The 230686-nt window shown below is 51.1% G+C and carries 191 protein-coding genes, 2 other RNA genes and 2 riboswitches (2 of these 195 running past the window's edge); of the genes, 81 read left to right on the top strand and 112 right to left on the bottom strand.

Annotated elements, in window-relative coordinates:
* Window positions 1-1240: the 5' portion of a phosphomethylpyrimidine synthase ThiC gene (gene thiC, locus C7T94_RS10570; RefSeq protein WP_107216060.1), read on the bottom strand. Its footprint begins 605 nt before the window's first position; the window shows 1240 of its 1845 coding nt (coding positions 1-1240); its start codon is at window positions 1238-1240; the stop codon falls past the left edge of the window.
* Between the two features lie 17 nt (window positions 1241-1257).
* Entirely contained in the window at window positions 1258-1461 is a 204-nt protein-coding gene (gene thiS / locus C7T94_RS10565) for a sulfur carrier protein ThiS (protein WP_107215312.1), read from the bottom strand.
* Between the two features lie 56 nt (window positions 1462-1517).
* Window positions 1518-1607: riboswitch (TPP riboswitch) on the bottom strand.
* A 242-nt stretch (window positions 1608-1849) separates the two neighbouring features.
* Here thiS and gyrA point away from each other — a divergent pair.
* The 4 genes from gyrA to C7T94_RS10545 all read left to right on the top strand — a co-directional run bounded on the left by gyrA (window position 1850) and on the right by C7T94_RS10545 (window position 7398).
* Window positions 1850-4414, top strand: a complete 2565-nt coding sequence (gyrA, locus tag C7T94_RS10560) for a DNA gyrase subunit A (protein WP_107215311.1) — start codon at window positions 1850-1852, stop codon at window positions 4412-4414.
* Between the two features lie 31 nt (window positions 4415-4445).
* Window positions 4446-5537, top strand: coding sequence for a tetratricopeptide repeat protein (locus tag C7T94_RS10555; protein WP_239494987.1), 1092 nt, complete (start codon window positions 4446-4448; stop codon window positions 5535-5537).
* 123 nt (window positions 5538-5660) lie between these two features.
* Window positions 5661-6806 carry a tetratricopeptide repeat protein gene (locus C7T94_RS10550; protein WP_107216058.1) on the top strand — a complete coding sequence of 382 codons (1146 nt, stop codon included), beginning with the start codon at window positions 5661-5663 and terminating at the stop codon, window positions 6804-6806.
* 25 nt (window positions 6807-6831) lie between these two features.
* A complete protein-coding gene (locus C7T94_RS10545) occupies window positions 6832-7398 on the top strand; it encodes a TlpA family protein disulfide reductase (RefSeq protein WP_107215310.1) in 567 nt (188 codons plus the stop codon).
* A gap of 643 nt (window positions 7399-8041) precedes the next feature.
* On the opposite strand, the gene C7T94_RS10540 is transcribed toward C7T94_RS10545, so the two are convergent.
* The 4 genes from C7T94_RS10540 to C7T94_RS10520 form a co-directional block, all read right to left on the bottom strand.
* The gene (locus tag C7T94_RS10540) at window positions 8042-8503 is read right to left on the bottom strand and encodes a VOC family protein (RefSeq protein WP_239494986.1); all 462 of its coding nucleotides are present in this window, start codon (window positions 8501-8503) and stop codon (window positions 8042-8044) included.
* A gap of 107 nt (window positions 8504-8610) precedes the next feature.
* Window positions 8611-9504, bottom strand: a complete 894-nt coding sequence (hemF, locus tag C7T94_RS10535; protein WP_107215309.1) for an oxygen-dependent coproporphyrinogen oxidase — start codon at window positions 9502-9504, stop codon at window positions 8611-8613.
* Between the two features lie 70 nt (window positions 9505-9574).
* Window positions 9575-10798: an MFS transporter gene (locus C7T94_RS10530; RefSeq protein WP_107215308.1), complete on the bottom strand. Its 1224-nt coding sequence runs from the start codon at window positions 10796-10798 to the stop codon at window positions 9575-9577.
* A gap of 429 nt (window positions 10799-11227) precedes the next feature.
* On the bottom strand, window positions 11228-11842 hold the full coding sequence (locus C7T94_RS10520) for a fasciclin domain-containing protein (protein ID WP_107215306.1): 615 nt from the start codon (window positions 11840-11842) through the stop codon (window positions 11228-11230).
* Window positions 11843-12056: 214 nt separating this feature from the next.
* On the opposite strand from C7T94_RS10520, the gene C7T94_RS10515 reads away from it, so the two are divergent.
* Window positions 12057-12542 (top strand): DUF4442 domain-containing protein, encoded by a 486-nt coding sequence (locus C7T94_RS10515; protein ID WP_107215305.1) that lies wholly within the window; start codon window positions 12057-12059, stop codon window positions 12540-12542.
* Between the two features lie 443 nt (window positions 12543-12985).
* On the opposite strand, the gene prmC is transcribed toward C7T94_RS10515, so the two are convergent.
* Window positions 12986-13840, bottom strand: a complete 855-nt coding sequence (gene prmC / locus C7T94_RS10505; protein ID WP_107215303.1) for a peptide chain release factor N(5)-glutamine methyltransferase — start codon at window positions 13838-13840, stop codon at window positions 12986-12988.
* A 73-nt stretch (window positions 13841-13913) separates the two neighbouring features.
* On the opposite strand from prmC, the gene ribD reads away from it, so the two are divergent.
* The 4 genes from ribD to C7T94_RS10485 are packed head-to-tail and all read left to right on the top strand — an operon-like array spanning window position 13914 to window position 17320.
* Window positions 13914-14969, top strand: coding sequence for a bifunctional diaminohydroxyphosphoribosylaminopyrimidine deaminase/5-amino-6-(5-phosphoribosylamino)uracil reductase RibD (gene ribD / locus C7T94_RS10500; protein WP_107215302.1), 1056 nt, complete (start codon window positions 13914-13916; stop codon window positions 14967-14969).
* On the top strand, window positions 14966-15832 hold the full coding sequence (locus tag C7T94_RS10495) for an EamA family transporter (RefSeq protein WP_107215301.1): 867 nt from the start codon (window positions 14966-14968) through the stop codon (window positions 15830-15832). The genes ribD and C7T94_RS10495 overlap by 4 nt, the downstream gene beginning before the upstream one ends.
* Window positions 15822-16436 (top strand): IMPACT family protein, encoded by a 615-nt coding sequence (locus C7T94_RS10490; RefSeq protein WP_107215300.1) that lies wholly within the window; start codon window positions 15822-15824, stop codon window positions 16434-16436. The genes C7T94_RS10495 and C7T94_RS10490 overlap by 11 nt, the downstream gene beginning before the upstream one ends.
* Before the next feature lie 26 nt (window positions 16437-16462).
* Window positions 16463-17320 carry a nucleoside phosphorylase gene (locus tag C7T94_RS10485; protein ID WP_107215299.1) on the top strand — a complete coding sequence of 286 codons (858 nt, stop codon included), beginning with the start codon at window positions 16463-16465 and terminating at the stop codon, window positions 17318-17320.
* Here C7T94_RS10485 and C7T94_RS10480 read toward each other — a convergent pair.
* Together C7T94_RS10480 and C7T94_RS10475 are read right to left on the bottom strand one after the other, a co-directional pair.
* Window positions 17315-17710: a DUF1398 domain-containing protein gene (locus C7T94_RS10480; protein WP_107215298.1), complete on the bottom strand. Its 396-nt coding sequence runs from the start codon at window positions 17708-17710 to the stop codon at window positions 17315-17317. The two genes, C7T94_RS10485 and C7T94_RS10480, sit on opposite strands and share 6 nt — an antisense overlap.
* A gap of 2 nt (window positions 17711-17712) precedes the next feature.
* Window positions 17713-18756, bottom strand: a complete 1044-nt coding sequence (locus tag C7T94_RS10475; protein ID WP_107215297.1) for an aldose epimerase family protein — start codon at window positions 18754-18756, stop codon at window positions 17713-17715.
* A 79-nt stretch (window positions 18757-18835) separates the two neighbouring features.
* Here C7T94_RS10475 and C7T94_RS10470 point away from each other — a divergent pair, with 79 nt between their 5' ends.
* From C7T94_RS10470 to C7T94_RS10460, 3 genes are read left to right on the top strand one after another with little or no spacing between them, the layout of a single operon-like run.
* The gene (locus C7T94_RS10470) at window positions 18836-20002 is read left to right on the top strand and encodes a galactokinase (RefSeq protein ID WP_107215296.1); all 1167 of its coding nucleotides are present in this window, start codon (window positions 18836-18838) and stop codon (window positions 20000-20002) included.
* Window positions 19995-20546: an RNA methyltransferase gene (locus C7T94_RS10465; RefSeq protein ID WP_107215295.1), complete on the top strand. Its 552-nt coding sequence runs from the start codon at window positions 19995-19997 to the stop codon at window positions 20544-20546. Before C7T94_RS10470 ends, C7T94_RS10465 begins: the two co-directional genes overlap by 8 nt.
* Entirely contained in the window at window positions 20527-21177 is a 651-nt protein-coding gene (locus C7T94_RS10460) for a YdeI/OmpD-associated family protein (protein ID WP_162618649.1), read from the top strand. Before C7T94_RS10465 ends, C7T94_RS10460 begins: the two co-directional genes overlap by 20 nt.
* 7 nt (window positions 21178-21184) lie before the next feature.
* Here C7T94_RS10460 and C7T94_RS10455 read toward each other — a convergent pair whose 3' ends face one another.
* The 5 genes from C7T94_RS10455 to gltB all read right to left on the bottom strand — a co-directional run bounded on the left by C7T94_RS10455 (window position 21185) and on the right by gltB (window position 31062).
* Window positions 21185-23326 carry a xanthine dehydrogenase family protein molybdopterin-binding subunit gene (locus tag C7T94_RS10455; RefSeq protein WP_107215293.1) on the bottom strand — a complete coding sequence of 714 codons (2142 nt, stop codon included), beginning with the start codon at window positions 23324-23326 and terminating at the stop codon, window positions 21185-21187.
* A 1-nt stretch (window position 23327) separates the two neighbouring features.
* Entirely contained in the window at window positions 23328-24311 is a 984-nt protein-coding gene (locus C7T94_RS10450; protein WP_107215292.1) for an FAD binding domain-containing protein, read from the bottom strand.
* Complete coding sequence (locus C7T94_RS10445; RefSeq protein ID WP_204353259.1) at window positions 24308-24934, bottom strand: (2Fe-2S)-binding protein; 627 nt, start codon at window positions 24932-24934, stop codon at window positions 24308-24310. Before C7T94_RS10445 ends, C7T94_RS10450 begins: the two co-directional genes overlap by 4 nt.
* Before the next feature lie 156 nt (window positions 24935-25090).
* Window positions 25091-26560, bottom strand: coding sequence for a glutamate synthase subunit beta (locus C7T94_RS10440; RefSeq protein WP_107215290.1), 1470 nt, complete (start codon window positions 26558-26560; stop codon window positions 25091-25093).
* A gap of 2 nt (window positions 26561-26562) precedes the next feature.
* Window positions 26563-31062, bottom strand: coding sequence for a glutamate synthase large subunit (gltB, locus tag C7T94_RS10435; protein ID WP_107215289.1), 4500 nt, complete (start codon window positions 31060-31062; stop codon window positions 26563-26565).
* Window positions 31063-31422: 360 nt separating this feature from the next.
* On the opposite strand from gltB, the gene ffs reads away from it, so the two are divergent.
* The 5 genes from ffs to C7T94_RS10410 all read left to right on the top strand — a co-directional run bounded on the left by ffs (window position 31423) and on the right by C7T94_RS10410 (window position 35994).
* Window positions 31423-31522: signal recognition particle sRNA small type (gene ffs, locus C7T94_RS10430), an RNA gene on the top strand.
* Window positions 31523-31607: 85 nt separating this feature from the next.
* Complete coding sequence (gene fsa / locus C7T94_RS10425; RefSeq protein WP_107215288.1) at window positions 31608-32267, top strand: fructose-6-phosphate aldolase; 660 nt, start codon at window positions 31608-31610, stop codon at window positions 32265-32267.
* Window positions 32268-32411: 144 nt separating this feature from the next.
* Window positions 32412-32894 carry a nuclear transport factor 2 family protein gene (locus tag C7T94_RS10420; RefSeq protein WP_107215287.1) on the top strand — a complete coding sequence of 161 codons (483 nt, stop codon included), beginning with the start codon at window positions 32412-32414 and terminating at the stop codon, window positions 32892-32894.
* A gap of 81 nt (window positions 32895-32975) precedes the next feature.
* A complete protein-coding gene (locus C7T94_RS10415) occupies window positions 32976-33815 on the top strand; it encodes an alpha/beta fold hydrolase (RefSeq protein WP_107215286.1) in 840 nt (279 codons plus the stop codon).
* 121 nt (window positions 33816-33936) lie between these two features.
* Window positions 33937-35994, top strand: a complete 2058-nt coding sequence (locus tag C7T94_RS10410) for an OPT family oligopeptide transporter (protein WP_107215285.1) — start codon at window positions 33937-33939, stop codon at window positions 35992-35994.
* A 49-nt stretch (window positions 35995-36043) separates the two neighbouring features.
* On the opposite strand, the gene C7T94_RS10405 is transcribed toward C7T94_RS10410, so the two are convergent.
* The 7 genes from C7T94_RS10405 to C7T94_RS10375 all read right to left on the bottom strand — a co-directional run bounded on the left by C7T94_RS10405 (window position 36044) and on the right by C7T94_RS10375 (window position 46972).
* A complete protein-coding gene (locus C7T94_RS10405) occupies window positions 36044-37966 on the bottom strand; it encodes an alpha-L-fucosidase (protein WP_107215284.1) in 1923 nt (640 codons plus the stop codon).
* 96 nt (window positions 37967-38062) lie between these two features.
* Window positions 38063-39028 carry a glycoside hydrolase family 43 protein gene (locus C7T94_RS10400; protein ID WP_107215283.1) on the bottom strand — a complete coding sequence of 322 codons (966 nt, stop codon included), beginning with the start codon at window positions 39026-39028 and terminating at the stop codon, window positions 38063-38065.
* Complete coding sequence (locus tag C7T94_RS10395; RefSeq protein ID WP_107216056.1) at window positions 39025-39978, bottom strand: glycoside hydrolase family 43 protein; 954 nt, start codon at window positions 39976-39978, stop codon at window positions 39025-39027. Before C7T94_RS10395 ends, C7T94_RS10400 begins: the two co-directional genes overlap by 4 nt.
* 130 nt (window positions 39979-40108) lie before the next feature.
* Window positions 40109-41245: a cellulase family glycosylhydrolase gene (locus C7T94_RS10390; protein ID WP_107215282.1), complete on the bottom strand. Its 1137-nt coding sequence runs from the start codon at window positions 41243-41245 to the stop codon at window positions 40109-40111.
* A 24-nt stretch (window positions 41246-41269) separates the two neighbouring features.
* Entirely contained in the window at window positions 41270-42343 is a 1074-nt protein-coding gene (locus C7T94_RS10385; protein ID WP_107215281.1) for a family 43 glycosylhydrolase, read from the bottom strand.
* Window positions 42344-42387: 44 nt separating this feature from the next.
* Complete coding sequence (locus tag C7T94_RS10380) at window positions 42388-43914, bottom strand: RagB/SusD family nutrient uptake outer membrane protein (protein ID WP_107215280.1); 1527 nt, start codon at window positions 43912-43914, stop codon at window positions 42388-42390.
* Between the two features lie 10 nt (window positions 43915-43924).
* Entirely contained in the window at window positions 43925-46972 is a 3048-nt protein-coding gene (locus C7T94_RS10375; RefSeq protein WP_107215279.1) for a SusC/RagA family TonB-linked outer membrane protein, read from the bottom strand.
* Window positions 46973-47221: 249 nt separating this feature from the next.
* On the opposite strand from C7T94_RS10375, the gene C7T94_RS10370 reads away from it, so the two are divergent.
* Entirely contained in the window at window positions 47222-51151 is a 3930-nt protein-coding gene (locus C7T94_RS10370) for a hybrid sensor histidine kinase/response regulator (RefSeq protein ID WP_107215278.1), read from the top strand.
* Window positions 51152-51239: 88 nt separating this feature from the next.
* Here C7T94_RS10370 and C7T94_RS10365 read toward each other — a convergent pair whose 3' ends face one another.
* Window positions 51240-52010 (bottom strand): queuosine precursor transporter, encoded by a 771-nt coding sequence (locus tag C7T94_RS10365; RefSeq protein WP_107215277.1) that lies wholly within the window; start codon window positions 52008-52010, stop codon window positions 51240-51242.
* A gap of 120 nt (window positions 52011-52130) precedes the next feature.
* Between C7T94_RS10365 and C7T94_RS10360 the strand changes: the two genes are divergently transcribed.
* A complete protein-coding gene (locus tag C7T94_RS10360) occupies window positions 52131-53279 on the top strand; it encodes a methionine aminotransferase (protein WP_107215276.1) in 1149 nt (382 codons plus the stop codon).
* Window positions 53280-53290: 11 nt separating this feature from the next.
* Window positions 53291-54100, top strand: a complete 810-nt coding sequence (locus tag C7T94_RS10355) for an amidohydrolase (protein WP_239494984.1) — start codon at window positions 53291-53293, stop codon at window positions 54098-54100.
* 1 nt (window position 54101) lies between these two features.
* Here the strand turns inward: C7T94_RS10355 and C7T94_RS10350 are convergent, their stop codons facing one another.
* The 5 genes from C7T94_RS10350 to C7T94_RS10330 all read right to left on the bottom strand — a co-directional run bounded on the left by C7T94_RS10350 (window position 54102) and on the right by C7T94_RS10330 (window position 64215).
* A complete protein-coding gene (locus C7T94_RS10350) occupies window positions 54102-56468 on the bottom strand; it encodes a GAF domain-containing protein (RefSeq protein ID WP_107215274.1) in 2367 nt (788 codons plus the stop codon).
* Window positions 56469-56485: 17 nt separating this feature from the next.
* Window positions 56486-60016 (bottom strand): BamA/TamA family outer membrane protein, encoded by a 3531-nt coding sequence (locus tag C7T94_RS10345; protein ID WP_162618648.1) that lies wholly within the window; start codon window positions 60014-60016, stop codon window positions 56486-56488.
* A gap of 79 nt (window positions 60017-60095) precedes the next feature.
* Window positions 60096-60953: an SdiA-regulated domain-containing protein gene (locus C7T94_RS10340; protein ID WP_107215272.1), complete on the bottom strand. Its 858-nt coding sequence runs from the start codon at window positions 60951-60953 to the stop codon at window positions 60096-60098.
* Between the two features lie 5 nt (window positions 60954-60958).
* Window positions 60959-63013: a polyphosphate kinase 1 gene (ppk1, locus tag C7T94_RS10335; RefSeq protein WP_107215271.1), complete on the bottom strand. Its 2055-nt coding sequence runs from the start codon at window positions 63011-63013 to the stop codon at window positions 60959-60961.
* 2 nt (window positions 63014-63015) lie between these two features.
* Window positions 63016-64215: a Pycsar system effector family protein gene (locus C7T94_RS10330; protein ID WP_107215270.1), complete on the bottom strand. Its 1200-nt coding sequence runs from the start codon at window positions 64213-64215 to the stop codon at window positions 63016-63018.
* 170 nt (window positions 64216-64385) lie between these two features.
* On the opposite strand from C7T94_RS10330, the gene C7T94_RS10325 reads away from it, so the two are divergent.
* The gene (locus tag C7T94_RS10325; protein ID WP_107215269.1) at window positions 64386-65411 is read left to right on the top strand and encodes a N(4)-(beta-N-acetylglucosaminyl)-L-asparaginase; all 1026 of its coding nucleotides are present in this window, start codon (window positions 64386-64388) and stop codon (window positions 65409-65411) included.
* On the top strand, window positions 65408-66145 hold the full coding sequence (locus tag C7T94_RS10320; RefSeq protein WP_107215268.1) for a copper homeostasis protein CutC: 738 nt from the start codon (window positions 65408-65410) through the stop codon (window positions 66143-66145). The genes C7T94_RS10325 and C7T94_RS10320 overlap by 4 nt, the downstream gene beginning before the upstream one ends.
* A gap of 16 nt (window positions 66146-66161) precedes the next feature.
* On the opposite strand, the gene dgt is transcribed toward C7T94_RS10320, so the two are convergent.
* A complete protein-coding gene (dgt, locus tag C7T94_RS10315; RefSeq protein ID WP_107215267.1) occupies window positions 66162-67508 on the bottom strand; it encodes a dGTP triphosphohydrolase in 1347 nt (448 codons plus the stop codon).
* 201 nt (window positions 67509-67709) lie between these two features.
* Here dgt and lepA point away from each other — a divergent pair, with 201 nt between their 5' ends.
* From lepA to C7T94_RS10300, 3 genes are read left to right on the top strand one after another with little or no spacing between them, the layout of a single operon-like run.
* A complete protein-coding gene (gene lepA / locus C7T94_RS10310; protein ID WP_107215266.1) occupies window positions 67710-69497 on the top strand; it encodes a translation elongation factor 4 in 1788 nt (595 codons plus the stop codon).
* A gap of 28 nt (window positions 69498-69525) precedes the next feature.
* The gene (locus C7T94_RS10305; RefSeq protein ID WP_107215265.1) at window positions 69526-70347 is read left to right on the top strand and encodes a hypothetical protein; all 822 of its coding nucleotides are present in this window, start codon (window positions 69526-69528) and stop codon (window positions 70345-70347) included.
* Window positions 70348-70349: 2 nt separating this feature from the next.
* Window positions 70350-71231, top strand: coding sequence for a bifunctional 5,10-methylenetetrahydrofolate dehydrogenase/5,10-methenyltetrahydrofolate cyclohydrolase (locus C7T94_RS10300; protein ID WP_107215264.1), 882 nt, complete (start codon window positions 70350-70352; stop codon window positions 71229-71231).
* A gap of 115 nt (window positions 71232-71346) precedes the next feature.
* On the opposite strand, the gene C7T94_RS10295 is transcribed toward C7T94_RS10300, so the two are convergent.
* Entirely contained in the window at window positions 71347-71685 is a 339-nt protein-coding gene (locus C7T94_RS10295; RefSeq protein ID WP_107216055.1) for a Rieske (2Fe-2S) protein, read from the bottom strand.
* 47 nt (window positions 71686-71732) lie between these two features.
* On the opposite strand from C7T94_RS10295, the gene C7T94_RS10290 reads away from it, so the two are divergent.
* Both C7T94_RS10290 and C7T94_RS10285 read left to right on the top strand, forming a co-directional pair.
* Window positions 71733-72356 carry a 7-carboxy-7-deazaguanine synthase QueE gene (locus C7T94_RS10290; protein WP_107215263.1) on the top strand — a complete coding sequence of 208 codons (624 nt, stop codon included), beginning with the start codon at window positions 71733-71735 and terminating at the stop codon, window positions 72354-72356.
* Between the two features lie 33 nt (window positions 72357-72389).
* On the top strand, window positions 72390-72803 hold the full coding sequence (locus C7T94_RS10285; protein ID WP_107215262.1) for a DUF6526 family protein: 414 nt from the start codon (window positions 72390-72392) through the stop codon (window positions 72801-72803).
* A gap of 13 nt (window positions 72804-72816) precedes the next feature.
* Here C7T94_RS10285 and kdsA read toward each other — a convergent pair whose 3' ends face one another.
* A complete protein-coding gene (gene kdsA, locus C7T94_RS10280; protein WP_107215261.1) occupies window positions 72817-73629 on the bottom strand; it encodes a 3-deoxy-8-phosphooctulonate synthase in 813 nt (270 codons plus the stop codon).
* Between the two features lie 21 nt (window positions 73630-73650).
* Window positions 73651-75840: a DNA helicase RecQ gene (gene recQ, locus C7T94_RS10275; RefSeq protein ID WP_107215260.1), complete on the bottom strand. Its 2190-nt coding sequence runs from the start codon at window positions 75838-75840 to the stop codon at window positions 73651-73653.
* Between the two features lie 90 nt (window positions 75841-75930).
* Here recQ and C7T94_RS10270 point away from each other — a divergent pair, with 90 nt between their 5' ends.
* Window positions 75931-76896: a KpsF/GutQ family sugar-phosphate isomerase gene (locus C7T94_RS10270; protein WP_107215259.1), complete on the top strand. Its 966-nt coding sequence runs from the start codon at window positions 75931-75933 to the stop codon at window positions 76894-76896.
* Between the two features lie 10 nt (window positions 76897-76906).
* Window positions 76907-77998, top strand: a complete 1092-nt coding sequence (locus C7T94_RS10265; protein ID WP_107215258.1) for a mannose-1-phosphate guanylyltransferase — start codon at window positions 76907-76909, stop codon at window positions 77996-77998.
* A gap of 445 nt (window positions 77999-78443) precedes the next feature.
* Here C7T94_RS10265 and rlmB read toward each other — a convergent pair whose 3' ends face one another.
* Window positions 78444-79208: a 23S rRNA (guanosine(2251)-2'-O)-methyltransferase RlmB gene (gene rlmB, locus C7T94_RS10260; protein WP_107215257.1), complete on the bottom strand. Its 765-nt coding sequence runs from the start codon at window positions 79206-79208 to the stop codon at window positions 78444-78446.
* A gap of 196 nt (window positions 79209-79404) precedes the next feature.
* Between rlmB and dnaB the strand changes: the two genes are divergently transcribed.
* A complete protein-coding gene (gene dnaB, locus C7T94_RS10255) occupies window positions 79405-80976 on the top strand; it encodes a replicative DNA helicase (RefSeq protein ID WP_107215256.1) in 1572 nt (523 codons plus the stop codon).
* A 100-nt stretch (window positions 80977-81076) separates the two neighbouring features.
* On the opposite strand, the gene C7T94_RS10250 is transcribed toward dnaB, so the two are convergent.
* The 9 genes from C7T94_RS10250 to C7T94_RS10210 all read right to left on the bottom strand — a co-directional run bounded on the left by C7T94_RS10250 (window position 81077) and on the right by C7T94_RS10210 (window position 89681).
* The gene (locus C7T94_RS10250) at window positions 81077-81487 is read right to left on the bottom strand and encodes a Dabb family protein (RefSeq protein WP_239494982.1); all 411 of its coding nucleotides are present in this window, start codon (window positions 81485-81487) and stop codon (window positions 81077-81079) included.
* A gap of 98 nt (window positions 81488-81585) precedes the next feature.
* Complete coding sequence (locus C7T94_RS10245) at window positions 81586-82083, bottom strand: YMGG-like glycine zipper-containing protein (protein WP_107215255.1); 498 nt, start codon at window positions 82081-82083, stop codon at window positions 81586-81588.
* Between the two features lie 242 nt (window positions 82084-82325).
* The gene (locus C7T94_RS10240; RefSeq protein WP_107215254.1) at window positions 82326-83027 is read right to left on the bottom strand and encodes a Dph6-related ATP pyrophosphatase; all 702 of its coding nucleotides are present in this window, start codon (window positions 83025-83027) and stop codon (window positions 82326-82328) included.
* Complete coding sequence (locus C7T94_RS10235; protein ID WP_107215253.1) at window positions 83014-83712, bottom strand: SIR2 family NAD-dependent protein deacylase; 699 nt, start codon at window positions 83710-83712, stop codon at window positions 83014-83016. Before C7T94_RS10235 ends, C7T94_RS10240 begins: the two co-directional genes overlap by 14 nt.
* Before the next feature lie 54 nt (window positions 83713-83766).
* Window positions 83767-84360, bottom strand: a complete 594-nt coding sequence (locus C7T94_RS10230; protein ID WP_107215252.1) for a DUF6580 family putative transport protein — start codon at window positions 84358-84360, stop codon at window positions 83767-83769.
* Window positions 84361-84456: 96 nt separating this feature from the next.
* Window positions 84457-85341 carry a cell surface protein gene (locus tag C7T94_RS10225; RefSeq protein ID WP_107215251.1) on the bottom strand — a complete coding sequence of 295 codons (885 nt, stop codon included), beginning with the start codon at window positions 85339-85341 and terminating at the stop codon, window positions 84457-84459.
* Between the two features lie 13 nt (window positions 85342-85354).
* Window positions 85355-86497 carry a YncE family protein gene (locus C7T94_RS10220; protein WP_107215250.1) on the bottom strand — a complete coding sequence of 381 codons (1143 nt, stop codon included), beginning with the start codon at window positions 86495-86497 and terminating at the stop codon, window positions 85355-85357.
* Entirely contained in the window at window positions 86498-87646 is a 1149-nt protein-coding gene (locus tag C7T94_RS10215) for a YncE family protein (RefSeq protein WP_107215249.1), read from the bottom strand.
* Window positions 87636-89681, bottom strand: a complete 2046-nt coding sequence (locus tag C7T94_RS10210; RefSeq protein WP_162618647.1) for a TonB-dependent receptor — start codon at window positions 89679-89681, stop codon at window positions 87636-87638. The genes C7T94_RS10215 and C7T94_RS10210 overlap by 11 nt, the downstream gene beginning before the upstream one ends.
* 94 nt (window positions 89682-89775) lie before the next feature.
* Window positions 89776-89971: riboswitch (cobalamin riboswitch) on the bottom strand.
* A 90-nt stretch (window positions 89972-90061) separates the two neighbouring features.
* Between C7T94_RS10210 and C7T94_RS10205 the strand changes: the two genes are divergently transcribed.
* Window positions 90062-91309: a serine hydrolase gene (locus tag C7T94_RS10205; RefSeq protein WP_107215247.1), complete on the top strand. Its 1248-nt coding sequence runs from the start codon at window positions 90062-90064 to the stop codon at window positions 91307-91309.
* A gap of 1 nt (window position 91310) precedes the next feature.
* Here the strand turns inward: C7T94_RS10205 and C7T94_RS10200 are convergent, their stop codons facing one another.
* The gene (locus C7T94_RS10200; RefSeq protein ID WP_107215246.1) at window positions 91311-92192 is read right to left on the bottom strand and encodes a polyphosphate kinase 2 family protein; all 882 of its coding nucleotides are present in this window, start codon (window positions 92190-92192) and stop codon (window positions 91311-91313) included.
* A gap of 155 nt (window positions 92193-92347) precedes the next feature.
* Between C7T94_RS10200 and C7T94_RS10195 the strand changes: the two genes are divergently transcribed.
* Window positions 92348-94804 (top strand): transglycosylase domain-containing protein, encoded by a 2457-nt coding sequence (locus tag C7T94_RS10195; protein WP_107215245.1) that lies wholly within the window; start codon window positions 92348-92350, stop codon window positions 94802-94804.
* An 86-nt stretch (window positions 94805-94890) separates the two neighbouring features.
* Window positions 94891-98013, top strand: coding sequence for a basic secretory protein-like protein (locus tag C7T94_RS10190; RefSeq protein ID WP_107215244.1), 3123 nt, complete (start codon window positions 94891-94893; stop codon window positions 98011-98013).
* 91 nt (window positions 98014-98104) lie between these two features.
* Here the strand turns inward: C7T94_RS10190 and C7T94_RS10185 are convergent, their stop codons facing one another.
* Complete coding sequence (locus C7T94_RS10185) at window positions 98105-98455, bottom strand: GIY-YIG nuclease family protein (protein WP_107215243.1); 351 nt, start codon at window positions 98453-98455, stop codon at window positions 98105-98107.
* 131 nt (window positions 98456-98586) lie between these two features.
* On the opposite strand from C7T94_RS10185, the gene C7T94_RS10180 reads away from it, so the two are divergent.
* The 4 genes from C7T94_RS10180 (at window position 98587) to bioD (ending at window position 101715) form a co-directional block, all read left to right on the top strand.
* Window positions 98587-99363 carry an XRE family transcriptional regulator gene (locus tag C7T94_RS10180; protein ID WP_107215242.1) on the top strand — a complete coding sequence of 259 codons (777 nt, stop codon included), beginning with the start codon at window positions 98587-98589 and terminating at the stop codon, window positions 99361-99363.
* A gap of 100 nt (window positions 99364-99463) precedes the next feature.
* On the top strand, window positions 99464-99904 hold the full coding sequence (locus C7T94_RS10175; protein ID WP_162618646.1) for a hypothetical protein: 441 nt from the start codon (window positions 99464-99466) through the stop codon (window positions 99902-99904).
* A 60-nt stretch (window positions 99905-99964) separates the two neighbouring features.
* Entirely contained in the window at window positions 99965-101092 is a 1128-nt protein-coding gene (locus tag C7T94_RS10170; RefSeq protein WP_107215240.1) for an aminotransferase class I/II-fold pyridoxal phosphate-dependent enzyme, read from the top strand.
* An 8-nt stretch (window positions 101093-101100) separates the two neighbouring features.
* A complete protein-coding gene (gene bioD, locus C7T94_RS10165; RefSeq protein ID WP_107215239.1) occupies window positions 101101-101715 on the top strand; it encodes a dethiobiotin synthase in 615 nt (204 codons plus the stop codon).
* 250 nt (window positions 101716-101965) lie between these two features.
* Here bioD and rplT read toward each other — a convergent pair whose 3' ends face one another.
* The 9 genes from rplT to C7T94_RS10115 form a co-directional block, all read right to left on the bottom strand.
* Window positions 101966-102310 carry a 50S ribosomal protein L20 gene (gene rplT / locus C7T94_RS10160; protein ID WP_107215238.1) on the bottom strand — a complete coding sequence of 115 codons (345 nt, stop codon included), beginning with the start codon at window positions 102308-102310 and terminating at the stop codon, window positions 101966-101968.
* Between the two features lie 76 nt (window positions 102311-102386).
* The gene (rpmI, locus tag C7T94_RS10155) at window positions 102387-102587 is read right to left on the bottom strand and encodes a 50S ribosomal protein L35 (RefSeq protein WP_107215237.1); all 201 of its coding nucleotides are present in this window, start codon (window positions 102585-102587) and stop codon (window positions 102387-102389) included.
* Between the two features lie 26 nt (window positions 102588-102613).
* Window positions 102614-103183, bottom strand: a complete 570-nt coding sequence (infC, locus tag C7T94_RS10150) for a translation initiation factor IF-3 (RefSeq protein ID WP_107215236.1) — start codon at window positions 103181-103183, stop codon at window positions 102614-102616.
* 10 nt (window positions 103184-103193) lie between these two features.
* Entirely contained in the window at window positions 103194-105119 is a 1926-nt protein-coding gene (gene thrS / locus C7T94_RS10145; protein WP_107215235.1) for a threonine--tRNA ligase, read from the bottom strand.
* Between the two features lie 228 nt (window positions 105120-105347).
* A complete protein-coding gene (locus C7T94_RS10140; protein ID WP_239494981.1) occupies window positions 105348-106211 on the bottom strand; it encodes a hypothetical protein in 864 nt (287 codons plus the stop codon).
* Window positions 106212-106314: 103 nt separating this feature from the next.
* Window positions 106315-107052, bottom strand: a complete 738-nt coding sequence (locus tag C7T94_RS10130; RefSeq protein ID WP_107215232.1) for a (Fe-S)-binding protein — start codon at window positions 107050-107052, stop codon at window positions 106315-106317.
* A 36-nt stretch (window positions 107053-107088) separates the two neighbouring features.
* Entirely contained in the window at window positions 107089-108405 is a 1317-nt protein-coding gene (locus tag C7T94_RS10125; protein WP_107215231.1) for an MFS transporter, read from the bottom strand.
* A 106-nt stretch (window positions 108406-108511) separates the two neighbouring features.
* On the bottom strand, window positions 108512-109219 hold the full coding sequence (locus tag C7T94_RS10120) for a head GIN domain-containing protein (protein WP_107215230.1): 708 nt from the start codon (window positions 109217-109219) through the stop codon (window positions 108512-108514).
* Window positions 109220-109268: 49 nt separating this feature from the next.
* Window positions 109269-111161, bottom strand: a complete 1893-nt coding sequence (locus tag C7T94_RS10115) for a RecQ family ATP-dependent DNA helicase (protein ID WP_107215229.1) — start codon at window positions 111159-111161, stop codon at window positions 109269-109271.
* Window positions 111162-111229: 68 nt separating this feature from the next.
* Between C7T94_RS10115 and C7T94_RS10110 the strand changes: the two genes are divergently transcribed.
* Window positions 111230-114472 carry an amidohydrolase family protein gene (locus C7T94_RS10110; RefSeq protein WP_239494980.1) on the top strand — a complete coding sequence of 1081 codons (3243 nt, stop codon included), beginning with the start codon at window positions 111230-111232 and terminating at the stop codon, window positions 114470-114472.
* Window positions 114473-114566: 94 nt separating this feature from the next.
* Here C7T94_RS10110 and C7T94_RS10105 read toward each other — a convergent pair whose 3' ends face one another.
* On the bottom strand, window positions 114567-115757 hold the full coding sequence (locus C7T94_RS10105; protein ID WP_107215228.1) for a BaiN/RdsA family NAD(P)/FAD-dependent oxidoreductase: 1191 nt from the start codon (window positions 115755-115757) through the stop codon (window positions 114567-114569).
* Window positions 115758-115810: 53 nt separating this feature from the next.
* Between C7T94_RS10105 and C7T94_RS10100 the strand changes: the two genes are divergently transcribed.
* Window positions 115811-116950, top strand: coding sequence for a 5-(carboxyamino)imidazole ribonucleotide synthase (locus C7T94_RS10100; protein WP_107215227.1), 1140 nt, complete (start codon window positions 115811-115813; stop codon window positions 116948-116950).
* Window positions 116951-116952: 2 nt separating this feature from the next.
* Complete coding sequence (purE, locus tag C7T94_RS10095) at window positions 116953-117459, top strand: 5-(carboxyamino)imidazole ribonucleotide mutase (RefSeq protein WP_107215226.1); 507 nt, start codon at window positions 116953-116955, stop codon at window positions 117457-117459.
* 116 nt (window positions 117460-117575) lie between these two features.
* Here the strand turns inward: purE and C7T94_RS10090 are convergent, their stop codons facing one another.
* The gene (locus tag C7T94_RS10090; protein WP_107215225.1) at window positions 117576-118139 is read right to left on the bottom strand and encodes a YqgE/AlgH family protein; all 564 of its coding nucleotides are present in this window, start codon (window positions 118137-118139) and stop codon (window positions 117576-117578) included.
* A 56-nt stretch (window positions 118140-118195) separates the two neighbouring features.
* Between C7T94_RS10090 and pdxH the strand changes: the two genes are divergently transcribed.
* The 5 genes from pdxH (at window position 118196) to C7T94_RS10065 (ending at window position 123507) form a co-directional block, all read left to right on the top strand.
* Complete coding sequence (gene pdxH, locus C7T94_RS10085) at window positions 118196-118849, top strand: pyridoxamine 5'-phosphate oxidase (protein WP_107215224.1); 654 nt, start codon at window positions 118196-118198, stop codon at window positions 118847-118849.
* Window positions 118850-118886: 37 nt separating this feature from the next.
* A complete protein-coding gene (locus C7T94_RS10080; RefSeq protein ID WP_394340998.1) occupies window positions 118887-119783 on the top strand; it encodes a 3-hydroxyacyl-CoA dehydrogenase family protein in 897 nt (298 codons plus the stop codon).
* A gap of 15 nt (window positions 119784-119798) precedes the next feature.
* Entirely contained in the window at window positions 119799-120821 is a 1023-nt protein-coding gene (gene ruvB, locus C7T94_RS10075) for a Holliday junction branch migration DNA helicase RuvB (protein ID WP_107215223.1), read from the top strand.
* A 1-nt stretch (window position 120822) separates the two neighbouring features.
* A complete protein-coding gene (locus tag C7T94_RS10070) occupies window positions 120823-121908 on the top strand; it encodes a Gfo/Idh/MocA family protein (RefSeq protein ID WP_107215222.1) in 1086 nt (361 codons plus the stop codon).
* Window positions 121909-121998: 90 nt separating this feature from the next.
* On the top strand, window positions 121999-123507 hold the full coding sequence (locus C7T94_RS10065) for a carbon-nitrogen hydrolase family protein (protein WP_107215221.1): 1509 nt from the start codon (window positions 121999-122001) through the stop codon (window positions 123505-123507).
* Window positions 123508-123586: 79 nt separating this feature from the next.
* Here the strand turns inward: C7T94_RS10065 and C7T94_RS10060 are convergent, their stop codons facing one another.
* Window positions 123587-123793, bottom strand: coding sequence for a hypothetical protein (locus tag C7T94_RS10060; protein ID WP_107215220.1), 207 nt, complete (start codon window positions 123791-123793; stop codon window positions 123587-123589).
* Window positions 123794-123873: 80 nt separating this feature from the next.
* Here C7T94_RS10060 and queG point away from each other — a divergent pair, with 80 nt between their 5' ends.
* A complete protein-coding gene (gene queG, locus C7T94_RS10055) occupies window positions 123874-124812 on the top strand; it encodes a tRNA epoxyqueuosine(34) reductase QueG (protein WP_107215219.1) in 939 nt (312 codons plus the stop codon).
* Between the two features lie 8 nt (window positions 124813-124820).
* Here queG and C7T94_RS10050 read toward each other — a convergent pair whose 3' ends face one another.
* From C7T94_RS10050 to C7T94_RS10025, 6 genes are all read right to left on the bottom strand, one after another.
* Window positions 124821-125588 carry an outer membrane beta-barrel protein gene (locus C7T94_RS10050; RefSeq protein WP_107215218.1) on the bottom strand — a complete coding sequence of 256 codons (768 nt, stop codon included), beginning with the start codon at window positions 125586-125588 and terminating at the stop codon, window positions 124821-124823.
* Window positions 125589-125652: 64 nt separating this feature from the next.
* A complete protein-coding gene (locus C7T94_RS10045; protein WP_107215217.1) occupies window positions 125653-127518 on the bottom strand; it encodes a M1 family metallopeptidase in 1866 nt (621 codons plus the stop codon).
* Complete coding sequence (bioB, locus tag C7T94_RS10040) at window positions 127518-128525, bottom strand: biotin synthase BioB (protein ID WP_107215216.1); 1008 nt, start codon at window positions 128523-128525, stop codon at window positions 127518-127520. Before bioB ends, C7T94_RS10045 begins: the two co-directional genes overlap by 1 nt.
* A 13-nt stretch (window positions 128526-128538) precedes the next feature.
* Window positions 128539-129888, bottom strand: coding sequence for a magnesium transporter (gene mgtE / locus C7T94_RS10035; RefSeq protein ID WP_107215215.1), 1350 nt, complete (start codon window positions 129886-129888; stop codon window positions 128539-128541).
* A 32-nt stretch (window positions 129889-129920) separates the two neighbouring features.
* Window positions 129921-131051, bottom strand: a complete 1131-nt coding sequence (gene corA / locus C7T94_RS10030; RefSeq protein WP_107215214.1) for a magnesium/cobalt transporter CorA — start codon at window positions 131049-131051, stop codon at window positions 129921-129923.
* Between the two features lie 65 nt (window positions 131052-131116).
* Entirely contained in the window at window positions 131117-131740 is a 624-nt protein-coding gene (locus tag C7T94_RS10025) for a WbqC family protein (RefSeq protein ID WP_107215213.1), read from the bottom strand.
* 22 nt (window positions 131741-131762) lie between these two features.
* On the opposite strand from C7T94_RS10025, the gene C7T94_RS10020 reads away from it, so the two are divergent.
* The 3 genes from C7T94_RS10020 to C7T94_RS10010 all read left to right on the top strand — a co-directional run bounded on the left by C7T94_RS10020 (window position 131763) and on the right by C7T94_RS10010 (window position 134611).
* Entirely contained in the window at window positions 131763-132653 is an 891-nt protein-coding gene (locus tag C7T94_RS10020; protein ID WP_239494979.1) for a lysophospholipid acyltransferase family protein, read from the top strand.
* A complete protein-coding gene (locus C7T94_RS10015) occupies window positions 132654-133679 on the top strand; it encodes a glycosyltransferase family 2 protein (protein ID WP_107215211.1) in 1026 nt (341 codons plus the stop codon).
* A 428-nt stretch (window positions 133680-134107) separates the two neighbouring features.
* Window positions 134108-134611 (top strand): flavodoxin family protein, encoded by a 504-nt coding sequence (locus C7T94_RS10010; protein WP_107215210.1) that lies wholly within the window; start codon window positions 134108-134110, stop codon window positions 134609-134611.
* On the opposite strand, the gene C7T94_RS10005 is transcribed toward C7T94_RS10010, so the two are convergent.
* Entirely contained in the window at window positions 134594-136879 is a 2286-nt protein-coding gene (locus C7T94_RS10005) for a GH92 family glycosyl hydrolase (RefSeq protein ID WP_107215209.1), read from the bottom strand. The two genes, C7T94_RS10010 and C7T94_RS10005, sit on opposite strands and share 18 nt — an antisense overlap.
* 173 nt (window positions 136880-137052) lie before the next feature.
* Between C7T94_RS10005 and mnmA the strand changes: the two genes are divergently transcribed.
* Together mnmA and C7T94_RS09995 are read left to right on the top strand one after the other, a co-directional pair.
* Entirely contained in the window at window positions 137053-138144 is a 1092-nt protein-coding gene (gene mnmA, locus C7T94_RS10000) for a tRNA 2-thiouridine(34) synthase MnmA (RefSeq protein ID WP_107215208.1), read from the top strand.
* Between the two features lie 8 nt (window positions 138145-138152).
* Window positions 138153-138632: a hypothetical protein gene (locus C7T94_RS09995; RefSeq protein ID WP_162618644.1), complete on the top strand. Its 480-nt coding sequence runs from the start codon at window positions 138153-138155 to the stop codon at window positions 138630-138632.
* A 74-nt stretch (window positions 138633-138706) separates the two neighbouring features.
* On the opposite strand, the gene C7T94_RS09990 is transcribed toward C7T94_RS09995, so the two are convergent.
* The gene (locus tag C7T94_RS09990) at window positions 138707-139216 is read right to left on the bottom strand and encodes a glutathione peroxidase (RefSeq protein WP_107216051.1); all 510 of its coding nucleotides are present in this window, start codon (window positions 139214-139216) and stop codon (window positions 138707-138709) included.
* Between the two features lie 277 nt (window positions 139217-139493).
* On the opposite strand from C7T94_RS09990, the gene topA reads away from it, so the two are divergent.
* The 5 genes from topA to C7T94_RS09965 all read left to right on the top strand — a co-directional run bounded on the left by topA (window position 139494) and on the right by C7T94_RS09965 (window position 151737).
* On the top strand, window positions 139494-142043 hold the full coding sequence (gene topA / locus C7T94_RS09985) for a type I DNA topoisomerase (protein WP_107215206.1): 2550 nt from the start codon (window positions 139494-139496) through the stop codon (window positions 142041-142043).
* 30 nt (window positions 142044-142073) lie between these two features.
* Window positions 142074-142478 (top strand): hypothetical protein, encoded by a 405-nt coding sequence (locus C7T94_RS09980; RefSeq protein ID WP_107215205.1) that lies wholly within the window; start codon window positions 142074-142076, stop codon window positions 142476-142478.
* A 175-nt stretch (window positions 142479-142653) separates the two neighbouring features.
* Window positions 142654-148236, top strand: a complete 5583-nt coding sequence (locus C7T94_RS09975; protein ID WP_107215204.1) for an alpha-2-macroglobulin family protein — start codon at window positions 142654-142656, stop codon at window positions 148234-148236.
* Window positions 148215-150632 carry a penicillin-binding protein 1C gene (gene pbpC, locus C7T94_RS09970; RefSeq protein WP_107215203.1) on the top strand — a complete coding sequence of 806 codons (2418 nt, stop codon included), beginning with the start codon at window positions 148215-148217 and terminating at the stop codon, window positions 150630-150632. The genes C7T94_RS09975 and pbpC overlap by 22 nt, the downstream gene beginning before the upstream one ends.
* Window positions 150633-150687: 55 nt before the next feature.
* Window positions 150688-151737: an NAD(P)-dependent alcohol dehydrogenase gene (locus C7T94_RS09965; RefSeq protein ID WP_107215202.1), complete on the top strand. Its 1050-nt coding sequence runs from the start codon at window positions 150688-150690 to the stop codon at window positions 151735-151737.
* A gap of 30 nt (window positions 151738-151767) precedes the next feature.
* Here the strand turns inward: C7T94_RS09965 and C7T94_RS09960 are convergent, their stop codons facing one another.
* The 3 genes from C7T94_RS09960 to C7T94_RS09950 all read right to left on the bottom strand — a co-directional run bounded on the left by C7T94_RS09960 (window position 151768) and on the right by C7T94_RS09950 (window position 153698).
* Window positions 151768-152175, bottom strand: a complete 408-nt coding sequence (locus C7T94_RS09960; protein WP_162618643.1) for a hypothetical protein — start codon at window positions 152173-152175, stop codon at window positions 151768-151770.
* A gap of 52 nt (window positions 152176-152227) precedes the next feature.
* The gene (locus C7T94_RS09955; protein ID WP_107215200.1) at window positions 152228-152920 is read right to left on the bottom strand and encodes a lysoplasmalogenase; all 693 of its coding nucleotides are present in this window, start codon (window positions 152918-152920) and stop codon (window positions 152228-152230) included.
* 79 nt (window positions 152921-152999) lie between these two features.
* Window positions 153000-153698 carry a DUF421 domain-containing protein gene (locus C7T94_RS09950; protein ID WP_204353258.1) on the bottom strand — a complete coding sequence of 233 codons (699 nt, stop codon included), beginning with the start codon at window positions 153696-153698 and terminating at the stop codon, window positions 153000-153002.
* Between the two features lie 148 nt (window positions 153699-153846).
* Here C7T94_RS09950 and C7T94_RS09945 point away from each other — a divergent pair, with 148 nt between their 5' ends.
* Together C7T94_RS09945 and C7T94_RS09940 are read left to right on the top strand one after the other, a co-directional pair.
* Window positions 153847-154212, top strand: coding sequence for a response regulator transcription factor (locus C7T94_RS09945; RefSeq protein ID WP_107215199.1), 366 nt, complete (start codon window positions 153847-153849; stop codon window positions 154210-154212).
* A gap of 57 nt (window positions 154213-154269) precedes the next feature.
* Window positions 154270-154911 carry an autotransporter outer membrane beta-barrel domain-containing protein gene (locus C7T94_RS09940; protein WP_107215198.1) on the top strand — a complete coding sequence of 214 codons (642 nt, stop codon included), beginning with the start codon at window positions 154270-154272 and terminating at the stop codon, window positions 154909-154911.
* 13 nt (window positions 154912-154924) lie between these two features.
* Here the strand turns inward: C7T94_RS09940 and chrA are convergent, their stop codons facing one another.
* Both chrA and C7T94_RS09930 read right to left on the bottom strand, forming a co-directional pair.
* Window positions 154925-156124, bottom strand: a complete 1200-nt coding sequence (chrA, locus tag C7T94_RS09935) for a chromate efflux transporter (protein WP_239494978.1) — start codon at window positions 156122-156124, stop codon at window positions 154925-154927.
* A gap of 63 nt (window positions 156125-156187) precedes the next feature.
* Window positions 156188-156526, bottom strand: coding sequence for a tetratricopeptide repeat protein (locus C7T94_RS09930; protein ID WP_107215197.1), 339 nt, complete (start codon window positions 156524-156526; stop codon window positions 156188-156190).
* Between the two features lie 48 nt (window positions 156527-156574).
* On the opposite strand from C7T94_RS09930, the gene C7T94_RS09925 reads away from it, so the two are divergent.
* From C7T94_RS09925 to C7T94_RS09905, 5 genes are all read left to right on the top strand, one after another.
* Window positions 156575-157312 (top strand): electron transfer flavoprotein subunit beta/FixA family protein, encoded by a 738-nt coding sequence (locus tag C7T94_RS09925; RefSeq protein WP_107215196.1) that lies wholly within the window; start codon window positions 156575-156577, stop codon window positions 157310-157312.
* A gap of 54 nt (window positions 157313-157366) precedes the next feature.
* Window positions 157367-158335 (top strand): electron transfer flavoprotein subunit alpha/FixB family protein, encoded by a 969-nt coding sequence (locus C7T94_RS09920; RefSeq protein ID WP_107215195.1) that lies wholly within the window; start codon window positions 157367-157369, stop codon window positions 158333-158335.
* Window positions 158336-158394: 59 nt separating this feature from the next.
* Window positions 158395-159015 (top strand): bifunctional nuclease family protein, encoded by a 621-nt coding sequence (locus C7T94_RS09915; protein ID WP_107215194.1) that lies wholly within the window; start codon window positions 158395-158397, stop codon window positions 159013-159015.
* A 194-nt stretch (window positions 159016-159209) separates the two neighbouring features.
* Window positions 159210-160466 (top strand): nucleoside permease, encoded by a 1257-nt coding sequence (locus C7T94_RS09910; RefSeq protein ID WP_107215193.1) that lies wholly within the window; start codon window positions 159210-159212, stop codon window positions 160464-160466.
* A 30-nt stretch (window positions 160467-160496) separates the two neighbouring features.
* Window positions 160497-161642, top strand: a complete 1146-nt coding sequence (locus C7T94_RS09905; RefSeq protein ID WP_107215192.1) for a DUF3667 domain-containing protein — start codon at window positions 160497-160499, stop codon at window positions 161640-161642.
* A 74-nt stretch (window positions 161643-161716) separates the two neighbouring features.
* On the opposite strand, the gene C7T94_RS09900 is transcribed toward C7T94_RS09905, so the two are convergent.
* The 7 genes from C7T94_RS09900 to C7T94_RS09870 all read right to left on the bottom strand — a co-directional run bounded on the left by C7T94_RS09900 (window position 161717) and on the right by C7T94_RS09870 (window position 167753).
* Window positions 161717-163006: a citrate synthase gene (locus C7T94_RS09900; protein ID WP_107215191.1), complete on the bottom strand. Its 1290-nt coding sequence runs from the start codon at window positions 163004-163006 to the stop codon at window positions 161717-161719.
* Between the two features lie 85 nt (window positions 163007-163091).
* Window positions 163092-163625 carry a DUF3347 domain-containing protein gene (locus tag C7T94_RS09895; RefSeq protein ID WP_107215190.1) on the bottom strand — a complete coding sequence of 178 codons (534 nt, stop codon included), beginning with the start codon at window positions 163623-163625 and terminating at the stop codon, window positions 163092-163094.
* A 157-nt stretch (window positions 163626-163782) separates the two neighbouring features.
* Window positions 163783-164283, bottom strand: coding sequence for a hypothetical protein (locus C7T94_RS09890; RefSeq protein WP_107215189.1), 501 nt, complete (start codon window positions 164281-164283; stop codon window positions 163783-163785).
* 216 nt (window positions 164284-164499) lie between these two features.
* Window positions 164500-165456 (bottom strand): tRNA (adenosine(37)-N6)-dimethylallyltransferase MiaA, encoded by a 957-nt coding sequence (gene miaA, locus C7T94_RS09885; protein WP_107215188.1) that lies wholly within the window; start codon window positions 165454-165456, stop codon window positions 164500-164502.
* Entirely contained in the window at window positions 165449-166225 is a 777-nt protein-coding gene (locus tag C7T94_RS09880; RefSeq protein ID WP_107215187.1) for a hypothetical protein, read from the bottom strand. Before C7T94_RS09880 ends, miaA begins: the two co-directional genes overlap by 8 nt.
* Window positions 166216-166587: a hypothetical protein gene (locus C7T94_RS09875; protein ID WP_107215186.1), complete on the bottom strand. Its 372-nt coding sequence runs from the start codon at window positions 166585-166587 to the stop codon at window positions 166216-166218. The genes C7T94_RS09880 and C7T94_RS09875 overlap by 10 nt, the downstream gene beginning before the upstream one ends.
* A gap of 47 nt (window positions 166588-166634) precedes the next feature.
* Window positions 166635-167753: an MBL fold metallo-hydrolase gene (locus tag C7T94_RS09870; protein ID WP_107215185.1), complete on the bottom strand. Its 1119-nt coding sequence runs from the start codon at window positions 167751-167753 to the stop codon at window positions 166635-166637.
* A gap of 141 nt (window positions 167754-167894) precedes the next feature.
* Between C7T94_RS09870 and C7T94_RS09865 the strand changes: the two genes are divergently transcribed.
* Complete coding sequence (locus C7T94_RS09865) at window positions 167895-168299, top strand: response regulator (RefSeq protein ID WP_107215184.1); 405 nt, start codon at window positions 167895-167897, stop codon at window positions 168297-168299.
* 38 nt (window positions 168300-168337) lie between these two features.
* Here C7T94_RS09865 and C7T94_RS09860 read toward each other — a convergent pair whose 3' ends face one another.
* The 4 genes from C7T94_RS09860 to C7T94_RS09845 form a co-directional block, all read right to left on the bottom strand.
* Window positions 168338-170287, bottom strand: coding sequence for a heavy metal translocating P-type ATPase (locus C7T94_RS09860; RefSeq protein ID WP_107215183.1), 1950 nt, complete (start codon window positions 170285-170287; stop codon window positions 168338-168340).
* 55 nt (window positions 170288-170342) lie between these two features.
* Window positions 170343-170831 carry a Fur family transcriptional regulator gene (locus tag C7T94_RS09855; RefSeq protein ID WP_239494977.1) on the bottom strand — a complete coding sequence of 163 codons (489 nt, stop codon included), beginning with the start codon at window positions 170829-170831 and terminating at the stop codon, window positions 170343-170345.
* An 83-nt stretch (window positions 170832-170914) separates the two neighbouring features.
* Complete coding sequence (locus C7T94_RS09850) at window positions 170915-172228, bottom strand: nicotinamide mononucleotide adenylyltransferase (protein WP_107215182.1); 1314 nt, start codon at window positions 172226-172228, stop codon at window positions 170915-170917.
* Between the two features lie 125 nt (window positions 172229-172353).
* Window positions 172354-172788 carry an Hsp20/alpha crystallin family protein gene (locus tag C7T94_RS09845; protein ID WP_107216047.1) on the bottom strand — a complete coding sequence of 145 codons (435 nt, stop codon included), beginning with the start codon at window positions 172786-172788 and terminating at the stop codon, window positions 172354-172356.
* A 78-nt stretch (window positions 172789-172866) separates the two neighbouring features.
* Between C7T94_RS09845 and C7T94_RS09840 the strand changes: the two genes are divergently transcribed.
* Window positions 172867-173349 carry an acyl-CoA thioesterase gene (locus tag C7T94_RS09840; RefSeq protein ID WP_107215181.1) on the top strand — a complete coding sequence of 161 codons (483 nt, stop codon included), beginning with the start codon at window positions 172867-172869 and terminating at the stop codon, window positions 173347-173349.
* Here the strand turns inward: C7T94_RS09840 and C7T94_RS09835 are convergent.
* The 3 genes from C7T94_RS09835 to folB all read right to left on the bottom strand — a co-directional run bounded on the left by C7T94_RS09835 (window position 173346) and on the right by folB (window position 176785).
* Complete coding sequence (locus tag C7T94_RS09835; protein WP_107215180.1) at window positions 173346-174821, bottom strand: ATP-binding protein; 1476 nt, start codon at window positions 174819-174821, stop codon at window positions 173346-173348. The two genes, C7T94_RS09840 and C7T94_RS09835, sit on opposite strands and share 4 nt — an antisense overlap.
* Window positions 174822-174993: 172 nt before the next feature.
* Entirely contained in the window at window positions 174994-176445 is a 1452-nt protein-coding gene (locus C7T94_RS09830) for an FAD-binding oxidoreductase (RefSeq protein ID WP_239494976.1), read from the bottom strand.
* Entirely contained in the window at window positions 176408-176785 is a 378-nt protein-coding gene (gene folB, locus C7T94_RS09825; protein WP_107215178.1) for a dihydroneopterin aldolase, read from the bottom strand. Before folB ends, C7T94_RS09830 begins: the two co-directional genes overlap by 38 nt.
* 128 nt (window positions 176786-176913) lie before the next feature.
* On the opposite strand from folB, the gene C7T94_RS09820 reads away from it, so the two are divergent.
* The 4 genes from C7T94_RS09820 to C7T94_RS09805 all read left to right on the top strand — a co-directional run bounded on the left by C7T94_RS09820 (window position 176914) and on the right by C7T94_RS09805 (window position 181468).
* Entirely contained in the window at window positions 176914-178095 is a 1182-nt protein-coding gene (locus tag C7T94_RS09820) for an acyl-CoA dehydrogenase family protein (protein WP_107215177.1), read from the top strand.
* A gap of 11 nt (window positions 178096-178106) precedes the next feature.
* The gene (locus C7T94_RS09815; RefSeq protein ID WP_107215176.1) at window positions 178107-180806 is read left to right on the top strand and encodes a DUF3857 domain-containing protein; all 2700 of its coding nucleotides are present in this window, start codon (window positions 178107-178109) and stop codon (window positions 180804-180806) included.
* Entirely contained in the window at window positions 180803-181183 is a 381-nt protein-coding gene (locus C7T94_RS09810; protein WP_107215175.1) for an SRPBCC domain-containing protein, read from the top strand. The genes C7T94_RS09815 and C7T94_RS09810 overlap by 4 nt, the downstream gene beginning before the upstream one ends.
* Before the next feature lie 66 nt (window positions 181184-181249).
* Window positions 181250-181468 (top strand): hypothetical protein, encoded by a 219-nt coding sequence (locus C7T94_RS09805; RefSeq protein ID WP_107215174.1) that lies wholly within the window; start codon window positions 181250-181252, stop codon window positions 181466-181468.
* Between the two features lie 57 nt (window positions 181469-181525).
* Here the strand turns inward: C7T94_RS09805 and lysA are convergent, their stop codons facing one another.
* On the bottom strand, window positions 181526-182680 hold the full coding sequence (gene lysA / locus C7T94_RS09800; RefSeq protein WP_107215173.1) for a diaminopimelate decarboxylase: 1155 nt from the start codon (window positions 182678-182680) through the stop codon (window positions 181526-181528).
* Window positions 182681-182686: 6 nt separating this feature from the next.
* Here lysA and C7T94_RS19350 point away from each other — a divergent pair, with 6 nt between their 5' ends.
* Window positions 182687-182860 (top strand): hypothetical protein, encoded by a 174-nt coding sequence (locus tag C7T94_RS19350; protein ID WP_162618642.1) that lies wholly within the window; start codon window positions 182687-182689, stop codon window positions 182858-182860.
* On the opposite strand, the gene C7T94_RS09795 is transcribed toward C7T94_RS19350, so the two are convergent.
* A complete protein-coding gene (locus C7T94_RS09795) occupies window positions 182849-184162 on the bottom strand; it encodes an aspartate kinase (protein ID WP_107215172.1) in 1314 nt (437 codons plus the stop codon). The genes C7T94_RS19350 and C7T94_RS09795 overlap by 12 nt on opposite strands.
* A 173-nt stretch (window positions 184163-184335) precedes the next feature.
* On the opposite strand from C7T94_RS09795, the gene C7T94_RS09790 reads away from it, so the two are divergent.
* Window positions 184336-186069, top strand: coding sequence for a phospho-sugar mutase (locus C7T94_RS09790; protein ID WP_107215171.1), 1734 nt, complete (start codon window positions 184336-184338; stop codon window positions 186067-186069).
* Window positions 186070-186116: 47 nt separating this feature from the next.
* On the opposite strand, the gene C7T94_RS09785 is transcribed toward C7T94_RS09790, so the two are convergent.
* From C7T94_RS09785 to C7T94_RS09770, 4 genes are all read right to left on the bottom strand, one after another.
* Window positions 186117-187124, bottom strand: coding sequence for a LacI family DNA-binding transcriptional regulator (locus C7T94_RS09785; protein ID WP_107215170.1), 1008 nt, complete (start codon window positions 187122-187124; stop codon window positions 186117-186119).
* 68 nt (window positions 187125-187192) lie between these two features.
* The gene (locus C7T94_RS09780) at window positions 187193-187855 is read right to left on the bottom strand and encodes an SCO family protein (RefSeq protein ID WP_107215169.1); all 663 of its coding nucleotides are present in this window, start codon (window positions 187853-187855) and stop codon (window positions 187193-187195) included.
* A complete protein-coding gene (locus tag C7T94_RS09775; RefSeq protein ID WP_107215168.1) occupies window positions 187852-188274 on the bottom strand; it encodes a hypothetical protein in 423 nt (140 codons plus the stop codon). The genes C7T94_RS09780 and C7T94_RS09775 overlap by 4 nt, the downstream gene beginning before the upstream one ends.
* Before the next feature lie 238 nt (window positions 188275-188512).
* Entirely contained in the window at window positions 188513-188905 is a 393-nt protein-coding gene (locus C7T94_RS09770) for a hypothetical protein (RefSeq protein WP_107215167.1), read from the bottom strand.
* Window positions 188906-188981: 76 nt separating this feature from the next.
* On the opposite strand from C7T94_RS09770, the gene C7T94_RS09765 reads away from it, so the two are divergent.
* From C7T94_RS09765 to C7T94_RS09745, 5 genes are all read left to right on the top strand, one after another.
* Complete coding sequence (locus C7T94_RS09765; RefSeq protein WP_107215166.1) at window positions 188982-189605, top strand: SCO family protein; 624 nt, start codon at window positions 188982-188984, stop codon at window positions 189603-189605.
* A 30-nt stretch (window positions 189606-189635) separates the two neighbouring features.
* Window positions 189636-190079: a c-type cytochrome gene (locus C7T94_RS09760; RefSeq protein ID WP_107215165.1), complete on the top strand. Its 444-nt coding sequence runs from the start codon at window positions 189636-189638 to the stop codon at window positions 190077-190079.
* Window positions 190080-190144: 65 nt separating this feature from the next.
* Window positions 190145-190535, top strand: an RNA gene (gene rnpB / locus C7T94_RS09755) — RNase P RNA component class A.
* Window positions 190536-190606: 71 nt separating this feature from the next.
* On the top strand, window positions 190607-192004 hold the full coding sequence (locus C7T94_RS09750; protein ID WP_107215164.1) for a sigma-54-dependent transcriptional regulator: 1398 nt from the start codon (window positions 190607-190609) through the stop codon (window positions 192002-192004).
* Window positions 192005-192138: 134 nt separating this feature from the next.
* A complete protein-coding gene (locus tag C7T94_RS09745; protein ID WP_107215163.1) occupies window positions 192139-195147 on the top strand; it encodes a glycosyltransferase family 117 protein in 3009 nt (1002 codons plus the stop codon).
* A gap of 68 nt (window positions 195148-195215) precedes the next feature.
* Here C7T94_RS09745 and C7T94_RS09740 read toward each other — a convergent pair whose 3' ends face one another.
* The 5 genes from C7T94_RS09740 to C7T94_RS09720 form a co-directional block, all read right to left on the bottom strand.
* Complete coding sequence (locus tag C7T94_RS09740) at window positions 195216-195410, bottom strand: cold-shock protein (RefSeq protein ID WP_107215162.1); 195 nt, start codon at window positions 195408-195410, stop codon at window positions 195216-195218.
* Window positions 195411-195582: 172 nt separating this feature from the next.
* A complete protein-coding gene (locus C7T94_RS09735) occupies window positions 195583-196218 on the bottom strand; it encodes a peroxiredoxin (protein ID WP_107215161.1) in 636 nt (211 codons plus the stop codon).
* A 60-nt stretch (window positions 196219-196278) separates the two neighbouring features.
* On the bottom strand, window positions 196279-197247 hold the full coding sequence (locus C7T94_RS09730; protein ID WP_107215160.1) for a DUF72 domain-containing protein: 969 nt from the start codon (window positions 197245-197247) through the stop codon (window positions 196279-196281).
* Between the two features lie 83 nt (window positions 197248-197330).
* Window positions 197331-198431: a S1C family serine protease gene (locus C7T94_RS09725; protein WP_107215159.1), complete on the bottom strand. Its 1101-nt coding sequence runs from the start codon at window positions 198429-198431 to the stop codon at window positions 197331-197333.
* An 11-nt stretch (window positions 198432-198442) separates the two neighbouring features.
* Window positions 198443-199009 (bottom strand): RNA polymerase sigma factor, encoded by a 567-nt coding sequence (locus C7T94_RS09720; RefSeq protein ID WP_107215158.1) that lies wholly within the window; start codon window positions 199007-199009, stop codon window positions 198443-198445.
* Between the two features lie 139 nt (window positions 199010-199148).
* Here C7T94_RS09720 and C7T94_RS09715 point away from each other — a divergent pair, with 139 nt between their 5' ends.
* The 3 genes from C7T94_RS09715 to C7T94_RS09705 all read left to right on the top strand — a co-directional run bounded on the left by C7T94_RS09715 (window position 199149) and on the right by C7T94_RS09705 (window position 201463).
* Entirely contained in the window at window positions 199149-199352 is a 204-nt protein-coding gene (locus tag C7T94_RS09715; RefSeq protein ID WP_107215157.1) for a hypothetical protein, read from the top strand.
* A gap of 114 nt (window positions 199353-199466) precedes the next feature.
* Window positions 199467-200813 (top strand): adenylosuccinate lyase, encoded by a 1347-nt coding sequence (gene purB / locus C7T94_RS09710; protein WP_107215156.1) that lies wholly within the window; start codon window positions 199467-199469, stop codon window positions 200811-200813.
* A 98-nt stretch (window positions 200814-200911) separates the two neighbouring features.
* On the top strand, window positions 200912-201463 hold the full coding sequence (locus C7T94_RS09705) for a NifU family protein (RefSeq protein WP_107215155.1): 552 nt from the start codon (window positions 200912-200914) through the stop codon (window positions 201461-201463).
* Between the two features lie 95 nt (window positions 201464-201558).
* Here C7T94_RS09705 and C7T94_RS09700 read toward each other — a convergent pair whose 3' ends face one another.
* From C7T94_RS09700 to C7T94_RS09640, 13 genes are all read right to left on the bottom strand, one after another.
* Complete coding sequence (locus C7T94_RS09700) at window positions 201559-202353, bottom strand: inositol monophosphatase family protein (protein ID WP_107215154.1); 795 nt, start codon at window positions 202351-202353, stop codon at window positions 201559-201561.
* A 48-nt stretch (window positions 202354-202401) separates the two neighbouring features.
* Window positions 202402-203562, bottom strand: a complete 1161-nt coding sequence (locus tag C7T94_RS09695; RefSeq protein ID WP_107215153.1) for a prolipoprotein diacylglyceryl transferase — start codon at window positions 203560-203562, stop codon at window positions 202402-202404.
* 179 nt (window positions 203563-203741) lie between these two features.
* The gene (mtaB, locus tag C7T94_RS09690; protein WP_107215152.1) at window positions 203742-205061 is read right to left on the bottom strand and encodes a tRNA (N(6)-L-threonylcarbamoyladenosine(37)-C(2))-methylthiotransferase MtaB; all 1320 of its coding nucleotides are present in this window, start codon (window positions 205059-205061) and stop codon (window positions 203742-203744) included.
* Between the two features lie 80 nt (window positions 205062-205141).
* A complete protein-coding gene (locus C7T94_RS09685; protein ID WP_107216046.1) occupies window positions 205142-205714 on the bottom strand; it encodes a UbiX family flavin prenyltransferase in 573 nt (190 codons plus the stop codon).
* A gap of 355 nt (window positions 205715-206069) precedes the next feature.
* Window positions 206070-208007 carry a glycoside hydrolase family 97 protein gene (locus C7T94_RS09680; RefSeq protein WP_107215151.1) on the bottom strand — a complete coding sequence of 646 codons (1938 nt, stop codon included), beginning with the start codon at window positions 208005-208007 and terminating at the stop codon, window positions 206070-206072.
* Between the two features lie 98 nt (window positions 208008-208105).
* A complete protein-coding gene (locus C7T94_RS09675) occupies window positions 208106-209236 on the bottom strand; it encodes a glycoside hydrolase family 88/105 protein (RefSeq protein ID WP_107215150.1) in 1131 nt (376 codons plus the stop codon).
* A gap of 6 nt (window positions 209237-209242) precedes the next feature.
* On the bottom strand, window positions 209243-210826 hold the full coding sequence (locus tag C7T94_RS09670) for a glycosyl hydrolase family 28 protein (RefSeq protein WP_107215149.1): 1584 nt from the start codon (window positions 210824-210826) through the stop codon (window positions 209243-209245).
* A complete protein-coding gene (locus C7T94_RS09665; RefSeq protein WP_107215148.1) occupies window positions 210826-211980 on the bottom strand; it encodes a glycoside hydrolase family 76 protein in 1155 nt (384 codons plus the stop codon). Before C7T94_RS09665 ends, C7T94_RS09670 begins: the two co-directional genes overlap by 1 nt.
* 90 nt (window positions 211981-212070) lie before the next feature.
* On the bottom strand, window positions 212071-213201 hold the full coding sequence (locus tag C7T94_RS09660; protein ID WP_107215147.1) for a SusE domain-containing protein: 1131 nt from the start codon (window positions 213199-213201) through the stop codon (window positions 212071-212073).
* Between the two features lie 28 nt (window positions 213202-213229).
* Window positions 213230-215026, bottom strand: a complete 1797-nt coding sequence (locus tag C7T94_RS09655) for a RagB/SusD family nutrient uptake outer membrane protein (RefSeq protein WP_107215146.1) — start codon at window positions 215024-215026, stop codon at window positions 213230-213232.
* Window positions 215027-215039: 13 nt separating this feature from the next.
* Entirely contained in the window at window positions 215040-218345 is a 3306-nt protein-coding gene (locus C7T94_RS09650) for a TonB-dependent receptor (RefSeq protein ID WP_162618641.1), read from the bottom strand.
* Between the two features lie 191 nt (window positions 218346-218536).
* Entirely contained in the window at window positions 218537-219652 is a 1116-nt protein-coding gene (locus tag C7T94_RS09645; RefSeq protein WP_107215144.1) for a FecR family protein, read from the bottom strand.
* Between the two features lie 248 nt (window positions 219653-219900).
* Window positions 219901-220461, bottom strand: a complete 561-nt coding sequence (locus C7T94_RS09640; protein WP_107215143.1) for an RNA polymerase sigma-70 factor — start codon at window positions 220459-220461, stop codon at window positions 219901-219903.
* Window positions 220462-220841: 380 nt separating this feature from the next.
* Here C7T94_RS09640 and C7T94_RS09635 point away from each other — a divergent pair, with 380 nt between their 5' ends.
* Window positions 220842-222233 carry a Gfo/Idh/MocA family protein gene (locus tag C7T94_RS09635; protein WP_107215142.1) on the top strand — a complete coding sequence of 464 codons (1392 nt, stop codon included), beginning with the start codon at window positions 220842-220844 and terminating at the stop codon, window positions 222231-222233.
* A 10-nt stretch (window positions 222234-222243) separates the two neighbouring features.
* Window positions 222244-222954, top strand: coding sequence for a 3-keto-disaccharide hydrolase (locus C7T94_RS09630; RefSeq protein WP_107215141.1), 711 nt, complete (start codon window positions 222244-222246; stop codon window positions 222952-222954).
* Window positions 222955-223060: 106 nt separating this feature from the next.
* On the opposite strand, the gene C7T94_RS09625 is transcribed toward C7T94_RS09630, so the two are convergent.
* The 6 genes from C7T94_RS09625 to C7T94_RS09600 all read right to left on the bottom strand — a co-directional run.
* Entirely contained in the window at window positions 223061-224140 is a 1080-nt protein-coding gene (locus tag C7T94_RS09625) for a Gfo/Idh/MocA family protein (RefSeq protein WP_107215140.1), read from the bottom strand.
* A 9-nt stretch (window positions 224141-224149) separates the two neighbouring features.
* The gene (locus C7T94_RS09620) at window positions 224150-225607 is read right to left on the bottom strand and encodes a Gfo/Idh/MocA family protein (RefSeq protein WP_107215139.1); all 1458 of its coding nucleotides are present in this window, start codon (window positions 225605-225607) and stop codon (window positions 224150-224152) included.
* Window positions 225608-225758: 151 nt separating this feature from the next.
* Window positions 225759-226790 carry a GntR family transcriptional regulator gene (locus C7T94_RS09615; RefSeq protein WP_107215138.1) on the bottom strand — a complete coding sequence of 344 codons (1032 nt, stop codon included), beginning with the start codon at window positions 226788-226790 and terminating at the stop codon, window positions 225759-225761.
* A 61-nt stretch (window positions 226791-226851) separates the two neighbouring features.
* Window positions 226852-228222: an FGGY-family carbohydrate kinase gene (locus C7T94_RS09610; RefSeq protein ID WP_107215137.1), complete on the bottom strand. Its 1371-nt coding sequence runs from the start codon at window positions 228220-228222 to the stop codon at window positions 226852-226854.
* 23 nt (window positions 228223-228245) lie between these two features.
* Window positions 228246-229517 (bottom strand): sugar isomerase, encoded by a 1272-nt coding sequence (locus C7T94_RS09605; protein WP_107215136.1) that lies wholly within the window; start codon window positions 229515-229517, stop codon window positions 228246-228248.
* Window positions 229518-229530: 13 nt separating this feature from the next.
* Window positions 229531-230686: the 3' portion of a bifunctional aldolase/short-chain dehydrogenase gene (locus C7T94_RS09600; protein ID WP_107215135.1), read on the bottom strand. 962 nt of this gene lie beyond the right edge of the window; the window shows 1156 of its 2118 coding nt (coding positions 963-2118); its start codon lies beyond the right edge, outside the window; its stop codon occupies window positions 229531-229533.

Raw genomic sequence — 230686 nt, 5'->3', positions numbered from 1 at the left:
TGGTAAGCTCGCCAAGCGTTTCGAGTTCGGCAAACTGCGCCGCATCGTTGGCATCGGCAATGGAGCCGGGGCGAAGACCGTCTCCGAGCGAGAAAGCTACATCGTACGCTTTCATGATCTCGCAGATCTCCCCGAAATGCGTATACAGGAAGTTTTCCTGGTGATGGGCCAGGCACCATTTCGCCATGATGCTGCCCCCGCGCGAGACAATTCCGGTGAGCCGGTTTGCCGTAAGCGGAATGTAACGCAGCAGCACGCCGGCATGAATGGTGAAATACGATACACCCTGTTCGGCTTGTTCGATGAGCGTATCGCGGAAAATCTCCCAGTTCAGGTCCTCTGCCTTGCCGTTTACCTTCTCAAGCGCCTGGTAAATAGGGACCGTACCGATCGGAACCGGCGAGTTGCGGATGATCCACTCACGGGTCTCATGAATATTCTTACCGGTAGAAAGATCCATGATCGTGTCGGCACCCCAACGGCAGGCCCAGACCGCTTTTTCCACTTCCTCCTCTATAGATGAGGTCACGGCGCTGTTGCCGATATTTGCGTTTATTTTGACCAGGAAGTTCCGGCCTATGATCATGGGTTCGCTTTCAGGATGATTGATGTTGTTTGGGATAATGGCCCTGCCCGCAGCAATTTCCTGGCGCACAAATTCAGGAGTAATTGACCCCACTGGGGTGTTTGCGCCGAAACTGTGTCCCTGGTGCTGGTGCAAAAGCTGTCCCGTCGCGCGCTGTTCTTCCAAACGCTGGTTTTCCCTGATGGCCACGTACTCCATTTCCGCCGTAATGATACCCCGCTTTGCATAGTGCATCTGGGTAACATTTGCGCCCGCGGCGGCACGGAGCGGCCTGGAAACATGGGTAAACCGCAGGGCATCCAGGCTGGAATCGGCAGCGCGCTCACGACCGTAGGCAGAGCTGATGCCCGGAAGCATCTCGACATCGCCCCGCGACAAAATCCATGATTCGCGCAGCTTCGGCAAGCCGGCGCGGATATTAATGGCGGCAGCGGCATCGGTATAGGGCCCGCTCGAGTCATACACCGTTACCGGCTCGTTGGGTTCGGTTTGCCCGTTACTGAGCCGGGTAGGGCTCAGGATAATTTCGCGCATGGCCACGCGGATGTCGGGAAACAGGGTTCCCGGTACATGAATTTTCCGTGAACCGGACACCGGTCCGGTCGAGATGCCTGCCGTTTCGGGCACCTGGTCTTCTTTGCGTGTTGTACGCATGCTGTTTTGTTGCATGATTAACCTCCTTGTGTGGCTTTGACAATCAAGACCTGGTCGCCGGGTTTTAGCTGGTAAGCGGCATGCTGCTGACGGGTAATAACCAGTTCATTGACGGCAACGGCAATGCCAAGCGTTTCCTGGCCAGAATACATGGCAACCACCGCTTCCAGACTGGTGCCCGGGGCAATTTCCAAAGAATTGTTGTTGAGTGTGATGATCATTCCTGGTACATTTATACTTCAGGAGCGACCAGCATGACGCATGCAGAAAGCACACGTAAAGGCAGCTTACTTTTCCCTGCGGCAGTACTAACTGCATCAGGTTCGAAGGGTATTATCTCAGCGCAACGGCACCCCTAAAGTCTTTCAAAGGTAAAGATAAGGAACAGGGATGCAAACACTTTTTTGATTTTTATCAGTTTTGACCAATCCTATGCCTTTATAAATTCGCTGAAAACCATCTTTTTAAGCGATCTGCGACACGATCTGCAGCCGGTCTGTGGCGATACGTAAAACTTTTCAACATTACCCCAATACGGCAATAATTTGCTAAATTCGCAAGGTTATAGAACAACCTTAAAAATACGCCCCCAGCGGGACCAGACAGTATATGGCAGAAGATTTAGAAAATCAGGCACAACACGACCGCATTATCCCGATTAATATAGAAGAACAAATGAAATCCGCCTACATCGATTATTCGATGTCGGTAATCGTATCGCGGGCGCTGCCCGACGTTCGTGACGGATTGAAGCCCGTACACCGGCGGGTATTGTTCGGTATGCTGGATCTGGGTGTAACAAGCACCAAACCACACAAGAAATCTGCGCGTATCGTAGGCGAGGTGTTGGGTAAATACCATCCACACGGCGACTCTTCGGTTTACGATACCATGGTGCGTATGGCGCAGGACTGGAGCCTGCGGTACCCGATGGTAGACGGACAAGGTAACTTTGGCCACATTGACGGCGACAGCCCGGCGGCCATGCGTTACACAGAAGCCCGGTTTGCGAAAATTGCAGAGGAAATGCTGGCCGATATCAATAAGGATACGGTCGATTACCAGCTGAACTTTGACGACTCGCTGCGCGAACCAACCGTTCTGCCAGCCAAAATACCCAACCTGCTTGTCAACGGTGCCTCGGGTATTGCTGTAGGTATGGCCACCAACATGGCTCCGCACAACTTAACCGAAACCATTGATGCCACCGTTAATTATATAGACAACACCGAAATCAGCATTGCAGAGCTGATGAAATTCATCAAAGCTCCGGATTTCCCGACGGGAGGTATCATTTATGGGTATGCCGGCGTACAGCAGGCCTTCGAAACCGGCCGCGGCCGGGTGGTCATGCGCGCCAAGGCTGAGATTGAGACGATACGTGACCGCGAAGTCATTATTGTAACCGAAATCCCATATCAGGTTAACAAAGCGCAGATGATCGAGCGCACTGCTGAACTGGTCGGTGAGAAAAAGATCGAAGGCATTTCGAACATCAAAGATGAGTCGAACAAGGACGGAATACGTATTGTATACGAGATTAAACGCGACGCGAACGCCTCTATCGTTTTAAACAACCTGTATAAACAAACAGCGCTGCAAACCTCATTCAGCGTAAACAATATTGCCCTGGTTAAAGGACGGCCGCAGTTGCTGAACCTGAAAGACCTGATCAAATATTTCGTCGAGCACCGCCATGAGGTGGTGATTCGCCGTACCCGGTTTGAGCTGGCAGAGGCCGAAAAACGCGCACACATCCTGGAAGGTTTGCTGATCGCACTGGACCACCTGGACGAGGTGATCCGGCTCATCAGAAATTCGGCTACGCCGGAAGATGCCCGCCAGGGGCTGATGGACCAGTTTGGTCTGAGCGATATCCAGGCGCGTGCCATTCTCGACATGACGCTGCGCCGGCTTACCGGACTGGAGCGCGACAAGATCAAGGAAGAATATGCGGAACTGATGAAAACCATCGACTACCTGAAGTCTGTTCTGGCTGATGAAGGTCTGCGTATGCAAATCATCAAAGACGAACTGCTCGAGATCCGCGAAAAATATGGTGATGAGCGCCGTACACAGATCGTACATTCGGGCGAAGACATGAGCATGGAAGACTTTATCGAAGACGAAGAAGTCGTGATCACCATCTCGCACGAAGGCTACATTAAACGCACCCCGGCTACAGAATACCGGACTCAGGGCCGCGGCGGAAAGGGTTCAAAAGGAGGTACTTCGAAGAACGAAGATTTTATTGAACACCTGCTCGTTGCAACCAACCACAATTACATGCTCTTCTTTACCGAGGCAGGACGCTGTTTCTGGCTGCGCGTTTACGAAATCCCGGAAGGGAACCGGACGGGCAGGGGCCGGGCCATTCAGAACATCATCAACATTCCTAAAGAAGAAAAGATCAAGGCCTACATCAAGGTGAAGAACCTGAAGGATCAGGAGTACCTCGAGAACAATTACATTATCATGTGTACCCGTCAGGGCACCATCAAAAAGACTTCGCTCGAGGCCTACTCACGTCCGAGGGTTAACGGCATTAACGCCATTAACATCAACGAAGGTGACCAGCTGCTCGAAGCCTGCCTGACTGACGGCGCGAGCGAGATCGTGATGGCACTGCGCTCCGGCCGGGCCATTCGTTTCAATGAAGCGACCGTCAGGCCGATGGGCCGTACGGCAACCGGTGTGCGCGGGGTAACGCTTGCACATGAAAAAGACGAGGTAATTGGCATGATTGCTGTGAACAATCCGGACGTAACCGTACTGGTTGTTTCAGAAAAAGGTTACGGCAAACGTACTGACATCGACGATTATCGCGTTACAAACAGGGGCGGTAAAGGCGTGAAGACCATTAACGTCACCGATAAAACCGGCGAACTGGTGGCCATTAAAGACGTAACTGACGCAGAAGACCTGATGATCATTAACCGCTCAGGCATCGTTATCCGCATTGCGGTAAGCGAACTGAGGGTCATGGGTCGGGCAACGCAGGGTGTCAGGCTGATCACGCTGAAGGGTGATGACGAGATCGCATCTGTGGCCAAGATTGAGCATGAGGACGATGCCGCAGAAGAAAATGCGACAGAAAACCCGGCTGGAATGCCTGAAGGGCAATCGGAAGGTGATGCTCAGAATGGCGATGCACCGGCTGAAACTGAAGAATAATTGCTAAATTCATACAAACAAAGTAGATAACATGATGAACAAAACACTTTTAACCATATTGCTTGCTGGATCAGCCAGTATTGCATTTGCACAGAAAAGTGAGATCACTCAAGCGAAGAATGCCTGGAACTTGTTCCAGATCTCCGCAGGTAACAACTCAGTGGCGCTTGATAAAAAGCTGAACGATCTCAAAGCCGGATTGCAACATGCTGAAGCCGCAACTGTTCATGAGAAAACCAAAACCGCTCCGGATGCCTGGTCGCACAAGGCATTATTTGCTTCTGCCATCGCTGTCGTGGACACGGTTAACCTGCAGAACTCTGAGTCATTCCAGAAAGTTGCTGAAGAAGCCTTAGCGAAAACCAAGGAACTGGACACTAAAAATGCGGAGAAAGAAGCAATTGCTACTGCAGAAGTCAACATTCAAAACGCTGTAAAGGTTCGCGCTTATACCGCTTACAACAAAAAGGACTATAAAAACGCGCAAAAATATTTTGAGCAGATCACGGCTATCAATCCTAAAGATACTGCCATGTTCAAGAACGCGGCCGTAATGGCGAGCCTGGTTCAGGATTATCCAGCAGCGATAGCAAATTACAAAAAGTACGCAGCTTTTAATACGGCAGATGCAAAGGAAACCTACAGTGAGATGGTTAACCTGAGCATGAACCACTTAAAAGACACCGCTGCTGCCGTAGCCATTGCCAAAGAAGCAGCTGCGAAATTCCCGACTGATGATTACTTCGTCCAGGTAGAGACGCAGTACTACATCAACAAGGGCGACATTGCCAAGTCTGAAGAGATGATCGACAAACTGCTGGCCAAGAACCCGAACAATTCGATGTACCAGTACCTGAAAGGTGATGTTTATTACAAACAGGCACTGGCGGCACAGGCAGCAAAGAACAAAATCGACATCAAAAAAACGAAGGAGATCGCTGCAGCAGATAAAAAGCTCGTTGGGCTGATTGACCAGGCCTTGCCATATTACAAGAAAGCAGCTGAACTTGATCCGAAAAACCGCGCAGCGCTTGAAAGTCTGCAGCAGATTTACGGTTTTAAAAACGACAATGCCAACTACGAGGCAATCAAAAAGCAGATCGCAGCCTTACCGGCCAATTAATCTGACTGGTTGAAAAGGAGAGAGGGACAAGCAAAATTGTCCCTCTTTTTTTTTAATTTTGTTTGCACACATCCAGAACCAGCCGCAGTGAAATCCTGCCGGCGCATGAAAACTGCGTTACCGATGAAACACAACCGATACCTCTTCCTGATCCTGACGCTCGCAGCTTATTTCCCGGCGGCTGCACAGACCACCCAACTGCTTGTTGCAAAGAATGCCGTAGGCAAGCTCCAGGCGGCCATTTCCAATAAGGCAGATGAAAAGACCCAGCTTGGCATTCTTGGTGAAGGCATTAAAGCCAGCGAAAATGCAAGCAAGGACCGTAAAACCCGGAAATACCCTGAGACATGGGCTATTAATGCTTACCTGGCATCGTACGTTGCGATTCTGGACAAAGATGAGGCGAATTCAGACCGCCACTTCAAGATGGCTCAGGCGGCAATTGATTCGGCCAAACGGCTGGACCGCTTCCAGGACAATTCTGGTCTGATCGCGGCCTCTGTGCACAACATTTACATTAAACGTCAGGACAAGGGCAATACGGCATTTAAAGAAAATGATTTCAAAGCCGCTTTCGATGAGCTCAAAGCCGTGAGCGACTTCCTGCCAAAAGATACGGCGCTCGCTGTCAATGCCGCCATCGCTGCACAAAACATGAAAAACTATGACGAAGCGCTGGTGTATTTTAACCGCGGCATAGAAAACGGAGTAAAGAACCCGGCGGTCTTCCAAAATATGGCCTATATCTATTCAGCTAAATTCCTTCCAGAAGATGCGATCAGGATTTTAGAGAAGGGCATCAGCGTAAACCCGTTCAATACCTTTCTGAATAACGATTACATCAACCTGTTGCTCGACAATGAGAAATTTGAAAAAGCAACGACCGTTATCGATGCGACCCTGAAAGTAGAAAAGACCAGCAAATTGCTCTATTATCTGTATGGCTACCTGCAGCAAACCACAAAGAATAACAACCAGACCGCACAACTCGCGTATAACAAAGCCATTGACCTGGACCAGAACTATTTTGATGCACTATACCAACTCGGACTGGCTTATATCAACAGCGCCAATGAATCGATCAGGGGCGCCACCAAGAACCTGGAACAATTTAATTCGCTCATTAACCGGGCGCAGCTTTCGCTCATGCATGCGCATGAAGTGAACCCGAACGACCGGCAAACGATCCAGCTGCTTATCGAGATTTACTCACGGAAAAACAGCCTGGACAAAGTGCAGGAATTGAAACAGAAACTGCAGGAACTTTAAAAACCCGTTTTTACCAGACACCGACATGCCTAACAAAGAATTTCCAACAAATTATTTCAGGTATACATTATTGCTGCTTTTGCTGTGCTCGTCGGGTACTGTGATTGCACAGCGCACACCTTCTTATTACCCGGTCAATATCGTAAAAGGCAAACCTTTCGCCGGATCGATCGTGACCGATCTGCAAGGCATCAGTTATGACCTGACCGCACCGCGGGGTACGGTCTACGTGCTGAACTTCTGGTTCATCAATTGCGCACCATGCCGTACCGAAATGCCCGAATTAAATACGCTCGTTAAAAAGTACAAGACAGACAGCGTTATTTTCCTGGCTGTTGCAAACGACGGCGCTGCAGCGTTGAAGCAGTTCCTGGCTAAAGACGACGTAGCATTTGATTACCGAATCGTGCCATCGGGTAGGGGTTTTGCGCAGCAGCAGGGCGTAAAAGGATACCCTACGCATGCTGTAATTGCCAAAGATGGTACGGTGTCATTTGTCACTGCGGGTTTATCAGACCAGACCATTCCCATGCTGGAACAAGCCATTCGTGCTGAGCTGCGCCGGGGAAAAGAAAATGAAAAGTCCGAGTAATGCCTAAGGGGAAACAGCACGCGCTGGCTAACGCATCAATTCTTGTCTTTGATCATTCGGCGACCGACGGCTGTTTCGGCCCTCGGCCTAACGATCAGTCTGGACAGATAGTGAGCACTTTGCCGACAAATTCCCTAACGACTCAGATCAGGCATTGAATTCTTTCGAAGTACCATCGTGCATACAACGATGACCAGAAAATTTTTCAGACAGCACACCATGGCGTTATCGTTTCACTGACTATCTTAACTCAAAAAATCTTTTTTGCATTTGATAACTTCAGGAGAAAGGGCAAACAAGACAGGAACTTAACATAATATTAATTATAAGACAACCGGAGTCTAATAAGATAAGTTACTTGGGTTAATCTGCATCAACACGCTGTCTGGATGCCTGCCATCAAGGGATTACCAAGGGTCAGCCTGTGGCACACTTAATCATACAATGTACCAGGATCGCCCCATAAGACGCGAAGGCATTTGTCGCTACGTGGCTGATATTTTGGAAATTGCCGCCGCAGCCCGGCAAACATGAATCAGCAATGACTGCAACAGGCCAATGCCGAACCTGTCCGAAACTGCTTGCTCATTTCAAGGCAAAGCTGGCAGGAAATTACTATGAATGATCAGTGTAAGCCCCTAACTTAAGTGCCGGCATAGGCCTGCTCAATCACAGCCAGATCGAGCTTACGCATTTGCATCATGGCTTGCATCACGGCATCTGCTTTTTTTCGGTCCGGGTCACTCATGAGTTCGACCAGCCGCGGTGGCGTTATTTGCCAGGAAACGCCAAATTTGTCTTTCAGCCAGCCGCACATAGAAGGCTCACCGCCATCGGCAATCAGCGCGTTCCAGTAATAATCGATCTCTGATTGATCAGCACAAGGAACCATAAATGAAACGGCCTCTGTAAAATGCCGGGCCGGGCCGCCGCCGAGGGCTGCAAATGCAGACCCGTTCAACTCGAACGCTACGACTAAAGCCTTGCCGTCAGGCCCCATCATGCTCGACGTGATTTTGCTGTCTTTGAATATGTTAACATAATAATTTGCCACCGCCTCTGGATCGCGGTCAGACCATAAAAAAGTCGTAAATTTTGACATCATGCTGTATGTTAAGTGCACCAGCAAAGTTAGAGACGATAAACCGGCTGCATGCGTGCAGCTGCGACATTTATCCGGGGCATTTCAGACATTTACGGTGGCGGCGTGCCTTATAGCCAATCAATGCCCTTTTTCAATAGAGCCAGCGTATGCGCCTCATCAGACCCCGCATTCGGTTGGTGGTTGTAAGCCCAGTTCGCCTGCGGCGGCAGGCTCATCAGGATTGACTCGATCCGCCCGTTTGTTTCCAGTCCGAATTTCGTTCCCGAGTCGTATACCAGGTTAAATTCCACATAACGGCTGCGCCTCAGGTATTGCCATTGTTTTTGCTGCTCTGTGAAATCGCGGTCGCGGTTCCGGTCAATCAATTCCGTATAAACGGGCAGAAAAGTACGACCCACATCAACCGAAAAGTCCAGGATCTTTGACCAGTCCAGCCCGGTATTGTCAGGTTTCAGGCGGTCATAAAAGATCCCTCCTATGCCGCGGGTTTCCTGGCGGTGGCGAATAAAAAAGTAGTCGTCTGCCTGCGCCTTGAAGCGCGGATAAAAGCCTGGATCATAGGCATCGCAGGTCTTTTTGAGCTGATGGTGAAAAAATCGCGCATCATTTTCAAACACATAGTGCGGCGTCAGGTCTATGCCGCCGCCAAACCAGCGGGTGTTTTCATCCATCTCAAAATAACGGATGTTCATATGGATGATCGGAACCAACGGGTGAACCGGGTGAATCACGATCGAAACGCCTGTAGCAAAAAAATCTTCGGCGTCAACCCTGAAGGCTTTTTTCACAGAATCAGGCAGTTTTCCATGCACAGCAGAAAAATTTACGCCGCCTTTCTCGATCACTGCGCCGCCCTGCATGATCCGGGTGCGGCCCCCGCCTCCCCCCTCGCGTTCCCATAATTCTTCCTGGAATTTTCCTTTTCCGTCGGCCTGTTCCAGTCCGGCGCAAATCTCATCCTGTACCTGCCGGTACAGGCTATCTACCTGCTCTTTAAACATAAGCCAAAGTTACACCCAAAAAAGCGCTAAAACAGCCCCGGAATTTGATAGTACAATCTTTTGACATTTACTACTCCTCGATAAAGTCCAGATCACGGCCATAGGTTTCATCCAGGTTGTAAAGGGCGATATACGCAAGCGCTACGGTTAGCACCGCCACTGCGAGCGCCGCGTTCACAATGCACATGCTGCCACGAAGCCAGGTAAACAGCATGGTAACCGGAATCAGCGAGCCGCGCACCACATTCGGTACGGTGGTGGTTACAGTGGCCCGGATGTTTGTTCCGAACTGCTCTGACGCGATGGTTACAAACACTGCCCAATAACCTGTAAAAATACCGAAAACCACACACAGGGTGTAAAAACCCGTTGCGGTAAGCTGATTGGAAAAAAGATAATAGAGGATAGCAAGGAACGTCAGCGTCAGGAACACGAAAACGATTTTTTTCCGGGTCCGAAACAGCTGGCTGAGCGCACCGGTCAGAAAATCGCCCAAAGAAATGCCGATATAGGTAAACATAACCCCTTTGCCGCTGTCTAACATATCTTTGGAATTCAGCGCCTTGCCAAATTCGGGCGCAATTCCGACCAGGATGCCCACCACAAACCAAAGTGGAACAGCGATCAGAATGCAGTTCAGGTATTTAAAGAGCCGCTTTCGCGAAGCAAGAAGCATGAAGAAATTGCCTTTTTCGGCCCGGCCTTTTTCCATGCTTCGAAACATGCCTGACTCATACACCCCTACCCGCAAGAGCAGCAGGAGCAGCCCAAGGCCGCCGCCTACAAAAAATGCCGTACGCCAATGGAAAAGGTCGCCCACAAAATAGGCCGCGACTGCGCCGCTTAAACCAATACCAGCAACCAGCATGGTCCCGTAACCACGTTTCTCTTTGCTCATGCTTTCGCTGACCAGGGTAATGCCGGCACCCAGCTCTCCGGCCAGGCCAACACCAGCTATGAAACGCAGTACGGCATAACTGGTCACATCATACGCAAAGCCGTTTAGGATATTGGCTGCAGAATACATGAGAATTGAGCCGAAAAGCACAGACAGCCTGCCTTTTTTATCGCCAAGGATGCCCCAAAGAAAACCTCCTGCCAGCAGGCCTGCCATTTGCCAGTTCATCAGGTACAGACCGGTCTGGGTAATTTCGGCCGCAGGCACGCCAATTTCGGCCAGGCTTTTGTTTTTTATGATCAGGAAGAGCAGGAGGTCGTAAATATCAACAAAGTAGCCAAGCGAGGCAACAAGAACCAGGAAACCGATGTTGCGATTGGATGAAGCGGGGGTCATTTTTAAAGTTTGGTTGCGAAAATTACGCAATTTCCAGGATTGAACCGCATCAAATTCAACTGCGCTTAAACGAACAAAGCCCCGGGAATTCCCGGGGCTTCGCATACTTTCAGGCTACCGAAAGACTACATAGGTGGAGTCTTGGTGGTATCTGGAGGTGTGGTAGGCGGTGTAGTCGTTCCCGACGTATCCGACGTTGGAGTGGTCGTTGAGGTAGAGTCCGTCGCGGTGCTGTCAGAACTGTTTGACATATCTTTTGACGAACTGCATGCTGAAATGCCCACAGCCAGTGAGGCAATAAAAGCAAGACTTAACATTGTTCTTTTCATAGGTTCAAATTTTGTTACGATAATATAAACGAACAGGCAGCAATTTAGTTTTGAAGGGCTTAAAAAAACTGCATGGTTCTTTTTACCAAAGCTTCATGTCTTATTTTACCGATGCGGCAATGCCGTCTGTTACGAAGAGAAGGCCGTTGGCCGACACGATATCGGGGATGGTGATGCGTGCACTGTTTGCCCACCAGTTTCCATCTTTCAAGGTAATCTTTAACATGCCGCCTGAAATGGTTTTCAGCTCCAAGCCTTCTTTCAGATCGGCCGATTTATAGCGGCCTGCAACGATATGCGCTTCGAGCAGTGCTTTAAGCTTACTCCGTTGTGCTGCAGACATCAGTTGTTCAAATTTTGCAGCCTGGATTTTACCGAAAGCGGCATTGGTCGGCGCAAACAGCGTAAACGCGCCCTTGCCGTTCAATAGCGAGGTAAGGCCGGCTGAGTTGATCGCCGAAGCCAGAATGGTATGGTCTTTCGATTCCGTCAGGTTTTTAATCAGGGATTGGTCTGGCTTCAGTATGGCCCCTCCAACCATAACGCCAACCGCCGTGTCGCGGCTCATCGTTGTATCGGCCATGTTCATGGTCGTGTCGGTTTCATGGGTGGCTATCAGCGTATCGGTAGCGCCGGCGCGCTGACCTGACTGGCATGCGCCACAGCCAATCAGTATTCCGGCAGGAATGAGGCAGTTGATTATCAATTTTTTCATGTTCGGCGTGGTGACAGACCAACCTTGGTCGTGGTTCGGTCGATTAGCACAACAGCATTTTCTCTGCTTTGTTTGAGCGGTATTGGTTTAAGTGCCCACGTGCCATCTCGCCTGGCCGGACCGTTTTGGTACAGATACCGCCCAACGCACGAACCGACAGGAAAGATCGTTTCCAAACTTTAAAAGCCGGTAAATGTTTATGATCTTTAGAGCGATGCAGGTTTCACCCAACACCCTAAAATGGGCCATGCGCCTTTACCCTCCCCTGTTCTTCCAGCGGATCTGGGTAAAAAAGTTCTCGCCCGATTACCGGAGCGTGACGGTCAAAATTGCCAAAAGTTTTCTTAACAAAAATTACAACGGCTCGATCTTCGGCGGTACAATCTATGCCGCCACCGACCCGTTTTACGCCATTTTATTCGACCAGCTGCTGCAACGCCGCGGTTTCAAGGTCAGGGTCTGGCTCAAAAGTGCATCGATCCAGTACCTCAAGCCGGGCCGTGGCTCGCTTTATTTCACCATCAGTATTACCGATGAAATGCTCGCTGAAGCAGACGCGACGCTACGCAGTAACGGCAAATTTGTAAAAGCATATCCCATGGAGATTACCAACAATGCGGGCGAACTTTGTGCAAGTGTCTTAAACGAAGTTTACATCAGGAACCTGCACCAGGGCGAAGCAGCGGCCGTGGCATACTAGTTTACCTGCGACCGGGACCGGCGGGAAAATGAAATTTTAACCTGCCGCTTTCTGCCCCGCGATTTTTCGAGACCGTATCAGGACTGAAGACCTTCTTAAGGCCAGCCACCGGCATCGGGCTATAAAAGTTATTGGGATCTTTCCTCACGGGCATATTGCTGTAAAACCCATCCAGCCGTCGAACGGGCATCGCTGTGCCCTCCCCGGGCAATGTTTTTGTAAAGAGCCAAATGGTGTTCAAGCCAGCAGCCGTATCAGGATGCAGCCGCGGTTCAGTTTTTTGCTGAGAGCGTGCCTGCAAGACCGTTAAGCACAGTCCAGCGGCCGTCAAGGCCAATCTGTAAACAGAAGAATGTTTCATTGGTTTATACGTATAGGTCGCGGACGTAACCGCCAACAGGTAAGATGCCACTGCCTGAGACTTTCCATAAATAAATCGAAAATTATTTCCTGGCCCGTATCATGCGGTCTTTTCCATGCATGTCTTGACGCAATTCCACATGACTGAAGCCTGAGAGGGTGAGGTGCTCCAGGAGTTCCCCTGAATAATCCGGATTGATTTCAAAGAACAGGTAACCGCCTTTCTTCAGGTCCTGAGCGGCTATGGCAGCGATTGCTTTATAAAACACGAGTGCATCATTGTCGGGCACGAACAAGGCCAGCTCCGGTTCATGCATCAGCACGTTAATGTGAAGCGAGGACCGGTCAGCATCGGGAATGTAAGGTGGATTGCTGATCATGACGTCGAATGGCTGACCGGTTTCATACGCCAAAACATCTGCGCATAGGAACCGGATGTTGGTCTGGTACCGGCTTGCATTACCCCTGGCCACTTTCAGCGCCGCTTCCGAAATATCGAGGGCTGAGACCGCCGCTGCCGGCAGTTTGTGTTTCAGCACAACCGCAATGCAACCGCTTCCCGTGCAAAAGTCCATGACAGACAGTCCGGAACCATCCTGCGTTTTTTCCGCGACGGTCTTTATGGCCCAGTCAACGAGCTCTTCTGTTTCGGGCCGCGGAATGAGCACATGTTCATTAACGGTAAATTCGAGGCCGTAAAAATGTGCCTGCCCGGTAAGCTGCTGTAAAGGGGATCCGCCTGCCAGGCGAGTAAGCGCACGCCTGGCAAGGTCAATGAAATCCGCGTCAGCATGGCTTCCAAGCGCCAGCAGATAACCGCCACGGTCCAGCCGGAGATGGTGCATCGTAAATTCAGCAAAGATGGTTGCTGCCTCGTCTCGTGCATACAGGTTGGATAACTGCCTGATATATTCCTGCTGGAGGTCGCGTATTTTCATGCTGCAAAAGTAAAATTTTCCTGCGGTTGACCGGCTTTCTTTTCTTGTTCCGTTCTTTGCCTACCTTTGCACCGTGAACCATCAGACTTATATGACGAGGTGCCTTGAACTGGCGCTGAAAGGTGCAGGGAATGTGAGTCCCAACCCGCTTGTTGGCTGCGTCATTGTAGCCGGCGACGCCATTATTGGCGAGGGTTATCACCATGCTTTCGGACAGGCGCACGCAGAGGTCAACGCAGTCAGGTCGGTACTTGAAAAATTTGGCGAGGAGCAGGGTAACCAACTGCTCCGCGAAGCGACTGTTTACGTGAACCTCGAACCCTGCGCACATTTTGGCAAAACACCGCCCTGTGCCGACCTGCTGGTGCGGCATGGCGTAAAAGCTGTGCTTATTGGCAATCGGGACCCTTTCGAGGCGGTGAACGGGAAAGGCATTGAAAAACTGCAGCAGGCAGGCATACAGGTACAATGGGGCATAGAAGAAGGTGCCTGCACCTGGCTTAACCGGCGTTTTTTTACACGCATACGCAGACAGCGACCCTATATTATTCTGAAATGGGCCCAAACGGCCAATGGTCTCTTTGCTCCGCGCGATGGCGCACAGCGCTGGATTACCGGCCGGGAGGCGAAACGACTCGTACACCAATGGCGTGCCGAAGAAGACGCAGTTTTGGTTGGCAAAGGCACTGCCCTGGCCGACCGGCCCCTGCTAACGGTGCGGGAAACGGCAGGCAGGAATCCGGTCCGTATTCTGGTAGACCGCCAGCTCGGAGTGCCAGCCACGAACCCCATCATGAACACCGAGGCACGGACGCTCATTCTTAACGAAAATAAAACAGATGTCGAGGCCAACCTGCATTACATTGCTATGGAGGATATGCAGTTTTACCTTCCGCAAAAAATCGCTTACCAGCTATACCTGATGGACATCCAGTCTGTCATCATTGAAGGTGGCATTCAGATCTTAAACTTGTTTATTGAAGCAGGTTTATGGGACGAAGCCCGGGTCTTTACCGGTCCGCAATCCTGGGAAGCTGGCCTGGAGGCCCCCCACCTGCAAGGCCGGCTGCTGGAACAGCTGGAAGTTGGCGCAGACGAACTGAACATTTACAAGAACCCATCCCTATGATCCTCTTCATACTGAGTATTACCTGCAGCGTAACCGTTTCCGTGCTGCTCAAACTGGCCCGGCGTTACCACATCAGCATTCCGCAGGCCATTACCTGGAACTACCTGACAGCCATTGTGGTCAGCTGGTTCCTGTACCAGCCCGGTACGAAGGTACTCACCGAGCCGGCTGCTTTTGACATTACCCTCACGCTCGGTCTCCTGCTTCCCTCGGTCTTCTGGCTGCTTGCGGCCTCTGTAAGACATTCGGGGATTGTACGGACCGATATTGCACAACGGCTGTCCCTTTTTATCTCCATACTGGGCGCCTTTTTTCTTTTTAACGAACATTTTAACGGCTGGAAATGGATTGGGCTGGCCACAGGTTTTGCGGCCATTTGCCTCACCGTTTACCGGCCTGAAAAGAGTCGCTCGGCAAGTGCAAACGTGATCTACCCGTTGCTGGTTTTTCTTGGCTACGGCATTATAGACCTGCTGTTTAAACGCATGGCGCTGATCCAGGACCGGCCCTATACCAGTTCGCTGTTTCTGGCATTCTGCGCTGCATTTGCCGTGTCGCTCGTTAGCCTGGTCGTTCTGCTGCTCAGGAGAAAAACAAAGCTGCAGCTTGTCAATTTCGTCTGCGGTGTTATTCTTGGGCTGTTCAATCTTGGAAATATTGTGTTTTACCTGAAGGCACACCGGGCTTTTGCAGAGAATCCTTCTACCGTTTTCGCGACGATGAATTTCGGCGTTATTGCACTGGGCACCACAGTCGGCGTGCTCATCTTTAAGGAAAAGCTGAGCCGACTCAATTATATCGGGCTTGCACTGGCCATCCTCTCCATCGTGCTGATTACCTTATCGCAGGTCTATGCTGTTTAACGATACATATAAGACGATCTCAGCGCCTGCCGAAGGAGTTTTCCGCGACCGCGGAAGCAAGTTTATCGGGTATGCATTTCCCATTCGTACGGAGGCTGAAGCAAAAGAACAGATCCAGCAGCTTCGGGATGCGCATACCAAAGCCCGGCACTTCTGTACGGCACTGCGGCTTACACCAGACCGTTCGGTGTTCAGGATCAACGACGATGGGGAGCCTGCCGGTACGGGTGGCAGGCCGATCCTCAATGCGCTCTTGTCGGCAGATGTAACCAATGTACTTATCGTGGTCGTCAGGTATTTCGGCGGTACGCTGCTGGGGGTACCTGGGCTGATCAATGCTTATCGCACGGCAGCGTCAGAAGCACTTGCAGCAGCCCTTGTTGAAGAAAGAACCGTAAACGATATTTACCGGTTCGAGTTCGATTACCTGCAAATGAATCCGGTCATGCGCCTCGTCAAAGAAGAAAACCTTCACATCCTGGAGCAGGTATTTGATAACCAGTGCAGTATGGATATTGAAGTGCGCCAAACAGCTACAAACAGGTTGCTTAGCCGTGTTGCCCAAATCGATGGGCTAAAAGTTGTATATTGTTATTCTGTCTGATCCCTGAAAAAGAACCACCACAACAGATGAACAAGCCTATTTCCGAATCTGACCTGATTTTAAACCCTGACGGAAGCGTGTACCACCTGAACCTGCTGCCCGAAGACCTGGCAGGCACGGTCATCACCGTGGGCGACCCCGATCGTGTGGCATCGGTGAGCAAATACTTTGATCGCATTGATATCCGCAAGGGGAAGCGTGAATTTATCACCCATACGGGCTTTATCGGGAACAAGCGCGTATCTGTCATATCTACGGGAATCGGTACAGACAACATCGACATCGTGCTGAATGAGCTGGATGCCCTGGTCAACATTGACCTGGAAAGCCGCCAGCCGAAACCGGTGCTGCAGTCGATGGATATCATACGCATTGGCACATCAGGCTCCATTCAGGCCGATATCCCCATGGGCACCATCCTCGCTTCGGGTTACGGACTGGGACTTGACGCACTCATGCGGTTTTATGAAAGCGGACCCGAACTACCGCTGTTAACAGCCGTTAAATCGCATTTCGACGCTGTACCACACTTGCAGCCTTACCTGTTCCCGGCCGATCCGGGACTGTTGCAGCAGATTGGAGCGGGCCTTGCAACCGGCATTACGGTAACGGCTCCTGGTTTTTACGCGCCGCAGGGCCGAGCGGTCCGCGCCAGGCGCACCATACCAAAGCTGATCCCGTTGCTCAGCAGTTTTAACCACCATGGCCACCGGATCAGTAACCTGGAAATGGAGACCGCCGGAATCTATGCCCTTGCGGCAGTATTGGGCCACCGGGCGCTTTCCGTAAACGCTATTCTTGCCAGCCGGCTAAGTTTTGCTTTTGAAAAAGAACCGCAGCGCGTGGTTGACGGGGCCATACAGCATGTATTGGAGCGGTTATGATGCAGGCTGGATCGTTTCAACGACCATCTCCTCGCCTGCTTTATTGTAATACGTAACCGTCATCAGCTCAAGGTCGACCACCCATTTCTCGACACCGGCATTACTCGCATCGCTGGTAAAGGTCAAATAATCGGTTTCGCCCGCCTGGTGCACTTTCAGCGCCTCCTGAAGTGCCTCTGTCGACGACTCGTCAGGAATTTCACGAGGCTCGTACATCGGTGCATCTTCGACACTGTGATCGCCTTCACCAAAATAGTAGGTCAGGCCGTTCATGACATAAAAATCGACACGTTTTACGCCGAGTGCCTTTAGTTCATACGCCCAGGGCGTAAAGTCTTTTCCGCTTTTAACCCGGGCGTTTGCCTCGCCGATTTGCTGTTCTGTAAACATCTTTAAACGATTATTTTATAAATGGTGGTCTGGTGATAAACATCACCCGGCTTCAGTACCGTCGACGGGAAGTCAGCAATATTGATGCCATTGGGGTGGTGCTGGGTTTCCACACAAAAGCCACTGAAAGGACCGTAACTGCGTCCGCCTTTGCCATTCTCCACCTCGGTATACTTTGCCGTATAAAGGTGTGCCACCGGTTCTGTGGTGTAGACCTGCAATTTCAGGCCGCTTACCGGCTCGGTCGTCTCGGATGCAAGGGTCAGTTCGCCGTATTTCTTATCCAGCACATAGGTCTGGTCATAGCCGAACTCCGCATCCCAGTTTTCGCCGACGCGCTTACCATGTCTGAAATCGTGGTGTGTACCGGTTACGTCGATAAGTTTTCCCGTAACCGTAAAATTATCGTCCTGCTCCAGGTAATGTGATGCATTGATACGCTGGTGGTGGTTCTCGACCGAACCGCCTTCGGGACTCAGGTTAAAATAACTGTGGTGCGTCAGGTTAATGGCTGTTGGCGCATCTGTTTCAGCTTCATAACTCAAGATCAATTCGTTGTGATCTGTCAGCTCAAATGTAAGTTGAACATCGAGCGTACCCGGAAACTGCTCTTCGCCATCAGGACTGGTGTAGCCGAGAACGACACCGGCATGCGGCGTCTCCATGGTGTCGACAATCTCCCACACTTTTTTATCAAAGCCTTCAAGCCCTCCGTGGAGGGTGGCACCACCTACGTTTTTTGCCAGTTCATACGTTTTCCCCTCAATACTGATCTGCCCGCCTGCGATGCGGTTTGCATAGCGGCCAATGATGGCGCCGAAGTAAGGATAATTGGCAAGGTAAACCGGCGAGAGGTAGCCGTCAATATCGTCAAACCCAAGTACAATATCCTGTTCTTGACCGCTTTTATTGATGATTTTGAACGAATTGATGATCGTGCCGTAATTAAAAATTCTTACCTTGGTACCTGTATTATTTTCCAGATCTATGGCATAGATGTCCGCACCGTCTTTATTTTTTCCGGTCGGCGTTTGGGTTACTTTCATGGTGATTGTGGCTTGATTTAATGATCACAATAGTACAACACTTTTAACTAAACCAAAAAGAACAACTAAACTTTTATTAATGGAGCAGCACTTACAAGCACAGTTTTTAGCGAAATACGGCAGGGAAAACACCGAAACCTATTTTACACCGGGCCGGGTGAACCTGATTGGTGAACACATTGATTACAACGGCGGACTCGTTATGCCTGCAGCGATCACGATGGGAACCTGGGTATTGCTTGCTCCCAATAACGAAAACCGGGTCCGTTTCAGCAGCGTCAACTTTCCTGAAGAAGGAACATTTGACCTTGGCGAAACGCTCAGCAAAACGGGAAAAGAGTGGTTTAATTACCCGCTGGGTGTATTCCATGAAATGTTGGCCGATGGCCGGAAGCCTGGGGGCCTTGACCTGCTGTTTTTCGGCAATGTGCCGATCGGCTCAGGCCTGTCGTCGTCGGCTTCTATAGAGGTTGCAACCGCTTATGCACTGAACGAACATTTTGACCTGGGCTATACCCGCCTGGAGCTGGTGCAGCTGGCGCAACGGGTTGAGAATAAATTTATCGGAGTAAACTGCGGCATTATGGACCAGTTTGCTGTTGCCTTTGGCCAGCGGGACAAAGCCATTTTGCTTGACTGCGACACGCTCAAACACAAAATGGTCGACTGCAACATTGGCGACCACGTCCTGGCCATCATTAACACAAATAAACCACGTGAACTCGCAGAATCCAAATACAATGAACGGGTCGAAGAATGCCAGGCTGCAGTGAAAGCATTGCAGCAGGAAATCAGCATACAGAACCTTTGCGAACTGACTGCTGAGAAATTTGCACTTCACAGCCACCTGATCACTGATGAAACCGTGCTCAAACGTGCCACCCATGTGGTCAGGGAAAACGACCGCGTACACCTGGCAGCCCGCGCGCTTAATGAAGGCGACCTGCCCACGTTCGGCAGGCTGATGTATGCCTCGCATGAGTCCCTGAAAGAACTGTACGAGGTAAGCGGCGCAGAGCTGGACGCCATCGTCTCGTTCTGCAGCACGTATCCCGGCGTTACCGGCGCAAGAATGACCGGAGCCGGCTTTGGCGGCTGCGCCATCGCCTTGCTTCAAAAAGGTCAGGAAGACGATTTTACAGAGAAACTGACAGCTGCCTATACAGAAAATATCGGCTACAAACCGGCGGTGTATATCAGTGAGATTGGTGAGGGTTCACACGAGCTTGTAGCTGTCAATGCGTAAATTAAAATTAGATGAGCTGAACCGCCCCGATCTGGCCACTTATCGACAGCAGGAAAAATTGCCGGTGGTCATCGTGCTTGATAACGTCAGGAGCCTCCACAACGTGGGCTCGGTATTTCGTACAGCCGATGGGTTTGCTGTAGAAAAAGTCATCCTCTGCGGCATTACCGGTCAGCCCCCCCACCGGGAAATCGAAAAGACCGCCCTGGGCGCAACCGCTTCGGTAAGCTGGGAGTATCAGCAACACACCGCCGATGCCATAGCCGGTCTGCGCCAGGCCGGTTACACCATTGCTGCCCTTGAGCAGGCGGCCGGCAGCACAATGCTTCACGGTTTTATACCAGACCCGCGCAAAAAATTTGCTTTGATACTTGGCAATGAGGTCGATGGGGTGAGCGACGCTGCGATGGCACTTATAGACCACTGCCTGGAGATCCCGCAGTTCGGAACGAAACACTCCTTTAATGTGGTTATTTCGGCCGGCATTGTACTGTGGGATTTTTATGCGAAGATGCGCCTCGGTTATGGAGCACAAGGTGCTTAAGAAATTAGGGCTCGTGCCAGGTCAGCAGCTGTTCGTTAACCTGCCGCCGCCGCAGGGTGAGTTCCTGACCGGAGTTGACGTGATTACTGCCCCGCCAACAGGGCCGGCTGCCGCCATCCTGTTGTTTGCCGACCGCACCGATATGTTGCATGCGTCAATGGCAACTCTGTTGCCGCATGTAACACCTGAAACCATTTTTTGGGTAGCCTATCCGAAGAAAAGTTCGGGGCAACAGAAAGACCTGTCAATGATGGCGCAGCGTTCTGCCTTGCTGGAATACGACTTGCAGCCCTGCGCATCGGTAAGCCTGGACAGGGTGTGGACCGCCGTCAGGCTCAAATTTACCGGGCAGATCAGGCGCTCGGGCATTGGCAATGCAGACATTTTAAAAAATGGCTACAACGACTATATCGATCCCGTTAACCGGGGGGTCCGACTGCCCGAAGATCTGCAGGCGGCGCTTGACCAGGATCCTGTCGCCGCTGGGGCATATCATTCGCTATCTTATACAAACCGCAAAGAATACGTAATCTGGCTGCTCAGTGCCAGGCAAGCTGAAACACGCAGCACGCGCCTGCTCAAAACCCTTGAAAAATTACGTTCGGGCAAGAAAAACCCAGGCGACAAGTAAACAGCAATCAGACACCCGCCGTTTCCTGCAGGACCTTATCGGGTGTAATGGGCAGTGACCGGATGCGTTTGCCTGTCGCATTGAAAACAGCGTTGGCCACAGCTGCAGAAAATCCGGTCAGCGCAATCTCGCCCATTCCTTTCGCTCCCATCGGGTTGATATGCGGATCGGGTTTGTCTATAAAGATTACTTCAATATCAGGAACGTCAGCATTGACCGGAACATGGTAGTCGCCAAAGTTATTATTGATATACCGGCCGTAACGGCTGTCGAGAACGGCCTCCTCGGTCAGCGCCATACCCATGCCACCTACCGCGCCGCCCACCATCTGGCTTTTTGCCGTTTTAGGGCTCACGATCTTCCCTGCGTCGCCAACTGAGACGATCCTGCTTACTTTAACGACCCCGGTACGGCGATGTACTTTTACCTGTACAAAATGGATAGAAAAAGAATACATGGAATATTTCGCCTGCTCAGCTCCCCCCTTCGACTCTTTCGTTACTTCGACATATGGCAGGTTATTTTTCTTCAGAATATCTGCGAAGGGCGCATCGGCCTTCAGCCCCGCGTTGACAGCCAGTTCTTTCAGGTTGCCCAGCAGCTGCAGGCAAACGTCGTTCACAGCCGCGCCTACTGTTGAAAGTGTCGATGACCCGCCCTGACTTGGTGCCGGCGGCAGTGAAGAGTCGCCAAGTTCAAAAGTGATACTTGATGCCGGGATACCCAATACACCCGCTGCAATGCGCACCATACCGGTTGCGGTACCGGGGCCGATATCACTTGCAGCGCTCTGCAGCACCAGCGACCCGTCGGCATTCAGCACCGCTCTAACGGTTGCCGATCGTCTGAAAGCGCCAAAAACACCTGTACTGACGCCGTAACCGATCTGCCAATCGCCTTCTGTAAGCTGCGCAGGCCGCTGAACCCGGTTTTTCCAGCCAATTGCCTGTGCACCCCGCTTGTAGGCTTCTTTCAGGTTCTTGTCTGAGAAGGGTTTATTTTTTTCGAGGTCGGTTTCCGGATCGTTCAAAACCCGGAAATCGAGCGGGTCCATGTTTAGTTTGAAAGCCAGTTCATCTATGGCGCTCTCCAGCGCGAAAGCCCCGGTTGCCTCACCCGGTCCGCGCATCCAGATTGGCACACTGAGATCGAGCGGGACGATGCCCGATGTGGTGTTCACATTTTCGCAACCGTACATAAATTTCGACATCCCGGTAATGTTCTCCATAAAATCTTCATAAACTGAAGACTGCGCAAGGGAATGGTGTGTAATGCCGGTCAGCCGGCCGTTGCGGCTGGCGCCCAGCCCGATCTTTTGCCAGGCAGCGGGCCGGTTGCCCACCATGGTAAACATCTGGTCGCGGGTAATAACCAGCTTGACCGGTCTGCCCACCAGCTTGGCCGCCATGACCGTTCCAATCTCAAGCGGCCAGGTGCGCAGCGCCATGCCAAAGCCGCCGCCCACAAATTCAGAAAAGACCTGTACATTTTCGGCCGGCAGGCCAAAGGTGCGTGCCAGGGTTCCCTGTGTGGCTTTAACGCCCTGCGTTTTGGCATAAACGGTTAGTTTATCTGCGGCGTTCCAAAATGCCAGGATGCCATGCAGTTCCATTGGATTATGTGTCTCGACCGGCAAAGTGTAGGTGGCTTCTACGCTGACAGCCGCCTGTTTATAGGCATCTGCTTCGCCGCGCTGGTATGCACCCTGCGCCGGATTCTTAGGCTTCTTGACCTGATCCAGGCTGCCGTCAAAATCTGTGTTGAATGCTTCTTTTTCATAACCCACCTCGACAAGCGACGCTGCATGCGTGGCGCGCTCGAATGTATCAGCTACCACCATGGCTACCGGCTGCCCGTTAAAGAAAATGCGGTCTGTATAAAAAATGCGCATGGCAGGCCCCTCCTTGCTCTCGTAACCCGCAGTAACCGGCCGGTTCAGGTGCGAAACAACGGCAAGCACACCCGGTGCACGTGCAGCGTTTCGTGTGTTGAGCTGTGTAATGCGTCCTTTGGTAATGGAACTGGTTACCAGTACGGCATAGGTCAGACCCGGTAGGTCAAACTCGGCAAAATACCGTGCTTTGCCGGTTACTTTGGCAACACCGTCCACGCGGTCGGTATCATCCGGAAAGAGGAATTTTTCTGACATATTAACTTTGCTGACTGGCTTCCGATAGCGCCTGCACAATGCTTTCGGCTGCCAGTGTGATCTTAAACTTGTTGTGTTTGAATGCCCGGGCTTCGGCGACCGAACGGTTTGCTGCCTCCCGGATCAAAGCAGGATCAAATTCTCTACCGCGTAAAAACGCTTCGGTAGCTGTTAACCGCCAGGGCTTATGGGCAACGCCCCCCAACGCAAGGCGCACTTCCCTGATCCGGTTTCCATCAAGCTCAAGCGCGGCAGCTACCGACACGAGCGCAAAAGCATACGAACTGCGGTCCCGCACCTTCAGGTATTGAACATGACGCCCGTAGGTATTAAGCGGTACCTCAACGCCAAGAATAATTTCGTTGGCCTTCAGGTTGTTGTCCAGCTGAGGCGTCTTTCCGGGCAGGCGATGAAATTCGCTGAGAGCAATGCGCCGTTCCCCGTTCGGCTGTCCGATGACCACAACGGCATCCAGGGCAGCCAGCGCAACACACATATCGCTCGGATGCACGGCAATACAATTTTCTGAATGTCCGAAAATGGCGTGCATGCGGTTATAACCCTCAAGCGCACCACAGCCGCTGCCCGGCTTACGTTTGTTGCAGGGCATGGTTATGTCGTAGAAATAACCGCAACGCGTACGCTGCATCAGGTTCCCGCCTACCGTAGCCATATTTCTCAGTTGTGCCGATGCGCCTTTGTTAAGCGCCATGGACAATAGTGGCAGTTTCTCCCGGATCAGTGCATGGTCTGCGACGGCTGCATTGCTGGCCAGTGCGCCAATGTGAATGTGACCTTCTTCCAGAGAGATATCTTTTAACGGCAGCTTGTTGATATCAATCAGTTTGTCGGGACTGCTCACCCCCTTCTTCATCAGGTCGACCAGGTTGGTGCCACCGGCGATGAAACTCGCATTTTTATCTTTCGCAAGCAGCGCCAGCGCTTTTTCCGTACTGCCGGCGCGCAGGTATTGAAAATTGATCATATCTTCCCTCCCGTTTTCTGTACTTCTTCTATTGCATCGACAATATGCGGATAAGCGCCGCAGCGGCAGATGTTACCGCTCATGTATTCGCGGATTTCATCGCGGGTGCGCGCATGCCCTTCGCGGATACAGGCAATGGCCGACATGATTTGCCCCGGCGTACAGTAACCGCATTGAAAACCGTCATGTTTGATAAATGCGGCCTGCATGGGGTGTAGTTCCCCCTCCCGGGCCAGTCCCTCAATGGTTGTCACTTCTTTACCCTCGTTCATAACGGCCAGACTAAGGCAGGAGTTAACGCGCTCCCCGTCAACATGAACGGTGCAGGCACCACATTGGCCATGGTCACAGCCCTTTTTGGTTCCCGTCAGCTTTAGTTGCTCCCGAAGCAGGTCAAGTAAGGTGACCCGCGGTTCGACAGACAGGGCATGCGCCTGGCCATTTACGGTTAAACGAAGCGGAATTTTCTCAAATAGTTCAGCGAACCGTTCATCGGCTTTTTCAGATGCCGCCTTGAGCACGGCGCCGGGCGTCAGGCTGAGCGCGGTGATGAGCGTACTGTCGCGAAGAAAGTTGCGCCGCCCGGGCGATGGTGTGCCCGGTTTTTCTTTGTTATCTGCCATAGAGCGATCAGTCATACAAATTGTGTAATCCTTACCTAAGTTCGTTAAAGCATTTGTGAAAACTGCCTGGCCCCGGAATTTAGAATGATTCCAGGCGAAAGTAAAAAAGGTCCCCTTACGGGGACCCTTATGGTTGTTTAATTTTAGGTACGTATGTTAAGCGTAGGCAACCGCGTCTTTCGACGGAAGTTTAGTTACACCCCCGTTCAGGTATTCGTCGACCTTTCTTGCCGCCTCGCGCCCTTCAGAGATGGCCCAAACCACAAGCGATTGGCCGCGGCGCATGTCTCCGGCCGTAAAAACCTTTGCCATATTGGTCTGGTATAAACCTTCTGTGGCTTTTACATTGCCGCGGTTATCGAGTTCGACACCCAATTTTTCAATCATGCCTTCATGCTGCGGATGCACAAAGCCCATGGCCAGCAAAGCAAGCTGACAAGGCAGCTCACGCTCCGTTCCGGCAACCTCTTTAAATGATACCGGCCGGCCGGCAGCATCGATTTCCCATTCTACATCAACTACACGCAGGGCGACCAGGTTGTTTTGCGCGTCACGTACAAACTCTTTTGTATTGACCGACCAGCCCCGCTCGCAGCCTTCTTCGTGAGAAGACGTAACTTTCAGCAGCATGGGATAGGTTGGCCAGGGCATGTTGTCGGTACGGGCAGATGAAGGCATTGGCATGATCTCAAACTGGGTAACCGAGCGGGCACCGTGGCGGTTTGAGGTACCAATACAGTCTGAACCGGTATCGCCACCGCCAATAACGATCACATCCTTGCCGGCTGCAGAGATCTCAGCTTCGTCGAAACCGATGCCGGCTACCCGCTTGTTTTGCTGTTTGAGAAATTCCATTGCAAAGTGCACACCCGCGCCGTTTCTTCCAGGTGCTGGCAGATCGCGCGGTACAGTAGAGCCGCCCGCAAGCACCAGCGCATGGTAATCGCGCAGCAGGGTACCGATCTCGATGTTTTCGCCAACATTGGCATTGAATTTAAACACAACACCTTCGTCCTGCATAAGCTGCACCCGTCTTTGAACCACATCCTTTTGCAATTTAAAGTCAGGAATACCGTACCGGAGTAATCCGCCGGCTGCATCATCGCGTTCGAAAACTGTTACCTCGTGGCCCACTTTGTTTAGCTGTGCCGCTGCAGCGAGTCCTGCCGGACCCGAACCAATGACGGCCACTTTTTTTCCGGTTCGGATGAGCGGCGGATTGGGCTTGATGTAACCTTTCTGAAAAGCGATTTCAATAATGTGTTTCTCAATCTCTTCAATCGATACGGGGGGCTTGTTGATACCGAGCACGCAAGATGACTCGCACGGAGCCGGACAAATTCTTCCGGTAAACTCCGGGAAGTTGTTGGTGCTTAGCAAAATTTCAGTAGCCTGGTACCAGTCAGCTTTGTAAACCGCATCATTAAATTCGGGGATCACATTGCCAAGCGGGCAGCCCGACTGGCAGAATGGAACGCCGCAGTCCATGCACCGTGCGGCCTGCTTGTTCAGTTGCTCTTCTCCAAGTGGCGCAACAAACTCATTGTAGTGATTAATGCGCGATTTGGGTGCCTCCTTTTCAGGAGATTTCCTGTCATATTCTAAAAATCCTGTTACTTTTCCCATGGCTATTTGATCACTTCTTGAGTTTTACGTTTGTTTAATGCGGCTTTGTATTCTTTAGGGAATACTTTGATAAAATGGTTGTGCTGAGCTTTCCAATCGTTTAAGATAAACTCCGCAACCTTGCTGTCTGTGAGTTTAATATGCTTTTTGAGCAAATCGATGATACGATCTTCGTCTTCAGATGAAAGCGGATCGAGATCGACCATTTCCTTGTTGCACTTACGCGCAAAGGTGCCGTCGGTATCATAGATCCAGGCCACGCCGCCACTCATGCCCGCAGCGAAGTTGCTGCCGGTGCTGCCAAGTACCAGGACTTCACCGCCCGTCATGTATTCACAGCCGTGGTCGCCCACACCTTCAACAACGGCAGTAGCACCCGAGTTGCGTACGGCGAAACGCTCGCCTGCCTTACCGCGAATGAACAGTTCGCCTGATGTGGCCCCGTACATGGCCACGTTGCCGATTATAATGTTTTGTTCAGGCACATATTTAACGTTAGAGAACGGGTAAATAGCCAGTCTGGCGCCGGAGAGTCCCTTGCCCACGTAATCGTTTGCTTCCCCTTCCAGGTGCAGCGTCAGGCCTTTTGTAGCAAACGCACCGAAACTCTGCCCTGCAGAACCGACAAACTTGAAATTGATGGTATCGTGCGGAAGCCCGGCACTTTTGTGCACCTTCGAAATTTCGTTCGAGAGCATCGTGCCGATAGCCCGGTCAGTATTGATCACGTTGAAGTTGGCAAACACCGGCTCGTTGTTCTGAATAGCTGGCTGCGCTGCTTCAATAAGCCTGCGGTCCAGCACATTGTCCAGTCCATGGTCCTGCGTTTCTGTATTGTACAGGCTTAACCCGTTATCTTCGGCTTTATGAAGAATGCCGCTCAGGTCTACAAACTTCAGCTTCCAGTCTGCCTCAGGTATCTGGCGCATTTTAAGAAGGTCGGCCTGACCGATCATCTCGTTCACGGTACGGAAGCCAAGTTCGGCCATGATCTCGCGAAGTTCCATAGCCAGGAAGTAAAACAGGTTAACCACATGGTCTGCCTGCCCGGTAAACAGTTTTCTGAGCTCCGGATCCTGGGTGGCAACGCCGACCGGACAGGTGTTCAGGTGGCACTTACGCATCATGATGCATCCCGAGGTAACCAGGGCGGCGGTAGCCACACCCCATTCTTCGGCGCCAAGCAGGGCCGCAATGGCAATGTCCTTGCCGGTTTTCAACTGGCCATCTGTTTGCAGCACAACCCGGCTTCTCAGCCTGTTCCGAACCAGTGTCTGGTGCGCTTCGGCCAGGCCAAGCTCCCAGGGCAGACCAGCATGCTGGATAGAGGTAAGCGGCGATGCGCCTGTGCCCCCGTCGTATCCTGAGACCAGGATTACATCGGCATGTGCTTTCGCCACGCCGGCAGCGATCGTTCCGACCCCGGCTTTAGATACCAGTTTAACGTTAATGCGGGCAGCCCGGTTGGCATTCTTCAGGTCATAGATCAGTTGCGCAAGGTCCTCGATAGAATAAATGTCGTGGTGAGGCGGCGGCGAGATCAGGCCGACACCCGGGGTACTGTGACGTACCTTGGCAATCCAGTCGTCTACCTTATGTCCTGGCAATTGCCCACCTTCGCCGGGTTTTGCGCCCTGGGCCATTTTGATCTGCAGTTCATCTGCATTGGTGAGGTAATAACTGGTTACACCAAAGCGGGCCGATGCGATCTGCTTGATGGCCGAGCGCATGGAATCGCCGTTTGGCAGGTGTTCATACCGGATCTCGTCTTCCCCGCCTTCTCCGGTATTGCTTTTGCCGCCGATGCGGTTCATTGCAATGGCCAGGGTGGAATGCGCCTCATGTGAAATTGAGCCGAAAGACATGGCTCCGGTAGCGAAACGTTTAAATATCTGTTCGATCGGTTCTACTTCTTCAAGCGGCACCGGCGTGCGGCTGTAGTTGAACTCGAAAAGACCGCGAATGGTATAAGCCTGCTCGGTCTGCTCATTGATCAGCTTCGAATATTGTTTATAGGTCTGGTAATCATTGCGCCGGGTTGCATTTTGCAGCAGGTGAATGGTCTGCGGGTTGAACAGGTGTTTTTCACCCCGACGGCGCCATTTATAGGTGCCACCTGCCGGCAGAATGTCTTCCTGCGAAGAAGACGCATTGAACGACCGCCGGTGTTTGATCAGCGTTTCGAGCGCAATCTCATCCAGGCCAAGCCCCCCGATGCGCGAAACGGCGCCCGTAAAATAAGTGTTGACCACCTGCTTGTTCAGGCCGAGCACCTCGAATATTTGTGCACCGTGGTAAGACTGCAGCGTCGATATACCCATTTTTGAAAAGATCTTGAGCAAACCGTCATCTACCGCCTTGATGTAGTTCTGGATCAGTTTCTCACGCTTGATACCCGTTTCCTTTTCGAATCCTGAAATCGTTTCAAGGGCCAGGTAAGGGTTCACGGCCGTAGCGCCGAAGCCGAGTAAGGTGGCGAAGTGGTGTACTTCCCAGACATCGCCTGCTTCAACGACGATACCAACCGCACCGCGGTATCCTTTACGAATAAGGTGGTGGTGAACGGCCGAAACAGCCAACAGCGATGGAATGGCAGCATGCTCCGAGTCGATGGCGCGGTCAGAAAGCACGATGACCTGGAAACCGTCTTCTACCGCATCTACGGCATAGCGGCACAGGCGTTCCAATGCTTTCGCGAGCGAACCCGGTTTATCGTTCGCACGGAAATAGGTTTGCAGGGTTTTGGATTGGAAAACGCCGGTATCTATACTGCGCAGTTTCTCCAGTTCCAGGTTGGTCAGCACAGGTTGTTTGATGCCTACGCAGTGGCATTGCATCGGGTTTTCGTCGAGCAGGTTGCCTGCATTGCCCATAAATCCGGCCAGGCTCATAACCACGCGTTCGCGGATCGGATCGATAGGCGGATTGGTGACCTGCGCGAACAGCTGCTTGAAATAGGAACTGAGGTGCTGGGGCTGCTTAGACAGGATGGCCAGGGGCGTATCGGTTCCCATTGAACCAATGGCCTCTTTTCCGTCTACCGCCATGGGTTTCAGCAAAAGTTCGATGTCTTCGCGGCTGTAGCCGAATACCTGCTGATACTTAAAAATCGATTCTTCTGAAAGACCGGTAAAACTAACGCGCGGATCGGCGAGTTCTTCAAGCCTGATCTGGTACTGGTTAAGCCAGTCGCCGTATGGACGGCGGCTGCAGATCTCTTTTTTGATCTCGTCGTCGCTGATGATTCGGCCCTGCTCCATGTCTACGACGAACATTTTGCCCGGTGTTAACCGGCCCTTTTCAATGACTGTACTTTGGTCAATAGCCACAGCTCCCGCCTCAGAAGCAAGGATAACGCGGTCATCATCAGTAATGGCATACCTGGACGGACGCAGGCCATTGCGGTCAAGGGTGGCACCGATCAGTTTACCATCTGTAAAGGCGATCGCCGCCGGACCATCCCATGGCTCCATCAATGAAGCATGGAACTTATAAAAGGCTTTTTTAAGCGGATCCATGTCCTCATTGCCATCCCAGGCCTCTGGAATAAGCATCATGAGCACATGCGGAAGACTGCGGCCGGCATGCAGCAGCAATTCGACCACATTGTCAAGGCAACCTGAATCAGACTGGCTTTCGTCGATAACAGGAAGCAGGATATCCAGTTCTTCTTTGGTAAAATAAGGAGAAGCGAATGATTTGACGCTGGCACGGAACCAGTTCAGGTTACCCTGCAGGGTATTGATCTCGCCGTTGTGGGCGATGTAACGGAAAGGCTGGGCCAAACGCCACGATGGGAATGTATTGGTTGCAAAGCGAGAATGGACCAGGCCAAAAGCCGATACAACACGCTTATCATTCAGCTCGGTAAAATAGGTACGCACCTGTAACGAGGTGAGCTGCCCCTTGTATACCATGGTGTTCGCTGAGAAAGAAGCAATGTAAAATTCCTTGCCCCCGGCTACCGTACTATAAATGGTTTTGTTGAGATAGTTCTTGAAAACATAAAGTTTGCGCTCAAAGTCGGCACCCTGCGCAATGTGGTAGGGCCGTGCAATGAAAAGCTGCTCAATTTCAGGTTCTACAGACAGGGCAGTTTCACCAATGTCTTCGGTATTGACCAGCACCTTACGGAAACCGATCACTTCCAGCTCCAGCTTTTCAGCAGCGCGGTAAATCACTTCCCGGCACTCTTCCCGTGCACGTACATTTTTCGGAAGAAACAGCATACCCACTCCGTAATCTCCGTAATCCGGCAGGCTGAATCCTGTTTTCAGGCACTCATCATAAAGAAATTCATGAGGTACCTGGATCATTAAACCGGCGCCATCTCCGGTATTGGGCTCGGCCCCACATGCCCCGCGGTGATCAAGGTTCTCCAGGATGGTCAGTGCGTCTGAAATGATCTGATGCGACTTCCTCCCTTTCACATGTGCTATAAAGCCAATCCCACAAGCGTCGTGTTCAAACTGTTCATCGTAAAGTCCTTGGTTTGGTTTCATAATTTAGCTCGTTCGTATTGTGTTAGTGTATAGATGACACTAAGATACGAAAAATTTGCATATTTTTTATAACTTTAGTAGTCTTTTTTCTAAAACTTGATTATTTCGTTATCTCAACCCATTTTTTTTTACAAATAGATCAATTTACACGAGTAAAATTATCAATTTGATAATCGTATTTTTCAGCCGTAGTGTGGCTGACTGGCTGGCGTAACTGACTGGCCGGCCTGAGCGGCTGGAGGCTGCAAAACGGCCTTCAGGCGCAAAATAATAAGCTTATGTATCAATGATATAGCGGCTATCGATTGATAATATACAGATTAGTTTTCGCAAAATGAAAGGTTTTCCTACATTTGCGGCGGGCAAGTCTTTTACGACCAGCTCCCTTTGAACTCCCCCAGGGTGGGAACACAGCAAGGGTAGAAGGTTGTAGCGGTGCGATAAGAGGTGCTTGCCCTTTTTTTAAATCTATTCTGCATTTACCCGTTCTGGTGTTGAAAGTGCAAGGCCGGTAGGATAAAGGCATAAACCACTTATATTTTAACATGAAATTTTTCATTGACACGGCCAACCTTGATCAGATCAGGGAGGCACAGGACCTCGGCGTTCTGGATGGCGTAACCACCAATCCCAGCCTGATGGCCAAGGAGGGCATTACCGGCGCAGAAAACATCATCAATCATTATAAAGCCATTTGCGAAATTGTTGAAGACAACGTCAGTGCCGAAGTCATTTCGACAACCTATGATGAAATCATCAAAGAAGGCGAAGGTCTTGCTGCCCTGAACCCGAAAATCGTGGTCAAGGTGCCCATGATCAAAGACGGTGTTAAAGCCATCAAATACCTGAGCGGAAAAGGCATTCGTACCAACTGTACGTTGATTTTTTCACCCGGACAGGCCCTGCTGGCAGCAAAAGCCGGTGCAAGTTATGTATCTCCTTTCCTGGGTCGCCTGGACGACATTTCAAATGACGGCCTGGTCCTGATCGAAGACATTCGCACCATTTTCGACAACTACGGTTATGAAACCGAAATCCTTGCGGCCTCTATACGCAGTCCGCTGCACATTGTCAACTGTGCGAAACTTGGCGCCGATGTAATTACCAGTCCGCTGGCATCCATACTCGGTTTATTGAAGCATCCCCTTACCGACAGCGGCCTGGCCCAGTTCCTGGCCGATCATCAGAAAGCTGCCAAACAATAAGCGAAAACGCATTGCATCAAAGCCCCGCCCAACCCATGGGCGGGGCTTACTTTTTGACCAAAAAACTAATTTCGTCAGTTTTTACAATTCTGTGAATGTGTTGCGGAAAAGGCTTCGTAAACTTGCAGCTTAATTGCGCATATCATGAAAACTCTTTACCTCGCCGCACTCGGATTCATCCTTTCCATCGGCGGTTATGCCCAGTCCGGTCATACAGCCCGAGCCCGGCAGGCAGCAACCACCCATCTCAACACCAGCGCCGCACATCTTAACACCGTATTACAAAAACACCTTTCCGTCTGGAACGAACGCGACCAGGTTAAACGCCTGCAAAAGATCAGGCAAACGTATACACCCGACAGCCGTGTCGTTACGCCGGCGGTTACAGCGACAACATACGGCGAGATCGATGCAGCCGTGAACGAACTGCAACGCCAGCATAAAAACTACGTTTTCAGCACCGAAGGTACACCGGTTGTTTCAGGAGACAACATCACCTTCCCGGTGAACTTTGGCCCGCCAGGTTCCCGGCCGGTTTTTCGTGGCGAAGCCACGGCAAAACTGCGCGACGGCATCATTACCTTCCTGGAGGTAAAACTGCCCCGCCGCCTTACGGCAGCCCGCTAGCACCTCTCCTGCTGGTTGTAAACTGCTGGCAAACAAAGTGAAGGCAAGCATGTTCAGTGTTAGATTAATCTTAAGAACACTATGCCTTATTTTAACCTGAACATTCCGGAGAACGAAACAAGCACCGCATCCCTGTACTATGAAGACTGGGGAGCCGGAGACCCTGTCGTACTCATTCATGGCTGGCCGCTGTCGCACGAAATGTGGGAATACCAGATCGATGCATTGGTTACAGCCGGTTACCGGGTCATTGCTTACGACCGGCGGGGATTCGGCAAATCTGCGAAAACCTGGACCGGCTACGATTATGATACCCTTACTTCAGACCTTGCGGCCTTAATAGACGGACTAGCACTTGAGTCGGTAAGCCTGGTTGGTTTTTCCATGGGCGGCGGCGAAGTGGTCCGCTATCTGAGCCGTTTCGGCATTGACAAGATCAAAAAAGCGGTGCTGATCAGTTCTGTCGTACCCTTTATGCTGAAGACCGATGACCATCCGGAGGGCGTCCCGGCAGAACTCTTTGACGGTTTTGCAGAGAAGCTGGCCAATGACCGCCCGGCATTTCTTTCAGAATTTGCCAAACAGTTTTATGGCGAAGGGCTGCTCAGCAAGCCGGTAAGCCAGCACATACTGAACTGGCATCAGAATCTTTCTTTGCAGGCCAGCGCACGCGCTACCGAAAGGTGCCTGCAGTCGTTTTCAAGAACCGATTTTCGCTGCGACCTCGACAAGATCAGAATCCCCTTGCTGGTTATCCATGGCGATGCCGACAAAACGGTGCCTATCGAGGCAACCAGCGCCATCGTGGCCTCGCGTGTTCCGCAGGCCGAGTACACGGTCCTGGAAGGAGCACCGCACGGGCTTTTTATTACAGACCGCGACATGCTGAATCAGCGCCTCATCGATTTTCTAGGACAATAGCCAAAAAAAAGGAACAGGCGCCCCGGCAACAGGGCGCCTGCTTTGTTTTCCCGCGGCGGCCTGCAGACGGTTTGTTTAAACATCAAAAAGCGCCTACCTTTAGGCTGTCATTAACAAACTGATGGAACAAAAAGAATTTAAACCGTTCATACCGGCCGAACAGCATGTAGCAGAGCTGACCGTTAAATCCGTTTTACTGGGTAGCCTTGCAGGCGTTATCTTTGGCGCAGCTACAGTTTATCTTGCCCTGAAGGCAGGACTGACCGTTTCTGCATCAATCCCGATCGCAGTGCTGGCCATTACGCTTGGCAAACGTTTTTTCAAAACGACCATTCTCGAGAACAACATTATACAAACAACCGGATCGGCCGGCGAATCCATCGCAGCGGGTGTCGTATTTACGCTGCCCGGATTTTTATTTCTCAGCACCGGCCTCGGCGGGCAAAGCTCGGGCGAAGCATTTTTCAACTACATGACCATCCTGATCCTTGCTATTCTCGGCGGGATTTTGGGTACCCTCATGATGATTCCGCTGCGGCGCTCGCTCATTGTCAAGGAGCACCATACCCTTCCCTATCCCGAAGGTACAGCCTGCGCCTCTGTGCTGCAGGCCGGGGAGCGCGGCGGCAACTTTGCGCGCACAGCTTTCTGGGGACTTGGCTTTTCGCTTGTATATGCCCTTTGCCAGAAGGTATTCCATATTATCGCAGAAGTACCTGCATGGGCCACGCGTCAGACCAACAGGTTCCTGCCGGCTGCCCAGGTTAGCGGAGAAATTACACCTGAATACATGGGCGTGGGTTACATCATCGGCCCCCGCATAGCCGGCGTCCTGGTGGCGGGCGGCGTGCTGGCCTCGCTGGTGTTAATTCCCCTGCTGGCTACCCTGATAGACCCGCTGCGGGCAGCCCGGCAACTGGTTAAGATCGGTTTGCTTGCAGACCTGAACACAGCAGGCGGCGCCGGCAACTGGGATCCGGTTACCAAAACATTTGCCGATTATCCCAAAGCCATTTACCAGGCGTTTGTTAAACAGATCGGCGCCGGGGCCGTTGCAGCCGGCGGCTTTATTACCCTCCTTAAAACGCTGCCTACTATCGTATCATCTTTTAAAGAAAGTATCGGTTCCATTAAACAGCAAAGCGAAAAGGCTGCTGTAAAACGCACGGAGCGTGACCTTTCCATGAAAGTGGTGGCATTTGGCAGCATCGGTCTCATTGTACTTATGGCTTTGCTTCCCCAGGTACCCGGCGACACATTCCTTGGCAAATTGCTGCTGGGCGTGCTGGTTGTTATTTTCGGCGCTTTCTTTGTAACGGTTGCCAGCCGCATCGTGGGCCTGATCGGCTCCAGCAACAGCCCGGTATCGGGAATGACCATTGCCACGATCATGGGCACCTGCCTGGTTTTCATCGGCATGGGCTGGACCGGCAAGATTTATGAACCCATGGCCCTGGTTGTAGGCGGCATGGTCTGCATTGCGGCCGCTACGGCAGGTGCCACCTCGCAGGACCTCAAGACAGGCTACCTGATCGGCGCCACACCGAAGTACCAGCAGATCGCATTGTTCGTTGGCGTCATTGTGTCTGCGCTCGTGATCGGCATAACCGTACGCATCCTGGATACGCCCACAACCGAGATGGTTAAACAGGGCATCACACATGCCATTGGCACAGAAACGTATGCAGCCCCGCAGGCCACACTCATGGCTACGCTGATCAAGGGCATGTTGTCTTTCAACCTGGACTGGCAATATGTACTTGTAGGCGTGTTCATTGCCATTACGGTCGAGCTGTGCGGCATCAAGTCCCTTTCATTCGCAGTCGGGGCATACCTTCCGTTGTCTACAACCCTGCCGATCTTTGCCGGCGGTGCAATTCGCGCGCTGGCAGATTGGCGCCAGAAAAGAAAGGCGGCCAGTGTCGAGGAGGAAGAACTGGGCTCGGGCAATTTGTTTGCCACCGGCCTGGTTGCCGGCGGCGCCATTGCCGGCGTTATTGTAGCGATCCTATCGGTCATACCGGCAGTGAACGACAATTTGCAACTGGTTAGTGCGGAGAGCTGGCTGTCGTCAGTTTTGGGTCATGAAGGTTATGCCCTGCTTGGCGTACTTTTCTTTGCGGGTATGGGCCTGGTTTTGTATCGGGTCTCCAGGAAAAAAAATGATACAGCAGTATAATTGAAACAACAAAAGGTCCGGATTGATCGGGACCTTTTGTCTTAAGCTCTTACTTGTAAAGATCGAATTCTGCGATGCTTAACCTGTCTTCGTTGTTGTTTTGTGTGGTAGAACGAACCGTGAAACGCAGAAAACGGCAGTTGGCAGGTCTGGTTAGCCTGACAAATTGCTGTACAGGATTGGCCCGGATATTCGAAAATTCGCCTGCTGCCTGTATGGTCCATTCTTTTCCATCCTGGCTGGTTTCCAGTTCGTACCGTTCGGCCAGGCCCATTGCTGCACCATCCTGCCGTGGCAGGTAAGAAAAGGCTGAAAAGACCGTTTGTTTTCCGAGGTCAAATACAATTTGTACAGGTAACGCTCCTGATGCAGTAAGCCAGGTTGTATTTTTATTTCCATCAAGGGCATTGCGGCTATCGCCCGATGCAGGGCTCAATATCTGCCATGCCGACCTATCCAGTCCCGTCGTTTCTTTCAGGTAAGTCATTTGCTCGCCGGGTGCCTCGAGGAACAAAGCCAGGTCGCTCAGGGTGGGTGCCACAGGGGCATACAGTTTCAGCCTGAGCCGTTCAGCCTGCACCGGCGCCTTCAGTTTGATCAGCCGGGTAGACCCGATACTCGTTGCGGTGGCCAGGGCTTTCCAGCCGCCGTCCCGCTGAATTTCAACTTTTACACTGTCCAGACGCTGGCCGAGTTTAATGTTCTCGCGCAGCCGGATCAGGTCGAAGCGTTTCTGTCCCTTCAGGGCCACTTCAAGAACCGGGTTATGTACATAATCAGGCGGTGCCCAATAGCTGTACCGGTCGCCGTCCAGCAGGTTTTCGGGACGGTAGGCATTGCCCGGGCGGCTTTGAGCGGTCAGCAGTGTGGCTCCGGCAGCCAAGTTGGTGGAAAAAGTTTTCCTAAGCTTCTCGCCGAAGGCCCGCAGCGAAGCAACGTCGTGCGCATGCAGTCGTCCGTCGGGCATGGGTGCGATGCCCAGGCTCAGGTTGGCCCCGCGGCCCACGCTCTGCAGGTAGATGGCAAAGAGCTGATCTGGCGTTTTGACCTGGTCATCCTGATCGGCATGGTAAAACCAGCCCTTGCGGTGCGGCACATCACACTCGGCGGGTATCCAGAATTTGCCGTCGCGCTGACCGCTGGTCAGAAAGGTTTCAACCACGTGGCCGGGTGCCGGCTTGCTTCCATCTGGCCCCACAGGCGTAAAGGTGGCCCAGCAGGTTTCCCCTGCTGCGCCGCGTTCATTTCCTACCCAGCGAACATCGGGACCGATGTCGCTGAAAATGACCGCCCCGGGCTGGAGCTGGCGCGTTGTTTGCCAGAGTTTCTCCCATTCGTAATACGTTGCACGGTCTATTTTCCGGGTTTCGCGGGCGCCGCCATAATAACCATCGCCTCCGTTTGCGCCGTCATGCCAGCTCGTAAACAGTTCCCCGTAACGGGTGTATAACTCGCTCAGCTGCTCTCGGTAATGGCTTACGTAGGCCGGAGTTCCGTAGGCGGGGTCGTTCCGATCCCAGGCCGAGCAATACACGCCGAACTGCATGCCTGCCTTTCGGGTTGCCCGCATGAATTCCATCACCATATCGCCTTTTCCGTCCCGCCACGGACTTGCCTTGATGTTGTAGTTATTGGTTTTTGTTGGCCAGAGCGCAAAACCGTCGTGGTGTTTGGCCACGCTGATCAGTCCCCGAAAGCCGCCTGCCCTGACTGCAGTAGCAATCTGGTCGGCGTCAAAGGCTTTTGGATTGAAAATTTCTGGATCAGCATCGCCATACCCCCATTCCTTGTTCTCGAAAGTGGTGGGCGTAAAATGGACGAGCACATACATTTCCATTTCATGCCACCGCAACTGGGCGGCTGAGGGCACTGGCCCAAAAGGTTTCGGCGGGTTGTTCTGAGCACTGGCAGGCTTTGCCCCGGGCCAGCAAACGAACAGCGCGGGCAACAGCAGCCGGCAAAAATTTCTCATGTCAGGTAGTCGGGCTAAATGGTAAACAGGCAAATAAAAAGCTATTGCAAGCGATAACATTAGCAGCTTTTGCCCGAACGTTCAGCACAATTGGCCCTACCAGGATACCTGCGGCCAGCCGTTGCGGTAAAAAAGTGGTGCAATCAGCATCTGACGGCCTTTTTTGCGGTTCTCCTGTTCAATGGCATGAAAAGCAATCCAGGTCTTTCCCTTGTCATGAAGAATGGAGTTGTGACCGGGCGCGAGCCATTTTTGCTTGCTTTCCAGGATCGCGCTTTTGCCTGTGCCTGAAGCAGCGCCAAATGTAACATAAGGCCCTTCGACCGTTTTTGACCGGGCTACAAGCACTGCATAATCTGCCTTGTCACCGCAGCAGTTGTCGCCTGAATAATAAAGATAATAGTACCCTTTGTGCTGGTCAATCCATGCGCCCTCGATCAATTTCGTGTACCGGGTTTCCTGATCAGGAAAAAGCAGGTCTTTGGCTTTCGATCCCGGCAGAAAATCGCTCCAGTCGCTGTTCATTTCCTGTATCCGGATGGGTTGATGGCCCGACCCCCAGATCAGCAGGTTTTTGCCGGTGGCGGGATCGCGAAAAGCATAGGGATCAATGTTCACGAACGTTTCACCGCAGATCAGCGGGCTGCCCTTATCTTTGAATGGTCCCTCCGGTTTGTCAGCAAATGCCACCCCAAGGCATTTACCTGTTTTTTCGTCGGTCGACTCGGCAGAATAGAACATGACGTATTTTTTAATCCGGGCATCGTAAAGCACATGCGGTGCCCAGAAATGTTCGTTTCCCCAGGAAGGCTTTTGAGGCATTGCATCGGGCAGATCTTCCCAGTGCTGAAGGTCTGTGGAGCGCGCCGCCTGGATTGTCGATTTTCCCTGGGTAGCATACACGTACCATGCACCATTGAAACGCATAACCGTCGGGTCCGGGAAATCGCGGGCAATGACGGGGTTATTAAGCTGCGCTGACACGCGCATAAAGCCGGGCAAAAACAGCAGAAGAAAGAGATATAAAGGTTTCATTGTGTTGTTAAAGGTTCTTGGTTTCATTTACCGGGAGTTTCCCTAAGCCAGATCAGGGCAGATGCATCGGGAACGACCTGGTCGCCGCCTGCGGCTGATTTTTCGAAGTTCAAAGGAACGATGGCCGTGCGCCGCCTTCCTACCTTCGTGTTGCTGAAATGCGTATGAAAAACATAAAAAAGTTTGTTGCCCGGGCCTTTAAACAAGTCTCCATGACCGGTTCCGTTCATTTTTACCAGCTTTTTATCTAAAACCGGGTTGCCTGCAAACTTGGTGAAGGGTCCGGCGGGATGCCTTGAAGTTGCATACCCTACGGCGTAATCTGGGTTACGGAAATCGTTGGCCGTGTAAAACAGGTAATAAAGCCCCTTATGTTTAATGACCGTTGGCCCTTCGGCCACAGGCCAGCTATTCGTCGTATTCTCCCAGGGAAGCGTGGCCGACACACAGTGTTTTAACGTTTCCGGCCGTATGTCTGACAGATCGGGGAGCATTTCTGCCACGAACAACTGGTTTCCCGGATCCACGCGGACATGATACAGGTAAATTTTGCCGTTTTCAATTAAGACAAAGGGATCGATCTGCCGTTGGGTAGATTTCAGGTGTTTCAGAACAGTCTGTTTGAACGGGCCCAGCGGGCTGTCGGCCGTCGCCAAAGCGATCTGCTCATTTGCCACATAGGCCATGTGGTACTTGCCACGGTACTTGAACACCTGGGGCGCCCAAAAGCCGCGATCGCCAAAAGATTCCCCCTTTTTCAAGGCGAACCCGCCATCGTTCCAATGCTCCAGGTCTTTTGAGGTATATACCTTAAAACCGGTGGCCTCGCCGGTGCCGTACAGGTAATACAGGCCTTTTTCGGCGTACACAGAGGGGTCTGCAAGCAGGATGTTGTTTTCTGGTGGTTCCTGGGCGTGAAGGTCTGCGGTGCGAAACAGCACCATTCCTGCCAGCAGGCATTTGTAAATCGGTTTCATTTGTGTTTGTTTTGTTAGCCGGTTAAAGGGCCATTGGTACCATAAAAAAGTCCTTCCGGGCACGCCGGCGCCGGAAGGACAATAAGCTGCAGTTGCCCGGGCGGCAGCCTCAACCGCCGCCCGCATTTGCTTAACCCTTTTTAGCCCCGGTTATCTGTTTGATAAACTCGGTCTCCTCGGTTTTATAAGGTGTACCGTCTTTACGGAAGATGTCATGGAACCAAAGCGGAGGTTCGCCGGTGTATTGCTTTTGCCAGCTGTCCCACGGATAAATCGTCTGGCTCTTACCATCCACAAAACCCCAGTTAACCATACCGACATTGTATTTTTTGGCGATAGGCAGGAATCCCTCGAAGGTGCTTCCATTCGGACGCGCCATGTATTCAGTGCAGATCATGGGTTTGCCATATCGCTCCAGCTGATGTATGCGTTTTTCGAAATCGGCAGGTTTGTCGTAGCAGTGAAAACTGATCACATCCGATTCGTTGAGCTGCACTTTCTCGATGGGTGTAAGCAGGGAATCTGCCGACCAATCGTTGCGCCAAACACCCGATGTAAGTGGCTGTGACGGATTTGAAGCCCGGGCCCATTTAAACGTCTTTTCGAGCAGAGGTAACACATAACGTTCTTTGTCTTTCAGTTCGATCGGTCCGTAAGATGAGGTATTCGGATTATCAGGCTCGTTCCATACATCCCAGGCCAGCACCCTGTCGTCATTGGCGAAATGACGGACAAGTCCTTTCACATAACCTTCCAGGCGCGCCTGTTTGGTGCTGTCGCGCAGTACCTCCAGGCCAGGGCTTTGCACCCAACCAGAGTTATGCACGAACGGTTTTGGATCGCGCTGCTTGCCTGACTTGGGGTTGGGGTCCCAGCATGAATCAAAGATGACCAGGATCGGCTTAATCTTCTTGTCTTTGGCCAGATCGAGGAAGGCATCAATGCGTTTCAGGAAACCGGTTGAATCTTCTTCATACGGAAGATCGTGCAGGTACACGCGCATGGTATTCATGCCGAGCGATTGGGCCCAGCCTAGTTCACGTGCGATGGTAACCGTATCAAAAGAATCGGCCTGCCACATTTCAAGCTGGTTGATCGCGGTACTGGGCAGGAAATTTGCACCGACGATCCAGTTTTGTTTGCCATACCATTCTTTGGCCTGTTCTTTCGACCAGATCTGGCGGGTTTCTTCTTTCTTGGCGGGTTGCTTACAGCAGAAAAAGAAAAGGCTGAGGCAAACCAGGAGGTTCAGGTTCGTTTTTGTCATGTGTTTTTCGATTGTATTATAAATTTAGTTTTTCTTGTTGAATACAGGCACAGGCTGCGCGGTGGTTGATGGTGTACCGCCTGCAATGACGGGCCAGCCATCCTGCCAGGTTAATTTGTCCAGGAACAGGGCCCGGCGGTTTGGTCCGTTCGGAATCATCGGGTTGGCAACCTCGATGCCGTGATAAATAAACCAGTCTGTACCTGCATCATCGGTAATGATACGCGCATTGTGGCCGGGGCCGGCAATTTTGTCGTTGCGGGCAATGAGCAGGCTGCCGCTGCCACGTTGGGTGATCTCTTTGCCTTCTTTGTCGATATAAGGACCCCTGAGCGCTCTCGAACGGCCAACCCTGACCTGGTAAACGCTGGCAGCACCGTCGCAGCAATTGTTCTTCGAACCGAAGAAATAATAATAGTCATTGCGCTTTTCAATGATCACACCTTCAAAGTCGCCGGCGGCAATTTTGAACTTCGCATTTTTATCCGGTACAGATTTACCATCGGCCGCCAGGGGCACCCCCCAGGTGCCGTTGTTTGCTGCCGAACTGTAGCTCCCGAAGAACAGGTATTTCTGACCACCGTCTTCCATATAGAAAGGATCGATAGCATTGGGAACCCCCATTTCAGAACTCATGAATAGTTTCCCGAGATCGGTATACGGCCCTTCGGGGCGCAGCGAGGTAGCAAGGCCTATGCCCGGGTTGCTGTCTGCCCAGACAGAGTATGAATAGTACAGGTAGTATTGTCCGTTTACGTACGCCGGATCTGGTGCCCAAATACCGCCATCTGCTTTCCAGCCCGGTTTGGTTGAAAAAGCATCACGAATGTACACCCAGTCTACGAGGTTTTCAGATCTGGCTATCGGCACGAGCTTGGTGCCCTGTCCAGGGCCCCAGAAATCTTCTGTTCCGAACACGAAGAAATAACCTGATGCAGGGTCTCTCAGTACCGAAGGATCAGCCATGACCGGCGTAAAAACAGGATTCGTGTAGCTGGTTTTCTTAACAGGTGCGGGCGGTGGCTCAACAGCCGGCGGTTCGCTCTTGCCACATGCGGCCAGGGCAAGTAGGAAAAATAAAGAGGGTTTGATTTTCATATCTGCGTATCATACCGGCAGCATGACGCTGCCGGTTTGTTGGTTTAGTAGCCTGGATTCTGTCTCAGGTTGGTATTGTTCTCTACCTCGATCTGCGGCAGCGGTAACCGGATGCTTTTGCCGACAACAAAATTCCTGAAGTCGGGATCGCGTTCTGCAACTTTGTTCACGCCGGCCTGGGTATCAAGATCACCCCAGCGTTTAAGGTCTGCCCAGCGCACGCTCTCTCCGCAAAGTTCCAGGGCCCGTTCTGTCTTAAGCCGTTCACGGAACAGCGTCTGGTTATTCCCAATGGCCGGATACGCCGCAGCCAGCGGTGCCATTTTTGAACGTGCGCGCACACGGTTCACATAGGTGTAAGCATCTGCGGTCTGCCCAAGCTCGTTTTGAACCTCAGCATACATCAGCAAGACGTCGGCATACCGGATCATCCGGTTATTAATCTGATTAAAATAATCTTCGTTGCTGCGCATGTAATCGCGTGAGTATTTTTTGAACCAGGCCTCATCAGCACCCCACGTCCAGCTGCGGCCATAGGTTTTTACACCGAAATCTGCTTCAGATCCTGGGTAAAACAAAGAATATTGCAGCCGCGGATCGATCTGGTTGTCGGTGGTTTTCTCTTTCTTAAACTCATCTACAAGCCAGAAACGCGCTTGTCCATCAGACCACCCAATATCACGCGGAGCGAAGAACTGAGATCTGTTGCTGCCCATGTTTGAATTCGGACCATCACCCTCGCCAGTTTTGTTGGCATCAGAGAACTGGATCTCGAAAACCGACTCTTTGTTGTTCTCATTGTCTGCACGGAAATTGTCTTTGAAATCGACCAGGTCATAATAATTCTGTCCGGCACCGGTTACCAGGTAATCGAGCGCCGTTTTTGCCTGTGCCCATTTTTTCTGCTGCATCAGCGCTTTGGCGAGCATGGCCTGAGCGGCTCCTTTCGTGGCACGTCCGAGATCATTACCGGTCCATTGTTCCGGCAGGCCTGCACTGGCTTCGGTCAGGTCTTTTTCGACCAACGCCCAAACTTCTGCCAGGGAACTTTGCCTGGGCATATCCTCCGGCCGCTGGGTAACGGTAACGATGGGAAAATTTTCCCATAAGATCGCCGCATAGTAATAATACAAGCCACGGAGGAATTTCGCCTGGGCAATCATCTGTGTCTTGCGTCCCTGATCGAACTCGATCCCTGGTACATTTTCAAGAACCTGGTTACACCGAAAAATTGCTTTGTACACGTCCCTGTAGCTGTTCACATTGCCTTCCCAGAAGTTATAATTGATGTATTGAAAACGCGTCCAGTCAGCAAGCTCGACCCAGGGACTTTTGCTGAATCCTTCATCTGAGGCCAGGTCGAGCCGGAAGTACATCCAGCGGTTAAAACCTCCGTTCTGGTAAAACATATGATAAATGGCGTTTACGCCCTTCTGAGCATCGCTTTCTGTTTTCCAGAACTGTTCAGTGGTCAGCGTATTCGGGTTGTCCTGATTTAACAGGTCCTTCTTGCACCCGGTCATGACGCCGAGCAGGCCCGCAAAAAATATGGAGAGAAAAATCTTTTTCATTTCGTTCTTATTAAAATCCAAACTGTAGACCCACAGATACGGTACGTAAATTCGGGTAGGCACCGAAGTCGTAACCCTTCTCAAATATGCTTCCGTTACTGAACTCAGGATCGAGCCCGGTGTATTTGGTCAGCGTGATCAGGTTTTGACCTGAAATAGAGATTTGCGCCCTGCTAAATCCAGCCTTCTTTACAAAATCAGCAGGCAGGTTGTAAGACAGCGCCACGTATTTCATTCTCGCAAAGCTGCCGCTCTCGAGCCAGCGGTCTGTATCGCCTCGTGAATTAAGCGTAGACGCATAATAGGCTCGCGGCGTTGAGGTATTCGGGTTTTGCGGCGTCCAGGGCTGAACTCCTGCGGGATAGTTGGAGTTGTCGTCGAAACGCTCAATCACACTCCGCGGACCGTTAAATACGGTCGATCCGAAAGACCCAAACCAGTCCATTGAGAACTCGAAGTTTTTATAAGAAAGGCCAATGTTCAGGCCGACCTCATATTTTGGCCAGGGGCTACCTACGACAATTTTATCTGAATTGGTGATCTGCCCGTCGCCATTGTTGTCTTTGTACCGGATATCGCCGGGTTTCGCCGAAGGCTGAATAACGGTTCCGTTTGCATTCCGGTAGTTATCGATCTCAGCCTGGTTTTGGAAAAGACCGTCTGTTTGCAGTACATACCACATGCCGATGGGCTGCCCCACTTCCGTTACCGTATTGCCTACATAAGTCTTGTTTTTATTGTATCCCAGGTCAAGTACCTTGTTGCGCAGGGTTGTTACGTTCGCGGTTACATTATATTTGAACGGCTTGTCATTATTCGCATAGCCGGCAGTCAGTTCAAAACCACGATTGCCCAGCGTAACGCCATTTACACGCGGGTTCCCGCCGTCATTGCCTGTCGAAAGCAGCAAGGGATACTCCAGAAGCACATCTTTGGTCTTTGCGATGAAGTATTCTGCACTCACGGTAAGTTTATTGTTCAGGAAAGCGGCGTCGAAGCCATAATTCTGCTGCACAAGCTCTTCCCAACGCAGGTCCCGGTTGGCCAGTTTAACCTGTGTGGCACCCTGCTGTGCTCCCTGTCCTTGACCGAGGGCAATTGTAGAGAACGTATTGATCAGTGCAATGTAATCATAAGGCCCGATGTTGCTGCTGCCCAATGTACCGTAACTGGCGCGAAGTTTCAGGTCATTCATCCATTTAACCTTGTAAAACTCTTCATTACTGATGCGCCAGGCGGCAGAAAGGGAAGGGAAGTTGCCAAACTTGTATTCAGGACCGAAACGCGATACACCATCGCGGCGAATAATCCCGTTAATCAGGTATTTATCGGCGTAATTGTATTCAGCACGACCAAAATATGAGATGATGTCGGTACGATTACGGAAGCCGCCTGTTAGACCTTCATTGCCCTGGTCCAGCACATCATAATAACCACCGCTTGGGTTTGGCAGCAGATTTCTTTTGGTTCCCCAGATTTGCGCATAGGTATCCTGCTGGTACGATTGTCCTGCAATCACATTCAGGCTGTGCTTGCCGAACTGCTTGGTGAAGGTCAGCGTGTTTTCAATCAGTTTGGTTTCAGATTCGGCGCGGTTTTCATTGGCGATTGCCGGATCAAAAGCCTGGTTCAGTGTCCAGAACCCATCTTTTTTCAGGTACTTGTAGTGATCGCGGCTGGTTTCATAACCCAGGTTAAGGCGATATTTAAGCGATTTCAGGATCTGAAGTTCACCAAACAGGTTGCCCCGGAGACGAAGATTTTCATTGCTGCGATCTTCCAGGTTGGCAATAGCGAGCGGGTTCGTGCCGAAAGTTCGGCCACGTTTTTCATCGCCATACCCATACCCACCTGGGTTGGCTGCGTTGTACACCGGAATGGTCGGCAACATACGGATCACATCGATGATCGGATTGCCCGACATCTCGTCGGATTTCGAATTGGTTACTGAAAAATTTTCGCCAATAGTGAAAATGCCTTTTTTACCCTGTGTATTGACACGAAAGCTCAGCCGGTCGAAGCCGGTACTGATTACCGTTCCTTTATTCCCAAAATACCCGCCTGAAACCAGGTAATTTCCGGTACTTGAACCGCCCGAAAAACTCATGTTGTAATCCTGCACGTTACCGGTGCGGAAAGCAACATCCTGCCAGTCGGTGTTAACGCCGAGGTCCAGGTTCTGCCTTGGTACATTGGCATTGTCGTACGCCATAAAATTAATGCGTGAAAACTCCTCAGTGCCGGCGAGTTCGTACCTGGGCATGGTCTGAATACTACTTCTCCCCGTAAATTCGACCATAAGTGGCCCTTCTTTACCCTTACGTGTCGTGATGATGATGACACCATTCGCCGCACGCGAGCCATAAATAGCTGCCGCAGAGGCATCTTTCAGAATCTGTATGGACTCGATATCTGCCGGGTTAAAATCACGGTTTGCATTGCTGACCAGGCCGTCGATCACATACAGCGGATTGGTACCTGACAGGTTCTTCAGTCCCCTGATCTGAATCTGCGCTTCTGACCCGGGCTGTCCGCCGCCGCGCACCTTGATGCCCGAAGCCAGGCCCTGAAGCGATTCGGCCACCGTCGTTGCCTGACGCTTCTTCACATCCTGCGCCTTAACGACCGATACAGCTCCGGTCAGATCCTTTTTCAACTGGGTGCCATAGCCAACAACGACGACATCATCGAGCGCCTGCTGGTCATCCTGGAGGGTAATGTTCAGGGCAGTTTGTCCGCCCAAAGCCTGCCGCTGCTCGGTGTAACCGATGCTGCTGAAAACAAGCGTGGTCTGCAAATCGGGCACGTCAATCGAATAACGGCCTTCCGCATCTGTGGTAGACACCCTTGTGGTATTCTGTACTTTCACAGTAACACCTGGTACAGGGTCGCCTTTGCTGTCCACGACCCTGCCCGTTACTTTCTGCGTCTGGGCGTTGGCAGCAAACGCAAATCCGAGCCAAAGAAAAATAAAGCTGAGGACGAAGGCTTTCCTTCCCGGAAACGACCGCCCGCCCGGGCGCCGCAGGCGCCGCTGAATTGGTAAAGTTTTGCTCATATTTGGTTAAGTTGTTATAAAGCGCCACAAAGTGGTTATCGATACGACGCTATCAATGCCATCAAAATGAAGCATTTTTTTTTGATCGTCCCGATCAAAAATTTAGCAGCCTGTGTCAAAATCGCTCCCTGGATACCATATACCGTCATTTGGCGGATTCTTTTCTATATCTCGGTGCAAAAGGATAAATTCGCTGGTAACCAGATTAAACTTGTGAAACGACTTCTACTTTTTTGCGTTCTTCTGTGCATGCAGACGACAGTGCTGCAGGCCCAGTCACCTAGCTTCAGGCACTACCTGGTTGAGAACGGGCTGTCCTACAACTCGGTTATATGCAGCGTACAGGACCGCCGCGGCTTTATGTGGTTCGGCACCAAAGACGGGTTAAACAAGTTTGACGGCTACACCTTTAAGGTTTTCAGGAACCAGGCCGGCAATGAATTCAGTCTGGGCAGTAATTTCATTCACAGCCTGCACGAAGACCGCACCGGCACCCTTTGGGTGGGCACCTTGCGCGGACTTTATCGATATAATACTGAAAAAGAGGATTTTACCCTGCTGGAAGCTACCAAGAGCCAGGATATCCGGGATATTGAGTCTGATGCAGCGGGAAACCTCTGGTACATTGCAGGCGATCAGCTGACCCGCTATCATCCCCGCAGTGGCAGATTGCGTACGTACCCGCCGGCCCGTTATTTCAATGCCACATCCATCTGTGTACGTAAAAACGGGGAACTCTGGGTGTCGACCACCAACGGTTTCCTGCAGCATTATGATCCCCGGCATGAAAGTTTTAAAGCCTTTAACGTTTTTGACAGGTCTCGGCCGGTCATTTCTCGCTGGGTAGATAAAATTTACGACACCGGCAGGAACTCCTTCCTGGTTGGCACATCGAACCAGGGAATCAAACTATTCGACCTGACCACCTTCAGCTACCAGGATGTCATTACTTACAACCAGGATGGCACTGAAATTTATGCCCGCGACTTTATTCACCGTGGCGGCGATGAGTATTGGGCGGCCACAGAATCGGGTCTTTTCATTTATAACCTGGCTACCGGCGCCTACCGCAACCTGACAAAATACCGTCCCGACCCTTATGCCTTGTCAGACAATGCGCTGTACACGCTGTGCAAAGACCGGGAAGGCGGTATCTGGTGCGGCAGTTATTTTGGCGGCTTAAACTATTACGCAGTTCCCTACGCGCCTTTTGAAAAATTCTTCGATACGGGAAGCCCGAGGTCGCTGCATGGCAATGCGGTCCGGGAAATTACCGACGACGCCTTTGGAAACATCTGGATCGGCACTGAAGACGGCGGACTTAACCGGCTTAACCCGTCTACCACATCATTTGCAAGTTTTCGTCCGACCGGTAATTCGGGAATTGCCCATTACAACATACATGGTTTGCTTGCCAACGGCAATGAGCTCTGGATCGGAACATTTGAACGCGGGCTGGACGTCATGAATATTCACAGTGGCAAGGTGATCCGGCATTACGCTGCCGGCCCCGGCCCGAACGACCTGAAAAGCAATTTTATTGAATCGATTTACGGCACCCGGCAGGGCCAGGTCATGGTGGGCACATCCATGGGTGCCTACGTTTATAACCGGGATGCGGATCACTTTAACCTGTTCAGGTACTTTCCGGCAAATTACCACTATTGCGCTTTCGCTGAAGACGGCCAGGGGAATCTCTGGGCGGGATCATTGCGAAACGGATTGCTGTTCTACAACGCACGAACCAGAGCTTCGGGCAGGTTTTCTGTCGATGGCGGCAACAAAAACAGCCTGAGCAACAATTCGATCAACGGCCTGTTTGTTGACAGCAACGGCGATCTTTGGGCCGCCACAGAAAATGGCCTTTGCCGTTACCGGAAAAAGACGCGCGATTTCGAGGTGTTCGACAAGGCCAATGGTTTTCCAAGCAATGTTTTTTACAAAATTGCCGAAGACAAGCATAAAAACCTGTGGATCACGACAGCTGGCGGCCTCAGTGCCTACGCGCTGGGCACCGGGCGGATTACCAATTACAGCAAGGCAAACGGCTTGCTGAGCGACCAGTTTAATTACAATTCAGGTTATACGGACAAGCAGGGCCGCATGTATTTTGGTAGTGTAAACGGCCTGGTCAGGTTTAGCCCTGATGATTTTAAGACAAATACGTACACTGCCCCGGTCTACCTGACCGGTTTGCAAATTTATAACGATGAAGTGCCCATCGGTAAAGAAGGTTCTCCCCTTTCAAAGTCAATCAATTTTACAGAGCGAATTGTGCTGCGGCACTTCGAATCGACCTTCAGCATTGATTTTGCCGCCTTGAGTTATACTGCGCCTGAAATGACGGGCTACCAGTACAGAATGGAGGGGCTGGAGAAGAACTGGACCTATTTGAAAAGCAACCGGAAGGTCTATTTTACAAAACTCGCACCCGGCAATTACACGTTCCTGGTACGGGCTGCCAGGGGACATGAACCATCGGCCAGTCCGGTAACACGCCTAGAAGTTCGTGTGCTCCCCCCGTTCTGGCTAAGCCGCTGGGCGTATATGCTCTATTTTTTAGCCGGCGCAACCATTGTCGTTCTGCTTATGCGAAATTACCGTAAAAAAGTAGACGACCGGAACCGACGCAAGTATGAACTGCTGGAAGCGGAGAAAGAAAAAGAAGTGTACCGGGCCAAAATCGAGTTCTTCACCTACCTCACACATGAAATTCGCACGCCCCTGACCCTGATTCACGGGCCGCTGGAAGAGGTGATGCGGCAGGCAGGTGCTTCGGGGCCACTGCGCGCAAACCTGGAAACGATGGAGAAGAACACCTCCCGCCTGCTCACGCTTACCAACCAGTTGCTTGATTTCCGTAAAGCAGAGCAAAAAGGTTTCAGCCTGAGTTTTGTACGCGTGGATATCGCAGCCTTGCTCAGAGAAAACTGCAGACGTTTTGATGCAGAAGCGGTCAGAAAGAATTACGCGTTCAGCCTTGACCTGCCTGCGGCGTCTTTCGAAGCCTACGCAGACCCTGAAGCGCTCAGCAAAATTCTAAGCAACCTGCTTCAAAATGCCTTCAAATACGCTGAAGCGCAAGTCGCTGTTTCCTTATCAGTTCTACCGGCCCATTTTGAGATCGTTGTCAGGAACGATGGCGAACGCATTCCGGCCGGCCTGCGCAAAAAAATATTCGAGCCTTTTTACCGGTTGTCTGAAAAAGAAAGCGGAACAGGCATCGGCCTTCCCCTTGCTGCTGCGCTCACGCAGCTGCATGAGGGTACACTTGAAGTCCACGCTGATGAGCAGGGCATGAACGTCTTTGTTTTGCAGCTGCCGCTGCACCACAACAAGGAGTTTAAACTGCCTGAAACCACCGGCGCCGCGGCGCTCCCCGAAAAGCGGGAAGAAAAAGTAAAAGCCGATGAAAGATGCCGGGTTCTGTTGGTAGAAGACCATGATGAGATCCGCCATTTCACGTTCCAGCTGCTCAGCCCGTATTACCAGGTATTTACCGCCTGCAGCGGCGAAGAAGCCCTGCAGGTATTGCAGCGCGAAGACATTGCATTAATTGTGAGCGATGTCATGATGGCCGGAATGGATGGCTTTGCACTGTGTGCGAAAGTCAAGCAGGACATCGCCTTTACACACATTCCGGTTGTGCTGCTCACTGCCCGCAACGACATGCGATCGCGCATTGAAGGGCTGGAATCGGGCGCTGATGCCTATCTGGAAAAACCGTTTTCTCCCGAACACCTGCAGAAACAGGTCGCCACCCTGCTTACAGGGCGCGAGAACATCCGCCGGCATTTTGCCAGCTCGCCCGTAACGCTGCTGCCAAGCATGGCCAGCAACAAGGCAGACAAAGCTTTTCTGGATAAACTGGATGAGGTGATTCAGAGCCGGCTCGCAGACAGCCTGTTTGATATTGATCAGTTGGCCGGTCAGATGAACATGAGCCGCCCGACCCTGTACCGCAAGATCAAAGCTCTTGCCGGCATGACACCGCACGAACTTATCAACCTGACGCGGTTGAAGAAAGGCGCCGAACTCCTGCTGGAAACCGATTACAAAATCTACCGCATTGCGGCGGTCACGGGCTTCAGTTCGCAATCGCAGTTTACCCGCAGCTTTCAGAAACAATTTGGCCTGAGCCCGAAAGATTATGTGCAGTCGAAAAAAGTGAAGGTCTGAATTTGACCGGGGAGTTGGGAATTAAGCACCAGACCTGGGTGCGGCGCGGCTGGACCGTTCACCAGCATGTGAAAATCTGCCTACTCCCTTATTTCCGGGCCGCCATCTGGATCATGCGATGTGCCAGATCTTTGCCGAGAAAACGATTGATGATACCATGAACCACATACAGAATCGGTGTCATCAGGATGGCAATGATAAATTTATACGTATAATTAACCAGCCCGATCGCAGCTACCATTTTCCAGGTATAATCGTATTGCGGGTTTAAATAAAACGCGATAAAGATCACCACAAAACTGTCTATGAACTGCGAAACCAGGGTCGAGCCGGTTGCGCGCAGCCAAAGTGCCCGCTCGCCTGTAAGACGCTTAATGCGGTGAAAGATCAGCACATCGGCGAACTGCCCGACCAAAAAAGCCGTAATGGAGCCGACAATGATCCACATACCCTGGCCAAAAATACCAGCAAAGGCCCGGTTCATATCGACCGTTCTGCCATCAATTTCCTGGTTCACCCAAAAATCGGCTGGCGACAGCTTCATGGCCCCGCCAACAACAAAGAATGCATAAGCAATGAGGACAGAGGTCAGTACAGACAGGTACCGAACCTGCTTTACCCCAAAATATTCATTGATGATATCGGTCATGATGAAAATGACCGGCCAGGTCAGTACTCCTGCCGACATAACGAACGACAGGTTTTTTACACCGAAAAGATTGATATCAAATTTATCAAAGCCAAGCGTCTCCTCGACTGAAAAAAGTTTTACGCCGATAAATTCAGACAGGATCGCGTTGGCAACCAGGACACCGCCCAGGATAAGGAGCAGCCTGCTTTCTTTGGTTTTGAAGGTCATGATAATGAATGGTGAGTAAAAATAGGAAAAATTCCGACTTAACCCTACCGGGCTGCCGTTGCCTGCCCTGCCGGCGGCGTGCCTTGCCTATCATTCAGGAAAGTAGTACATTCGTTTTTCATGATCACACTAAACTCGAAGCTCCCGCATGTCGGCACAACCGTATTCACGGTCATGTCCCAGTTGGCACAGGAATATAACGCCATCAATTTGTCGCAGGGTTTCCCGGATTACGATGCTGACCCGGCTTTATTCGACCTGAACGAAAAGGCAATGAAAGCTGGAAAGAACCAGTATGCAGCCATGCCAGGACTTCCCGCCCTGCGCGAACGCATTGCTGCGAAAACCCGTGATCTGTACGGGGTCGGTTACAACCCTGAATCTGAAATTACCGTTACGGCCGGCGGCACACAGGCCCTGTTTACCGCGATAGCAGCCGTTGTTGTACCGGGTGACGAGGTGATTATTTTTGAACCCGCCTACGACTCCTATGCCCCTACCGTGCGGCTCTTCGGCGGCCTTGTCAAACCTTATGAACTGGAAGGTCCCGATTTTCGCATTGACTGGGATATGGTCAAAAAACTGTTCACCGCGCAAACACGCATGATCATCATCAATACCCCGCAAAACCCGACAGGCACCACTTTGTCTGAAGCAGATATGCAGGAACTGATCCGCCTGACCCGCGACACCGACGTCATCATCCTGAGCGATGAGGTTTATGAGCACCTGGTATACGACGGCCGGCAGCATCTCAGCGTATCGCTTTACCCCGAACTCCGGGAACGCAGTTTCATAGTTTACTCATTCGGTAAGCTGCTGCATGCAACCGGTTGGAAGATCGGATACTGCCTTGCACCCGAAAGTTTAATGGCTGCATTCAGGAAAATACACCAGTTTAACGTTTTCAGCGTTAATACACCGATGCAACACGCCATTCATGCCTACCTGGAAGAACCGCAGCACTACCTTGCGCTGCCTTCCTTTTTTCAGGAAAAACGTGATCTTTTCAGAAACATGATGCAGCAAACGAAATTTACGCTCCTGCCCTGCCAGGGATCATACTTTCAATGCGTCTCTTACCAGGATATCAGCAAAGAACCCGATACGGAAATGGCCATGCGCATGGTCAAAGATTTCGGCGTTGCATGCATCCCGGTATCTTCATTTTATACACGGAAAACTGAACAGCGGATTTTGCGGTTTTGCTTTGCAAAGCGCACCGAAACGCTCGAACAGGCCGTTAACCAGCTCAGTAAAATACACTAAATGCAAGCTGTATGATGGAAAACCTCGACAACCAAAACGTCCCCAACCTTAAGATAACCATTTACCAGGCCTACCTGTTCTGGGAAAATACCGACAAAAACCTCCAGAACATGTCGCTGCGATTAAACATGGGTATCAAGGAGAAAACTGATCTGATCATCCTGCCTGAAATGTTCAATACAGGCTTCAGCATGAACGCCGCCCAGCTTGCTGAAACAATGGATGGAAAAACGGTAACCTGGATGCGCGATACGGCGGCAAAATACGACTGTGTGGTAACCGGAAGCCTGATTATCGGTGAGAACGGCAAGTTCTACAACCGCATGGTCTGGATGCGCCCTGACGGCACTTATACACATTACGACAAGCGCCATCTTTTTGCCATGGGCGATGAAAACCGGCATTACACGGCAGGCAGGGATCAGGTAACTGTTACACTTAAGGGCTGGAAAATCAGGCTTGCAATCTGTTACGACTTGCGGTTTCCCGCCTGGAACCGCAACATTAACGGCGAATACGACATCCTGCTGCTGGTGGCCAACTGGCCCGACCGGCGTTCCATGCACTGGCGTTCGCTGATCCAGGCAAGGGCCATTGAAAACCAGAGTTACGTGATCGGCGTGAACCGCGTTGGTCATGATGGCAACCAGGTGTATCACAGCGGGCATTCCATGTGTATTGATGCATACGGAAATACCGTATACTACAAACCTGAAGACGAGGACATGTATACACTCACGCTGAACTACGAAGAAATGGTCAAAATACGGAGGCAGTTTCCTTTCCTGGCAGACGCAGACCGTTTTGAAATAACTGAATAATTCAGGCTTCCTGATCGGTAAGAACCTTTACACGTAGCGCTTTGAGGCCGTCGACGCCCTGCAGCACTTCGAGCTCAAGCTGTTCCACCTCATCGGCAAGCAAACCTTCGTAATGTAAAGTGCGGATGTAATCCAGGTATTCGCGCGCGTCTGCCTCATTGAAATAGACCAGCGCAAGGGTTCCTGGCTGGGTGAGCCGTTCATCGGTATGCCTGATGTGCACCTTATCGATTCGTTTCTTGACAACATGATAGCGGATGTTGTAACTGCCCTCCACATCAAATCGCTGCTCCTCCTGTCTGAAACTGATATCGATCGGGTTTTCATAAACAAAAACAAGTTGGGTTGTACGCAATGGCGTGGGCAGGTAAGGCAGAAGCTTGTGTGTGCCTTGTGCGATTTTTGCCATGGAGCGCAGTTGCATAAGGCGATAGGTGCCTCTCAGCGACAAGTCGAACGGCCGTTCGGGCGCAATTGACTGCCCGAGATAGATATCAAACTCATACCCGTCAGTACGGAACTTTTCAAAATAACCCGGAAAAACTGCATTCAGATCTTTTTGCAGATCGAGCAAATGGGTTCCGATATGCTGGTTAATTGTCTGCATGCTTTTTTCCAATCGCTGACGATGCTCGAACACCCGGCCGCGCTGCGGATGAGTAGATTCAAAGTATGTTTCAACAATCCCGTTCAGTTCGGCATGGGTGTCGCGAAGCTGTCGCAGAAAGGGCGCCATCTGAAGCCTGAGGTAATCATCGAGTTTCAAGACCACCCGGTCTGATATCTCTGACAGCTCCTCATGGAGCCACTCGTCAAAATTGACCATGATATCGTCTTTGAAGGCTTCAGGTACGCGGACCTTGATGGCTTTCAGCGTATCACCCAGCAGGCGGAAATGTTCGAAGAGGTCTTTGCGTATGGCGTCATTCCGCTCTATCGTCGAGTTACGAATGTCTACCGCTCCATAAAAAGGGTATACATCTTCGAAAACAATCGGTTCGATGGCCGGCTTCTCGGTTCCCTGGTATTTCTCGTTCAGGTAATTGTAAGCCGCTTCATTGAAACGCCAGCGTACCGCATCCTGGATCGGAGTAAACCGGTCAGTGATCACGCCGGCGAGCTCTGAATTAAAATCTGTGATGATGTTTTGAAGCAGCTGCCCCAGCAGATCGGAGGCGTGCGCTACCGTAGGCATCAGACCCGCGTTAAAAACCGCCGCCTCTTTGCTATAAAGTTCCAGGCAGCCTACAAACCTGCCGCTGTAATACATCGGGAACAGCGCGTACGACCGGATCTTACCGGTGCCTGCCAGGAGTCTCAGCACCGGGCTGTCTTCCTGTTGTTTTTCTGATATATCCAGAAAAATCAATTTGCGTGGTTCCTCCAGATACCCGGTTACAAACTGCCTGTAAATGTGGTCGTTCGCCGTTTCCCCGCCAGCCAGGTCATAGATCAGGCTGTGCAGGCCGAAGTTGTTTCGCAGGAGCGGTTTGCCGTTGATGTGAAAAAACGGCAAAAGATTAAACCGGATGCGGTTGCTGCCAAAAAGCGTCTGCAAGGCGCCTTCCAGCTCATTTTTATTGCTGATCGCATCACAATCATTATGCGAAATGATCATGTTCTTGATTGCATCCAACACGTAATCGGCGGTAACGTCTTTAAGTGTAATTACACAAAAGCCTTCGAACCGGAACTGCTCAAGCGGGAAATGTTCCAGGGCCAGGTCAAGTGCGTTGCCGTCGCCACGCATAAATTCGTCCATCAGATCGGGTCCCGGCTGGGCCATGTCGCCCTCGCTGTACACATCTACAAAACGCCAGTCAATGCCCAGGCGGTAATAGGTCTCCAGACCGGTCTTCGTATCCATGACGCGATGCACGGTAGTGTTGTACATCGATGTTTTAACGTGGAACAGCCGCTCGGCAATGAGGCCATAAAGGTTCATCATTTTTTTTGCCTCGGCTTTTTCAGGATCCACTATGCTGAAACTACCGGTTTTTATCATATTGCCGATGGTTTCATAAAACGAATTGGTACCATAAAAAAACTCCGGCTCTCCGGGGGCTGACAAAGCCCACAACTGGGAATCCTCATCAGTAAGCAAGGGGGAAAGTGCGGTGTAGATCACATCCAGAACTTCCGGGTAATCTGCGGCCTGGGCAGTATCGATTGTTTTCTCCAGCTCCGCGTATTCCCCGATTTTGGCGAGGGCATAGCGGTAAAAATTTGATTTGGGATGCGGCACAGCATCCATCTTTTTCTTCAGGTGCCTGACAAAAGGTGCAAAACTGAGGTTAGACTGTATGGTACATTGCGGCACCCGGTCCTCATAGATGAATTTCCTCAGACTCAATAGCTTGTTTTGCATAACGCAGTTCACTCAAATTAAAAACGCATTCCGACCGTCAGGTATGGGTACCAGCCTTCTGCAGAACGACCCATCAGGAATTTAACGACCGCGATCTGAGCCGGCGCGAAGTACGGGCCTCCGCCTACACCATGGTGCCATTTTGAAGAGGCCTCTTCCGGTTCCCAGACCCGGCCCGTATCGTAAAAACCGATCAGGCCGAACTGTCCTGGTAAAATATAGCTCGCAAAGTCCGCTAATTTCAGGCGAATTTCCAAATTATTATATAAACTATGCTGCCCTGCAAAACGATATTGACGAAAACCCAACAAATTGTCCTGTCCACCTAAAAAAGCCGACTGGTAAAAGGCCGATTGCCCGAAGCCCAGTGTTCCGCCAATTCGGTCTGCCAGCACGACTGTGCCGCGGTTATCCAGGCTTTTGTAGAGTGCAACCTGTGGCATCAGCTGCGCATAGGCCCTTGCACCTCCGCTCAAGCCATGCCAGGCCTGGGCCCGCAGGCTGACGAAAGAACCCCATTGCGGCAGCAGCCTGTTGTTCCTGGCGTCCATCTCATAATGGAGGCTGAGGCCAAGGTGCAATTTGTCCCGCCCGGTTGTCAGGCTGTCATAAGAGCCCAGCTCGCCGGTGCGTTCAATAAAACGGCCCCTGTTTTCGCTCAAATTAAGGTGGTAGAACTGCATTGAGGGGCCAAACGTAAGGCTGCTCCCGGCGCCGTTGCGCCAGCGCAGGGCGGTCTCGAAGGTAAGCAGGTTAAACCTGGTGCGATAAAACCGTTTGTAGTCCCCGCTGCGGTCAAAAGCCGTCCCGTTTCCGCGGCCAAAAAAATTCATGGTATTGTTCGGCGCCTTCAGGTTCAGTTCGGCAATCAGGTCGACATTTCCAACAAGATGGGTCCATTCTCCGTTATATTTAAGCTGGAATGCTTCGGTAGCAAACGCGTGCAGCGCGGTAAACCGGTGCGAGCTTGCGAAGGGCACCTTCCTGAAGCCTTCCTGCCGGGTGTACTTGTAGGTGGCACCAAGCAGCAGCCCGTCGTCCAGGTTCAGGCCTGCATTGAGCAGGTAAACCGGCACATGGTACAGGTTTACCGGCACGAAAGCCGTATTGATACTGTCATTAGAGGCGGTGATCCGGAGCCGTGATGCAGCAGCCCCCTGAATGTTGGCCTGCGTTTCCGGCTGGTACAAATTAGCGGCTTTCCCTAACGAAGTGACCTGGTACTTTTTATCACCTTCTTTTGCAATGATGCGGAACTTGATATCCGATCCTTTTGTATCCAGGAAGACGCTGTCGTTGCCCCTGTTCAGGTAAAGCCTGATCTCCTTGGTTACGCTTGCTTCGAACGTCTTGTTCATCAGCGTATCTTTCAGTTCGCCGTTTTTATTGATCTTCTGCACCAGCAGCTGGGCGCCGCCATCGGGCGAAGTCCGCAGCGAAACAGCCTCCCGTTTATCGCTCAATTGGATGTCTGCTATTTTATTCAGAAACGTGTATAACTTATCCATTGCTGCTGGCAACGCGGCTCTGCGGGCTCTTAGTGTATCCAGCAGTTCCTTATGCCGAAGCTCATAGGCCGCCGCAGGCAACCGCCGCAAGGCCGTTTCAAAAACACCGTCTGTCATGCGGCCGGTAAAATCCTGGGTAACCGATTGCCAGTCTGCCCGTGGCAGCGGGATCAGGATGCGGGAGTCGGTCTGCCGTGCTTCCCATACATAGGTGTTAATGTCTTTTATCTTTTCGCCAAATCCCTGCATAAATGGCAGAAGCGATTTGGCCGTTGCATACTTGACAACCAGGCCCTCAGACTTGTAAAATACCTGGTCCCGATCGCGCGGTACAGGAAAATAATGTTTGTTCTTTCCATTTTTACGAAATGCCCAGCGCCATTGGTCTCCATGGCGGTCCCAGTCGCCGATCAGCACATCGAGCAAGCGTGCTTTCAGGTAAAGTTGCCGGTCAATGGTATTGTCATTATCTTCCATCAGCGCTTCAAGCATCTTTGGGGTATTGTCTGATTTGCCAGCCGGTTCCCGCTCTTCGAGCAGGGCCGCAACACCGCCAAAAGTTTTGTTGTAGGCGCCCAGCCCCTGCTCAGGCGCAACGATACCGATTATAGGCTTGCTGTGCGGTACGCCCGCGGCCTCGGCGATGGGTGGCACAGCAAGGGCCGAAAATGGATGCTGTGCAGACATCTGGTCTTCTACAATATCTTTTGCGAACGTTTCCCGCAGTTTCTCGGGGATCAGTACGTCGGGATATTTCTGTACACTGCGCAACACGTATTCCCGCCCGGCCCGATCAGCAAGCCGTAGCGATTTAGACTGATGACCACCCCCGGCTTTGAGCGGGGTTAGTCCGCCATTGATGGCAGACAGGCGAATAACGGGCAGTCTGGTCGGTTGCGCGTATTCCTTGCGGTAATTTTCGCCAAAAAGAAGCCTATGGAACTTGCCAACACTGTCATACCCCGGCCGGATGGTCCTGACCAGGCTATCTTCACTAAAGGTTGCATAACTTGTTTCCTCAGCCTGCCGCACAGGCGCATAAGGTTTGGCATAGTTAAATACCTGCCTGAAGCCACTGTCTGTTTGCGCATAATAGGAAAAAACAAGCGACTTATCGCTCATCAGATCGGCGGTCACAAAGCCGGGCAGCGTAGACCCGTAAAGGGCATGTTTGCCCCGGGCCACGAAACTGTGCTTGGCGCCTGACCCGCTAACCACCTGGATGGCCTGATCATTTTTGATGAACTGAAGCCCATGATCATGACCGGAAACATGCACCAGGTTCGGGAAACCGGCAAAAACACCATCAACTTTTTTAATCATTTCCTGGTACTGCGGATGCGGCATGTCTTCAGGATTCGGAAAAGTGCGCCGCAGAAACGGATAAAGTGAGCCCACTCCCGGGAGCGGGATATAAAGAGACGGATTGATCGCTGTGAATGGGAACAGGTGGTCCTTCAGGTCGTAATAACCGCCATGCCGGCCATAAGACTGAAACGGATGGTGCATAGCGAGCAAGACAACTTTGTGCCGGTTTTTATAGAGCAACGAGCCCAACTTCTCCAGAATTTCCTCTTTGCTGCGGCAATCACAGTCGGCGGTAGTTTCTTTGGCATGCTGGAAAAGCCACCATTCGCTGTCAAAAACGATCACAACCAGATTTTTGCCTACCGCAATTTCTTCGGGGCCCGGGCACCCGTCTGCTGGCAGCGCACGCAAGGCGGAGTCTTGCTGGCTATCCAGGAATGCCCATTGAGCACGCATCTTGGCCAGTCCCCCCGGCCCCATGCGGTCCCAGTCATGGTTGCCCGGAATAAAGTCGACTGGTACGCCTTTCGTCCGAAAGGGCTGATATTGTGACCTTAAGATTTCTTCCGTCTGCCTGCGTTCAGGACTTCCCGGCAGCCCCATACCCCTGGGATAGATGTTATCGCCCAGATAGATCACCCTGGTTTTTCCTGGCAGAATCTTGCTTACAGCAAAGTCGATGACCCCACCCTGCTGCCGGTCCATTTCGCCGGCATCTCCGATCAGGATCATGCGGTTTTCTACCTGGGCCCGCTGCGCATGGCTAAAACCTGCCGAAAACAGTAAAAAAAATAAAATAACGCTGCGCATATTACCGGCGGTAAGTAAATTTCAAGACATTTCCTGCATCCAGCTCCCCACCCTCATTGGAGATGTAGAGATTCCCCTCCGGGTCAAAAGCCATTCCTTCGGGCTGGTTAAAAACACCGCCGTCCAGCTCGTGCCGGGACTGTACCTTCCAATTTTCATCGACGATCAGCAGCAGTTTATTGAAAGATGACAGCACAAACCATTCACCCGTCTTCGGATGCCTGGCCAGCGCAGATGGCCGGAATGCGGCCTGCTTTTTCTTTTTTTTCTTTGCCAGCGATACACCGGCAGTAACACTGAACTGGCTGACCAGTTTCAGGGCTGCCCCTGCTGAGTCGGATCCGAGTACATAACCCGGTGCAGAGCCCCGCTCCCCGGTTTTACAATTTTTACAGAGCACATACAGCAAACCCGAGGACTGGTCTGCAAATAAGCCCTCGTACTCCCCTTTCGGAACGAGCTGTTTGAAGACCCGGGTGTCATTCGCCCCATTTTTGTCAAACGGCTCTTCTTTAAAACCATACATGTGGCCGTTGCTTTTTAATACATAAAACCAGCCCTTTAAATAGGTTACGTCCTCATAATCGCCGCCCGCTGCAAAATGCATGTTCTGCTGTGCTTTTACACCCCAGCGCTGGCGAAATAACTTGCCTTCTTCGTCCTGCACCGCGTAGATCGTGTCTGAGGTAGTGGGCTTAAAACAGATACCCGAAATTTCCAGCAGGCTTTCAGGCATAACGAATTTTTCCGGATTGCCAAAATCATACCCTGCAGGCGAGCTGAATGCTGCTTTTTGTTTACAGGCAAGCAGGAAAGCAAGATAAAACAAGACTGCGGGAATGATGTATCGGTTTTTCATATCAGTTAGGGATTCGATTCATGTCTGGGGGTCGATTTATTTGCAGCGAGGAAACTGTAGATTGCTGCCTGGGCATCGAGCGGCTCGTTTGATCGCAGCGGCACTTCATTTTCGAGTTTGCTGTTTAGGTCTACGGCCTGAACGTCATCAGCCAGGTACAGCCGCATCATTTCCCTCATCTCCTGCTGCAGGAGCGGATCGCGCAGCGGGAAACACACCTCGATGCGGTTATAAATATTGCGGTTCATCCAGTCTGCAGAGCCGAGAAAGATCTGCCCGCGCGCAGCGTTTCCGAATATGAAGATCCGTCCGTGCTCCAAATAACGGCCTACAATACGCCTTACTTTGATGTTTTCGCTCATTCCCGGCACCCCGGGTATCAGACAGCAAATGCTGCGAACAATGAGACGGACCTCCACGCCTGCGCACGACGCCTCATATAATTTGCTGATGAGCACCTTTTCTTCCAGGTTGTTCATCTTCAACATGATCAGCGCTGGTCGTCCGGCACGTGCTTCGTTAATTTCAGCGCTGATCAGGTCCAGAAAACGCTGCTGCAGGTTGAAACCAGCAACGAGCAGGTGCCCGAAATGAGGCTGCGGCGCAAGCCGATCCTTGGTTTTCAACAACAGAAAAAGCTGCCGCAACTCAGCTAACAACTGCTGATCTGCCGTAAGCAGCACATGATCGGTGTAAAAACGTGCGGTGGTCTCGTTCAGGTTCCCGGTAGCCAAAAGCCCCAGATAACCCGGACCATCGCTGTCAACCCGTTTAATAAGGGCAATCTTTGCATGTACTTTCTGGTCGAAACGGCTGTATAGGATCGTTACGCCAGCGGCCTTCATTGTCTTTGCCCATTTTATGTTGTTGGCTTCGTCAAAACGGGCCTTGAGCTCGACCAGTACGATTACCTGCTTTCCGTTCCGCGCAGCCGTGACCAGGCTTCTGGCTATTTTCGACTGCGTGGCCACCCGGTACAGGGTAACCCAGATCTCTTCTACACCGGGATCGGTGGCCGCTTCATTGAAGAACCGCAAAACCGGGCGATAGTCCTGGTAGGGAGTATGGAGAAACAGGTCTTTTGCAGAGATCTGGTCAAAAAGACTGCCCGATGAACCTATATCGACATTTTTCAGCGCAGACCACGGCGCATAAGCGGGCACTTGCGCTGGCAGGGGCAAGTCTGCGAGATCTTTCAGATTATGGTACCGTCCGCCCTCAACAAGCATGGCTGTTTCCAGGCCCAGTGCAGAAATCATTGCGTAAAGATGGCGCAGGGCCAGTCCGGGCTGGTAAAGCAGGCGGGTCGCGCTGCCCAGCTCGCGCTGCTGCAGCCTGGCTTCGAGCACCGCCGGTAGCTCTTCTCCATACTCCTCTCCGATGCTGAGTTCTGCATTTCTCGTAATTTTCAGGTTAAAGCTATCAAGCACGCGGTACCCTTTCAGCAGGTCTTCCAGGTGATGGCGGACCATGTCTTCCAGGAAAAATATCTGTTCCCGGCCGGCATCGGCCAGCCTGAAAAAACGGCCCGCATCTTCGGCAGGAATATTTACCAAGAACAATACCTCGTTTCCCTGCTCATCTTCAGCAACCACCAACTGATAAAGCCGGTTGTTTTCAACAAGAGGAAGCCGGGCTCCGGGCTCAATCCTGCTGACCTGCAGCAGGCCAAGCACTTCATTAAAAAAAACTTCCCTCAGTGCCGCCGACACCCGGGTTGGAACAGGTGAGCCATAATAGAAGTCAATGCCGAGCCTGGCGAGTTGCGGAATAATTTCCTGGTTTAATACGCGGCCAAACTGCTTCTGCAGAACTGCAATGCGTTTCGACGCCTCGCCCAATACCGGGACCGGTACGCCGTCGCCCGGATCAACGCGGGCATGCAGGGCCATTAATACCGGCATCCTGACCCTGTAAAATTCATCCAGGTTGGACGAAAAAATGGCGAGAAACCTGATGCGCTCCAACAGCGGCACCGCTGGCTTGCCGGCTTCGGACAGCACCCGCGCATTAAAACCGATCCAGCTCAGGTCGCGATTGAAAAACAGGGCTTCGATCATACTCAGTATTCCGCAAAAGCAGCGATGATAAACGCAAGCACTGCTGCCACGATGCCAAACATAAAGACATTATAGGCAATGCGCAGGTACCGGTATTTATGCCCCAGTACAACGCCCTGCGAGTAAACGTCGCGAATCAGGCTGCCGTAGAGAAATTCCTTGCTCTCCATCATTTTATGCATACCTGCGCTGTAATCGTCGAGGCTCATGCGGTAAAAATTCCCAAAAAAGAGCAGGTTGACGCGCTTCTGGTCAATATCTTCCTGTCCGAAAACGCCACCCGGCAGGGACGGCCTGGTAGCGAGAATGGAAAACACCATGGTGGTGACGCAGATCAGCAGCAGCAGCAGGGTCGGTATCATAAACTGGGGTTCATCTTCAATTTTTCGCAGCAGGATACTCAGCACGATAGACAAAATAATCGATGTGGTGGAGATCATGATGTGCGCCTTGTTGTCAGCCATGTCACTCAGCCGCTGGTGGTTGCCGGAACTGATGCGAAACATGGTTTCAATTCCGCGCTCGGGCCTGTCTGACCTGGCTTTTTTTCCCGGACTTTCCTGCACAGGTGCCGTTACAGGTGTTTCAATAGCGACGGCCTCGATGTTCTCTGACCCCTTCGCGCGCAGGCGGTCCAGATTCTTTGCTTTCATGGCATCCAGCTTTTCGCGGGCATAAGCGGTGTGATACCGGTGGTTTTCGAGTAGTGCAATGGTTTTGCTGCGCCAGGTTTCCTTATCTATATCCTTGCCAGAGCACCGCCCGGCCTCTTTTCGCATCAGTTTATTGCGCGCTCTGAAATCTTCGGTACCCAGGTGAAACAGGTCTGCATCGCACAGGATTTCCTCGCAAAGGTTTTGTGGCTTCTGTGGAATCTGCGTGGCCAGGATACAGTTTTTAACGGCATCTGCCGTTTCGGTAGGAACCTGCATGGCCTGCAGGTAAGCCGTCGCGTCGGCCGCACCTTGCAGCTCATGGTCTGCGCTGTTTGTCAGGTAACCGACATCATGGAACCAGGCTGCCGCCAGAACAACAAAAAAATCACGGTCGTTCAGTTTGTAATGCACAGCCATTTCAGCGGCATAATGAACAACCGCCTCTGTGTGCGACAGGTTGTGGTAAACCAGGTCGCTGCTGGCTGCAACCGCGAAACGGCCGGCTATTTCCTGCCTGATCCCCTCGAGCAATTCAGGATAATTCATGCGCTAAATATATCACTTTAAATGCCGACACGCCAAAAAACTTAACAAGCCAAAAACCCCGCATAACCCGTTATGAAAATCGATTTAAAAATAACTCGAGTCTGTTTTCATGCTTATTTTTATCTTCGGGCCACGGCTGTTCACCGGCCCGGCTAACTTATCTCAATTCCATGCTCAACAGAAGAAAATTCATACAAGGTTCCGTCCTGTCAGCTTCGCTGCTGGCGGCCCAGAAAAGCTTCGGGTCAGGTATACTCGATGCTCCTGCCGCTAAACCCATCGTTATATCGACGTGGGATTTCGGTATTCCGGCCAATAAAGCTGCCTGGACCATCCTTTCCCAGGGCGGAAATGCCCTTGATGCGGTAGAAAAAGGCGTGCGGGTACCCGAGGCTGATCCCGCCATTCAGACAGTCGGCTACGGCGGACTGCCCGATCGCGATGGCAAGGTTACGCTCGACGCATGCATTATGGACCACCATGGCAACTGTGGCTCGGTAGCCGGCATGGAACACATCAAGCACCCCATTTCAGTTGCACGCCTGGTCATGGAAAAAACACCTCATGTTATGCTCGTGGGCGATGGCGCATTCCAGTTTGCGCTGGAAAACGGATTTAAAAAGGAAAACCTGCTCACGCCGCAGTCAGAAAAAGCATGGAAAGAATGGCTCAAAACTGCAAAATACGAACCGGTCATTAATATTGAGAACAAAACCTACAAGGTGGCGCCTACCCGCCTGCCCGGCAACCAATATAACCACGACACCATCGGCATGCTGGCCCTGGACGCACAAGGCAACCTCTCAGGAGCCTGCACGACCAGCGGCATGGCCTACAAACTGCACGGTCGCGTGGGCGACAGCCCCATTATCGGAGCCGGCCTGTACGTGGATAATGAAGTGGGTGGCGCCACATCAACCGGAGTGGGCGAAGAAGTGATCAGGAACGTAGGCAGTTTCCTGGTCGTTGAACTCATGCGCCAGGGTTACTCGCCCGAGGCCGCCTGTAAAGAGGCGGTTATGCGCATCATCAGGAAAAAGCCCCAAACAGCCAAAAACATCCAGGTCGGCTTCCTGGCACTCAATAAAAAAGGCGAATACGGCGCTTACGCCATTCAGAAGGGTTTTAGTTACGCGATCTGCAATGTCGAGAAACAAGATCTGCTTGTTGACGGAAAAAGTTATTACCAGTCATGACGGGTATTGAAGTTTGCGCCAATTCCCTGCCATCAGCGTTGGCTGCCCAGGAAGGAGGCGCCATTCGCGTGGAGTTCTGTGACAACCTGGCCGAGGGGGGCACTACCCCCAGTGCCGGACAACTGCTGCTGGCACGACAGTCGCTGCACATTGGACTGTGGCCCATCATCAGACCGCGGGGTGGTGATTTCCTGTATAGCGACCTCGAGTTCAGGATCATGCAGGAGGATATTAAACTCTGCAAATCAATTGGTTGTGATGGTGTTGTAACCGGAATACTAATGGCAGACGGGCAAATTGACACTGCCAGGATGCGGCAACTGGTCGAACTCGCGTTGCCCATGCCACTCGCCTTTCACCGGGCCTTCGACATGAGCCGGAACTTCGAGGAAGCACTCGGCGAATTGATCGGCCTGGGAATAAAAAGGGTGCTCAGTTCAGGCGGCAAATCCAGCGCATGGGCGGGGCGCGAAACCCTTGCTGCACTGGTGAAGCTTGCGCAGGCACAAATCGAAATTATGCCGGGAGCAGGCGTCAATGCCGAAAACATCGGCGAACTGCGTGCAACCGGGGCCACGCAATTTCACGCCTCCTGTAAAACAAGCATCTCAAGTAGAATGAATTTCAGAAACCACGATGCGCTCATGGGCAGCCTGACAGACGAGTACAGCTACGAACAGACCACTGCAGCCCGGGTCAGGGAACTGGTAAATGCGCTTCAGGCAGCGGGGTAAATGCCTGCAGGCAGATCTATGGAATGTAGGGAAAAGAAATTCCTTTGATCTTGCTATATAATTCTACCGCGTACAAGTCGGTCATGCCCGACACAAAATCGAGCACACTCTGCACCTTTGAATAGGTATCAGGCCGGTCGGTCAGAAATTGCCCCGGTATCAGCTTAACCAGTTTCTGGTAATAGTGGCCTTGCCCGCTGACCACGGCAGGTACAAATTCTTCGAGCAGTCCGGCCATCACCTTATAGCCGGACACTTCTTTCTGGATAACCGAGTTGTAATTATAGATCTTCTCGACTGAAATACGGCCGATCTGCTTCCAGGCAGCGAGCAGCGGCCCGGGCAGCGAATCGGTCAGGCTGCTGTTAAACGTACCGGCCAGGATAGCGGGCTGTTCACGGTAAAATATCTCGGCACAGGTCATGATCAGGTTATTAATGGCCTTTGCCCGCAGCAGGCTTACTTTTGCATCGTCATCGCCCATGTCTTTTTCAAGGCGGCTTTCCATGCGCTCGTCACCGCAAATGGGCAGCAGCAAGGATTTGATCTCCTCGTAAGAAAGAATTTTGAGCCGGTGTGCGTCTTCCAGGTCGACCACGCCATAACAAATGTCGTCGGCGGCCTCGACAAGGTAGACCAGCGGGTGCCGCTTGTAAATGAGCTGATCGCTAGGTTCTTTGGCAAGTTTCAGCTCGTCTGCAATGTCTGCGAACGTTTCGCGTTCCGAATAAAAGAAGCCGTATTTCTTCCGGTGTAGAAAGTTTTTGTTTTTGCCTGCATCAGAAGAGCAGGGATATTTTGCAATGGCAGCCAGCGTGGAATACGTGAGTGCAAACTGCCCGTTTCCTTTTCCCTTGAAATCATGGGTCATGATGCGCAAGGCATTCGCATTCCCTTCAAAGTTTGCAAAATCGGTCCACTGTTCCGGCAGCAGTTCATCCCTGAACCGTAGCCCTTCTCCATCCGTAAAATAACGCGAAATAGCGGCTTCGCCGGAATGACCAAATGCGGGGTTGCCGATGTCGTGGGCAAGGGCGGCGGCGGCTACAATATTGCCCGCTTCGCCGATCAGCGGCAGCTCGCGGTCCAGTTCGGCATGGTCTTTTTTAAGACGCTGGTAAAATATCCGACCTAATGACCGCCCCACGCTGGCAACTTCCAGGCTGTGGGTAAGGCGGTTATGAACAAAGATACTTCCCGGCAGCGGAAAAACCTGCGTTTTGTTCTGGAGCCGCCTGAAGGGCGACGAAAAAATCAGCCGGTCATAGTCGCGCTGAAACTGGGAGCGGGCCGAATCTTCGTCCTGCTCCGGATTCGCTGCGTAACCCCAGCGCCGGCTTGATAAAAGGTCTTTCCATTCCATGCGCCGCAAAGGTATTTCATTTTTCTGTTGCCGCAATGGAAATGTAACCTGAACGACAGACTGGTGGCCAAGTAAAGACAAAAAATAACGACTGTGCGCCTGACCACTGCTGCCACCTTAGCCGCATCAGCGTTTTAACAGCAACTTTCAATATCGCGATATCGTTAACCTTCGCGCAAAATCGTATCTTTGCGCCCACTGATGAAGCACATACGTAATTTCTGCATTATTGCGCATATCGACCATGGGAAAAGCACCCTGGCCGACCGTTTACTGGAGTACACCAAGACCATTACCCAGCGTGAGGCCCAGGCCCAGCTGCTCGATGACATGGATCTGGAACGCGAGCGTGGGATCACGATCAAAAGCCACGCAATTCAGATGAACTACTCGCTCAACGGACAGGATTATGTGCTCAATCTGATCGACACGCCAGGACACGTTGACTTTTCTTATGAAGTTTCCCGGTCTATCGCCGCGTGCGAAGGCGCGCTGCTTATTGTCGATGCCTCACAGGGCATTCAGGCACAGACCATTTCCAACCTGTACCTGGCACTGGAGCACGACCTGGAAATCATTCCTATTCTGAACAAAATGGATCTGCCCGGCGCCATGCCTGAAGAGGTCAAAGACCAGATCATTGACCTGATCGGCTGCAAGCGCGAAGAGATCATTCCTGCTTCAGGGAAGACCGGCATGGGCGTTTTTGATATCCTCGAGGCAATTATTGACCGTGTGCCTGCACCGGTAGGCAATCCTGACGGCGAACTGCAGGCCTTGATCTTTGACTCGGTTTTCAATTCTTTTCGCGGCATCATTGCGTACTTCAAGGTAGTGAACGGTGAGATCAAAAAGAATGACAAGGTAAAATTCATCAATACAGGCAAACAGTACCTGGCAGACGAGGTGGGTGTACTTAAACTCGACATGTCTCCACGCACCTCGATCAAGACAGGCGATGTGGGCTACATCATTTCCGGTATCAAGGAAGCGCGCGAAGTAAAGGTGGGTGACACCATTACCACCGTAGACCGCCCGGCCAGCACAGCTATACAGGGTTTTGAAGAGGTGAAACCCATGGTTTTTGCCGGCATTTACCCCGTTGATACTGAGGATTACGAGGAACTGCGCGAAAGCATGCACAAACTGCAGCTGAACGATGCTTCGATTGTCTTTGAACCTGAAAGCTCTGCGGCACTCGGCTTCGGCTTCCGATGCGGGTTCTTGGGCATGCTGCACATGGAAATTATCCAGGAGCGGCTGGAACGTGAGTTCGACATGACCGTAATCACCACAGTTCCCAACGTATCATATGTTGCCTACACCACAAAGGGCGATGAAATTATTGTAAACAACCCGTCAGACCTTCCCGATCCAAGCAAAATGGAATACGTGGAAGAACCGTATATCAAAGCCAACATCATTACGAAGGCCGAGTTCGTAGGGCCGGTTATGAGTTTGTGTATCCAAAAAAGGGGTACCATCATTAACCAGTCTTACCTCACGGCAGACCGGGTTGAACTGGTCTTTGAAATGCCGATGGGCGAAATTGTATTCGATTTTTACGACAAACTGAAAACCATTTCAAAAGGTTACGCCTCGTTCGACTACCACCAGATCGGCTACCGCCGCTCAGACCTGGTTCGTCTTGACATCCGCTTAAACCAGGAGCCGGTAGATGCGCTTTCTTCCTTGATCCACCGCTCCAATTCTTATGACTTCGGCAAAAAGATCTGCGAAAAACTGCGTGAACTCCTGCCCCGCCAGCAATTCGAGATTGCTATCCAAGCTTCGATCGGTGCCAAAGTGATTGCCCGTGAGAACGTGCGGGCCCTGCGCAAGGATGTAACCGCCAAGTGTTACGGCGGCGATATTTCCCGCAAGCGTAAGCTTCTTGAAAAACAAAAGAAAGGCAAGAAACGCATGCGCCAGGTAGGAAACGTGGAAATACCTCAGTCTGCTTTCATGGCAGTACTTAAACTCGACTAACTGCCAAAGCATCACATACCTTACCTAAATGAAAAACCTTAACAAATTACTCCTTGTGTCAGCAATCCTGGCCGGCGCTGCTGCACCCGTGCAGGCGCAGTTCAATGATTTGCTGAACAAGGCCAAACAGAAAGCGGCCGACCGCGCAGAAAAACTGCTGGAAAAGAAAAGTACAGCCGGGCAGCCAGCACCAGGAACAGCCGTGGGCCGTTCAAAACGGGTACGTTTATCGGGCGGCTTCGATTTTACGCCAGGTGATACGCTGCTGTTTATGGACAACCTGACTACCGCTACAGCGGGCAACAAGGCCCTGTCTTGGAAAACCAATGGCTCTGCCCAGGTCTTATCGGCAGACGGTGTAACCGGAAAGTGGATGCGGCTTCAACCGGCCTCTTCCTATAAGCTGACCAGATCTGTCACATACCCCGCAAAATACACCATCGAATTTGACCTGCTGGTCGCTGCAGATAAAGTCAGCGATCTTTCGGCGGTCAGCTTTGGTTTCACCAAAGACAATGCAGTGCGCGAGTTTATCTCGACCGGCGATATCTGGAACTGCCAGCTGGGTTACATGAATAATGACGATTTCAGCGTGAGCAGCCGCGCCACAGACAAACACCTTCCAGGCGAATTTGATTTCGAACCCTACGCCAACAGGCCCATGCATGTGTCTGTGGCTGTAAACGGAAAGAACGTTGCTGTTTATCTTGACCAAACTAAAATCACCGATACCCAACTTTTCGGCAGCGAACCTGCCAGTCATTTTTTCATCAGCGGGCCATGGCAAGCGGACCACGAAGCGAACATCCTGCTGGGTAATTTTGTTGTGAAGGGTTTCAAAAACCAATAGCTATGAACATTCTGGACGGAAAACACGTATCTGAAAAAATCAAACTCGAAATTGCAGACCAGGCCGCGGCTTTTCTGCATGATGCAGGCCGCAAACCACATCTGGTGGCGATCCTGGTTGGCAACGATGGCGGCAGCGAAACCTATGTGGCCAGCAAGATGAAGAATTGCGAAAAGGTCGGCTTCCAGTCGTCCCTGTATCGCTTTGATACAACCGTATCAGAAAATGAACTGCTTGACAAAGTCAGGGAGATCAATGCCGACCCGGGTGTCGACGGATTGATCGTTCAGCTGCCCCTGCCTAAACATATAGACCCCGAGAAAGTAACAGAAGCGATAGACCCGAAAAAAGATGTTGACGGTTTTCACCCCATTAACCTTGGCCGCATGGTGCGCAACCTGCCCTGTTACCTGCCGGCAACCCCTTACGGCATTCTGCTGATGTTGCAAGCTTACAACATTGATACGGCGGGCAAACACTGTGTCGTCGTCGGACGCAGCAATATCGTAGGCATGCCCATGAGCATTCTCATGGCGAGAAATGCCAATCCGGGCAACTGCACTGTTACGCTGACCCATAGCAAAACCCGCGACCTAAAAGAACAGGTACTGCAGGCAGACGTCATTGTCGCAGCAATCGGTAAAAAGAATTTCATCACCGCCGACATGGTGAAACCAGGCGCCGTTGTCATTGATGTAGGCATCAACCGCGAGGTTTCAGACCAGACAAAATCAGGTTATAAGCTGTACGGTGATGTGGATTTTGAAAACGTAGCACCCAAATCATCGTACATTACGCCTGTTCCGGGTGGCGTAGGCCTGATGACAATCGTTGGCCTGCTGAAAAACACCCTGGCATCGGCAAGAAAGGAAATTTACGGCTAAGCACTCAGGCGCTGCCGCAGCGACCAGTCGGTTGAAACCAGCCCTGCTAACCGCTTGTTTAGATGAAATAAAAAGTGACTTTGTCCCGCTCAGCTGAAGCGAAATCTGCAATAGTTCAGTCACCAAATAAACGGCCCAGCCAGCTGACGCGGAAGCCGGCATAAACACCGTCTTCACGCATATCAGTCGGGTACAGGTCGATGTAATCACCCTGGCCTTCGGCGCCTCTGCCTGTTTCAAGGCTGTAACTGTAGCGGTGTATCGGGCAAACAAGGCTGCCATGCTCACACCAGCCCCCGCTAAAATGGCCGCCGGCATGCGGGCAGGTCACTTGAGTGGCATACAACTTGCCTTCATGCCTGATCAGGCAAAGCTTGCGACCTTCGGCTTTGAGACATCGTACGAAATCGCCGTCGGGCAGCTCTTGTTTTGACATTATCCTTACCCAACGCATTGAACGGTCCTGCATGTTTACGTATATTTGCAGCCTAATTTACAAAAATGGCAGTTCAGGTTCCCGAAGATGGCTCACTTTTACCTTTAATGGAAGAATTTTACACCATTCAGGGTGAGGGCTTTCATACCGGTAAGGCCGCTTATTTTATCAGATTGGGAGGCTGCGATGTGGGCTGTCATTGGTGCGATGTAAAAGAGAGCTGGGATGCCGAGATGCATCCGCTTACGGCGGTCGAACAGATCGTTGCGAACGCTGAAAAACATCCGGGTAAAGCTGTTGTCATTACCGGTGGCGAACCGCTCATCTATAACCTCGATAACCTGACGGCTGCCCTGCAGCAAAAAGGGATCAAAACATTCATCGAAACATCAGGTGCATACCCGCTTTCCGGGCATTGGGACTGGATCTGTCTTTCGCCCAAAAAATTCAAAGCGCCACGCCCTGATATGACACCTTTTGCCAATGAGCTGAAAGTGATCGTTTTCAATAAAAGCGATTTCGACTGGGCAGAGAAATACGCTGAAACCGTGTCTGCAAACTGCAAGCTTTACCTGCAGCCGGAATGGTCGCGTTCAAAGGAAGTAACGCCGCTGATCATTGATTACGTAATGCAGCACCCGAAATGGGAAATATCTTTGCAGACGCATAAATTCCTTAATATTCCTTAAGCATTTTGTAATCTGATCTGTATTTTGCATGACATGGATCAGAATTATAAAAATCACCGCCAATACGTTCCGGCTTATCATTTTGTGCTGCTGCCATTAAGCCTCGGCGGTCTGGTCATCACAGTTTTTGACTGGTGGCCTGCCGTGCAGCAACATTGGCTTTATGCCCTTGTCTTCCTGCTTTTTCTGTTAACGGCCTACTGCCTGCGCTCCTTTGCGCTGAAAGTGCAGGATCGCGTAATCCGTGCCGAAGAAGGACTTCGGCATTACCTGCTTACGGGAAAACCATTACCGGCTGCGTTGCAGCTGCCTCAGATTCTTGCCTTACGTTTTGCTTCAGACGAAGAGATGCCGGCCCTGGCACAGCGTGCTGTTGCTGAAAATCTGTCGGCCGACCAGATCAAACGGGCAGTAAAGAATTGGCGAGCAGACCAGTTGAGGGCCTGATAACGCGGCGTTGCTATTGTATGGCCTGCCTGATGCGGATCAGCTTCTCAAGCAGTTCTTCCAACCGGTTCAGGTGCAGCATATTTGCCCCGTCTGATTTGGCATTGGCCGGATCCGGATGGGTTTCGATAAACAAACCATCGGCCCCAACCGCGATCGCGGCTTTTGCAATGGTACCGATGAGCTCAGGTTTACCGCCGGTTACACCGCTGCTTTGGTTAGGCTGCTGCAGCGAATGGGTACAATCCATCACAACCGGCACACCGAAGCCCTGCATTTCAGGGAGGCCCCGGTAGTCTACGATCAGGTCTTGATAACCAAAGGTATTGCCACGATCTGTTAGTATAACGTGATCATTTCCAGCATCTTTAATCTTTTCAACTGCAAACTTCATAGAACCTGCAGAAAGGAACTGCCCCTTTTTAACATTCACAACCTTACCGGTCTCTGCGGCGGCAACCAGCAGGTCTGTTTGCCGGCAAAGAAAGGCCGGGATCTGTAGCACATCTACATAGGCTGCCGCCATGGCGGCCTCCTGCTGCTCGTGGATGTCGGTAACCGTAGGTACGCCAAAGGTCTTGCCTACTTTTTCCAGGATCTTAAGCGCCTTTTCATCGCCGATGCCGGTAAAAGAACTGCCTTTGGAGCGGTTCGCTTTGCGGTAAGAGCCCTTGAAAATATAAGGAATCTGCAGTCGATCTGTTATTTCGGTGATGCGTTCGGCAATCCGTAAGGCGATTTCTTCGCCTTCAATGGCACATGGTCCTGCCATCAGAAAAAAGTTCCCGGATTGTGTGTGTTGAATATTTCTTAAGTAGTTCTTCATGTTTGATAAGTTGGATGCCCGTCAGTTGCCGAGCTCAGACATAAATTTGATGCGCATCAGCTGAATTTCCTCGCGCGTGTAATCGGTTTCCCCAAGTTCGTTTAAGGCCGCATCAATTGAATCGTTTTCTGCTGCGCGGAAGTAGTCAAACACTTCATCCTGGCGTTCTTCATCAATCAGGTCGTCGATAAAATAGTCGAGATTGATCTTCGTGCCCGAGTTTACGATCGATTCTATTTCTTTAAGTATATCCTCGTAAGTGATTCCTTTTGAGTCCGCTATGGTTTCCAGTCCGATCTGGCGGTCAATGTTCTGGATAATTGAAACCTTGAGCTGCGATTTGTTGGCCTGGGTACGGATAACCAGGTCTATAGGCCGTTCAATGTCATTGTCTTCCACATATTTTTTGATCAGCTCCAGGAAAGCTGAGCCAAATTTCGCGGCCTTTCCTGCTCCCACGCCTGATATCTGGCGGAGCTCCTCCATACTAACCGGATAGTGCGTGCACATCTCCTCGAGAGAGGGATCCTGGAAAACCACGAACGGCGGCACGTTCTTTTGTTTGGCGATCTTTTTACGCAGCTCTTTCAGGAGTTGCAGCAGTTGGGTATCAAGCGTTCCGCTGCCGCCTTTGCTGTCGTCGTCGGCATCATCTCCGGCAGATTCGATCGGCTCGTTCATCACGAAACGCAGGCTGTATGGATTGGCAATGAATGCCCGGCCAGACGAAGTAAGTTTCAGCAGGCCGTAATTGTCTATGTCTTTCGAAAGGAAATTCGACAATACAGCTTGCCTGATCAGCGATTTCCAGAGCAATTCACCGTCGATCTTTCCGTGACCGAACTCGCGCAGCTTTTTATGTTCGTAAGCGATGATCTGTGCAGTCTCATTGCCCATCAGGACATTGAGCAGGTGCGCATCATCGAATTTTTCGCCGGTCGATTCGATCAGCTTGAGCAGGGTAAGCAATTGTTCTTCAGCGTCAAACTGTTTCTTAGGCTTTTTACAATTGTCGCACATGCTGTTGCAGCCCGACTCGTTAAAATTTTCGCCAAAATAATGCAGGATCTGTTTGCGGCGGCAAACACCGGATTCCGCATAATCGATCACTTCTTTGAGTATCTGGGTGCCGATCTCCCTTTCCGCAACCGGCTTGTCTTTCATAAACTTGGCCAGCTTATCGATGTCTTTCTGCGAGTAAAAAGCAATACAGACACCTTCGCCGCCGTCGCGCCCGGCACGGCCCGTTTCCTGGTAATACCCTTCCATGCTCTTTGGCACATCGTGGTGAATAACGAAACGCACATCCGGCTTGTCGATCCCCATGCCAAAAGCAATGGTGGCTACGATCACTTCGGCGTCTTCCATCAGGAACTTGTCCTGTGTTTCGGCGCGGACCTTGGCATCAAGTCCGGCGTGATAAGGAAGGGCCCGCACACCATTCAGGTTCAGGCTTTCGGCCACCTCTTCCACCTTTTTCCGGCTCAGACAGTAAATAATACCTGATTTGCCCGTATTCGACTTGATGTAGCGGATAATCTCTTTCATGATATCCTTTTTGGGCCGGATCTCATAATAAAGATTAGGCCTGTTGAACGAGGACTTGAAAAGTGTCGCATCGGTCATGTGCAGGTTTTTGATGATGTCCTGCTGTACTTTGGGTGTCGCGGTAGCGGTCAGCGCAATGATCGGGATGTCGGCGCCCAGACCTGAAATCACTTGCCTGATCTTGCGGTATTCAGGCCGGAAATCGTGGCCCCATTCGGAAATACAATGGGCTTCATCGACTGCGACGAAAGAAATCTTGATGAGCCGCAGAAAGTCAATATTGTCTGCCTTGGCGAGCGACTCAGGCGCAACATAAAGCAGCTTCGTCTGCCCGCTCAGCAGGTCAGTTTTTACCTGGTTTAATTCGCCTTTGTTCAGAGAAGAGTTCATGAAATGGGCAATGCTGTCATTGCCGCCAAATGCCCTTAACTGGTCTACCTGGTTTTTCATGAGGGCGATGAGCGGCGAGATCACGATTGCAGTGCCCTCACTCATCAGGGCGGGCAGTTGGTAACAGATCGATTTGCCGCCGCCGGTCGGCATAATAACGAAAGTATTTTTCTTTTCGAGAATATTGGTAATGATCGACTCCTGATCACCTTTGAAATTATCGAACCCGAAAAAATTTTGCAGGTTGTCAAATAACGACTTCTTAACGTCCATTTGTGTGTGTAAAATATGCAATGTGCATTTTTGTTCAAAATAACATAATTTTGCAGGAATTATATCATTAAGATACAAATAATTTTCTCTTTGAAAAGTAAAAAATCGATCCTCGAAACGGCCATTTCGACCCTTCAGCTAGAAGCCGGGGCCATCACAGGCATCAGCCGTTTTATCGACGATTCTTTCGTTGCGGTCGTCGAATTGCTGCTCGATTTGCCGGGCCGTGTCATCATTACCGGTATCGGGAAAAGCGCGATCATTGCACAAAAAATAGTGGCTACGCTCAACTCTACCGGTACACCAGCCATCTTTATGCATGCTGCAGATGCCGTGCACGGCGACCTGGGCATGATCCGCGAAGGCGACGCCATTATCTGCCTCTCTAAGAGCGGCAATACACCTGAAGTTAAATTGCTTGCGCCACTGCTTAAACAGGGCGGCAACCCGCTCATCGGCATGGTCGGCAACCTGGATTCTTACCTGGCCCTGCAGGCCGACTTTATACTCAATACATCAGTCGAAAAAGAAGCCTGCCCGCACAACCTCGCTCCAACTACAAGCACCATTGCACAGCTGGCGCTTGGCGACGCGCTGGCCATTTGCCTGCTCGAAGCCAGGGGTTTCAATGAGGACGACTTTGCACGGTTTCATCCAGGCGGCTCGCTGGGCAAAAAGCTCTACCTGAAAGTGGCAGATCTGGCCATCAGAAACGAAAAACCAAGTATACACAAGGGTGCCTCGGTGAAGGATGTCATTATTGAAATTAGTAAAAACCGGTTGGGTGCGGTTGCGGTTACAGAAGAGAACCGTATATTGGGCATCATTACCGACGGGGACATTCGCCGCATGTTGGAAAGACATACCGATCTTGCCAACATTACGGCCATTGAGATTATGACCGCAGATCCGAAATCGATAGAAAAAGACGAGCTGGCTGTAAGCGCCCTGGAAATTATCAAGAAACACAACATTACACAACTCCCTGTAACGCAGTCGGGCAGGTATTTTGGCATGGTCCATCTGCACGATATTGTACAGGAAGGTATCATCTGAGCTAGCAGAAATGAACAGAAATTATTTTGCCCTGATTATGGCAGGCGGTATCGGAAGCCGGTTCTGGCCGGTAAGCCGTACCAATTATCCCAAACAATTTATCGACTTTTTCGGCGTCGGAAAGACCCTTATCCAAAGCACCTACGAACGTTTCAAAGCCGTCTGCCCGCCAGAAAATATTTTTATCGTTACCAATGAGTTGTACAGCGATCTGATCAAGGAACAAATTCCGGAAATCTCAGACAACCAGATCCTGGCCGAACCCATGATGCGCAACACCGCGCCCTGCATTGCCTATGGCTGCATGAAAATCCGCGAGATCAACCCGGATGCCGCTGTGGTCGTTGCCCCTTCCGACCATACGATCGCCGATCCGGCAGGTTTTGTTGCCGCCATCGAGCAGTCTCTGAAGGCTGCTTCTGAAAATAACTGCCTCATTACACTGGGCATTAAGCCCAGCCGGCCCGACACGGGTTACGGCTACATTCAGTATAACGAACACACGCTGCAGTCAGACCCCGATATACACAAGGTAAAAACCTTTACAGAAAAACCGAACCTCGAACTGGCACGCTCTTTTATCCAGAGCGGAGATTTCCTCTGGAATGCAGGCATTTTTATCTGGTCTGCCCGGACGATCCTGTCGGCATTCGAACAGCACCTGCCCGATATGCACGAAATCTTTACTTCGGGCCGCAGCGCTTACAATACGCAGCAGGAAAAAGAGTTTATCGGCAACGCTTACCAGCAGTGTACAAATATTTCGATCGACTTTGGCGTGATGGAAAAGGCCGATAACGTGTATGTGCTGCCGGCAGAGTTTGGCTGGAATGACCTGGGAACCTGGGCTTCGATCTACGATATGGCTGATAAGGATTATGTGGGTAACGCGGTTATTCCCGGCGAGCATGTCATGATGTTTGATTCGTCGAACTGCATGGTCAACGTGCCGAAAGACAAACTTGTTATTTTGCAGGGCATGCACGATTATATCGTCGTAGAGTCAAACAACACGCTGCTGATTTGTCCGCGCGACCAGGAGCAGAGTGTCAAGCAGATTGTTAACGATGTAAAGGCCAGGTTTGGAACACGGTTTATTTAGATCAGGTCAGGCTGTTTCGACGCCCCGGTCCTGATTCACGATCCGGAACCCAGGCCGGGATCGAGGCCGTTGGTTGCGTTAAGGCTACTTCTTTTCGCCGATCTGGGCGGCTGTAAGCGCTTCCTGCATCAACGTTTGTGGCGTCAAGCGGCGGTTTAAAAGCCAGGGATACCTCTTCTGTAGTTTACCCAAGCCTGGTTTGCTGCCTTGGTTATGGGCAATGCTCCGCGACCCCGAAAGCCTTTGATTCGGCGACATGACACAAGGCCGCTTCTGACCGAGAAAAGACAGTAAGTAACTTCAGATTTTTTATCAGTAACCCCTTTCTAAGCATGCGCTTACGCTGAGGGGTTGGTGGGCAGGTCTTTCTTCCTGGTTGCAGATTGATGGTCTGCTGCGCACCGGCGATTGCACACCCTGCTCCTGTTTCAGCCAGCGAAATACGCTACAGCCTCTGCCTTACCGCTTCATATAAGATCACGCCGGCCGAGACCGAAACGTTGAGCGATTCGATGCTGCCCGCCATCGGGATTTTGGCGAGGTGGTCAGACAGGCGGAGCAACTCGTTCGAGATACCCACATCTTCTGCCCCCATGATGATCGCCGTTGGCAGGGAAAAATCGGGCACATAAATCAGATCGTCCGTTTTTTCGGTACAGGCCACCAGCTGTAGACCGCTCTCCTGCAGAAACTGCGCCGTTTTATATAAACTGGCGTGCCTGCAAACCGGCACATTGAACAGCGCGCCCGCAGAGGTTTTGATCGCATCTGCATTGATCTGCGCTGAGTTTTTCAGAGGAACAACGATGGCATGTACGCCCGCACAGGCAGCCGTTCTCACGATTGCGCCCATATTACGCACATCGGTCAGGCCGTCAAGCAGCAGCACCAGCGGCGTCTCTCCCCGCTCATAAATAGCCGGGATCAAATCTTCGATCTGCTGGTAGGTAATCGGCGAGCTCACCGCAATCACACCCTGGTGATTTTTCTGTGTCATCCGGTTCAGTTTTTCGACCGGAACCGTTTGCATGGGAATTGTATGATCGGCAAGCACAGTCTTCAGTTCAAGTATGAGGTTGCCAGCGATGCCGCGCTGTACATAGATGGTTTCTATGTCCTGTCCGGCGCGGACTGCCTCAATAACCGCACGAATGCCAAAAATGAAGGTGTTGTTTTGCTTGGGTCTCGGAGCTCTCCTGTTGTTGTCCATGCTGATCGTATTTGCTGCAAAAGTACATCAATTAATCCGATTCCGGTATCAGGTCCAGCGCCCGCAGCAAGCGCCTGATTATTAACAACAAAATGTTAGGAAGCAGCCGCTCTGCGCTTCCGGTCGGCTGACGCCAATAAAAAGATGTTTATAATTGAGCGGCGCAAAACGTCCTTTTATTGCGTATTTTTGCTGCATGAGCAGCGATTACGAGCCGGGACAAACTAAACCGAACAACACCACTTCAAGAAAGAACAGGTTAAGCAATACCATCAGCAGCATGGGCAAAATTCCGCCCCAGGCTGTAGACCTGGAGGAAGCCGTGCTGGGTGCCCTTATGCTTGAAAAGGACGCGCTTTCTTCAGTAATCGACATCTTAAAGCCGGAACTTTTTTATCAGGAAGCACACCAGAAGATCTTCGAGGCCATTCACCTGCTGTTTCAAAAATCCAAGCCGGTCGACATTCTTACCGTTACTTCTGAGCTGCGCCAGCTTGGGCACCTGGAAATGGTAGGCGGAGCATTCTACATTACGAACCTGACCAACCGCGTGGCCTCTGCCGCCAACATCGAGTTCCATGCCAGGATCATTTCGCAGAAATACATTCAGCGTGAACTGATCCGCATTTCGACCGAGATCATTAACAACGCTTACGAAGATACCACCGATATTTTTGACCTGCTCGACCATGCAGAAAAGAACCTGTTCGACATTGCACAGAACAACCTGCGCCGCGATACGCAGAAAATGGACGAGATCATTCGCCAGTCGCTGGCTACACTCGAAGAACTGCGCAGCAAAACTGACGGACTGACCGGTGTACCTTCAGGGTTTACGGCCCTTGACCGGATTACGGGTGGCTGGCAGAAATCTGACCTGGTTATCATTGCTGCGCGCCCCGCTATGGGGAAAACCGCTTTTGTTCTCAGCTGTGCACGGAATGCTGCCGTCGATTTTAAAAAAGCGGTGGTCGTTTTCTCGCTCGAGATGTCATCCGTGCAGCTCGTTAACCGTCTCATATCCGGCGAAGCAGAAATTGAGCAGGAAAAGATCAGGAAGGGGAACCTGCAGGAATGGGAATGGCAGCAGCTGCACAGCAAGATCGGGAACCTGACCGAGGCGCCGCTCCTCATTGACGACACCCCGGCCCTGAATATTTTTGAGTTCCGCGCCAAATGCCGGCGGCTAAAATCGCAGTACGACATCCAGATGGTTATTGTCGATTACCTGCAGCTCATGCACGGCAAGGGCGAAGGCAAAGGCGGCGGTAACCGGGAGCAGGAAATCGGCAGCATTTCGCGGGCCCTGAAATCGGTGGCCAAAGAGATCGACATTCCGGTTCTGGCGCTTTCGCAATTGAGCCGCGCGGTAGAAAGCCGACCTGGGGTGAACGGGAAACGGCCACAGCTCTCTGACCTTCGTGAATCGGGCTCTATTGAGCAGGATGCAGACATGGTACTCTTCCTTTACCGGCCTGAATACTACGGCATAACCGAAGACGAACAGGGACGTTCGCAAATTGGTGTAGGTGAGGTTATTATCGCCAAACACCGAAATGGTGAGACCGGGATTGTACCCCTTCGGTTCATTGGCAAATTCGTCAAGTTTGGTGACCTCGAAGAAGATTTTATGCCTCCAGGGGGCGGGTTTGGCAATGACAGCCCTGCATCGGGAATGTATCCTTCGCAGGATTTTGATAAACCAGGCAATGTAATCATCAAACCCTCGCGGATGGATGACTTCAGCGACGACGATCCACCCTTCTAGACACCTCAAACTCTTTTTTAGTGCAGTTACAGCCTACCTGAGTCGACACATGTTTCACCAGCAGTGTATTTTATTGGCAGGTGGCGCTGAACCTGACAGCCTAACTGTCTAGCAGCGTATCGTGTACAACGACCCTGGTCCACAAATGGCTGTATTTTTCAATGGCCGCATGATGGCGTTTGTCGTCCTGGTATTGGTTATGCGTTTCAATCGAATCGAAAACCGCAGTCATTGAATAACTGAATGTATTATCGGTTACGTCCCGTTTGGGCGTACCAGCTGCCTGTCCGTATTGGAGCGATTTCACCGTCTCGATCTTTTTGAGCATTTCGAAAAAACCTTTGAAGGAACTGATTTCTGCGGGCGACAGGTCTTTTTTTAGCCAGAACAGCACGTAGTGCAGCAACTGGCCGGATTTTTTTTCAGTCATGGTAGCGAACAGTTTAGCTGGAGCAAGTATAGCGGCACCAGATGCGAATGCCGCGGCATGTACAAATTTTCTTCTTTTCATGGTAGCGCAGATTAAAAAGCAAGATACCGGTTTTTGTTATTCGTCTAAACAAAAAAAGCCGGAAAAATTTCCGGCTTCTTCATCCTGTGTGGGATATTTTAGTTCCTGGGCTGAACGCGGCCACTTTTGCGGTCTTCTCCACGTCCGATTACGTAACCGGTGCCTGCGCCGATCAAACCGCCGATCACAGCACCACGTCCCTTTTTTTTGTCGATCAGTGCACCGCCAACGGCACCGGCACCAGCGCCGATCAATGTGCCTTTAGCAGCGTCGCTCCAGCCTTTTTTCTTTGCGGTTGCTTGTGTTCCGCCGTAAGAGCTGCTTGAACTTCCCGATCCCGATCCAGAAGACCTGTACGACGAGCGGGCGTATGAACGTCTTTCGGCAGCCGCTGCCGCCGCTGCTGCGGCCGCAGCAACACGCTCCTGCTCAATTTTTTCCTGTCTTGCAATTTCAACCTTTTTGAAACTGTCTAATCTTAAACTATCAGTAATGCGTTTTTCTGCCGCAATCCTGATCTGTTCTTTCTCTTTCGCGCTTGGGCCGCAAGCAACGATGCTGGCCGAAAGCATTAAAACACCTAATATCTTTTTCATGGCTTCTATGTTTTATGTGTACAATAAATTGAGGCGTCATAATGAGTAAGAAAAAATGATGCCAAAGCCGAAGACCGGGATGGATAACCTCTTGGCTGTGCTTGAAACAGGCATGATGCTTACCATGAAATCTGCCGGTTGCGTTGGGTACTCAACATACTGCATGGAACTCCCGAAGAGCAAAGGGCTGGTCGTTACCCATGTTCAGGCTGGGCCACAGGGAAATGACATGCGCAGCCAATTCAGGCAGGCAGAATATCCAGATACCAGTATCCCTGCACCTCCGTTGTACCATCCGCTTTCGCCAGGTCGAACGACCGGAATACCTGCTCGCCGGTAACAAATGAGATTGGCTTTTTAAAGAAAGGTGCGGCGAAAACAAAACTGTGGTATTCGCCATTTTCACCGCAGGCGTCTGTACCCGGGGCAAGCAAAGCGGGCAGGCTGGCGTCGACCGCAGCGCCAAGCGCCGCTGCCTGATTTTCCCGCACACAGCAAAGAAGCGCCTTAAATCCTGAACGGTGAAATACATCAGGCAATTTGCCGGTGTCCTCCTGCCAGATCGGAAACAGGCAGGTAATGCCCTGGCTGCCCAGGTTTTCCTCGCGATACCTGCGTAAATCTTCGAGGAAAATATCGCCAAAAATGGCGTGCGTTATGCCCCACTGCTTCAGGATAGTCCATTGTTCGGCCATAGTTCGGCTGTATTCTGCCATGCTTTGCCCCTCGGGTACATATACTTTAAGCAGTGGAATACCGATCGCTTCAGCCTGCAAATCAAGAAGTTCCTCGCGCAGGCCGTGCATTGACACACGTTTATGGGTCGCGTTGACCGTAGTGAGCAACGACACGATCTCAATGTTTTCATTATCCAGGACCCGCCCCAACGCAAAGGCACTGTCCTTGCCACCGCTCCAGTTAAAAACCGCCTTAATTTTCTCCATGTTGTTTAAGCAGCAGATCAAAAAACAGCCGCATACCGGCTACAGCCTTTTCCCTTATTTTGTGGAGGTTGGAAACTGACCGAACGTCGGGTATATTCGGATCGATGATGTACTTCCGAACCTTTGCAGGTACATAATCGATCAGGCCTGCCGCCGGATAAACGGCCAGCGACGTGCCGATCACTGCAAAAATATCAGCACGGGAACAAAGCTCGGCGGCGGGCACGATCATGGGCACCTGCTCACCAAACCAGACAATGTGTGGCCGCAACTGGCTTCCCAGGCTGCAGAGGTTACCCATGCTGATCCCTTCAGGACCTACGGGATAAAGCAGGTCAGGATTGCACGTGCTCCGCGCAATGGTGATCAGCCCGTGCAGGTGCAATACATTTCTGCTCCCGGCCCGCTCATGCAGATCGTCGACATTCTGCGTAATGATATGTACCTCAAAATATTCCTGCAGCGCTGCGAGCAGCGAATGTGCCTGGTTTGGTTCTGCCTGCCTAACCTGCTCGCGCCGTTCGTTATAAAAACGCTGAACTTTTTCCGGATCCTGCAGCCAGGCTGCCGGCGTAGCTACTTCTTCAACCCGATGCCCTTCCCAGAGTCCGTCGCTGTCCCGAAAAGTCTTCAGTCCGCTCTCGGCACTTATACCGGCACCAGTTAATACAACAAGCTTTTTCATGCGCTAAGATTTGGGGGTATAAAAAAACCCCTCTTTTCAGAAGGGTCTAACTATTTAGCCTGGCAGCAGCTCGGGTCTTTTTAAGGCCGGGTATCTGGCCTTGATCAATTCAAAGGCACCGAACATCAGGGCGCCGTAAATCAGTGTCCCGAGCAAAAACTTGCCTTCAAATGGGATTGCTTTAACGAGGCATAGCCAAAAACCTGCAGCATCCTGCGTATATCCCGGGTTTTGATACCATACGCCGATATCGGTTACGACCCAGTGAATGAACACAACCGCCACCGCAGATGCGAGGTAGCTAATGACCGAGGGGCGCTTCAACACCAGCCGGCCCACCAACACCATCAGGGCAAAAGCCAGGTAGGTCCAGTACCAGCCATCGTAAGAAAATCCATTGCTGTACGCCTTATAGATCGTGTTGGCCAGGATAAAATCGCTTAAGAACAAACTGATCAACGGAAACGCCAAAGCTTTCCCCCAGTTTTTGAAGTAAGCACCGCCAAAAAGGGCCACCGCACCAATTGAGCTGAAATTGGCGAAAGCGAAAATATCGGTATTAAAGGTAACGACTAAACGAAAAAGAGTGACGAGCAAAATGATACACAGCAGAATCAATGTGCGCGGATTAAATTGTGTTTTCGACATGGTGTTGGGTTAAGCATTCAAAGTTAATGCATTCTCCTGACTTTTTAAAGTTGCAGGAGACAGGTGCCCGGCCCGCATAAGACCAGGCACCTGTTTTTAAGGGGCAATCATTTTCAGATCAGCAACGCCGACAACTTCAGTTGACAGTTCGCCGAGGATACCCAGGTTAGCCAGGATACCCGTCTGAATCTTTATAAAATCGATGCCGCTCAGCGTCACCTTGTTTCCGTTTGCGTCAATTGCATGATCAAGATCGATCCGGTCTTCGCCGGCCTTATTGTCTGCATACCCTGACTCGAAGGCAATGCTCTTCACACCCGAACGTGTATCGATGTTTGCAGCGGGCAGCAATACGCCTTTTACCGTATAGGTATTGCCTGTGATCCAATCCGGGTAATACGAATTTGCAGGATTTCCAAGTACCTTGATCACGCCGCTATTGCCCTTGTTGTCTTGCCAGGGCACATCAGATTTTGCCGGATTGGGTCGGGTGTACGTAACCTGGTAATCACGAATGTAACCGTTCTTGCCATATTCACTGCCCTTCAGTTCGTACCAGGTGTCGTCCGGCTTGCCGTTCCCGTTCAGGTCCTGCATTACATAAATAACGCCTGGCTCAGCAAAATTGGTAAAAGCGTTGTTATAAATGACCAGGTCATCTTTTCCGGCTACATTGAGTACGGTATGGTCAAAACCCAGTTCGATGCTGCCGCCCCAGGCGCCGAGCGTAACCGAGCCCTTTTTGCCAAGAATACTGTTGGCGCTTTCGATGTTACCGGGCGCGCGATTCATGAATTGCCCGGGTGCAGGATTGTATGCATACAGCTGGCTAACATACGGGCTGCTGTCTGCTTTGGGATCGCGAGGCTCGTAAGTCTGTTCGCCGGGATCTTCCGGGCCTTCTGTTTTTTTACAGGCGCCGAGCGCCAGCACTGCACCTAGAAAAATTGCGCTTAAGGCGCGGTTGTTTACCAATTTCATATTTGAATTTTATCTATTTATAACTGTAAACGAAGACTGCTTTTTGCGGATTCATGCCTGTAGGAAAGCTAAACAGCTTTTTACCGCCAGCTGTGAAATACAAGGCTTCCCCGGATGTGCTGCCAAAGGCCTTTGCATCAGAGATGAGGACACTTTTGTCAAAGGGGTTAATCGTAAGGCCATAAGGATTAACCAGCGCGGTCTGGTCTTTAATAAAGTCGGCACCCTTGGTCAGGTTTGTATAATTCAAAAACGCAATGAACGGTTTCGGTCCTGTGTAAGCTCCGCCAATAACCAGGGGCAAATCTTCTGTAAACGCCAGGCTGTTCAGTTCTGTAGTAACAGTAATGATTCTTGCGTCGGTGGCCGCACTTAACTTTACTGCACCCGGGCCCGAGCCGGCAACTCCATAAACTCCTGCATAGGCAACCAGGATCGTGCCGTCAGGACCTGCCTGCACATGGGTGGGGCTCGGTCCGACTTCAACTTCCTTTAATTTTGTCATGTCTTCCAGCCGCACAACCGACAGGGTCTTGTTGCCAAGGCTGCCAGGAACCGTGTAGGTATTCTCGGTGTTTGCCACGTAAATCTTTCCGTTTGCTATGGCCATCCCTTCCAGTGCCGTGCCTGCCGTTACCGTTTTATCTACCAGCAGTGTTGCCGTATCAATCCGGCTGATGCTGCCATTATAGGCGCTCACATAGGCTTTGCTTCCGCTAAACGCAATTGATCTTGGCATGATACCCTTCCCATTCTCATTGAATGAGATTTCTTTGACAACCTTGCCTGTTTTTACATCCATCACAATCACAAATGACCGGGCAGTTGTAAAATCTCCGGAGACCACACAGTACATTTTACTTCCGTACCTCTTAAGATCGTTCGCGCCATCGCCCAGGTCACGTCCATTCACTTTTTTATACACATCACTATCTGTTTTACCGGTAGTCATGTCATAGTATGTAATGGAGCTGTTGGCAGCACCCATTGAACCTTCATTGAGCACATAGACTCCAACAGTTTTGTCGACTACCGGTATGGGCTTCACTTGATCCAGGATATCTTCTTCCCCGGTTTTGCCGCAGGAAGCCAGTGCAAACGGGAGGGCGAGCACGGCTAAAAACCGGCTTACAGTTGTTCTGTTGTTATTCATCATTTATGGTGTTTTCTTTAAAAATTCAATTTTTGCAGGGATATCGCCCGTGGCAACCGACCACTTCAGTTTACCGCTTTTACTAAAGCAGTGGAGTTTTCCGGGCGATACATAATCCTTAGCGTCTGTAATCAGGATATCCTTGTTTTCAGGATTAATTGCCAGGCCGTAAGGAAGTGTAATTTTGCCATTCCGGTCCATGCCATCGCTTAGAAAGGAGCGCTGCAGCTGGGTTTCCGTGCGTACATCCAGCATGCTGTAACTGATCTCGTTTCTGCCGGTTTGGTAACTGAAAGCCGTGCCGCAGATATAGGCCGTATCTGAACTGATATCCATATCGCTGACCGCCAGGTTAAAACTTTTTTTGACCGCATCTGTCCCGGTGTCGATCACATACAATCTGGGTGGTATATCATAATAGTCTCCTCTTGAACTCACATACAAGTCTCCATAGGCATCGACCCGCAGGCGGTGCAAATTAACAGCCACATCGATCCGCTTTATTTCCCGGAAGCTCGTCAAATCGATCACGGCAACCGTGCGTTCATAGTTAGAAGGGCTGTAGCCGCCTGAGTGTGCCACGTAAAGGCGGTTGCCGACTACCGCAAGTTCTTCCGGCTGCCGCCCAACGGTCGCTCTCCGCATAATGGTGAGCGATGCCGTGTCGATCTCACTCACACTTCCCTGCGGCGCTGCGGGGTCGCCCACAACGCCGAGGTAGGCGCTTACATAAGCCTTTCCGCCCGAAAAAGTAATGTACCGGCAGTTATCGAGATTGATCTGCCTGATCTTTTTCCAGGTCCGGGCATCAAGCACCTCAATCTTGTTTGAACCATTTACAACGATATAGACCTTACTGCCGTACACCGCGAGGTCATTGCCCACGTCGCCCAGGCCGCTGCCACCGGCATTGGCCTTTTCAAAGACGTTGCTCCGGTAAACGCCCGTCGTGTAATCGTAATAATCGAGGCTCGCCTTGTTCATGTTCATGTTGCCTTCGTTCAACAGCAGGAAACCTTTAAGGGTTGTCAGCGTTTCGGGCTGCCCATGCTGCAGGTCCTCCCCAGCTCCGGGCCCGGAGTCCTCATCTTTCCGGCAAGCTGCTGTTGCCAGCAGCATACTCAGCAAACAAACAGTCCATTTAAATTTCATGGGTTTTCCTTTCTTGTTTTTGAAACTGCCAGGACAAGCCAATGCGATAATTGCGGCCGGGCATGGGAAAGTTTTTGATGACATCGTACTGCTGGTTAAGCAGGTTGTTAACTTCCAGCGTAAGCGAGAGCTGCCTTGCCTTTGGCGCCGGCTGAAAATGGAGCGACAAGTCATGCGTGTACCAGGGCTGCAGGTAATTGGAACGGATGTTGGCCTTTTGCGCATAGCGTTCGCCGGTGTAGACGAAACTGTAACTGAGACCTGCAGGGCCATAATCTGCCGATACGGTGAATGACCCGCTGTGGCGCGGGATATACGGAATCTGCTGCCGCGGCTCTGCTCCTGCCGTGGTTTCTATAGCCTCCTGGTAGGTATATGCAAAAAGTAAAGCGTAACCCAGGCGGTTGCCGACCTGGCCGCTAAGCCTCACATTGGCTTCTGCTCCCCTGATCTCGACCTGGTCCAGGTTTGTCATAGACCACCTGAACAGGTTCTGGCCGGGCACGGCAACGATCTTATCTGTTATCTTATTAAAGTAAACGTCGGCCTGCGCATCGAGCGTGCGGACCAGACCGTTTTTGAAGTTATTTGCTGTAGTCATCCCCAGGTCAAACTGATGTGCATATTCCGGACGCAAAAAAGAGTTACCAGAGAAAGTATAATAAAGATCATTGAATGTTGGCATCCGGAAAATTTCCTTATAAAACGCCCTGATGTGAACAGGCAGGACCGCAAGCGGCTGCCAGTTGAATGATACAGAAGGTGTCAGTTTCCGGAAATCGGTTGCCTGCTGATAGTATCTGACATGTTCATCTACAGCTGTGGCCAGGAGGTTTATCTCGCCAATCAGCCTGGGCATTTTGATCCTGCCAACAGCGGCACCAAGCAGAGTTTGCCTCGTTGGGAACGGGAAACGGTAAAGGTTTGCCTGCATGCGGTTGTGCAGATAATCGGCCGAGAGGCCCATTTCGAAAAAACTGCAGATGAGGTAAGAAGCCGTTGCAGAAGCGTAGATTTCCTGCGATGTGAATTCATTGTTTAAGAAACCTGCATCGGTCGTGATCTCGGGGTCTACATATTTCAGGCGGTCGTGGCTGTACTTGCCAGCCAGTGCAAGGCTCATTTTATCGCTGATTTTTTCGCGGAACTTTGCCTGGATGAACGTATTTTCATCCCACTGCCGCTGCCGTGCTTCGAAACGGTTGGTCACGATCGCCCTGGGGAGTCCCCGTTCAGAGCGGTAGTGATAGGCTTTGACCTGCCAGTCTTGTTTCTCCTCTATTTTTCCATACAGTCCGGCTTCAGCGCGAAAAGACCAGATATCGGTGTTCTGTCGCACCGCAGCCGTGTCTGTCGATCCGATTCGCCGCCTGAAGGTGTAATGGCCGCCGGCGTTCGTTAACTCAGTGCTGATCCGCGCAGCAAGCTGCCTGCCTATTTTCTGTTCGGTTGCAAAAAAAGGGTTGAAAAGTCCGTATGAACCGGCCCTGACGCCTGCACGGTAGTTCGCGCCAGCCCCATTGTCGAAAACGGGGACCCGGCTTTCCATATAGACCGATGCGGCACTTGCATAAGCTTTTGCCGGCAGCAACACGCCCGGCTTTTGGCCGTTGAACAGGGAGATGGCTTCCATGTTATCGAGCGAAAAGCGACCCAGGTCGACCTGGCCATTTTGCATATTTCCAAGCTGGATGCCATCGTAAAAAACGTTGACCTGGCTGCTCCCCAGGCTCCTGACATTAATGGTCTTGAGGCCGCCTATACCACCATAATCTTTTAGCTGCACCCCTGAAAAGAAGCGCACGGCGTCTGCTACAGACAAACTGTGCAAGCGCTGCAGCTGCTGGCCGGAAAGTACCTGGACCGGTACCGAGGAGCGTTTTAACTCAGGCAACAGCCGTTCGCGCACCTGTATTTCCTGCAGTTGACGGGCCTGGTTAAGCGAATCGGATTGCGCAAGGGCGGGCACCCCCAACTGGCAGGTGGGCACAAAAAAATAGATAAAAAGATACCACGATAACTTGCGTATGGTCATTTGCCTGTGCCGGTTAAACATGGCCTGCGCGGAATAGAAAACCGGCGACACAGGGTGTCGAGTCGAATTTTCGGGCTTCAGTTCGCGAAAGCCATGAAACTATGTATCAAAGGCAGGTCTTCTGACTTACTCCCGGATGTCCGGCCTTCCCTTCCCCTGCGGGGAAAGTGGCTCAGGAATGGACACCGTTTACAGAGTTTACAGCTGCGCGACAGTTACGGATTTGCACCGTATTCCCTATTAATCTGCACCGCGAAGCTGCGGCGAGAACCTTTAATGGCTGCGAAGGTATAAATTTCCGGCCATTTTTTCTACAAAGGCTGCGGCCTGAACAAGAAAACCATAAATTAGCACATCCGATTCCATTCGTATAACCCGGAATGAAAAAAAACCTGCTTATTCTTTTTTGCCTGACAACTGTCTGCAGCATGGCTCAGAAACCCGACACCAGTTACCTTAGAACCCTATTTGAATCGAAACCCGCACTTTTTTCAGGGATACTAAACCACCCTGGAAAGAACGAGGTACAGGTCCTCTACACCCGCATTGACCGCGATGCCCGGAACCGGCCCAAGTTTACTTCCTTTTCCTACAACCTGGATCCTGAACACTATTTTTACCCGGCAAGCACGGTAAAACTTGCCGCCTGCATTTTTGCACTTGAAAAAGTCAACGCGCTGAAAAAAACGGGACTGACCGCCAAAAGCACCATGCTTACCGACAGCTCTTTTGCCGGACAAACGGCTGTGCTGAAAGATGAGACAGCGGGCAGTGGCCTGCCATCGGTTGAACATTACATCAAAAAGATTTTGCTGACCAGTGACAATGACGCGTTTAACCGCCTGTATGAATTTATTGGCCGCGCCGAGATTAATGAAAAGTTAAAACACTATGGACTGCTGCATTCCAGGATCCTGAACCGGCTGGCCATTGGCGACACCGGCGAACCGTCGAAACATACCAATGCCATCCGTTTCTTAAACGATGGAAAACTAGTTTATACACAGCCCCCCCAATATGATCCCAAAGAATACCCACTGAAACTGAGTCATACGCTCATGGGAAGAGGATATTTGGACAGTGCAGACCGGCTGGTGAACAAGCCTTTCAGTCTGGCCGGAAAAAATGCTTTTTCCATTGCAGACCAGCAGTCCCTAATGAAACGATTGATGTTTCCATCCCATTATCCTGCTAAAGAGCGGTTCCGGCTAAGTGAAGAGGACTACAAACTCATTTACACCTACATGAGTAAACTGCCCACAGAAAGCGATCTTCCTGCCTATAACCCAACAGAGTTCTGGCCGGCCTATGCCAAAATGATTTATTACGGTCGCGATAAAAATGCCGTGATCGAGCCGCACATCCGCATTTTTAACAAGTATGGCGACTCTTACGGCTATATTATTGATAACGCCTATTTCGTTGATTTCAAGAATCAGGTGGAGTTTCTGCTCACTGCAGTGGTTCAGTCTAACGAAGACGGAATTTATAACGATAACAAGTACGAGTATGAAACGGTATGTTATCCGTTTATGAAAAACCTTGGCCGCAGCATCTACGAAGAGGAACTCACGCGAAAGAAAGCGCAGCCCGCAAATCTGGAACAACTGCGTTTTTCATATCAGTAATTTATTTCTCGCTGAGTAATGCGTTGCGGCTGGACGCCAAGCCCGCTTGATCACTTTCAGGAAGCACCGGAAACCTGGGATCCATTTTTTTAAGCGTTTCTTCGAGAATATAACTGATGGCCAGGCGGGCAAACCATTTTTTATCTGCAGGGATCATGTACCAGGGACAGTCTGGCGTAGAAGTCTCGGCAAGCGCAGCCCGGTAGGCTTTCATGTAATCTGACCAATGCCTGCGCTCCTCGATATCGCCGGCAGCAAACTTCCAGTTTTTCGTGGGGTCTTCGATCCGCTCCAGGAGCCGCTCTTTCTGCACTTCGGGCGATACGTTCAGGAAAAACTTGAGCACGGTTGTGCCGTTTTCGTGCAGGTGCTGTTCGAAATTTCTGATCTGTGCATACCGGGCTTTCCAGAATGCCTTATTGACATCGCCGGTCGTTTTTATGCCGGGAAGGTTCTCTTTCAGAACAAGTTCGGGGTGAACCTTACACACGAGTACACTCTCGTAATGCGAGCGGTTGTGTATACCAATTTGTCCGCGTTCGGGCAGGGCAAGCACATGCCGCCACAGAAAATCGTGATCATATTCTACAGCGCTCGGCTGTTTGAAGCTGCGAACGGTAGTACCCTGGGGGTTCATGCCCGACATGACGTGTTTAACGGCGCTGTCTTTACCCGCTGCATCCATCGCCTGAAAGATAATGAGCAATGCCCGTTCCCGGCCTGCGTAAAGCCGTTCCTGGTAGTCGGCCAGGCGCAGTTTGCTTTCCGCGAGCAGCAGCGCAGCGGTCTTTTTATTAAAGCCTTCTGGTGCGGATGTATCGAAACGCGACGGATCGGCGTTTTTGTGGTTTTTGACCTGGTAATACAGGAAAGGTTCTTTCATCAGGTAAGCGGTTAGTGGAGAAACAGTCGCCCCCGGCCGGGCAACCGAAATTTAAAGATACGCTGAAAATTAAGTAAATTAAATCTGTTAATTTGCATACTGGTTTTAACACATTTTAACAAAGAAACGTTTACCTTTTTTACCATATTTACGGCATGTTCAGGGAAATCCGAAATAAATATCTACGCTACTTCACGATCACTGTTTACTTTATCATTTTATTTTTCTGCGCGCTTCAAATCAACTTTCTGTGGCTATTCGGATATTCACCCCGCAAACAGGACATCAAGCTGCCTAGCCTGCGGGTCTCCTCTGAATTGTACACTGCAGATGGTAAACTGATCGGGAGGTATTTCAAAGAAAACCGTACACCGGTAGATTTTGAACAGATTTCCCCTGCTGTGGTCAATGCACTTGTTGCTACAGAAGACGCACGGTTTTACAGCCACTGGGGCATCGACCTCCGTTCGGTGCTGAGCAGTGGCATATCTACGGCCACAGGCGATAAACGTGGTGCAAGTACAATTACGCAGCAGCTGGCTAAGAATCTTTACCGTACCCGTTACAACAAATCACAGGGTGTTGTAAAATACATTCCCTTGGTACGAACCGTTATTTACAAACTGAAAGAATGGATGACGGCCATGAAGTTGGAATCGAACTACAGCAAGAATGATATCATTACGATGTATCTGAATACCGTCTCGTTCGGAAACAATGCCTATGGCATCAAAACGGCGGGCAGGGCATATTTTGATAAAGACACGAAAGAATTGAATGTACCGGAAGCGGCCCTGATAGTTGGCATGCTGAAAGGTACGACCTTATACAATCCACGCAAAAAGCCAGATAAAGCGCTCGAGCGGCGAAATGTTGCCTTAGGACAAATGGAAAAATATGGGTACATCACCGCGGCCCAGGCCTCTGCATATAAAAAACTGCCTCTCACCCTGCGCGAAGGCCGCCTGGACGATGGCAGCGAGGGCGACTCCTACCTGCGCTCGGCTGTTGCCCGTTACCTGGACAAGTGGTGTACCGACAACGGTTACGACCTGTACGAAGACGGACTGAAGATTTATACAACGATTGATTCCAGGTTGCAGAAGTATGCTGAAGAAGCCGTTGGCGAGCAGATGAAAACCCTGCAGCGCCGGTTTTACAGTGTCTGGGGAAATGAAGATCCCTGGTATGACTCTGAAGGCAACAAGGTAGACTACCCGAGCCGCGCAAAAAAGAACCTGCCCATTTACGCACTGCTTGAGAAAAAGTTCCCTAACAACCCCGATTCTGTTGAAGCATATTTTAACCGCAAGAAAAAAATGCGTGTGTTCTCGTGGAAAGGTGAACGCGACACCCTGTTCTCGACGATGGACTCCATTCGCTATTACGGCAAAATGATGAATACCGGCATGATGACCCTGGATCCGTTTTCAGGCAAGATCAAAGTCTGGGTGGGCGGCATTAACCATAAGTACTTCAAATACGATCACGTGAATCAGGCAAAACGCCAGGCCGGTTCGACCTTCAAACCTTTCGCTTACCTGGCTGCACTTGAAGACGGCATGAGCCCCTGCGATAAGTTCACAGACAAACCGGTCAGTATACCATATGTGGAAAACGGCCAGCAAAAGGTCTGGGAACCAAAAAATTCGGACTGGAACATTACCTACCGGGAAATGTCACTGCGCTGGGCAATGGCCAAATCGGTCAACACCATCACCGCGCAGGTAACCGAACAGGTTGGCTGGGACAACGTGGTGCGCTGGGCAAAAGACTGCGGAATAGACAGTCGCCTGGAATCAGTGCCTTCGGTAAGCCTTGGCTCAAACGACGTTTCGGTATTTGAAATGGTGCGGGCATATGGAACTTTCCTGGCAAACGGCGAGCGGACAGACCCGATCCTGGTTGAAAAAATCGCCGACAGCGAGGGCAATGTGATTGAAGAATTTAAGGCAAAAACCAAAAAAGTGCTGACCGACGAAATTTCATGGCTCATGCTTTACATGTTCAGAGGTGGTATGGAAGAGCCCGGCGGAACCTCGCAGGCGCTGTGGGAATGGGACCTCTGGAAAAAGAACAACCAAATCGGCGGCAAGACCGGCACCTCCTCCGATTATGTAGATGCGTGGTACATGGGCATCACCAAAGACCTAGTTACCGGCGTATGGGTAGGCTGCGATGAACGCACCGCGCACTTTAAAAACGGTGAACAAGGCGAAGGTTCACGAACTGCACTGCCCATCTTTGCCAAGTTTATGGAAAAGGTTTACCAGGATCCAAACAGTGGTTACACATACGGGCCGTTCCCGAAACCAAAGGGTAAGATTGAACGCACTTATATTTGCCCGAGTCCGAGGATCGTAGAAGACACAACTGCAGCCGATACCGTGCTCGCAGACTCGCTGGCTACAGACTCTGTTACCGACAGCGAACCCGTCCCGCAACCGCAGGCTCAGCCCGAAGGCCAGAAAGTCGAGGAGCGTAAGCCAGCCGACCAGCAGCCGGCAGAACCGGCAAAGCTTGTAGCTCCTGCCAATAAAAAAGAGGAGCGCGAGCAGAAACGCCGGCAGCGCCAGGAAGAGCGTGAAAAACGCAAAAACGGTGAAGGCTAAACATTTGAAACGCGGGCGGTGTCATACAGGCAACAACCGGCATATATAAATTAACGTATATACACAGACTTCCAAATAACAGCGATATGACCAAAAACCTTACGCTAATAAAAAGGATTGTACCAATTCTGCTGCTGCTGCTTTGCACGGCATCGGTTACCCGGGCCCAATACTTCGGGCAAAACAAGGTGCGGTACAAAAATCCGGATTTTAAGGTGCTGCAGACACCGCACTTCGAGATTTACTATTACCTGAAGAACGAGAAACTGGTACAGAAATTTGCGCAAGACGCAGAAACCTGGTATAAAATGCATCAGGAGGTTTTCCGGGATACATTTTTTAAGAAAAACCCAATCATTCTCTATGCAAATCACCCTGATTTCCAGCAAACCACAGCATTGCAGGGCGAAATTGGCGTTGGTACCGGCGGTGTTACCGAGGCACTGAAAAATCGGGTGATCATGCCGGTTATGGAACTGAACAGCCAAACGCGCCACGTGCTGGGCCATGAACTTGTTCACGCCTTTCAATATCATGTATTGCTTGAGCGAGACTCGATTCCTCTGCAGAACATCGGCGAAACTCCGCTCTGGATGATCGAAGGTATGGCCGAATACCTCTCTATCGGGAAAAGTGATGCCTTTACGTCTATGTGGATGCGCGATGCAATGTTAAACCGCGACATTCCATCCTTGAAAGACCTGACCACTTCCAATAAATATTTTCCGTATCGTTACGGCCAGGCATTCTGGACGTATATCGGTTCGCAATACGGTGATACGACCATTGTCCCTTTGTTTAAGAATACGGCCAAGTATGGTTATGAAAACGCGATCCGCTATACATTCGGCTACGATGACAAGACGCTTTCGGGGCTATGGAAAAATGCCATTGAACAGCATTACCGGCCCATGCTGAAGGGTGACAGCTCACAGATCCGCCTGATAGGCACAAAGATCGTCGACAACAAAAACGCCGGCAACATGAACGTTGCGCCCGCGGTAAGCCCCGACGGCAAATACCTCGCTTTTATGTCTGAAAAGGATCTGTTCGGCATTGATCTTTTCCTGGCCGATGCGAAAACGGGCCGCATCATCAGAAAACTGACCAGCCAGGTAGACAACAGCCATATCGACGATTTTAACTTTATAGAATCGGCGGGTACCTGGTCGCCCGACAGCAAAAAGTTTGCATTCAGCGTGTTCAGTAAAGGACGAAATCAGCTGATCGTAGTTGATGTCAACAATGGCCGCCAGTTGCTGCGTACCCATATGGAAGATGTAGAACAATTTGGCAACCTGACCTGGTCTCCGAACGGGAAAGACATCGCCTTCTCAGGCATGAAAGAAGGCCAGAGCGATATTTTCTCTTATAACTTCGACACTAAAAAGGTTACGCAGCTTACAGATGATGCTTTCTCTGACTATGCGCCCAGCTTCTCCCCCGACGGAACGATGCTGGTGTTTTCGTCTGACCGGGCTGCGATCGAGGGCGGAAACAACGCTGCAGTCAATCCGATTAACCTGAGCATTTACAACCTCGCAGACAAGACTGTACGCAACATTGACGTGTTTAAGGGTGCCAACAACCTGAATGCTGTTTTCTCGGCAGACAGTCGCAGCATTTTTTTCCTTTCAAACCGCGATGGTTTCCGCAACCTGTACCGGTATAATTTGGCGGGTCAGGATGTGGTGCAGCTGACCGACTATTTCACCGGCATTAGCGGCATTACTGAGTTTTCTCCGGCTATTTCCATATCGCGGAACGACGACATTGTCTACAGTTATTACCGCTACCAGCGTTATACACTCTATAATGCACAGGCCAGCGCATTCAGGGCACAAAAGGTAGAAACAAACGCTGTCAACTTCGATGCGGCGGTGCTTCCGCCAATGGAAAATCTGGGCGTAAACATCATCAATTCTAACCTGAACAACTTTAACCGTTTTGAACGGACCACCCAGGATTCCATGCGGCTGGTACAATACCGGCCAAAATTCAGGCTGGACTACCTGGCCAACAGTGGAGTCGGCGTATCCACCAGCCGCTTCGGAACTGGTGTACAAGGGGGCATAGTGGGTATGTTCAGTGATATTCTGGGTGTAAACCAGATCATTGCCAACCTTTCGGTAAACGGCGAGATTTACGATTTTGGCGGTCTGGTTGGTTACATTAACCAGAAAAGCCGCATCAATTGGGGTGTTGCCGTTTCGCACATTCCCTATGTATCAGGTTTCAGCAGCATCGGGCCGGAGACCTTACCGGGCAACAATGGCAGCCAGATCGAAGTCATGAATCTGCGAACCGACATCATCCGGACCTTCGAAGAACAGGTACAGGTTTTTGGCGCTTACCCCTTCAGCAAAGTACATCGGTTTGAACTTGGTGGTGCTTTTTCGCATTACAGCTACCGGATAGACAGGTACAGCAACTATTACGACTCATATGGTTACTATATCGGGGCAAATCGTGCCCGGGTTCCGAACGAACAGGCCGCTCAGGACCTGGGTGTTCCCTTTAATGCCTTTACCATTTTCCAGCTCAACACGGCTTTTGTAGGCGACAATTCCATATTCGGGCTTGCGGCGCCGCTGGACGGTTTCCGGTACCGGGTTGGTGCTGAGAAATATTTTGGTGATTATTCATTTACCGGCGTAACCATCGACTTGCGCAAGTACTGGCGCATCAAGCCTGTTACGCTTGCGGTTCGCAGCTACAATTACGGGCGCCTTGGTCGCGAAGGAGACTTTCTGTATCCCCTGTTTCTCGGTTACCCATACCTGATTCGCGGTTATGAGGCCAACTCATTTTACCGGAACAACTCCGGTAACTCGGGCAACTTCAACATTAACCAGTTATCAGGCAGCAAAATCGCTGTATTCAATTTCGAAGTGCGCCTTCCGTTTACCGGTCCTAAAAAACTATCTGCCATTCCTTCAAAATTCCTGTTCAGCGATTTGAACCTGTTTTTTGATGCCGGCCTAGCGTGGGACGAAGATTCGGAGATTTCATTCGAGCGCGATCCCGGAACAGCAGTAACGCCGCGCGGACTGCCTGCTAAACGCGTACCCGCCCTGAGTGCTGGTATTTCAGCCCGGGTAAACGTATTCGGTTATTTTGTGATTGAACCCTATTATGCCTTTCCATTTACGCGCACCGACCTGAGCACCCCTGGTGTATTTGGTCTGACCTTCGCGCCGGGCTGGTAAAAGAAAAGGTTCTTCCTTTAAACTACATAAAAAAAGGCTCATGCATTGCTGCATGGGCCTTCGTTTTAAACAGGGATCATGTAGGGTATCTTTAAGACATGCCGATAAAAGACATCTTGACCTGGGTATCAAGCTTTTTTTGCATGACGACATTTTCAAAATCAAGGCCGATTGTCAGGTCGATCCAGTCAGGATTGCAGGAACGAATCATTTTTTCCTTCTGCGACCGTGTAAAACGGCTGATCAGTTTAAACCGGCTCAAAGCCTGCTCTTCTGTTCTGAATTCTTCAAAGTAAACCAATCTACTCAATTGCTGGCTGCTGTCAAAAAATAAATTTGGCATTTGTTTGTAAAACTCGAGTGTCTTGATCAGGTCGGCACTCATGCCCACATGAAGGCTGTTCCTGTTCCGGTCGGTTACGATGTACACAAAATTTTTCATGATGCAATTGATAATAAGGTTACCTAATGTGTTTGGTATTATTTCTTGGATTGTCAGGAAATATTACTAACTTTATTGGCATAAAATTACTAATTATTTTAGTATTACCAAATTTTTTAAAATTTATTTTTATGTCCAACATCGCAGCGAATCTCAAATACCTCAGGAAGAAAAAAGGCCACACGCAGCAGCAATTTGCTGATATTATGGAGATTAAAAGATCACTTATCGGCGCCTATGAGGAAGATCGTGCCGAGCCTAAATATGAACTGCTAAAAAAAATAGCAGAGTATTTCGACCTGACAATCGATGAGTTTATCAATGAGCGCATTACAGATTCCTGGAAACCGAAACCCAAAAGCTCGGGTTCCAACCTGCGTATCCTGAGTATATCTGTTGACCAGGATGAAAAAGAAAACATCGAACTGGTTCCGGTAAAGGCCAGCGCCGGTTATCTGAACGGGTATGCCGATCCTGAGTACCTCAGCCAGATGCCGCGGTTTCAGCTTCCGATCCCTGCGTTGCGGCAAGGTACCTTCCGTGCTTTTGAGATCATGGGCGACAGCATGCTGCCGGTGCAGCCTGGAAGCATCATCATCGGCGAATACCTGGACAATTGGAACGATGTCAAAGCGGGCGAGACATATGTCGTAGTCAGTAAAACAGAAGGTGTTGTGTACAAACGGGCCGGCAACAGGTTCCGAGAAAACAAAGACCTCAAACTTATATCAGATAATAAACTGTACGATCCGTACCAGATCGCTGCCGACGACATACTTGAAATATGGAAAGCGAAGGCCTATATTTCAACAGCTTTGCCTGAACCAGCACCTGAACCGACCATAGAAACCCTGACCAGCATGATGTCGCAAATGCAGAAATCGATCTCACAGCTTAACAAGAATTAACAAATTTTAACAGCTGCCCTGTTAAACTCTTTTGGCCCGGCGTACTCTATCTGATCAGGCTGGCGCAGGCAAAGTGCCGCTAAACACAAATTCAGAACAGATGAAAAAGTTAATTCTTACCGCAGTGATCGCTGTATTTGCTTTTACTGCAAGCTATGCGCAAGATAGCACCCGAACCAGGCTCCATAAGGCCAAAGGCACCGCTGAGCAGCGCGCGAAAAACGCAACCGCCATGCTCACAGAAAAACTGGCACTTACTGCCGAACAGCAGAAAAAAGTGTACGACATTGAACTGGAGCGTGTAAAAACATTTGAAGGTATGCGCCGGCAGACAGGCCAGTCTGCCACGATGGAAGCGAGAAAAGCAGCCATGAAAGCAAGTCGGGATAAAATGAACAGCGTTTTAAGCCAGGAACAACAGACAAAATTCGATAGCCTGCGAACCGCACAGCGCCGCCAGATTCGGCCAAAGTCTGAAAGCGATAAGGCCAGAAAAAAACATAAGGGCGTTGAGACTGTGACCCCACCGGCTCCTCGTTAGTAACATACAGGCATAGAAAAAGCGTTGCGAATCACAACGCTTTTTCTATTTTTGAGCACCATGACCGACATTCAAAGGTTCATCGAATCGAAGTTGAACAGCCGCCGGGAAGCGGGCCTATTGCGCCAGCTAAAAAGCGGCAATCCACTTTACGATTTTTGCTCGAACGATTACCTGGGCTTTGCAAGAAACGACGCTATATACAAACGGGCCTCAGCGCTCGCCCCGCACTTTGGGCCGTATCTGAATGGCTCGGGTGGCTCACGGCTGCTTAGCGGAAATCACGCATGGACAGAAGAGACCGAAGCCACCATTGCCAGTTTTCATGGTTTTGAACGGGCCTTACTGTTCAACTCAGGCTACGACGCCAACCTGGGCCTGTTGTCATCCTTGCTGCAGCGAGGAGACACCGTCATCACCGACGAACTGATCCATGCCAGTCTCATTGACGGCGCCCGGCTAAGCCTGGCCACGCGACAACGTTTTGCGCACAATGAGCCAATGGCGCTCGAAGCGCGTCTGAGGCAAGCCCGCGGAAATTGTTACGTGGTTATAGAAAGCATTTATTCTATGGATGGCGATACTGCACCGCTCGCCGATATTGCAGCACTTTGCCGCCGCTACGGCGCAGGGCTCATTGTAGATGAAGCCCATGCCATTGGGGTACTGGGCAAACAAGGCCGGGGACTGGTTGCCGAACTTGGCCTTCAGGAGCAGGTCCTGGCCTGCGTTTACACATATGGCAAGGCCATGGGCACGCATGGTGCCGCCATATGCGGCAATAATTTACTTCATGATTACCTGGTAAATTTTGCCCGTTCATTTATCTATACAACTGCTGCGCCGCCGCATGCGGTGACCAGTATTTTTGCAGCCTACCAGGAGCTGGCAGCGGCCGATTACCAGGCCCGGCTGCGACAAAAGACTACTCTTTTCGATCAGCTATGTACCGAGGCGTCATTGCCAAATCCCGGCGGCGGCGGGGCTATCCGCTCATTGAGCTGCCCGGGCAATAAAAACGCAGCATCAGCAGCATGCGCAATTCAGAGCGCCGGTTTTGACGTCCGGGCGATCCGCTCGCCTACCGTAGCCGCTGGTTCAGAGCGGCTTCGCATCTGCCTGCACACTTTCAATACAGAGGCCGAGATCACCACGCTGGTCAATACGCTCAGCAACATTTTCAAATAAAACTTAACATGCGACAAGCTTACTTTATATCGGGCATTGGCACGGGCGTTGGTAAAACGCTGGTCAGTGCCATCCTTACAGAAAAACTGGGGGCAGATTACTGGAAACCGGTTCAATCTGGCGATTTGCATGCCAGCGACAGCATGAGCGTGGCCGCACTGATCAGCAACGACAGAACCCGCATCCATGATGAAGGCTACCGCCTGAACAATCCCTTGTCTCCCCATGCATCAGCCAGCCTGGACGGAATCACCATCAAGCCGGAACTGCTTAAACTTCCTGAAACCGGCAACGACCTGATTGTGGAGGGCGCCGGCGGACTGATGGTACCACTTAATGAGCGCTTCCTGGTTTCTGACCTGATGGCTCAGCTTGGGCTGCCGGTTATCCTGGTCAGCCGCGACTACCTGGGCAGCATTAACCACACGCTCCTGAGCTGGTACATGGTGAAACAGGCAGGACTTCCATTGAAGGGCATTATATTTAACGGTGCTGAAAATGCCGAAAGCCGGAGATACATCCTGCAGTATACCGGCATGGAATTACTAGGGGAAATCCCCGAACTGGACAAGATCAATCAGGAGGTTGTCAGGGCAATGGCAGAAAAGATCAACCTTACCTGAGGCAGAAAAAGGGGCTTAAATGAGAAAGGGAATTCCTCGCGAATTCCCTTAAAACCAAACAAACTATTTTTATGAAGTATGATAATAACAAGCCCGGTTATAAATGGTTTTAAACCAGGTAAAAAAAGTTCAGATATTTTTTTTTGGCATCTCAGTAACAGCGATAAACAGCTGATTTGAAATTTATTACAAACAAAAACGGGAAGGCAAATTGCCCTCCCGTTTTTTCTGGAGTAACCAGTTTCGTATGCTACTTTACTGCGTCGATCACTGCTTTGAACGCCTCTGGGTTGTTCATCGCCAGGTCAGCAAGAACTTTACGGTTCAGGCCGATCTCTTTCGCGGCAAGTTTTCCAATCAATTGTGAATATGAAATTCCGTGCTGACGGGCACCGGCGTTGATACGCTGTATCCAAAGAGCGCGGAAAGATCTTTTCTTAACTTTCCGGTCGCGGTAAGCATATTGTAAACCTTTTTCTACCGTGTTTTTAGCAATGGTGTATACCTTGCTTCTTGACCCCCAATAGCCTCTGGCTAGTTTAAGGATTTTTTTTCTTCTTCTTCTCGAAGCTACTGCGTTTACCGAACGTGGCATGTTGTTGATGTGTTTTGGTAGGCGGCGTTGCGTTTTTCAGCAAACTTACTACCGGATACCTGGTTAATGAATGAATTTACTTTCCGATGCAAAGCATACGTTTTACGTTGCCCATATCTGCGTCGTGTACCATACTGGTGTGACCCAGATTGCGCTTACGTTTAGTCGACATCTTTGTCAGGATGTGGCTTTTGTATGCATTCTTTCTCGCGATTTTACCTGTTCCAGTAAGCGTGAACCGCTTTTTAGCACTGGAATTGGTTTTCATTTTTGGCATAACTCTGTTTTTATATAAATTTCAATTTATTTTTTGGCAACCTTCGGTGCGACGGTTAAAAACATCCGCTTTCCCTCCAGTTTCGGAAGCAGCTCGACCTTGCCGACTTCTTCCAGCGCCTGGGCAAATTTCAGAAGCAGGATCTCGCCGTGTTCTTTATACACGATGGCCCTTCCTTTAAAATGCACATATGCACGTACTTTCTCGCCATTCTCCAGGAAACTGATCGCGTGCTTCAGTTTAAACTGAAAATCGTGATCGCTGGTATTTGGTCCGAACCGGATCTCTTTGATCACGGTCTGTTTTGCATTGGCTTTGATCTCCTTTTGCTTCTTCTTCTGCTCGTAGACGAACTTGCTGTAATCGACGATCTTACATACCGGCGGCACCGCATTCGGTGAAATTTCAACGAGGTCCAGTTCGAGGCCATCGGCAAGTGCCATGGCTTTTGATAATGGATAAACACCGGGCTCCACATTGTCACCGACCAGGCGAACTTCAGGCGCCTTTATAAATTGGTTGATGTTGTGTTCTGCTTCTTTTTTCTTAAAAGGAGGTCGCGGCCCCCTGTTAAAACCTGGTCTACCTAATGCCAAACTTTTACGCTTAAACGGTTATTTCTTTAATTAATAAACTGTTAAACTCCGCCATCGTCATTTCACCAAGGTCTCCTTCTCCATGTTTTCGAACAGAGACCTTTCCTTCATTCATCTCCTTTTCGCCAATAATCAGCATATAAGGAATCTTTTTGACCTCAGCGTCACGGATTTTCCGTCCGATCTTTTCATCCCTAAAGTCAATCAGCCCGCGAATATCGGAATTATTTAAGTTATCTAAAACTTTTTTTGCATAATCTTCATACTTTTCAGAGATCGGCAAAATGATAAACTGCTCGGGTGTAAGCCATAGCGGGAAATTGCCTGCACAGTGTTCGATCAGAACGGCCACAAATCTTTCCAGTGAACCAAACGGCGCCCGGTGTATCATGACCGGCCGGTGTTTCTGGTTGTCGCTGCCGGTGTACTCCAGTTCGAAACGCTCGGGCAGGTTGTAATCTACCTGGATTGTACCCAGCTGCCATTTTCTACCCAGGGCGTCTCTGACCATGAAGTCGAGTTTTGGCCCATAAAACGCCGCCTCACCGTACTCGATAACCGTTTGCAAGCCTTTCTCGGCCGCTGCTTCAATAATTGCACTTTCTGCCAGTTGCCAGTTCTCGTCACTACCGATGTATTTGGTCTTGTTGTCCGGATCGCGCAGGGATACCTGCGCCACATAGTTATCAAAGCCAAGTGATTTAAATACATACAATACCAGGTCGATCACTTTTTTAAATTCATCTTTTACCTGGTCAGGCATACAGAAAAGGTGGGCATCGTCCTGGGTAAAGCCGCGTACCCGCGTCAAGCCATGCAATTCCCCGCTTTGCTCGTACCGGTAAACCGTACCGAATTCAGCAAAACGAACAGGAAGGTCTTTGTACGACCGCGGTTTAGACCGGTAAATCTCGCAATGGTGCGGACAGTTCATCGGTTTAAGGAAAAACTCCTCTCCCTCCTGCGGTGTTTTGATCGGCTGAAACGAATCCTTACCGTATTTTTCATAGTGTCCTGAAGTGATGTACAGGTTCTTATGGCCAATGTGCGGCGTGATGACCTGCTCATACCCTGCTTTCTGCTGTGCCTTGGTCAGGAAACTGACCAGGCGCTCGCGCAATGCGGCGCCTTTAGGCAGCCAGAGTGGCAGGCCCATACCAACCTTTTCAGAAAACGTGAACAGTTCAAGCTCCTTACCCAGTTTGCGGTGGTCGCGTTTCTTTGCTTCCTCAATCATTTGCAGATACTCGGTAAGCTCGCTTGCCTTCGGAAAAGTAACACCGTAGATCCTGGTCAACTGTTTCCTGGTCTCATCGCCGCGCCAGTAGGCACCGGCAACGTTCATCAGTTTAACAGCTTTAATAAAACCGGTATTCGGAATATGCGGCCCCCGGCAAAGATCGGTAAATTCGCCCTGCGTATAAAAAGTAATGCGGCCGTCTTCCAGCCCGTCAATCAGGTCAAGTTTATATTCATCGCCCTTTTCTGTAAAATAAGTAACGGCATCGGCCTTGCTGACCGCTTTTCTTGTGAAAGGCGATTTTTGCCTGGCCAGCTCAATCATCTTCGCCTCAATGGCTTTGAAGTCTTCGGATGAGAATTCCCGGTCACCAAAATCGACATCATAATAAAAGCCGGTTTCAATGGCCGGTCCGATCCCGAATTTGGTACCCGGATACAGGGCTTCCAGGGCCTCGGCCATCAGGTGTGCGGAGGAGTGCCAGAACGTATTTTTTCCTTCCTGGTCGTTCCAGGTCAGCAGTCTGACAGTCGCATCTGCTTCGATGGGACGCGATGAGTCCCATACTTCTCCGTTTACCTCGGCAGCGAGCACATTCCGCGCAAGACCTTCAGAAATAGAGAGGGCAATTTCGTGGGCAGAGACGCCCTTTTCAAACTGACGTACAGAACCGTCAGGCAGTGTAATGTTAATCATCTACAACTATGATTTATGTTTATAAAAAAAATATGCCGATCACCTACCATGTGATCATGTTTCCGGCGAAATTAAAAAAATTCTGCGTAAGCTGCGCAGCCTCAATAGTCTTTGGAAATAAAAGCAGCTGCTCCGGGAAGCAGCTGGCCTTAAACCAGCGAAGCAGCCACCAGGGCTGCTTCACGATAGGTACTTATTGCTGTGACCGGGGCGCGCCGGCTCAGCAGATCAATTGGTTTGCATGCGTATGGTTGGGCGCCCGCCGTTCCTGAGCCGCCGCATGTTACTTTCCATCTTGGCACGGTAAGCCTCGGGGGTGATGCTGATGCCTTTTTTTGGCAAGGCTACATCGCGCTCTGCAACACGCCTGTATTCAATGCTTTTAGCAGTGATGGTGTTGCCGCGGCTTTCAATGGCCAGAACCGCACCTTCTTGCCAGATGGCAGGGTTCGGTGAAAAATCGAAGCCAAGCTCTTTCGTGTACCAGACATGCGTTTCGCTGGTTACGTTGCTCTCCTGCCCCATCAGGTTCATCTTGCGGGTGGTCTTGATGGTGTACTTGTTACAGGTAAAGCCGAGAATTTTCTTCGTCTCATCAGACTTCACTGTTTCAACGACAGGCGGGGTCATTGCCGGCCGGTTCGCGTTTCCGCCGCCGCTAAACGCTGGCATTTGTGGTGCAACGCCCAGTTTGCTTTCCATAAAATAGGTTGTATCGCTCAGGTCGAAGACCTCCGTTAATTTTTTCCCGGCAAAATCATAATAGTAACTTTTGTTGCCACCCATGCCGCCAAAACGCATCATCATACCGCCAAAACCCCGGTTACCGCCACCGCTGCCGTTGCTGTCTTCCATTTCCTCCACTGGCATGTAACTTGCCTGGGCCGGCGTAAAAAGCAGTTCAAAGTCGGTGGTTTGCTTCTGCGGCATGCGGGCTTTCTGTTCATCAGACAGTTGTATGCCATTCGCCGAAGCCATAGCCGCCGGATCAAAAACAGACTGAAACTGGATAGCACCCGATTTTTTTTGCTGTGCCTGCGCGGCCTGGAAAAGGGTTACGGAACAGAGAAGCGCGATAAGTAGTTTTTTCATGATTGCACTGGGCCGCAAATGACGGCCCGAGCCACAAAAATACCAAGACGGCCGCGCCGCGCCCGTTAAATTTTGTTAAATCGCCAAATCGTTACAGAGAGGCTTAATATTCAGTGCTTTCCAGCCAGCCATTGGCCAGCACATCTGCAATGTGTATGGTTTTGATTGGAAGCTGGTGCTGATCGATATAACCCTGCAGATGAAGCAGGCAGGAATGATCGGTTGAGATGATGTAATCGGCCTGCTGGTCGAGCGCATTGCGCACCTTCTGTTCTGCCATGGCCGATGATATGGAGGCAAATTTTACAGCAAAGGTTCCGCCAAAACCGCAGCAGGCGTCGGTATCGTTCATTTCGACCAGTTCAAGGCCATGTACTTTTGAAAGCAATAACCGGGGTTCATCTTTGATGCGGCATTCGCGCAACGCGCTGCAAGAATCATGGTATACTGCTCTGCCCTCCAGCTCGGCGCCAAAGTAATCTTTACGCGCAATGTTTACGAGGAAGTCAGAAAGTTCCATGATGTTCGACTGCAGCGTGCGGCACTTGTTATGAACGGTGGTATTTGTAAACAGGTCGTTGTAGCCGCCTTTAACCATACCCACACAGGAGGCCGAAGGCGCCACGATGTAATTCTGATCAGAGAAATCGGCAAGAAATTTTGTACCGATCTCTTTGGCTTCCTCCCAGTAGCCGGCATTGTAGGCAGGCTGCCCGCAACACGTTTGCCGGGAGTTATATTGCACCTTATATCCGGCTTTCTCGATCAGTTTGACCGTGCTGAAAGCGGTCTGCGGGTGCAACTGGTCTACAAAGCAGGGTATAAAGAGTTCAACGGTCATCTTGTATAAGTAAGTTTGATAGTATTGCAGGCAAAGTTAAACTTTTGCAACACTTTGCGGCTCATGTTTGCGCAGCGTGAGCAAAAATATCAGTCCTGCTACAAAAAATAACGCCAGTGCCAGCGTTGAATTGCGCATGCTGCCTGTAAATTCTTCTATGTAACCAAAACTGAACATGCCAAGCACAAGCGCCACTTTTTCTGCCACATCGTAGAAACTGAAGTAAGACGTATGGTCGGGGCTGTCTTGCGGCAGGTATTTCGAATAGGTGGAGCGCGAAAGGGCCTGGATGCCGCCCATAATGAGCCCGACCACTGCAGCAAGGGCATAAAACTGGTATTCGGTGCGTACGAAATAGGCGGCCAGGCAGCAGCCGATCCAGATGATGATCACGCCGATCAGCACGCGCAGATTTCCCAGGAATCGTTTCGAAAGGTAAGACATCAGCAATGCACCCGGAATGGCTACAAGCTGTAGCAGAAGAATCGTGCCGATCAGCTTGGTGGTAGATAACTCCAGTTCTTTTTCGCCAAAGATCGTTGCCATGAGCATGACCGTTTGCACGCCCATAGAATAAAAGAAGAAGGCAAATAAAAATCTTTTCAGATGCGCCATTCGTTTGACCTCAGTCCAGACTTTCTGCAGTTCTTTAAAGCCGCTGGTCATGACATTTTTGTCAGCGCGGTTAAAATTCGGACTCCCTTTTGGTAGTGCTTTGAACGGAATCTGTGCAAAACCCATCCACCAGAGGCCAACCAGCAGAAAAGACAGCCTGGAGGCTTGTCCCTCGCCCGATAAGCCGAACGCACCGGGAAAAAAGACGAAAACAAAACAGATGATCTGCAGAATAACACTTCCTATATACCCATACGTAAAACCTTTTGCGCTTACGTTATCCTGCCGGTCCGGCGTAGCAATCTCAGGCAGGTATGAATTGTAAAAGACGAGGCTTCCCCAGAATCCGATTGCAGCCAGTACGAACAGCACAACGCTTAGCTGCAGGGTTTCTGCTTCAAAAAAATAGAGACCGCAGCAGGCAATACCACCAAGATAGGTGAACATTTTCATGAAGACCTTCTTATTTCCGCGGCTGTCGGCAACCGACGAAAGGACCGGCGAAGCTATGGCAATAACCAGGAAGGCCACGGCCATGGCATAACTGTACAGCGTCGAATTGATGAACTTACGTCCCATAAAAAACACATAATCAACCGTGTCAGGATTCTTATCTGAAGTGATGGCGGCGTAATAGGCAGGAAAGATGGTCGAAGTGATTACGAGATTGTAGGCAGAATTTGCCCAGTCGAAGAATGCCCATGACCGGATCATTCTTTTGTCGTTTTTTTCTGTCATTGATGGCGATAATAGCCCCTAAAGTAAATAAAAAAACTAAAGTCGGCATACAACAACATGTGCGCCGCCGCGGGGATCACCGCATTGCTGAACCTGCAGCGCTTGTTTATAACACACGTTCCATTTTCGCGCTGCCGGATTTTTTTTCATCTACTTTTGCCGGACTTCCTTTATAATAAATCTCACTCGCGCCCGAAGTATTCACTTTAAGTTCATTCAGCACATTGATATTACTTTTCGCCACACCTTCACTTTGTATTTTGTACCGCCCCACAACGAAGTCGTAGGCAAGAAGTTCCGATGAGCCGTTCATGCGGATATCGTGCGTCCCCGCCTGGCCGGTAAAGCTGAGCTTACCATCGCCCTCCATTCTTGTTTTCACTTCGCCCGCGTTAAGTTTTAATGTCGATGAGACCGTGCCACTGAATTGAAGTTCAATATCTTTAAGTTGCAGTGTTCCCTCGTTGCTGAGCTGCACCGGGCCTTCTGCCTCTACAGAAGAAAGCGCCGAGACCCCGATGTAAACGGCCACCCGCCCTGTACTGCACAATTCGCGGTTCAGGCGAATGCTGAGTTTGCGGCCATTCACCTCGGCTTTTACATGCTCCATGACGTTTTCGTCTGCCGTAATTTTTAATTTATGCGTGCTGTCCTGGATCAGGTTTACTGTTACGGGACCTTTGATCTTGATGCTGTTAAAATCAGGAAGGCTTATATCTTTGTTAATCCGGTTGCCGTTGCCCTCCAGGCAATCCCTGTTACAAGCAGTCATGGCGATAAGCAGCAATGGTATGAGGGGAAGTATTCTTTTCATAAGTATCGTTTTGTTTCAAACAAACCAATAAAGCTTATGTTGGCAGGAATTACAGATAGTAGTTATTGCCGTCTGTTTTGATTTTTCCTGCGTCCAGCAATTCCCTGATGCGGGTGAGCCGCTCTGGGTCTGAGCCGGTTTTAAGCACCTGCATCAGCTCATCTATACTGAACCGCTCCTGCTGCAGAGCCCCGAGTATCTCAAAATCAATCTGGTCGTCGAGTTGCTCTGCCCTTGCTTTCCGCCTTTCAGCCAGGCAGACATCACAGTTTCCGCAGGTTTCCCTGCTGCGTTCGCCAAAATAATGCAGCAGCTGCTGGCTCCGGCAGGCCGCTGTGGTAACGTAGCCGGTTACAGCACGGATCTGTTCGCGCTGCACACCTTGCCGCCAGTTCAGGTAAACCACGTCCAGGTCGAAATGCAGCAGGTCGGTTCTCGGGCGTAAAAAGGTAAGCTGGGGATCATCTGTTTGCGGCAGGTAGTGCAGCAGCTCAATTTTGTCAAGGTGCCGCAGCGCCGCGACGATCTCGTTGTAAGAATGGCCTGTACGTTTTGCGATTTCTGACTCGCTGATGCCAACGTACTGATCAAAACTGCCGCCGTAACTTCGCAAGATAACCTTGATCAGCGAATCATACTGGCGGTTCTCGATCTGGAACCGGTACAGTTCCTCATGCCCGGTCAGAAATATGACGCGCGATGGATTGTAAATCCGGTCAGAAAGCACGAGGTAGCCGTCATGTTCAAGAAATTTAAGTGCCTGAAGGGTCTTATTGGGGTTCAGTCCGAATCGCCGGCAAAAGTCGCTGAGGTCGAAAGCGAGGTTCAGTCCCTCTCCCGCCCCATAAGCAAGCTGGTAAAAGTTGCCCAATTGATGGTACACCTGTTTTACCTCGTCGGGTGTGGGGAAATGGTCACGAAACCTGGCCTCAAGCATACGCTGTTCCGCCTTGCCGCCGAAAAGAACGGCGTAGGCCCGTTTTTCGTCCCGGCCTGCCCGGCCTGCTTCCTGGTAATACGCCTCGAGGCTTTCGGGGAGGTCCCAGTGCACCACAAAACGAACATCAGCCTTGTCAATGCCCATACCGAAAGCATTTGTGCAGGCCATTACACGTATGCTGCCGCTTTTCCAGGCCGCCTGCTTCGCGAAACGAACGTCCTTTTCCAATCCGGCGTGATAAAAGTCGCTCGCAATGCCGTTACGTTGCAAAAACGAGGCTACCTCAGTTGTTTCACGCCGGTTTCGAACATAAACCAGGCCGCTGCCGCGAAGGTTTCGGACCACGCTCAGCAGTTTCCGGTGTTTGTCTTCGTCATCCGCAACCACATAACTGAGGTTACTCCTTGAAAAACTTTTAACGAAAATGTTTGGCGCTTTTAGTTCGAGTTTGCCTATCATGTCGGCACGTACGGCATCGGTTGCCGTTGCCGTGAGCGCAAGCACAGGCGCTTGCGGGGCAAACTCGCGCAGGGCTTTCACTTCCAGGTAAGAAGGCCTGAAATCGTATCCCCATTGGGAAACACAATGGGCTTCATCTACAGCAATGAGGTTGACGTTCATATACGAGATCCGGATCCGGACCAGTTCAGAAAGCAGTCTTTCAGGTGAGAGGTATAAAAAGCGGATGTTGCCATAAATGCAGTTATCAAGCAGAATGTCAATCTCACGTTTACCCATGCCGGCATAAATGGCAACCGCTTCTATCCCACGCGACTTCAGATTTTCGACCTGGTCTTTCATCAGGGCCACGAGCGGTGAAACCACGATACAAATGCCCGGCCGCATCAGGGCCGGAACCTGGAAACAGACAGATTTGCCACCACCGGTGGGCAGCAGCGCCAGCGTATCATTGCCGGCCAGAACAGAGGCAATAATCTCCTGCTGCAGCGGACGGAACGCCTGGTGCCCCCAGTACTTTTGTAAAACTTCGGTTTCTGACATAAAACGGGAACACCAAAACTAAAAAAAACGTGCTGATATTGCTAAATTGCGCTGCTTAAAACCCAGATATGATCAGAAAAGTACTTTCATGCATCCTTCTTGTATTGCCGTTCTTCACATCAGCCCAGGTTAAACCGGGATGGGATGTTGAGAAATATAAAGGATCGACAAAAAGTATCACCATCAATACGAACGAGGGAACCTGGATGAACCTGGATGTAAGCCCGGATGGGAATGAGGTTGTCTTCGACCTGCTGGGCGATATTTATGTGATGCCTGCTGCCGGCGGGACGGCACGTTTGCTTAGCGGCGGGCCGGCATGGGATGTGCAGCCGCGCTTCAGCCCCGATGGCAAATACATCTCCTATACGAGTGATAAAAGCGGTGCCGATAACATCTGGATCATGGATCGCGATGGCGGCAGCAAAAAACAGGTCACAAAAGAAACCTTCAGGCTGCTGAATAACGCGACCTGGATGCCCAACAGCCAGTATATCGTTGCACGCAAACATTTTACGGCGAGCCGTTCGCTGGGTGCCGGAGAAATGTGGATGTACAGCATTTTTGGTGGCGACGGGGTGCAGCTAACCAAAAGAAAAAACGACCAGCAGGATGCCGGCGAACCAAATATTTCGCCTGACGGGCGTTATCTCTACTTCAGCGAAGATGTGAGCCCTGGCCCCAACTTTGAATACAGCAGGGACCCGAACGGAACCATCTATGCGATCAGGCGCCTTGATCTGAAGACAGGCAAACTGCGCGATTTTATCAACGTCCAGGGCGGCGCGGCCAGGCCTCAGGTTTCGCCCGACGGCAAAATGATCGCCTACGTCAGGCGGGTCAGGTTAAAATCGGTGCTGTTTGTACAAAACATCAGCACAGGCGAGGAATGGCAGGTTTATGATGAGCTGTCGCGCGACCAGCAGGAAACCTGGGCGATCTTTGGCGTGTACCCGAATTTTGCCTGGTCGCCCGACTCAAAGAGTCTTATATTCTATGCAAAAGGGAAGATCAGGAAAAGCAGCATGAATGGCTTCCAGGTGCAGGAAATTCCTTTCAGCGCCAACTGTGTGCAAACTGTGCAACAGGCGCTCCACTTTCCACAGCAGGTTTTCGAGGAAGATGTAGACGTTAAAATGATCCGCCAGCTTGTTACTTCGCCCGACGGGAAAACCGTTGTATTTAACGCTGCAGGTTACCTGTATAAAAAAGAATTACCAAATGGCAATCCCGAACGGCTCACCAGGTCGACCGAGTTCGAGTTTGAACCCGCATTCAGTCCTGACGGCAAATCGATCGTGTACGCAAGCTGGAGTGATGAACTTAAAGGAGCGATCAAGAAGGCCGATCTGCGCACCGGAAAGGTTACTGCCCTGACGGAAGAAAAGGGGTATTACTATTCTCCGCGCTACAGTACCAGGGGCGACCGCATTGTGTTCAGAAAAGGTGTGGGCAATGAAACGCTCGGTCTGAGCCATGGACGCAACACGGGCATTTTCCTGGCCTCAGCAAACGGAGGCGCCGCGCAACTGGTAAGCGAGTCAGGTATCCGGCCGCAGTTCAATGCAGAAGATACGCGCATTTATTTTCAGGGATATAGCGATGGCAAAAAAGCGCTGAAAAGCATTGACCTTCACGGTGCCGACGAACGCACACACTATACCTCAAGCTACACGACACAATTTTTGCCTAGCCCTGATGGTCGGTGGCTGGCCTTTACCGAGTTCTTTAACGTCTACGTTACACCGCTGGTCACCATTGGCAGCGCACTCGACCTCTCTTCGGGCAACAAAAGTATCCCCGTTAGCCGGGTAACGAAAGATGGAGGCAGTTATATTCACTGGAGCGGAGACAGCAAGAAACTGATGTGGACGCTTGGTCCGAAATATTTCAGCAGGGAGCTGGCCAAAACCTTCAGTTTTGCTGATGGCGGGCAGACCGCTGCGGCACCCATTGACACCACAGGCCTCGACCTCGGCCTGAAGCTGAAGGCAGATCTGCCTACCGGCCTGATTGCCCTTAAAGGCGCACGGCTGGTTACAATGAAAGGCGAACAGGTTATTGAAGACGGAACCATACTCATTGAAAATAACCGCATCAGGCAGTTGGGCAAAACGGCCGATGTCAAGATACCGGAGAAGACAAAAATAATCGACGTAACCGGGAAGACCATCATGCCCGGAATGATAGATGTTCACGCCCATTTGCGAACCAGCCCTGACGGCATTTCGCCGCAGACCGACTGGTCGTACCTGGCCAACCTTGCCTTCGGCGTAACGACGGCGCATGATCCGTCGAGCAATACAGAGATGGTGTTCAGCCAGAGCGAGATGTTGAAGACGGGACGCATGATCGGGCCCCGGCTCTACTCGACCGGTTCTATTTTATATGGAGCAGATGGCGATTTCAAGGTCACCATCAACAGCCTGGATGATGCGCTTTCTAACCTTAGGCGGCTCAAGGCAGTCGGTGCTTTCTCTGTGAAATCCTACAACCAGCCAAGGCGCGAACAGCGTCAGCAAATACTGGAAGCGGCCAGACAGTTGAAGATGGAAGTGGTTCCTGAAGGCGGCTCCACGTTCTTCACGAATATGAACATGATTGCCGACGGGCATACGGGTATTGAACACGCCATTCCGGTAGTGCCTGTTTACAATGACGTAGCGCAGTTCTGGAACAAAACGAATGTAGCCTATACGCCGACGCTTATTGTCAGTTACGGCAGCCAGTGGGGCGAGAATTACTGGTACGACCGCACGAATGTCTGGGAAAACGAACGCCTGATGGCCTTTACCCCCCGCGGCATCATTGACGCCCGTGCCCGCCGCCGTACAACTTCTGAATATGCAGACTATGGACATATTGAAGTGGCACGCGCAGTAAAAAAGCTGGCCGATGGCGGCACCCGTGTTAACCTCGGCGCTCACGGCCAGATCCAGGGGCTCGGAGCACACTGGGAACTCTGGATGCTGGTTCAGGGCGGCATGACGCCGATGCAGGCATTGCGCTGTGCAACGCTGAACGGCGCTGCTTACCTGGGAATGGACAAAGAGATTGGTTCGCTGGAAAACGGGAAACTTGCTGATCTGGTCATTATGGATGCCAATCCGCTGGAGGATATCCGAAATTCTGAAAAAATTAAGTATGTCATGATCAACGGCCGGCTGTACGACAGCATGAGCATGAACGAAACGGGCCTCCGCGAAAAACTGCGCGGCAAGCTGTGGTTTGAGAATGACAGGAACGTGTCGCTGACGTATCCGCAGGGAAACATCGAAACCTGGACATACACGGTGCCGCATTGCGACTAGCAGCGCGGCACCGTTTTTTATCCGGCCGGAACGACCCTCGTTGTCAGCCAGCCGAGCAAAAGGATCTGCCGTAAGCCTCTATGCGGGTTTCGCGTTACAGATCCTGTGCAATCAAAAAACCACTTGCCCAGGCCCACTGAAAATTGTATCCGCCCAGCCAGCCTGTTACGTCCACACATTCACCGCCGAAATAAAGGCCGGGAATTTTACGGCAGGCCAGTGTTTTCGGCCACAGTTCATTCGTATCGATCCCGCCGCGCATGACTTCAGCTTTGTCATACCCTTTATCGCCTGCTGGCTTGACGGTAAACCGGTGGATCGTATCGTAAACCCGGTTTATTTCTTCTTTTGTCAAAGCGGCCACAGTTTTAGACAGCGGCAGGAATTTACCCAGAGCCTCACTAAACCGCCTGGTCACAAAGCGCTGCAGAAAAGCGGCGAGCAGGGTGCCGCCGTTCGATTTACGCTCCTGCTCCAGAAGCGGAACAATATCTTTGCCCGGAAGCAGGTTTAGGGAGATGGTTTCGCCCCTGCGCCAATACGAGGAAATCTGCAGAACCGCCGGGCCGCTCAGTCCCCAGTGCGTAAACAGTACGTTTTCTTCAAAATCGATCCGCTCGTTCCCAACACTGGCGAAGACCGAATTGCCCGAAAGCTGTGCATACCAGCTTTCATCCTTGCCGGTAATTGTAAGCGGCACCAGTGCCGGAGCCGTTTCGACAATTTTCAGCGCCTGTTTCCTTCCCCAACGCAGGGCAAAATCGCTCGCGCCCATCTTTGGGATCGGTAATCCGCCGGAGGCGATGACCACCTTCGGACTGCTGACCGTATCCAGGCGGCCATCTTTCTCATATTCGACCTCGAAGCCCTGTTCCAGGGGCCTGATATCTTTAACTTCCGCACCGCACCTGATTTCCTGGCCAAAATCAGCACACAGTCTGGTGAACAGGCGGACAACATCTTTTGCATTTCCGTTGGCCGGGAATAACTGACCGAGCGTCTTTTCAGCACCAGGAATACCGTTCAGTTCAAAAAAAGATATGGTATCCTCAACCGTCCACCGGCCCAATGCATATTTAATGAAATGCGGATTGGCAGATATGAATTGCTCGGCTGTTGTGAAGAGGTTAGTGTAGTTGCAGCGACCACCGCCAGAGATCAGGATCTTGGCTCCCGGCTGCTTGTTTTTTTCAAGCAGCAACACCTTCTTGCCCAGGTAACCTGCCTGAACCGCACACATCAACCCGCAGGCGCCTGCACCGACAATTATCGCATCTGCCACCATCTTTTCCTAAATATTCTTATTTTTGGCCAAAATTAGCATACTTTCTTGACCTTATGGCAAAACAGATCAGTGATTTAAAATTGGGCATCCTTGGCGGCGGCCAGCTTGGTCGCATGCTGATCCAGGAAGCCATTAATTACAACCTGGTTACCCATGTGCTCGATCCCGATCATGATGCACCCTGCAAGGACATTGCCCATAAGTTCGAATGTGGTTCTATTACCGATTTCGACACGGTGTACCAGTTCGGCAAGAAGGCCGATATCATCACCATCGAGATTGAAAAGGTAAATATAGAAGCGCTTGAACAGCTGGAACGAGAAGGTAAGATCGTTTATCCGCAGCCAAGGGTTATCCGGCTCATCCAGGATAAAGGGATTCAGAAACAGTTTTTTAAAGAAAACGATATCCCCACCGCCCCTTTCCAGCTTTTCAGCAGCAAGGAAGACCTGCCCAATTGTGCTTTCCCCTTCCCCTACATTGTTAAACAGCGGCGCGACGGCTATGACGGCAAGGGCGTTATGCTCATCAGCAATGCAGATGACGCGGATCAGGCATTCGAATCGCCGCTGCTGGCAGAAGCCCTGGTCGATTTTGACAAGGAGATTTCGGTGATCGTTTCGCGAAACGCAAACGGTGATGTGCGCACTTTCCCGGTGGTCGAAATGGAGTTCAACAAAGAGGCCAACCTGGTCGAATTTCTGATTTCCCCGTCCACCTATCCCGAAACCATACAACAAAAGGCTGAAAAAATCGCGGTCAGCATTGCTTCAGCACTCAACATAACCGGTCTGCTTGCAGTAGAAATGTTCGTGACCCACGACGGCGATATCTTGGTTAACGAACTGGCCCCGCGGCCGCACAACAGTGGTCACCACTCCATAGAAGGCAACTATACTTCGCAATTTGCACAGCATCTGCGCGCCATTTTTAACCTCCCTCCCGGCGATACGCGTGCTTTGAGCAATGCGGTAATGATCAACCTGCTTGGAGAAAAGAAACATGAAGGATTGGCTGTTTACCAGGACCTGGAGCGCGTAATGGCCATTGAAGGGGTTTACGTTCACCTTTATGGAAAAAAATACACCAAACCTTTCCGCAAAATGGGCCATGTAACCGTTGTTGACCAAAACCGCGAAAAAGCGATAGAAAAAGCACGTTATGTGCAGCAAACCTTAAAAGTAATCAGCTAGATATGGAGCAAAAACAACCGGCTCAGGTAGGAATCATCATGGGCAGCAAGTCTGACCTGAACATTATGCAGGATGCGGCAGACGTTTTAAAGGAATTTGGGATCGCTTTCGAGATCACCGTCGTTTCAGCACACCGCACCCCTGAGCGCATGTTCGACTACGCCAAAGCCGCTGCCGGCCGGGGCATCCGTGTCATTATAGCCGGTGCCGGCGGTGCTGCGCATCTTCCCGGTATGGTGGCTTCGATCACAACTTTACCGGTTATCGGCGTTCCCGTAAAATCTTCAAACTCCATAGACGGCTGGGACAGCATTCTGTCCATACTCCAGATGCCAAACGGCATTCCGGTGGCAACTGTAGCACTGAATGCCGCAAAAAATGCAGGCTTACTGGCTGCACAGATCCTTGCTACCTCGAGCGAAGAGCTGACCGGCAAAATGCAGCAATATAAAGACGACCTGAAAAAGAAAATCGAAGAAAGCGCCGCCGAGGTAGAAGCGAAAAGCTGAAGACCTGCAGGTGGCGTCCCTGTCTGGTCCTGGTGCGAATATCGGTGCGGCATGCCTGTTGGTACGCTTTGGTTTTCAGCCGCTCTTTATCAGCGGTGGTTCAACACCATACAATTTCAATTTAAGCTGGGATCAGTCGGAAAATTGCTGACATGTGCATATTTCGGTCCCATGTCGATAACCACTTCCTTCCATAGCCGCTCCATGTCTTCGTTGAACAGGATGTCGGGATGCGAGACATTTCCGACAATCCAGGTATTCTGGTCTATCTCATCGTCAAGCTGACCGGTCCCCCAGCCTGAATACCCCAGGAAAAACCGGATGTCTTCTTCAGCGATCGCATTGTTCTGCAGCAGGATTGTCAGGGTTTCGAAGTTTCCGCCCCAGTAAAGGCCGTTTCCCAGGTCGTGTCCGCTTTGCAGCAGGTCATAACACCGGTGCACAAAATGTAAGGTGTCCTGTCCGACCGGGCCACCGATAAACACCCGGTGACTTGCGGCCGCGAAATCTTCCACAACATCGCCTATTTCAAGGTCACTGACCTGGTTCACGACATAACCCAGCGTACCCTCTTCCGTATGCTCGGCGAGCAGTACAACGGAGCGTTTGAAGTTCGGATCCATCATGAAGGGTTCTGAAATCAGGATCCTTCCGGCTTGTGGCGATAATTTACTCAGCATATGGTTTCAGATTGTGGTGGTTACAATATATAACCAAATTAACGTAATTTTGTTGCATGCAGATCACCACAGAATTTATCCAGAACCTGCGCCAGGACTACCGCAATGCAAGCCTGGAAGAAAAAGACACCGAAGCCGACCCCATTCTCCAGTTTGCCATATGGTTTGAAAACGCCGTGCAGGCAAACATCTATGAACCAAATGTCATGACTGTGGCTACCGCAAATGCACAGGGAAGACCATCTGCTCGCATTCTTTTGCTGAAAGGCTACGACCAGGAGGGCTTTGTATTTTACACGAATTACAATAGCCGGAAAGGCGATCACCTGGCAGAAAATCCGCAGGCTGCCCTGCTGTTCTTTTGGGATGAGCTGGAGCGGCAGGTACGCATAGAAGGAACCGTCAGCAAAATTGGCGAGGAACGCTCCGTTCAGTATTTCCAGTCGCGGCCCCGTGGCAGCCAGATCGGGGCTGCTGCTTCGCCGCAGAGCCGTGTCATTCCTGACCGGGCCTACCTGGAAGACAAGGTAAATATGCTGACCGCGCAATTTGATGGACAGGACGTACCAAAACCGCTGGAATGGGGTGGTTACCAGCTCAGGCCAGACTACGTGGAGTTCTGGCAGGGACGTCCCAGCCGCCTGCATGACCGCATTGCCTACCGGCTGATGGAGAACGGCATCTGGGTAAAAAACCGCCTCGCTCCCTGATCATTTAGCCGCACGCAACAAGACCAACTTATTTTTCATGGACATAAAAAACATCACCGTCATCGGATCCGGCACCATGGGCAACGGCATTGCCCATACCTTCGCGCAGCACGGTTTTAACGTGTCGCTGGTCGATATCAGCACCGAAGCCCTGGACAAAGCCCTACAGACCATTACCCGCAACCTGGACCGCCAGGTAAGCAAGGGCATTCTGACCGGCGAACAAAAGCACGCCACGCTGGGCCGGATCAGGACTTTTACAGAAACCGGACCAGGCGTAAGCGACGCTCAGCTGGTGGTCGAGGCGGCAACTGAAAATACCAACCTGAAACTGGACATTTTTGCCCAGCTGGATAAACTGGCGCCGTCAGATGCCATTCTGGCCTCTAACACCTCGTCAATCTCGATCACCAAAATTGCGGCACGCACCGGCCGCCCTGAAAAAGTGATCGGCATGCACTTCATGAACCCGGTTCCGGTGATGAAGCTTGTTGAGGTTATTCGTGGCTATGCCACAACCGACGAGACGACTGCACGCGTCATGGAACTTGCTGCAGCACTCGGCAAAAGCCCGGTCGAGGTTAATGATTACCCCGGGTTTGTTGCAAACCGGATCCTGATGCCCATGATCAATGAAGCCATTTATTCCTTGCACGAGGGCGTTGCCGGCGTGGAGGAAATTGATACGGTAATGCGGCTTGGCATGGCGCACCCGATGGGGCCGTTGCAGCTGGCCGATTTTATCGGGCTTGATGTCTGCCTGGCCATTCTCCGGGTACTGCAGGAAGGTTTCGGAAATCCAAAATATGCACCCTGCCCGCTGCTCGTTAACATGGTTGAAGCAGGCAAACAGGGAGCAAAAACCGGCGAAGGTTTTTATACCTATACGTCCGGCTCGAAAGACCTGGTCGTTTCGGCCAAATTTCAAAAATAGCTTTACCTTTAACAGATGAACGAAAACCTGGACCCGGAAGCGTACAACCTCAGCCCTGCCGAACGAGATATAGAGAAGGTGCTGCGCCCGCAGGCATTTGAAGATTTTACCGGGCAGGAAAAGGTGATGCAGAACCTGAAAATTTTTGTGCAGGCTGCAAAAATGCGCGGCGAAGCGCTGGACCATGTTCTGCTGCATGGCCCGCCCGGACTCGGCAAAACAACCCTCTCGCACATCATTGCCAACGAAATGGGCGCGGGTATAAAGATCACATCGGGCCCGGTTCTGGACAAGCCAGGCGACCTAGCTGGATTGCTTACCAACCTTGACACCGGCGACATTTTGTTTATCGATGAAATTCACCGGCTCAGTCCCCTGGTTGAGGAATACCTCTATTCGGCTATGGAAGATTTTAAGATCGACATCATGCTGGAAACTGGTCCGAATGCCCGCTCGGTTCAAATTTCGCTGAACCCGTTTACGCTCGTGGGTGCGACCACCCGTTCCGGTTTGCTTACTGCCCCGTTACGCGCCCGCTTCGGGATCAATTCCAGGCTGCAGTATTATGATGCCAAGCTGCTGACCACCATCGTACTCCGGTCTGCAGAAATTCTCCGCACACCGATCACAGACGAGGGTGCATTTGAGATTGCCCGGCGCAGCCGCGGTACGCCGCGTATTGCCAACGCGCTGCTCAGGCGTACCCGCGACTTTGCACAGGTAAAGGGAAATGGCAGCATCGATACAGAAATAGCAAGCTTTGCCCTCAACGCCCTGAATGTTGATGAGCACGGGCTCGACGAAATGGACAACAAGATCCTGATGACCATCATCGAAAAGTTCAAAGGCGGGCCGGTCGGTCTGAAAACCATTGCTACGGCTGTAGGGGAAGACGAGGGCACGATCGAAGAAGTTTATGAACCGTTCCTGATCCAGGAAGGTTACCTGATGCGAACGTCCCGCGGCCGCGAAGCGACAGATAATGCTTACAAACACCTGGGCCTGAACCGGCCGGGAGCCTTACCGACCCTTTTCTGATATGAAACAACTGTTCCTCTTTTTCCTGCTCCTGGCTGGTCTGCAGGCAACTGCCAGGCAAGCACCGGTCCGCGTGGTCATTGCCGGCTTAAGCCATGACCATATTCACCTGGCCTTGCGCGAATATGGCAAAGGACGCATCGATATTGTGGGAATTGCAGAGCCAAACGTTGCCCTGCGGAAAAAATATGCGGCGCTATACAAGCTGCCAGATACCCTTTTTCACGGCAGCCTGCGCGAGTTGCTCCTTCGCAAGCGGCCTCAAGCTGTGCTCGGCTATAATCCCGTAGGCGAGCACGTGGACCTGGTCAGAATGTGCGCACCGCTGGGTATTTCGGTCATGGTAGAAAAGCCACTTGCCGCAACGCTGGCGCAGGCCAGGGAAATGGAGCAATTGGCCGCACGCTACCAGATCAAGCTGCTTACCAATTATGAAACAACCTGGTATGCGAGCGTCAAAACAGTTTACGACGGGGTTCGTTCGGGCAAGATTGGCGGCATTACGCGAATGGTTGCACACGACGGGCACCGCGGCCCGCGCGAAATTGGCTGCAGCGAGGAATTTCTCGCCTGGCTCACAGATCCGGTGCTGAACGGGGCCGGAGCCCTGAACGATTTTGGCTGCTACGGCGCCGACCTCATGACCTGGCTCATGAATGGCGAAGCACCCCTGGCAGTTACTGCCGTTACGCGAACCTTTAAACCCGGCATGTACCCAAAGGTAGACGATGATGCTTCGGTTCAATTGGAGTACCGCACCGCCACCGGCTTCATTGAAGCCTCCTGGAACTGGCCGTTCGACATCAAAGACCTCGAGGTTTTCGGCGATAAAGGTTATTACCACGCCAGGGACCAGAGGCAGGTAACCAGCCGCTTTGGCAACCGGCAAGGCAGTACCATCCCCGCCGAGGCACTTTCAGCCCCGTTTGACAACCCGTTTTCTTACCTGAATGCTGTCCTGAACGGCGGGATCAATCCGGCAAACAGCCCGTCCTCGCTTTCCTACAACATGACTGTTATGCGCATTCTGGACGCAGCCAGGAAGGCGGCAAAAGAAAAGCGACGTGTCGTGCTGCAGGCACGGTAGTTTCCCTTACAAATTCCAATCAGTACCCAACAAAGTACAGCCGGCCGTGTTGTTTGATTCGGCAGGCCCCGTGCTATAAAAAAGACATGTATGAATATTGAACTTAGAAAACTGATCGATACTGATTATGAAGATCTCAAAGAATCGATGCTTCAGGCCTACGATACCCTGGGCGGACAGGCGTGGTCAAAAGCAAGCATCACGAAACTGATCAGGATCTTTCCTGAAGGGCAGCTTTGCATTACGGTCGATGAAAAGGTTGTTGCCTGTGCACTCTCCATCATTGTAGACTATGATGAGTATGGGGATAAACATACCTACATGAACATTACGGGCAACTATACTTTTTCCACGCACGACCCGACCGGCGATACGCTTTACGGCATCGAAATTTTTGTGCACCCCGAGTACCGGGGCCTGCGCCTGGGCCGTCGGCTGTATGAAGCCCGCAAGGAACTTTGCGAAAGCCTTAACCTGAAAAGCATCATTGCCGGCGGGCGTATACCAGGCTACCATGCTTATGCAGGTACGCTGAACCCGCGCGAATACATTGACCGGGTAAAAACCAAAGAGGTCTATGACCCAACGCTGACCTTCCAGCTGTCGAACGATTTTCACGTCCGTAAAATTCTCCGCAACTACCTTCCCGGCGACCATGAGTCGAAAGAATTTGCCACACTCATTGAGTGGAACAACATTTACTACCAGGGCATAGAGGCATCGGCCCGGTCTGCAAAAACGATCAGGCTGGGCCTGGTTCAATGGCAAATGCGCCTGTTTCCTGATATGGAAAGTTTTTATGAACAGGTCGAATTTTTCGTTGATGCGGTAAGCGGTTACAAGTCTGACTTCATCATGTTTCCCGAGTTTTTCAATACGCCGCTGCTTCAGCCCTATAATCACCTGGGAGAAATGGAAGCCATGCGCAGGCTGGCCGAAAAAACCGGCGAGATTGTAGATAAAATGCATGAGTTTGCCGTATCGTATAATGTAAACATCATTTCGGGCAGCATGCCGCTCCTGGAAGACAATAAGCTTTACAATGCCACCTATCTGTGCCACCGCAGCGGCAAAATAGATGAATACAGGAAAATTCACATTACGCCAAACGAGCAAAAATATTATGGCATGACCGGCGGCAGCAATATCCAGGTTTTTGATACCGACTGCGGTAAAATAGGAATCCTGATCTGCTACGACGTGGAGTTCCCGGAACTGAGCCGCATTTACGCCGACCAGGGCATGCAACTGCTTTTCGTTCCATTCCTGACCGATACACAAAACGGTTATACGCGGGTAAGACACTGTGCGCAGGCACGCGCCATAGAAAATGAGTGTTATGTAGCCATAGCCGGTTGCGTGGGTAACCTGCCAAAGGTGAACAACATGGATATTCAGTTTGCACAATCGGCGGTATTTACGCCTTCAGACTTTGCCTTCCCTACGAACGGCATCAAAGCAGAAACAACACCCAACACCGAAATGATGCTTGTGGCCGATGTCGACCTCCACCTGCTCGATGAGCTGCACCATTTCGGTACGGTCAAAATACTGAAAGACAGAAGAAAAGACCTTTACCAGGTAAAGCTCCTGAAATAACCTCCAGGCTCTTCAGTCCGCAGAACATGAAAAAGGCCCGGCAAATTGCCGGGCCTTTAAAATTTAAAACACACAAAAATTATTTTTTGATCAGGAACCACCACACCAGCAGTGCGATGACCAGGACCGGGATTATCCATTTTAAAATCGAACCGGCACCGTTGCTGTTGCGTTCTTCGACTGCTTCTTTCGAGGGGCCGGGGTTGTTCTCATGTTTGCTATAATCGTGCTCAACAGGAGGCGGCGTGTGTTCGCCGTGCTGATGTTGCGGATCTGTATTTTCCATAACGTTGTGATTAGTTTGATGTCTCATTAACAACACAAATGTTAAATGGTTTGGTTTTTAGCCTTAACTTTGCAGCTTAAATGGCAACGAAATCCTCTTCTTATGCAGCAATGATCAAGGCTGAAGCCACCCGGCTGGGCTTTTTTCAATGTGGTATTGCCCGCGCTGCGTTTCTTGAAGAGGAAGCCCCAAGGCTGGAGAACTGGCTGAAACAGAACGCCCATGGCGAGATGGCGTATATGGAAAATCATTTCGACAAGCGGCTGGACCCGCGCTTGCTGGTACCGGGAGCACGCTCGGTGATCTCCCTGGCCCTAAACTACTATACCGATCAGAAACAGGAAGACCCAGAGGCACCGAAAATTTCGAAATATGCCTTTGGAACCGATTACCACACCGTGATCAAAGAAAAGCTTTTCGCCCTGCTGGACTTCATACGCCAAAACATCGGCGATGTAGACGGCCGCGCCTTTGTAGACTCGGCACCGGTCATGGACAAGGCCTGGGCAAAGCGCGCAGGCTTAGGCTGGCAGGGCAAAAACAGCAATCTGATCAGTCAGAAGAAAGGTTCATTCTTCTTCCTGGCAGAGCTGATCATTGACCTGGAGCTGGATTATGACGAAGCTTTTCAAAATGACCATTGCGGCAGCTGTACCCGCTGCATCGATGCCTGCCCTACCGATGCCATTGCCCAGCCTTATGTGGTAGATGGCAGCCGCTGCATTTCTTACCTGACCATTGAGCTTAAAAATGAAATTCCAGCCGCCTTTAAAGGCAAGATGGATAACTGGGTGTTCGGCTGCGATATTTGCCAGGATGTCTGCCCCTGGAACCGTTTCTCAACCGTACACCAGGAACAGGCATTCAGACCCGCAGACGGCCTGCTTAACATGAGCCGGGAACAGATCAGCGAAATTACAGAAGATGTTTTTCGCAAAGTCTTCAAAGGGTCGGCCGTAAAGCGCACCAAGTTCAGCGGGCTGCAGCGCAACATTGATTTTCTGAGGGAAACCGATTAGCCTGCAGGTTAAAACAGCAGGCCCGCCCCCAGTGAAAATGTAATCATACCTGTGCGCATGTTTTCCTGTTCGCTGCTCCGCGTTTCTTCAAACACCGGCAACCAGGCATAGCTTGTTCTGAAATCGAACAGGAATGAAGGCTCCCGCCGTGTTCGTTTGGAAGACACCCACTGGATGCCCCCCAGTGCGCTCACGTTGAAGCGTTTTACCGGCGGCATGTATTCGAAGTCACGCCCACTGTAAGCCTGCCCATTTACCCGGTCAAAAGTAAGCTTGGCCGAATAGTCAAAGAGCCAGGCAGGTGCAACGCCGGCGTAGGCCCGCAGTCGTCCCTCCTGCGGCATTCCGCCCAGGGTTACTTTGACGGTAACCGGGGTCTCGGCAAACTCCAGACGGTAAGTGTAGTAATCATGTGCTCGGCTTGCGTTGCCATCGGCGTCATATACGTACAGGTCGGTAGGCCGGCGGTACGCCATGCCCCGCGGACTGTAACCCGCCTCAATATCCAGTGCCACCTGTTCGGTAAGACCTAGTTCGAGATTGAGCGAGGCAGGAATGCTCGTGCGGAAGAACGTATTGTAATCTGTTTTATAAGATTCGTTTCGCGCCCTGCGGCCAAAGCCGTCTACATTGCGTGTAAAAAAGGAGAAATTAACGCCAGATTTGATACCGAACCGTACCGTCGGCTCCTGGGCGCGTGTAACGAGAAAAGAGACCATCATAAGGCTGCAGAGCACCCCGGCCCTGCAAGCTGCGCTTTTGTTAATAGATTTCATGTTGTGTGGTGTTTAACTAAAGATAGCGAAACGATCTTGAGTTCGAAGTAACAATTTAACGGCGCTATTGGGTCACAACAAAGGTGTTGTCGCCTTTTGCCCGGTCAGGTACATACGTACTTCCCATGGTCACTTTTACGAGGCGCTTGCCTGTTACAACAGGGATAGCGATCTTCCTGTCGCCACGCTCCCAAACTGCAACCGAATGCCGCTGCTCCGTGCTGCTGCCGTCTTCAAAGAACAGCCTGAGGTGAACCGGTAAGGGCTTATCGCTCTTGTTTTCTACTTCCACACTGTAACCCGCGGCTGTTTTATGGACGGCGGTGAGGCCCATGTCGGTCACGCCCGAAGCATAAAACCAACGCTGCCAGAACCAGTTCAGGTTGCGGCCGCTGCCGGCATTCATGCAGTTGAAAAAATCGTGCGGTGTGGGGTGTTTGCCATTCCAGGTACTGATATAATGGTGCAACGCTTTGTTGAAGAGGGAATCGCCCAGCATCTCCCTGATGTAAAGGTAGCCAAGCGCGGGTTTTGGATAAGAGTTGGTAAAACTGCCGGCACCAGCAAGCTGGGTGGTTGGTGTGATGACAGGCGTATCGTTCTTCGTACCCGAGGTTTGCGCAGTAGGCGCAATGCCATAGTCGTCTGTAAAAGCGGGCTCGATGATGGGAGACAGCAGCCACTCGCCTATGGTTGCCCAGCCTTCGTCCATCCAGGCATATTTCGTTTCGTTCGTTCCCATGTAGAACGGAAACATGGTGTGAAAAATCTCGTGGGTGGTAAGGGTAATGGCGTCTTCGCGTTTATCTACAGGATTGTCGTTCACCATCATGGGGTATTCCATTTGGTCGAGTCCGTCGAAAACGGTTTCATGCGCATAGGGATATGGCCATCGCGGAAAGGTGAAGCTCATGGCCTGCACAGTCTTGTAGGCAAAGTCTACAACTTCGTAATAGTCCTTGTGCGTCGGATTGAAAGCCGCATCAACCCGGGTCCGCCTGCCTGTTGCAGAATCGACTACGAGACTTTTCGATTTCCAGAGGTAATGATCGCTCGTGGCGAAGGCAAAGTCAGGTACGTTTTGAGCTGCATACCGGTAGGTCAGAAACTTATCCTGGCGGGTGGCGCTATTTGCCTGCAGGTCTGCAGGCCCGATCACATCAATGGTTTGGTCACTTTTTTCGGCCTGTGCAAGACGGGCCGCAACCGATGAAGACAAAACTCGCTGCGGATTTTGCAGGTCGCCGGTAGCCCAAACCACGAAATTGCGCGGTACCCTGATCTCGGCTTTGAAATTGCAGAAATCATTGTAGAATTCTTCAGCACCGGTATATGGATATTTGTTCCATCCGTCGATATCGTCGTAAACGGCAACGCGGGGAAAGAAGTAAGCAAGGAACCAGGAACCATCATCGACTTTACCCGTACGGATGTGTGAGCCTTTATTGACCAGGTAATGGTAGTCAATGAAAAGCTTGATCCTGCCACCCGGAAGCAGCGGGGCGATTTCGCATACCAGGTTGGTGCCATCCTCCTGCAGCGATCCGGGTTCCATTTTTTTAGAATCGACCTGAAACGCGGTGATCTGAACCCCCTCGCCGAGGTCGGCAGCTGCAATTTTAGACTTTCGCGGCACGCCTTTCTTGTACAGGTTGGGGTACAGTTTCAGCCAGAGCTGCCGCAAAGTATCGGGACTGTTGTTTTGGTAATTAACCTGGACCTTTCCGTTCAGCAGTCCCGTTTTCGGATCGAAATCAATTTTCAGATCGTAATCAGCTGTATTTTGCCAGTATGATGTTCCGGGCTGCCCGGTTACGCTCCGGGTACCGCGGGCATAGGCCTGCTGAACCGCAACGTCGACGGGCAACTTGGTTTGTGCCGATACGGCAAGCGTAAAGCCGAGCAGCAACGAAACAAACAGCGTCTTCATTATTCGCTGAGCACTTCTTCCTGTGGAAGCACGCGTGCCGGCCGTCCATTCTTGAAGGCCTCGCGGGTTTTCAGCCCGAGAAGTTCAAACATGGCCATATCATCTACAAAAGCAGGATTGGGTGTTGTGAGCAGCTTATCGCCAGCAAAAATTGAATTTGCACCCGCCATAAAACAGAAAGCCTGTTCCAGTGTGCTCATTTCGGTACGTCCTGCCGACAACCGAACCACTGAATTCGGCATCACGACACGCGCCGTGGCAATCATGCGTACCATGTCCCAGATCGGTACCCGCGGCTGGTCTTCGAGCGGCGTTCCTTTGACCGGCACCAGGGCGTTAACCGGAACCGACTCGGGGTGTTTCGGCATATTGGCCAGGGTATGCAACATGGAAACGCGGTCTTCGACTGTCTCGCCGAGCCCGATAATGCCGCCGCTGCAAACGGTCAGTTTCGCCTTGCGCACATTTTTGATCGTGTTGAGCCGGTCATCATAGGTCCGGGTAGATATAATGCGTTTGTAATCGTCTTCAGAGGTATCCAGGTTATGGTTATAGGCGTACAAACCGGCATCGGCCAGGCGCTGGGCCTGGCTTTCAGTCAGCATGCCCAGGGTACAACAAACCTCCATATCCATATCATTGACGGCTTTGACCATCTCAATGACACGGTCAAAATCACGATTGTCCCGCACTTCGCGCCAGGCTGCACCCATGCAGAGGCGCGAAGCCCCTCCTTCTTTTGCACGCACTGCGGCACTAACAACTTCGCTCACCTTCATCAGCGCATGTACGTTGACATCTGTATTGTAGCGGGCTGCCTGCGGACAGTAGGCACAGTCTTCGGCGCAGCCGCCGGTTTTTATCGAGATCAGCGAACTGATCTGCACTTCATTGTAATCTTTGTTAGCCCGGTGTATCGAAGCCGCTTCATAAACAAGGTCCAGAAAAGGTTTGTGGTATATGGCCGCTATCTCTTCCCTGGTCCAATCATGTCTGGTTGTATGCATATTTTATCAGAATCTATAATAATAACTGGCTGGCTAAACCCAGCAGGAACAAAAATCCGAAAACATCGGTAAAAGTGGTAATAATAATTGAAGATGCAATGGCCGGATCAATCCCCACCCGTTTCAGCACCAGCGGAATGCCTGCGCCCGTGACTCCGGCAATAATCAGGTTGCCCGTCATGGCCAGGAAGATAACTACACCAAGCATGGTATTCATGTCGAAAAACAGGGCAAACAAAAACACGATCAGACCCGTTACTGCTCCATTTATGAGGCCCACCGTAAACTCTTTTAAGACCGTGCGGTAAGCCTGGTTGTCGGTCAGGTCATACAGCGAAATACGTCTTACCGTAACCGCCAGGGCTTGTGTAGCGGCATTCCCGCCCATGCCTGCAATAATGGTCATATAGGCAGACAGGACCGCAATCCGCGCAATAGTGGGTTCAAAATAGCGCACAACCGACGAGGCCAGGAAGGCCGTGCCCAGGTTAATGACCAGCCAGGGTAAACGCGATTTTACGGCTTCTTTCCAGTTACCGCTCAGTTCCTCATCTTCAGAGACACCAGAGATCTTCAAAATGTCTTCGGTGTTCTCTTCTTCGAGTACATCAATCACATCGTCGAACGTGACCCTTCCCAGCAGTTTCATATGCTGGTCCACCACGGGTATGCTGCTCAGGTTGTACTGCGAGATCAGCCGGGCCACTTCTTCCTGGTCCGTGTCATGATGCACAAAAACTGCATCTTTGACCACCAGGTCAGCAATCCTGGCCTCCGGTCTTGATTTGATGATGTCTTTAAGGGATACAATGCCCTGGAAAATATCTTTCTGATCCACAACGTACACTGTATAAAACTCCTCCATGTCTTCAGACTGGCGAATGATCTCGTCAATGGCGTCTTTCTTGTAAAGCACTGCGGGAATTTTGATAACCCGTGTGTTCATGAGCCCGCCCGCGGTATCTTCTGGATAGTTCAGCAGCGAGCGGATATGCGAGGCGTCTTCCTCGTTTAGTTCGTCGAGGATTTCGTTCTGTTCTTCCTTATCCAGTTGCGAGATCAGGTCGGTGGCATCGTCATAATCCAGCTCTTCAACAATGCCGGTACGTTTTTCAGGGTCGAGGTTCAGAAGCAGCTCTTCCGGGTGCGTTTCCTCGGCCATTTCAGAAAGCACCTCTGAGGCCTGCGCACTGTCGAGCAGGTTAATGATCACCTCTCGTTCCTCCTTTTCGAGGCCTTCGAAAAGAATGGCTATTTCAGAAGGGTGGTAGTCGCGCAGCAGGGTTTCAATTGCATCCTGACCTTCGGCAAGGGCCGCCTTCACCTTCTGTACATCTTTTTTATCCAACTCGAAAGAATGCATATATCCCCCTGTTTACCTGTTTATTGCGTATGCTACCTGAACCAGCCTTTCCGCCAGAAATAGATGATCTGTGCAATGGCGATAACTGCCATGACGATCAATGTGTAAAGATAACCATGTTCGGCATAAAGCTCGGGCATGTTTTCTTTTAAAACTTTGCCCGTAACGGGATCTTCACGCGAAAAATTCATTCCGTAAATGCCTGCAATAAATGTAAGCGGAATAAAGATGGATGAGATGATGGTCAGAACCTTCATGATCTCGTTCATGCGGTTACTGATGATAGACAGATACATATCCACGTTCGCTACGGCAATTTCTTTCAGCGACTCAATCAGGTCGATGATTTGAACGCAGTGATCATAAGCATCTTTGACGTACAGCCTGGTCTGGTCAGATATCAAAGGGCTGTCGCTGCGGATGATATCATTCAGTTTATCGCGCTCAGGCCAGGCCACCCGCCTGATGCTGATCAGTGAGCGCTTAATGGTCTGCGTGTCGAACATGATTTGCCGGTCGGGCCGTGCATACAGGCGGTCTTCAATGCTATCCAAACCCTCGCTCCAGGCATTGAGCAATACAAAATAATGATCTACGATGGCATCCATGATGGCATACATCAAATAACTGCTGCCGCCGATGCGGATATTTCCCCGGCCAACTTCAAGGCGTTTACGTACCGGTTCCAGGCAGTCTTCATAATTCTCCTGCAGCGTGACCAACACGCGGTCTGTCACGATAAATGATACTTGTTCGTTTTCAAGGTTCTGCGCAGAATCGAAGCGCAACATCCGGCTTACGGCGAAGATATAGCCTTCCGCATCATACTCTTCAAAAGCCGGGCGGTGGTAGGTACGGGTAATGTCTTCGAGCACGAGCCTGCTTACTTTGAAGTGTTTGTTCAGTGTATCGAAGACCTTCGCGGTGCCAAGTCCCTTAATGTCGAACCAGTAAAAGTTTTTTTTATCGGCCGATAGTTCCGCCACCTTGTCGAGGTTGGTCAGTTCCATCACATCAAAACTTTTTTCATTATAAACATACAGGCTGATCTTCGACTTGAGGGCATCTTCGGGTATGTGAACGAGGCCTGGGCTGGAGCCCGGCGCCGGCAGGGAATAACTGCGGCGCTTGTTTCGAACGGATGTTGTGGTGCTGTTGCCCATGTGCTGGCTGCTGGTGTTGTAAAAGTATGATAATAACAGCGGCTTCAGAAAATTGTTCCGACCCCCTACCCGTTCGTGAGCAGTACCCCTTTGCTCTGCGGCCCCTTGTTAAACAACAGGTCTATGATGCTGAGATTCGGCATAAACCCATGCCTGTCTTGAAAAACCTGGTAGTAAGATGCTGGCGGCGGCAACGAAGATTCTTTTTTCGGGTGGACAGAGGTCCTGAAGTCGAGTTCGGGGGCTACATCTGTGCGGTAGGCTGTGCTGAGCGTGAAAGAAATGTCGGCTTTCAGCTTCTGCAGCAGCCATTGCGTCAGCTCCATGTTCAGATCAAACAGGAAAACAGGTTTTTTCGCAAAGAACGCCATCAGTTCATCTTCATAATATTCAAAATAAGCAGAGCTCCGGTAACAGCTTTCCAGGCTAAGGCGCTGCAGGCGCGGCCAGTCAAAATCATAACTGATCCGCACATCAGTTATGCGGGTATGTACCTTCGCTCCTTTTACCACCGGCACGGTTAGATCGAGCCGCCCATTTGGCGAATAAATAGCCGCGCGGTTGCGGTAGGTCTGCTTGGGAAAATGCTCGTGCTGATCAATGACGATTTCCCCGTCGTGCCGGAGCATCAGGCGGAAGTAGTCGACCGGCGGCAGATAAAATAGCGGGAATATAGCCGTGTTTTGCATCTCTAATTGTTACTTTTGTCGCTTGAACCGTTTAAAATTGATGATGAACAGGGGGCTCGCCTATCTTGCTATCTCTTTGCTGTACCTGCTGTCGCTGCTCCCCCTGCCGGTTCTTTATTTTTTTGCAAGGTTAGCATATTATCTGCTTTATTACCTCATCTCTTACCGAAAAAAAACGGTCAGATCCAACCTGAAGCGCGCTTTTCCAGAGAAACCACAGGCAGAAATTATCCGCATAGAACGCAGGTTTTACAGTTTCCTGGCAGACCTGGTGTTCGAGATCATCAAAATGCCTTCGCTTTCTAAGGCCGAGTTGCAGCGCCGTGTCAGCTTCAGCAATACAGAAGGGCTTAAAGTGCTGCTTGACAGCGGCCGCAGCGCCCTGGCTTGTACCGGGCATTATGGCAACTGGGAATGGGCAACGCTGGCCATGGGCACAGAGATCAGGCAAAAGCTGTTGGCCATTTACAAACCACTCAGCCAGCCGGAATTTGACAATTTTTTCCTTAAAATACGATCGAGGTTTGGCAATGTGCTGGTACCCATGCGACAGACCTTGCGGGCCCTGGCCGCTTACCGCCAGGAACCCACGCTATTTGCCTTTGCAGGCGATCAGTCGCCGGTCAGGGAAGAGGCCCGTTACTGGGTCCCCTTTCTTCATCAGCCTACTGCTGCCCTGCCGGGAATTGAAAAAATTGCCCGGCAAACCGACCGGCCGGTATTTTATTTTACCATCAGGCGGCCCAGACGCGGGTTTTACGAAGTGCATTGCGAACCCATTTGCCTCGAGCCAAAACAAACGCTGGACATGGAGCTTACGCGCATGCATTTCGCCTGCCTTGAACAATGTATTAACGAACACCCCGAATTCTGGCTCTGGAGCCACAATCGGTGGAAACATCAACCTGCATAAATGAACCAACTGCCCGCTGTTGCCGTCGTGATCCTGAACTGGAACGGACGAGACATGCTGAACCGTTTTCTTCCTTCGGTGCTGAAGAGCCGGTACGACAACCTGAGGATTATTCTCGGCGACAATGCCTCGACAGACGATTCTGTCGATTTTGTGCGCAGTCGCTTTCCGGAGGTTGAAATACTTGAAAACAGACTCAACTATGGGTATGCCGGTGGCTATAACGCGCTGCTTGAACGTGTAGAGGCAGACTATTTTGTTTTGCTCAATTCAGACGTCGAAGTGCCGGAAAACTGGATCGCGCCGGTGGTAGCTGCCATGGAGGCCGACGATACCGTCGCCGCAGCCCAGCCCAAGATCAAAGCGTATAAAGACCGTTCGCGGTTCGAGTATGCGGGCGCCGCCGGCGGTTTTATAGACCGCTTCGGGTACACGTTCTGCCGCGGACGCATTTTTAATGTCGAGGAAACCGATCACGGACAATATGATGCCAGCGGCGAAGTTTTCTGGGCCAGCGGTGCCGCATTTTTTATCAAATCGAAATACTGGCGCGCAACTGGCGGCTTTGATGCAGACCTTTTTGCGCATATGGAAGAAATCGATCTGTGCTGGCGGTTAAAGAATCGTGGGCTTAAGGTGCTTTACGTGGCAGAATCGCAGGTTTTCCATGTGGGCGGCGCCACATTGCAGAAAGACAATCCGTTTAAGACGTACCTGAACTTTCGCAACAATTTGATGATCATGCAGAAGAACCTGCCAGCTGCCAGTGCCGGCTGGCTGCTTTTCTTGCGCATGTGGATTGATTTTGCTGCCTGGTGGCAGTTTTTGCTAACAGGTAAGCCAAAACTTACTCTGGCCGTTTCCAGAGCGCACTGGCATTTTCTCAGGGCGATGAGGAAAACTGCCGCCAAACGAGAAAAGCATGCCTGGCCCCTGCTGCAGCACCGGGGCGTGTATCATGGCAGCATTGTCTGGGACTTTTTCCTACGCGGGAAGAAAAAATTCTCAGCACTACTCAAATTCTGATCGCCAACTACAACCAAACCGTTATTCCGCACACTGGCGCACCGGGAAATCTTTTTAAGCCGCCTGCCGCCATTCCGAAAGCCAGCGCCTCAAGGAGGAATCTCGCTGTAGGCGACCGGACCGCTTGCGTTCTCAAAAAAACATGGATTACAGCTGAATAGCAGGAAGCGTAGAACTCCTCACCGCGCAAATACCCCCGCCAGGCAACTCAATGCCGGTTCCGGAATGACGAGCCGTGAGGGAAGACAGATCTTCGCTTTCGCGCCGAATAACAATGATGGCCTGATGGTCGAAGGATCCGGCACCTGGTCACTGCGCTTTAGTCTTTGTGTACTAAACAGCTCCGCACCCCTATCCTGGCTCCAGATTCTGCATTGATGATTCCAGTTCCATTTCACCTTTCCCCCTAAATTTCCCTATCTTCAATTATGATCAACTCGCCCCTCGTCATTAACGGAAGCGCCCGGAAGCACGGCAACACCGGCCGGCTCATTACTGTCATGATGGAAAACATGGAATTTGACCAGCTCGATCTGTACGATTTCAAGATCGATCCCTTTAATTACGAAGGCGACTATTCTGACCATGACAGCTTTAACGGCATTGTTCGGAAAATGCTGTTGTACGAAACGCTCATCCTGGCTACACCTGTGTACTGGTACAGCATGAGTGGGCTCATGAAAACTTTCTTTGACCGAATGACAGGGTTGGTAACGACCGATCAACAAACCGGCAGGCAGCTGGCAGGAAAAAAACTGGTGGTACTGGCCATAGGAACAGACCCGGAACTTCCGGCAGGCTTCGGGGAGCCGTTCAGGCTGTCAGCGGCGTACTTTGATATGCAGTACGCGGGAACGCTTTATCTGAATTCAGATACAGGTATCCGGTCAAATGAACCGGATACCTGGAAAAAATTACTTTCTGGCTTTTGATCCCATGTAAAACGTGATCTTCCCGCCTTTCAGAATGTCGCTGTGGTTTAGTGTGAAATTTTCTACAGCTTTGCCGTTCAGCAGCACTTTCTGTACATAAACATTCTTGTCGCTTTGGTTAATGGCCTCCACCTCGAAACTTTTGCCGTTCTCAAGTTTGATAACCGCATTTTTTACAGAAGGGCTTCCGAGGGCATATTGCTCTGATCCCGGCGCTACCGGATAAAATCCCATCGACGAAAACATGTACCAGGCGCTCATTTGTCCGCAGTCGTCGTTTCCGCCCAATCCGTCGGCCGTAGGCTTGTACTGCATTTTCAGGATCATGCGGATACGCTGCTGCGTTTTCCAGGGCTGCCCGGCCCAGTTGTACAGGTAGGCCACGTGGTGAGCAGGCTCATTGCCATGAACATATCCGCCAATGATCCCTTCGCGTGTAATATCTTCGGTGTCTGCAAAAAACTTGTCGGGCAGGTGCATCGTAAAAAGCGTATCAAGTTTAGAAGCGAAATTTTTCTTGCCACCCATCATCTCGATCAGTTGTTCAGGCTGATGAGGCACGAAGAAACTGTAGTTCCAGGAATTTCCTTCTATAAAGCCCTGACCATGGGTACTTAAAATATCGAACTCTTTCTTGAATGACCCGTCTGCCAGTTTAGGGCGCATGAAACCGATGCTGCTGTCAAAATTGTTTTTCCAGTTGCCGGCACGTTTGCTGAATTCTTCGTAGATATCGTTTCTGTTCAGGCGTTTGGCCATCTGGGCAATGCACCAGTCATCGTAGGCATACTCAAGTGTGTTGGAAACCGAGACGCCACTTTTTTCGGCCGGAATATAGCCGAGGTCCATATAGTAACCGATTCCTTCGTAACTGCGGTGACGCGCAGTCGTCACGCAGGCATCGAGCGCTTTATTCACATCTCCCTTGTATACCCCTTTGATCACGGCATCGGCAATGACCGAAACGCTGTGGTAGCCGCTCATACACCAGTTATCATTGGCGTAATGCGACCAGATGGGCAGCATTTTCAATGCACTCTGGTCGTAGTGCGCCAGCATGGAGTGTACCATGTCATTGTTGCGAGCGGGCTGTAGCAGGTTAAAGAAGGGGTGCAGGGCACGGTAAGTATCCCAAAGGGAAAACGTCGTGTAATTGTTAAAACCTTCTGCCTTATGTACGTTTTGATCGAGGCCTTTGTACTGGCCGTCGGTGTCCATGTACAGCGTAGGGTTCACGAAAGCATGGTACAACGCTGTATAAAAATTGATCTTGTCGTTTTCTGAAGTGTTCACCACGATTTTGTTCAACTCTTTGTTCCAGCTGTCCTGGGCCTGCTTTTTTACCGCCTCGAAATCCCAGCCTGGTACTTCCTGCTGCAGGTTGCGCAGCGCACCCTCCTGACTTACAGGCGAAAGCGCAAATTTGATCTTTACCTTTTCGTTAGCCGCCGTGCTGAAATCAAAATACATACGGAAACGTTTGCCCGCCAGTTCAGGGAAATTCTTGGTCTGGTCAAATTTTCCCCAGAAACCGCGGTATACCTGCCGTGTATCGTAATTCTTCTGTCCGTATGATTTGAATGGTTTTGAAAAGGTCATTGCGAAATAGACCGTGCGTGTCCTGGCCCAGCCGTTGGTTTGCCTGTAACCGGTAACCAAAGTGTCGTTGACCACCCTGACGTAGGTCCAGACATTTTTATCGTCATAGTTGTAGATACCCGACATCAGGTCCAGGATAATATGCGACTCATCTGACTTTGGGAAGGTATACTGATGCATGCCTACCCGCTGCGACGTTGTTAGCTCTGCTGTAATGTTGTGGTCGTCAAGCTTGACCTTGTAATACCCCGCTTGGGAAGTTTCGTTCTGATGGCTGAATGCCGAACGAAAGCCCGACCCCGGATCATTCGCCGTGCCGGGGTTCAGCTGCAGGGGTCCCTGGGTGGGCATAATCAGAAAATCGCCCAGGTCGGAATGCCCGGTACCGCTGAAATGCGTGTGACTGAATCCAACGATTGTTTTGTCTTCATATTTATAGCCGGCACAGTATTTATATACCTCGCCGTTGTACTTACCATTTTTTTCGTATGGTATGGTATCGGTATCGGGACTAAGCTGTACCGCGCCGAATGGCACGGTGGCGCCGGGAAACGTATGGCCCATTTTTTCGGTTCCGATAATGGGTCTGACATATTTTACCAGGTTTTGCTGCGCATGTGCAGCGACGCTGCTGAGAATGAGCAGGCCGCTTAGAGTTTTACGGATCATTGTTCGCTTATAATATTTATCTAAGGTATCTATTTTGCAGAAAAGTCAAAGAAAATTAGCTGCTATATCGTTTAACTTGCCAAAAAATGACCCTCATGCTTTTGACAGCCGACTGACCCGCAAACACGCAATCTTACAATAAAAACCGCTATTTTTGCCTTAATTATTTTAAGATGAGCAAACACGGAAGAATATTGGTGGCCATGAGCGGTGGCGTAGACAGCTCTGTAGCTGCTGTGATGCTGCACGAGCAGGGTTACGAGGTGATCGGCCTGACGATGAAGACATGGGACTATGCCACATCGGGCTCAGACAGCAAGGAAACCGGCTGCTGCAGCCTGGACAGCATCAATGATGCGCGTACCCTGGCTGTTAACTATGGATTTCCGCACTACATTCTCGATATCCGTGATGAATTCGGCGACTTTGTTATCGACAACTTTGTTGATGAGTACCTGGCAGGCCGCACACCCAATCCATGCGTGCTGTGCAATACACACATCAAATGGGAAGCCTTACTAAAACGGGCCAATAAACTCGACTGCGAATTTATAGCCACCGGCCACTATGCGAACATCCGGCAGCATGACAACAGCCGGTATGTCATTTCCAAAGGTAAAGATGAGAACAAAGACCAGAGTTATGTATTGTGGGGCGTTTCGCAGGAAAACTTAAAGCGAACCAAATTTCCGCTTGGTAGTTTTTCGAAAGCCGAGATCAGGCAGATGGCGCTTGATATGGGCCAGGAAGAACTGGCTAAAAAAAGCGAAAGCTATGAAATCTGTTTTGTTCCCGATAACGACTACCGGGCCTTTCTGAAACACCGGGTTCCCGAACTTGAGGAGCAGGTCTCTGGCGGGAATTTTATACTCACCAACGGCATGGTGGTTGGCCAGCATAAAGGTTATCCCTTTTATACCATCGGGCAGCGCAAAGGCCTGGGTATTGCACTGGGCGAGCCTATGTTTGTTACACAAATTCTTCCTGAAAGCAATACGGTTGTATTGGGACGCGCCGACGAGCTGGAGCGAACAGAGGCCATGGTGCGTAACCTCAACCTGATCAAATACGATCGGATTGACGAACCGATGGCTGAGGTGGTCACGAAAATCAGGTACAAGGATGCCGGCTCGCTGAGCACCATTGTACAGGAAAAGGACCGCATGCGCGTCGTGTTCGATCACGCTGTCTCTGCCATTGCCCCAGGCCAGTCGGCTGTTTTTTACGAAGGCAACGACCTGTTGGGCGGCGGCTTCCTTGTTTAACCATGGTTATGAAACACCTCCTGATCACGACTTTTCTGGCCTGCACTTTCTTTGTCGCTGCTGCGCAGGATGACGAAAAAGCAGGTCGCTTTCTCGCCAACTGCAGCTGGATCAGTGCTGAGAGCCACCAGCGTTACAGCAGCCTGCCAGACTACCAGGGTAAACTGATGCAGTTTGCCATTGCGGTGAAAGTAAATAAGGCGGGCCTTGCAGAACAGGTGCTGCTTTTTGATAAAGACCAGTTGCTGGACAGCATTCTCAGAGAAAAAACTGCCACAGCAGAGATCATGGCAGAAAAAAGTGCTTTTGCGAATGTCCCGGGCAGTGTTGTGGTGTGTTACGTGACTCTGCAAAACATGCATGCCGAACCAGAAAATAAAGCCCGCAACCCCGATCCCCGGATCCGGGCACAGGCGCTTGAGAAACTCAGGCCGTTTTCAACAGTGCGAATTATAGACCCGTTTATCATTGCGATGGGTGCTTTGTAACCAGCTGCACAGGTTTACGGCCAAACTCAGCATCAAAAAAAAGCCGGGCTTTACCCGGCTTTTCTTATTTTAATTTAAAGGTTTTTAGTGATGGATTCGTCCATCGGCTTCACGTTCGACCGGTAACGGTGAACCAGTTCTCCTTTCTCATTGATCAGGAACTTTTCAAAATTCCACTTGATGTCGCCGGTAAAATCTGCATTGGGCTGGGAAGTAAGCCAGGAAAACAGCGGTGAGATATCTGTTCCTTTAACGCTCGACTTTTCTCCGAGCAGGAACGTCACGCCATAGTTCTTTTTGCAAAACGCCTGGATCTCGGAATTGGTACCGAGCTCCTGACCGCCGAAATTACCTGCCGGAAAACCGATCAGTACCAGTTTTTTGCCATATTGTTTATGCAGCTTTTCCAGCTCTTCATATTGCGGCGTAAAACCACACTTCGAAGCGGTATTTACGATCAGGATCTTCTTGCCCTTGAATTTGGCGAGGCTGATCTCTTTTCCATCAATCGATTTAAACTTAAAATCATAAGCGTTCTTTGGCGGCGTAACCAGCAGGCTGAACAGGATCAATAAAGTATTCATCATAGTTTTATCTTTAAAAACGAAATTACACAGAAAAAGGATTTACATATATATAAGGAATGTAAACTTTACAGGATGGCTGCCGCCTGCGGCCCCGGTTTATCTTTGCAGCACTTAGCCCCCTGCCTGAAAGCTACTTACCGGCAGCCACGCTCACCGCTACCCCTCTTTAAACATGATAAAATGACGCAAAACAAGCCCAAAAGCGAATGGTTATTGACCCGGCGATTTTGAATTTAGCGTATTTTATAGTTTTATTTGCAAAAAAACGTTCCGGATGGCGAAGAACTTATTAATTGTAGAATCACCGGCGAAAGCCAAAACGATCGAAGGATACCTCGGCAAGGATTTCCTCGTAAAGTCGAGCTATGGCCACATTCGCGACCTGGTAAAGGGCGATATGGGTATAGACATCAGCAAAGACTTTGCGCAGACTTACGAGGTACCGGCTGACAAGAAACAGGTGGTTACCGAATTAAAAAAGCTTGCTAAAAACGCCGAAATGGTCTGGCTCGCATCCGATGAGGACCGGGAGGGCGAGGCGATCTCCTGGCACCTTTACGAAACCCTGGGCCTGCAGGAAAACCGCACCAAACGTATTGTTTTCCATGAGATCACCAAGCCAGCCATCCTGAAAGCCATCGACAATCCGAGAACCATAGACTACAACCTGGTGTATGCGCAGCAGGCCCGGCGCGTGCTGGACCGCCTGGTTGGTTTTGAACTATCGCCGGTTTTGTGGAAAAAAGTAAAACCCTCACTTTCAGCGGGTCGGGTACAATCTGTCGCGGTGCGCATCATCGTAGAGCGGGAGCGTGAGATCAACAACTTTCGCGCATCCGCTGCCTTCAAAATAACCGCCATTTTTGGCACCGGCACGGGAAAAGAACTGGTCAAAGCAGAGCTGCCGCAACGCTTTGAAACGGCCGCAGATGCGGAGAAATTTCTGGGCGACTGCATCAATGCGAGTTTTGCCATTGCCGCACTCGATACCCGGCCCGCCAAACGCAACCCGGCCCCTCCTTTTACAACATCAACCCTGCAGCAGGAGGCCTCGCGCAAGCTTGGCTATTCGGTATCAAGAACCATGCAGCTGGCCCAGCGTTTATACGAAGCCGGTAAGATCACCTACATGCGTACCGACTCTGTAAATCTGTCAGACACAGCCATTCAGGCTGCCGAGGCTGAGATTCGTTCTGCCTATGGCGACAAGTACCACCAAAGCAGGCGCTACAAAACCAAATCTGCAGGCGCACAGGAGGCTCACGAAGCCATCAGGCCCACCTATTTTGATCAGCATACCGTCGCCGGAGACAATGCCGAGCGGCGCCTGTACGAACTGATCTGGAAACGCGCCATCGCATCGCAGATGAGCGAAGCGCTCTTTGAGAAAACCACCGCACAGATACAGGTAAGCACACGCAATGAACACCTGGTAGCCGAAGGTGAGGTCATGAAGTTCGACGGCTTTTTAAAAGTCTACCTTGAATCGACAGATGACGATGAATCAGAGGACCGTGAAAACAGCAACACACTGCCTCCATTGTCGAAGGGGCAGTCCCTGCAGCTGCGGGAAATGAACGCAACAGAACGTTTTACCCGGCCCCCGGCCCGTTATACAGAGGCCAGCCTGGTGAAAAAACTGGAAGAGCTCGGCATTGGCCGTCCTTCGACCTATGCCCCGACAATTTCTACGATACAAAACCGTGGTTATGTAGTCAAAGAAGACCGCGAAGGCAAGGAAAGGAAATTTCAGACCATGCAGCTTAGCGGGGGGCAGCTGACCAAAATGACCAGAAGTGAGGTTACAGGCGCTGAAAAAGCCAAACTGTTTCCTACAGATATCGGCGAGGTCGTAAATGATTTCCTGGTTGAGCATTTTAAAGGCATTGTCGACTTCAATTTCACGGCAAAAGTGGAAAAAGAATTTGATGAAATTGCCCAGGGATTGAAAGAATGGACAGAAATGCTCCACTCCTTTTATAATCCCTTTCATAACGAAGTAGAAAACACGCTCGAAACCGCTGAGCGCGCCACCGGCGAACGCCTGCTCGGAACAGATCCTGCAACGGGTAAAAATGTCTACACAAAAGTCGGCCGCTTTGGTCCGCTGGTGCAGATCGGTGAAAGCGATGATGAAGAAAAACCAAGGTATGCCAGCCTGCTGAAATCGCAATCTGTCGGAACGATTAGGCTCGAAGAGGCGCTGGAATTGTTCAGGCTTCCGTTCCAGCTTGAAGATTTCGAGGGAAAAGAGGTTTCTGTTGGCGTTGGGCGGTTTGGTCCGTACGTTAAATGGGGCGAAGCCTATATTTCCATCCCGAAAAATGAAGACCCGCTTTCGATTACGCAGGACCGTGCTATTGAAATTATCAATGAAAAAGTAAGTACAGATGCACCGGTAGCGACTTACCAGGACCTGCCCGTTACAAAGGGAAAAGGACGTTTCGGCCCATTCATTAAATGGAACAACCTGTTTATCAATGTGCCAAAGGCTTATAACTTTGACCAGCTGACACAGAAAGATATCAATGAACTCATTGATAAAAAGCTGGAAAAAGAAGCCAACCGGTATATTCAGAACTGGGAGACTGAAAAGATCGCCATTGAAAACGGTCGCTGGGGACCCTTCATCCGTTTCGGAAAGCAGATGCTGAAACTAGGCAATAACCCGGCTACGAAACAAAAGTATACTGCTGAAGAATTGGGCGCGCTGAGCCTGGACGATGTTAAAAAAATGATCGAAAGCCAGGTACCGGATGCTTTTCAGGCCAAGCCCGCAAAAAAGAAAGCGGCTGCAAAAAAGACGACGGCAAAAACCAAGTAATGGCCGCTGCTGTTCTGCGCATAGTTTGTTATGAAAAAAGACCTGCCCGAAAATATTGTAGAAGACATCGCCATGGCTGTCGTTCTCAAGAACGAAACGCCTGAAGCAAAACATTGGACGGTGTACATCATCAACCTGAAAGAAAAGGCGATCAGTAATGTGCTGATTAGTTCGAAAGGGTATGGAGAAAAGGACGGGAAACAGGTTAAAACGTCAGTTTTGCGGCATTTTATCGGCGACATGAAGGCCGCATCTTTTGCCGGGGTCGAGGCCATTGACCCGGCAGTGTTCGGTCTTACCAACGAGTACTGGGTAAGCTATTACATTGATGGTACCATTTACGACAAGAAATTTTACTTTCTCCCCGAGAGTATCATTGAAGAAAACCTGATCCGGATCCCGCTGGTCAACATGCCGGGTGTCATGATTAAATAACGCTTTCGCTCAATCCTGCTGCTTCAGCAGCGCATCTGCTCTAGTAACTTCGCGCCTCGGCATGTATAACGCGCTGGTTTCCAAATCCGGACCGCAGGCATGTTATCGTGTAGTTTGAATCTTTGCATTTCACTTCAAAAAAAACTGTATTTTTCCGACGCCTTTATCATGCATTATGGAAAACACAACCTCCGGATTAACGCCCCGAAAAAAGACCCGCAATCTCATTCTTGCAGGCCTCGCCGTAGTTACGGTCGCCCTTTCTCTGTTCTTTATTTTTAACAAGCCCCGCAAAGACAGTGACGCCAAAGCTTATGAAAAATACATCGAGGCCTACACCTCAGGTACCATATCCAAGAAGAGTTTTATAAGGATACAGCTGGCCGGGAACGTCAAAAACGTGATTACCCCGGGTAAAGCAGATGAACGCAGCCTGATCCGGTTTTCTCCCGCCGTTAGCGGCAAAGTGTACTGGGTCGACGCACGCACGCTCGAGTTCAGGCCGGAAGACGATCTCGAGCCAGGAGAAACTTACCATGCCAGTCTGCAGCTTGATGAGCTTACCGACACAGAGAAAGGACTTGAAGCGTTTGACTTTAGCTTCAAAATCATTAAACCCGGATTTTCAGTTGAAAACCACGGGCTGGTGTCGCAGAACAGCTCGTCAATGGATCTGATGAAGTTAAGTGGCAGCATTACCACGTCAGACACGGAAGAAAGCGCGGCCATTGAACAGCTGCTTCAGGCAAGCGCCGGTAAAAAGTTGAATATCAAATGGAAACACGATCTCTCAGCACGCCAGTCGACGTTTACCATTGACAGTATCAAAAAAACAGCAAGTGAGCAGCAAGTTGAACTGAGCTGGGACGGCGACGCTATCCGGGCCGACCAGGAGGGTGAGACAACGCTGGCCCTGCCAAAGCTCGGTGTCTTCAAGGTACTGGATATCCGGGCGGTTCAGGATGATGAGGATTACGCGCTGGTGCAGTTTTCAGAACCGGTAAATGTAGCACAGGACCTTGCCGGGCTGATTACGCTGGGAACATTTGCAGACCTGCGCTTTACTATAGACGGCAGCCAGGTAAAAGTTTATGCGTCCGAGGCGCTGGAAGGCACGCACATGCTTCAAGTCAGTACAGGCGTTGAAAACATCCGGAACAATCGTGTTGACATGACCAAATCGGCCAGCCTGGTTTTTGAGAACAAACTTCCGCAGGCCATTATAGCGGGCAGCGGCACCATCCTGCCCAATTCAGGAAAGTTGATCTTACCATTTGACGCCGTAAACCTGAGCGCTGTTGATGTAACAATCATTAAAATTTACGAAAACAACATACCACAGTTTTTCCAGGCAAACAATTACAAGGAAGGCAACCAGCTGCGGCGGGTAGCCAGACCGGTTGTCCAGAAAACAATCAGGCTTGACGACGACAAAGCGCTCAACCTGCACAAGAAGAACCGGTTTAACCTGGACCTGGACAAACTATTGAAAACCGAACCGGGCGCCATGTACCGGGTAACCATCGGTTTCAGGAGGGAATACAACCTCTATAAATGCGATGCCGGTACACAGGGATCGGAAGCGTCTGAAAATGAAGATGGCGAATACTATTCAGAAAAGATAGACGAAGACGACGACTTCTGGTCCCGGTACGAAGCCTATTATCCCATGAACTACCGCTGGGATGACCGGGATAACCCCTGTACACCCTCATTTTATACCCGGGAGCGCTTTGCCAGCCGCAACCTGATGGCATCAAACCTTGGTCTTATTGCAAAACGGGGCAATGACAACAGCATGCTGGTGGTGGCTACCGACCTGCTCACTGCCGAGCCGATGAGCGGAGTGGAGTTGGATCTGGTTGACTACCAGAACCAGGTGCTGCTTAAAGGTAAGACCGATGGCGATGGAATGGCCAGTTTCACGCTGACCAGGCGCCCCTTCCTGCTCATTGCCAGGAAGGGCGATGAGCGCGGCTACCTGAAACTGGACGACGGCAATGCCCTGCCCCTGAGCCGCTTCGATGTAGGCGGCGACGTGGTACAAAACGGTGTAAAGGGCTATCTGTATGGGGAACGCGGGGTTTGGCGGCCCGGCGATTCGATTTTCGTATCATTCATCCTTGAAGACAAGTTGAAAAAGCTCCCCGCCCGCTATCCGGTTACGTTCGAATTATACGACGCCCGCGGAAAACTCTATCAAAAGACCGTAGCCGGGCAGTCGCTCAACGGCTTTTATACTTACAAAACAGCAACAGACAATGGCGCACCGACCGGCAACTGGCTCCTTAAAGCCCGGGCAGGCGGCTCGGTCTTCAGCAAAACCATTAAGGTGGAAACGGTCATGCCGAATCGCTTAAAGATCGATTTCAATACCGCCGGCCGCAAGTACCTCCGTTCGGGATCGGCTTCGGCTGCGCAGCTTTCTGCGCGCTGGCTGTTCGGTGCAACAGCCCAAAATCTTAGGGCCACGGTAGATGTGAACCTAAGCACTGCAGCCACGGCATTTAAGGGTTTTGAAGGTTATAGCTTTGACAACCCGACGGTCCGCTTTGAATCGCAGGTAAAAACCATCTTTAATGGCAGGCTGAATGAAAATGGCAGCGCGACCGTGAACACAAACCTCGACGAAAACACGGCGCCGGGCGTACTGAAAGCCAATTTCACCACGAAGGTGTTCGAGCCCGGTGGCAATTTCAGCCTTGATTATTTCAGTATCCCCTACCATGTATACAGCAGTTACCTCGGCATCCGCAGTCCGCAGGGAGATCGCCTCAGCGGCATGCTGGTAACCGGTAAAGACCACCGCATGGACCTGGTAAGCGTAAATACCGACGGCAGACTGCAGGCAGGCAACAAAACCGTTCAGGTTGAGCTCTACAAAGTGCAGTGGCGCTGGTGGTGGGATCAGGACGATGCCTATACTTACGCAAATTTTACGCAAAACCAGTTCAATAAAATTATTCAGAAGACAAATGTTACCCTGATCAACGGCCGCGGCAGCTGGAACCTAAGATTGGACGAACCTGAATGGGGACGGTACCTGATCCTGGTGCGCGATCTCGAAGGCGGACACGTTACCGGCAAGTCTGTGTATGTGGACTGGCCGGGATGGGCACAGCGTGAACAGGCAAACAACCCGACCGAGGCCTCGATGTTGTCTTTCACCGCTAACAAACAGAAATTCAAAGTTGGCGAAGAGGTGGTGCTGACCATTCCGACAGCGAAAGCAGGAAGGGCCCTCATCTCCATTGAAAACGGAAGCCGCGTCATCAAAACATTCTGGACAAAGACCACTGCCGGACAAACGCAGTTCCGTTTCAGGGCCGAAAAAGACATGGCGCCGAACGTCTTTGCAAATGTCTCCCTGCTGCAGCCCCATGCCCAGACGGTTAACGACCTTCCCATACGCATGTACGGTGCTATCCCGCTGCTGATCGAGGATCCGGGCACGATACTTAAACCGCAGCTAAACATGCCAGCGAAGATCAGGCCTGAAACGCCTTCTTCGCTTACAGTGTCCGAGCAGAATGGCAAGGCCATGACCTATACCATTGCTCTTGTAGATGAAGGCTTGCTGGACCTGACGCGGTTTAAAACACCAAATCCGCACGGGGCGTTCTATGCCCGAGAGGGCTTAGGGGTTAAAACCTGGGACTTGTTTGACTATGTATTGGGAGCCTGGGGCGGCAACCTCGAAAGGTTGCTCAGCATTGGCGGCGATGGTACAGCCAACCGCAACCTCAATCCCGCAAAGGCGAACCGTTTCAAACCCGTGGTAAAATTCCTAGGGCCCTTCTACCTGGCCGCTGGCGAGAAAAAAGCGCATAAGTTTACGCTCCCGCCATATATCGGCGCCGTACGTGCCATGGTTGTTGCAGGCCAGGACGGTGCGTACGGGTTTGCTGAAAAATCGGTACAGGTCAAAAAACCATTGATGCTGCTGGCAACCCTGCCGCGCATGGTTGGTCCGGGTGAGCAATTTACGCTGCCTGTCACCGTTTTCGCCACTGAAAACAACCTAAAAAATGTTACCGTTTCTCTGGCAGCCCAGAAACTGAGCGTAAACGGCAAAAACAGCCAGGTACTTTATTATAAGCAACCTGGCGAACAGCAATGTTTCTTTAACATCACTGTTCCCGAAAAAACCGGTATTGCCAGGGTACGGGTTACTGCCCAGAGTGGCGGTGAGCGGTCATTCTATGATGTTGAGATCGACGTACGCAATCCGAACCCATACGTAACGAATGTTCAGGCCGCGACGCTGCAGCCCGGGCAGCGCTGGGAAACCAGCTTTCAGCCGATCGGTACGGCAGGAACCAATTCAGGCGCTGTCGAAGTTTCGACCATTCCGCCGCTTAACCTTGGCAAACGGCTTGGTTACCTGTTACAGTACCCGCACGGCTGCGTTGAGCAGACCACCTCGGCCGTTTTTCCGCAGCTGGTGCTGCACCAACTGAGTCAACTGAGCCAGCAACAGCAGGCGGCGGTGCAGAAAAATGTGAAAGCGGGCGTCAACAAACTGAAAGCCTTCCAGACAGCCGACGGCGGATTTGCCTACTGGCCGAACGAGGCTGCAGCTGACGAATGGGGAACAAATTATGCGGCGCACTTCCTTATCGAAGCCGCGGCCGCGGGATATGAACTTCCTGCCGGCGCAGAAAATGGGTTTATCAAGTACCTGAGAACGAAAGCCGCAGCCTGGGCGCCAAACAGCACCAATTTTTACGGCGGCGATCTCATGCAGGCATATCGTTTATACGTTCTGGCGCTTGCCAGGAAACCCGAAATGGCCGCAATGAACCGCCTGAGGGCCTTCGAATACCTGTCTGTTAGCGCAAAATGGCGCCTGGCTGCCGCTTATAAACTGGCCGGACAGGGAGGCGCAGCCACGCAGCTGATAAAAGGTCTTTCTACAGACATCAAGCCGTATAACCAGCTGTCGGGCACCTATGGCTCTGACCTGCGCGACCAGGCCATGATCCTTGAAACCCTTACCTTGCTGGGTCAGCATGGAAAAGCCGGGCAGATGCTGCAAAGGGTTGCCTCCCGACTGGGTGAAGACAGCTGGTACAGCACGCAGACAACCGCTTACAGCCTGGTTGCCATTGCCAAATTCTGCGGTCAGCATGCCGGCAGCAACCAACTCCGTTACAGTTTCACCACCGATGGGCTGAACGGCAAGGTCGATACAAAAAATTACCTGAACAGCACAGCGCTTACTTTTAAAACCGGCAAGACAACGCTCGTAAATACCGGCAAACGTGTACTTTTCGTACGGCTTATCCTGAGCGGGCAGCCGGCAGCGGGCCAGAACGATTTCCTGCCCAACCGCGAAGAGGTGTTGCAGGCCGCTGTCAGTTACAAACTGCTTAATGGCAAACCCGTCGACCCGGCAAACCTGAAACAGGGAACGGATTTTTTTGCCGAGGTCAGCATTAAAAACCCTGGCGGACGCGGTTTGTATGAACAAATGGCGCTGACGCAGATTTTCCCTTCGGGCTGGGAAATCATCAATGCACGGCTGAACGACAATGAAAGTATCCTGGCTTCCTCGCCTGCCAATTACCAGGACATTCGGGACGACCGGGTGTTTACCTATTTCAACATCCGTGAAGGGGAAACACTCACCTATAAGATTTTACTGAATGCCTCATACCTGGGCCGGTTCTACCTGCCGGCCACGCTTTGCGAAGCCATGTATGACAACAACATCAGTGCAACGGTACCGGGTCAATGGGTCGAAGTTACCAGATAAAAAAATGGCCGGTACGCCTGCAAGGCGCGTACCGGCCTTATATCCTTTCAGATCTCCTCCTGCTTGCGCTGCTTGCCTGGTTCTTGCTGTCCCTGCCGGGCCGGCTATTTATGCAGCCGACCTCATACGTGATTGAGTCAGCCGATGGCCGGCTGCTAAGTGCAGCCATAGCCAGCGACGGGCAATGGCGTTTCCCACTGGCAGACACCGTGCCCGAAAAATTCCTGAAGTGCATTACGGCTTTCGAGGACAAGCGTTTTTCAGACCACCCCGGCGTAGACATTCTGGCTGCAGCACGTGCTTTCAGGCAGAATCTCCGGGCGCGTTCAGTTGTCAGCGGTGGCAGCACACTGAGCATGCAGGTAATCCGGCTATCACGCAGGCAGAACCGCAGCATCGGGCAAAAACTGATTGAAGCAGTACTTGCGCTGCGGCTTGAGCTGCGTTACAACAAAAGCGGCATCATGCGGCTGTACGCTGCCAACGCCCCTTTCGGCACAAACGTGGTCGGCCTGGAAGCCGCAGCCTGGCGTTACTTTGGCCGGCCAGCCGCCAGCCTTTCATGGGGCGAGACTGCAACGCTGGCCGTGCTGCCAAACAGCCCTTCGCTGGTTCACCCGGGCCGAAACATCGTTACCCTGGTGCGCAAGCGCAATGCTCTGCTTGACCGCATGGCCGCCCTCGGCTTTATTGACCGTGAAACAGCCGCTCTTTCCAAACTGGAACCGGTACCTGGCAAGCCCCTGCCCCTCCCGCAGGATGCGCCGCACCTCCTTAACAGGTTCAGGCTGGAAAACAGCGACACGGCCAAGACAAAACTTCTGTCTTCGATAGATTACAACCTGCAGCAGCGGGTCAGTTCACTGCTTAAACGGTACAACAACCGTTACCGGGCCAATGACATCAATAACATTGCCGCACTGGTGCTGAACGTGCAAACCGGAAAAGTACTCAGTTATGTGGGCAACGTGTACCAGCCGCAAGAGCCCGAACTGGAAAGCCATGTTGACATGATCTCGGCCCTGCGCAGCCCTGGTAGCACACTCAAACCTCTGCTCTATGCAAGCATGCTCAGCGAGGGATTTATCCTGCCTCAATCACTCGTTCCGGATGTGCCCACACAAATTTCCGGCTATACACCCCAGAATTACGACCTGGGCTACGACGGCGCCATCGCGGCAGATCAGGCATTGAGCCGCTCACTCAATATTCCCGCCGTGAAGATGTTGCAGCAGTATAAGTATGAGCGTTTTTATAACCAGCTGAAGAAACTGGGCATTACCTCGCTCAACCAGCCGCCAGATCATTACGGGCTGTCGCTGATCCTGGGCGGTGCAGAAGTCAGCATGTGGGAACTGAGCCGCACCTATCTCGGCATGGCGCGCAGCCTGAATCATTTTAACACCTATAATGGGCGGTATGACCCGCACGACTATGACGACCCCTCAATTGCGGCAGATGCGCGCGACAGGCGTTTCGATAAATACGGCCTGCAGCCAGCGGCAGCGCTCGATCACGGCAGCATCTGGGCAACCTTTAATGCCATGGAAGAGCTGATGCGTCCCGGCGAAGAAGGGCTTTGGGAACAGTTTTCGTCTTCAAGGCGGCTGGCCTGGAAAACTGGCACCAGTTTTGGCTTTCGCGATGCCTGGGCCATTGGCATGAGCCCCGACCATGTGGTTTGCGTATGGGTTGGCAATGCCGATGGCGAAGGCCGGCCGGGGCTAACAGGCATTGAGAGCGCTGCTCCCGTATTGTTTGATATATTCAAAATGCTCCCGGCCGGCAAATGGTTCCTCACTCCGCGAACAAAGCTGCATACCATGCGTATTTGTCCCGAAAGCGGCTACAAAGCCGGCGAGTATTGTACAAATGCATCAACGCGACTGGTTCCGCCGGCCGGCGAAAAAACCGGTATTTGCCCCTATCACCGCCTGGTTCACCTGGATGCCACCGGAAATTTCCGCGTAACCGACCGGTGCGAAAGTATAAGCCGGATGCGGCACCAGTCCTGGTTCGTGCTGCCGCCTTCTATGGCCTATTACTACAGCATGAAAAATACCGGCTACCGGCCGCTGCCGCCTTTTCTGCCAGGCTGCACTGAAAATACTGCAGGCGCCATGGAAATGATCTACCCGAAAAACAAAGCCATGATCTATATTCCGCTCGAGCTTGATGGCAACCGCGGCCGTGTGGTCATGAACCTGGCGCACCGCATTCCCGGCAAAAAAGTGTATTGGCACCTTGACGGGCAGTTTGCAGGCACCACACAGTCCTATCACCAGCTCGAAATACTGGCCAGCCCCGGCAAACACAACCTCGCGCTGGTAGACGAAGACGGCGAACGGCTCGAACAAAACTTTACTGTTGCGGCTGCTGACCGCAGGGCAAACTAAAACGCAGCTGACTTGTTGAGCAATAACACTTACCATTACATAAAACAATCCATCCATGACAAATGTAAAAGCCTATGCCGCCGCAGCGGCCGATGCGCCCCTCGCTCCGTTTCGTCTTGACCGCCGCACGGTTGAAACCGATGATGTGGAAATTGAAATTCTGTACTGCGGTGTCTGCCATTCGGATATCCATACCGCCCGCAACGAGTGGCAAAACACCATGTACCCCGTGGTGCCCGGCCACGAGATCGTTGGCCGGGTAACCGGCGCAGGAAGCGGAGTAACCAGGTTTAAGACCGGCGACGTGGTCGGCGTTGGTTGCTTTGTCGATTCCTGCCGTACCTGCAGCAACTGCCGGGACGGGCTCGAGCAATACTGCGAAAACGGGCATTCCCAAACTTACAACTCTTACCTTCAGGATCGGAAAACGATCACTTATGGCGGCTATTCGACCCATATCGTGGTAACACAGGATTTTGTGCTGAAAGTGTCCGAAAACCTGCCCCTGCAGAATGTTGCCCCCCTGCTCTGCGCAGGGATCACGACCTACTCGCCGCTCCGGCACTGGGGCGTAGGCGCAGGACACCGCGTAGCCGTCGTTGGCCTGGGCGGACTTGGCCACATGGCCGTGAAACTGGCAGTGGCCATGGGTGCCGAAGTGACCATGCTGAGCCGCTCTGCCGGCAAAAAGGATGATGCGGAACGCCTGGGCGCTCACCATTTTGCGCTGACTACAGATCAAGAAGGCGTTAAGAAACTTGGCAACCAGTTCGATTTTATCATCGATACGGTCTCAGCAGAACATGATTACAACGTGTACCTGAGCATGCTGAAAACCAACGGCGTCATGGTGCTGCTGGGCGTGCCGCCGGTGCCGGCTGATGTTGCCGCGGCAAACCTGATATTCGGCCGGAAAAGTCTTGTCGGTTCACTGGTTGGGGGCATCAGGGAAACGCAGGAAATGCTTGATTTTTGTGCTGAGCACAACATTGTCTCTGATGTGGAGGTCATCCCGATGGACCGCATCAATGAAGCCTTCGAACGCACCATTGAGGGCGATGTGCGTTACCGCTTCGTGATCGACATGAAAACACTGAAAGATTAAAAAATACCGGCCGGTTTAGCAGCCGGCCGGCTACTGTTTTGTCAGGCTGTAAATATCCCGCTCTCCGCTTTTATACACCTTGGTCAAGGTGATTACCTCACCGCTGAACTGCAGGGCATAATCGCCTGAAAGAATCAGGCTGCCGTCTAAGTTGACCGGCCAGGTGCAGGCATTGCTGAACTTGACCTGGTTAACCGTAAGCAGGAATTTTCCGTTACAAAGCGCAGGATACTGCGGTGTGTCTGTCGACCCCTCCCAGGAATTGCCTGCAAAAGTGAGCGAAACAGCAGCTTTTTTTGTCTGCTGTAAGCCCCGGCGCTCGAATGTGCCTTTGTAGGTGCCAGAAAGCGTTACCTGTTCTTCGGCTGTTTTGTCGCAGGCTGCCAGGCCCATGCAAAACGCAAGCAAAGCAAAGAGCGGCAATCGAAGTCGTTTCATGTGTATGGCTGTTTTTCCAAATATACGCATCTGCCCGCGAATCGCGACAGCGCTAGTCTATAGGTGTTCGCGTTACCTTAAGCCGGCGAACCATGGCTCCGTTTACAAGCAGGTACTGCGCCAGCATGTACGCGCCCATGATCGGGAGCTCTGCTGACGGGAAAGGATGGGCAAATTTCTGGATGGCCAGCAGTGCATCCGATGCCACGAACAGCACCGCACCGGCCAGCCCGAGCCTGAAACTCCCCGCATTAACCCTGCCGTAGCGATTAACAGCCATGACACCCATCCAGGAAATAACAAAAGCGTAAGCGAGCACCGGCAGGCGCATGTTACCCAGGTAGGCATTCAGAAAGATCATGAGCGCGGCACACAGTATGCCGAAACTGGCCAGTGCAGGCATAAAGTAGGGATTCGGCTGGCTGGGGTCTGACAGGTAGTCAAGCCTGAAAGCGCGAATGTAGCACAGGTGACAGATAAGAAATGCAGACAGACCTGCCAGGAAAAACGGATCGCCGGGAAACAGCAGCAAAATGTCGCCGGCAAGCGCGGCAAGCAGCCCCAACAGCATCACTTTTTGAAATCTTCCTTTAAGGCCGGTCTCGACGACCAGCCAGACCAACAGCAACACAACGATCAACGGCTTGGTGCAGGCGCGAAGTGAGTGATTGCCCGTCCAGATGGCTACGAGCTGGGCCATGCCGGTGAGCAGGTATAAAATGTTAAACAGTTTCGTTCTCGACATCTGCTTGGCTATTTTGTTGCGGGCCAAATATAGCGTATCTGAAGCTCCTGCTGAACCACATGTTCAGATTTGCCTGCTGCTAGGTAACACGTTTTTTATCAATAGCCTGTACCCAGGTATCTTTCCTGCACCGTGGGCAGGTACAGGAAACTGCGGGCCCCGTTCTGGTTACATACCCGCAGAAACTGCAGGCGTAATAACCTTCTGTGGTAATTTCCCGGCTTTGCATGCTGTACAGGGCGGGCAACACGGGCAGGCCGAACTGCACCTCCTGATCTTCAAAAAAGTAGACGCTGATGTTGCCCGAAGTTTCCAGGATGGCAAGTTCCACTTGTCCGAGGTGAGAAATGCCGCGTAACCTGAGCTCCGCGAAGAATTCATCCTGCGCCAGGCTTTCTTTCTTAAAATTGCTGATGGCAAATACGCCACGTTCGATCAGGCAGGTGGCGGTACCTTCAAACAGCGCTTCGATACGTTTGCTTCTTCCTGACAGGTAAGCAGACAGTTTGTACGCACTCACGATCACGGTGAACACCACAAACGAAGTCAAAAGACCTACCTCTTTGTAAAACATCGGATCGCCAGCGGCAGAACCCAGGCTGATGATAACAACCAGCTCAAAGACTGAAAGCTGTTTTACACCGCGTTTGCCGAGCATGCGCAGGCCCGAAAAAATCACGATGTACATAACCCCCGTACGTATGATTATCTCAGGAATAAAGTTCCAGTCATGTTCGCCAAAAAGCAAGCCTTCCCAGCCGCCGGGTTCATTTTCCATGTTTCGCCATTTGCTGCCTTATCAAATCCCGGATCGGGCAGTTTTGTTTTAATTTTTTCAACTGCACATCAGCAATTTAAAGTATGCCAGTAAAAAGTGACAAAACAAAATCATTTTTCCCGCGTATTATGGGCACTTTTACAGCATAATGAGCCAAAAAAAAATCCTAGTAGTTGAAGATGATCCTGATATCCTGGAAGTGATCCAGCTTACATTGGAGTCGAAAGACTACCGGGTATTCCCGCTGCTCGATGCCCGCCATACATTACGGGCAGTGGCCGAATTCCAGCCCGACCTGATCATCCTTGACATCATGCTCAGCGGCATGGATGGCCGCGCGGTTTTCCGGGATCTCCGTTCGCGCCCGGAAACCAGGGACATTCCGGTAATGATGACCTCCGCCCGCTACAAGGAAGAGTATATTCATGGCGACCGCATGGAGCCAGATGCCTTCCTGGAAAAACCCTTCGACATCGACAACCTCATTGCCCGCGTCAGAGCGCTTACGGAATAGTGTCAGCCGAAACAAAACCGGTGACCGGTTGTTGTTAGCTCATACCCCTCACCTCAAATGACAAACAAGACAATTCTCGCAGTGCTTTTTGCACTGATCTCTTTTTCTGTGAAAGCACAGCAGCCCGAATCAGGCCGTACGGATAAACTTTATACCATGAGCGGCCTTGGTTTTACCTTTCCAATCGGGGAAACTGCAGATTACCTGGGACCGAAATTTTCGACGACCATTGGCCTGAACATCGGCCTGGGCGAGGGTGGCCTTTTCCTGTACCCCGAAGTGAGCCTCCATGCTTACTCATTCAACGGGCAGGTCATTGACCCGGGTTACAATTACACCGTACAGGACGGCAGGTCAACGACTTATCTGCTGAACCTGGCGCTGGGCTACCGGAAAATGGTCGATAAATTTGCCTTTTATGGTTTCGCCGGCGGCGGCGGCGGTTTTATTCTCAGTCCTCGCGCAACCGTGAACACGGCCAGCAGCACCATAAACATGGAAAGTAAAACCAATTGGAACGGCATTGCGGAGGCCGGAGCCGGTATGGAATACAACATCGGGGGAGCAAACCTTTTTATTCAGGCCGCCTACATGCGTGGTTTCAGCAAATTTGAAGGTAAGGTCTTTCAGTCGGTGCCGGTAACGGTGGGCATCAAACCAAATCTAAGCAAGCTACTTAATAAATTGTCCGGCAAATAGTTATATCAATTTTCTAAATCACAAAACTAAGTAAGATCCCCGCAAGCACAATCAGCGGCGGACTCACCCTGGTATTGTTCAGCAGGAAAAAAGTAGCCAGCATCATACCAATGGAAAGCCAGCTGAAACGCATGGGCAGTACCATAAGCAGGAATGCCGCCACAATAAAACCTACACTCACGGCATTGATTCCCGCAAGTGAATGCCGGATGCGGCTTATCTTTTTTAACTGATCCCAGAACGGAACGATGAACAGGATGAGGATCAGGCCCGGAAGGTTAATACCAATTACCCCGACCAGCCCTCCCAGGACCTGCCCGCCCGGACCATAGCCGAAATTCTTCATGCTTAACGCACCCAGATAACTGCTGAACGAAAACGTCGGTCCCGGCAAGGCCTGCTGAAGCGCATATCCCGAGAGGAATTCGCCGCCCTGCAGGTAGTGTTTCATCTGCACAAACTCGGTAAACATGAGCGGTACCAGCACCTGGCCGCCGCCAAATACAAAAATACCATTGCGGTAAAAATTCTCAAGCAGACGAATGGGTAAGCTGAATGGCGAGGTTGTATTGATCAGCGCCCCAAGCAGGGCAAATAGCAGCAGCACGCCGATAAAATAGAACAGTTTACGTGGGTTAATGTTCGAGAACAGCCTGACCCGAAGCTCGGTCTCTTCACGTGGCGTTTCGACCGCCGAAGAAATAACGCCTCCGATCAGGATAGCCAATGGAAAAACGTAGGCATTGCGCAGCACCAGTGTGGCAATAACGGCACCTATGGCCAGGAACACCGAGACCTGCGAGGCCAGGATCTTGCGAGACAGGTTCACGGCTGCAAAAGCAACGATCCCAAGCGCGATTGGTTGGATGAATTCCAGCGCTTCCAGGAAGCGTTCTTTCTGATCGAGCATGGAATAACTGACCGCAGCAAAAGTCATAATCGCGGCAGAAGGCAGGATCCAGATGATGAAGGTAATTAACGCAAGACGCAATCTGCCAACCTTATAAGCAATTCCTACCAGCGTTTGCGTGGAGGCCGGCCCGGGCAGAACCTGCGAAAGAGCGTTCAGTTCCAGCAACTCCTCTTCGGTTATGAAATGGCTGTTCTTGACAAAGTACTTCAGGAGGAGCGCCAGGTGTGCCTGTGCCCCGCCAAATGAGGTGAACGTAAAGAAAATTACGTTGCGAATAAATAACAGCTGTCTTTTTGCCAAAGGTTTTGTAGAAACACGAGTCAAGTTACAACATTATCCTGGAAACGGGAAGGTATGACACCGTTAATAATCATCGTCATCATCCATTCCCGATGCGCTGTTGTAAGCGCCCTGCAGCTCTGAAAGTGCATGCATGTCGCGTTTTTTCCTAGCCTCGTCCATCCCCTTCCGGTAAATTTCCAGCGCCTGCTCGGTCTGCCCCGTCTTTTCGTACAGCTTGCCCAGGTGGTAGTAAGTACCTACGTAACCCGCATGGTCGCGAACCAGCCTCAGGTAGTAGTCAAAGGCTTTTTCAGTTTCCTGCCTGCTGTTGTATTCGGTGGCCAGCGCATAGAGTACAAACGGGTCGTTTGGTTCGGTTTCTAAAAACTCCAGCAACTTCGAGATTCGGTCTGTCGACATTTTAATTACGTGCTTTTTTAAGTAGATTTGCAAAAAGACCTTATATATATGAAAATATTAGTATGTATCAGTAACGTGCCCGACACGACCACAAAAATAACTTTTACAGACAATAATACACAATTCAATACAGCCGGCGTTCAGTACATTCTTAATCCATACGACGAGATTGCCCTCGCCCGTGCCATTGAACTTTGCGAAGGCGGAAAAGGCACGGTAACGGTAGTTAATGTCGGAGAAAGCAGCACCGAGCCTACCATCAGGAAAGCTCTGGCCATTGGCGCCGATGATGCTGTCAGGATCAATGCCGCTCCGCGTGATGCCTGGTTCGTTGCCAGCCAGATCGCCGCGTATGCAAAAGAGCAAAACTTTGACCTGATTCTTACCGGTCGGGAATCGATCGATTATAATGGTGCTCAGGTAGCTGCGATGGTTGCAGAGATCCTTGACGTTCCATCTGTATCAATTATCAAAAAACTCGATCTAGATGGAACAAGCGCAACGCTCGAGCGTGAAATCGAGGGCGGCAAAGAGGTGATCAGCATTGACGGGGCTTTCGTTGCCAGTTGTGCAGAAGGCGTGGCAGAACCCAAGATCCCGAACATGAGGGGTATTATGTCTGCACGTACAAAACCGCTGGTTGTTGTCGAAGCGCAGGCGGTACCCGAGCTGAGCAAGATTGTCAGCTATGAAACACCGGCGCCGCGCGGCGCAGTGAAACAGATCCCTGCCGACCAGCCGGAGCAGCTGATCGCGCTGCTGCACAGCGAAGCGAAAGTGATCTAATTTGTCAACAAATCCATTTTACAACCCTTAAACCCTCGTGGGAAATAAAGATATATGTCAGTTTTAGTATATGTTGAGCATGCCGATGGCAAATTTAAAAAATCCGGTTTTGAGGCGGTTGCTTATGCAAAAGCAATAGCAGACCAGCTGGGCACTTCCCTGGCGGCCATTTCAATCGGCAACGTAACCGAAGAAGAGCTGGGTTCACTGAGCCGATATGGTGCTTCCAGAATATTAAATGTTGGTTCTGAGCAACTGAAAACATTTGTAAACCAGGCTTACGCAAGCGTAATTGCAGCTGCTGCAGCAAAGGAAGGCGCAGACGTGGTCGTTCTTTCCAATTCTTTTTCAGGCAAAGGCCTGGCGCCGCGTATTGCAGTAAAACTGCAGGCGGGCCTGGTTGACGGGGCGGTCGAACTTCCTGACACATCGGGCAGTTTCCGCGTTAAAAAAACAGCTTTCTCTGGTAAGGCTTTTGCCGTAACAGAGATTACCGCGGCGAAAAAAGTGATTGCGCTTAATCCCAATGCGTTTGGCGTAAAAGAGCAGCCGGTCGATGTGCAGGTTGAGGCCTTCCAGCCCGAAATCCGCGGGAACGACCTGAAAACGGTAATCAAAGACATCGTACGGGCTACAGATAAAATTTCATTACCAGACGCCGAGCGCGTTGTCTCAGGCGGCCGTGGCCTGAAAGGTCCCGAAAACTGGGGTATGATCGAAGAACTGGCCGGACTGCTCGGCGCAGCAACCGCCTGCTCCAAGCCCGTATCAGATGCCGACTGGCGTCCGCACTCAGAACACGTTGGGCAGACCGGTATTGCCATCCGCCCGAACCTTTACATTGCTATAGGCATATCAGGCGCCATCCAGCACCTGGCCGGCGTAAGCTCTTCGAAGGTAATCGTAGTGATCAACAAAGACCCGGAAGCGCCGTTCTTCAAAGTTGCCGATTACGGCATTGTCGGCGATGCTTTTGAAATAGTTCCCAAACTGATTGAAGCCCTGAAGGCACATAAAGCTTAATCACCGCACGTTGCAATGGTGTGTGCCCGCAAGGCCGCACCTTTGCCATACCATCATCAATGAAAAAAGTAAAACTAGATATTGTTGGCCTCTCTTACAGCCAGACACAATCAGGAGCGTATGCGCTGGTACTTGGAGAGGTTACGGGAAGAAGGCGGCTGCCCATTATCATCGGTGCCTTCGAGGCCCAGGCCATAGCGATAGAAATCGAAAAAATGACGCCGAGCAGGCCGCTCACGCACGACCTCTTCAAGTCGTTTGCCCTGACCTTCGAAATAACCATCCAGGAAGTCATTATTTACAACCTGGTCGATGGCGTTTTTTATGCAAAACTCGTTTGTGCAGACAGCGCCGGGCAGGTAAAAGAAATCGACGCCAGAACCTCAGACGCCATTGCGCTGGCTGTTCGCTTCAGTGCAGCAATTTACACCTATGAATTTATTCTGGCCTCGGCAGGGATTGTTATTGAAAGCAACGATTTCCTGTTCCTGGAAAACATCGATGCAATCGTCAAGGATCCTGAAGCCGAGACCATACCACTGTCGGGTGCCCGTGAAAGTTCTTTTGCACAGCTTAGCGTAGAGGAACTGCAGCAGAAGCTACAGGAAGCACTGGCAGAAGAAGCTTACGAAAAGGCCGCCCGTATTCGTGATGAGATCAATAAACGTGGTACTTCCTGACCGCTAAGTAAAATTGAACAGCTGTTTCCGCGACAAACTTGATAATAAAGCCTGCGTAAGCGGGCTTATTGCTTCGTTTCCATTGCATCTATCCGGACAAAAAACGATTTTAATTCCGATTCCATCATTTTTTTCTCATTTTAGACCATGAATACCCTCATCCCTGACTGACTGTTATTCACCAAACAAAGATTATGAACGTTAAGTTGCGCCTGATTGTGATGAATTTTTTCCAATTTTTCATCTGGGGGGCTTGGTTATTGACCATTGGCGCGTATTGGTTTCAAAACAAGCAATGGTCGGGATCTGAATTCGGCATTATTTTTTCAACCATGGGAATCTCGGCGATCTTTATGCCTGCGCTGACCGGGATCATCGCCGACAGGTTTATCAATGCTGAGAAACTATATGGCGTATTGCATATACTGGGAGCACTAAGCCTGTTCTCCCTGCCGCTCGTAGATGATCCGGTTACATTTTTCTGGGTCATGCTGGTCAATATGATTTTTTATATGCCCACCCTTTCCCTTTCTATTACCGTCGCTTACTCGGCGCTGAAATCTGCAGGCCGCGATGTTGTTAAAGATTATCCGCCCATCCGCATCTGGGGAACGATCGGCTTTATTGCCGCGCTGTGGACCGTCAGCCTGTCTGAGAACGAGACCTCTTCCAACCAGTTCTACATAGCAGGCGCAATTGCAGTCGCATTGGGGCTCTACGCCTTTACACTGCCTAAATGTCCGCCCTTGTGGACAAAAACCGGCAGCAAAAGTATGGTCGATGTAATGGGACTCAATGCCTTTACGCTGTTCAGGCAGAGCAAGTTTGCGGTGTTTTTCCTGTTTTCTTTGTTTTTGGGTGCAGCACTGCAACTTACCAATGCGTACGGTGATACTTTCCTGCATGACTTCAAAAACGTGCCTGCTTATGCCAATACGGTAGCGGTCAGGTATCCAGCCATCATCATGTCCATATCTCAAATATCTGAGACGCTGTTTATCCTGGCCATTCCTTTCTTTCTGCGCCGGTTCGGTATCAAATACGTCATGCTGTTCAGCATGCTGGCCTGGGTACTGCGTTTCGGCCTGTTCGCTTATGGCAATCCGGCAGACGGTCTTTGGATGATTATCATGTCCTGCATCATTTATGGAATGGCTTTCGATTTTTTCAATATCTCGGGATCCCTATTTGTTGAAACGCAGACCGAACCCCGGATCCGGGCCAGCGCACAAGGTTTGTTCATGATGATGGTGAACGGTTTCGGCGCCTTGTTCGGCAGCTTTGCCAGCGGCTACATCATTGAACATTTTTATACCCTTCCGGACCAGACAAAAGACTGGACCGGCATATGGACGGCCTTCGCCGCCTATGCCCTGGTGCTGGCCATTATATTCCCCTTTGTTTTCCGGTATAAGCACAACGCAGCTGTAATCAAAGCCATTCAACATTAAACCAATCAGCCACTAACATTACAAGTCCCTATGTCAGGAGGAAACTACCGGAAAGAACACAACTGCCTCAACTGCGGAGATCATATCGAAAAACGCTACTGCAGCAATTGCGGCCAGGCGAACCTTGAACTCAAGGAGCCTTTCTGGCATTTCGTGAGCCACAGCATCGGGCATTACTTTCATTTTGACAGCAAGTTTTTTCAGACCCTTGTACCCCTGCTTACCAAACCCGGGCAGGTTACGCTCGATTACATAGCGGGCAAACGTGCCAGGTACCTGCCGCCGGTGAGCATGTATATTTTTGTTTCAATCGTCTATTTCCTCGTTGTTCCGCACGCGAAAAACCAGACACAGACAAAAAGCCAGAAAAAAACCGATCAGCAGGTTGCCCAGGAGACACGCAAACTGCAGCAGCAGATGCAGCAGGTAAAAGACTCGGTTAACATTCCTGGCCTGCCTGCCGGTGCACTTGTAGACATTGGAATGAACCGGGTTTATGAACAGCTGGACAGGAAAAAATTCAGGAAATTAAGCTTCAGACAGCAGGCAGAGGTAATCAGAGACCTGGAAGCAAAAAACAAGGCTACAGGTAGCGATTCGCTGGCGCGCATCATTCGTGCGTATAAACGTGACCACATCACCAAAGAAGACAGTACGTACCAGTCTTACCTGGCACGGCAGAGCCGGCTTCCAGAGTCTGAGCGCGATGACTGGCTGGAGCGTTTCCAGACAAAAAAAGACATCAAGATCAGGGCTAAAACCGGTCCGGAATGGACCATTGAAAAAGAACTCGATAAATACCGTCCTAAACAGTACTTTCTGCTCATGCCATTGCTGGCGTTTTTTATTATGCTGAATTTCAGGAAGAACCACATTTATTACCTGGACCACCTGATTTTTACCATCCACGGCATGATCGTGTTTTTCATCGTGCAGATCATCGCCGTGCCGGTCCAGCATTATATTTTCGGCGCAGGATCGACCGTTAGCCAAATCATCGGTCTGCTGGTCTTTGCAGGCATGGTCTGGTACCTGTACGAAGGGCTGCGGAAGTTTTACAACCGTTCGCGTGGCCAGACCATCAAAAAGGTGATTACAGTGATGCTCTTGTATAACGCCAGCCTGATCATTACAGAAGCACTTATTGCAGCGATATTGGAATATACCGTAACCTGATAAACGCCAAAATTTTTGCCCATAAAAAAAAGCAGGACCCTCGTCCTGCTTTTTTTTATATCGCCTTGCCCTGGCTATCCGCGTGAGCTGATGGGAACGAATTCCCGGTCTTTGTGTCCTACGTAGATCTGGCGCGGCCTGTTGATGGGTTCTTTGTTCTCGTGCATTTCTTTCCATTGCGCAATCCAGCCTGGAAGGCGTCCCAGTGCAAATAAAACAGTAAACATCTCAGACGGGAAACCGAGAGCGCGGTAAATAATGCCCGAATAGAAATCCACGTTGGGGTAAAGTTTGCGATCAATGAAGTATTGATCGGTCAGTGCAGCTTCTTCCAGTTTTTTCGCGATTTCAAGAACCGGATCATCGATGCCCAGGTTCTCTAAAATATCATCGCAAGCTTTTTTGATGATCTTAGCGCGTGGGTCGAAATTTTTGTACACCCGGTGGCCAAAGCCCATCATCCGGAAAGGGTCATTTTTATCTTTTGCTTTGTTGATCCATTTTTCAGTATCTCCTCCATCTTCCTTAATCAGCTCAAGCATTTCAATCACGGCCTGGTTGGCTCCGCCGTGAAGCGGTCCCCAAAGGGCGGCGATGCCGGCAGATATAGACGCATAGAGGTTACAGTCAGAGGACCCGACCATGCGCACGGTCGATGCTGAACAGTTCTGCTCGTGGTCTGCGTGAAGAATCAGCAGCTTATTCATGGCACTGACCACGACCGGGTTTACCTCATAATCTTCAGTACGCTGCCCAAAAGTCATCCAGAGGTAATTGGTCACATAATCGTATTTGTTTTTTGGGTAAATCAGCGGGTGCCCGAGTGATTTTTTGTAAATAAACGCCACGAGCGTCGTCATTTTTGCCATCAGTTTAATGATGGTCAGGTCTTTCTCTTCAGGCGTTTGGTGCGATTTAAGGCATTCCGGGTAAAAGGTAGACAGTGAACAGACCAGGGAAATCAACTGCGCCATCGGATGTGACTTGGACGGGTAACCGTCAAAGAACTTTTTCATGTCTTCATGGATCAGCGTGTGCATGCTGATATCGTTCTGAAACTTGTCAAGTTCAGCCTGTTTAGGCAGGTCGCCGTAGATAAGCAGGTAAGCCACCTCAAGAAAGCTTGACTTTTCTGCCAGTTCTTCAATTGCATAACCGCGGTATTTCAGGATGCCCTCCTCGCCATCGAGAAAAGTGACGGCGCTTTTTGTAGACCCCGTATTTTTATAACCCGTATCGAGCGTGATAAAACCAGTTTGATCCCGCAATTTTGCGATATCGATGGCTTTCTCATTCTCGCTACCTGTAATAACCGGCAATTCTATGGTCTTCCCGTCAACTTTGATTTCTGCAATATCTGACATGTGATTTTAATTATTTATATGATATAAAAGTAGTTAAATACACCTTAAAGGTGACTCTTTTGGTGTTAATTTCGTGTTAATACGGCTATTTAGCTTTAATTTCTTCTAAAATGTTACCGCACTCCAGCATCTCATCTCCATAATATGGGTTCTGGATTTTTTCATCAGAAGACAGCCAGTCGCCCCCATCGCCGTTATTGGCCATGGGACAATGCTGGACATAGATTTTTCCGGTCACCAGCGTGGCGTTCTTGAACAAGCCAATCATGTCTTCGCTCAACGATGTAAAGTGCTTGCGCTGTTCGGCCAGTGTTTTGGCCTCAGAAATTTTTGCATTCAGGGACTGAGCGGTCTCACACCCGGCTATTGGTTTGAGTTCGGGTTGAAGTCCGACAGACGCCTCGCGCGCGGCTTCAAAATTTGAGCTCACCAGCGCATCTTTCAACCTAATGTATTGTGTGTAGGCGTTTTGTACCTGGATGTCTTTCATTTTCACAGGCACCTCTGCCACAGGCACTGTATTTTCTTTTTTCTCTGTATGGGCATCTGCATGTTCTTGTTTGCTGTTGCCACAGGCAAAAATAGCCAGGCATGAAGCAAACATCAGTAATTTTCTCATTCGTATTTGGTTTATATTTGGCTATGACCAGCTGAATCGAAATGGCGCCAATTTCTCCCCTCCCTATTCCGTTATGCGCTCAAAATAGCAATTAATCTCGTAAAAAATAAAAAAAGCCCCGACTTTCCGGGGCTTCATTCTTTTAATGAAATTCTGATTACAGTTTAAAACCGTAAGCCAGTCTCAGGCCAACCTGGCCAATATTGGCTCCGCTTTTTGGAAGACCTTCATACTTAACGCTTAAGTCAAGCCCATTGCTCCAGGCGTAACCAAGACTTGGTGAATAAAGGAACCTGGTACCGTCTGCATTGGTCACACCAAAAGCGGCACCGGCCTCTGCAGATCCGTAAGCACCAGATCCCGAATCATTCAAAAACACTTTGATACCCGCTTTAGCAGGAATGTAACCGAAGTCAGGCACATTATCTTTACCGAAGAAATGGGTATAACCTGTCGTTACAGGGATAGAGACTTGTTTTGACACATCGAACTGCAGACGAAGATCGCCACCAAGTGCAAAACCATGGCCGTCATTGGTCGGAATACCGCCGTTTAATCCTACACCCAGTTTGGTGGTCGATTGTGCATGGCTTTCTGTTGAGAAGAGTATCACTGCTACTGCTGCAGCGGCAGCGATCATTTTTGTCAATTTTTTCATTTGAGTTTTATATTAGTTTTCTGAGTTGCCGCGGTAAAGATTTTCCTTAACCGCTTGTGAGTTTTCACCGGCACCCCGGGTTGACTGACCTTTTCAAAAGACATGCCAATACAGCCCAGAATATGTACAAAAAGTGTCGTTCTGCTGTTTAAACACCAGATTATGAAGGATTTTAAGAGATTTCGATGCAAGCCCGACAAACGGCCGTCTGAGGTGTCAGGGTGTCGTCAATTGCAGACCGGCTGTAAGCAGGGCCCGGCTCACCAGGCTAAGCTGCGTCTGAATATCGAGCGTAGCGTCGATCCAGTTGATCGTAATGCCATCCTTCTCCATCTTCCGGAAAAAGGTCATTTGCCTTTTTGCAAACTGCCTGATGGCGAAGTTCAGCCCCTCCCGAAGCCCAGCCATATCAATGACGCCATCCAGGAAATCGGCGAGATACTTATACTCCAGACCGTAATGCCGGAGTTTTTCGGGATCCACGCCGGCTTTGGTCAGCTGAATGGCTTCAGCAATTAATCCCGCTTCCAGGCGTTCGTTCAGGCGGTTCTCAATGCGTTGCCAGCGTACATCACGCTCGAGCGCCAACCCAAAAACAATTGCCCGCAGTTCGGGAAGATCAATGGGCGGCAGATCATTCGACTGCAGGTACAGCGCCTTTTCCAGGGCACGGATGGTACGCTTACGGGTAGACGTATCGGCATGCAAGCGAAGAGCATGCGGCAGCTGCGCCAAACGTTCCTGTAATTCAGAAAGTGGAAGTTTTTCGAACATAGCCCGAAGGTCTTCATCGACAGGAATGCCCGGATCACGGTACCCTTTCAGCAAGGCATGGATGTAAAGACCGGTTCCGCCGCATAGAATAACTCGTTTTCCACGGGCGGTGATATCGCAGAACACCCGCGTAAAATCGGTCATATAACGGGATACATCATAGTTTTCGCCGGCTGGCAGGATGTCTATCAGGTGTACGGGAATGCGCGTGCCCCGAGTTACTTCATATTCGGCCAAATCTTTACCTGTGCCAATGTCCATGCCTTTGAATACCTGCCTGCTGTCGGCACTGATGATTTCGGCACCGGTTAGTTGGGCAAGTCGAACCGCAAGCCGCGTTTTGCCGGACGCGGTCGGACCAAGTACAACGATCAGGTTGGGAGCTGGCGCTTCAGACATGTAAGATATATTTAAGGCTTCCTGTATTGAAAACTTCATGCGGGCGCGTACCTGCCGTTTCAAGCGGGCGAACGCGCCGCCCCGCATCGAGCGCAAAGTACAGCGGTGCGGTCTCGCCGGCCAAAAGAAAACCGGTTTTCTGGTATCCCTGGCCAAGCGACCAGTCGCGGTCGGCATACGACATCACATCGTGCGCGCCAAGCTCGGCAACGGCATGCCGCAGCAGTTTACTCAAGCCTCCTGTTACCCGGCTACCCGATCGGTGCGCGAACCTGATCAGTTCGGCAGACAGGTGACCTTCTCCCCTGCTTGTCATGAGCCGCAGCGGGCCAAATGTCGCTACAGAAACCGGCGATCCTTCATGGAACAGGGCAAAGCGGTAGCGTGCACCTGCGTTGCCCTGCAAGTGATGTTCGTTTAGAAAACGAGCGGCCCCGGCTGCATCAAACGCCCGCGCAGTGGTTTGCCTGCCATGAATGCGCCGGTCATATCCGAGCAGTGACTGCAGACGGCCGACAACTTGTACAGGACGGTCTTCCCAGACATCGCGCCACAGCTGAACCAGCAAGAACCCGACGGCGGCATAACGCTGCTGCAGTTCGAGCAGTTGAACCGGTGCCGCACCGGTCTGAAAATCCACAAAATGTATGCTCAGCCTTTGGCGCGCAAACGTAGCAACGGGGAAAGGCCCGTCAAAAGTCAGGTTTACCGTCTGCGTGCCGCTGGTTCCGATTGCCTGCAGCACATCTTGCTGCCAGGTCAGACCCAATCGTTTTGCTTGAATTTCTTGAAACCAATGGCCAGCAGGTTTTCAACTTCATTAAGAAGGGTATCCTCCAGTTCAGTGATCTCAAAATGTCCGTCAGTTTTCTCGAGCGAGCCCAATGTAAGGCCGGCACCGGCTTCTCCGTCTTGCCCAGGCAGCTGGAAATGGAAGTCGACACGATCGCCGATTATGGTGACCGAAGCGAAGTGCAATTCATTCTGTTGCTGACCGGCCACCTCGGTTTTTTTCTCGCTCCAGAGTGTATAGGTAGCTTCGCTGTTCTCGCGAACAACGAAACCGAGTGCCGCATAGGGCTGAATTACTGCCCTGATGGTTTGAAATATTTCGACCGGATCTGTTTTCATGGTTTTTTATCTAAAAACGTTTGGTTGAGCAATTGGTTTTCACAAAACTATGTGCCTGGAGCCAGATTTTCCATGTCGCTGCCTACTTTTTGCCACCACGCTGTTGCAGGTGCCTCGGCCAATGTGAAAGTCTGCCCCGGCCTGGGCGTAAAAAGGCTCATCCCTTTCTGGCGGGCCTCGGCACTTACCCGTCTGATCGGATCGTCCCAGGCATGCATGGCCAGCGTGAACTTGGCCCAGTGAACAGGCATTAGCGCCGCCGCATTCAGGTCTTCGGCCGCCGCAACGGTTTCTTCAGGAAACATATGAATGTACGGCCAGAACGCATTGTACTGTCCGCATTCGAGCAGCGCAAGGTCAAACGGACCATAGGCACGGCCAATGTCTTTGAAGTGCGGTCCATAGCCAGAGTCGCCGCCAAGAAACAGCCGGTTGCAGACTGTATCCAGCACGAATGCCGACCAGGCTGTTTGGTTGCGTTTAAACAGTCGACCGGTAAAATGACGGGCAGGTACTGCCCGAAGCGAAAAACCGGAAAGGCTGATGGTCTCGTCCCAGGCCAGTTCATGGATACGGCCGGGATCAATTCCCCAGTGTTCCAGGTGCGCCCCTACACCTAGCGAACAAACGAAATGGGCTTTGCTGCTGCGCAGTTGTTTGATCACCTCGTAATCCAGGTGGTCGTAATGATCATGCGTGAGCAGCACCACATCAGGTTCTGGCAGCCGGGTGGTATCAATAAAGTCCATTCCATCGAAACGCCTGGTGCCAATGAAACTAAAAGGCGAAGTACGTTCGCTGAACACCGGATCAACTAGCAGGCAATGATTTTCAGATTGGATCAGGTAACTTGAATGCCCAAACCAGGTCAGGCGAAGTTCGTCACTGTTGCCGGATGACCACTGCGGAGCTGCCGGAATGATGGGGCCCGGGGGCCGCCGCCGCGGGTCGCCTTTCAAAAACGCACGGAGGATCGTAAACATGCTTACGCCCTCAGGCTGCATGGGCGTCGGCAGCAGGTTGTCTAAAGCACCTTTGCGGTAATTGGGCTGCGCCCTGATGCGTTCAAGCCGCCGGCCTGCGGGAAGCGCTCCAAAGACCGGCAGCTTCAGTATCCACCAAACAAGCCCTGCAAGCGCCAGGGAAACGAATAAGAAATAAATCATGCGTGAGAAAAAGGTATGCAAAGGTAGTCTTCGGCAGGCAGGTGTCAAAGCCTGCCGTGTTTTTAAACACCACCGATGTGCTGTTGGTAACAAAACTTAATCAAACCATTGTCCGGGCAAGGTTTTTGTTCAGCGCTAACGATGCCGCAAACTAAAAAAGTGATCCTTGCCGACGATGATCCGGGAATTCTGGATGCGGTCGGCCTTATACTCGAATACGAAGGGTACGAATTACACGCCACAGACAACGGCAACCAGGTTTTTCAGCTGGTTTGCCCCAATACGAATATTCTCCTGTTGGACATCTGGATGTCGGGATCAGACGGCAGGGACATTTGCAAGCAGCTAAAAAGCGATCAGCAAACCAAACACATACCAATCATTTTGTTTTCTGCGGGCGCCGAACTTGAAAGTTCTGCAAAAGCGGCCGGTGCAGATGATTTTATTCCCAAGCCTTTCGACATGATCGACCTGGTTAACCGCATCGAGCGGCTTACAAACAGCGCCGGTTCCGGTTCAGCCATGCAAAACCAGGTAGCCAGCTAAATAGCATATTTTACACCACGCTGCCCCCCCCCGTGATGTTACACCGGCAACCGGGCGTTCTGAATACGAACGGCATTAAGAATAGCGAGTAACGCAACGCCCACATCTGCAATAACGGCTTCCCAAAGGTCTGCCTGACCGCCTGCGCCCAGCACAAGTACCGCAACTTTTACAGCCATAGCCAAGATGATATTCTGCCAGACCACCGTGCGTGTCATGCGGCCAATACGTACCGCCCGCCAGATCTGCGATGGCCTGTCGTCCTGGATCACAACATCTGCAGTTTCGATGGCCGCATCGCTGCCAAGCCCGCCCATGGCCATACCCGCATCGGCCAGCGCAAGTACGGGGGCATCATTGATGCCGTCGCCGACAAAAACCACCGTTTTTCCCGATCGCTTCAACGTTTCCAGATGGGCGGTCTTGTCTTCAGGCAGCAGGTTGCCGAACGCGTTTTTAATTCCCAGCCGGCCCGCTACCTTATCTACAACACTTTGTTTATCTCCACTTAGCATATATGTTTCAATCCCCGCCCGGTGCAGGGCGGTCACCGCACCGGCGGCATCACTTTTCAGTCGGTCTGCGATGCGAATGTAACCCGAATAACGGTGGTTTTTGGCTACTACGACCAGTGTGTCAGTAATCTGGTCCAGCCCGGGCGGGTAGTCAATCCCGCAATCCAGTAACAATTGTGTGTTCCCTGCCATAACGGTTTCACCATTCACCAGTCCCGTCATTCCCCTACCCGGCCGTTCTTGGACAGCATCAACGGCAAGGGAAAGATCTGCGTCTGCTGCCGCCTGAACGATTGCCAGCGCCACGGGATGTATGGAATGGCGCTCTAAAGCTGCCGCCAGCGGCAGCAAGTCGCTTCCGTCTGCCGATACGGTTTCCTGTACAGCAAAAATGCCTTCAGTTAGTGTGCCCGTCTTGTCCATAACAACCACCCCGGTCCTGGCAAGGATGTCCAGGAAATTTGACCCTTTAAAAAGAAGACCATTCCTGGATGCCAGTCCAATGCCGCCGAAGTAACCAAGTGGGATAGACACAACCAGCGCACAGGGGCAACTGATGACCAGAAACACGAGTGCCCGGTAGAGCCATTCCCGGAAATCATAATCGCCCGAAAACAGGTACGGAACGGCGACCACGCACAAAGCAAGTGCAAAAACAATGGGCGTATAAATGCCTGCAAAGCGGGAAATAAACAACTGGGTGCGGGACTTGCGCGCCGTTGCCTCCTGAACGAGCTCCAGAATACGGCTCAATTTACTGTCCCTGAAAAGTGCGGTTACCTGAACCTCGGCAGGTGAGTTGCCGTTGACCATTCCTGCGAGCACGGTTTCCCCCTGCTGAAGGCGGCGTGGTTTGCTTTCGCCGGTCAGCGCAGCTGTATTGAAGCGGGCTTCTGCAGAAATGAGCTTTCCATCAAGAGCCACCTTTTCGCCGGCAAGAACCCGGATGGTCTCGCCGGGCTGTACTGCGACTGGTCTCACCTGGAGGGCCTGGCCGTTCCGGATCACCCTGACCGTATCTGGGCGCACGTCAAGCAGGGCTTTGATGCTCCTTTTTGCCCGTGCCACAGCGGCATCCTGGAACCATTCGCCGATGGAATAAAAGACCATGACGGCCAGGCCCTCGCTGTACGAACCGATTGCAAACGCACCGATCGTTGCCACCGACATCAGTACGAACTCATTGAAAAAATCGCCATGCAGCATTTTTCTGAATGCCAGCAAAAGCACATTCCATCCGGCAAGCAGGTAGGCGGGCAGGTAAATGGCCAGTTGCAAACCGGTGGCCAGAGGCCGCGAAGCAACATGCTGGTAAACGAGCATGGCCACCAGGATAATCAGCGCGGCTATAAGCCCGGCGTGGTGTTTCCAGGCTGCTGTACCGGCTGTTGCGTTGTCATGGCTGTGGCCATGGTCTCCATGATCATGGCTATTGCCGGGTTGTATAGGGTGGTGTTCGTTTGTCGTATCCATTAAGGGCTATTTTTTCCAAAGGTAGCTGTACATAACATGCAATGGAATTGCAAACTCAGCCGGCGCATACCTGGCACACACCACGAACCACCAGGTTTACCTCCTCTGGCTGGAAACCTACCGGCAGGGTAAATTCAGGAATCCGGCTACGCGGCAGGCAATATGTTTCCTGACAGTTGCGGCAAACGAAATGAACATGCACATCGTGGTGACCCTCCGGTCCACAGTCTGCCGCGCAGCAGGCATATTTGGTTACGCCAGACCCATCATCAATACCATGCACCAGGCCCTTGCTTTCGAATGTGCGCAAACTGCGGTAAATGGTAATCCGGTCTGCCGGTGCCAGCGCTTTTTCGAGGTCCGCAAGACTGAGCGCCGCCTGTTGGTCGAGCAGGTGATCAAGCACAATCATGCGCATGGCTGTCGGACTTACGTTGTGCGCCTTTAATAAGTCTTCTACATTTTTTTTCATCATCTGGACTGCAATGCAAAGGTACATGAAGATCAGGACGATGCGCAATTTGCCCACAGAAAAGCTATGCAATCCGGTTGCAAACTTTATGTTAGAATGGCCTTCGGAAAATCCCGCTGCGCCCCGGAACAGCGCCGAAGTCTTGCGGAGCGAGGTCAGACCGTCTTTACGTCATCATCCTCGTAATCACGGATATCGGTGATGTAACCGTTTGTGAGCAGGAAGTCGAACAGCGGCTTGGCATCTGGTGTAATGGGCATGTTAGCCGTGGTAATGACCTGGTTTGTCTTTTTATCCAGAAAAGGATAAGCGAAAAGCCGCACGTTGCGACTGAACATGTCGTTTACATAACTGAGCAGCTGGCCTGCGTAATTCTCGCCGAAATTAGTCGAATTAAATACAAACTTCAGGTTGTTGATGTTGGTGGTCAGACCTACGCTTTTTGCCCGGCAGCGGTCGAGGTATTTGGCCAGGCGGTTATGCCGCGTGAAATTTGACACCAGTACGAGGTTTCCCGTTTCACACATTTCTTCAGCCCGCCTGGCTACCGCTTCAAGATCAATATCATCGGGTGTCTCGTTTTCATCGGTAAGCACATTTGTTAACAGCACCTCGATCAATACCGCAAGGTTTTCCTGAGCCACCTGCTGGGTGCGTACAAACTGGTCTACCGCTTTATTCAGCATGCTGAAATTCGGTTTTGATTTCTGGCCGTATTTGGTACGAAGAATCATGACATCCTTCTTATACAAAAGGTCTTTTGCCTGCCGCGGATGCGCGTCTGCATCAAAGATTGCGGCAGTAGAAAAGTCTTTCATGATCAGGTAAAGGTTCAGCAGGATGTTGTTCACTTCTGGAAACGCCGGACCTTTTACAGAAATGAGGTCTATTTCAACAGAACCGATGGTCAGGTTATCTGCAAGCGATTCGATCATGGTTTTGGGGTCTCGGTTGTGATAGAATGCCGCGTAAACCAGGTTAACGCCGATAATTCCGAGCACCTTTTGCTGCATATACACGTCGGTATCCAGCAGCCTGACATGAAAAAATATCTCGTTCGGACTGCCGCCGGCCTCGGTCTGAAAACGGATGCCGATCCAGCCGTGCGGATCGTTGGTCCGTTTAAAATTTAATGTGGTTACAGTGTTGGCAAAAGCGAAAAAGGTTCGGGAATCATATTTTTCCCCGTTTAACCGTTCGGTGAGCAAACCAAACTCATGGTCAAGCATGCGTAACAAGCGGTTCTGGCTTACATAACGACCAGAGGCTTCTGCACCATAGATGGCATCGCTGAAAGTCATGTCGTAGGCAGACATTGTTTTTGCAACGGTACCCGACGCCGCGCCAGCGGTAAAAAAATTTCTGGCTACTTCCTGCCCTGCGCCGATCTCAGCAAATGTCCCGTAGATGTTTGGGTCCAGGTTAATTTTCAGGGCTTTTCTCTTCGTATCCAAAATTTCTCTTTCCATGCCGCAAAAGTAAAAAAATAAGGGTAATATGTTGCCACATTACCCTTTCAATCACACTAAATCTGCCTTTGTTTACAGCCCCGTTTTTGCGTGGTCAGTACCCGAGCAGCGGGTCAAATTCCCGGTTATGCCACTTCTATAGCGCGTTTTTGCGGCTTAACTTCTTGTTTCTTCGCGATCGTTACATGCAGTATACCATCTGTATACACCGCGTTGATCTGCTCGCTGTCAGCAATTTCCGGAAGGTTAAAAGAACGGGCGAATTCACTGTATTCGAACTCTTTCCGGCTGTAGTTTTTTACTTCCTGAGTCTGCTCCTGTTTGCGCGCCGCAGTAATGCTCAGTGTGTTGTCTTTCACCGCTACCTCAAAGTTTTCTTTTTTCAAACCGGGGGCTGCCAGATCAAGTCTAAAGTCGTGTTCTGTTTCGCTAATGTTAACCTGTGGCTGGCGCGCTACGCGGTCGGTCTTAATCATGGCGTCGCTAAACAAAGAATCAAAAACGTTGTTTAGGTATGGAACATGGTTGCGGGTCCTGTTGTTGAATTTTACTAATGTCATGGTGTTTATCTCCTGTATTTTTAAATATTCATCTGAATACCAGCTCCTGTTCAACTGCTGTACCAACAACTAAACCGGATGATATTTAAGACATTATGGCGTAAAAAGCCAAAATCTAATGACAAAGAGTCAGATTTACGCAACAGTTCCGACAGATTTAACTTCAAAACAGCTATAGAGACCCGGTTCTCAGATTACGATATGATGGGCCATGTGAATAACGCTACATATTTCACTTACCTGGAAAATGCCCGGGCTAAGTACTGGCGCGAGATCATCAAATGGGACTGGCAAAAAACCGGGATCGTACTGGCACATGCTGAACTCGACTTCATCAAACCCATTCAACTGAATGACCAGATCGGCATTTATGTTCGCACCTCGCGCATAGGCCGGAGCAGTTTTGAACTGGAATATAAGATCGTCAAGAATTCTGCACAGGGGGAACAACTGTGCAGCACCGGAAAAACAACCTGTATTGCCGTGAATTACCAGGATAAACGGCCAACGGCCATACCTGAAGACGAGCGTTCTCGCATGATCAATTTTGAACAGCTTTAATGCAGGGTTGGTGTACGAACGGGAAGACTGAAAAAGAAACTCGAGCCGCTCCCTTCTGTACTCTCTACCCACATCCTGCCACCCTCAGTACGGATAATTTGAGCAGAGATGTAAAGCCCAAGCCCGAGGCCAGGAAACGTGTGCTGCAGATCGCCGGCTACCCGGAAGAACTGTTCGAAAATACGTTCAGTGTGCTCAGGGGCTATGCCGATACCCTCATCGCGCACGCAAAGCACCACGTCATGACCAGCCAGCGTGGTACTAACACGAATCTCACTGCTTGCAGGAGAATACTTAATCGCGTTGTTAAGCAGGTTGGTCAGCACCTGCCGAATGCGTTCGCGGTCGGCATAAACCAGGGCGTCTGCCTGGTAATCTATTGAAATTTTGTGACCGTGCATGGTCAGGCTCAACTCATCAAGCATTTGAATAATGGCGCTGTCAAAGTTAAATTCCTCAGGATTAAAGCGCAGCCTGCCCGACTGGATCTTGTTCACATCGAGCAGGTCATTGATCAGCCCGGTTAGCCGGTCCAATTGTTTATCCATCTTGGCCACCATATCGGCCTTTCTAAGGTCGCCCTCACCCCGCAGTATCCGTTCCAGCACCTGGGTATATGCTTTGATACTTGTTACCGGTGTTTTCAGCTCGTGGCTGGCTACGCCCAGAAATTCATCCTTTTGCCGCTGTAACTGAACAAGCCGAGAAATATCGACCGCGGCATGAACAATTCCATACACCTTTTCATCCTTATCCTTGAGCGGCTTAAAAGTAAAATTAAACCAAAAAGGGCGCTTTTCCCCGTCAACCTCCAGCTCTACCTGCTGCTGGTCTGCATGGTACACGTGGCCGCTTTCGTAGACTTCCCGGAGCAGGGCGGAATAGGCGTGCCCGACCGCCTCGGGCAGTGCCTCGGCGAAATTTTTGCCGATCACCGACTCATCCTTCCCCCACATGTTCAGCATGGGCGCGTTTGCAAGCAGGATACGGGCTTCGGGACCTTCATACACCGCCGTAGCCAGCGGCACCTCGGCCAGCAGGCCCCTGAATCGCTGTTCGCTGGCTTCAAGCTGCATTTTCGTCTTAACCAGCTTGGTAACGTCTGTCGCGGTGTTTAATATGGCCCATACCTTTCCCGAATCGTTGAAAAGGGGCTTATAGGTGAAATCAAAATAAAAATAGCGAAGCGCCCCATCGACGGTAATGCCTACAAGGTCTTCGCGGGCTTCGTAAGCGATTCCCGTTTCAAATATCCCGCGGAGTATCGGCAAAAACGGTTGTCCTTCCAGTTCTGGCAAGGCATCGGCAAGCTTTTTCCCGATTTGCGGCTCGGTCCTGTTCCAGGCGCCGTGCATTGCCTTGTTTGCATACGTGATAACGAGTTCCAGCCCGGTATAGAGTGCTATGGGCATCGGCGACTCGTCAAACATGGTTTTCAGAATAGATATATTCTCTGTACTGTCGACAGTCATGGGTAATTCTAAAGCTTTTTACGGTCGCCATCTATGCGCGCTCGTCTTCCTCGTTCTGTTGTCAACAAATGTAAATACAATTTGTTCCTCTTAATAAATTTCATTCCGGGGGGTTGTCCGTAAACGACCCATGTAGCCTGAAAGCATCGTTTGCGGGCCGACACCAGCCTGTTCACTGTTGCGCTGTACCTGCAGCATCGTCGAAGATCTTACCCGGGTTTAAGATCCCATGAGGATCAAATGCTTTTTTTATTCCCCGGAGCAGGTTCATATGGATGTCTCCATACCGTAAAGGCATGTATGTTTTCTGAACCCAGCCAATGCCATGTTCGCCTGATATTGTGCCGCCAAGCGAAACAGTAAGCCTGAAAACTTCTGCAATGCCTGCAGGCAGCTTTTCCTTCCAGGCAGCCTCACTCATGTTTCCCCTGATGATATTAACGTGCAGGTTTCCGTCGCCGGCATGACCATAACATACGCTGTCAAAACCGTAGGTCCGTCCGATTTCCTTGATGCCGCTGATGAGTGACGGCAAGGCTGCACGTGGCACAACGGTGTCTTCCTCTTTATAAACAGAGTTTGATTTTACCGACTCTGGCATGGTGCGGCGAATGCGCCACAGCTCTTCCTTTTGAGCGGCCGTATCGGCAAGCAGGACGTCTGCACAGCCTGCCGCCTCGAGCACGGTATTCAGTCTTTCGCAGTCGGCGTACAGCAGGTCCATATTATCACCATCCAGTTCGATGAGCAAAAAAGCCTGCTGATCGGCACTCAGCTCCAGGGGCAGGTCATTGTATTCGCGCACCCAGTCCATGCCGCGGCGTTCCATGAACTCGAGCGCAGATGGCGTAAGCCCGGCCCGGAATACGGCAGAAACAGCCGCACAAGCCATTTCGTTGGTTTTGAAAGAAGCGAGCAGGACCACCTGGTGGGCAGGCAGCGGGACCAGCCTGACAACGATCTTGGTAATTACGGCCAGCGTTCCTTCAGAGCCGATCATGAGCTGGGTCAGGTCATAACCCGATGCGTACTTAAGTGTATTGGCGCCCGTCCAGATCACTTCGCCACCGGGCAACACAACTTCCAGGTTCAGGACATATTGCCGGATGGTTCCATACTTGACCACCCGGGGACCGCCAGAGCCATGTGCAACGTTACCCCCCAAAAAACATGACCCCTTACTTGAGGGGTCTACCGGGTAGTAAAGCCCCTGCGCCGCTGCGGCATCGATCAGGTGCTGGGTAATGACACCGGGTTCTGCAGTTGCCTGCAGGTTGTCGAGGTCAATATCTAAAATGCGGTTAAACCGTTTCATAGAAAGCAGCACACCGCCGTAAACTGGCAGGGCCGCGCCGCTCAGGCCCGTGCCTGCGCCACGCGGGGTTACCGGAATGCGGCGCTCCTGGCAGTAATGCAGCAATGCCGATACTTGTTCTACGTTCTCCGGAATCACCACCACTTCGGGCATAAAAGCCAGGTCTTCTGTCTCATCGCGGCCATAGGGCGCTACAGCTGCGGGGTCTTCAAGCACAGCACCATCGCCCACGATTTGCCTGATCGACCTGACGTCTGCCTCGGTAATCCGGTTAAACTCCATGCGCATCCCTGATGTATCTGATCTCAACTAAGGAGTGATCGATCTGCCCTGGCATGGGCGGGTGTTTTTTCCGGATGCTGACAGCCGCCTCCACGATGAACGGATACGCCGCCAGCAAACCATCAAGTATGTTCCTGATCACCGTTTCCAGTAGTTTTTGAACTGAAGACATTTCCTTTTGAATCAACATATTAATTACTTCGTAATTAACAGTCTGTTCAATATCATCTGTTGCCGCCGGTGCTTCGAAGAGGGCTTCGACGTCAGTAACGAAATGATTTCCGGTCAGCTGTTCTTCGGGGTAGTACCCGTGAAATGCGAAAGATTCAACACCGCGAAGGGCAACTTTCTGAAGATATGTTGGCATATATGAACTTGTTGGATCGTTCCTCAAACTTAGAAATAATTCGGCGTACAGGCTATGCCCTATGCTTCAAAACACTAAATTTACCGGTAAGCCGGCCTCGCGGGGCACGGCCTCAACGACAAACTGATATGAGCAAAAAGGACCTGTACGAATCACCGGATTATTACCTGCTTGACGAGCTGCTTTCAGCAGAACATAAATTAATCCGCGCCACTGCGCGCGAATGGGTTAAAAAGGAAGTGAGCCCGATCATTGAAGATTATGCACAGCGGGCCGAGTTTCCCGCGCAACTCATCGGCGGGCTTGCCGGCATCGGTGCCTTTGGTCCGACCATACCTGTCGAGTACGGCGGAGCCGGCCTGGATTACCTGGCCTATGGCATTCTGATGCAGGAGATTGAGCGGGGCGACTCAGGCATCCGCTCTGCAGCTTCGGTGCAGGGCAGCCTGGTCATGTACCCGATTTACGCCTACGGAACCGAAGAACAGAAGAAAAAATTCCTGCCGCGCCTGGCCTCGGGCGAACTCATGGGCTGTTTTGGCCTTACAGAGCCCGACCATGGATCCAATCCCGGCGGCATGGTGAGCAACATCCGCGAAGATGGCGACCATTATATTCTGAACGGGGCCAAAATGTGGATCAGCAATGCACCCTTCGCAGACATTGCCGTTGTCTGGGCTAAAGACGAGTCGGGAAAAATCAGGGGAATGATCGTGGAGCGCGGCATGGAAGGTTTCAGCACGCCCGAAACACACAACAAATGGAGCCTGCGTGCATCGGCCACCGGCGAACTCGTCTTTGACCAGGTACGCGTACCCAAAGCGAATGTTTTCCCGGAGATCAGGGGTTTGAAAGGACCGCTGGGCTGTCTGAACCAGGCACGCTACGGTATTGCCTGGGGTGCCCTGGGTGCTGCCATGGATTGTTATGACACCGCACTTCGCTACAGCCGGCAGCGGGAACAATTTGGCAAACCCATTGGCGGTTTTCAGCTGCAGCAAAAGAAACTTGCCGAAATGATCACTGAAATCACCAAGGCGCAACTGCTCGTCTGGCGCCTGGGCGTGCTGAAGTCTGAAGGCCGTGCTACCGCCGAACAAATATCGATGGCCAAGCGCAACAGTGTCGAGGTGGCCCTGGATGTAGCGCGAAACGCACGACAGATGCTCGGTGGCATGGGTATAACCGGCGAATACCCTGTGATGCGGCACATGATGAACCTCGAGTCTGTCGTTACGTACGAAGGCACCCATGACATCCATCTGCTGATTACGGGTATGGATGTGACCGGACTTAATGCATTTAAATAATTAAAATTCTTTTGAAAACGCTCTCATTTGGAACCGCAAGGCTGTTCCTGAAATCATCTTTGTTTCTGTTGTTCCTTTACATTTTAGCAGGAAGCGTTAATGCGCAGAAACAAGTTTACATTGAACGCGCAGCGCCCGGTTGGGTAACCAGCATTCGCCATCTGGCGGCAAAACCCGCTGCCGGGCAGATAGAAGACGGCTGGTATTATAGCATCTATGAAAAACAGGATCATGCCGAACTAAAGGCGCATTATACACGGTGTGTAAGGGAAATCAGTTCAGAAGCCGGTGTACAGAACGGCTCACAGCTCCGCATTTCATTCGATCCGGGTTACCAGCGTTTGGTATTTCATAAACTGGTCATCAGGCGTGGCAACCGGGAAATAGACCAGCTAAAGGCCTCGGCTTTCCGGGTGATACAGGACGAACAGGAACTGAGCCGTTTCATTTACAAGGGCGAGCATACGGCCATACGTATCCTGGAAGACGTGCGCAAAGGGGACCTGATTGACTACAGCTTTTCAATTGTTGGCGACAATCCGGTTTTTGCGGGGCATGTTGATGAGTGGATGTATTTTGAAGGGGAATCTGTTATTGCAAACATTTACTACTCCTTGCTTGCAGACAGCAGGCGCAAGATCAATATCAGGTCGTTTCATGCAACGCCGGCGCTGCACAAAGAACAACTGGGCACACTGAACAGGTACAGCTGGCAGACCAGCATGACCCGCACACACCAGACCGAAGACAACGAACCATCCTGGTTCAATCCGTACGCACGGGTTCAGCTTTCAGACTACCGCAGCTGGGCCGATGTTGTTAACTGGGCCCTTGCTTTGAACGGCCCCGATGCCGTACATACCCCCGCCCTCAAACGCAAGATAGAAGAATTGAAAGAGACCGCGGCTGGCGACCGCAACCGCTACCTTCAATTGGCCACGCGCTTTGTACAGGACGAGGTACGCTATATGGGCATGGAAATGGGCGAATTCAGCCACCGGCCAAACCGGCCTGAAAAGGTGCTGCTGCAACGGTATGGCGACTGCAAAGACAAATCACTCCTGCTTGTTCAGCTCCTCAAAGGAGTTGGCGTAGAAGCCTATCCGGCTTATATCAGTACCAGTAAACTGCTCGAAACCCGCAGCTGCCTGCCTTCGCCGGGTGTCTTCGACCATGTAGTTGTTGTGGTAAACCACCAGGGCAGGAAGATCTGGATCGATCCGACCATATCCCAGCAAAGGGGTGCATTCAGTGATACGCAGTTCCCTTATACCGCAAATGTATTGGTGATCCGCCCGGGCAACAACCGGCTGGAACGGGTCAACGCGGTAAATAAAGGCAAAACAGTATCAACACTCACTTTCAACCTGAACGATACCACAAATGCTGATCCCGCAACGCTCCGCGTGGTGACCATGTATACCGGTGCAGATGCCGACCGTTTCCGTGCAGAACTCGCGGAAAGTAACCGCGCTAAAATTCAGGAAAACTATGAAAAATATTACCGGGAATATTATCCCGGAGTCCAGATCAGGCTGCCCCTGGAAGTTGATGATACGGCAAACGACAACAAAATTACTACAGTCGAGCTGTATGACATCAAAGATTTCTGGGCGAAACGCGAACCAGGAAAGATCATTCCTCATGCGTACATCTACAGCGACCTGACCAGTGGCCGCCTGCCCGAGATAAAAAATCTGAAAAGGAAATCGCCGCTGGCGTTCGCTGGTATCAGTAACCATGAACAGAACATTGAATTGTACCTTCCCATGAGCTGGCCCACCATTCAGGCAGCCGACAGCATTGCCGGTAATGGTTATCGTTTCTCAGTAAGCGTGAAGGGCGAAAATGATTTTTTCACCGTCCGGTACCGCTTTCAAACGACTAAAGATGCCCTTCAGCGTTCGAATTTTGCGGGTTACAAGGCAGACTATAAAAAGATAACAGACCTGTCAAATTTCTATATCACCTGGGACGGCAGCAAACGTCTGGCGAGTTTTTATGGCTGGCACGACGAGTCGGCAGATACGCTTTCTACCCCGTCTTACACCAACGTGATTTTTATCGCTGCGCTGGTCTGTACCATGGCTTTCGCTGCCCTGCTGCTCTGGATCTACAGGCGACCGGGCGGTTTTAACATTGAAAAGATCGAATCGGCCAGGCCTATTCGCGGCTGGCTGCTCCTGGCCGGGCTTGGCATCGTGGTTAACCCGATAAAAATTGCGGCGCAGATCTGGCGTACCGGTTATTTCGACGCTGAAAGATGGCCGGAATTGGCCTCTAACAAGGGACTGGTGATGCTGACCGCCGGCGAGCTTGTGTTCAACCTGATAATGTTCATTGCAGGCATTTACCTCGCTTTTGCCTTCTTTAACCGGCGGGATATTTTTCCACGAAGCATTATTACCTACCTTTGCACCACTGGCGTGCTCTATATTGCCGACAATTTATTGGCAGATTCGCTTGTGGGAGAACACGCGCTGGCCCATACGCAAAGTCCAAATGAGGCGGTGCTGATGGTACAGGTCGTGGTCACTATCTTGTGGGTATTGTATTATATCAATTCGTACCGGGTCAAGGAAACCTTTGTTTTCCCGTTTGACACTTACGGGTGGCGAATGGCGTTACTCAGAAGACAAATGGACCGACCCCTGCTGCCCACCCAACCGCCTGAGCCCGCAGAGCAAAAACATGAACATGAAGAAGTATGAAAGACTATAAGAAATATACGTATTTACCCGTACCTCCTGAAGAAGTTTATCTTGCGTTAACCAAAGACCTGAGCATCAAGTTATGGACTGGTGCCGAAGTTGTATTTCAGGAAATACCGGGAACCGATTTTTCGCTCTGGGACGGAGATATTGTTGGTAAAAACATCACCTTCGAACCCTATAAAAAAATTGTCCAGGAATGGTATTTCGGAGAGGAAAACGAACCTTCTGTCGTCACCATCAAACTGCATCCTGATAAAAAAGGAACCTCAATGGAGTGGTTTCAGACCAACATACCTGATGCCGACTTTGACGAGTTTACGGGTGGTCTTAGGGACCATTATTTTGCGGGCCTGATCGATTTCTTTGACGAGTAAACAAAAAAGTGCATTGGTTCGTTGTAATTGTCCCGGAATGGTCCGGGGCTTAATCTGGCGAAACATATGGCAAGAACCATTGGCTTAATTATGATCATAGCCGGCGCACTGATGCTGGTCTGGACCGGATTTACATACACAAAAAAAGAAAAGATTGTCGATGCTGGTCCGCTGCAGATCTCGGCAGACAGGGAGAAAACGGTTAACTGGCCACCGTATGCAGGGGGCATTATCCTGGTAGCCGGCATTGCGGTTTTCGCACTGGCAAGGAAAGGCCGGGCATAGCGTACAAAGCGCCCCGGCAGCGTATTCGCGGCCGGGGCGCTGTATGGCTATCGAAAACTACGATTCTGAATACAAGGCGGGTGCACGTTCACGCAGGTTGTATCCCGAGGCCAGCACTTCGCCATAGGCACCGGCGCTTCTGATGGCGAAAAGATCGCCGCGTGCGGTTTCGGGTAACTCCAGTTCTTTTGCAAAACAGTCGGTGCTTTCGCAGATCGGACCAACCACATCATACCGCAGGGCTGCTGCCTTACCGGCCTTGCTCAGGTTCTCGATCTGATGATAAGCCTGATAAAGGGCCGGCCGCATGAGTTCGGTCATGCCGGCATCAAGGACTACAAAGTTCTTTTTCTTTCCGTTCTTCACGTACAGGACACGGCTAAGCAGCGAGGCACATTGCCCCACCAATGCCCTGCCCAATTCAAAATGAACTTCCTGGTATGATTTTACTTCCAAAAACTCGTTAAATACCTGGAAATAAGAACTGAAATCAGGGATCTGCGCATCTGGATTGTGGTAGTCAATTCCGAGACCGCCGCCCACATTCAGCACCCGCACGACAAAGCCTTTGTCTTCAAACCAGGCTGCAAATTCATTTACCCGCGTACAGAGGTTCCTGAACACTTCCAGGCTGGTAATCTGCGACCCGATGTGAAAGTGAATGCCCACAAATTCGAGATTTTCAGCGTCTTTCAGCGCCTGTACACAGGCGGGCAAATCCCATGAGTTTACACCAAATTTATTTTCGTCCAGTCCGGTGGTGATATTGTGGTGCGTATGCGCATCCACGTTTGGATTAATCCGGATGGCCACCCGCGCCTTCTTGCCCCGGCTGGCTGCCAGGTCATTGATGATGCCCAGTTCCTGGACCGATTCTACATTGAAGCAGAAAATATCGGCATCGAGTGCCTGGTTAATTTCACGGTCAGATTTGCCAACGCCGGCAAATACGATTTTACCGGCCCTAAAGCCCAGCTCGACTGCCCGCTGCACCTCGCCAATGCTGACGCAATCTGCGCCGAAGCCTTTTTCTTTAATGGCATTCAATACCACCGGATTAAAATTTGCCTTGAGTGCATAATGCACATGGTAATTATACATTGCCGCAGCTGAGGCACAAGCGCTTAAGGTTTGCTGCAGCAATGTGAGATCATAATAATAGAATGGCGTTTCGATGTTTGCGAACCGCTCGATATCTTTGCCTGTAAACATATCCTGATGTTTCGGTTTATTGTAGTATTTCTTGTTGTATCTATGGCGCTGCTTTACCTGGGTAATTACCTGGATTACAGACAAAAACGCATTACACGAAAAGAGTTTGACCGGAAGATCAGGGTATTTATCTTTCTTGGCCTGGTACTGATCGTGGTTTGCAGGCTTTTATTCAAATAACCTGTTGTGAAGGCTGCGCAGTGCTTCTGTTTTGTCTGCCGTACGAATGAGCAGTGAAACGTTGTAATTGCTGCCTCCGTAAGAAATCATCCTGATCGGGATATGTTTGATCGCCTCGAATACCCGGGCAACAAAGCCGTGTTTATCTGCTCCGAAATCGCCAACGACGCAAACGATCGTGTGCTGTTCGTCTATTTCAACAGTTCCGAAATCCTGCAGCTCTTTGGTTATGCTCGGCAGTTGTGTTGTTTCGTCGATAGTCAGCGAAACTGCCACTTCTGAGGTGGTGATCATATCGATCGGCGTTTTGTACCGTTCAAAGACTTCGAACACCCGCCTCAGGAAACCGTACGCCAGCAGCATCCGGCTGGACTGGATGCGAATCGCGGTAATTCCGTCCTTGGCCGCAATGGACTTGATTTTCCCTTTTTCACTGTCGTGGGTAATCAGCGTACCGGCCGCCTGGGGTTCCATGGTGTTGAGCAGGCGAACGGGAATCTTGTATTTCTGAGCGGGGAACACCGACTGGGGGTGCAGGATCTTGGCGCCGAAATAAGCAAGCTCGGCAGCTTCATCAAACGAAAGTTGCGCAATGGGCCGCGTTCCTTTCACAATTCGCGGATCATTGTTGTGCATGCCGTCAATATCGGTCCAGATCTGAACCTCTTCTGCCATGATGGCCGCCCCGATCAATGAAGCGGTATAATCGCTGCCACCCCGGCGCAGGTTATCAACCTCGCCAAAGCTGTTGCGGCAAATATAACCCTGTGTAATGAACAGTTTGTTGTCAGGACGTGCATCAATAAGCGGCTTCAGGTGTTTTGATGAAAACGGAATGTCCGGTTCATTGTCTTCATCTGTTTTCATAAAGTCGAGCGCAGGCAGCAATACCGAAGGCACTTTGATCGACTTCAGATAAATATGATACAGGCTGGTTGAAAGCAACTCGCCCTGCGCCAAGACAACTTTCTCCTCGATGGACGTAAAAAGGTCACTGGCAAAACCTTTCAACAAGCCAAAATGATGGTCTATCACTTCCATCCCCTGTTCCTGAAAAAAAGCTTCTGGAAGCAGGTCGGCTACAAAGTCTTTATATTTTTGATACAGGTTATCAACACATTCGCTACCCTTCTTCTTGTCTCCAGCTAAAAAATGATTCGCAATTTCTACCAGGCTGTTCGTGGTTCCGGCAACCGCCGAAAGCACCACGATCTGTTCTTCGTTGGGGTTGATGATGTCCAGCAATCGCCGCATGCGCTCAGGACTACCAACAGAGGTACCCCCAAATTTTAATACTTTCATTTTTCTTTGAATAGCTAATTTTACTAATATTGTATCGGGGCGTGAAAATAGGGAAAAGCCCCGTAATTTCTGCCTGTTCGGCAAAATATTATACTGGCAAATAGATTTTTACCCCACCAAAACATGATAATGTTTTCCCTGTTTACAATAGACTTTAATTTAGAACAAACCATATGGCTTTAGAACAAAATGTACAAGAGGGGATCGATCAGTGGCTGCAGGGAAATTATGATGAAGAAACAAAACAGCAGATTCGCGGGTTAATCGATGCGAACGCAGAGACCGAACTCACCGACTCTTTTTACAAAAGCCTGGAATTCGGGACCGGGGGGCTCAGGGGCATTATGGGGCCTGGTTCCAACCGCATAAACAAATACACGATCGGCACGGCTACCCAGGGCCTGTGCAATTATCTGTTGTCGAAATATCCGGGCCAGCGCATCAGCGTGGCCATTGCTCACGACAGCCGCAACAATTCTGATTACTTTGCAAAAATCACAGCCGACGTTTTCTCGGCTAACGGCATTTTCGTCTATTTTTTCAGCGAACTTCGCCCTACTCCCGAACTTTCTTTCGCCATCAGGCAATTGGGCTGCAAAAGCGGCGTCATGCTTACCGCATCACACAATCCTAAAGAATACAACGGTTACAAAGCCTACGGCCCGGACGGTGGGCAGTTCACATCGCCAGATGACAAGCTGGTCATTGCCGAGGTGAACAAGATCGGCAGCATTGATGAGGTTCGTTTTGAGCGGGTAGATGAGAACATCCAGTTCATCCTGGAAGATATCGACAACCGCTATCTGGATGCAATTACCGCCCTTTCGGTATCGCCCGAGGCCATTGGCCGGCAAAAAGAACTCAAGATCGTTTATTCGCCGATTCACGGTACGGGTATCACTTTGGTCCCCAAGGCATTGTCCCGGTTTGGATTTACCAATGTTCATGTGGTTGAAGAGCAAAGTCAGCCAGATGGCAACTTCCCGACTGTGGTTTACCCGAACCCGGAAGAAAAGGAGGCGATGACCCTGGCGCTGCGTAAAGCTGCAGAAATAGATGCTGACCTCGTTCTGGCCACCGACCCCGATGCTGACCGCGTGGGTATTGCCGTAAAAAATCTGGAAGGTGAGTTTGTGCTGCTGAACGGCAATCAGACCGGCAGCCTGCTGATCAATTACCTGCTTAGCGCCTGGGAAGAAAAAGGTAAACTGGATGGTAACCAATATATTGTCAAAACCATCGTAACTTCCAACCTGATTGAAGCAATCGCTTCGAAAAAACAGGTAAAATACTACAACACCCTTACCGGCTTTAAATACATTGGCCAGCTAATGACCGAACTGGAAGGCAAAGCTTACTTTATCGGCGGCGGCGAGGAAAGCTATGGTTACCTGGTGGGCGACCTGGTGCGCGACAAGGATGCCGTTGTTTCTGCTGCCTTTATAGCAGAAATGACAGCCTTTTACAAGGACAAAGGCAGCAGCCTGTTCGAGGCCCTGATCGGTATGTATGAGGAGTATGGTTTTTACAAAGAAGAGCTTGTATCGATAACGAAAAAAGGCAAGTCTGGTGCCGAAGAAATCAAGGCACTGATGGAAAAATTCAGAAACAACCCTCCGGCCACGCTTGGCGGCTCAGCGGTGTTGACACTGAAAGACTATGAACAGGGTATTGAAACTGATCTGCAGACCAAGACAACCAGGCAGCTCGAGCTACCCAAGTCTGATGTACTGCAGTTCATCACTGAGGACGGAAGCATCGTTTCTGCCCGGCCCTCTGGTACCGAACCTAAAATCAAGTTTTACTGCAGCGTAAATACGTCGCTTCCAGACAGTACGGCATTTGCCGCAACAGACCGGCAGCTCAGCGAAAAAATAGACTCGGTCATGAAAGACCTGGGTGTTTAACAGAAAAGACCGGCCAATTGGCCGGTCTTTTTTTGCGTTCACCAGGTTTAACGAATAATCAGCTTGGGCATCAGTTTAACCTTGTCAATTTCCTTGAGTTTGTCGCCCGAACTGAGTTTGTTTAGAATCAGGTCGATCACATTGTCTGCGATCTGCTCGATGGGCTGATCTACCACCGAGATTTGCGGCGTATGCAGCCTGAAAATATCATGGTCATCGTAAGCAATAACCGCGAACTGCTTGCCAATCTCCTTACCCAACTCTTTGATTGCCATTAAGCCGCTAACTGCTAGGTAATTGGTGGCAAAAAGCACCGCATCCATTTCCGGCCTTGCCTCGAACATAGTTACCAACTCACGTACGGTTGATTCCCGGCTCAGGGAAAAGTCAATTTTAGTGACAAGTTCCGACCTGAAATCTATCTTCGCGTCTTTCAGAGCTTTTTTATAACCTTCGAAACGTTCATTGATCTGCTCCACATCCATGTCGACGGTCACGAGCGCGATGTTCTTTCTCCCCTCCAGGATGTGGTGTTTGGTGGCTTCATAGGCACCGCTGAAATTATCTACTACCACTGAACCTGTAGACACGCCTGCAAGCGTACGGTCAAAAAAGACCACCGGCTTGCGGTCATCGATCAGTTCCCGGATTACCGGTTCGATACCGGCCACCGGCGCAATAATATAGGCATCTACCTTACGGGTGCGGAACATATTGATCAGGCTGTTCGCCTTTTCCATATCGTTTTCAGTGCTCGAATAACTGATCTTATACCCTTTCTTGTACGCCTTGTCTTCGATCAGCCTGGCAATTGACGCAAAAAACGGATTGGAGATGTCTTCTACGAGCAGGCCGATTGTTTTGGTGTTTCCGGTACGCAGGCTGCGGGCTATCTGGTTGGGTTTGTAGCCAATCTCTTTGATGATATCTTCGACCTTTTTGATCACTTCCTCACTGATGCGTTTTTCCCGCGCTTTGCCGTTGAGAATGAATGATACAGTAGTGATGGAAACACTGGCCTTTTTAGCGATGTCTTTTATAGAGAGGGGCTTCATTCTTTGGTTAGTTTTCTTTTGGTGCGGGCAAGTTAACAAAAAAGCACTCAAACTTAATAACAATGCTTTTACTTTGAATCTTCCTCTTCTGCTAAAAGGGACCTGATACCGGCGGAAAGCTTTTTGGCCTCTGCCTCAACGGTGCCATCGTAAGCTCCCCTGATGCGTCCTTTGCCGTCAACGAGCACCAGGTAGCCCTGGTGTACGAATCCACCGGGAGCAGCTCTCTCCTCGCCTACGCTGACCAGATAATGTTTCTGCGCCAAATTGTAAATAGAATCCCTGGTTCCCCAGGCAAATTGCCACCGACGGGTATCAATACCCAATTTACCCGCATACGCCTTTAGGCGCGAGGGTGTGTCGTACTTGACGTCTATGGTATGTGAAAGAAACATGACACGCGGCTCGTCTGCAAATTGCTGATAAACCGAAAGCAGGTTGCGGTGCATGACCGGGCAGATGGTGGGACAAGTCGTAAAAAAGAAGTCGGCTACATATATTTTGCCGGCAAATGTACTGTTGTCCAGAACAAGGCTGTCCTGGTTGCGAAGCGAGAACGGCGGGATCACTTTTGGTACGGTATCCTGTATAAGTTTGCCATTTTCCATTTTATCTACAAGCTCGGTGCTCAGGAATGGCAGCCGCTCGCTTTTTGGCCTGCAGCCCTGCACGCTCAGAAACAAGGCCAGCAAGAGCCAACCCGTAAAACGGTAGAATTTCAGCTGCTTCATTTCTTCAATACTTTTAAAAGTGAATCTGAAGCGGCAAGCTCGCGCTTATAACGCTTGTCTATAGCGGCAACCTTGATCTTTTCTTTTTGAAAATACCGGACGGCCTCTTCGTTGCTTTTGCCGGTCGCATCCGGCTCGAAGGCATGCATCCAATCATCCATATCTTTTTCGGCCTGCTGCAGGCCGGCAAGGGTCTGCCTGATGGCCATGTTTCTTGCAGCACTGTCTGCGGGGCTGCCGGCCGGCTGCTGTCTCAACAAGGTATCAAGCTTCATCTGGTTCGTAATTAAATGCTCATGGCGCAGCATGAGTGAGTCGTGAAATGCCGTTACGTCATTCCGTACGTCTTTGTAATCTGGCGCTGATTGGCACGCCGCAAAGGCGACCAGGATAAGGACAAATATTTTTATGGTTTTCATGTTGGTGATCTGATTGGTGTATCAAAATAAAAATTAATGATGTGTGCAACTGCGTGACAGGAATGTTCTGCCCAGGATTCACTTTGCAGGCCGGCCATACTGATGGATTCCATATTCCTGTGTTTACGCTGCACGCCTCGACAGGCCGGACAGCCGTTTTATGCAGACGTACAGCAAGCCTGCAACATCCCACCATACGCTGACCGGGCCACACGGGCATCGTGTAACCGGCTGTTCATCAGCAAACCGGAGCAGTATAGAGAAAGGGTTTGGGGGGGTGAAAGATCAGACCGGCCCTGGATACGGGCGATCCGCTTGTCTGCGGAAATGTAAAAAGCGCAAGTTGAACGGTAAGGCAGCGGAAGCTGAAAACCCGGTTGGCAAAACCTTCCTGAAGCAGGTTTTTCTGTGCCTGCTTTTCCTGTTTCTGTTCTTTTTCCTGCGCCTGCTTCAGTTTATTGGTCAGGTAACACTTGCCCTTGCAATTTAACTGCGGCCGGCTCCGGTTTACGCACAATGCCTTTGCGATGTACTCCTGGTTCAGTTCAAAACCTGCAAAAATGAACGACATGGAGAATTGTGCGGCGAGCACAGCAATCAAAAGCGATATGGCTATGAGTTTTCTGACCATGACGTGACCGCAAAGATAGCCGAACGCGAATTATATGGGTAAAAATATTTTACTTTTGCCTTGTTTAAAGATCACGATGAGATTCAGCAATCTGTTTTTTGCCATGATGGTCCTGTTTGCCTGCGCAGCCTGCCGGCAGCCCGGAAAATTACCCATTTACGGCCCGCGCGATGTGGCACCCGGCCAGACTGATACGGTTTACAAGACCATTCCCCCGTTCAGTTTCCTGAACCAGGACAGTGTACCGCTTACTCAGGATGCATTTAAGGGCAAGGTGTATGTGGCTGACTTCTTCTTTACATCCTGCTCTTCCATCTGCCCGGTCATGCACCGGAATATGAAAACCCTTTACGATGCATACAAGGGGAACCCGGACGTACTGTTCCTTTCGCACACGATCGACGAAAAATACGACAAGCCATCCAGGTTGAAAAAGTATGCACAAAAGCTTGGCGTGGATGAAAAGCAGTGGCAGTTCGTATGGGGTCCAAAAAAAGACGTGTATAGCATTGCCGAAAAAGATTACCTCGTGGCCGTTCAGGAAGACAGTACCGCGCGCGACGGTTTTGTTCACCAGGGCTGGCTTGTTCTGATTGACCCTGACAAACGCATTCGCGGCGCTTACGACGGCACCTTGCCTGAGCAGACGGGCAAACTGAAAAAAGATATCGCCACCCTGCTGGCCGAATACAAAAAATAACAGGAACTTAACGCTCGTTCAGACCACCGCATGCGCCTTAGAAACCTGACCTTATGCATCATCACCGTGGCAACCATCCTGGGCATGTTCTTATCCTGCCAGAGCCAGGAAGAACTGGATATGCGCAATTATCTGTCGAACGGGCGCTCGCTTTACGAGGTCAAATGCCGCAACTGCCATGGTGAGCAGGGCGAAGGCCTGGGTGAACTTGCCCCACCTCTGACCGATTCGCTGTCCCTCAAAAAAAAGAAAAAGCAGTTAAGCTGCATCATTAAAAACGGCCTGGAGGGAGAGATCCAGGTACATGGCAAAGTCTACAATGAAAAGATGCCTGCCTTTACCGAACTGACCGATATGGAGGTAGCGCAGCTCATCGTTTACATCACGAACAGTTTCGGCAACAGCCAGGGTCACTATCCCTATAACCGCGTTACCGAAGACCTGAAAAACTGTCCCTCATCAGCGCAGTTATAGCGGGTTTTGCAGGCTTCAGCCGCGGCCGTAACCGCGGCAAGCAGAAATAACTATATTTGCAAAAAAATGCAGGTCGTTCTATCGCTCCGGTTTATGCCGGGGAGGAAAGTCCGGGCAACGCAGAGCATCCCGCTTCCTAACGGGAAGGCGCCGGGGATTGAAGACCTGGGCGACGGAAAGTGCCACAGAAAATATACCGTCCCGGCTTGCCGGGATAAGGGTGAAAACGTGAGGTAAGAGCTCACGATCTTTCCGGGCGACCGGAAATTTGGTAAACCCCGGGAGTTGAAAGACCAAATAGGTCCCGGTCATGGTGCTGCTCGTACTCGATCCTGCTCAGGCAGGATTAGCCGGGATGGGTAGGTCGTTAGAAACAAACGGCAACGTTTGTTCCAGATTAATGATAGAAGCCCGGGAAACCGGGAACAGAACCCGGCTTACAGACCTGCATTTTTTTATTAATAGAAGTTTTTTAAAACAAAAAAGGGTATAAATTCGTAGTCTCACACGTAATCAAAAAATAACGCATGGCTAAAATTTTGATCATCGACGATGAACGCGCGATCAGAAGTACTTTACGGGAAATCCTGGAGTATGAAAATTATGAAGTTGAAGACATAGACAACGGTATCGACGGCCTGGAGCTGATCCAGAAAAAAAACTTCGACCTCGTGCTGTGCGACATAAAAATGAACAAGATGGACGGGATGGAGGTGCTTGAACAGGCACTGACCTTTAAACCTGATCTTCCCTTTATCATGATATCCGGTCACGGGACGGTTGAAACTGCCATCGAGGCAAGCAAAAAAGGCGCCTTCGATTTCATCTCGAAACCGCCCGATCTGAACCGGCTGCTCATTACCGTTCGGAACGGCCTGGACCGAGGTACACTCGTCACCGAAACTAAGGTCCTCAAGCGGAAAGCCAGTAAAACCCGCCACATTCTTGGCGAGTCTGAAAGCATCTTCAGGATCAAAGAAACGATCGAACGTGTGGCACCGACCGATGCACGCGTATTGATCACCGGGGCTAACGGCAGCGGTAAAGAACTCGTGGCACGCTGGTTACACGAAAAGTCAAACCGCGCCGACAACCCGCTTATCGAAGTGAACTGCGCCGCAATCCCTTCAGAACTTATAGAAAGCGAACTTTTTGGCCATGAAAAAGGCTCGTTCACCTCGGCCGTAAAACAACGCATCGGTAAATTTGAGCAGGCGAACGGCGGTACGTTATTCCTGGACGAGATCGGCGATATGAGCCTCTCTGCGCAGGCTAAAGTACTTCGGGCCCTGCAGGAGCATAAAATTACCCGTGTAGGCGGCGAGAAAGAAATCGAGGTCAACGTGCGGGTACTTGCCGCTACCAACAAAGACCTGTTGAAAGAGATTGAAGATGGTAACTTCCGCATGGACTTGTATCACCGTCTGAACGTGATCAACATCCACGTTCCGCACCTGACCGAACGCATTGAAGACATCCCGGTTATTGCGCAGAGTTTTCTGGAAGAGATTTGCGGCGAGTATGGCATGCCTGTTAAAAAGATCAACGACGCAGGCATGGCCGCACTGCAGGCGCTGCCCTGGACGGGCAACGTTCGTGAGCTGCACAACATGATTGAACGCCTGATCATTCTGAGCGACCGTGTAATCACTGAACATGATGTACGTGCATTTGCCAATCCGGGCGGCGGCACCAACATTGGCGCGGCAACGCCGCACGCCGCAGCTGCCCCGCAGCAAGCCATTGCAAACTATGACAGTTTCAACAACTTTCAGGACTACAAAGACTTCGCAGAGCGGGAGTTCATCAAATTCAAACTGGAAAAAAATAACTGGAACGTTTCCAAAACGGCAGACGAAATCGACATCCAGCGCAGCCATCTGTACAGCAAGATCGAAAAATTCGGACTCAAGCGTTCAGAATAAACTATTGTGCGTGCAGGCCGGCACTCCCGGTGCTAACTGACTGACCTGCACGCACATTTAACATTCTTTAACAATTTTTAACAACCTGAGGCATCGTTTCAGGCTACATTTGGTGGAACCTAAAAACCATCCGCATGCAGCTTTTTAAACGCGCTAACAACCTCGCCGGAGCAGGAATATTCCTGATCGCGGCGTTGACTTATTGGCTGACCATGGAGCCTACGGTCAGCTTCTGGGACTGTGGCGAATTCCTGGCCGCTTCTTACAAAATGGAAGTTGGCCACCAGCCTGGTGCCCCGCTCTACCTGATGATCGGCAAACTTTTTTCGCTCCTTTCGTTTGGCAACACTGCCAAAGTGGCTTACTGGATCAACTTTTTATCGGTCTTTGCCAGTGCGGCCACGGTCATGCTCCTGTTCTGGACCATCAATGCCATCGGATTGAAAATTACCGGCAAGGCCGCCGAAAGCCCTAGCCGCACCGAGACGGCCAGCATCATATTTGCGGGCGCGGTCGGTGCACTGGCGTTTGCTTTTTCAGATACATTTTGGTTCTCGGCAGTCGAAGCAGAAGTCTATGCATTGTCTATGCTGTTCACCGCCCTGGTTTTCTGGGCGATCCTGAAATGGGAGAACAGTTCAAATGACCGCTGGCTTATTTTTATTGCATTCCTGATCGGCCTATCGATCGGTGTTCACCTTCTCAGCCTGCTTGCCATACCGGCTGTTACCCTGGTCTGGTATTTTAAAAAAGCTGAGCGGCCACAATTCTGGGGCGTTGCAAGGGCACTCCTGCTTGCCCTGCTATTGCTTGGCCTTGTGCAGGTAGGCATTGTCCAGTACCTGGTGCTGCTGGCAGCACGCACAGACATCTTCTTTGTGAACACCTTGAACCTTGGCTTTGGTACCGGCGCCGTTGTTTTCCTGCTTGCGGTCGTTGCTTCGCTGGCCGCAGCACTCTATCATTCCGTAAAACGCAAAAAATATGCGCTGAACCTGGGGCTGCTTTGCCTCACATTTATCCTGTTCGGTTACAGCTCATATTTCATGATCTTGATCCGCGCGCAGGCGCAGCCGAATGTTAACCTTTCAAATCCCGAACATCCGCTGGCACTGCACGAGTACCTGGGTCGTACGCAGTATGAAGAAAAACCGCTCATTTACGGGCAATATTTCGACGCCGCAGTTACCGGATCTAAAATAACAGGCAAACTGTACCGTAAAGGTGACGAGCGTTATGAAGTCGCCGGAGAGACCTTTAAGACTGAGTACGACCGGAATGGCGTGTTTCCGCGCGTCTACAGCTCACGCCCAGATCACATTCAATTTTACCGGTCATGGTTGGGTCTGTCAGAAAACCAGCAACCACAGGTAGCCGACAACCTGAAATTTTTTAGCTCTTACCAGCTTGGTTTTATGTATTGGCGTTATTTTCTGTGGAACTTTTCGGGCCGCCAGAACGACGAGCAGGGCCAGGGAAGTGCCATTGAAGGCAATTGGATTACCGGCATCAAACCAGTTGATGCGCTGCGGCTTGGCAGCCAAAACAACCTGCCACCCAGCCTGGCCGAAAACGAGGGAAGGAATACCTATTTTGCCCTTCCGTTCCTGCTTGGCATAGCAGGTGCCATCTATGTATTCAGGCGAAACCGGCAGCAGGCTCTGGTTATCGGCACCCTGTTTATTTGTACCGGTGTTGCCATTATTGTTTACCTGAACCAGGACCCCTTACAGGTACGGGAGCGTGATTACGCTTATGTGGGATCATTTTATGCCTTCTGCATGTTCATCGGTATCGGTTCGTTCGCTGTACGTAACCTGTTTGCCAAACTTATGCCTGCAAAGCTGAGCCCGGTGCTGAGCGGACTCGCCTGTTTGACTTCCGTGCCTTTGCTGATGGTTTGCCAGGGCTGGAACGACCACAACCGCACTGGTAAAACGACTGCACTTGACTGGGCAAAAAACTACCTGAACTCCTGCGCCCCCAATGCCATCCTCATAACGAATGCCGACAATGACACCTTTCCGCTCTGGTATGCTCAGGAAGTAGAAGGCATCCGGACCGATGTCAGGGTGGTAAACCGGCAATTCCTGTCAGATCCCTCGTACATCAGCCAAATGCGGCGGTGGTCCAACCGGTCGGCTCCCCTTCCCATGGCCCTTCCGCATAAAAAGATCGTGGCAGGTGTACGCGACTATTTTCCTTACGTTGATTATGGGCTGAAAGACAGCGTGGAGCTGAGCGATCTGCTCGCCGTGATGAGCTCTGACCATACCGAAGACCAGGTACAAATGAACGATGGCAGTTTCATGAATTTTCTCCCTACCCGCCGGTTTAGCCTGCAGGTAGATCCCGAACAGGTTGTGCAAACGGGTACTTTCCATGATAGATCTCAGGTGACCACGAAAATGGAATGGGAATTTAATGGCAAATTTGCCGGCAAGGCTGACCTGGCCATGATCGACCTGCTCGTGCACAACAACTGGAAAAGACCGGTTTATTTTTCCACTTCGGTAAGCAATGACACTTACCTGGGCCTGGATAAATACTTGTACCTGGAAGGTTATGCGTTTCGCCTGCTGCCCCTGAAAGCCGGAGAAACAGATCAGAAACAAAAAGAGGAACGCACCAATGATACGCCTATGTATAAGAACCTGACTAGCAGGTTTTCCTTGGCTGGGTTCAAAACTGCTTCTTACCTTGACCCCGAAAGCCGGCGTGTGGCTTCCGGTGCCTGGAACCTGTACAACACCCTGGCGGCAAACCTGCTTCGGGACGGTAAAAAGGCCCAGGCGTCGACCGTATTGCGCACAGCATTAAAGGGCCTGCCGCTGCGCAACCGTTCCATTGCCGACACACTTGGCAAATTACTGCTCGTGGAAAACCTGCGGAAGGCAGACCAGCATGCAGAAGCCACAAAAATCACTGACGAGACCGCTGCCTTCCTGGAAAAAGAGCTGGACTGGATAGCCCGGAAAGAGCCTGAAGGGCAACAGCGTTTTGTGAGTGATATTCAGCGCGGCATGTACGTGCTCAACGGGCTTGCCCGCGTCTGCACACTTCATGGCGATCGCACCAGGGCAGAGAACATTGAAAAAATCTTCGGCCGCCTTGAAGCCGTCTTTCAGAGAAATCTTGGCTAATCATGCACACAAATAAGAAAAGCCCCCGGTTGTTGCCGGGGGCCTTCTGATTCTTTGTATGCAAGGTATCAGATTTTCTTCACCTTAACAGCCTGTGGTCCTTTTTTGCCGTCGGCAATCTCGAATTCGACATCATCATTTTCTTTAATCCCGGTAATGCCACCTTGCACATCTTTAAAATGAACAAAAATGTCTTTGCCGTTGTAAACAATGAAACCAAAACCTTTTTGGGTATTGAACCATTTAACTTTTCCCGTTTCCATAAGTTATACGATAAGAATTTAAATTTAGTTAGGCCTTTATACTTAAACCGTTTACTGAACCGGGAAAAAACTGGTCAGGCATTAGATTTAATTGATGGAGGCTTCTCAAATATAGCACAATACTTTGAATCTTATAGAGACACAGAGTTTTAACAAAAAAAATCTATTTTTTCTATTTATTTGGCTGGGGTGTGGTGCGCAGGTACGGTTTTACAACCTGGTGCCCTTTCGGAAATTTGGCCGGAATGTCTTCTGTTTTGATGCTGTTTACCACGATCACATCGTCGCCATCCTGCCAATCGGCCGGTGTGGCCACACTGTACTCAGCCGTCAGCTGCAAAGAGTCAATGACGCGCAGTACCTCGTTGAAATTGCGGCCGGTAGATGCCGGATAGGTGATGATCAGCTTGACCTTCTTGTCCGGGCTGATCACAAAGAGCGAGCGTACAGTCAGCGTCTCTGAGGCGTTCGGGTGGATCATGTCATATAAATTCGCAACCGTGCGGTCCGGGTCTGCGATAATGGGAAACTCCACTGCTGTATTTTGGGTCTCATTGATGTCGTTGATCCAGCCTTTATGCGACTCTGCTGTGTCTACACTCAGGGCCAGGACTTTCACATTTCGCTTTTCAAACTCGTTTTTAAGCGAGGCGGTCCGGCCCAGCTCGGTGGTGCATACCGGCGTGTAATCGGCCGGGTGCGAGAACAACACGCCCCAGCTGTCGCCAAGATACTCGTAGAAATCTATTTCACCAATTGATGTGGCAGCCTGAAAGTTGGGAGCAGTATCTCCTAATCTGATGCTCATAATGATCGTTTTTAAAGGTTTAAAATTATACTAAGTAACGGTAAGCTTAAAATTACAAAATCAGAGCTGGAATAAAGTTTCCTGACCGTCATTTCTCTTCGTCTGCTTTTTCGCCTCCGGCGAAGGCACGGGCTCGTTCAGAACCAGTGGACTGATGTTGCTGCCCAGGTACCGGTTAAACAGATCGATGGTGTACGCGGCGATCCGGGGGGTATCGCTTTCATCATGCTGGTGCAGGAAAAAATAGACCCGCTGTAAACCAGCTTTCAGCCACTGCTCCAGGCGCGCTACCCACATGTCAATGCGTTTGCGGTCTGAAGCGGCGTCGTTATTGCCTACAAAGCGGATAAAGGCCTCGGGAATTGTCAGCTCCATGTGCAGCAGATCCCTCCTGCCGCTGGTATCTGTCATGATCAGTCCTTTTTGCTGCCGCTCCAGCATTTCCAGGGTCTGCCGCCGCATGTTTTGGTCTGCAAACCACTCCTGGTGCCGCAACTCGACAAATACCCGCAAATCTTGCGGCAGGTGCTGCAGGTAGTTTTCCAGCACATCATAACTCTTTGGGCCGAAATTGTCGCTCAGCTGCAGAAATACAGGGCCCAGGTAACTGCCAAAGGCGGATATATTCTTCAGAAACTGGTCGGTATCAGCCCCGGCGTTGTTAAGCCGGCGAATATGAGAAATCGTTCTCGAGAATTTCGGAACGAAGATAAACCCGTCTTTGTTGCTGGCGGTTGTCTTTTCCCGCCATTTGAGTACCTGCTCTTCGCTCGGTACGCCATAAAAGGTCGCATTCATTTCAATCGAGTTGAAATGTTTGACATATTCGTCCAGGAAATCGGCTTCTTTAACCTTCTGCGGATAGAGCATGCCTTTCCACTCCTTGCGTCCCCATTTGGCGCAGCCAACGTAAAACGCCGCATCGCGGTGGGGCTGGCCGGGCAGCAACGCTGCGACGGAGGCGCCATCCGAAGGCAAGGTAAAATCGATCGCCGCAAGTTCTGCGGCCGGTACTTTTCCGAATTCCATTGTATTGATCTGAGAATCTGAAGGTAATAAAAAACCCCAAAACCGCTGTTTGGTTTTGGGGTCAGCTATTAATTTGTTGGGAGTTAATCTTTATATACTTTGACCATGAAAACATAGTCCTGCAATTTCTCTACCTGTTGGGTGCGTTTCAGGCCCGAAAGCAGGTTCCGTTTAGAAACAGCGATCTTTTTATTAAGTGAATCTGCGGGGATCGAGTTGATCGCCTCAAGAATGTATTTTGACTTAACAGCAAAGGCGGCACCGTCAGGACGGTTGTCCTTGCCGCTGATCATGCCTACAATGTTGCCAGAATTGTCTAACAGCGGGCCGCCGCTGTTTCCAGGATTAACCGGAACGGCCACCTGGTATTGTATCGAGTCGCTGTTGAAACCAGTAACAGAACTTACATAACCTTCGCCCAAAACCGCATCATCTTTTGGAAAACCAAGGGTGTAAACAACCTCGCCGATTCCTGTCTTTCCCTTTTTAAGCGTGTAAGGAAGCGCCGCGAAGGCAGAAAAATTTTTATCATCAATCTTAAGAATGGCAATATCATTCTGGCTGTCGGTAAACACGGGAGTTGCACGGAACGAGTCGCCGTTGTTATTCTGCAGGTAAAGGGAGTCTGCACCGCTGATCACGTGGTAATTCGTCAGCACATACCCATTCGCAGAAATGGCAAAACCGGTACCGCCGAAACTGCCGGGCTTAAGACTTGCCTCAGGGTCTGCAGCAGCGGCAGAGTTCACCGTACGGATCAGGTTGTCCTGTGACCGCTTTACCTTTTCGATCTTCCGGTCCAGCTGCTCATAAGAACCTACCTGTTTGCTTTGCCGCAGGTAGTTTTCAACGACCATGGAGCACAGCAGGATAAAGGATGCCGCGACGGCAATGCCCATGCGGTTGCGCCGCCAGAAATTGACAATTTTTGAAGGATGCGGGCCAAGCTTTGCAGACAGACCGGTTACGTCCATATCGGCATGGATCTGATCCATTTTATCAAGCAGTTCGCGTTGGGCAGCATATTCACCCATCGCCTCAAGAAACAATTTGTGCGATACGACTTTTTCGTCCACTTCAGGATCATTGCTTCTCAACTGCTCGAACGCCTCCTGTTCGGCGGCGCTGAGCTTGCCGTTCAGGTAATCTTCTATGATTGCGTCCAGTTCCAAATCACGTCTCATGTAATCCTTAATTAACCGTTAAAAAATATCTTCTTCAGTCGCTGCAGGCATTTGTACTTTTGCGTTTTGGCATTATCAGTATTGGTATAGCCAAACTTTTCGCTAATGTCCTGCATGGACAAGTTGTTCAAATAAAAATCCTGAATAATGGTCTTGCAGGGTTCGCCAAGGCCTTCCAGCGCTTCGTTCATCTTTTTGAGCCGGCGGTCCTGTTCGTCATGCTTCTCCAGGTCATCATCAACAATCAGCACATCTTCATAATCGTTGATGTTGTTTGTCTTTTTATGGTCCTGGGCAAGCCGCTTCAACCATATTCGCCTGCAAACTGAATAGATATAGGTTTTCAGCTTGCTGCTCAGTTCAAAATCGCCCGCTTTGATCTTGTTGTAAAGAACAATGACCGACTCCTGAAAAACATCCTTCGCATCATCTTCATTCCCATTGTTATTGAGAATAAACTGCAGGATCATCGGAAAGTAACCGCGGTACAGTTTGTTCAGGGTCTCATCTGAATTATTCAGAATCCCTAAAACCACTTCTCTATCTGTAGGCAACGAACTGTTCAAGGCTTTATACATCAATTAATACATATTCAGGTAAATGGTAACCCAATGATAGGCAAAAAATATTTTTTAATTTTTTTTCAGGGTGGTGGGTTACCTTTTTCAAATCGGCGTATTAACGGTAAATTGATTAATCACATTAATAAAAATTAAAATGAAAAACTTATTTAAATTCGGATTTTTGGCTTTCGCTCTTTCATTGTCAGTTGCTGCTTGTAACTCTGAGAAATCAGGTGAAGGTACTGACACTGCTACTACTGACAGCGGTACTACTGTAGTTGACACTAACGTTACTGACACTACTGTAACTGACACTACTGTTACCAAAACTACTACTGACACTGTTGCTAAACACTAGTTTTTAGCCAATCGATAAAAAACCCGGCTGCAAATTGCAGCCGGGTTTTTTTATGCACCGCCCATTGCGTTTATCAAAAAAAACTACCTTTGCTGCAAAATAAAACCGCAGCAAATGGATCTATCACCGCTTCAGGCCATCTCGCCGATCGACGGGCGCTACCGCAAAACCACTGAACAGCTTTCTGCTTTTTTTTCTGAAGCAGCACTCATTAAATACCGCGTCTTTGTTGAAATCGAGTACTTTATTGCGCTTTGCGAAGCACAGGTGCCCGGGCTGGAGTCTTTCGACAGCAGCCGTTTTGCCAGCCTGCGTGAAATCTATTCTGCTTTTTCAGAAGATGATGCGGCCGCCGTTAAAGCGACCGAACGCATTACAAACCACGACGTCAAGGCTGTCGAATATTTTATTAAGGGCAAATTTGAAACCCTCGGGCTCGACGCATTCAAAGAGTTTATCCATTTCGGACTCACCTCCCAGGACATTAACAACACGGCAATCCCGTATTCGGTAAAAGCCGCCCTCGAAGAAAGTTATTATCCTGCTATAGAAAGCCTGATCGGCCGCGTTAAGGCGCTGGCCAGTGACTGGAAAGACATCCCGATGCTGGCCCATACACACGGACAGCCCGCATCCCCGACCAAACTCGGCAAAGAGTTCGCCGTATTTGCAGAACGCTTAGACGTTCAGCTGGCCAGCCTGAAATCGATCAGCCATAGCGCGAAATTCGGTGGTGCTACCGGGAATTTCAATGCGCACCACATTGCCTACCCGCAAATAGACTGGGTAGACTTTTCAAACCGGTTCGTTAACCGGGCGCTTGGTCTCAGCCGCGCACAATACACCACGCAAATAGAGCATTACGATCAGTTCGCAGCTCAGTGTGATGCGCTTAAACGCATCAACAACATCCTGATCGACCTGGACCGCGACATCTGGACCTACATATCTAAAAACTATTTTAAACAAAAAATTAAAGAGGGCGAAATCGGCTCTTCGGCCATGCCGCACAAGGTTAACCCGATCGATTTCGAAAATGCTGAAGGCAATGCAGGTATCGCCAACGCGTTATTCGAATTTTTCGCCGCTAAACTGCCCGTATCACGATTGCAGCGCGACCTGACGGACTCTACCGTACTGCGTAACATCGGTGTTCCTTTTGGCCATTCGATCATTGCCATCCGGTCTACCCTGCGCGGACTCGATAAACTGCTGCTGAACCAGGATGCACTGAACCAGGATCTTGAAGACAACTGGGCTGTTGTAGCCGAGGCCATTCAAACCGTGCTGCGCCGTGAAAACTATCCCAACCCATACGAAACACTGAAAGACCTGACACGAACCAACCAAAAGATCAACGCGCAGAGCATTGCAGCCTTTATTGAGAAACTGGATGTGGAACCTCGGGTTAAAACAGAGTTGCAGGCCATTAGTCCCTTCAACTATACTGGTATTTTTTAGGGCGCGGGTCCGGACAAAATTGACGTTATTCAGACAGCTGAGCCATAGGCCTTAATCTGTTTTTAAGTAATTTTGTCTACTTTAAAACTGAACGCAACATGACGATCAACGTATATACAGAACCTACTCCAAACCCGGCTACCATGAAGTTCATGGTTAACAAGCTTCTGATCAATGGAAGCGAAGATTTTCCGAGCCGGGAAAGCGCTGAACATTCGCCGTTCGCACGGGAACTGTTCAAATTTAACTTTGTGAGCGGCGTTTTTTTTGCCAGCAATTTCGTAACCGTCACCAAGACCGGCGATGCGGACTGGGAAGACCTGGAACCCATTTTAAAAGAATTTGTAAAAGGTGCGGTCGAGTCTGAGCTGAAGATCAAAGAGGCTTCGCCGGAAGAAGCGCCTGAATTCCAGGGTACCGAAACCGAAATTAAGATCCAGCAAATTCTTCATGATTATGTTCGCCCTGCGGTTGAACAGGATGGCGGTGCCATCAATTACAAATCGTTCGAAGAAGGCGTGGTAACGGTAGAACTGCGCGGATCATGCAGCGGTTGCCCTTCGTCAACCATTACCCTTAAATCTGGCATCCAGAACCTGCTGCAGCGCATGGTTCCAGAGGTAAAAGATGTGGTTTCTGAAGCTTTGTAAACACATCCTCATTCATAAAAAAAGCAGTACCGGTTTTGCCGGTGCTGCTTTTTTTTTAAAGTATGCCTACGTCTCGCCGCCGTATAGCGCACGCGCTATTGGCCAAAATGCGTCTCAATCGCCTTCAGAATCTCTTTGGTTACCCGTCCGTTGGTTGCCAGAATTTCGCGCGTATTGAAGTAATCGCTTCCCCCAGAAAAGTTACAAACCTCTCCGCCGGCCTGCTGCACAATGAACGCACCTGCCGCAAAATCCCATTGCTGCAGGTTGTATTCAAAGAACGCCTCGAACCTGCCGCAGGCCACATAAATAAGATCTGTGGCCGCCGAACCGATTCTGCGCAGGCCGTGGCACTCGCGCATCATCTGCGCGAACAGGTTCATGTATTGCGGCTGCTTGTCAAACTGGTAATACGGAAAACCTGTAGCCAGCAGGCTTGAAGCCAGCGTGTCACGCTGCGAAACCACGATTTCTTTTTTGTTCAGGTAAGCTGCCCCACCTTTATAGGCATAGAACATCTCACCCCTGTTGATTTCATAAACTACCCCGACCACCGGCTTGTCTTCTTCGTATAGCGCAATGCTGACGGCATAAGTGGGTATGCCGTGAATAAAATTGGTCGTGCCGTCCAGCGGGTCGATGATCCAGGTATAGTTTTCACCTGAAATATTCACCGTATTCTCTTCCGTGATGAAACCGGCCTCAGGAAGCAATTTTGATAAATTAGCCACCACTTTCTGTTCGGCGGTTTTGTCGACATAAGAAACCATGTCGTTCAGTCCCTTATATTCTATACGTGAGGCATCAAAAAGCATGGCTTCCCTGCGGATGAAATTCCCGGCAAGCCTGGCTACGGCGATCACCTTGTTGCAAATCAGTTCGTAGTTCATGTGTAAGTATCTTAATAAAATAGCGCGTAACCGCAGCGCCGCCGGGCGCTAGCGTTTTACTGAAACCGCTGCCTTTGCCTTCTTTGAAGACCACAGCACAAGCGCGATGCCGCCGATCACCAACAGGGTCGAAATGAATTCTGCCTGTGTAAACGAGAGACCGGCCACATGGTATTTAGAGTTGACGCGGATCAGTTCAATAAAGAAGCGCTCAAGGCCATTCATGATTAGGTAAATACCGAACAGCATACCTGGAACCTTGATCCGGTGGCGCATTTGCCAGATGACTGCAAACAGAATCAGGCAAACGATGGCCTCATAGACGGCCGTCGGATAGACCGGTTCGGGCAGTTGGTTACAGAACCTGCCCACGCAACCGGGAATCGGTACGCCCTCACCCACAACATTGTGCGGGTAACGGTAGGCCCACAGCCAATCTGGCAGCCAGCCGAAGGGCTTCGGGTTTGTATTGACAATACCCCAGTCGCCATCACCAGAGAAATGGCAGCCCATTCTGCCGACAGCGTAAGAAACCATCATGCCAGGTGCGCCCACATCAAGCATGTGCAACGGCTTAATGCCGTTCTTGCGCGCAATGTACAGCACCGCTGCACCGCCACAAATCAAACCGCCGTAAAAGGTCAGTCCGCTGAATGACGTTAACCTGCCTATCGGGTCTTTAACGAAATCATCCCAATATTCAAGCGAGTCAAAAATCTTCGCGCCCAAAAATCCCCAAACCGCCGCCCATACCACAATGGTACTCATCACTTCATAGGGATGCACCAGCACTTCCTTGGTTATGGGCTTTTCGAGCCGGGTTTTCTGCTTTTCTTTGTAATCCCACCAGGCAAAAAACGCGCCCAGAGCCAGGCCGCCCAGCCAGCTGCCCTTCCATGACATCAAAGCGTTCTGCGGATCACTGACAAATTCCTGGTAGTTAAAAATGGCGTACACCAGTTTGAATCCGATCACAAATCCGAAAACCGCATTCAGCGTCAGTTCGCCCACAGAAGCAGGTGCACCAGTCACTACTTTTTTCTTGAAAGGATGCACTAGACCTTCGGCTTCCTTGCGCTGCAGTTCTTTGGAAAACACCCAATAAGCCGCAATAAATGCCAGGGCAACGAACATACCGAAGGTGTTAAAGGGAAGCGGAATCTGAACACCGAGCAGGTATTCCAGGAAGTGCGAAACGGTTGGAAACATTTTTTCTTGTTTGTTGCGAATATAGGAATTCGCTTTGAATTGGTGTTCACCTGAGGGTTAACCGGATGTAGCCGCAAACATATCGCGTTGCCGGTTTAGCAGCACCCTTTGCATACAAGACAGCTGTGTTTCGCGCATTCGTCTGTTCTGCCGCGCGGAGTTGCCCGGACAGGCCATGGTTAATGCACCGCGTACGCGCTGAGCTCTGCCACTTCAACGTCTCCATCGGCCGAAATGGCCTGCAGGCTGACGGCTTTCAGTTCGTTCACAAGGAGCGGATCGTACTTGGCACGCACCTTCACATAATTTTTGCTGAAACCGTGCATGTACCCGTCTTTCACATCAGATTCGAACAACACTTCGGCAGCTTTGCCGAGCTGCGATTCGTAAAAAGCACGCCGCTTTTTATCTGAAAGGATGTGGAGCATCTTGCTGCGTTCGTTTCGTTCTGCCCCACGTACCACGCCCGGCATTTCGGCAGCCAGCGTATCTTCACGCTCAGAATAGGTGAACACATGTAAGTATGAAATTTCCAGGTTGTTCAGGAAATTATAGGTATCTAAAAAGTCTTCCCTGGTCTCGCCGGGAAAACCCACAATTACGTCTACGCCAATGCAGCAATCGGGCATAACCTCGCGAATCTTTGCCACCCGCTCTACATACAGGTCGCGGCGGTAGCGCCGGCGCATGAGGCCCAGGATCTTGTCTGAGCCCGACTGCAGGGGGATGTGAAAATGGGGAACAAAACGTTTTGAACGCGCCACAAATTCAATGATCTCATTGCTGAGCAGGTTCGGCTCTATCGAAGAAATGCGGAACCGCTCAATGCCATCCACCTGGTCAAGTGCCTGAACGAGGTCAAAAAATTTATCTTCGCGCTCCCCGTTCCTGATACCGAAATCGCCCAGGTTCACACCGGTCAGCACAATTTCTTTTACGCCGCTTTCTGCGATCATTCGTGCGCGGTTTACAACATTTTCTATGGTATCGCTGCGGCTGGCACCACGCGCCAACGGAATGGTGCAATATGTACAGGGATAATCGCAGCCGTCCTGAACCTTCAAAAAGGTACGTGTGCGGTCGGCAATAGAATAAGCAGCAATAAACTGGCTGTTCACCTTCTCAATGCTTTGCTGGTGCACAACCGCTTTTGGCTTCTTGGTCAGGTCATCAATAAAGTCGATGATCCTGAATTTTTCGGCTGCGCCGAGTACCATATCAACACCCTCTATTTCAGCTATTTCCTGCGGCTTTAACTGCGCATAACAACCCACAATAGTCACGTAGGCATTTGGCGAATGTTTAAGCGCCTCTTTTACGACCTTGCGGCATTTTTTATCGGCATGGTCTGTTACCGAACATGTGTTGATCACATAAACGTCTGCCTTTTCTGTGAAACCCACCACACCATAACCGGCATCGGTAAAAAGACGCCCAATGGTCGATGTTTCTGAGAAATTAAGCTTACAGCCAAGCGTATAAAAAGCAACTTTTTTCATCCTGAACACAAAAGAATGGCAAAGATAAGGTTTTACAAAGGAAATCGACCTGAAGCGGTTACAACTTACAAAAGGAAGACCTAGTCCCCTTCATTCCACCGGTAGCCCGGTACGTCGAAACCTGCCAGGTCAAGCACGCGGCTTACAACCGTTCCGGCTACTTCCTCTATTGAGGACGGCAGGCTGTAAAATGAGGGATTTGCGGGGCAGATGATACCGCCGGCCAGCGTCACCGTTCGCATGTTTTCGATATGGATCAGGTTAAAAGGGGTGTCGCGTACAACGGCTATCAGCCTGCGGCGTTCTTTGAGGATCACATCGGCAGCGCGGGTAATCAGGTCATTTGAAATACCGCCCGCAATACGGCCCAGGGTACCCATCGAGCAGGGTGCGATAACCATCGTTTCATACCTTGCCGATCCCGAGGCAAAAGGTGCATTGAAATCGTTCTTACCGTAAAACGTAAAAGGATAATTGTCGAAATAACGGTTTCCAAGCTCATATTCCCAAACCTGGCGGGCATTGTCAGACATCACCACGCCCACTTCCCTGAGCTGGTCAGACAACGCCAGCAACTGGTCCAGCAAAACTTTCGCATACACAGCGCCGCTTGCTCCCGTAACGGCTACAATCAATTTTTTCTTTCTGTCCATCGCCTGGAAAAACCGGAATTTGCGCCGGTGGTCCTTCATAAAAAAAGGGCCGAATACTCGTATTCGACCCTACATCTACCTATGAAAAACATACCCCCGAAAGGGTAAGCCCAAATATAAAGAAGAATATTTGGATCTTAAAATGTTAGACAGAATTTTTTTGTTAAAAAATGTGAAATTATGAAAGTAAAAAAAACACCTTTTTAAGCAAGTTGAAGCATATTTTTCTTGCCCGGGCAGTTACCCGACCAGAAAATTCCCGGCTGAATCGCCGGAACAGCGGCCGGAAAATCATCTCAACAAGTCGTCATTTCGCCATGCGGCCCCATTTTTTACCCGGGTAACTGCCTTGCCGTTAGCGGTCTGCAACAAGTCTGGCTACGTAACCCCCACCCTTTGCCAGGTGAGCTTTCACCTTCGAGGTTTTGCTGACACGCATGACTTCCTGCTTAAAATCTTTGGCGTTCTTATCTGCATTCACTCCATCTTTCCAAACCAGCATCTTAAATTTTCCGTCAGGCAGGAATGACAGGTCCAATTCCAGTTCGCGGGCGGTCCAGTCTGTCATGGCACCGATGTACCAGTCGCCGTCTGCGGCCTGCCGCGCCACAGCAACGTAGTCACCAATTTTCGCCTGCAGCGGAACGGTGCGCTTCCAGGTGGTGGGCACCGCCTGCAGGAACTCCATGGCCTCGGGTTCTCGGTAATAATGCGTCGGGATATCACACAGCATTTGCAGCGGACTTTCGTAGACTACATACATGGCCAGCTGGTTACAACGGGTGCCAAGGGTCATGGGCTCGGAAGGAACAGCTGCAAAGGCCTTTTTCTGTACATTCAGCATCCCTCCTGGCGTAAAATCCATTGGTCCGGCGGCCATCCTGATAAACGGAATGGTTGTGGTATGGTCTGGATCGATACTGCCGGCAAATTTGCTGATCTCGTTGCCCAGTACCCCTTCAGATGTCATTACATTGGGCCAGGTGCGGATCCAGCCGGTCGGCTTATACGCCCCATGGAAATCGACCATCAGTTTGCGTTTTGCAGCTGCCGCGGCTATCTTTTCATAATAGTTTACCATATCCTGGTCGTCGCGCTGCATAAAATCGACCTTGATGCCCTTTATGCCCCACTTTTCGAACTGGTCAAGAGCCAGATCCAGCTGTTTGTCCAGCACCAGCCAGCTCGACCACAAATGCAGGTCAACGTTTTTGCTGCGCGCGTAAGCGGCCAGCTCGGCCACGTCAATTCCCGGCGCCTGTTTCGTCAGATCGCGGGTGTCACACCATCCTTCATCCAGGAGCACATAGGGTATTTTGTATTTCGAAGCGAAATCAATGTAATATTTATAGGTATTGTTATTAATACCTGACTCGAAATCAACGCCGTAAATGTTGTTGTAGTGCCACCAGTCCCACTGCACCTTGCCCGGCTTTACCCATGAAAAATCGCCTGCAGCAGGGCTGGCCAACTGATAAACCAGCTGATTGCTCAGGATGTCCCGGTCGTTGCGGCTGATCATGAGTACCCGCCAGGTAAAGTTTTTCGGCCCGTTGAGCGTGGCCAGGAAATCATCGTATTTTTCAACCCGTTCATCCCGGTCGCTCGTCACCTTCTTCTGCGCAGCATGGTGCGGAAAAACGGCATCTACTTTTCCTGAAGCATTGCCTTTGATCCACATGCCTGCATAGTTCCAGAGGTCTGACTCGGTCAGAACCAGCTTGGTGCCGCCTACATCGAAAAGTGCAGGTAAACTGGCTAGTTTCTGGTCCAGGCTATCTACGCTGTAGTTCTTGTACGCCCGTTCATTGTGTGAGAAAAAGCCATCCTCTTTCGGAAAAAGACTGCGCGTGCCTGGCGAAAAACTAAACTCGGCTGTTTCAGCCAGCACTTTGTATGGACCCTTTAATGCCGAAACCCAGCGCCAGGCCACGCCGTCGTTAAAGGCCCGCCATTCCAGAGACAGGCCATGGCCAAAATCCAGAACCAATTGGTTGTAGTGGTCCCTGATGGTTTCACTCTTTACCCAGACAACCGGTTTCAGCGTGGCATCAACAGTCCTGGTGCTGCGCTTCTTCACTTTCCAGACCCCGGTGGGGTTCCGGTTGGTCAATAAGCCGATTGCTGAGGGCTGTACGAGTGCTTTGCCGTCCTGATTCACGGCATATGTAATGGTTTTACCGACATTCAGGCTCACAGTTATCTGTTTGTCGGGCGATTGAAGTGCGTACTGCTGTGCCTGAGCGGCAGCGCCCAGGCCAATTAAAAATGCTGTTATAACTAAATATTTCATATTGAAGGTGGTATAATATATGGTCGAAAAATGGCAGTGAGCCGTTGCAAAATCGTTTGAGCAACGAAACTAAGATAATTAAATTGAGCTTAGGTTGATTACCTGCTGTTATCCAGCAGCGCAAATGCACACCAGAGCACAGGTGCCTGGCCGTGCATGTCGCCCGTAAGGCGTTTGCGGTCCAGGTAATATTGTCTGCTGTTCTGTTTGTTGGTTCCCTGGCAGACTTCCCGCACGTCGCCATTCGGCTCGATGTAATTGCACAAGGCAATCCATGCTTTCCTGGCCACCGGCCCATAAATTTTTTCGTCCAGCCAGCCTTTCTTTACGCCGGTAATGAGGGCGAATGCAAACATACCGGTGCCTGATGTTTCAGCCCAGGAAGCAGGATCGTCTACGAGCTGCAGCCACATACCGCCCGGCGTCTGGTACCTACGCAGGGATTCCATCATGGTCTGGTATGCTGCAAGAATGCGGGCGCGGTGCGGGTTTTTCTGCGGTAACGAGGTCAGAAGTTCGGTCATTCCGGCCGCCATCCAGCCATTGCCCCTGCCCCAGAAATAAGGCACATCGGGTGCGTGATAAAAAAGTCCGTTGGGACGCTGGATGGAATCGAGATAAAGTACCATTTGCGCGGCAGCACGATTGGTATACCTGGGGTCTTTTGTGGCGCGAAAGGCCTGGCACTGCAGGTTGTTCACCATGTACATGTCATCGATCCATAGCCTCGCTTGCCAGCTCAGGCCCTGCTCATGCAGTCGACGCTGTGAAGCATTTGCACGCACAGGCAGTGTCCATTGCTGGTCTGCAAACCATTTTCCCATTTCCAGGTAAAGCTGGTAGCCGTTTTGCATGTAAAGCTCGAGCGGCAGCGAGCCAAAAACATTCGGGTCTACATGGTCAGGTTTGGGCTGCATGTTCTTCTTTTCATACAGCAGGGGCCTGAACCGCGCCTCTAATCCATTGCGTAGTGTTTTGTCGCCGGTAAGGCCTGCAAACTTCAAGGCACCGTACCAGGCGCATACCTCTGAGTAGGTGATCGTGCCCGGGGGGCCGGGCATGCCGAAATTGGTGTGCGGTGTTTCCAGGAAATGCCTGCTCAGCAGTTTTCCGACCTGGCGCGGGTCTGCACCTGCTGGCAGGTCGCGGAAATGCACGGACTGCGCCCGGGCTGCCAGGCTGACGGCAGCGAGCAGCAAGGTTATCAAAATGTAATTGGTTTTATTCATGTGTTGTTATCTGGTTAAAATCTTGATGTCTGTTACAAAGGCGGTATCGGTAACGTTCATTTCTTTTAGCGTCTTCGCCGCTGCGGCGGCGGCCGGCATCCGGACATTCCTGAACCTGACCCGGCTCACCATGCGCTGCTGACTCAGGCCTTTCAATTTTGCAGGCGAGCGGCCGGCGTCATAAATTCTAATGTTCTCCAGGCTCAGCCCGGCAATGGGCCCGCTGCCCTTTTTGTCGCCATTCTGCATAAAAAACACGCCCCAGGTGCGGTGGTCATCATTCTGGTAACTCAACCGCTCCACCTCAATGTTTCTGAACCTGACGCCGGTAACCGGCTGCGTTCCCCATTTGTGGTGCACGCCAATGCCAACGGCGGCGTCATACACCACGCAATCTTTAAAAGTGATGTCTTGCTGTGGCTGCAGCACCCCTTGTCCGATCTTGTAACCGTAACAATACGTCCAGGAAAGCAGGTCACGGAAAAGAATGTTGCGCTGTGGAAGCGGCCGGCCCGGCCAATTGCGGCAAAGATCGGTGTCCTGCTCCCAGGTCTTTGTCGAGAAGGGGTCGTCGAGCGCAATGCCAATCGCATGTTCAATACGCACATTGCGCGATTCCATGACATCGACCCCATCGTTCTCGCCCATGTCAAATCGGTTAAAGAGCTTGAAATTTTTGAGTCGTATGTTTTTTGAACGCGTGGGTATAACAGCCCAGGCCCCCGACTCGCGGATCACCAGCCCGTCCAGCACAAAACGGTTGCCATGCATAATGGCCAGGATGTGGTTGCCGACGCGGCCGGTTTCCGTTGCGTACTTACCGTTTCCATCGAGTGTTCCGCGGCCAAACAGTTTGATGTCATGGGCGCCGCTGTCTGTGCTGATCCACCAGGTCAGGTCCCGGTTCTGCGATTTCTTGCGTGCATGGATGGTATAGTCTTCACGGCGACCGCTAAAGAGGAACACTGCCCCGCCGGCCAGGTACACCCGGGTGTTACTTTTCAATTTCAGGTTACCGAGCTTATAAACGCCCGGCGGCACGTAAACCGTTCCGTTGCGAAATGCCGCGGCATCATCTATGGCCTTTTGAACGGCCGCCGTGGCAAGGGTTTTCCCGGTCTGGTCGGCGTGGTAACGGTCTGCAACATTAAAAATCCCGCTCCCTGCGGGCGGTGGAACATCTTTCTCAAGCGGGTCTGCAGCAATAACGAGCTCCGGCAGGTTGTTTAGTTTAATGATCAGGTACGCATCTTTCGGCAGGTTGAAAACCAGGTCTGACCCCTTCCGTTTTGCGCAGATACCGGTCCGGGCGGGGCTAATGCGCCAGCGCGACGGCCAGCCTTTCAGCACGGTAATTCTGATTTCGGTTTCCCGGCCGGCCATTGAAAAATGGGCATAATCGTATTTGCCATTGCAAGCGGTCACAGGAACGGGGGTACCGCCGGCCTTCAATGTATAATGTGCCGAAGTACGGTAGATAGGCGGCAACGGATAACTGACCACCTGTGCCTGGCTAAAAACCGCGAAGGGCAGCAGGCAGAGCAGCGCACAAAGGCGAAAAGATAATTGCTGATGGTCTGTTTCGCGCATTATTTCAGCAGTTTAAGCCGTTTAAGACCATCGAGCGATTCAAATAATATGACACCGCTGAGCTGCACCGAGCAGTCGGCATTTTTTGAAGCAGGCCGACTGAACCAATCATGACCAAAAATATTCTCCGGCGCTTTGACAGCCCGGTGAAAAAGCGATTGCCCGTTCAGCTTCAGGTAATCGAGGTACAGCATTTGTGTGTAGGAATCCAGGAATCCGCTGGCAGTAAGTTCGGCCATGTACCGAATAAATATCCCTTTAAACAGGCCGCCGTCGCCGGTGTTCTCTCCCTTAAGTACGCCCCGCGGTGAAAATTTCGATCCGTCGTTGATGAGGTAGTTTACGTTGCGTACAGCGTCGTCGAGGTACGCACGGTCTTTGGTTATGCGGTAAAGCTCCATCCCCGCACCCACCCAGGTGCCCTGGTTATAAGTATAGATGTTGTCTTCGTTCTTGTTGCCGTGCGCATCCCAGACCAGCCCGCGGGATCCGTCGACCACATAAGTTTTCAACCAGGTGTAGATTTTCTTTGCCCAGACCAGGTCGTCTTCCTGTTTATCAAGCTGGTATAACCTGCAGGCGATAATAACGGCCGGGGCATTCGAGCAGGCGTTCTTGGAATCCTTTGAGCCTGATGCCCAGGCAATGCCGCCGTTCTTGATATCGCTCCAGCCAACCTTGATCCAGGTCCAGTATTGCCGGGCCATGGTTTTGTAGGTCAGGTCGCCGGTCGCGTCGTACGCACGAAGGCAAGCCAGTGCCCACCATTCCATATCGTCGTAAAATGTGTTCCAGTAGGTATTCCCGTTTTTTACGTAGCAGCCTTGCAGCAACGCGGTCATCCGTTCTTTGTATTTGACGTCTTTGGTCCGCACATACGCATCGACCAGCACGTCGAGTGCATGGGCGTTCCACCAGTAGTTGAAGCCGGTGTGGCCATTATTGTTCTGGTTGAAGTAGTTGGCGCCTGTGTTATAAAACTCATTCATCAGCGCATTTTGACCGGCATCAGCCGCGGCAGACCAGTTTACCTCACCCAGTACGGGCTGACTTTCGGGCGGAACAACCGCACGCTCGTCTTTTGCGCAGCCAACAAGCAGTTGCAGCGCCAGCAGGACGGCGAAGGTCGCCGCCAAAAATTGTTTTTTCTTCATGATCGTATTTTTAGGGCGAAAAAATAGCTCCCCGGCCCCACCCGACGGGGGGGCATCCGGGTAACCGGAGAGGCTACCAACAACCAAGTCTTATTTAAAGGTGATTTTGTGCGTATAGTCTGCCGAAGCGCCGAAATTCAGTTCGATATCTGCCTTCTCCGATTCTGACATGAATTTGTATGTATAATCGTATTGCGTGTTGTCGACTTCCCGAAGGAAAAAATAGCTGGCCGCAGTACCTGAGGTAGGCCGGCTGTTGTCTTTGTTCGAGCTTCCCCAGTTGCGCACCGCGATGGTGCCTGCCGGTCCTTTTTCGCTGACCCGGAATTTGTACCGTTCGTCCTTGCCCCAGGTCTCCTGTTTCCAGGTAACCTGGACATCTGTCGCCCTGAACACGCCCTGGCCGGCGTAGGCGAGCGTAGCCTGGATGCGGTTGTATGGAGCAAACCAGAGCCCGGCCGACTGGATTTCGGTCAGCACGGCGGTCGACTTATTGAAATCGAGATTGATCCGGTATACAGTCTTAACCGCCGCGGGGCTTGCGCCAGAAGCTGCTTCTTTAAGCAGCCCGCCGTCGACGCTGAAGGTCAAAGGCGTACCGCTTGTTTTGTCTGTCAGCTTGTACGACCCTGGCGAAAGCGCCGTATACAATTCAAATACGCCGTCAGACAGCCGCTTAAACTTCATGGCTTTGGCCAGGTCTGCTCCTGTTTCGGTCGCCTCGCCGCTCAGGTAAACATCGGTAGGGTTTTCTGCAAAGCCGGCCGGACGCGCCAGGCTGATGACAGACGGCTCAGAAAACGCTTCGATCACGCCGTTGCTGGCCACCACCCGCCACCGCACTTTTCCGGTTGCCAGCTCAGGTATGCCGGCTGCATACGCAAGTTTGTTCACTTCCTTGTGCGACAGCACCAGTTTGGGCTCAACATTCTGCCGCCCTGTTCCCGAGCGGTAAATGGGTTTTGTGAAGTTGCCGTTCTCTTTATCAAATTGCACTTCGTAGAATACCCCCGAATAATTGCCCGTTTTGGCGGGCTCCCAGGTAAAAGTGAGGACGGCATTACTCGCCGGACTAACTACAACGTGCGCCGTGGCGGCAGGCCCGGTCGTTTTTGCGGGTGTTATGGTCGTGGTAACCAGATCGGTCCGCTCCTTCTTGCAGCTGCTGAACAGGACCGTAGTCAGGATCAGCAGCGAAATATAATGGAAAATAGGTTTCATAATGGTCTAATTGTATCGGATATAGGGCTTACCAGCCTGGGTTGCCGACCAGGTTTTTGTCTTTGTTCAGTTCACTTTGCTGGATATTCCAGAGGTAATACTTTTTATGGAAAACGCGGGTTTCAAACACGACCCGCTTTGAAAAGGCCTCAGTGGTCGTGGCTTCGATGTCCATTCCGTAAAAAGGCCCGCCGTCTGTCTGTTCGGCAATTTTCCAGCGCCTGGTATCAAAGTACCGGTGGTACTCGAAGGCAAGCTCAACACGGCGTTCCTTGCGGATCGCCTCGCGCATGGCATCCTGCGTGGCGGGTACCGGAATCTGTCCGGCGCCGGGCCCATACTGCGGTATGCCGGCTCTTTCGCGAATCAGGTTCAGGTATTTGACAATATCGGCGTTTCCTGGCTCGGCTTCGTTCAAAGCTTCAGCATAATTCAGATAAACCTCTGCCAGTCTGAACAATACCTCTGTTCGCTGCTGGGTAACCGAGGGGTTTTGTGTGCTGCTCGGGTTCACCATTTTGCGTACTACATAACCCGTTCTGGACCAGTTGCGGCCGCCGTCTTTACCGCTGTTTCCGTTGCGGAACATCTGGATGGTGATCGGTTGCCCGTTGGTGCCGAAAGAGGTGTTGATCCACTTGCTGCCATTAAAAGTGATGGCCACATAAAAGCGCGGCTCGCGGTTTACATACATGTTGTATGTGCCGGCATCATAATAACTGTTGCCACTCGTACTGTAACCGGTTTCCGAGTAATTGGAGGCAGGGTCTGTAATGCTGCGGCCATTGGCGGTGAAATAGGCATCGACAGCCTGCTGTGTCGGTCCCCAGGATGACCAGCCGCCTACCCTCTTCGGAGCGCCATTCTGGTCAATCGCATACATGGTTCCTACCACGCGTGCCATGATGATCTCACTGTTCCAGTCGCGTAAAAAGACATTTTTCAGCGATTCATAAGGTTTCAGGTTGCCGGCATTGTCGGTTTCCCGGTACAGACTGTAATTATTCAGGTCAATTACCGCCTTAGCCGCATCAGATGCACGTTTCCACTTACCGGCGTTGTACACCTGGCTGATCAGTTGTGTGCCATCCGGATTTTTGAAGCCAGCGTAATCGGTGTTGCCATTGTACAGGGCACTCGCCGCATACAGGAGCATGCGGCTTTTAAACGCCAGCACCATGCCGCGGTTAATGCGGCCATAGTTCGATTCATCGGTTGTGGAGCCATTTACAGGCAGCGCGGGGAGCGACTTGTCCATTTCCGCCGCTACATAATCGACACAGACATCAAACGGACTGCGGGGCAAACTCATTTCCTCGATGGTTGCATCGGGCGCCAGCGGTGTTTCAGGCAGCAGCACCACCGGGCCATACTGCCGCATGATCATGAAATAATACATGGCGCGGAGAAAACGGGCTTCAGCCTTCAGGCGTTCCATTTCTTCCGGTTGTAGTTCGGGATTTTTCCCTACGTTATCAATAAAATAAGATGCGGCCCGTATACCGCGGTAATAATGGTTCCAGTAATTGTAATCGCCCAGATTGCGGTCCCAGTTGCCCAGGTTCATGGAATAGGTAGGGTAATCATTATACGTGATGTCAATTTCGTCAGACAGGCCTTCCCAGGGGCTGTTTGCGCTGTTCCAGTCTACATCGCTGCGAATGTAGGAGTACACATTGGCCAGGTAACGCAGGGTTGTGGCCCGGCGCTGAAACACATCGTCGATTGTCAGGCGGTCATCAGGTACCTGGTCCAGAAAACCCTTCTGGCATGAAAACAGGCAGCTTGCCATGCCGATTGCTAAGAGAATAAATATTTTTTTCATGATGGAGTCGGTGCTAAAAGTTTGCATTTAAACCAAGGCTGTAGGTGGTGATGTTGGGATAGCGGGCGCCGGTACCGTTGCCAAGTTCAGGGTCGAACATTTTGTAGGGACTGATCGTAAGCAGGTTATAACCGATAAAGTACAGCCGCATGTTCTGCACGCCGAAATCCTTAAGCCAGGTTTTCGGGAGTGTGTAACCAAAATCAAGCGTTTTAAGCCGCAGAAAAGAACCGTTCATAAGCCAGTGGCTGTTGTCTGACGAATAGTTCTGGTTGATATCGCTGCCGTAAGCAAGCCGCGGATAAAAGGCATCCTGCCTGGGGTTTTCAGGAGTCCAGCGGTCGTCAATGTTGCTGTACAGGCTTCCGCGTGCGGAACCGTTGCGGAAAGGCATAAAATCGCGGGACAGATAAAGGTCGACTTTTGCAACGCCCTGGAAAAACGCACCCAGTGAAAAGCCTTTGTAACCGATGGTCGTACCAAAGCCATACACAACCTGCGGCACATCGTTTTTGCCGATGGCTGTATAGTCGTTGGCGTCGATCACCCCGTCGGCATTCAGGTCGCGAAACTTCAGATCGCCCGCCTGCACCACGCCGGTCGTGCGCGGAACAGTCGGGTCGTCGATCTCAGCCTGGGTATAAAAGCCATCTGCTATATAGCCAAACCGCTGGCCTACCGCCTGGCCGCGCCTGTCCAGGTAGTCGTACGGCTGAATAGCCTGGTCATTCTCCAGTATCTTGTTTTTGTTGTATGTGTACGTTCCCCGCAGGCCTACGCTTACGCTGCCAAAGTTCTTATTGAATTCGCCGGTCAGATCGACCCCGCGGCTGTTCACCCTGCCCAAGTTTCCAACAAGGTCGCCCACAAGGCCGACAAACGAAGGCACCGAACCCCGCTGCAGGAAGATGTTGTCGCGGTCGCGGTTAAACAGGTCTACCTGGAGAGACAATGCGTTTTTAAATGTCCTGAACTCGAGGCCCAGGTTCAGGTCTTTTTCAGTTTCCCAGGTAACGTCCGATGCATACCGGGTTAATTCAAGGCCCTGGATGTTGTTGCCGCGGTCACGGCCGTACCAATACTGACCCGAGCTGCCTACCTGGTCTATGTAGGTAAACCGGTTTCGTTCCTCGTCTGAAAAAATGTTGATCCGGCTGTTCCCCACCAGTCCGTAAGAAGCCCGGAATTTCAGGTATTGAAAGACCTTTGAAGCGCCGCCGTAAAATTTCTCATTCGATACTATCCAACCGATGGCGCCAGAGGGGAAGAACCCGAAGCGCGAGTTTGGTGCAAAGTTCTCGGCACCGTTGTAGCCAAAGCTGGCCTCGGCCAGGTAACGGTCATCGTACGAATACGTTGCCCGCCCAACAGCGCCAAGACTGCGGTAAGGTATGGAAAGAATAAGGCTAGTGGCGCTGGCACTCACCCGATCGCTTTGGTTGTATAAAACCATGGCTCCGAGCTTATGCTTGCCGAAGGTATTGTTGTAATTGATGGCCCCTTCCAGGTAAAACTGCCTGCTGCCGCCGCCGCTGCGCTCAAAGTTCAGGTAATCGACACCTGAGGTAGGCGGCTCGTAAATCAGGTTTCCCTGAGCATCCCTTCCGCGGGCATAGGTTGTTGAAGGACTTTTGGTACGCGCCAGGCGGTTGTTGTTTGAGGCATCAAATGAATACAGCACGCGTGCCGACAGCCCTTTGAGCCAGAAGCCCAGATCCTGGACAACATTGATATCAGACATGATCTGGTTGTCGAACGTCGTTACAAAACCCCGGTTGGTAACGAGGCTAAGCGGATGGCTAAGCCCGCCCCCGGTCGATGTGAAGGGTTCGATGCCGTTTGGATAGCTGACCGGGTACAAAATGGGATATGTATTGAACACGCTTTCAAAGATTCTCGATGTGCCCGTTCCGGGATAATTGCCATTTGAAATCCAGCCTTTAATTCCCAGGCCGATGCGGGTTGTTTTTGTTGCATTGAGGTCGAGCCTGGAGGTGAAGTTGTATCGCTTGAAGGCGATCTCAGAGTTGTATTGCTTTAAACCGTCGGTCGTGAACAAGCCGGTTTCATTGTAATAGCCGGCAGAAACGTAATAAGTCATTTTCTCGCCGCCGCCGCTGATGTTTACATTGGCCTTTGTGTTGTTGCCAAATTTATCGAAGATCTGATCGAACCAATTTACATTCGGATACAGGTAGGGATCTTCCTGGGTAAAGGTTTTATTGATTTGCGTCTGGGAGTAGACCGGGTTGCGGCCACGGGTCACTTCAGCCTCGTTGGCCATCTGCATATAGGTTACCCCGTCTGCCACCTGCGGCACGCGCGTAAATTCGGTAATGCCCTGATAGAGGTCTACATTGATGTTTGTGCGACCTGCTGCACCCTTTTTAGTGGTGATGAGTACCACCCCGTTTGCTCCCCGAACACCGTAAACCGCGGTCGAAGAAGCATCTTTAAGAATGGAAAAGCTTTCTATATCGTTCGGATCGATGTTGTTGAAAGCGCGCTCTACGCCATCGACCAGGAATAAAGGCGAACTGTTGCTCATGGTGGCGATGCCGCGAACCCAGAGGTTGGCGTTGTCCAGACCGGGCTCGGCACTGCGCTGAACGCCAACCAGCCCGGATATTCTCCCGGCCAGGACCGTAGTAATGTTAGCTACAGGTTGTTTTAGCTCCTGAACGTTCAGGGTTGACTGCGCGCCGAGCGTTTCGATCTTACGCTGTTTCTGGCCATAAGCGGTAATGACGACATCATTCAGCGTCTGGTCTGCCGGCTGCAGGGCAATATCTATGCTTGTTTTACGGTTTACCGGTACTTCCTGGCTCAGGTAGCCTACATACGATACCTGCAAGGTTCCGTTTTCCGGGGCCTTGATGCTGTAACGGCCATCCTGCGCGGTACCCGCCACAGCTCCGGTTTCCTTAACACGCACAGTTGCCCCCGTGATCGGTTCACTCTTTTCGTCGTAAACCCGGCCCGTAATGGTTATTTCAGCCTGATGAACAGGTGCTGCTGGCTTTGCGGGGCGCGCACGTATCACAACGGTGTTTTTACTGATAACGTAGTCAAAAGGCTGACCCGCAAAACATTGCTCGAGCACCGCCTCAAAAGAGGCCTGCTCGGCCCGCAATGTTACCGGCTTTGCGTTTTTTAATATGGCGGTATCATAATAAAAATTATAGGGGCTTTGTTCTTTCAAAAGCCTGAACACACGCTCTATGGGTGCATTCTTTACCTCGATGCTGATTTGCTGGGCATACGTGGCCGCTTTGACCTGGATAAGCGCAGCAACCAAAAAAATGAGGGTAAACTTCATGGTCAGCAGAATTTTTAGAACCGCGCGGCGACTGCTTCCACGCGGTGGCTCATAAAAAAATGTATACATTTGGTTGGTAAGTAAAAAAATTGGTTTAGACGATTGATTTAAATTATTTACCGGCCGAAAGGCATGATCCGGGGACGCTGCAACGTTCCCGTTTCTTATTTCCGGCCGACTGAGCGACAGCGTTAATGCATGACGATGATCCTCCTTCCTTCAATTTTGAATTTCACAGTGCCTGTTAGCTGCATGGTCTGCAAAACTTCAGACACATCGCTGAACCTGGAAATATTTCCGCCGTAATGGCGGTCCCGGAAGTCGCCACGATACTCGACAGAAACATTATACCAGCGGGCGATTTTATTCATGATGTCGTACAGGCTTTCCTGGTCGAAACTGAAAATGCCGTTTTTCCAGGCAATGGCCTGTTCCGCATCGGGCAGGCTGCGCACCGTCACGTTGCCCGGCTGGTTGCTCAGTTGCTGTCCGGGTTTCATGAGCCATTGGTCCTGTCCGCGCTCCACGCGTACCCGCCCTTCGAGCAGCGTAGTCAGTTCGCGGCTTTCTTCTTCATACGCAGTCACATTGAAATGCGTGCCCAATACCCTGACTTGCTGCCTGCTTGTGGCGACCAGGAATGGCCTGGATGCATCTTTAGAAACTTCGAAATAGGCCTCACCGCTCAGATCCACACGGCGCTCGCTTTTAGCAAAGCTGACCGGAAAGCGCAAAGACGAAGCAGCGTTGAGCCAGACCTGGGTTCCGTCTGGCAGGTTAACCCGGTATTGCCCGCCCCGCGGTGTGCTGATGGTATTGTAAGCCGGCGACGACGCTGCAGGACCAGCCTGAGATTGCACGGAATACGTCAGGAGGCCATCTTTGGACTTGCTGATCCTAAGCCCGCCCTGCTCGAGTACGACACCGCTCGATACTGAATCGAGGATCATTTTTTTCCCGTTGGCCAGTGTGAGTACAGCATGGTTCCCACCCGGCAAAATACGGGCCGTGCTGCGCCGATGGCTGTCTGCACCTACCGGGCTGCTCCGGTAAATCATGAATAAGCCCACCATGGCAAACACCACCGCCGCGGCAGCTGCAAACCGGTATCCTTTCCAGGGGCGGCGACCGGTGGGCAGGTTGGAACGAACCGCAGCCAGATCGGCCTCAAGTTCGGCAGGACTTAATTCGGGTCCCGCCTGGGGCTGCCAGTGCAGGTACCAGGTTTCCACCAGCCGGCGTTCTTCGGGGCTGCATGTTCCCGCACGGTATTTTTCAAATAGTTGGTCGATCTCTTGATTGGTCATCTGAGGAAGGTGCTCATACACCTGTTATATAGAGAAGACGGCAAGCATGACCTGAGGGGGTAGAAGAATTTTATATTTTTTTAGAAAAAAGCTTAACCGGCGTGCCGCGGTTTGTTTCGGGCAGGGTGATGACTTTCGACCACCGGCTGGCGGCGAAAACTCAGGATCGTTTAACCTTCCGAAAAGCTGTATTTGCTGTGAACAGCAGATTACTGCCGGCGGCCGAAAGCCGGTCAGCGACCTTGTACCTACAGCAGCGTAAAAAACGTACCGAGTTTTGGCCTCAGTATCTTCAGTGCATTGTTGATTTGTTTGCGTACGGTCTGCTCGCTGATATTGAGTGCTTCGGCAATTTGCCTGTGAGAGAGGTTTGCCTTGCGGCTCAGCTCGAAAACCTCGCGCATTTTGCCTGGCAACGCCGAGACCTCTGTTTCGATCAGTTGAATAAGCTGCTTTTGCCTGATCAGGTGATCGGTTACGTTGTGGCCTTCATTAAAAACGGCACGAAAAGATGAGCGGAATACCTCCCGGACCTGCAAGTGTTCGCACCGGTCGATTACCCGGTTTCTGACAGCCGTATAGAGGTAAACTTTCAGGCCCTTGTTCAACAGGAGTTCCCTGCGCCGGTTCCAGAGGGCCAGAAAAATTTCCTGGACCAGGTCACGGCATTCTTCACGGTTGCGCAGGCGCTTCCAGGCATGCATGTACAGGAGGCCACTGTAACGTTCGTAGATTACGTGGTATGCAGCATGGTCATTCCTGGCAAGCAGGTCCAGCAGTTCTTCATCAGAAAATTCCTGGTATGACATATTTGGCTGTATACAGATGACGAATATAACAGAAAAATAAAATTTGCGAAACATCCCGCTTGATTTAGCTACTAATTCGTTTTATGTCCAGCTTCATAGCGCAGTTACAATCCCTTACCTTAAAAAGCGCGCCGCAGGCTTTTTTACGGTAACTTTTCTTTTACATCGCGATGGCAAAGCTCCCTTTACAGTAAAAATGCGCCGATTCCAGCCGGCTACGGCCTCGCGATGGCAGGTCTGAGTAGATACAGTCTCTTAAATGCTTTCAAAATGTTTCATTTATTTCCATTTATGGCGGAAAATCGTGATTTTAGCCATTCCCGGCGTACACATGAAGCGTACAGGAACCCAAACTAAACCACCTTATCAAAAAACAAACAATGAAAAACACAAATGACGAACCAAGGCGTAAGTTTATCACCCGTTTCGCCGCAGGCGTAGTGGGCGCTTCGCTTTTCCCGAACATCATTACCGCAGCCGACCGAAAAAAAAATTACACGGCCATGCTGCGTGAGAAAGAACGTTACGCTGCAAATGACCAGATCCAGATCGCACTGATCGGCGCAGGTGGCATGGGTACGGCCGATGCTTCAACAGCCGTAACCGTTCCGGGTGTGAAGCTGGTCGCTGCCTGCGACCTCTACGACGGCCGCCTGCGCAGTGCAAAAAGGCATTGGGGCAATGACATCTTTACTACCCGAGACTATCGCGAAATCCTTGAACGCAGCGACATCGACGCTGTCATTATCGGAACGCCTGACTTTTGGCACAAGCAGATCTCTGTAGAGGCCATGAACAAAGGCAAATCGGTGTATTGCGAAAAACCGATGGTTCATGACATCGCTGAGGGGCCGGCAGTTGTTGAAGCGCAGCGCAAAAACCGGAAAACGGTTTACCAGGTGGGCAGCCAGGGCGTAAGCTCACTGGGCAATGAAAAAGCCAAAGCGCTGCTTAAAGATGGTGCCATTGGCAAGCTGAATTATGCGGAAGGGTTCTGGGCGCGCATGTCGCCGACCGGTGCATGGCAGTACCCGATCCCGGCAGATGCCTCGCCTGAGACTGTAGGCTGGGACACATACCTGCAAAACACAACCAAACGCAAGTTCGATCCGCTGCGTTTTTTCCGTTGGAGAAATTACCGTGACTATGGCACAGGCGTTTCGGGCGATCTGTTCGTACATCTTTTTTCCAGTCTGCATTTCATCACCAATTCAATGGGTCCTGAGCAGATCCAGGCAACCGGCGGCCTCCGTTACTGGAAAGATGGCCGTGAAGTACCCGATATTATGCTGGGTATGTTCGACTACCCTGAAAATGACCTGCACCCGGCCTTCAATTTGTCGCTCCGCGTGAACTTTGTGGACGGCACAGGCGGCACCAATTACCTGCGTATGGTAGGCAGCGAAGGTTCAATGACGGTTGAGTGGGACAAAGTAACGCTTTACCGCAACCGGAACATCGTCGATGAAAACGATCCGCTTGCTGCTGCCAATAAACAGGCATCGAACAGCGGCGGCAGTACTTATACATACTCCCGCAAACAAATGCTTGCTCCCGACCAGACGGTTTATAAAGCCGAAGAAGGTTACAAGGGCGCACACTTTGACCATTTTTACAACCTGTTCAATGCCATGCGTACCGGCGGCAAAGTTGCTGAAGATGCCTTGTTCGGTTACCGGGCGGCAGCGCCCGCACTGCTGTGCAACGACAGCTATTTTAACAAAAAGGTCATTAAGTGGAACCCGAAAGACCTTAAGGTCGTTAAATCTTAAGAACAAGCAGATGAAGAAAAAATTATGGCTGTTCCTTGCTTTCGCGACCACCCTTGGCGGCGCTGCAAGTGCGCAAAAACAAAATACATTAAGTAAAAAAGAAAAAGCTGCCGGCTGGGAACTACTTTTCAATGGGAAGGACCTGTCTGGCTGGCGCATGTTCAGAGACAAACCGGCAGATTGCTGGGAAGTTGTTGACGGCACTTTACACTGCAAAGGCAGCAAAACCGATAAGTCAGACCTGCGCGCAGACATCATTACGCAAGGGCAGTTCGGCGACTTTGAGTTCACCGCCGACTGGAAACTTGGTCCGCAGGGCAACAGCGGTATCCTGTATCGCGTGAGTGAGGATTTCGAAAGGACCTATATGAGCGGCCCGGAATACCAGCTGATCGATGACAATAATTTTCCGGGAAAGCTGGAGCCATGGCAAAAAACAGGCGCCAATTATGCGATTAACCCGCCGCTGGTGGAGGCCGCCAAACCTATTGGCCAATGGAACACAACCAAGATCATTGTCAGGAACAACCATGTTGAGCACTGGCTGAATGGCAAGCTGACCGCAGAATACACTTTTCACAGCGATGACTGGAAAAAGAAAAAGGCAGAAGGCAAATGGAAAAACACCAAAAGTTATGGCATGAGCCCGGTCGGACACATTGCCCTGCAAGACCATGGGGCGGGTGTTTGGTTCAAAAACATCAAGATCAGGAAGATTTAATATGAAAAGCGGTTGCCCCGTTCGAAACAACCAGTGATCATAAAATTAAAAAGCCTCAGTTCTGATTCAGAATTGAGGCTTTTCTTGTAACGATCTTCCTGGAATGCTACACGCCTACCACTGTTTCCTTGCGGATCGATTCATCGCAGGCAAAGGCAACTTTCAGGCTGTTGACCGCATCGGCAGTAGCTTCACTCAGGTCCAGGTCTTCTACGATGGCTTTCAGGAAATGGCGCTGCTCCCGGTTGCACAGTTCCTGGTGGTCGGGTTCATCGCTCATGTCGAACCAGGTATCTTCTGCGGCAAATTTTCCTTCGGCGTTAAGCCTAGCCGAGTGCAGTCGCAGGGACTCTGTTTTGGTGTGTGCGTCGATTTCATCAGATTTACCTTCGCTGGTTGCGTTTTTGGCCACGATAGACACGGAGCCATCCGGCCCGATCACATCTTTCACAAAAAACGCGGTCTGGCTCATCATGGGTCCCCAGCCCGCTTCATACCACCCCACTGAGCCGTCGGCAAATGTGAGCTGCAGCTGGCCGTAATTGTAGTTGTCTGCCGGCACGTCGTTGCTGAGCCTCGCGCCAATGGCATGAACCCTGACCGGATTCGAGCGCGTCATCTGACACATGACGTCGATGTAATGCACGCCGCAGTCAACGATCGGACTCAGGCTGTTCAGCAGGTTGCGGTGCACCTCCCACTGACCTGCCTGGCTTTGCTGGTTCAGGTTCATGCGCATCACGAGCGGTTTGCCCAGGCCTTGTGCAAGCTCGATAAATTTCTGCCAGGATGGGTGATAGCGTAAAATATAGCCGACAAGCAGCTTCTTCCCTGCATGACGGGCGGCTTCGGCGATGCGCAGGGCACCTTCAGGCGTGTCTGCCAGCGGCTTCTCAAGGAAGACGTGACAGCCCTGGCTGAATGCCGCAATGGCATAGGGCTCGTGCGTGTCTGGGTAGGTCGAGATACAGACCGCATCGGGCGTAGTTTCTTCGAGCGCTACAAAATAGTCGTCAAATAACGGGTAATTGGCATTTAAAGTGACATTAAGCCTTTGTTTGCTGTCGCCGCGAGCTACAAGCCCGCATATCTCGAAAGCGTCCATTTCGTGGTAGGCCCGCGCATGAGATGCACCCATATTGCCGCAGCCCACCACCAATACGCGAATTTTTTTTCCAGTTTCCATCAGCAGCAATTAAACGCCAAGGGTCCACCCCTGTCTGTATTCTCTCTTTATGTATTGATTAGCCGCCTCGAAATTCGTTACGCGGATATTCTGGCTGTCCCAGATCATTTTCAGATCGCGGCCCGGGTAGCTATACCCTTTGCCGTCTGCACGCGCTTCGCGAATGTCAAAACCGCGAATGGCCAGGTTGGCAATAAGCAGTGTTTCGGTAAGCGGGCCTGCAATTTCGAACGGCGAGCTCATCTTCATTTTGCCATAGCCGGCCAGGCAGCCTTCTACCCATTGACCATAGTGACCTTCGGCGCCGCCCGGTACACGTTCTATTGTTTTTTTGGTGCGGGCCTGGGCGGTCCGGCTGGTTGGCAGCAGTCTTGGGTTTGATCCATATACATCACAGATCATTTTACCACGCGTACCGATAAATAACACCCCGTTGTCGCCAAAACGTTCATTTGCTTCGAGTTCTGCCGGGCGCTCAGGCTTGATGCCGCCGTCCATCCAGTGCAGGGTCAGGTCGCCCTTTGTTTTCTTGGTTTTTGCATAGGTCATGACGACATGGCTCGAAGGCGGGCAGCTTTCAGGAAAGTACCCCCGTTTAAATTCATCGACATATACACTGCCGACACTGCATTGCACATCTTTCGGATACTGCAGGTCCAGGATCCTGAATGGTGGTTCGACGAGGTGGCAACCCATATCGCCCAGCGCACCGGTACCAAATTCCCACCAGCCGCGCCAGTTAAAAGGGACCAGTTTTTCAACGTAACGAAGGTCGCGCGCCGTACCGAGCCACAGGTTCCAGTCCAGCTCTTTTGGTATCTGTGCTGCGGGCTCCGGCCAGGATATTCCCTGCGGCCACAAAGGCCGGTCGGTCCAGCAGTAGACCGTTTCTACCTTTCCGATCTGACCATCGTCCAGCCACTCCTGCAGTTGCCGCACACCATCACCTGAAGCGCCCTGGTTGCCCATCTGGGTAACGACTTTGTAGCGCTGCGCAGCTTCTGTCAGCTTACGGGCCTCGTAAATGTCGTGTGTAAGGGGTTTTTGCACGTACACGTGTTTGCCCAGCTGCATGGCAGCCATGGTTTGCACAGCATGGTTGTGGTCTGGTGTGGATACAGACACGGCGTCAATGTGGCGGTGCTCCTTGTCGAGCATTTCACGGTAGTCCTTGTAGTACTTGGCCCGCGGAAAATTGCGGATGCTGTTGGCCGCGCGACGGTCATCGACATCGCAAAGAAAAGCGATATCAGCCTTTCCCGTTTTGGCGAAAGAGGCGATGTCAGACTGGCCTTTGCCACCTACACCGATGCCCGCTACCTGCAGGCGGTCGCTGGGTGCCAGGTAGCCCTTACCGCCCAGTACATGCCTGGGTACGATCATAAAACCCGCGGCAGCTACCGCCGCGTGCTTGATGAAATTTCTTCTGGAATTTTCTTGGTTCTTTGTGTGTTTTGAAGGTTTCATGGCTTTTTAAAACAGTTTGTTTCAATTTGTTGCTATTTGCTAAATTGTCGATTTTGAGCCAGACAGAAAAATAAAGTTTGATTTAACAGCGACGCCGCAGATCTCTGCATGCAGCCTACGCCCATATGCCAGGCCGAACCTGAGACTATCGCTACAGTGAGGGCCGTAGGGTCAGTGAAAACGGAACCTCTACATGGTCCGTTGAATGTTTCAGTATCAATTGCGCGGCCCGCCTGCCCAGGCTGCCGAAATCGGTCGACAGGGTGGTGATCCCGCTGGCGATGATCTTTTTAAGCGGGGTTTCATTGTAAGAGATGACGCCGACATCACGGCCCATCTCCAGGCCCTGCGCCATAACCCGCTCAACAAGCAGCACCAGGTCATCTTCCATCAGGTTAATATACACCTCTCCTTTCGCGATCGGTTCTTCGTCGAGTTTGCTGATCACACTGTGCTCAAAAGCATATTGCTGACAGAAACGGTAAAAGCCACGCAGAATTTCTACCGGAAAATAACTGCGTTTGGGGAAAATGATTTTGATCGTATGGTATTTGCTCAGCCTTTCGCGGGCCTGCTCCAGCGCGCCATAAATGTCTTTTTCGAAGTTTTCATAAACCGCCGCATACTGCCCGTCTATACCCGGCAGTTTCTTATCGAGTATAACCAGCTTGTTCTTGGGCAGTGCATTGATCAGCGCGACGGCATTTTCATCGCCATCAATGAAATGGGGAATAATGACGAGGTGTGAATAATCCTGTGCGCGGCCGGTAAGCAGCTTTTTGAACAATGCAAAATCATTGTTGTAGATATAAAAATCAACTGTTACCCCATCGCCGAGCGCTTCGATAAAAGCATCGTAAATGAGTTTTTTATGATAACTCAGTTTATTGAACAGCAGGAAAACCCGTAACTTTTGCTTGAACGCGTCGTTGCAAATGTAATAGCCCTTTCCCGGCACGGAAGCCAGGATACCGATCTTTTTCAAATACCGGTAACCCTTCTCTGCTGTATCGCGGGAAATTTCCAGCTGAAAGCTCAGCTCATTGATAGAGGGCAGCATATCGTCCTTTTTCAGCTTGCCAGACTCAATGGCAGCAACGACCGAGTTACACAACTGCATGTACTTGGGTGTGGCGCTGTAATCGTCAACGGAAAGAAATTGGATGCTCTGTTCGGGTTTCATTGCGGCGACAAGTCTGGACGAAAGATCAGGATTTTTTTTGAATGATTCAGATCAGCGGAATTTAGCGGTCTGCCGCCCGTGCATAATATTTCAAGTCTATCATGTTGCTGGGAAGCGATTTGCTATTCCAGTGGGGGTGAATGCAAACGGCCGCTCCCATGGCGGTAGCCTGGGCCATTGATGCTGCATACACCTCCTGCCCGGGAAACAAGAGGCTGATCAGGTTCATGTAGACGTCGTTCTTGCCAAAGCCTCCGTCTACAAAGATGCGGCGCACCGGCGTTTTCAATACCAGGCGCGTACTTTGTTCCTGCTGCAGCGCAATATCGATCATCAGCGCATGGTAGGCCTCGGCATCATCGCTGAAACGGCCTGGCTCTTGTCCTGTGAAAAGCGGTTCGACGGGCTGCCGGCCCGCCAGCCTAAAACGGAAGCGTTCTTCCAGGCGGCCAAGCACCTGCGGATCAAACCGCAAATGCCGGTACTTTGCCGCCGGCTGGGCAAAAAAGCCCGCGAGCCGCTTCAGTTCCTGCTCATGCTGGTAACCTGCAAATAACCGGGCAGCTTTTACCGGCTTGCCCTTATACTGGAGGTAACACAGGCAGTCCTGCTCCAGATCACCTGCTGAAAGCGGACTGTGATCGAACGGGTTAAGCGTAATGCACCAGGTGCCGGTTGAGATCAGCACGAATGGCTCCTGGAAATTGATCAGGTACGGGATCAGCGCCGAGGAGCTGTCGTGAAGTCCCGTCCCCACCTTAAGCCCGCTGCCCGGAAAAACGGCCGGGTATACCTCATCTGCGGGCACGATCGGCGCCAGTTTTTCCCTGATCCCTTCTTTTGCTACCCACGGATGGTAGCTGGCGGCTGCAAAATCCCACAAATTGGTATGACAGCCAATGCTTGTCAGGTCGCTGCAAGGTATGCCGGTAAGCAGAAAACTCATGTATTGCGGAAGATGCAGCGCATAGGCCACTTTTTCAAATACTTCTGGCCGTTCATGTTTCAGCCGGTAAAGCTGCATGCCTGAATTCAGGCTTCCAAGTACCGGCGAAGCCGTAGCCGTGGCGAATGCCGCCTGGCCGCCGTACTGCTCGTAAAACCGTTCTTTCAGCTTTTCCGGATAGGGTTTGAGGTAATTGTACAGCGGTGTAAGCGGCCTGCCCTCGTTATCCGTATAAACAAAGCTCGCCCCGTAAGTAGAAAAATTTACAGCCTTGACAGTAAACTCATTAAGCTTTCCAATCTCACGTAACGAGTCAAATACAGACAGCCGCAGGCCGTCCAGATTTTCGCAGGCATCGCCGTCTTCATCGGTTACTTCAAGGAAACGGGCAGCCCGTTCGTAAACCAGCTGGTAATCTTCATCAAAAAGCAGCAGCTTCTTGTTTGTTTTTCCAACATCAAATATGGCAACAACGGGTTTTTGCATGTTCGCAGCAGGCTTTGTAAATATTAAAGTCCGGTTGCGATCGCATCTGACCCGCGTCTGGCTGTCAGCTCATTCCGTATGCCCAGGGTACGGAACGCCCCTACCGGGTCCAGCGCCCCGTTTTCGCGCAGCCTTGCCTCTGCAACCAGCGGCCGCACATCGGTCCGGTAGGCTGCCTGCAGAATTTCCTGGCAGCGAACCGTGTCGTTTTCCTGCTGAGCGACCTGTAGTGCTGGACGGTCAACCAGCAACGCCTGCGCATATGCAATCTTGATGGCTTCTACTGACTGCAGCAGGTCTTCGATGGGGTCCTTCACATTGTGCGAAGCATCGATCATCCAGCCTATGGCCGTTGCATGGTCCATTTGCCGCTGGTCCATCCCCTCTACCAGTTCGCAGAAAATCAGAAACAACTGGTAGGGATTGATGCTTCCTACAGTCAGGTCATCATCGCCATACTTGGAGTCGTTGAAATGAAAGCCCGCCAGTTTGCCCTCCATGAGCAGCAGCGAAACGATCTGTTCAATATTCGTGTTCGGCAGGTGGTGGCCCAGATCGACCAGCGTAGCCGCTTTCGGACCAAGTTTATTGGCCAGCAGCAGCGATTGGCCCCAGTCGCCAATGGTCGTTGCGTAAAAATTGGGTTCGAAAGGTTTGTACTCGATCCACAGCTGCCAGTCTGCGGGCAACGCGGCATAGATCTCCTGCAGGCTTTCGAGCGTGTTCTGGAAGGCCCGGCGAAAATTGAGCTGTCCGGGAAAATTCGAGCCGTCAGAGAGCCAGACAGAAAGTGCTTTTGAACTCAGCGCTTCGCCCTGCCTGATTACCTCGATATTGTGCCTGACCGCCTGCTTTCGCACTGCGCTGTCTACATGGTGCAGCGACCCGAATTTATAGCTAAGCGGCTGCCCGGGCTGGTCCTGGAACGTATTCGAATTGACGGCATCAAAACGAAGGCCCCAGGCCCCGGCTTCAGCCCGTATCGCTTCGACGTCATCGGGCACGTCCCAGGGAATATGAAGTGACATGGAGCCGCCCGAACGGTTCAAAGCATGCAGCACCCCTACATCTGCTATCTTTTCGCTGAGGTTGCGCGGTTCGCCGCCACCCGAAAACCGTCCGAAACGGGTTCCGCCCGTACCAAGCGCCCAGCTCGGAATGGCTACCTGAAATTTACGCAGCTTTGCCAGCACATCGGCTGTTGAACTGAGCTGGCCCGCGAGAAATTCAAAACGATGACGGTGCGCAGCCAGCTGACGCTCGTTCAGGGATTGTATCTTTTCTGTGAGTTGCATGTCTTCTCCTTGTTTAACGTGTAAAAGCCATGGCTACGCCGCCATCAACGTTGAGCGCGTTCCCGGTCGATTTGCTCATAAGCCCGCCTACGAATACAAAACAGGCATTGGCAATATCTTCCGGAAGAATGGTTTTGTTGAGCAAGGTACGTTTTGCATAGTATGCCGGCAACTCTTCTACACTGATTCCGTAAGCTTTTGCCCGGCCTTCGGCCCAGCCGCCCGCCCAGATGTTGGAGTCGGCAATAACGGCGTCAGGATTAACAGCGTTTACACGGATCCCATCGGGACCCAGTTCTGCGGCCAGAAGTCTGCTCAGGTGAGCCTGCGCCGCTTTGGCCGAGCCGTAGCCTGCGTTGTTGGGACCGGCAACAATAGCATTCTTGGATACGATATTCAAAATATCCCCGCCGGTTTGCTGTTTGCGCATACAGGCCACAACTGCTTTTGACACCATAAACTGTCCTTTAACCAGGATGTCGTACAGGCGGTCCCATTCTTCGATCGTGTGCTCGGCAACAGAACGGGAGATACTGATGCCCGCATTGTTGACCAGGATGTCGACACCGCCAAAAGTCAATGCGGCCGTCTCCAATGCCACGTCGATGCTGGCCTGGTCTGTTACGTTGAGCGGCGATGCTGCTACGGCGTCGGCACCGAACAGACTTCTGAATAAGCCGGCTGTTTCAGCAATCCTTTCTTCGTCTATATCGTTGATCAGAACACAGGCACCTTCTTCAGCAAACTTGCGCGCAATGGCGCGCCCTATACCGCCTCCGCTTCCGGTTACAAGCGCCACGCGGCCTGTTAAAGGCTTTGGCCTGGGCAGTCGCTGCAGTTTTGCTTCCTCCAACAGCCAGTATTCAATATCAAAAGCTTCCTGCCTGGGTAATGCCGTATAGGCCGAAATGGCTTCTGCGCCGCGCATCACATTGATGGCGTTGGCATAGAATTCTGCGGCAACCCGGGCGGTCTGTTTGTCTTTAGCAAAACTGAACATGCCTACCCCAGGGTAAAGAATGATGACGGGATTTGCGTCGCGCATCGCAGGGCTGTTGTCATGACGGCAGCTTGCATAATACCCTGCATACATTTCGCGGTAGGCCTTGAATGCCGGCAGCAATTCCTCGTGCAGGGTTTCGCGCGAGAGGTCGGCGTCTGCAGGGAGG

This window comes from Pedobacter yulinensis, from assembly GCF_003029735.1.
Classification (GTDB): Bacteria; Bacteroidota; Bacteroidia; order Sphingobacteriales; family Sphingobacteriaceae; genus Pedobacter; species Pedobacter yulinensis.
Note: the sequence above shows the minus strand (reverse complement) of the source record. Positions and strands in the feature narration are given on the sequence as shown.

Excerpts from the sequence above, each read along its gene's own strand:
- thiS (WP_107215312.1), bottom strand. The coding sequence starts at position 1,461 with ATGATCATCACACTCAACAACAATTCTTTGGAAATTGCCCCGGGCACC.
- gyrA (WP_107215311.1), top strand. The coding sequence starts at position 1,850 with ATGGCAGAAGATTTAGAAAATCAGGCACAACACGACCGCATTATCCCG.
- C7T94_RS10555 (WP_239494987.1), top strand. The coding sequence starts at position 4,446 with ATGATGAACAAAACACTTTTAACCATATTGCTTGCTGGATCAGCCAGT.
- C7T94_RS10550 (WP_107216058.1), top strand. The coding sequence starts at position 5,661 with ATGAAACACAACCGATACCTCTTCCTGATCCTGACGCTCGCAGCTTAT.
- C7T94_RS10545 (WP_107215310.1), top strand. The coding sequence starts at position 6,832 with ATGCCTAACAAAGAATTTCCAACAAATTATTTCAGGTATACATTATTG.
- C7T94_RS10540 (WP_239494986.1), bottom strand. The coding sequence starts at position 8,503 with ATGATGTCAAAATTTACGACTTTTTTATGGTCTGACCGCGATCCAGAG.
- hemF (WP_107215309.1), bottom strand. The coding sequence starts at position 9,504 with ATGTTTAAAGAGCAGGTAGATAGCCTGTACCGGCAGGTACAGGATGAG.
- C7T94_RS10530 (WP_107215308.1), bottom strand. The coding sequence starts at position 10,798 with ATGACCCCCGCTTCATCCAATCGCAACATCGGTTTCCTGGTTCTTGTT.
- C7T94_RS10520 (WP_107215306.1), bottom strand. The coding sequence starts at position 11,842 with ATGAAAAAATTGATAATCAACTGCCTCATTCCTGCCGGAATACTGATT.
- C7T94_RS10515 (WP_107215305.1), top strand. The coding sequence starts at position 12,057 with ATGCAGGTTTCACCCAACACCCTAAAATGGGCCATGCGCCTTTACCCT.
- prmC (WP_107215303.1), bottom strand. The coding sequence starts at position 13,840 with ATGAAAATACGCGACCTCCAGCAGGAATATATCAGGCAGTTATCCAAC.
- C7T94_RS10495 (WP_107215301.1), top strand. The coding sequence starts at position 14,966 with ATGATCCTCTTCATACTGAGTATTACCTGCAGCGTAACCGTTTCCGTG.
- C7T94_RS10490 (WP_107215300.1), top strand. The coding sequence starts at position 15,822 with ATGCTGTTTAACGATACATATAAGACGATCTCAGCGCCTGCCGAAGGA.
- C7T94_RS10485 (WP_107215299.1), top strand. The coding sequence starts at position 16,463 with ATGAACAAGCCTATTTCCGAATCTGACCTGATTTTAAACCCTGACGGA.
- C7T94_RS10480 (WP_107215298.1), bottom strand. The coding sequence starts at position 17,710 with ATGTTTACAGAACAGCAAATCGGCGAGGCAAACGCCCGGGTTAAAAGC.
- C7T94_RS10475 (WP_107215297.1), bottom strand. The coding sequence starts at position 18,756 with ATGAAAGTAACCCAAACGCCGACCGGAAAAAATAAAGACGGTGCGGAC.
- C7T94_RS10470 (WP_107215296.1), top strand. The coding sequence starts at position 18,836 with ATGGAGCAGCACTTACAAGCACAGTTTTTAGCGAAATACGGCAGGGAA.
- C7T94_RS10465 (WP_107215295.1), top strand. The coding sequence starts at position 19,995 with ATGCGTAAATTAAAATTAGATGAGCTGAACCGCCCCGATCTGGCCACT.
- C7T94_RS10460 (WP_162618649.1), top strand. The coding sequence starts at position 20,527 with ATGGAGCACAAGGTGCTTAAGAAATTAGGGCTCGTGCCAGGTCAGCAG.
- C7T94_RS10455 (WP_107215293.1), bottom strand. The coding sequence starts at position 23,326 with ATGTCAGAAAAATTCCTCTTTCCGGATGATACCGACCGCGTGGACGGT.
- C7T94_RS10450 (WP_107215292.1), bottom strand. The coding sequence starts at position 24,311 with ATGATCAATTTTCAATACCTGCGCGCCGGCAGTACGGAAAAAGCGCTG.
- C7T94_RS10445 (WP_204353259.1), bottom strand. The coding sequence starts at position 24,934 with ATGGCAGATAACAAAGAAAAACCGGGCACACCATCGCCCGGGCGGCGC.
- C7T94_RS10440 (WP_107215290.1), bottom strand. The coding sequence starts at position 26,560 with ATGGGAAAAGTAACAGGATTTTTAGAATATGACAGGAAATCTCCTGAA.
- gltB (WP_107215289.1), bottom strand. The coding sequence starts at position 31,062 with ATGAAACCAAACCAAGGACTTTACGATGAACAGTTTGAACACGACGCT.
- fsa (WP_107215288.1), top strand. The coding sequence starts at position 31,608 with ATGAAATTTTTCATTGACACGGCCAACCTTGATCAGATCAGGGAGGCA.
- C7T94_RS10420 (WP_107215287.1), top strand. The coding sequence starts at position 32,412 with ATGAAAACTCTTTACCTCGCCGCACTCGGATTCATCCTTTCCATCGGC.
- C7T94_RS10415 (WP_107215286.1), top strand. The coding sequence starts at position 32,976 with ATGCCTTATTTTAACCTGAACATTCCGGAGAACGAAACAAGCACCGCA.
- C7T94_RS10410 (WP_107215285.1), top strand. The coding sequence starts at position 33,937 with ATGGAACAAAAAGAATTTAAACCGTTCATACCGGCCGAACAGCATGTA.
- C7T94_RS10405 (WP_107215284.1), bottom strand. The coding sequence starts at position 37,966 with ATGAGAAATTTTTGCCGGCTGCTGTTGCCCGCGCTGTTCGTTTGCTGG.
- C7T94_RS10400 (WP_107215283.1), bottom strand. The coding sequence starts at position 39,028 with ATGAAACCAAGAACCTTTAACAACACAATGAAACCTTTATATCTCTTT.
- C7T94_RS10395 (WP_107216056.1), bottom strand. The coding sequence starts at position 39,978 with ATGAAACCGATTTACAAATGCCTGCTGGCAGGAATGGTGCTGTTTCGC.
- C7T94_RS10390 (WP_107215282.1), bottom strand. The coding sequence starts at position 41,245 with ATGACAAAAACGAACCTGAACCTCCTGGTTTGCCTCAGCCTTTTCTTT.
- C7T94_RS10385 (WP_107215281.1), bottom strand. The coding sequence starts at position 42,343 with ATGAAAATCAAACCCTCTTTATTTTTCCTACTTGCCCTGGCCGCATGT.
- C7T94_RS10380 (WP_107215280.1), bottom strand. The coding sequence starts at position 43,914 with ATGAAAAAGATTTTTCTCTCCATATTTTTTGCGGGCCTGCTCGGCGTC.
- C7T94_RS10375 (WP_107215279.1), bottom strand. The coding sequence starts at position 46,972 with ATGAGCAAAACTTTACCAATTCAGCGGCGCCTGCGGCGCCCGGGCGGG.
- C7T94_RS10370 (WP_107215278.1), top strand. The coding sequence starts at position 47,222 with ATGCAGACGACAGTGCTGCAGGCCCAGTCACCTAGCTTCAGGCACTAC.
- C7T94_RS10365 (WP_107215277.1), bottom strand. The coding sequence starts at position 52,010 with ATGACCTTCAAAACCAAAGAAAGCAGGCTGCTCCTTATCCTGGGCGGT.
- C7T94_RS10360 (WP_107215276.1), top strand. The coding sequence starts at position 52,131 with ATGATCACACTAAACTCGAAGCTCCCGCATGTCGGCACAACCGTATTC.
- C7T94_RS10355 (WP_239494984.1), top strand. The coding sequence starts at position 53,291 with ATGATGGAAAACCTCGACAACCAAAACGTCCCCAACCTTAAGATAACC.
- C7T94_RS10350 (WP_107215274.1), bottom strand. The coding sequence starts at position 56,468 with ATGCAAAACAAGCTATTGAGTCTGAGGAAATTCATCTATGAGGACCGG.
- C7T94_RS10345 (WP_162618648.1), bottom strand. The coding sequence starts at position 60,016 with ATGATCCTGATCGGAGATGCCGGCGAAATGGACCGGCAGCAGGGTGGG.
- C7T94_RS10340 (WP_107215272.1), bottom strand. The coding sequence starts at position 60,953 with ATGAAAAACCGATACATCATTCCCGCAGTCTTGTTTTATCTTGCTTTC.
- ppk1 (WP_107215271.1), bottom strand. The coding sequence starts at position 63,013 with ATGATCGAAGCCCTGTTTTTCAATCGCGACCTGAGCTGGATCGGTTTT.
- C7T94_RS10330 (WP_107215270.1), bottom strand. The coding sequence starts at position 64,215 with ATGAATTATCCTGAATTGCTCGAGGGGATCAGGCAGGAAATAGCCGGC.
- C7T94_RS10325 (WP_107215269.1), top strand. The coding sequence starts at position 64,386 with ATGCTCAACAGAAGAAAATTCATACAAGGTTCCGTCCTGTCAGCTTCG.
- C7T94_RS10320 (WP_107215268.1), top strand. The coding sequence starts at position 65,408 with ATGACGGGTATTGAAGTTTGCGCCAATTCCCTGCCATCAGCGTTGGCT.
- dgt (WP_107215267.1), bottom strand. The coding sequence starts at position 67,508 with ATGGAATGGAAAGACCTTTTATCAAGCCGGCGCTGGGGTTACGCAGCG.
- lepA (WP_107215266.1), top strand. The coding sequence starts at position 67,710 with ATGAAGCACATACGTAATTTCTGCATTATTGCGCATATCGACCATGGG.
- C7T94_RS10305 (WP_107215265.1), top strand. The coding sequence starts at position 69,526 with ATGAAAAACCTTAACAAATTACTCCTTGTGTCAGCAATCCTGGCCGGC.
- C7T94_RS10300 (WP_107215264.1), top strand. The coding sequence starts at position 70,350 with ATGAACATTCTGGACGGAAAACACGTATCTGAAAAAATCAAACTCGAA.
- C7T94_RS10295 (WP_107216055.1), bottom strand. The coding sequence starts at position 71,685 with ATGCGTTGGGTAAGGATAATGTCAAAACAAGAGCTGCCCGACGGCGAT.
- C7T94_RS10290 (WP_107215263.1), top strand. The coding sequence starts at position 71,733 with ATGGCAGTTCAGGTTCCCGAAGATGGCTCACTTTTACCTTTAATGGAA.
- C7T94_RS10285 (WP_107215262.1), top strand. The coding sequence starts at position 72,390 with ATGGATCAGAATTATAAAAATCACCGCCAATACGTTCCGGCTTATCAT.
- kdsA (WP_107215261.1), bottom strand. The coding sequence starts at position 73,629 with ATGAAGAACTACTTAAGAAATATTCAACACACACAATCCGGGAACTTT.
- recQ (WP_107215260.1), bottom strand. The coding sequence starts at position 75,840 with ATGGACGTTAAGAAGTCGTTATTTGACAACCTGCAAAATTTTTTCGGG.
- C7T94_RS10265 (WP_107215258.1), top strand. The coding sequence starts at position 76,907 with ATGAACAGAAATTATTTTGCCCTGATTATGGCAGGCGGTATCGGAAGC.
- rlmB (WP_107215257.1), bottom strand. The coding sequence starts at position 79,208 with ATGGACAACAACAGGAGAGCTCCGAGACCCAAGCAAAACAACACCTTC.
- dnaB (WP_107215256.1), top strand. The coding sequence starts at position 79,405 with ATGAGCAGCGATTACGAGCCGGGACAAACTAAACCGAACAACACCACT.
- C7T94_RS10250 (WP_239494982.1), bottom strand. The coding sequence starts at position 81,487 with ATGAAAAGAAGAAAATTTGTACATGCCGCGGCATTCGCATCTGGTGCC.
- C7T94_RS10245 (WP_107215255.1), bottom strand. The coding sequence starts at position 82,083 with ATGAAAAAGATATTAGGTGTTTTAATGCTTTCGGCCAGCATCGTTGCT.
- C7T94_RS10240 (WP_107215254.1), bottom strand. The coding sequence starts at position 83,027 with ATGGAGAAAATTAAGGCGGTTTTTAACTGGAGCGGTGGCAAGGACAGT.
- C7T94_RS10235 (WP_107215253.1), bottom strand. The coding sequence starts at position 83,712 with ATGAAAAAGCTTGTTGTATTAACTGGTGCCGGTATAAGTGCCGAGAGC.
- C7T94_RS10230 (WP_107215252.1), bottom strand. The coding sequence starts at position 84,360 with ATGTCGAAAACACAATTTAATCCGCGCACATTGATTCTGCTGTGTATC.
- C7T94_RS10225 (WP_107215251.1), bottom strand. The coding sequence starts at position 85,341 with ATGAAATTGGTAAACAACCGCGCCTTAAGCGCAATTTTTCTAGGTGCA.
- C7T94_RS10220 (WP_107215250.1), bottom strand. The coding sequence starts at position 86,497 with ATGATGAATAACAACAGAACAACTGTAAGCCGGTTTTTAGCCGTGCTC.
- C7T94_RS10215 (WP_107215249.1), bottom strand. The coding sequence starts at position 87,646 with ATGAAATTTAAATGGACTGTTTGTTTGCTGAGTATGCTGCTGGCAACA.
- C7T94_RS10210 (WP_162618647.1), bottom strand. The coding sequence starts at position 89,681 with ATGACCATACGCAAGTTATCGTGGTATCTTTTTATCTATTTTTTTGTG.
- C7T94_RS10205 (WP_107215247.1), top strand. The coding sequence starts at position 90,062 with ATGAAAAAAAACCTGCTTATTCTTTTTTGCCTGACAACTGTCTGCAGC.
- C7T94_RS10200 (WP_107215246.1), bottom strand. The coding sequence starts at position 92,192 with ATGAAAGAACCTTTCCTGTATTACCAGGTCAAAAACCACAAAAACGCC.
- C7T94_RS10195 (WP_107215245.1), top strand. The coding sequence starts at position 92,348 with ATGTTCAGGGAAATCCGAAATAAATATCTACGCTACTTCACGATCACT.
- C7T94_RS10190 (WP_107215244.1), top strand. The coding sequence starts at position 94,891 with ATGACCAAAAACCTTACGCTAATAAAAAGGATTGTACCAATTCTGCTG.
- C7T94_RS10185 (WP_107215243.1), bottom strand. The coding sequence starts at position 98,455 with ATGAAAAATTTTGTGTACATCGTAACCGACCGGAACAGGAACAGCCTT.
- C7T94_RS10180 (WP_107215242.1), top strand. The coding sequence starts at position 98,587 with ATGTCCAACATCGCAGCGAATCTCAAATACCTCAGGAAGAAAAAAGGC.
- C7T94_RS10175 (WP_162618646.1), top strand. The coding sequence starts at position 99,464 with ATGAAAAAGTTAATTCTTACCGCAGTGATCGCTGTATTTGCTTTTACT.
- C7T94_RS10170 (WP_107215240.1), top strand. The coding sequence starts at position 99,965 with ATGACCGACATTCAAAGGTTCATCGAATCGAAGTTGAACAGCCGCCGG.
- bioD (WP_107215239.1), top strand. The coding sequence starts at position 101,101 with ATGCGACAAGCTTACTTTATATCGGGCATTGGCACGGGCGTTGGTAAA.
- rplT (WP_107215238.1), bottom strand. The coding sequence starts at position 102,310 with ATGCCACGTTCGGTAAACGCAGTAGCTTCGAGAAGAAGAAGAAAAAAA.
- rpmI (WP_107215237.1), bottom strand. The coding sequence starts at position 102,587 with ATGCCAAAAATGAAAACCAATTCCAGTGCTAAAAAGCGGTTCACGCTT.
- thrS (WP_107215235.1), bottom strand. The coding sequence starts at position 105,119 with ATGATTAACATTACACTGCCTGACGGTTCTGTACGTCAGTTTGAAAAG.
- C7T94_RS10140 (WP_239494981.1), bottom strand. The coding sequence starts at position 106,211 with ATGAAAAAACTACTTATCGCGCTTCTCTGTTCCGTAACCCTTTTCCAG.
- C7T94_RS10130 (WP_107215232.1), bottom strand. The coding sequence starts at position 107,052 with ATGACCGTTGAACTCTTTATACCCTGCTTTGTAGACCAGTTGCACCCG.
- C7T94_RS10125 (WP_107215231.1), bottom strand. The coding sequence starts at position 108,405 with ATGACAGAAAAAAACGACAAAAGAATGATCCGGTCATGGGCATTCTTC.
- C7T94_RS10120 (WP_107215230.1), bottom strand. The coding sequence starts at position 109,219 with ATGAAAAGAATACTTCCCCTCATACCATTGCTGCTTATCGCCATGACT.
- C7T94_RS10115 (WP_107215229.1), bottom strand. The coding sequence starts at position 111,161 with ATGTCAGAAACCGAAGTTTTACAAAAGTACTGGGGGCACCAGGCGTTC.
- C7T94_RS10110 (WP_239494980.1), top strand. The coding sequence starts at position 111,230 with ATGATCAGAAAAGTACTTTCATGCATCCTTCTTGTATTGCCGTTCTTC.
- C7T94_RS10105 (WP_107215228.1), bottom strand. The coding sequence starts at position 115,757 with ATGGTGGCAGATGCGATAATTGTCGGTGCAGGCGCCTGCGGGTTGATG.
- C7T94_RS10100 (WP_107215227.1), top strand. The coding sequence starts at position 115,811 with ATGGCAAAACAGATCAGTGATTTAAAATTGGGCATCCTTGGCGGCGGC.
- purE (WP_107215226.1), top strand. The coding sequence starts at position 116,953 with ATGGAGCAAAAACAACCGGCTCAGGTAGGAATCATCATGGGCAGCAAG.
- C7T94_RS10090 (WP_107215225.1), bottom strand. The coding sequence starts at position 118,139 with ATGCTGAGTAAATTATCGCCACAAGCCGGAAGGATCCTGATTTCAGAA.
- pdxH (WP_107215224.1), top strand. The coding sequence starts at position 118,196 with ATGCAGATCACCACAGAATTTATCCAGAACCTGCGCCAGGACTACCGC.
- C7T94_RS10080 (WP_394340998.1), top strand. The coding sequence starts at position 118,887 with ATGGACATAAAAAACATCACCGTCATCGGATCCGGCACCATGGGCAAC.
- ruvB (WP_107215223.1), top strand. The coding sequence starts at position 119,799 with ATGAACGAAAACCTGGACCCGGAAGCGTACAACCTCAGCCCTGCCGAA.
- C7T94_RS10070 (WP_107215222.1), top strand. The coding sequence starts at position 120,823 with ATGAAACAACTGTTCCTCTTTTTCCTGCTCCTGGCTGGTCTGCAGGCA.
- C7T94_RS10065 (WP_107215221.1), top strand. The coding sequence starts at position 121,999 with ATGAATATTGAACTTAGAAAACTGATCGATACTGATTATGAAGATCTC.
- C7T94_RS10060 (WP_107215220.1), bottom strand. The coding sequence starts at position 123,793 with ATGGAAAATACAGATCCGCAACATCAGCACGGCGAACACACGCCGCCT.
- queG (WP_107215219.1), top strand. The coding sequence starts at position 123,874 with ATGGCAACGAAATCCTCTTCTTATGCAGCAATGATCAAGGCTGAAGCC.
- C7T94_RS10050 (WP_107215218.1), bottom strand. The coding sequence starts at position 125,588 with ATGAAATCTATTAACAAAAGCGCAGCTTGCAGGGCCGGGGTGCTCTGC.
- C7T94_RS10045 (WP_107215217.1), bottom strand. The coding sequence starts at position 127,518 with ATGAAGACGCTGTTTGTTTCGTTGCTGCTCGGCTTTACGCTTGCCGTA.
- bioB (WP_107215216.1), bottom strand. The coding sequence starts at position 128,525 with ATGCATACAACCAGACATGATTGGACCAGGGAAGAGATAGCGGCCATA.
- mgtE (WP_107215215.1), bottom strand. The coding sequence starts at position 129,888 with ATGCATTCTTTCGAGTTGGATAAAAAAGATGTACAGAAGGTGAAGGCG.
- corA (WP_107215214.1), bottom strand. The coding sequence starts at position 131,051 with ATGGGCAACAGCACCACAACATCCGTTCGAAACAAGCGCCGCAGTTAT.
- C7T94_RS10025 (WP_107215213.1), bottom strand. The coding sequence starts at position 131,740 with ATGCAAAACACGGCTATATTCCCGCTATTTTATCTGCCGCCGGTCGAC.
- C7T94_RS10015 (WP_107215211.1), top strand. The coding sequence starts at position 132,654 with ATGAACCAACTGCCCGCTGTTGCCGTCGTGATCCTGAACTGGAACGGA.
- C7T94_RS10010 (WP_107215210.1), top strand. The coding sequence starts at position 134,108 with ATGATCAACTCGCCCCTCGTCATTAACGGAAGCGCCCGGAAGCACGGC.
- C7T94_RS10005 (WP_107215209.1), bottom strand. The coding sequence starts at position 136,879 with ATGATCCGTAAAACTCTAAGCGGCCTGCTCATTCTCAGCAGCGTCGCT.
- mnmA (WP_107215208.1), top strand. The coding sequence starts at position 137,053 with ATGAGCAAACACGGAAGAATATTGGTGGCCATGAGCGGTGGCGTAGAC.
- C7T94_RS09995 (WP_162618644.1), top strand. The coding sequence starts at position 138,153 with ATGAAACACCTCCTGATCACGACTTTTCTGGCCTGCACTTTCTTTGTC.
- C7T94_RS09990 (WP_107216051.1), bottom strand. The coding sequence starts at position 139,216 with ATGAATACTTTATTGATCCTGTTCAGCCTGCTGGTTACGCCGCCAAAG.
- topA (WP_107215206.1), top strand. The coding sequence starts at position 139,494 with ATGGCGAAGAACTTATTAATTGTAGAATCACCGGCGAAAGCCAAAACG.
- C7T94_RS09980 (WP_107215205.1), top strand. The coding sequence starts at position 142,074 with ATGAAAAAAGACCTGCCCGAAAATATTGTAGAAGACATCGCCATGGCT.
- C7T94_RS09975 (WP_107215204.1), top strand. The coding sequence starts at position 142,654 with ATGGAAAACACAACCTCCGGATTAACGCCCCGAAAAAAGACCCGCAAT.
- pbpC (WP_107215203.1), top strand. The coding sequence starts at position 148,215 with ATGGGTCGAAGTTACCAGATAAAAAAATGGCCGGTACGCCTGCAAGGC.
- C7T94_RS09965 (WP_107215202.1), top strand. The coding sequence starts at position 150,688 with ATGACAAATGTAAAAGCCTATGCCGCCGCAGCGGCCGATGCGCCCCTC.
- C7T94_RS09960 (WP_162618643.1), bottom strand. The coding sequence starts at position 152,175 with ATGAAACGACTTCGATTGCCGCTCTTTGCTTTGCTTGCGTTTTGCATG.
- C7T94_RS09955 (WP_107215200.1), bottom strand. The coding sequence starts at position 152,920 with ATGTCGAGAACGAAACTGTTTAACATTTTATACCTGCTCACCGGCATG.
- C7T94_RS09950 (WP_204353258.1), bottom strand. The coding sequence starts at position 153,698 with ATGGAAAATGAACCCGGCGGCTGGGAAGGCTTGCTTTTTGGCGAACAT.
- C7T94_RS09945 (WP_107215199.1), top strand. The coding sequence starts at position 153,847 with ATGAGCCAAAAAAAAATCCTAGTAGTTGAAGATGATCCTGATATCCTG.
- C7T94_RS09940 (WP_107215198.1), top strand. The coding sequence starts at position 154,270 with ATGACAAACAAGACAATTCTCGCAGTGCTTTTTGCACTGATCTCTTTT.
- C7T94_RS09930 (WP_107215197.1), bottom strand. The coding sequence starts at position 156,526 with ATGTCGACAGACCGAATCTCGAAGTTGCTGGAGTTTTTAGAAACCGAA.
- C7T94_RS09925 (WP_107215196.1), top strand. The coding sequence starts at position 156,575 with ATGAAAATATTAGTATGTATCAGTAACGTGCCCGACACGACCACAAAA.
- C7T94_RS09920 (WP_107215195.1), top strand. The coding sequence starts at position 157,367 with ATGTCAGTTTTAGTATATGTTGAGCATGCCGATGGCAAATTTAAAAAA.
- C7T94_RS09915 (WP_107215194.1), top strand. The coding sequence starts at position 158,395 with ATGAAAAAAGTAAAACTAGATATTGTTGGCCTCTCTTACAGCCAGACA.
- C7T94_RS09910 (WP_107215193.1), top strand. The coding sequence starts at position 159,210 with ATGAACGTTAAGTTGCGCCTGATTGTGATGAATTTTTTCCAATTTTTC.
- C7T94_RS09905 (WP_107215192.1), top strand. The coding sequence starts at position 160,497 with ATGTCAGGAGGAAACTACCGGAAAGAACACAACTGCCTCAACTGCGGA.
- C7T94_RS09900 (WP_107215191.1), bottom strand. The coding sequence starts at position 163,006 with ATGTCAGATATTGCAGAAATCAAAGTTGACGGGAAGACCATAGAATTG.
- C7T94_RS09895 (WP_107215190.1), bottom strand. The coding sequence starts at position 163,625 with ATGAGAAAATTACTGATGTTTGCTTCATGCCTGGCTATTTTTGCCTGT.
- C7T94_RS09890 (WP_107215189.1), bottom strand. The coding sequence starts at position 164,283 with ATGAAAAAATTGACAAAAATGATCGCTGCCGCTGCAGCAGTAGCAGTG.
- miaA (WP_107215188.1), bottom strand. The coding sequence starts at position 165,456 with ATGTCTGAAGCGCCAGCTCCCAACCTGATCGTTGTACTTGGTCCGACC.
- C7T94_RS09875 (WP_107215186.1), bottom strand. The coding sequence starts at position 166,587 with ATGAAAACAGATCCGGTCGAAATATTTCAAACCATCAGGGCAGTAATT.
- C7T94_RS09870 (WP_107215185.1), bottom strand. The coding sequence starts at position 167,753 with ATGATTTATTTCTTATTCGTTTCCCTGGCGCTTGCAGGGCTTGTTTGG.
- C7T94_RS09865 (WP_107215184.1), top strand. The coding sequence starts at position 167,895 with ATGCCGCAAACTAAAAAAGTGATCCTTGCCGACGATGATCCGGGAATT.
- C7T94_RS09860 (WP_107215183.1), bottom strand. The coding sequence starts at position 170,287 with ATGGATACGACAAACGAACACCACCCTATACAACCCGGCAATAGCCAT.
- C7T94_RS09850 (WP_107215182.1), bottom strand. The coding sequence starts at position 172,228 with ATGGAAAGAGAAATTTTGGATACGAAGAGAAAAGCCCTGAAAATTAAC.
- C7T94_RS09845 (WP_107216047.1), bottom strand. The coding sequence starts at position 172,788 with ATGACATTAGTAAAATTCAACAACAGGACCCGCAACCATGTTCCATAC.
- C7T94_RS09840 (WP_107215181.1), top strand. The coding sequence starts at position 172,867 with ATGATATTTAAGACATTATGGCGTAAAAAGCCAAAATCTAATGACAAA.
- C7T94_RS09835 (WP_107215180.1), bottom strand. The coding sequence starts at position 174,821 with ATGACTGTCGACAGTACAGAGAATATATCTATTCTGAAAACCATGTTT.
- folB (WP_107215178.1), bottom strand. The coding sequence starts at position 176,785 with ATGCCAACATATCTTCAGAAAGTTGCCCTTCGCGGTGTTGAATCTTTC.
- C7T94_RS09820 (WP_107215177.1), top strand. The coding sequence starts at position 176,914 with ATGAGCAAAAAGGACCTGTACGAATCACCGGATTATTACCTGCTTGAC.
- C7T94_RS09810 (WP_107215175.1), top strand. The coding sequence starts at position 180,803 with ATGAAAGACTATAAGAAATATACGTATTTACCCGTACCTCCTGAAGAA.
- C7T94_RS09805 (WP_107215174.1), top strand. The coding sequence starts at position 181,250 with ATGGCAAGAACCATTGGCTTAATTATGATCATAGCCGGCGCACTGATG.
- lysA (WP_107215173.1), bottom strand. The coding sequence starts at position 182,680 with ATGTTTACAGGCAAAGATATCGAGCGGTTCGCAAACATCGAAACGCCA.
- C7T94_RS19350 (WP_162618642.1), top strand. The coding sequence starts at position 182,687 with ATGTTTCGGTTTATTGTAGTATTTCTTGTTGTATCTATGGCGCTGCTT.
- C7T94_RS09795 (WP_107215172.1), bottom strand. The coding sequence starts at position 184,162 with ATGAAAGTATTAAAATTTGGGGGTACCTCTGTTGGTAGTCCTGAGCGC.
- C7T94_RS09790 (WP_107215171.1), top strand. The coding sequence starts at position 184,336 with ATGGCTTTAGAACAAAATGTACAAGAGGGGATCGATCAGTGGCTGCAG.
- C7T94_RS09785 (WP_107215170.1), bottom strand. The coding sequence starts at position 187,124 with ATGAAGCCCCTCTCTATAAAAGACATCGCTAAAAAGGCCAGTGTTTCC.
- C7T94_RS09780 (WP_107215169.1), bottom strand. The coding sequence starts at position 187,855 with ATGAAGCAGCTGAAATTCTACCGTTTTACGGGTTGGCTCTTGCTGGCC.
- C7T94_RS09775 (WP_107215168.1), bottom strand. The coding sequence starts at position 188,274 with ATGAAAACCATAAAAATATTTGTCCTTATCCTGGTCGCCTTTGCGGCG.
- C7T94_RS09770 (WP_107215167.1), bottom strand. The coding sequence starts at position 188,905 with ATGGTCAGAAAACTCATAGCCATATCGCTTTTGATTGCTGTGCTCGCC.
- C7T94_RS09765 (WP_107215166.1), top strand. The coding sequence starts at position 188,982 with ATGAGATTCAGCAATCTGTTTTTTGCCATGATGGTCCTGTTTGCCTGC.
- C7T94_RS09760 (WP_107215165.1), top strand. The coding sequence starts at position 189,636 with ATGCGCCTTAGAAACCTGACCTTATGCATCATCACCGTGGCAACCATC.
- C7T94_RS09750 (WP_107215164.1), top strand. The coding sequence starts at position 190,607 with ATGGCTAAAATTTTGATCATCGACGATGAACGCGCGATCAGAAGTACT.
- C7T94_RS09745 (WP_107215163.1), top strand. The coding sequence starts at position 192,139 with ATGCAGCTTTTTAAACGCGCTAACAACCTCGCCGGAGCAGGAATATTC.
- C7T94_RS09740 (WP_107215162.1), bottom strand. The coding sequence starts at position 195,410 with ATGGAAACGGGAAAAGTTAAATGGTTCAATACCCAAAAAGGTTTTGGT.
- C7T94_RS09735 (WP_107215161.1), bottom strand. The coding sequence starts at position 196,218 with ATGAGCATCAGATTAGGAGATACTGCTCCCAACTTTCAGGCTGCCACA.
- C7T94_RS09730 (WP_107215160.1), bottom strand. The coding sequence starts at position 197,247 with ATGGAATTCGGAAAAGTACCGGCCGCAGAACTTGCGGCGATCGATTTT.
- C7T94_RS09725 (WP_107215159.1), bottom strand. The coding sequence starts at position 198,431 with ATGAGACGTGATTTGGAACTGGACGCAATCATAGAAGATTACCTGAAC.
- C7T94_RS09720 (WP_107215158.1), bottom strand. The coding sequence starts at position 199,009 with ATGTATAAAGCCTTGAACAGTTCGTTGCCTACAGATAGAGAAGTGGTT.
- C7T94_RS09715 (WP_107215157.1), top strand. The coding sequence starts at position 199,149 with ATGAAAAACTTATTTAAATTCGGATTTTTGGCTTTCGCTCTTTCATTG.
- purB (WP_107215156.1), top strand. The coding sequence starts at position 199,467 with ATGGATCTATCACCGCTTCAGGCCATCTCGCCGATCGACGGGCGCTAC.
- C7T94_RS09705 (WP_107215155.1), top strand. The coding sequence starts at position 200,912 with ATGACGATCAACGTATATACAGAACCTACTCCAAACCCGGCTACCATG.
- C7T94_RS09700 (WP_107215154.1), bottom strand. The coding sequence starts at position 202,353 with ATGAACTACGAACTGATTTGCAACAAGGTGATCGCCGTAGCCAGGCTT.
- C7T94_RS09695 (WP_107215153.1), bottom strand. The coding sequence starts at position 203,562 with ATGTTTCCAACCGTTTCGCACTTCCTGGAATACCTGCTCGGTGTTCAG.
- mtaB (WP_107215152.1), bottom strand. The coding sequence starts at position 205,061 with ATGAAAAAAGTTGCTTTTTATACGCTTGGCTGTAAGCTTAATTTCTCA.
- C7T94_RS09685 (WP_107216046.1), bottom strand. The coding sequence starts at position 205,714 with ATGGACAGAAAGAAAAAATTGATTGTAGCCGTTACGGGAGCAAGCGGC.
- C7T94_RS09680 (WP_107215151.1), bottom strand. The coding sequence starts at position 208,007 with ATGAAATATTTAGTTATAACAGCATTTTTAATTGGCCTGGGCGCTGCC.
- C7T94_RS09675 (WP_107215150.1), bottom strand. The coding sequence starts at position 209,236 with ATGAATAAAACCAATTACATTTTGATAACCTTGCTGCTCGCTGCCGTC.
- C7T94_RS09670 (WP_107215149.1), bottom strand. The coding sequence starts at position 210,826 with ATGCGCGAAACAGACCATCAGCAATTATCTTTTCGCCTTTGTGCGCTG.
- C7T94_RS09665 (WP_107215148.1), bottom strand. The coding sequence starts at position 211,980 with ATGAAGAAAAAACAATTTTTGGCGGCGACCTTCGCCGTCCTGCTGGCG.
- C7T94_RS09660 (WP_107215147.1), bottom strand. The coding sequence starts at position 213,201 with ATGAAACCTATTTTCCATTATATTTCGCTGCTGATCCTGACTACGGTC.
- C7T94_RS09655 (WP_107215146.1), bottom strand. The coding sequence starts at position 215,026 with ATGAAAAAAATATTTATTCTCTTAGCAATCGGCATGGCAAGCTGCCTG.
- C7T94_RS09650 (WP_162618641.1), bottom strand. The coding sequence starts at position 218,345 with ATGAAGTTTACCCTCATTTTTTTGGTTGCTGCGCTTATCCAGGTCAAA.
- C7T94_RS09645 (WP_107215144.1), bottom strand. The coding sequence starts at position 219,652 with ATGACCAATCAAGAGATCGACCAACTATTTGAAAAATACCGTGCGGGA.
- C7T94_RS09640 (WP_107215143.1), bottom strand. The coding sequence starts at position 220,461 with ATGTCATACCAGGAATTTTCTGATGAAGAACTGCTGGACCTGCTTGCC.
- C7T94_RS09635 (WP_107215142.1), top strand. The coding sequence starts at position 220,842 with ATGAAAAACACAAATGACGAACCAAGGCGTAAGTTTATCACCCGTTTC.
- C7T94_RS09630 (WP_107215141.1), top strand. The coding sequence starts at position 222,244 with ATGAAGAAAAAATTATGGCTGTTCCTTGCTTTCGCGACCACCCTTGGC.
- C7T94_RS09625 (WP_107215140.1), bottom strand. The coding sequence starts at position 224,140 with ATGGAAACTGGAAAAAAAATTCGCGTATTGGTGGTGGGCTGCGGCAAT.
- C7T94_RS09620 (WP_107215139.1), bottom strand. The coding sequence starts at position 225,607 with ATGAAACCTTCAAAACACACAAAGAACCAAGAAAATTCCAGAAGAAAT.
- C7T94_RS09615 (WP_107215138.1), bottom strand. The coding sequence starts at position 226,790 with ATGAAACCCGAACAGAGCATCCAATTTCTTTCCGTTGACGATTACAGC.
- C7T94_RS09610 (WP_107215137.1), bottom strand. The coding sequence starts at position 228,222 with ATGCAAAAACCCGTTGTTGCCATATTTGATGTTGGAAAAACAAACAAG.
- C7T94_RS09605 (WP_107215136.1), bottom strand. The coding sequence starts at position 229,517 with ATGCAACTCACAGAAAAGATACAATCCCTGAACGAGCGTCAGCTGGCT.